Origin of the sequence: Sedimenticola thiotaurini (assembly GCF_001007875.1) — a bacterium.
GTDB lineage: Bacteria > Pseudomonadota > Gammaproteobacteria > Chromatiales > Chromatiaceae > Sedimenticola > Sedimenticola thiotaurini.
In genome coordinates this window covers 1,382,282-1,612,967 of record NZ_CP011412.1, presented here as the reverse complement: position 1 = coordinate 1,612,967, position 230,686 = coordinate 1,382,282, and the positions used below count along the sequence as shown (strand labels likewise).

Sequence of the window (230,686 nt, the reverse complement as noted above, 5' to 3'; positions counted from 1 at the left end):
CTGTCACCATCACCTTTGAGCGGCGGCATGTTACTGCAGACCGCGGGCGGGTTGTTGCTGATCCTGGGACTGATCTTCGCCATAGGCTGGCTGCTGCGCCGGTTCGGTCGGCTGCCGATGGCGTCCAAGGGTGATATCACGATTCTGAGCGGAGTCTCTCTCGGTCCCCGGGAGCGGGCTGTGCTGTTGCGCGTGGGGGATACCCGTCTGCTGGTTGGTGTTGCACCGGGCCGGATACAGACGCTCCATGTGCTGGATAAAACCGAAGGGCAGGAAGCGGATACGGCTTTCTCCGGTCAGCTGAAAACTGAAATCGCGGAGCAGGAGAAATGATGGCCCCGGCACGGCTGTTACTGCTATTGCTGCTGACCCTGGTGCCGGTTGCCGCGAGCGCGGCGCCGGGCCTTGATGCATTGACGGCAACCCCCACCGCAGACGGTGGGCAGACCTACAGTCTGAGTATACAGATACTGTTCCTGATGACGGCCCTGACGCTGTTGCCGGGGGCGTTGCTGATGATGACCTCCTTTGCCCGCATTGTGATTGTGCTGGCGATCCTGCGCCAGGCGCTGGGCACCCAGAGTACCCCGTCCAACCAGATCATGATCGGTCTGGCGCTTTTTCTGACCCTCTTCATCATGATGCCGGTTTTTCAGCAGGTCTATGATCAGGGCGTACAGCCCTACCTGGAGGAGCAGCTTACCGCTACCGAGGCGCTGCAGCGTGCAGCGGTGCCGATGCGTAGCTTCATGTTGGCCCAGACCCGTGAGAGTGATCTGGAACTGTTTGCCCGAATCGGCAACTATGCCGATTTTGAGTCCCCGGATGCGGTGCCGTTCACGGTGTTGTTGCCGGCCTTCGCAACCTCTGAACTGAAGACCGGTTTTCAGATCGGTTTTCTGATTTTTATTCCGTTCCTGATTATCGACCTGGTGGTGGCGAGTGTACTCATGTCGATGGGTATGATGATGTTGTCGCCACTGATTATTTCACTGCCGTTCAAGATCATGCTGTTTGTACTCATCGATGGCTGGGCGCTGTTGTTCGGCACCCTGGCATCCAGTTTCCAGGTCTGATGGGGGGATAGGATGACACCAGACAGCGTACTCGATATCGGCCAGCGGGCGTTGGAAGTGACAGTCGCCCTGGGTGCGGTGCTGCTGATTCCGGCCCTGGCCGTCGGCCTGCTGGTGGCCATGTTCCAGGCGGCCACCCAGATCAACGAGATGACCCTGAGTTTTATCCCGAAACTGATCATCGTGGTGGTGGTGCTGATGATGGCGGGGCCCTGGATGCTGCAGGTTATTATCAATTTCACCGTAACCCTCTTTGAGGGTATACCGGATTTTATCGGTTGACCCCGGGGTGGACTGATGATCTTTACCGATACCCAATTGCAAAGCTGGCTGGCCGCATTCTTCTGGCCGTTTGTACGTATCGGTGCATTGATCCTGTCTGCGCCCATTCTCAGTTCGCGCCAGACACCAATAATATTCCGGCTGGCTTTCGTGCTGGTGCTGACCTGGGTGCTGGTGCCGGTGATTCCCGCCTCCCCGGTGGTGGACCCCTTCAGTGGGGAGGCATTCATCATCCTGCTGCAACAGATCCTGATTGGTGTGGCGATGGGCTTTATTCTGCAGATGGTGTTCGCCGCCCTGATTTTTGGTGGGCAGGTGATCGCCTACAGCATGGGGCTGGGGTTCGCTTCCATGGTGGATCCGCAGAACGGTGTGCAGGTACCGGTGGTCTCCCAGTTCTATCTGATATTGGCCACCCTGCTGTTCCTGGTCCTGAACGGCCACCTGGTGCTGATCGAAATACTGGCACAAAGTTTCCACACTTTTCCGGTGGCGGTCAGCGGGCTCAGTCAGAACGGCTTCTCCGAAATCGTCGGCTGGGCCAGCCGGATGTTCAACGCCGGACTGTTGATGTCACTGCCGGTGGTAGCGGCCCTGTTGCTGGTCAATCTCGGGATGGGCGTGATTGGTCGGGCAGCGCCGCAGCTGAATATCTTTGCGGTGGGATTTCCGATCTCCATTCTGATCGGTTTCGTACTTATCTGGATTACCCTGCCGGATGTCATGGGTAACTTCACCGAGTTACTGGAAGAGGCTCTGGGCCTGATCCAGCGGCTGCTGCTGATTGCGGGGTGATGCATGGCAGAGAATGAAGATGGCCAGGAGAAAACAGAAGAGCCGACAGCGAAACGCCTGGATGATGCCAAAAAGAAGGGGCAGATAGCCCGTTCAAAAGAGCTGAACACCATGGCTATCACCCTGATCGGTGGTATGGCTCTGGTTGCAATGAGCGGCATGATGGGGGAGGGGCTCTCCCAAATCATGAGCAGTAATCTGAGCATACCCCGGGTTGATATGTTTGAGCCGATGGCGATGCTGCGTCGGTTGGCAGCCAGTATGCAGGATGCCCTGCTCATGCTGGCGCCGTTCTTCGTGGTGGTGGTAGTGGTGGCGGTACTCAGTTCCATCGCCCTGGGGGGGATGGCATTCAGTGCCCAGGCGCTGGCGCCGAAACTGAGCAAGATGAATCCGTTGAAAGGACTGAAACGGCTCTTCTCGCTCAAGGGTTTGATAGAGCTGGCCAAGGCGATGGCCAAGTTTTTTCTGGTGGGTGGCGCCACCGCGTTGGTGCTGTGGCTTACCCTGGACTCCTTCATTCAGCTTAGCGGTATGGACCTGGGTTCGGCGATGAGCGAGCTGGTCAATCTGATCGGTTGGGCGTTTGTGCTGATCTCCTCAACCCTGATTCTGGTGGCTGCTGTCGATATACCGTTCCAGATCTGGGATCACAAACGGCAGATGAAAATGACCCGCCAGGAAGTTCGGGAAGAGATGAAGGAGACCGAGGGTCGGCCCGAGGTTCGGGGGCGTATCCGGCAGCTGCAACGTGAGATGGCGACCCGGCGCATGATGGAGGAGGTGCCGAAAGCCGATGTGATTGTCACCAACCCCACCCACTATGCGGTGGCCCTGCGCTATAACCAGGCGCGTATGAACGCACCGGTGGTGGTGGCCAAGGGGACCGAACTGGTGGCTGCCAATATTCGCCGGGTGGGCGCCGAAAACGAGGTGCCGGTTATCGAATCACCTTCGTTGGCCCGTGCCATCTACTTCCATACCGAACTGGGGGAACCGATACCGGCGGGTCTCTATCTGGCGGTGGCCAAGCTGCTGGCCTACGTGTTTCAGCTCAGGGCCTATACACCTGGGCAGGGTCGCAAACCGGTGATGCCCGATGAGCTGCAGATTCCGGATGAACTGAAGGTGCCTGAGTGATTTACCTGGAGTTGGGATGATGGATGCAACAGCAATCCTGAATAATGTAAAAGCGTCTGGTCTGCGTGGTCTTGGCGCACCCATGGTGCTGGTGATGCTGTTGGTGATGGTGGTGATTCCCCTGCCACCACTGGCCCTGGATATCTTTTTTACCTTCAATATCGCCCTGTCGCTGATTGTGGTGATGGTGGTGGTCTACACCATGCGGCCACTAGAGTTCAGTGTGTTCCCCAGTCTGCTGCTGGTGGCCACGCTGCTGCGCCTCTCCCTGAATGTGGCCTCCACCCGGGTGGTGTTACTGGAAGGGCATCAGGGTGGTGATGCGGCCGGCAAGGTGATCGAGGCGTTTGGCGCCTTTGTTATCGGTGGCAACTATGCGGTCGGCCTGGTGGTGTTTGCCATTCTGGTGATTATCAATTTTGTGGTGGTGACCAAGGGTGCGGGACGGGTATCCGAGGTGAGCGCCCGGTTCACCCTGGACGCCATGCCGGGTAAGCAGATGGCGATCGATGCCGATCTCAATGCAGGACTCATCGATCAGGATGAGGCCAGAGTGCGGCGCGATGAGGTGGCCCAGGAGGCCGATTTTTACGGCGCGATGGATGGTGCCAGCAAGTTTGTCCGGGGTGACGCGGTAGCGGGTATTCTGATCCTGTTCATCAACATTATCGGTGGTCTTGCAATCGGTATGCTGCAGCATGACCTGGATCTCTCAACTGCGCTGCGGTTTTATGCCCTGCTGACCATTGGCGATGGTCTGGTGGCGCAGATTCCCTCCCTGCTGCTCTCCACCTCCGCAGCCATTATTGTCACCCGGGTGGCCTCCTCCAAGCAGGATATGGGAGGGCAGATTGTCACCCAGCTGTTCACCAATCCGAAGGCACTGATAATCACCGCCGTAGTACTGGGCATGATGGGCATTATCCCCGGCATGCCCAATTTTGCCTTCCTTACCCTAGCGGCCCTGGCCGGTGGCGGTGCCTGGTGGATCATGCAAAAACAGCAGCGTGCCCAGGTGGTGCCGGATGTGGAGCCCATGCCAGAGCCTGCACAGGCACCGGAACAGAAGGAGCTGACCTGGGATGATGTACAACCGGTGGATATTATCGGCCTGGAGGTGGGGTATCGTCTGATCCCCCTGGTGGACAAGAACCAGGGTGGTCAGTTGATGAACCGGATCAAGGGGGTGCGTAAGAAGCTCTCCCAGGAGTTGGGCTTCCTGGTGCAGCCGGTACATATACGGGACAATCTGGATCTCAGCCCTGGCGGCTATCGGATCTCCCTCAATGGCGTGGTGATCGGTGAGGCGGAGATCTACCCGGATCGGGAGCTGGCCATCAATCCTGGCCGGGTGTTTGGTACCTTGCAGGGCGTGGCTACGACTGATCCGGCGTTTGGTCTGGAGGCGGTCTGGATCGATGCCGGACAGCGGGACCAGGCGCAGACGCTGGGCTATACGGTGGTGGATGCCAGTACCGTGGTGGCCACCCACCTGAGCGAGATACTGCAATCCCATGCCCATGAGCTGATTGGCCATGAGGAGGTGCAGCAGTTGATGGAAGTGCTCGCCAAAAGCGCCCCCAAACTGGTGGAGGATCTGGTGCCCACCGTCTTAAGCCTGGGGCAGATATTAAAGATTCTGCAGAACCTGCTTTCGGAGGGTGTGCCCATTCGGGATATCCGCACGATTGCCGAAACATTGGCGGAGTATGCTCCCCAGAGTCAAGACCTCGGCGCTTTGACGGCCCGGGCCCGGGTTGCGCTTTCCCGTTCGATTGTTCAGCAACTTGTTGGTCCTGTTGAAGAAATCCCTGTTGTGGTGCTCGATCCTGGATTGGAACAGATATTGCAGCAAACTATTCAGCCTGCCCAGGATGGGGGTGTCGGGTTTGAACCCGGCCTGGCGGAACAGCTGCAGAAAGCGTTGGTTGAAACCGCTCAGCAGCAAGAGACAGCAGGACAGGAGAGTATTCTTTTGGTCGCAGCGCCGATTCGCATGTGGATGGCGCGATTTGTTAAACACAGCGTACCGGGAATGAGTGTGCTCTCCTACAACGAGATACCGGACAACCGCAAAATCAAGGTGGTTGCCACGGTGGGCAGGCCAAGTGCAGAAACATAAGGCAGCCACCGCTACACGATCGGACACCTCGGCATGGTGACTTAAACAGGCCGTTTGATCGGATAGCTGGCTGCGGGGAAAGTCAGGTATGAAGATTAAACGCATTTTCGCGCCGGATATCAGGCAGGCTCTACGACAGGTTCGTGAGACACTGGGCTCCGACGCCGTGATTCTGTCGAACAAGAAAGTTGATGGCGGCGTCGAGTTGATGGCGGCCATTGATTATGATGCCGCCGCTTTTGCAGACGAGCCGCCGCCCCCTGCCCAATCCGTATCCCACAAGGTTCGGCCCCTGCACCAGGAGGAGAGACCTGTCGCCCCGACCCGGGAGCGAGATTCTAAAGTAGCCTCTGTGACCGAACTGAAAGAGCAGGTGGTTCCCAAAGTGGAGTGGAGCCAGGATCCGGTGCTGGTGGAGATGCGTCAGGAGATGAAGGCGCTGCGTCGCATGATGGAAAACGAACTGTCCGGGCTGAGCTGGCGGGAGATGGCGGATCACAAGCCGGAGAACCGGGACCTGTTCAGGAAGTTGATGGAATTGTCCATCACGCCGGATATCTGCTGTGAACTGGTGGAGCTTGTTAGCGATGCCACCAATGCGGACCAGGCGTGGCGAAAGGCGCTTTACCATCTGGCGGCAAAAATGGAGACAGTGGGCGATGATCTGCTGGAGCAGGGTGGCGTATTCGCCCTGATCGGACCCACCGGGGTAGGCAAGACCACCACGGTGGCAAAGCTGGCGGCCCGTTTCGCCCTGCGCCACGGCACCCATCAGATCGCACTGATCTCGACCGATAACTACCGTATCGGTGCCCAGGAGCAGTTGAACACCTACGCCAGAATACTGGACGTGCCGGTGCGCACGGCGAGTACCCGGGAGGAACTGGCTGTTGCATTGAACGGCCTGACCGGCAAGCGACTGGTCCTGATCGATACCGCCGGAATGAGTCAGCGGGATGTCAGGCTCAGTGAACAGCTCTCCATGCTGGATGTGGCCGGACAGGGTGTGCGCAGTTTTCTCACCCTCTCTGCGGCCACCGACTACTCATCTCTGATCCAGACGATCGGCGCCTTTGGCACTGCCAGGCCGGAGGCCTGTATTCTCACTAAGGTGGATGAGACCGGCTCACTGGGCGGGGCGCTGTCCGCGTTGATCCATAAGGCGTTACCGCTGGCATTTGTCGCCGATGGCCAGAAGGTGCCGGAAGATCTGCACCTGGCCCGTTCACACACACTGGTCAGCAAGGCGGTCGCCTGTAGTACCGGAGAAGGTGGGTATTCCGATGAATACCTGGCACTGGCCCTCGGAGGTGCGAGAGCAAATGCTCATGGCTGACGCAATTACAGATCAAGCAGCAGGATTAAGACGCATGGTACAACCCAGACCTGTACGAGTGATCGCCGTTACCGGAGGTAAGGGCGGCGTTGGAAAGACCAACATATCGGTCAATCTGGCCGTTTCAATGGCTGAAATGGGGCGTCGCGTGATGCTGCTGGATGCCGACCTCGGTTTGGCCAACATCGACGTGGTGCTCGGCTTACATCCCCAGTATGACCTGTCCCACGTATTGAGCGGTGAGCGCACCCTGGAAGAGGTGGTTCTGCAGGGGCCTGCGGGTATTCGGGTTGTGCCGGGTGCCTCGGGTGTTCAGCAGATGGCTGAGCTGAGCGCGGCGGAACACGCCGGATTGATCAGGGCCTTCAGTGATGTCGGCAATGATCTGGATGTACTGATTATCGACACCGCAGCCGGTATCTCGGATACGGTGGTGAGCTTCAGCCGGGCGGCACAGGAGGTTATCGTTGTGGTGTGTGACGAACCGGCGTCGATTACCGATGCCTACGCCATGATCAAGCTGTTGAATCGGGAGTATGGTCTGGACCGTTTCCGAATCCTGGCCAACATGACCCGCAGTGCTGAAGAGGGGCGCAACCTGTATAACAAGATGTGCCGGGTTACGGACCAGTACCTGGATGTTATGCTCACCTACATGGGCAGTATTCCGTATGACGAAAATCTCAGAAAGGCCGTGAAATCACAAAAACCGGTGGTTCAGGCCAATCCGCGTAGCCATATAGCAAAAATATTCAAGAATCTGGCGCAGAAGGCCGATAACTGGCCTGTACCGGATGGCGCTGGTGGTCATCTGCAGTTCTTCGTGGAGCGGCTGATCCAGTACAGCAGCCAGAATCAGGAGATGAGCCGGTGAGCGGGCTTGCTAGCTATACGGCCATCCAGGAGATGGATGCGGATACGCTGGTGGATCGACATGCGCCGCTGGTCAAACGGATTGCCTACCACCTGATGAACCGATTGCCGCCCAATGTGCAGGCGGATGATCTGATTCAGGCGGGAATGATCGGCCTGCTTGAAGCGAGCAGGAATTATGATCCCAGCCAGGGAGCGAGTTTCGAAACCTATGCCGGGATCCGAATCCGGGGCTCCATGCTGGACGAGATCCGGCGTAGCGACTGGACTCCCCGTTCCGTGCACCGAAAGGCGCGTATGGTGGCAGACGCCATGCGGGCCATCGAAAATGAACAGGGCCGCGACGCACGGGATGTGGAGGTAGCTGAAGTGCTGGATATGGATCTGGTCCAGTACCATCGGATCCTGCAGGATGCCGCCGGTTGCAGAATCTTCAGTATTGAAGAGTTGCAGGCAGTTGGCGAGCTTCCGTTTGATGGCGACAACACTGAGTCGGCCGGTCTGTTCGAGGGGATGCAGCGGGATGCATTCAAACAGGCCCTGGCAGAGGCGATTGCCGGTCTGCCGGAACGAGAGAGATTGGTGATTGCACTCTATTACGATGAAGAGATGAACCTGCGGGAGATTGGACAGGTTCTGGGGGTCAGTGAATCGAGAGTGTGCCAGATTCACAGCCAGGCAACACTGCGGTTACGTGCCCGTCTAGCAGATTGGTTGTCCGATGCAGACAAACTCTGATCGGTCGGTAAAAACAAATAATGGCATCGAGTTTGGAGGTTGCCTTGAATAAAAACATGAAGATTCTCATTGTGGACGACTTCTCCACAATGCGACGGATTATTAAGAATCTGCTGCGGGACCTGGGGTTCACCAATACCCAGGAGGCAGATGATGGTAATACCGCGTTACCCATGTTGCAGTCAGGTAACTTTGATTTCCTGGTAACCGATTGGAATATGCCCGGCATGACCGGTATTGATCTGCTCAAGGCAGTGCGTGCCGATCCGAACCTGGTCAAGCTTCCGGTGCTGATGGTAACCGCCGAATCGAAGCGTGAGCAGATCATCGAGGCGGCCAAGGCCGGAGTCAATGGTTATGTCGTCAAGCCGTTTACTGCGGTGACCCTGGAAGAGAAGATCAACAAGATTTTTGAACGTGTAGATAGCTGAGCGGCAATCATGACGAATCCGTCTGGAGAAATACATGGACATTGACGAACGTCTGATGCTGGCCAAGCAACTGGTGGCTCACCTGGAAGCAGGGAACGAAGCGGAGGCGATCCATGTTAGCTCTCAGCTCACCGAAGGCATTGAGAGCAAACTGTTTCTGGAAGTGGGTCGTCTGACCCGCGAACTGCATGAAGCGATCAATGAATTTTTGCTGGACCCACGCATCAACGAGATGGCCCAGGTGGATATTCCGGATGCCAGTGAGCGACTCACCTATGTGATCAGCATGACGGAGAAATCTGCCAACACCACGCTGGGTGCGGTGGAAGCCAGCCTGCCCCTGGCTGCTGAACTGGGCAGCAGGGCAAGTGAAATATCGGAACAGTGGGAGCGGTTCCGCAAGCGTGAACTCTCGGTGGACGATTTCAGAGAGTTGAGCCGTGAACTGGCCGAGTTCCTGAATCTGACCAGTGAACGATCGAAACAGCTGCATGCCCACATGACCGATGTGCTGATGGCACAGGATTTTCAGGATCTGACCGGCCAGATTATCCGGCAGGTGATTACCCTGGTGCACGATGTGGAGGACAAGCTGGTGCAGCTGGTCCGGATATCGGGTTCCAAATTGCCAGAAAAACAAAAAGACGCAGATAAACTGGAAGGGCCGAGCGTTCCCGGAATTGATCAGGGTGATCTGGTCAACGGGCAGGATGACGTGGACGATCTGCTATCCAGTTTGGGCTTTTAGAGGTGTGGAAGTATGGCCATTGATATGGATGACGAGATCCTTCAGGACTTCCTGATTGAAGCCGGGGAGATACTTGAGCAACTGAATGAACAGTTGGTGGATCTGGAACATCGTCCCGATGATTATGACCTGCTCAATGCAGTCTTTCGCGGCTTTCATACCATCAAGGGTGGTGCCGGATTCCTCGGTATTGATCCCCTGGTGACGGTGTGTCACCGGGCGGAAGATGTCTTCAACGTATTGCGTCAGGGACAACGGCAGGTTGATCCGGTACTGATGGACGCCGTGTTACAGGTGCTGGATGTGGTGAACGAAATGTTTGCCCTGGTCCAGTCCGGTGAAGAGCCGGACGAGGCGGATGCCCAGCTGATAGAGACACTGCATCAACTGGCGGTGCCGGCCGGCGAGTCTGTCGAGGCGTCGCAACAGGTCGATCAGGCTGCCGTGGCACCGGCGCCGCAAGCGGAACCGGAACCGGAACAGGCGGTCACCGTCGAGGAGATGGTGGCCGAGGGGGCGGATGCCCCCCAGTCAGATCCTGCTCTCGGTGGTGATGAGATCACTGAAGAGGAGTTCGAAAAGCTGCTCGATCAGCTGCACGGCACCGGCAAACATGGCGGTGTGCCGGTATCGGAAGAGGCCACATCGGCAGCAACGCCACAGGCGGCTGACGGTGACGATATTACGGAAGAAGAGTTTGAGGCCCTGCTGGATCAGTTACACGGCAAGGGGAAATTCAATGGTGTGCCCGCTGCCGAGCAACAGGCCGCTGGCGAGGCCACACCAAAGACCCCCGCTGCGGCCTCTGCCAGTTCGGATGAAATCACCGAAGATGAGTTTGAGGCGCTGCTCGATGAGCTGCATGGCAAGGGCAAGTTTGGCGCAATCAATGGAGCGGCGGCAACTCCGGCCAGCGAGTCGGCCCCGGCCTCGGCTAAACCGGCAGCTGCGCCGGCACAAGCGACTGGGTCAGGCGCCGCAAAACCGGCGCCTGCAATCAAACAGCCAGCGCCGGCCAAAGCGTCAAAATCACCTAAACGAACGGATGACCCGCAAGCACACGCCCGCAAACAGCCGCCGGCAGAGACCACTATTCGGGTAGACACTGCCCGGCTTGATGACATCATGAACATGGTGGGTGAGCTGGTGTTGGTGCGCAACCGGTTGGAGACCCTGAAGGCCAAGCTGGGGGATGAAGAGGTGGCCACGGCGGTGGCCAACCTGGATGTGGTGACCTCTGACCTGCAAAACTCCGTGATGAAGACCCGGATGCAGCCGGTGAAGAAGGTCTTCGGCCGCTTTCCCCGGGTGGTCAGGGATCTGGCTCGCAGTCTCAAGAAAGAGATCGACCTTGAACTGCACGGTGAAGAGACCGATCTGGATAAAAATCTGGTGGAGGCGTTGTCGGATCCCATGGTTCACCTGGTGCGCAACGCGGTGGATCACGGTATCGAAAGTCCGGAAGAGCGCGAAGCCGCCGGTAAACCACGGGTGGGTAAAGTGGTGCTCTCCGCCGCGCAGGCTGGTGATCATATTCTGCTGACCATTGCTGATGACGGTAAGGGTATGGATCCCGATGTGCTGCGGCGCAAGGCTGTCGAGAAAGGCATGATGGATGAAGAGGCGGCGGCACGGCTGGATGAGAAAGAGTGTTATAACCTGATCTTTGCGGCCGGATTTTCAACCAAGACCGAAATATCCGATGTTTCCGGGCGTGGCGTGGGCATGGATGTGGTGAAGACCCGTATCGCCCAGATGAATGGCCAGGTGGAGATCGATTCAGAGTACGGAAAGGGCAGTCTGATTACGATTAAACTTCCGCTGACACTGGCAATCCTGCCGACCCTGATGGTGGTGCTGGGTACCCAGCCGTTTGCCCTGCCGCTGGCCAACGTGGTGGAAATATTCAATCTCGACCTGGAACGGACCAATGTGGTGGATGGTCAATTGACTATTATGGTGCGGGAGCGGGCGTTGCCGCTGTTCTATCTGCACCAGTGGCTGGTTCCCAACAGCAACCGGGATAACCGGGAATCAACCGGTCATGTGGTGGTGGTCACGGTAGGGAATACCCAGGTCGGTCTGGTGGTGGATCACCTGATTGGACAGGAGGAGGTAGTCATTAAGCCGTTGGGTGCGCTGCTGCAGGGATTGGACGGCATGGCCGGTGCTACCATCACCGGGGATGGCAATATCGCTCTCATTCTCGATATTCCAGGATTACTGAGGAAATATGCTCGTCGCTGAACACAACTATCGTAACCCGGGGCAGTTTGCCGCTCACAACATGGAGGATAACGGTTAAATGGTTGCCTCCAGGGTTCGTGTGCTGGTGGTGGACGACTCCGCCTTCTTTCGCAGAAGAATTGCCTCGATGCTGGGCGATGTGCCGATGATCGAGGTGGTGGGGTTTGCCGGTGACGGCCAGAGCGCCATTATCGAGGCCCGACGGCTCAAGCCCGATGTGATCACCATGGATGTGGAGATGCCGGTACTGGACGGCATCAGTGCGGTGCGGCGTATTGTGGCGGAGAACCCGATACCGATCCTGATGTTCTCGTCGCTGACCCATGAAGGTGCCAAGGCGACACTCGACGCACTGGACGCGGGGGCGGTGGACTTTCTGCCCAAGCAGTTTGACCGGAGTAATGGCCAGGAGGCATCGAAGTTGCTGGCCCGGCGTGTGCTCGCGATCGGCTCCCGTGGGGTGAACCGGCGCCTGGGGACGCTACTGCGGCCTCAGCCGGCCACTAAGCCGCCAGTCCGCCCCGCTGTCGCAGCCCCGGTCCACCGGGGTGGTTACAAACTGGTGGCGATCGGTGCTTCCACCGGTGGCCCGGTGGCGGTACAGACCCTGCTGTCCGCGCTGCCGGCCAATTTTCCGTTGCCGATCCTGATAGTGGTGCATATGCCGGCCAGCTTTACGCCGGCTTATGCTGAACGGCTCAACACCCAGAGTGCGGTGGCTGTCAAGGAGGCGGCGGACGGGGATCGGTTGCGTCCCGGCCACGCCTATCTGGCTCCGGGCGGAAAACAGATGATTCTGGAGCGACGCGGTGAGGATAGCGTGATCCGAATCAAGGAGAGCAGTGCGGATCAGACTTATCGTCCCTGTGTCGATGTGAGCTTCGGCTCTGCGGCGCGGCTGATGCCGAGTGATGTGTTGGCCATCATCCTGACCGGCATGGGGGCTGATGGGAAACAGGCGGCGCGGGCCCTCAAGGAGGGTGGCTCGACAGTCTGGTCGCAGAGCGAAGAGAGTTGTGTTGTATATGGCATGCCCCAATCGGTGGAGAAGGCGGGGCTGTCTGATCGGGTGCTCGATCTGGCGGATATCGGGCCCAGCCTGATCAAGGCGGTGTAGTGTGGATTATCTCAGTATAATAGGCATTATCGTCGCATTTGGCGCCATCCTCGGGGGAAATGCCCTGGAGGGGGGCGAGGCGAGTGCGCTGGCCAATGGGCCGGCACTGGTTATCGTATTTGGCGGCACAATCGGCGCCATTATGCTGCAGACACCGATGCCGATTTTCCTGCATGCGCTGCGCTCCGCCGGAGCGGTCTTTATACCCCCGAAACAACGCCTGGATAAAACCATCAAGAAGCTGGTCGACTGGAGCAATGTGGCCCGGAAAGAGGGTTTGCTCGGGCTGGAGGATATTGCCGAGAAGGAGCCCGACCTGTTCATTCGCAAGGGTATGCAGTTACTGGTAGACGGCAGTGAACCGGAAGTGATCCGGAACATCCTGGAGGTGGAGATCGAGACCCGTGAGCACCATGATCTCCAGGCTGCACGGGTATTTGAAAGTATGGGAGGGTTCTCACCCACCATCGGTATAATCGGCGCAGTACTGGGTCTGATTCATGTGATGCAGAACCTGGCAGACCCCAGCAAACTCGGCAGCGGGATTGCCGCAGCGTTCGTGGCAACGATCTATGGTGTCGGATTGGCCAACCTGTTTCTGATCCCGTTCGGCAGTAAGCTGAAGACACTGGCGCTGGCCAGGACCCACTTCCGGGAGATGGTGGTGGAAGGTATTGTCTCCATCGCCGAAGGGGAGAATCCGCGCAATATCGAATCGAAGTTGCAGGGATATATTATCTGATGGCCCGCAGACGACGACAGGAAGAGCCGGAGAACCATGAGCGATGGTTGGTCTCCTATGCCGACTTTATCACGCTCCTGTTTGCCTTCTTTGTCGTCATGTACTCCATCTCATCAGTCAATGATGGTAAGTACCGGGTATTGTCGAATACCCTGATCGAAGCCTTTGTCGCCCCCCCGATTCGCACCGATGATCCGATTCAGGTCGGGGAGGAGTTGCGGAGTCTTGAACCACAGGTTGGCGCACCGTTCCTGCCGCAACCGATTCAGCCCAGCAGCATACCCACAGAGGAAGTGAGCGGCTCAACCCAGATCCGTTATCGCCCCCTGGAAGCGGTGGAAGATGAACTGTCGCAGGCACTGCTGGACTACGTGGACCAGGGGCTGGTCAAGGTAACCCGCACACAACGGGGCATCGGTGTGGAGATGAAGAGCAGCATGCTGTTTGCCAGCGGCAGCGCCCGACTCTCCAGAGAGGCCCTGAAAGCGTTGCGCAAAGTGGTGTTGATCGTCAAGCCACTCAGTAACATGATCAATGTGGAAGGTCACACCGATAATGTGCCAATCAGTACCATCAGCTTCCCCTCCAACTGGGAGCTTTCCGCTGCCCGTGCTGCCAGTGTGGTCCACTATTTCGCCAAGTTGGGTGTGGCATCGGAACGGATGGCCGCAATCGGTTATGGTGAGTTCCGTCCGCTGGCCAGCAACGATACCCCAGAGGGTAGAAGGAGAAACCGCCGGGTGAACCTGTTTATCATGTCGCAGCAGGTCCCCGATGCCGCCTATGATAGCGAAGAGGCTCTGGATAGCGGGGGTGGCGAGTGAAAGTATGGACCATCGCCAATCAGAAGGGGGGGGTGGGCAAAACCACCACGGCGGTTACCCTGGGGGGGCTGCTCTCATTGTGGGGGTTTCGTACGCTGTTGGTGGATATTGATCCGCACGGTTCGCTTACCAGCTACTTCCGATATGATCCGGATGCCATTGAAGAGAGTGCCTACAGTCTGTTCCAGGCGGCAGCCGGGAAAACCACCATCGATCCGGCGACACTGCTGTACAAGACCGGTACCGAAGGATTGGAGCTGTTGCCAGCGTCGGTGGCCCTGGCCACTTTGGAGCGGCAGGCCGGGCGGATGGACGGCATGGGATTGGTGTTGAAGCGGGCCTTTGAGTCGCTCGCCGGACGGTTCGACTATGTCATGATCGACTGTCCGCCCATGCTGGGTGTACTCATGGTAAATGCACTGGCCGCCTGTGAACGGCTGATTATCCCGGTGCAGACTGAATTTCTTGCCCTGAAGGGGCTGGAGCGGATGCTGCACACCCTGGATATGGTGCTTAAGGCGCGTTCATTGCCACTTCCCTACACCATAGTCCCCACCATGTTTGATCGTCGCACCCGGGCTTCAGTGGATAGCCTGCGGGTACTCAGGGACACCTATGGGGAGCATATCTGGAACGGTGTGATTCCGGTAGATACCCGGTTCCGGGAGGCAAGCAAAGTGGGTTTACCGCCACCGGTGGCGGACCCGCGTGGCCGGGGTGTGGAGGCCTACTCCTCACTGCTCGAACTGCTGATGAGTGAGCCCAGGCCGATGCCCGCTTCCGGAGTAGCGCGATGAGCAGCAACTCCGACAACTCCAGGCCGGTGCTGCATGCGCCGGAGCAGGCCGTGGACAGCTACCTGGCCGCCCTGCTCAGCGAAGTGGAGGAGTACCACGAGCCGCCCCCGGTAACGGCACCGGAAAAACCCCGGTTGGCACCGGTTGTGGAGATCCGCCAGGGCGTGCAGACCCTCGATTCCCCCCGGCAGTCGACCGCTGTAGAAATTCCCCAGGCGGTCGATACACCATTGGAAGAGCCCGAACAGGGGCCGGTTGAAGCAGGGGAGATTATCCCCCCCTGGGGGATGTCACGGTTCCAGTGTCTGCCTTTCAAGGTGCGTGGCATGAATCTGGTGGTCCCGTTGGTATCGCTTTGCAGTATAGCCGAGTGGCAGCAGGATCTGATGCGGATGCCGGGACAGCCTGACTGGTCCATGGGAGTTTTTATCCATCGGGAGAAGCGCGTAGTGGTCATCGATACCGCCCAGCTGATCATGCCGGGGCGGTTGGAGAAGGCTTCGGCAGATCGACCTAACGGTAGCCATATACTGATCATCGGTGATGGCCGTTGGGGACTGGCGTGCGATAGTCTGTTAAGCCCGTTGACCCTGGAAAAACAGGACGTGCGTTGGAGCAGGAAAAACGGCTCCCGTGGCTGGATGGCTGGAACGATCATTGAGCAGTTGAGTGTGCTGCTGAATGTTGACGAGCTGCTGAAGATGGTGGAACAGCGTTAGAATCCTGGAGCCGGGCGTACCCGGGATGTCCTGGAAAATGACATATAATTGATTGAAGCAGAGGTGCAGTCATGACTACTCGCATTGCCGAAGGTTCAGTAAATGATCCGGTTTATCAACTGGTTACATTTCGCCTTGAGGATGAAACCTACGGCATCAATGTGATGCACGTACAGGAGGTATTGCGGGTCACGGAGATCGCTCCGGTACCTGGTGCGCCGCCTTATGTTCTCGGTATTATCAATCTGCGCGGCAATGTGGTTACGGTGATTGATACCCGTAGTCGGTTCGGACTGCCTCCCGGTGATATTGATGAGGCGAGTCGAATCGTCATTATTGAATCGGAAGATCAGGTGGTGGGTATCCTGGTGGACAGCGTTGCGGAAGTGGTGGAGCTGCTGGGGTCGGAGATCGACTCTGCGCCGAATGTGGGGAATGAGGACAGCTCCAAGTTTATCCAGGGTGTGGCCACCCGTGAAAACAATCTGCTCATAGTTGTCGATCTGAACAAGTTGTTGAGCGAAGAGGAGTGGGATCAGGTCGGAATGTTCTGAATGGAAGATGGTACCCGGAGGTGAATCATGTCGGAAATCAGCCAGCCAACCCCGATCAAGCCATCCTGGCCTGTGCGGCGTGATGAGTCCCGACGCAAGCGTCCCGAGGCCGACCCGAAAGGGAAAAAAGATAAAAAGCCGGTTCAGGAGCCACTCCCTGATGAGGGCGATAGACATCCGCAGATCGACGACTATGCTTGACTGACTATGGAAATCCTCACGCTTCTTTCCCTGATCCTGGCTCTGGGTGCCATCGTCGCGCTGTCTTTTGTCGGTCTCCGATTAAGGGAAGCCAATCAACAGCTGCAGGATCTGCAGGCGCGGGTTCACTCCCTGACAGAAAACCTCAATGCACTCTGTTCCGGTGCGGTGGGAGTGGATCAGCGGGTCAGTAATCTGGAGCGCAGTGGGCGAGATCTGGCCCACCGACAGGAGTCCATGGAATCAACCCAGCAGGATCGCCCCTATGGCGAAGCGATTCAGATGGTTCAGCAGGGGGCCACCGCCAGTGCACTGGTGGAAGAGCTGGGCCTGAGCCGAAGTGAAGCGGATCTGGTGGTCATGCTGCATGGTTCCAAATAGTCCCGTTCAACTGACCTTCTGAACCTGTTGAACAAGCAGCGGTCCGGCCCCGCTCTCCCGCCCGTCCCACCCCATTCAACCAAACTCCATGGCGCAGAACCGGCGAACCCGGTCGTTGCCATTTGCGACTCTCCCCCCCCCCGCCCGGTTCTGGCAACAGGACGGTCTGAACCGGCTGCTCAAGCAGGTGTTACCTGAATCCCGCTCCGAGAGACCATCTTGGCGGCATTTTTGGCTGGTTGCGCTGATCCGGTCTGGTCGGGTCAAGCGGCTACTGAGAACCAGTCGCCCTTCACAATGCGAGCCTGTTCCGGGTTGTTTGGGAGGTTGTCGATAGCGGTTGTGGGATTGACATACCGCTTTGACAATAAATCAGGCAGAAACCCCTTCCTGCCCTTGTTTACTGCGGATGACAGGACCAGACTTGCTTCCAGAGGGCGAATTCCGGGCAGAAAAGTAGAGAGGTGTCAACATGGGCAGATCATACAGTTCTGAACACACGGGTTCCAAAATGTTGCTGGGCCTTTTCCTGCTGGCAACCGCATCAACCACTGCGTTGGGTACGACACAGCATTATCAGGCCAATCCAACCGACAGTGAATCAGCTGCCATCAAAATGCAGTTGCAAGAGACCGTTGCAGCCGGGAGCAGCCGGGTGGCCAGAAAACCGCACTGTACGCCGGGATTCATCTGTAACGCCCCGGCAAACAGGGTTGCACGGGTCAGTCGGCACGAGGCATTCAAGTTTGTATTGGTGATGGGGGCGGGGGCCTCCCGCTGATCCCGCCATCATCCCACTCTACCGATACGCACTGGCAGGATTTTCCTTGGTACGGGAAATACCTGCCAGCTGAATCGGTCCATCCGGCCTAGCGCCCCGTTACTGCTATCTCCTCCCGATCGGGACGCTCCCGTTCTGATATATCCTCGGCTTATCCTGCGATCTATCTGTTACACTAAACACTATGTGCCACATGGTCCTGTCTGAGGGACTCGGCCGAAACGGAAATGGCTGAATAGGAGCCTAAGCATGCAACAGAAACAGATGATCTTCCCACTGGTGTTGGGGCTGGTGCTCCTGGCCGGTGTGGCCCAGGCGGACTGGAAGTCCTGGCTTAAATCCGCCAAGGAGACCGTGGGACAGAGTGATACACCCGCCGTTTCAAGCGCGCTGTCCAATGACCAGATTGTGCAGGGGCTCAAGGATGCCTTGAGCGTCGGCACCGAAAAGGCGGTTGCGCTGCTCGGCCAGCCGGGCGGCTACCTGGATGATCCCCAGGTAAAAATCCCGCTGCCCAGTGGTTTGAAAAGCGTGGCCAAGGGACTCCGGGCGATCGGTCAGGATGAACTGGTTGATGAGTTTGAAGCCACCATGAACCGGGCGGCGGAAAAGGCCGTACCGGAGACCGTGTCGATTTTCAGCGACACCATTCGGGAGATGTCGCTGGAAGATGCCCGGGGTATTCTCAACGGTGGCGATAGCGCCGCGACCGACTATTTCAAAACCAAGGGGAGCGACCGGCTCAGCAGCGCCATCCTGCCCATTGTGCAACAGGCCACCAAGCAGACGGGTGTGACCTCTTCCTACAAGGATCTGGTGGGGCAGGTAGGCTTCCTGGGATCCTATGTGGATATGGATTCACTGGATCTGGACAAATACGTCACGGCGAGGGCGCTGGATGGACTGTTCCTGAAATTGGCTGAGCAGGAGCGGCTGATCCGGCAGGACCCGGTCGCTCGGACTACGGACATTCTAAAGACCGTGTTTGGCAGTGTGGGTAAATAGGAAGGTGTTGTCTGTGAAGTTACCGGTGCTCGGTTTTGCGGCCTACAGTGGTACGGGCAAAACGTTCCTGTTGAAAAAAGTGTTGCCCTTGTTGCGTGAGCAGGGGGTGCGTGTCGGGATGATCAAACATACCCATCACGATTTTGATATCGATCAGCCTGGCAAGGACAGCTACGAGCTGCGCAAGGCGGGGGCGTCCCAGATGCTGGTGGCATCGGGGCGTCGTTGGGCATTGATGGTGGAGACTGGTGGGTCCGGTGATCCCGATCTGCAGGCGATGATCAATCAGCTGGATCATAGCAAGCTGGATCTGATCCTGGTGGAGGGCTTTAAACATGTCGCCTTCCCCAAGATCGAGCTGCATCGCAACCAGCTTGAAAAGCCGCTCATCTACCCAGATGACCCGACAATCGTCGCCTTTGCCTGTGATGGCGAGCCCCCGGCTGATCTGCCCCTTCCCCTGCTGGATCTGAATGACGCGCAGCAGATTGCCGGTTTCATCAGCGACTGGATGGCACAGTCGCGGCCGGTCGCCTCCGGGACGTTTTCATAGAGTCAGGGCAACGCTCTTGATCTGGGCGTAGATCTGCATGCCTGGCTTGAGATCCAGGTTATCCCGGGACTTCCGGGTGATGCGCGCCAGCAGTGGCGTGCCATTGACGTCAAGTTTTACAATCATCCGTCCGCGACCGTGGACCGCCATCTCCCGGATCGTTACGGGCAGCACATTCAGAATACTGGTCAACCCCGGTGGATCCAGTGCCAGACTCACATCCTTGGCATGGATACGGATACGCACCGACTCCCCGACCGGACGATCGATCCACCCTACGGTCAGTTGACCGCCGGCGAAGGCCAGTCGGGTCAGGTGATAGGTTTCGTCATGCTCGATGATACGGGTGTCGATCAGCGCGCCCGCCTCCTCGTTCCGGGCAATCGGCAGATCGACCCGCGCCAGCAATTCATTTAACGGGCCAGTCGCAACAATGCTGCCCTGTTCAACCAGGATCAGATGGTCGGCAATGCGGGCCAACTCGTCCAGATCGTGGGTTACATAGATGATCGGGATATGGGACTCACCGTGGAGTCGCTCCAGATAGGGGAGAATCTCCTTTTTGTGGCCCCGATCCAGGGCCGCCATCGGTTCGTCCATGAGCAGCAGGCGTGGATGATTGAGCAACGCCCTGCCGATCGCCACCCGCTGCTTTTCGCCGCCGGACAGTTGGGCCGGACTCCGTTCCAGCAACCGTTCCAGGCCCAGGAGCTGGACCACCTGGTCAAAATCATCCCGGCGCTCGCCGGCAGGGGTACGCCGGTAGCCGAACAGCAGATTCTCCCGGACCCGCAGATGGGGGAACAGCATCCCTTCCTGAAATACGTAGCCGATTGCCCGCTTGTGTGGTGGCAGATAAAAATTGCGCTTACTGTCATGCCAGCACTCTTCGCCGATGGAGAGGAAGGCATCCCCCGCCTGTTCCAGCCCGGCGATACAGCGTAACAGGGAAGTTTTACCGCAACCGGAACGGCCGAACAGGGCGGTCACCCCCCGGTTGGGAATCTCGCCTGCCACATCCAGGGTAAATCCTCCCAACGGCAGCTTAAATCGGAACTTGATCAGGTTATCCATCAGTGACTTCGACGCAGCAGGCTGGTTCCATTCATGCGATAGACCAGAAACAGAATCAGGAACGAGAAGATCAACAGCCCGGCGGAGAGCAGGTGGGCTTGCCCATAGGCCAGCGACTCCACGTGGTCGTAGATGGCGATGGAAAGCACCTGGGTCTTGCCCGGGATATTACCGCCGATCATCAGAACTACGCCGAATTCACCCAGGGTATGGGCGAACCCCAGTGTGGCGGCGGTGATGAATCCTGGTCTGGCCAGTGGCAACACCACGGAGTAGAAGCGATCCAGCGGCGCTGCACGCAGGGTGCTGGCCGCTTCCAGGGTACGTCGGTCGATCGCGGCAAAGGCATTCTGCAAGGGCTGCACGACAAACGGCATGGAGTAGAGCACGGAGCCGATAACAAGCCCGGAAAAGGTGAAAGCCAACCCGGAGCCCCCCAGGGCAATCCAGCTGGCACCCAGTATCCCCTTGGGGGAGAGGGCGATAAGCAGATAGAACCCGAGCACCGTGGGGGGCAGCACCAGGGGCAGGGCAATGATGGTCTCCACCAGCGTGCTGATACGGGAGCGGGAGCGGGCCAGCCACCAGGCGATCGGCGTACCCAACAGCAGCAGCAGCAGGGTGGAGGTCAGGGCCAGTCGCAGGGTGACCCAGAGTGCGGACAGGTCATTGGGTTCCATTATGCTGGCAGAGTCCCGGTACTCAAAGACCGGAGTTGGCGCGCTGAACGGGCAGATCCGCCAGCCGGGCTGTACGGCACATTGATGAGGCTGGTTAATCGCATAACTGATCCAATACGGGGATTTCCGTTATTGTACTGATAAAGGGATAATCCGCCTATCATTGTCGAAGCGAATTTAACCGGGGGATGCATGGAGTTACGGGAACAGTTGGTGCGTTACTACCAGTGGCTGAGGCAGTACGGTAACAACGACTCACACAGCGGAAACGCTTCGGTACGGGATGGGGACCGGTTCTGGATTACCCCCACGGGGGCCTGTGCCGATACCCTGGGGGTGAATGATCTGGTGGCCTGCTCGGTCTCACAAGGTTGTGGAGAAGGGGCCTCCCTGGATGGCCCACTGCATCAGCAGGTTTATCGGCGAAATCCCGCTGCCCGGGCAGTACTGCATAGTCACGGACCCTACACAGTGGCAACGACCCTGAATGGAGAGACCTTTTTGCCGGTCGATTTCGAGGGGCAGCTCTATTTTCCCCAGGTGCCGGTGATCACCATCCCCTACCAGGACTACGTGGAACAGGCGCCTGCGGCGGTTGCCGAGATGTTGCAATCCCACCGCATCACCGTGGTTCGCGGACACGGTGTTTACAGTGTGGGAGAGACGCTGAACCTGGCTTACAAGTGGACCTGTTCACTGGAGCTTTCCGCCAAAACCGCCTTTCTGGCCCGTCAGTTGGGCAACCTGGACTGACTGCTGGTGTGATGGACGACCGGTATTGGAATTTTGTGAAAAGTATGAGGAGTGATTGATGGGTATCTCATTGCAGGATCAGCTGCTGAAGGCGGGTCTGGTGGACAAGAAGAAGGCCAGTGAGGTTCGTAAGCAAAAGCAGAAACAGGCCAAACAGGCACGCAAGAGCAAGGCCCAGTTGACCGATGAAGCGAAACAGGCGGCCCGGGAGGCGCAGCGTGCACAGGCTGAACGGGACCGACAACTCAATCTGCAGCGCAAGGCGGAGGCCGACAAGCGGGCTATCCAGGCGCAGATCAGACAGTTGATCGAGATGAATCAGGTGGTGATGGAGGAGGGTGATCTGCCCTACAGCTTCACCGATGGCCGCAAGATCAAGAAGATCTACGTAACTGAAGACGTTCAGGCACGGCTCAGCCGGGGCCAGTTGGCCATTGCCCGTTTTGATGATCGTTATGCCGTCGTGCCGGTGGCGGTGGCGGAGAAGATCCAGCAACGGGACCAGAGCACCATTGTTCTGCTGAACCGGACTGAAAAACAGAACGCCGAAGATGATCCCTATGCCGATTTCCAGGTGCCGGATGACCTGATGTGGTAGCACCCGGAATTGTGAATCTCTAGCGGGATCAGTGGCGCCTGATATGCAACCATAGCCACCTGGCGGTTGGCCAACGGCTGTTCTACCGGCACACGATACCGGCCATGGTACGGATGTAGTCGGGTTTCAGCCTAGCGCCAACTGATGGCTTGGGTCTGAAGGAGTTGTTAATGAATAAAAAAATAATCCTCTGCTGTCTGGTCGCGTCCACGGTTGGTTTACAGGCGTGCACCACAGTGGATCCCTATACCCGCGAGGAAAAGACTTCCAGTGCCGTAAAGGGGGCCGCGATTGGTGCGGCCGTTGGTGCAGTTCTGGGTATTGCCACCTCGAGTGATAAGAAGAAGCGCAAAGAACGGGCCCTTAAGGGGGCCGGCATCGGCGCCCTGGCTGGCGGTGGTGTGGGTTACTACATGGATGTTCAGGAGGCAAAGCTGCGCCAGCAGCTGGAGAATACCGGGGTCAGCGTAACCCGTAACGGCGATAACATTATTCTCAATATGCCAAGCAATATTACCTTTGCGGTGGACCGGGCCGATGTGAACCCCGGTTTTGTGGAAACCCTGCAATCGGTCGCGCTGGTGCTTAAAGAGTACAAATCCACCATGATCGAGGTGGCTGGCCATACCGATAGTACCGGCTCGGCTGCTTATAACCAGAACCTGTCACAGCGGCGTGCCCAGGCGGTGAGTAATGTCCTGATTGCCAGTGGTGTGGAGGCCGTTCGTATTGACAGTGTCGGCTATGGAGAGAGCTATCCGATTGCCAGCAATGCCACGGCCGCCGGACGGCAACAGAACCGTCGGGCGGAGTTGACCCTGTTGCCCTACGTGGAGTAACGCACGGATACGGCGCGCCCTGGGCGGAAAGGAGTCTGCCAGAACAGATCTTTTGCATCGATCGATGGGCGCAGACAAGAAAAAAGGCCGGAGCTGCGAAAGCTCCGGCCTTTTCGTTACCGTCCGTGGAGCAGGGCGATACTACGCCATCAATGCCTTGGCCTGTTCCGGCCAGTTGCTGGTGTCATAACGGGCATAGCGCTCGTCCACATTGAGCAGTTGCTGCTTGATTCCTTCACTGCCCAGTTCCACCAGTTGCGCGTAGCTGACGATACCGGCGCTATTTAAAACGTCCGCCAGTTTCGGGCCGATGCCTTTGATGGCAGTCAGATCATCAGGCTGCTGTTTTTTGCTCTCCTTGGGCTGCTGGGCCGGGGCCGCAGGCTTCGCTTTGCTGGTTACATCCGCTGCGGTACTGGGGGTAGCCGGAATCGGAGCCGTATCCTCCAGGGTGCGTTTTACATAGCTGCCGGGTGCCTCTTCAAGGATCGGCATGCCACGGTCCCCCGGGGTACGGGCCGCAACCTTGTCATCGGCCAGTGCCTTCACCCAGCGATCCCACTCAGGCCACCAGGAGCCTTCCACCACTTCCGCCTCTTTTGCCCAGCTTTCGGGATCTTCCGGCAGATCATCGGTCACCCGGTAGTTGTACTTGCCGGCTGCCGGTGGATTGATGATGCCGGCGATATGGCCGGAACCGCCCAGGATGAAACGTACATCGCCGGAGAACAGCTTGGCACCGGCGTAGGTGGAGCGCCAGGGCGCGATGTGATCTTCCGCGGCGGAGACAAAGCAGACCGGGATATCCACCTTGGAGATATCGATGGGCACACCGTCGATCGTCACACCACCCGGTTTGCAGAGGTTGTTCTCCAGGTAGAAGTTGCGCAGATACCAGGCATGCATCTTGGCCGGCATGCGGGTGGAGTCCGAGTTCCAGTAGAGCAGGTCGAACGGCCGCGGATCGTTACCCAGCAGGTAGTTGTTGATGTAGAACGACCAGATCAGGTCGTTGGCACGCATCAGGTTGAAGGCGCCTGCCATCTGGCTGCCATCCAGGTAACCGGTCTCTTCCATGCGCTTCTCCAGGCCGCAGATCTGCTCTTCGTCGATAAAGACGCCCAGTTCACCCGGTTTGGCGAAGTCGATCATGGTGGTGAAGAAGGTAGCGCTCTTGACCCGCTGGTCGCCTTTCTCTTTCATGTAGGCAAGCGAAGTGGCCAACAGCGATCCACCGATGCAGTAACCGATCATGTTGATATCGGACTCACCGGTGGCCTGTTCAACTACATCGACCGCCGTCATCACCCCTTCGGTGACATAATCATCGAAGCTGGTTTCTGCATAGGAGCTGTCAGGATTGACCCAGGAGACCACAAACACCGTGTGACCCTGATCCACCAGCCACTTCAACAGCGAGTTCTTCGGCTGCAGATCCATGATGTAATACTTGTTGATCCAGGGGGGGACCACCAGCAGTGGCCGCTTCAGCACCTTGTCGGTGGAGGGCATGTACTGGATGAGCTGGAACATCCGGTTCTGGAATATCACCTTGCCGGGCGTGGTGGCCACGTTCTCACCCAGTTTAAAGGCGGAGGTATCGGTCATGCGGATGCGCAGCTCTCCCTTGCCCGCCTCCAGGTCTTCCAGCATGTTTTTCAGACCGTGCACCAGGTTAGCACCCTTGGTCTCCACCACCTTTTCAATAACGGCCGGGTTGGTGGCGGCGAAGTTGGTCGGTGACATGGCCTCCAGGTAACGCTCTGTGAAGAACTCCACCTTTTCGGCTGTGTGCTCATCCAGACCCTCCACACCCTTCACCTGATCGCGCAGCCATTTGGAGGCCAGCAGGTAGGATTGCTTGATGGCGTTGAAGGTGGGTTGCTGATCCCAGTCTTCATGTTTGAAGCGGCGATCGCCCTTGTCTTCGGTAATAACCGGATCGGCTACAACACTCCCACCGATAAGATTGGTCAGGGATTGCTGATACAGCTCCATGGATTTCTGCAGAAAGGAGATATTGGCATTGATCACATTCTGCGGATCTTTAGCTACAGCCAAGTACCACTCTGCGGATGACTTCATCAGATTGAATGGATCAAGGTCCATATTCTCATAGGACTTGGCGAAATTGGCCATGATTTCCTCGACCTGCTTGAAATTTTTCTGCAGCTCCATGGTTGTCGACGCAAAGCCCAATGTATTGACCTCGGACTGGTCAGTTTTCGACATCTCTCTCTCCTGTTCTTCGTATGCAGATCCGGTATTAGTAGGGTGATGGTCAGAACTATTTGACCTTCGCAATAGTCTCTTTCAGCTCTTTCAGACTTTCCGAAATGCGGTTATTCACCTGGCTGGTCACCGACTCCTGGGTTTGACGGATCATGTTGCTGATCTCATTGGAGTTGGCTAACGCCTTTTCGAATGCGGTTTGCAGCAGTTCCACCTGTTGTGCGGAAACATCCTTCGCGTCACCAGAGTTAGCCAGTTTCTGTGCAGCGGCAGTCACCTCGGCGATGGCTTCCTGCAGCATGTTGGCCTGACGCTGTACCAGTGCCTGGGAGCCGGCCAGCATCTCCTGGTTGGTGGACATCAACAGCTCCATGTTCTTGCGCTGGGTCTCCAGCAGCTTGGTGGGATCAATCCCCGGGATGGAAGCACCACCGAAGCTGTCCTGGAACTGCTTGGCGATTGCCTGCGGATCGAAGCTGGCAAACAGGTTGGAGAAGTCGAACGGTTTTTGCTGGGCCATGGAATCATCCTCAAAAAATTATCAAACGTTTATAAACTCAATATGTAGAGCTGATTGAGATTCGGGATCCTGTACGATGTACTGGCGATACTGGAACTTTTCCTGTTCCACCTGGCTCAAACGTCCCGGAAACCGCAACGGATTTCGCTCTATTCAGGATTATAGATTAGCATGTCATTGTGCACTGCACAAATTTAACTATTAAAAAGCACTTGAATGGTGCAGCAGCCGGTAGTTTTCAAATAATCGAAAGCCGTTACTTTGTTTCCCGCTTTGAATAAGATCAGTGCCGGCATTGCCTCTATAACTCATTGTAAAAACAGAAAATAACTGTTTTTTTGATGGATTTTTCATTGTGCTGTCCAACGATTTACGGGGAGGGGAGTGTAGCTTTTTGATCCCATTGTGCGCCGCACAAAAAGAAACTTGACAAGGGCTGGGTGCGGCGATATGCTGCAACGCAACATAGTTAATTTCAAACAAGGATGCATTACATGAAAACGTCTGCAGTTAATCTGGAAGCCATGAAAGAGTTTGGTGTCGCCGGTTTTGAAGCGGCTCGCAGCCTGAGCGAACTGAATCTTCGCACCTGGGAAAAACTGCTTGAAAAACAAGCTGAGACCTTTGGGCTGTTCGCGGATGCCGGTGTGGAACTGGTCAAAGCAACCAGTGAGGCAAAAGAGATCAAGGATCTGGTTGCCGCCGAAATGAGCGTTGCCAAGCAGTTTGGTGAAAACGTTGCAGCCAAGAGCCGTGAAGCCGTACAGCTTACCACGGAAGCGCGCGACGACTACCGTTCCTGGATTGAGCAAGGCTTCGAGACCTTCTCCAAGCAGGTCAGCCAGTCTGTAAAGGTCGCTTAATCGCGCTAAAAAACGGAGATTAACAGTTATGTCAGAAAACAGACGTTTGGCCATTGTGACCGGTGGCATTGGTGGAATCGGTACCGCTATCTGTGAGCGGTTGGCAAAAGACGGTATCCAAGTTGTTGCTACCTACCATCCTGCCGAAGAGGAGAAGTTGGCCGAGTGGAACAAGGCACGGGCTGAGGCCGGTGTTGAAGTGGCAGTCGCCGTTTGCGATGTCTCTTCTGCAGAGGACAGTGCGCGCATGGTCGCTGAAGTCCAGAACGAGTTTGGCCCGGTGGATATCATCGTTAACTGTGCCGGTATCACCCGCGACATGACCATGAAGCGCATGGATGCCGAAAACTGGGAAGCGGTGATCAACACCAACCTGAACAGTGCTTTTTATGTGACCAAGCCAGCCTGGGTCGGCATGCTGGAGCGCGGTTTCGGACGGGTTATCAATATCTCGTCGGTGAACGGTCAGCGTGGTCAGTTTGGTCAGGCCAACTACTCTGCTGCCAAAGCGGGTATGCACGGCTTCACCATGGCTCTTGCTTATGAAGGCGCGGCCAAGGGTGTTACTGCCAATACCGTTTCGCCGGGCTATATCGCCACCGCCATGACGGCTGCAATGCGCGAAGATGTACTGGAGTCTATCGTATCCGGCATTCCCATGCGTCGCCTAGGTAAGCCGGAAGAGATCGCCTCCGCTGTCGCATTCCTGGCCGCTGATGAGCAGGCTTATATCACCGGTGCCAACATCCCGGTCAATGGAGCGCTTTTCGTCCATTAATACCAGTTACCCAATCCTCCTCCTCTCTTTGTAACCCATAGAGAGTTTTGCCCGGTTCCCCACCGGGCATTTTTTTGTCTCTTTTCCGGTCCTGATCAAGGGAGCCCAATCAGCGGGTGTGCCCCTTGCCATAGGCCTGCAAAGGGCCAGCTATGGATTCTGTCGGTCGACCTGGCACTGACGTGGTTTGGCGTTGTCCTGCTCGACACTTTTGCCGGGTTATCCATCCATCTGCAGGTCTGGTCCTGCCTGATACCGAAATGCCGCCTGTTCTGAAATCGGTAGTTGACAAGTAAATGCTAATCGTTATCATTCAGCTTTCGTATTATTTAGCTCAGTGAGATCAGTTGATGGGTTTACCCAGTGTCCCGTGGGAATTCAGCTTGGATCTGCCCGAAACAGGCTTGTCCGGCAAGGGCGCCCGGACTGATGTTACTGGGTTTTGTTGAGGTCAGGTTGGCATACCCATGGAAAATCGTGAACACCATTATCGGTTCCCGGTTGCCCGCCGCTGACTTGCCCATATCCGGTAACGGAAAAACCAGATCACACCCGGATTTTGGATCAGCCAGCTGATCGTCCGTTGCTCCAACTCCAGATCCCCTATATAGACAGAGGCCGAATGAAGATGAAGAAAATACTTTTAATGCTTCCCGCTGTAGCGCTCAGTTTTTCAGTCTGGGCGGCACCGGACGAGAAGGCGGTGCTGACCCACTATGCGGACATGGCCCATGCCATGTACCAGGATTCACTGACCGCCGCTAAGGGTCTGCAAAAGGCGGTAAACCAACTGGTTGAAGAACCGACGGAAACCAATCTCTCTGCTGCAAAACAGGCTTGGAAAACCGCCCGGGTGCCTTACCAGCAGACCGAGGCCTACCGTTTTGGTAACGCTATTGTTGATGACTGGGAGGGCAAGGTGAATGCCTGGCCCCTGGATGAGGGGATGATCGACTATGTGGCTCCCGCTTACGGTCAGGAGTCAGATGAGAATCCATACTATACCGCCAACATCATTGCCAACCAGAAGTTGATGATCGGTGGAAAAACGGTGGATGCCACCCGGATCAACAAGGAGCTGCTTGCCCAGACTCTGCACGAACTGGATGGGGTAGAGTCCAATGTAGCCACCGGTTACCACGCCATCGAGTTTCTGCTGTGGGGCCAGGACCTGAACGGCACCGGTCCCGGAGCGGGTTCCCGGCCGGCCAGTGATTTTGATCCTGCAAACTGCACCGGTGGGAATTGTGAGCGCCGTGCCGCCTACCTGCAGGCCGCTACTGATCTGCTGGTGGACGAACTGGCCTGGATGACGGCCCAGTGGGCCGCCGATGGTCAGGCACGCAGCGCCGTGATGCAGGGGGATGCGGCCCAGGGCATCGCTACCATCCTGACCGGCATGGGCAGTCTCTCCTATGGTGAACTGGCCGGCGAACGCATGAAGCTGGGTGTCATGCTCCACGATCCCGAGGAGGAGCACGATTGCTTCAGTGACAATACTCACTGGTCTCACTACTATGATGCGCTGGGTGTGAAGAATGTTTACACCGGCACCTACACCCGTATCAATGGAGAGAAAATCAGTGGTCCAAGTCTCTCCGACCTGGTGGTGGCGAAGGATGCGGCTGCTGATCGTGCCCTGCGGGAGCAGTTGGATGCGACCCTGGCCAGAATGCAGGTACTGGTGGATAGCGCCGAGAAGCAGGGTGTGGCCTACGATCAGCTGATCGGTGAGGGAAACAAGGATGGCAACGCCAAGGTGATGGCTGCCGTGGATGCGTTGGTCGCCCAGACCAGAGGGATAGAGGCTGTGGTTGCGGCGCTGAGTATCGAGCCGATTGCGATCGAGGGATCCGACAGTCTGGATGCGCCAAAGAAGGTGTTTGAATAACAGCACATCCGGCGGGGGCGGTTTATCGCCGCTCCCGCCAGCATCCGTAATCGATCTGTCCTGCCATGAAAAACAGCTCATATCTACTTGTTGCACTACTGCTCCTGCCGAACCTGCCAGTACAGGCCGAAACAGACCAACTGACAAAAGCGACCACCGACTTCTCCCGGCCGGAGCCGTCTGAACGCTATCCCGGGGGGGCGACCACCTATACCGGCGATACTGACCAGCAGGCCTACTCCCATCCGGCTGATAATATGGCGGCGGCACGCAAACTGGATTTCACCCTGGGTAAGGCGATGTTCAAGCGGCTCTGGGTGTCCGCACCGACGGCGACCCAGGCTGCAGACGGCTTGGGGCCCCTGTTCAATGCCCGTTCCTGCCTGCAATGCCATCGGAGAAACGGTCGGGGTCGACCGGAAGATGCCGCCGGCAATGTGGATGTCTCCCTGGTATTACATCTGGGAAGATCGATGCCTGGCGCGTCGGCTGGGCCCGATCCGGTCTACGGTCACCAGTTGCAGACGTTTGCTGTAAGGGGTATACCGGCCGAAGGAGAGGTGCAGGTCGAGTACCAGCAGTTTGACGTGACGTTGTCCGACGGTGAGCGGGTCTCCCTTCGTAAACCGGTATTCCGGGCGGCTAATCTCGCCTATGGTCCCCTGCATCCGGATACAGGCTTATCGCCCCGGCTGGCCCCACAGATGATTGGTCTGGGTCTGCTGGGTGCGATCAGGGAGGAGGATCTGGTGCAGTTGGCCGATCCTCTGGACCGGGATGGTGACGGCATATCGGGAAAAGTAAACCGGGTATGGAGTCGGCTGCAACAGCGTGAGGTGGTGGGCCGTTTTGGCTGGAAAGCGAGTGTACCCAGCGTGGACGAGCAGTCCCAGAAGGCGTTTTTTCACGATATCGGCATCTCCGTACCCCTGTTCCCGCAGGGGGCCGGGGAGTGCAGCGAACACCAGCGTGCTTGTCTGGAGGCGCCGAATGGCAATTCGCCCCAATACGATAATCTGGAGGCCCACTCCGATGTCACCCGTTGGACCGCCCTGTACGCCAGAAATCTGGCGGTCCCCCAGCGGCGTGATCCGGATGATCCCCAGGTCTTGCGGGGCAAAGTGCTGTTCCACCAGAGTGGCTGTGTCGCCTGTCACACCCCCAGCTTCGTTACCGCCACGGAGAGCGTCGACGGGGAACATTCCGGGCAGCTGATCTGGCCCTATACCGATCTGTTGCTGCACGATATGGGCGAAGGGTTATCTGACAATCGACCCGAAGGGAAAGCCAGCGGGCGGGAGTGGCGCACCGCACCCCTATGGGGAATCGGCTTGAGCGGGCAGGTGAACGGCAACAGTTACTATCTGCATGATGGTCGGGCGCGGAGCCTGCTTGAAGCGATTCTCTGGCACGGTGGCGAGGCCGCGGCGTCGAGGGAAAAGGTGGTGGCCATGAGCAGGTCGCAACGGAACGACCTGATACGGTTTATTGAGTCTTTATAGAGAATGACAATGATTAAAACATATTCCCTCCCATCCATTCTGCGCAACTGGCTGCTGTTGGGTCTGCTGTTGGCCGGTGCTAACGCGCTGGCGGGGCCGGACTGGTTGTCAGTCAATCGGGCGGTGGTGGATGAACACCTGATCCCCCGTTACCAGCAACTGGCGGAGAGTACGGCGATACTTTCAGACAAGGCGACCCGCTTCTGTAGCGCGCCGAATCAAGAGCAGCTCACCTCACTCCGTGCCGCCTATCATCAGGCGATGGATGACTGGATGGGTATTCAGCATATACGTTTCGGACCGGTAGAGATGTATCTCCGCTACAACCGCTACCAGATGTGGCCGGACAAGCACAGCACCGGTCCCAAGCAGCTGCGCCGCTTCCTGAGCAAGCAGGACCAGGAGGTACTGGCAGCGGACAAGTTTGCCCATACCAGTGTGGCGATCCAGGGCTTCTCCACTCTGGAGCGTCTGCTGTTCCCCGGGCAACTGACGCTGGGTGATTTCGGCGCTCCCGGTAATCCCGCCTATCGGTGCGACCTGCTGGTCGCCATTGCCGATAATCTGGCAAACATGTCGGCCGGTATAGTCAGGGATTGGCAGCCCGGTGACGTGGCCTTTCGTGACCAGATCCTGGGGGCTGAATCGGGTAACGACTATTTCGAAAGCAGTCAGGAGGTGAGCACGCGCCTACTCAACGACCTGCATACCCAGTTACAGTCCATAGTGGATCAGAAACTGCTGCGTCCCCTGGAGCGTTACCAGATGCGTCGCGCCGAGTCCTGGCGCAGCCGCCGTTCCCTGCGCAATATCCTGCTCAACCTGAAGGCCACCCACGAACTCTATGTGGTGGGCTTTGCGCCGCTGCTGGCGGATAGGGAGCTGGACCGGAAGATCCGGGATGGATTCAAAACCGCTATCCATACGACAGAAGCAATCACTCCGGCGCTGTACGAGATCGCGCAGGAGAGCGAAGAGCACGGGCAGGTCAAGGCCCTGTTGGAGGAGACCCGTCGCCTGAAGCGACTGGTGGCTTCTGAACTGCCGCCGGCAGTGGGGCTTTCCCTCGGATTCAACAGCCTGGATGGAGACTGAGTCATGCCGATGGATCGTCGTCGCTTTTTACTCTCCGCCGCAGGGCTACCGTTGCTGTCGGTTTTGCCGGTAGCGGCCGCAGAGCCTGGTGGAGTCCGCTACCTGAGCGCCAGTTCAGATCTGGATGGAAAACATTACATCAACGGTTTCGATGACCAAGGCCGGATCCATTACAGCATTCCGCTGGAAAGTCGTGGGCACGGTATTGCCCTGTCACCGGATGGTTCAAAGGCGGTAGCCGTTGCTCGGCGCCCCGGTAACTATCTGGTGGTGTTTGCCCTGCAAAACGGGCAGGTGTTGCAACGGCTGGAGAGCCGACCGGACCGGCACTTTTATGGGCACGGCCTTTTTTCCGCCGATGGGGAGTGGTTCTATACGCCGGAAAACGATTTTGCCAAGGGTGAAGGGGTGATCGGCATACGGGATGTCAGGCAGGGATACCGCCAGGTGGGTGAGTTTTCATCCCACGGCATCGGCCCCCACGAGGTGGCGCTGCTTTCCGATGGTCACACCCTGGTGGTGGCCAATGGTGGCATCCAAACCCACCCGGATACCGGCAGAGCCAAGCTCAATCTGGACAGCATGGTGTCGTCCCTGAGCTACATCAACATTCGCGATGGTGCGCTGCTGGAGCAGTGCCGGCTGGAGGAACGACACCGCCTGAACAGCATCCGTCATCTGAGCGTGGCACCGGATGACCAGGTCTGTTGCGTGATGCAGTTCCAGGGCAAGCGTACCCAGACTCCGCCGCTGATCGGTCTGCACCGGCGTGGCGAGGAGATGCGTCTGTTGCGTGCACCGGATGCCGTGCAGCAGCGGATGCGTAACTACTGTGGCAGCGCCTGTATTGATCTGTCGGGAGAAGTGTTTGCGGTCTCCTCTCCCCGGGGCAACCTGGTCAGTTTCTGGCGGGCCGGGGAAGGTGCATACCTGGGCATGGCGGAGTTACAGGATGGTTGCGGTATCGGTATGGGAGAGCAACCCGGCGAGTTTCTGTTGAGCAGCGGTGAGGGGGTGATCTGCCGCTATCGCCTGGTTGACGGAACCATGCAGCGGATAGCCAGTGGAGAGAGTGGATACCGGTGGGATAATCACATGATCCGGGTATGAGTCCTGGTTCATTATGGAGAGGAGTTGTTGTGCGTACTGAGCAACTGTTGGTAGGCGTGTTGGTTGTCATGGGCTCCCTGGCCCCGCTGCAGGCCGAAGCTGCATTCGATAGCGTGGAGGCACTTGGACAGGCGCTTTTTTTCGATACCAATCTGTCCAGGAATCGGACCCAATCCTGTGCAACCTGCCACTCTCCCAACCGGGGCTTCGTGGATGATCGGGACAATGGCGTGGGCGGTGCCGTATCCCTGGGGGATGACGGGAAATCCCTGGGTGATCGCAATGCGCCCAGCGCTGCCTATGCCGCATTCAGTCCCCCCTTCCATCTGAACGACGCGGGCAGTTATGTTGGCGGTCAGTTTCTGGATGGTCGGGAGGATGACCTGGCCGGCCAGGCTGGGGGGCCGCCCCTCAATCCCATCGAGATGGCTATGCCCGACAAGATCTCCACGGTACAACGACTGATGGAGAACGACGATTATGTAACGGCCTTCAAAACCTTTTACGGTGATGCGATTTTCAACGATCCTGAACAGGCCTATAGCGCCATGGCGAAGAGCATTGCCGCGTTCGAGAAGACGGAATTTTTCGCCCCCTTCGACTCCAAGTACGACCGTTATCTTCGGGGTGAATATGAACTGACTCCCCAGGAGGATCTGGGCATGACCCTGTTCTTCTCCAAACAGTTCACCAATTGCAATCTTTGTCATCAACTGAAGCGACTGCCCGGCAGCGAGGGTGAGACGTTCAGCAACTACGAGTACCACAATATCGGTACCCCGGTTAATGTGGCTGTTCGCAAGCTCAACGGTATGGATGCAGATTATGTGGATCGGGGGCTGCTGGATAATCCCAAGGTGGATGATCCCGGACAGGCGGGTAAATTCAAGGTGCCCACCCTGCGGAATGTGGCGGTGACCGGCCCCTACATGCACAACGGTGTATTTAAGGATCTGCGCACCGTGGTGCTGTTCTATAACAAATATAACAGCCGCAGCGCCCAACGCCAGATCAATCCGGAAACCGGTAAACCGTGGGCGGCCGCGGAAATCGCGGAGAATATCTCCCTGGAAGAGCTGGAGACCGGGCCGGCACTGGATGACAAACGCATCGACGCCCTGGTGGCGTTCCTGAAGACCCTCACCGATCGACGCTACGAAAAACTGCTTGAGTAAGCTGTGATCGGTATCGATGCATGGGATGTTTCCCGGCCAGGCACATCGCCCCCGTTCCCGGGGGCGCGGTAGGGCAGGGTTGGGAAGCCGGTTTCAACCATCTGTGCCGGAACGGCGCTGCTCGGTGGCAGGAGGGCGTTTGTGGTGTTCACCAACCACGCTCTCCGCCCAGACGGTGAACTGTTCCGCCGCACTGATCAGGCGCGCCATCTGCAACTCGTCCAGGGTCGATCGGAAGGTATCCAGTTCACTAAACAGTTGCTCCAGCCTGTCCAGTTGGTCCGGGTGTTCCGGGTGTTCCGGGTAAGCGGCACGCAGGGCAGGCAGCAGCTGTTCGACGCGGGTCAGGGAAGCATCCAGTCCCTGGATCTCCAGCAGGGCCTGTGCCGAGTAGACGAGCTGGTTTTCCAGGCTCTCGCCCGCGTCGGCCTGCTTGTTTTTGGCCGCAAAGGCGATACTCAGGTCGGCTTCGTAGCGGGCGTTCAGCAACAGCTTGTCGGCAGGTGCGGCCTGGGCGCCGGCACATTCGCCCACTCCCAGTGACTCCACCTTGAATACGCTGCTGTCACCATACTCCCGGGTGAGAAACGGCAACTCCATGGGGCCGACGCGGCTCAGGTGACCGAGCAGCTGATCGAAATAGGCGCGTCCTTCACGTCGCACCCAGTCGCGGAAACTCTCATTGTCCAGGCGATCGGCATGATAGCTGTCGTGTAACAGGGTGACAGCGGAAGGGACGCGAACCGCCGGGATGTCCGGGCCGTTGATGCCGATGCCGCCATCCTCGCTTCCGTCGCCACCCAGTTGCAGGGTGTAACTGGGGACCAGTCGGCCATGGTGACGTCGCCCCTTGCCATACAGACCGATATCCGAAATGGTGGCGTTGGCGCAGCCGTTCTGACAACCATTGATCCGCACGCTCAGATCGCCGGAGCCGCCGCTCAGGCGCGGCGCCATCTGCCGTGACGCGGTGATACCCAGGGGGCAGGTGGCGGTGCCGGGGCAGGAGACCACCCGATCACCACAGCGGGGCAGCTTCAGTCCCAGCTCCCGGAGGGCCACGGTGAGATGGCCCAGCCGGTCGGTCGGCACGTTGAAGATACTCAGGTTCTGGTCGACCGTGGTGCGGATGTCATGGAGACCCTCCCGGATCAGCAGGTGGGCGAGGTTACGCAGGGTTTTGGTCGATAGGGTGCCGTCCGGTACGCTGATGGGCAGTATGTTCAGATCGGCCTTATGCTGTGCTGTGGGGGCGCGCAGGGCGGTATCAATCTGATTACCCTCCACACTACGCTGGCGCCAGGCGGTCAGCGGTTCTGTTTCCGCACTGTAGGCGTTGGCGGTTCGGGCGTACTCGATACGGTACTTCTCGATAAAGCCTTCGGGACCAAACTTGTCCAGCAGAAACTTGACACGTGAACGCATCTTCCGTTTTCGGTCGGAATACTTGTCATGCACTGAGAGCACTGCCTCAATGGCAGGGATCAGCTGGTTCTCTTCAATGAAAGACTCCAGCAGGATCGCCTCCCGGGGTTTGCCGCCCAGTCCACCGCCCGCCAGCAGACGAAAGCCGGGTCGTCCTCCGTTCCGGGTGGCGATGATCCCCAGGTCATGCACCAGACCGTTGGCGCAATCCGATTCACAGCCGGAGAAGCTGAGCTTGAATTTTCGCGGCATGGCGGCGGTCAGAGGATGGCGGATAAAGTGCCGTGCCACCCGCTCCACATAGGCGTTGATATCCACGTGTTCTGCCGGGCAGGCACCGGCCAGCGGGCAGCTGGTGATATTGCGGACCGTATTGCCGCCGGCTTCCCGGGTGGCGATACCGTACTCGCCCAGGGTGCGCTGCAATGCCGGCGTTTTTATCAACGGCACAAAATGGAACTGAATATCCTGCCGGGTGGTGATATGGACGCTGTCGGTGCCGGCGTGCTGTTCCGCCGCCTGGGCAAAACCGAGCAGTTGGCGCGGGTGTAACCGGCCACCGGGCAGTTTGGCCCTGACCATACACATACCGTCCTGACGCTGGGCGTAGATACCCAGATTGAGACGGATGGCCGCAAACCGGTTAGGGTCCAGGTTGCCCTGCAGGAATGCCTGCAGGTACTGCTCGTACTCATCGAAATCTTTGGTATCGATCAGCGGATTGGATGCAGTGGTCATGGTTGACTCCAGAGGTCGGTTAAATGCTAAAAAGCGAACTTTAGACCGGTCAGAAACAGCAGTCCGGCCAATCCCCGGCGCAGCAGCTGCTCCGGAAGGTGGATACCCAGCTGGCTGCCCAGGGCGGTGCCGGGGATCGAGCCCAGCAGCAGGCTACCCAGCAGTATCAGGTCCACGTTACCCAACTGCAGGTGTCCGGCGCCCGCAACTGCGGCCAGGGGCACCGCGTGGGCCAGGTCGGTACCGACAATGGCGATAGCTGGAATGCGCGGATAGAGCAGAAACAGAATTGCCGCGGTCAGTGCCCCGGCCCCGACCGAGGAGAGCGTCACCAGCACCCCCAGCAGGGCCCCCAGCAGAACCAGCAACCGGCTTCGGTGGCGCCGTATCCAGCCGGCTACCCGCGACCGGTTGGTCAGCACTCCCCGGCTGATACGCTCCTTCAGCAGCAGTATCAGCGAAGTGAACATCAGAGTGATTCCCAGTGCCAGGCTGATTAGTCGTTCCTGGCTGCCGTTCGGCACCATCTGATCGAGCAGTACCACGGTGATCAGTGCCGCCGGCAGACTGCCGATCGCCAGATGGGCAACCAGTCGCCAGCGGATGCTGGCCTTGCGGCCATGAAACCAGACGCCACTCGCCTTGGTGATGGCGGCGTAGACCAGGTCGGTGCCCACGGCCAGTGCGGCGGGTATACCGAATCCCATCACCAGGATGGGGGTCATCAGGGCGCCACCGCCCACGCCGGTCAGTCCGACACAGAGCCCCACCACAAAGCCGGCCAAAGTAAACAGGGGATCCATGTTCGGTCCTTTTGGCCAACCGGTTCAGTTCACCAGGGAGGGGTTGAACAGTGGACCGGGTGGTATGGAACGCTTGGTTTCGGCCGGCCGCAGCACCTCCCGCAATAGCTTGAAATAGACCGTATAGATCTGGACATCACCGTTGCTGTCAGCCACCAGAAAGAACGGCGCCCGCTCAACCTGGTAGATCTGTGCCAGACGCATACCTTCGCTATCCAGATCCCCCTCCTGGGCGACCACCACCCGGTCGATCTGCTCGAACAGACCCTCCCGGCGCATGCGGGCTTCCACATCCCGGCACTTGGCGCAGGGCTGACCGTCCCGTCCCAGTTTCTTCACCATGGTAATAAAGGCCATACTGGACTCCCTGTTCAGCGGACAGCGGTTTGGGCTGCCACATTACCGGCGTGCAGACCGCACTCCTTGTCAGCCGCCTCTTCCCACCACCAACGGCCTTCCCGTTCGTGCTGGTTGGGCAGTACGGCACGGGTGCAGGGTTCGCAACCGATGCTGATAAAACCCTGTCCATGCAGCGGGTTGTAGGGCACTTCATTGTCGCGGATATAGGCCCATACCTGGGCTGAACTCCAGTTGGCCAGGGGGTTGAACTTGAGCAGCCGGTTGGATTCTGTGGAGAAAGAGGGGTCCTCCTGGATCACCGGTATGGCGGTACGGGTGCCGATACTCTGATCCCTGCGCTGGCCGGTGATCCAGCCGTTCAGGGTCGCCAGTTTGCGGCGCAGGGGCGCAACCTTGCGTACGCCGCAGCACTCCTTGTGACCGTCCCGATAGAAGCTGTAGAGCCCTTTCTCCCGGACCAGTTTGTTCACCTCGTCGGCGGCGGGGGAGACCACATCCAGCGTGATACCGTAGTGGTCCCGTACCTGCTCCAGGTAGCGGTAGGTCTCGGGATGCAGGCGGCCGGTATCCAGGGAGAAGACCCTGACAGCGGGATTGATCTGTACCGCCATGTCGATCAGCACTACGTCCTCCGCACCACTGAAGGAGATGGCGATATTCTCTACCGTCTCCAGCGCGAGACTGATGATCTGTTCCGGGGTGCGGTCATCGTAGGTGGTGGCCAGACGTTGGACATCCAGGATGGAAATACTCATGGGGTTGCTCCTCAGTAAAGGTGGATGCGCCGGAGAGTGGGTGGCGACAAGTAACTGGGAACAACCTTAGTCTGACCTGGAAAATTATAAAAATATCAAATTGACATATAAAAATAATTGTTGGTTATCTGGTTTTTATCACCCAAGCGGCAACGGCTATTTTTCCGCCGAGATGTAACAGATCCAGCCGGCATCGGCCTCTCCGGTGGTGGAGGGCACAAAAATGCCGTCCGGTTCGCCGTCCTCATCCCATCCCTGCCAGTAGATAGTGACCTTGCTGAAGCCGACCTCCTCCAACAGATCCCGGATCTCCGGCAGGGTCCAGAGTCGCCAGTCATAACTGAACGCGCGGTCTAACCGGGAGCCATCCGGGAAGGCAAAATGGATATGGCAGATCAGGCCGCCGGTGACCGGGTCATAGCGCTCCTGCTCCCAGATATAGGTGAATTCACCCTCGTTGACCTCCCTCTCTTCCTCCAACTCCCGGAACGAATCGTAGCCGCCATAGGCATCCAGAAAGAAGATGCCGTCCTCAGCCAGCGCCGCCTTTACCCGGGTGAAGTACTGCTTCAGCTCTTTTCGCTCCTTGAACAACCAGTAGCTGAAGTTCATGGCGGAGATAATATCGGGGGACTCGGTCTCCACCTGCAGCACATTCTCTTCGATCAGTTCAATGCGTTTGCGTTGTCCCATGCTCAATTCAGACAGCTTGTGATCCTGGCCCCAGCTCAGTACCTCCCGGTCCAGGTCCACCCCGATGGCCCGGTTGCCCTTGCGATGGCGCACCCATTCACAACAGACGTTGGCGGTACCGCAGAAATCTTCCCGCAGCAGTTCAGCCTTGTGTCCCCGGATCGACTGGTAGGTCTCATCGACAAACTCAATCTCGGAAGCTGCATATTGCACAGCAAGTTCATAGAGCCGGTGGCGGTCTGCCTGCCCGGCTAAAGAGCGCTTCCCGTGCTTTTTTTTCTCTTTGTTCTTTTTGGACATCAAAATAACCTGAAAACAGTTAAAACCAGTGCCACCGACTATACTTTAAACAGGCGTGAGAAGGAGGAAATGTGTTGTTTGGGGCCTGTTAGCCTGTCACATGATTCGGATTGCGTTGGGAATTGGCGGAATGAGTCATTGATGGGTTAATAACTTGTTGATTGATCGCAAAATAGATGCCGAGACGCAACAGGGACGATTATATCGGCAGAGGAGGCATCATGGGAATCGCAATTACCTTGAAAGAGTATCTGACGGATCACGGATCGTCCTACCAGGTGATCGAACATATACGCACCAACTCGGCGCTGGAGACATCGGAAGTGGCTCATGTGCCCGGTGATCGGCTTGCAAAAAGTGTACTGCTGGGCGATGAAGACCGCTACCTGCTGGCGGTTATACCGGCCACCCACCGGCTGGATCTGGAAAAACTGAGCGATCTGGCCAGGCACAGACTCCAGTTAATCACCGAGAGTGAGATGGCCGGTGCATTTTCCGACTGCGAAATCGGTGCCATGCCCGCGCTGGGTGAAGCCTATGGCATCGATACCTGGGTGGATCCGGCCCTGCTGGAACAGCCGGAGGTCTATTTCGAAGGCGGAGACCATCAGGCGCTGATCAAGATGTCCGGGGAGGACTTCAGGAATCTGCTGAAAGATTCCCAGCAGATACCTATCAGCCGGCATATCTGAAAAGTGCATAAACTGCCCCGCTGGCATTGCGCCAGCGGGCATTCTGGTATACCCTTGCGCCTCCAAAAAATCGGAGAAGCGCAGGGGATTTTTTTATCTGCGCCGATTTTAGCTACAGACGAGGGCGTAAGCCCGAGTAACGAGCACGCCGCGTGCTCCTGCCTGGTTCAGGATCAGAGCCGAACAGGTAGAAAAACAATTTATCTGGAGAGCTGTCCGAGTGGCTGACTCGAGGCTCGCCGAGAGAACGTCGCCGGAGGCGACGGCCCCGAAGGGGCGAGGGCGCAAGCCCGAGTAACGAGCACGCCGCGTGCTCCTGCCTGATTCAGGATCAGAGCCGAACAGGTAGAAAAACAATTTATCTGGAGAGCTGTCCGAGTGGCTGACTCGAGGCTCGCCGAGAGAACGTCGCCTTTGGCGACGGCCCCGAAGGGGCGAGGGCGTAAGCCCGAGTAACGAGCACGCCGCGTGCTCCTGCCTGGTTCAGGATCAGAGCCGAATAGGTAGAAAAAACAATTTATCTGGAGAGCTGTCCGAGTGGCTGACTCGAGGCTCGCCGAGAGAACGTCGCCTTTGGCGACGGCCCCGAAGGGGCGAGGGCGTAAGCCCGAGTAACGAGCACGCCGCGTGCTCCTGCCTGGTTCAGGATCAGAGCCGAATAGGTAGAAAAAACAATTTATCTGGAGAGCTGTCCGAGTGGCTGAAGGAGCACGCCTGGAAAGTGTGTATACGTTAGTAGCGTATCGAGGGTTCGAATCCCTCGCTCTCCGCCAATAAAACAAAAGGCCCCGCTTGCGGGGCCTTTTGTTTTATCAGGGGATCGAGGATTTGATGAGAACCCTTCGGTTCGACCAGCCAGCGCAGGGCGCTGGCGCAGGACGCCGCAGGCGCCCCGAAGGGGTGAGTCGCGCAGCGGCGAATCCATCCCGAGCGATCCTCACCCGATGCACTGGCCCCGCTTGCGGGGCCTTTTGTTTTATCAGGGGGTCGAGGATTTGATGAGAACCCTTCGGTTCGACCAGCCAGCGCAAGTCGCTGGCGCAGGACGCCGTAGGCGCCCCGAAGGGGAGAGTCGCGCAGCGACGAATCCATCCCGAGCGATCCCGGTTCGATACGATGATCCCGCTTGCGGGGCCTTTTGTTTTATCAGGGGATCGAGGATTTGATGAGAACCCTTCGGTTCGACCAGCCAGCGCAAGTCGCTGGCGCAGGACGCCGCAGGCGCCCCGAAGGGGAGAGTCGCGCAGCGACGAATCCATTCCGCAGTTTGACGCGCAAACAGATCCTCTACTACCGCCAGGCAAGCCCAGCGATTGAGCGTCCGGGTATAGGTGATATCAGCCGTCTGGACCCCATCCGGTGCCTGCCCATGAAACCGCCGGTCCAATGCATCATGGTAGTTATTTGATGCTGCGCTGCCTTGTTGTGCCAACAATATGCCTGTTGTACTTGAAAGTCCGATTTGCGTTACATAATGCAATGATATAACGTATTATTTCGAGTTCGTGAGTGGCCGCTTATCATGCAACAAAGCGCAACAAATCCTGTATCGACTGCCTGCATTTCACCTCACCTTGCCGGCAATCACCCCGGCGTGCTGCGCCGTATCCTTGAGCCGGGTGTCAATCTCTGTCTGTGGCAACGTCCTGCACAATCGGTGATAGTCCGGGAGTTATCATCCCTCAAAGCGTCAGATCTGCCGGATGTGCGTTGCTCTACGTCGCTGGATTCGTTCGATCACGACCTTGACAGGCTGTTACAGCAACAGGGTCTTGATCCAATGGCTTTCAATAACTGGCGCATCGATTTACGCCAGCTTGCACACCACTATTTTGGCGTCAGCAATGATCGCGATGTAACTATGCGCCTGGTGACTACCGATGAGGATGACTGTCGTCGTTTTCATGTTGACTATACCCATCTGCGACTGTTGTGTACTTACCGGGGGCGGGGGACAGAGTGGTTGGCCAATGAACAGGTGGATCGTTTTGCGCAGAGCCGTGGCGCGCCCAATGATGAGATAATTCGTTTCGGCGAGCCTTCCAGGTTTGAACCGTTCTAGGCAGGCATTCTTAAGGGTCACGCTTACCCCGGCAATGCGGACAACGGCCTGGTGCATCGTTCACCGCCGATTTCGGGTTCCGGTGAGACACGGGTCCTGTTTTGTCTCGATTGCTGAGCCATGGCCGATCCTAACAGAATTCCTGAAATGATCAGTGATTTCCCGACTTGGCGGCGCGTTCCGCAACTCGCCGACCTGGTCGAGATATTTGACGCCGGAGTACAGGTATGCGCCTGGCGGCGGGAAATAGACCCCGGTATCGAAGCCTATCTATCGGCGCTGAACCAGCTGGAAAACCTGCAAATACTTGAGACCTTATCAACCACTAAGCAGCCAAAACTTGATCGTCTGCAGGAAGCGCCTGGGCGGGCCGCTCTTCTGGAGGATTTGTCCTGGCTAGGTGAAATAGTGTGCGAGCTGTTGGGGTGTCCGGAAGTGGGTCTTCGGCTGGCGCGGGTCGGGCACGCAATGTGTCCAGGATGGCACGTCGATCGCACCAGTATCCGCCTTGTCTGTACTTACCAGGGGCCCGGAACGGAATGGCTGGATAACCAGAGTGTGGATCGTTGTGATCTGCATAACAATCAAACGGGGGATGGGTCTGCCGTTCAGGCGGCCACAGGCGAGATCGTGTTACTTAAAGGCGCGCTATGGCAGAATAACGGTGAACTTGGTGCGGTACATCGATCGCCGGAACCGGTCCCAGGGGCGGGATTGCGAACGCTTGTAACGCTGGATCCACTTTGGTACTTATGAACTGGTTGTTTACAAGATTTTCCTGTGCGACTGTACTCATGGTGTCGCTGCTTTTCACTGACGCGACCCAGGCTCACCCCCATAACTGGATCGACGTTTTTGCCGAGTGGCAGTTCACTCCAGACGGGCAGATCAGTGGCGTGAAACAGCGTTGGTTATTCGATGATTACTACTCGGTGTTGTTGGTGAATGATGCTGCTGACACTGGCAAGAATCTGCAACCGATATTGGAGAAGATCATGGGTAACATTGCGCAGCACCACTACTTTCTGTGGATCAGGCAGAAAGATGAAGTAGTTGCCATGGGGTCCGCCGAGCAAGCACGAATTGGTGTTCGGGATCATCGGATAGAGATCGAATTTCGTTTGCCGATAATCAATCCGCTGGACCCTGGGAAAGGTGATGTTGTCTATCAGGTCGCTGAGCCGACTTACTATTTTGAAATGTTGCATGCCGAGGATAGTCGCGCCATCGTGCTCAAAGATGCGCCGCCCGGGTGCCGCTACCATCTTGAACCGCCAAAACCGGACGCAGCCCTGATCGCCTACGCTGCCTCGCTTGGAATTGATGAGAGTGGTGGGGACAATCTCGGAATCCAGTTTTCTGAAACAGTGACCATTCGATGCGACTGAGCTGGTATACGACCATTTTTATCGCGTCGAATTGAGCGTCATCTGCCATACAGCGCCTTTACCCGCATGTCACGGGCATAGGCGCTGGTGGCTTCCCTTATTGCATCAATGTACCGATCATTTGGCGTGAGACTCCGGCGCGTTGACATTAAGGCGGGAACGCAGTTGCTGCAACCCGGTCTCCCGTGTTGCATAATCCGGTGCGCGAACCTCCCGTGTCAAAAGGGTGAGGGCCTCTTCCAAGGGGAGTACCCCCAGGTCTTCGCCATCGCGATTACGGATGGCGATACAGCCGGTATCACGCTCTCTTCCTCCGGCAACCAGCAAAAACGGCACACGACGTAGAGTTTGCTCCCGGATCTTGTAGCCGATTTTTTCGTTGCGTACGTCAAACTCGGCACGCAGCCCTGCGCCGCGCAGTAGTTGTGCAACATCTTTTGTGTAAGCGGCATGATCTTCGGTGATGGAGAGCACTACGGCTTGCACGGGTGTAAGCCAGGCGGGAAGTTTTCCCATGTGATGCTCGATCAGGATTCCGGTGAAGCGTTCCAGGGAGCCGAACAGCGCCCGATGCAGCATGACCGGGCGTTTGCGTTCACCATCTTCATCGATGTAGTCGATGCCGAACCGTTCTGGCAGGTTCATATCCACCTGCAGGGTACCGCACTGCCAGTCACGGCCGATGGCATCACGCAGGACGAATTCGAGCTTTGGGCCATAGAAAGCACCTTCCCCTGGGTTGAGCTGGTACTCAAGGCCTAATTCATCAAGTGACCGGATCAGTGCCCCTTCAAGCAGATCCCAGGTTGCATCATCTCCCATGCGGTTATCGGGGCGGGTTGATAGCTTGATGCTTACCTCCTCGAAGCCGAACTGTCGGTAGATATCCAGTACCAGGGAGACGATCTCACAACATTCAGAATCCATCTGTTCCGGGGTGCAATAGATGTGCGCATCATCTTGGGTGAAGTGGCGCACACGTAGCAGGCCATGCAGTGTGCCGGAGGGTTCGTAGCGATGAACCTTGCCGAACTCAGCCATCCTGATAGGGAGGTCTCGATAGCTTTTCAGTCCATGGCGGTAGAGCAACACACTGCCTGGGCAGCTCATGGGCTTGAGTGCGAGCGAGCGACCATCCTCGGTATCGCTGGTGAACATGTGGTCGCGATAGTTCTGCCAGTGGCCGGAGATCTCCCACAGCTGGCGATCCATAAGATCGGGTGAGTTTACCTCCACGTAGCCTGCATCCAGTTGACGACGACGCATGTAGGCGATCAGCTCCTGGAACAGCGTCCATCCCTGCGGGTGCCAGAAGACCGCGCCGGGTGCGTCTTCATGGAAATGGAACAGGTCCAGCTCCCGGCCCAGTTTGCGATGGTCGCGCTTTTCAGCTTCTTTGATCCGCTGCAGGTATGCTTTGAGCTGTTTTTTATCTGCCCATGCGGTGCCGTAGATGCGTTGAAGCTGCTCTTTGCTGGAGTCTCCCCGCCAGTAGGCACCAGAGAGCTTGGTCAACTTGAAGTGCTTCAGGAAACGGGTGTTGGGTACATGTGGCCCGCGACACATGTCCACATACTCCTGGTGGAAATACATGCCCATCTGCTGCTCATCCGGCATGTCGTCCACCAGGCGCAGTTTATACTCCTCATCACGATCCTCGAAGATACGGATCACCTCGTCGCGTGGCAGGACTTGCTTGATCACATCGTAGTCACTGGCGATCAGTTCCCGCATGCGCTGCTCGATAGCCTCCAGGTCCTCTGGGGTGAATGGGCGCTCGTAGGCGATGTCGTAATAGAAACCATCCTCGATGACCGGCCCTATCACCATTTTTGCGCTGGGAAAGAGCTGCTTGACGGCGTGGCCGATCAGGTGGGCACAGGAGTGGCGGATGATATCCAGCCCCGCGCCGTCTTTTGGCGTGATGATCTGTACCGTTGCATCATGGTCGATCAGGTCGCTGGTGTCGACCAGGCGGTCGTCCACCTTGCCGGCGACAGCCTGCCTGGCAAGTCCCGCTCCGATATCAGCCGCGAGTGTCGCCACCGAGACAGGTTGATCGAAATGACGCTGGCTGCCGTCAGGCAAGGTCAGTGTAATGGTGTGTTGGTCGCAAATAGTGGTCATGATCAAAACTCGTTCTGGATTTTTTTGTAACCCAACACCAACTCGTTATTGGTTCGGGCCACGTCTTCGGAAAAATCGCTGGCGTCAACAGATACCTTGGGCAGAGTCGCCAGGTCGGTTGTACGCCCGATGCGCATGGTTGATGGAACATGGAACCCGGCAGGAAAATGGCAGCCATCGATAACAGCGTTGAAACGTACCGCGCAACCGTCCTCGATGACACAATCGAACAGCACGCTGTTAAAACCGATGAAGACATTATTGCCTATGGTGCAGGGGCCGTGGACGATAGCCCGGTGTGCGATGGATGTTCGCTGTCCTATGCTGACCTGGGCGCCGGACTTGGAGTGGATCACCACCCCGTCCTGGATGTTGGAATGTGCGCCGATCACGATGGGGTCAATGTGGTTGTTGGCATCCATTTCATCGGCGCGGATAACCGCGTAAGGCCCGATGAATACGTTCTCCTTCACAATAACACGACCGCACAGGATGGCGGTGGGGTCAACGAAGGCACCGGGGTGTATCTGCGGCAAGTCACCGCGGGGATTTTTTCTGATCATAGGCAGGATGGTCTCGATTCCATGGGTTAATCTGGTGATACTGGGTCATATCCCCCTGGATGGAATGGGTGGCAGCGACAAACACGCCGCAGCGCGAGCCAACTCCCCTTAAGCGCACCATGCATGCGCAAGGCATCAATGGCGTACTGGGAGCAGGTGGGATGAAAGCGGCATCGTGGCCCGAGCATCGGGCTGATGAACAGTTGATAACCGCGCATGATCAGCACTAACAGATTGGCAGGCCACTGTTTCATTAGGGTTCCTTAGGCTATTCCCGGCATGTAACAGCCGTCCCCGTTGTAGGGATCTGGGTATTTCCTGTTTGTCACTGCAGGCCCTCCATCATTCAGCGAAATTCGCGAAAGGTATTTTCAATCACATCCCTGTCTACGCCGTCTGTTATAAATACCAGGCGTGAACGTTGATCCTCACTTGGCCAGGCAGGCAAGGTGACCGGCGGGTGAAAAATATGCTGGACGCCATGTACCACGACCGGCCGTTCATTATCCTCCACGTTGAGGATTCCCTTGACGCGCAAAATGGACTGCCAATAAATTGCATCAGCATGTTGAGCCACTTTGCCAGAGATGCTTCGGAGATGGCTTGATCCAAGGTAAAGCAGAAAGCGCGAATATTGTCGTCATGCCGGTTTACATCATGGGGATGGTGTCCGTGGGAGTGGTGTCCTGAATGGTTGTGGGTACCATGGTCACATGCGCTTTGTTCTGGGTCGTGTTCATGTGAGGTGGGCTCTACATAGGCCTCTTCTTTCAGCCAGCGCAGCACGTCGGGTGCTTTGCTATCCATGTTGTAAAGCCCGAAGTTCAATATATTCTCTGCTGTGATATTTCCATTCTCAATCTCCCAGCACGGTGCGGCCGGGTTGACCTGCTTCAGTCTGTGCAGCAACGCTGTGTGCTGTTCTTCCGTGGCCAGGTCAGCCTTGGTCAGTAACAGTGCATCGGCCACGGCGGCTTGCTTGATAGCCTCTAAATGCAGGTTCAGGGTCTCCATGCCCGTAGCAAGGTCGACGGTCGTGATGACCCCGTCGAGCCGGTACTTCTTGGAAACCAGTGGATGGGTCATAAGTGTCTGGATGATAGGGGCCGGATCGGCAAGCCCCGTGGTTTCTATCAAAACGCGTCGAAACCACCGGTTTCCATTACGGGAAAAACGCCAGGTGATGTCACCCAGTGTCTTCACCAGGTCGCCCCTGATGTTGCAGCAGACGCATCCACTGCTCATCTCCATCACCAGGTTTTCAGTACTGTGGGCTACCAGGGCGTGGTCAAGCGCCATTTCGCCAAACTCGTTTATGATAACCAGCGAGTCCGCCATCTCAGGTTGTTTCACCAGATGGTTAAGTAGTGTTGTTTTGCCGCTGCCCAGAAAGCCTGTCAACAGGGTGACAGGGATCAGGTTGGCTGCCTCTTCAACAAGCATGCCGAGTGGTTCTGTCATGGCGTAAACGGTAGGTGTGGGGGCACGATCAACTGTTCTCCATCGTGGCATTCATTAAGGAAGGGGGAGGTGAGCCGGAATATGCCGGTTCTGGCCGGCTGGATGAGTCGAAAGGTCTTTACAGGCTCTTCCTCTTTTTCAATAAGGCCCGGCGCCAGGGGATTGCATGCATCCAAAAGTAATGCCTGACCTACACGCTGCCCTTTTAGTTTAAATTAATTCTGTTATTTATAAATGTAACGATATAACATATTAATAATAACCCGCCAATGGCCGAATGTCATGTGCCAATCCGCACTTGTCGATGAAATAGTCAGTCCTATGGGTGATCAGCCGGTTTGGCGTTTTGATACCCAGCGATTTGTGTCCCGATCGAACATCCAGGGTTTGGAAATGTCACCTAGCTAAAGATATTGCCGCTGTTAAGCAAATCATGCTCCCTTTGGGATAATATTTCCTGGGCGTGGCGAGACAGGGCTCCACTCTGTTCGATACAGGTGACGGGGATGACCGGGATTGCAGAAAAAGGTACTAGAGGTGTTATTAATTAAATGCAGATAAGGTACATCGCGTTCATTTTACTCGCCTGGATCGGGGCCATCTCTCTTCCATACGCTCTGCATGCCGCCGTTCCGCTGCCTGGTGAGCGGGTCGCCACCGAACCGGCCGTGGACGTGAACCAGGCGAGCAAAAAACATGATGTTTCCCTGTGGGACCGGGCTGCGGCCTGGGTCTGGTCAAAGCAGCGTGAGTTCCACCGCGCATTGACACGGGAGTTGCAAAAACTACGTGGTAAGGATGATGTCGGTTGGGCATTGGTTCTGCTTAGTTTTCTCTATGGGGTTTTACATGCCGCTGGGCCCGGGCATGGCAAGACCGTGTTGACAACTTACCTGTTAACCCATCCAAGCCGGCTCAATCGCGGCATTGTGATGGGTGCTTCTGCTTCGTTGCTGCAGGGCATGACGGCGTTATTGCTGGTATACGGCCTGATCGGTCTGGCCGGTTGGTTGCCACGGGACACGGAAGTGGCGTCATTGTGGGCGACCCGTCTCAGCTTCGGTCTTCTTGCGATAGTCGGACTCTACTTGCTGGTACGTGCCGCACGGGCTTTGATTGGTACGGTACGTCGGTTGCGGCCTAAAACTGACCATGTGCACCACGACCATGATGGTCATGTTCATGACGGAAGTTGCGGTTGCCGACACATGCCTGCTGCCGACGAGATCGATACCGTTGGCAGCCGCCGAGCGACAGCCGGGGTGATTTTGGCTATCGGGTTGCGACCTTGCAGTGGTGCGGTGTTGGTGCTGATTCTCGCTTCCGTGATGGACCTGGCATGGCACGGTGCTTTTGCCGTGATGGGCATGTCCGCAGGGACCGCGATTACCGTTGTGGCTTTAGCCGTTTTTACCACCAAGGCACGCGAGTGGGCGAGTGCGCTGGTCGCTCACCGATCGTCGTTGTGGGAGGTGGTGGCCGGTGTTATCGGTGCCCTTGGCGGCGCCCTATTAATACTTCTGGCCCTCTGGTTGTTAAGCGCGTCGTTTGCACTGAAATCGGCTATCGGGTTGTAAACGGTGGACGTCAGTTGTTTAGGTAAAAATATATGTTATATTGTTACATCTTTAGTTTCGAAGTCTGGGCTGCGTGTCCCAGTTGTATAGCATGCCAGTTCGAGTACACATGAATCCGGGAGAATTTTAATGCATAAGTTGCTGCTGCTATTGTTGTCGCTGCTCGTACCGGCCTTGGGCGTTGCCGAGCCGTTACGCGTGTTTGCCAGCGTGGTGCCAATTCAGACTTTTGTGAAAAAAATCGGTGGTGAACACGTGGATGCCCGGGCGATGGTGCGCCCCGGCTTCAATCCCCATACTTACGATCCCACGCCGCAGCAGATCAGCGCGTTGGCGGGTGCGGTATTGTACGTACGCACCGGCATGCCGTTCGAGAAGGCCTGGATGGCACGAATTCAATCCGCCAATCCGGCTATGCAGGTGTTCGATGCCCGCCATGGCCTGGCCCTGCGCGAGATGGAAGCCCACTCGCATGACGACGCCGAGCATGATGCCGATCACCAGGAAGAGGCCGACCATGATCACGATCATGAGGCTCATCAAGAAGATCATGAGCAGCACGATGACCATGATGAGCACGCTGAACACGAGGCGGATCATGATCACGAACACGAAATGGACCCGCACGTCTGGACCAGCCCGACCCAGGTCATGCAGATGATCGGCAACATTCGCGACAAGCTTTCTGAGCTTGCGCCGGCCCACGCAGCTGACTTTGCCCGTAACCATGATGCTTTCATGGCCGAGTTGGTCGCCCTGGATAAGGAGTTGCATGCGCTGCTGGATCCACTGCCTAACCGCAAGTTCATGGTGTTTCATCCGGCCTGGGGTTATTTCGCTGACAGCTACGGACTGAAACAGGTGTCGATTGAGCATGAGGGAAAAGAGCCGGGTTCCCGCGGTTTGACAGCCCTGATCGACCAGGCGAAACGGGATAACATCAAGGTGATCTACGTGCAGCCACAGTTCAACAAGCGATCGGCGACGCTGGTTGCACAGGAGATTAGCGGTGCGGTAGTCGCGGTTGACCCGCTGGCCCCTGATTACGTGGATAACCTGCGTCGTGTCGGACGTGAATTTGCCCAGGTGTTGCAGCATTGAGCCGGGTGATCGATATCCACGGGGTGAATTTCTCCTATGGCAGCGTGCCAACGCTGACAGGGATTGACCTGGAGGTCGCTGACGGGGAGTTTCTCGGCATCGTCGGTCCCAATGCCGGAGGCAAGAGCACGCTGCTGAAATTGATCCTTGGTCTTCACAAGCCCCAGTCGGGCAGCATCAAGGTATTGGGCCAGGCGCCGCACTTGGCCAGTCGGCTGCTCGGCTATGTTCCCCAATATCCCAGCTTTCCGCGTGATTTCCCGATATCGGTAGAGCAGGTGGTGCAGTTGGGACGGCTGGGTATCGATCGCAACGGCAGGCAGTCCGAGGGTAAGTGGCATGCGTTACGCCCCAGACGGCTCTCCAGTGGCGATCGTGAGGCGGTACAGCGTTCCCTGGAAGAAGTCGAGGCCAGTGACATAGCGAAACGGCAGATCGGCAGTTTATCCGGTGGCCAGTTACAGCGCGTGCTGCTGGCCCGGGCGCTGGTCAGTGATCCGCGCATCCTGATACTTGATGAACCCACTGCAAATATCGACCAACGGATGGAGAGCGAGATCTTTGACCTGCTCAAGTCCCTTAACGACAGGATGACCATTCTGGTGGTATCACATGACGTGGCCTTCATCTCGCGTTACGTCAGTCGAGTCGCTTGCATCAATCGGACCCTGATCTGTCACAGTACCGATAACATCGATGGAAAGGTGATCCAGGATCTCTACGGGGAGCATGTGCGTATGATTGCGCACAGCCATTAAGCTAATGGAAGAATTCTTCACCGCTTTTTTACAACACACATTCCTTCAGACCGCGGTAGCCACGGCCTTGCTTGCGAGCATCGGCTGTGGGGTGATGGGTACCTACGTGGTGGTCAAGCGGATCGCCTTCATTGCTGGTGGCATTGCCCACTCGGTTCTGGGCGGAATGGGTGCCGCCGTGTACTTCGGCTTTGAACCACTGCATGGTGCCCTGCCGGCGGCGATCGCTGCGGCGCTACTGATCGGCTGGGTACGTCTGCACTGGCGCGCACAGGAGGACACGTTAATCAGTGCCCTGTGGGCAATTGGCATGGCGGTTGGCGTGCTGTTCATTGCCAAGGCGCCAGGTTACCAGTCTGATTTGATGAGCTATCTGTTTGGCAACATCCTGCTGGTGCCACGGGAGAGCTTGTGGTTCATGGTTGCGCTCGACCTGATACTGTTGACGGTTGTTGCTGCCTATCATCGCCATTTCCTCGCCGTGGTTTTCGACGAAGAGTTCGCCCGTTTACGGGGTATACCGGTTGGATTCTTTTACCTGCTGCTATTGGTTTTGGTGGCGGTGACGGTGGTGCTGTTGATCCAGGTGGTCGGCCTGATCCTGGTGCTGGCACTGCTGACCCTGCCGGCAGCGGTCGCTGGTCACTATGTCCATTCACTCGGTCGCATGATGCTGATTGCCACAATTTTGGGTGCGGTATTGAGCATTACCGGCCTGGCGCTTTCGTACGCCCCGGATCTTCCTGCGGGCCCAACTATTATCCTGCTTGTGGGTGGTGTCTACGTCCTGTCCGCGATGCTGACACAGTTTCTTGATCGACGTAATGCACGCCAGGCGGCTGAGCAGGATTCATGACAAGGAGTCGCCGGTGACTAACAAACACCTTAATCATGTGCTGAAGCAGGCCGAGTTGCTGTGCCGGGAACGGGGGGTTCGATTAACCGACCAACGTAGAACAGTTCTGCAACTGCTGTGTGTGTCTGATAAACCGTTAAGTGCATACGAGCTGCTGGATCGGATGCGCGGTGTAGTGAAAAATCCAGCCCCACCAACGGTCTACCGGGCCCTGGATTTTCTGCTTGAACAGGGCCTGATTCACAAGTTGGAGAGCCTGCACGCCTACGTGAGCTGTGCCCATCCTGAACATCCTCACTCCAGTCAGTTTCTGATCTGCGACAACTGTGGGGAGGTCGCCGAGGTTGAAGCCCCAAACGTAACCAAGAGCCTCAAGGCGGCCAGCAGTGCCATCGGATTCCGTACCAAGCGGCCGGTTGTTGAGCTGCTGGGGACCTGTGCCGACTGCGCTAAAAAGCCCCACGATTGACCTGTTACCCATTGACATGAAGCTCTATCTATTGAGCTGAAAAGGAGATACTGAATATGAATCGAATCATCTTGACGGCTTCCCTGCTGGCTCCGCTGGCACTGGCTGCCCCTGGAATATCCGCAGACGAAAGTCATGACCATGAGCACCGGCAGCATGGCGCCCATGTGCACGGCATCGCGGCCTTGAACCTGGCCCTCGAAGGCCAGGAAGTGCACCTGGAACTGGATAGTCCGGCTGCAAACATTGTCGGTTTTGAGCATGCCCCTTCCTCGGATGCCGATCATGCGGCGTTGGATAAGGCAGTTGCGATGCTGAAAGACGGCAATCAACTGTTCCGCTTTAACTCCGAAGCGGGTTGTCAGATGGAAAAAGTGGCGGTTACATCGCCCCTGCTTGCCGACGAGCACGAAGAGCACGAGCACGAAGAGCACGAGCACGAAGAGCACGAGCACGAAGAGCACGAGCACGAAGAGCACGAAGGAGGAGACCACGCCGATATCGAGGCCACCTATCACTTCGAATGTGAACAGCCGGACAAGTTGACCCAACTGAGCGTCGAGTTGTTTGAAGCCTTCCCGCGTACCGAGAAGCTGAATGTGCAGTACGTCATTGAAAGTAAGCAAGGTGCTGCGGAACTATCACCGGCTGATCATGTCGTTAACTTCTGAAACCTAACCCAGGAAATGGCCGGTCCCGCATTTACTTGGGGCCGGCGTTGTCTATTAAAGAGAGAGACATAAATTGGTCATCGATGTCACAGACCTGGAATTTGCCTGGCGACCGGATGCCCCAACGGTCTTGTCCATTGATAGCTTTCAGGTGGCATCGGGTGAGTGTCTTTTCATCAAGGGCCCAAGTGGAAGTGGAAAGAGTACCCTGTTGAGCCTTTTGTCGGGTGTGACGACGGCAGCTGTTGGGTCAGTGCGCGTTATGGGCCAGGAGTTGGGGCAGCTTGGCAGTGTTCAACGAGACCACTTTCGGGCCGATCATATCGGTTACATCTTTCAGATGTTCAACCTGATCCCGTACCTGTCGGTGGTGGATAATGTCATATTGCCCTGCAGGTTCTCGTCGCACCGCCGATCCAAGGCATTGACCCGGAGCGGTGCTCTTGAAGCAGAGGCGAGACGCTTGCTTCAGCACCTGGACATGGATCATCCCGATCTGCATCGACGCGCAGTCACCACTCTCAGTGTGGGTCAGCAGCAGCGGGTCGCTGCAGCGCGTGCCCTGATGGGCTCGCCGGAACTGCTGATCGCCGACGAGCCGACCTCATCGCTCGATGCGGATCGACGTGAATCATTTATCCGCCTGTTGTTTGACGAGTGTCGTGGAGTCGGTGCAACGCTGATCTTCGTCAGTCACGACGCTTCGCTGGAACACATGTTCGACCATACCATCGATCTGTCCGAGATCAACAGGGCAACCTGCAAACTGGAGGAGGGCTGATCCATGGCGATCTTTTTACTGGCCTGGAAGAGCCTGGTGAACCGGCGTGTTACGGCCCTGTTAACGGTAATTTCCATTGCGTTGAGCGTGGCGCTTTTGGTTGGTGTCGAGCGACTGCGTACCGAGGCGCGGGCGAGTTTTGCTAATACCCTATCGGGAACCGATCTGATCGTCGGTGCACGCAGTGGACCGGTACAGCTTTTGCTGTACACGGTATTTCGCATCGGTGACGCAACGAACAATATATCCTGGAAGAGTTATCAGGATATCGCCGCGAACCCGAAAGTGAACTGGACCGTGCCGATCTCCCTGGGAGATTCACACCGTGGGTTCCGTGTCCTGGGTACCACGCCAGCCTACTTTGAACACTACCGCTATGCGCGAGATCGCCAACTGGCTATCGCCGAGGGAAAACAGTTTTCCGATCTGTACGATGCCGTTCTGGGCGCTGAGGTTGCCGATAAACTGGGTTATCAGGTCGGCGATTCGATTGTCGTGGCACATGGCGCGAGCGACGTCAGTTTTGCCCGCCACGATGATAAACCATTCAAGGTGGTTGGTATTCTTGCGCGAACCGGCACGCCGGTCGATCGTACTGTACACGTCAGTCTTGAAGCGATCGAAGCCATACACGTGGACTGGCAGGGTGGGGCGCCGGTTCCCGGGTTGTCTATATCGGCGGAACAGACGCGCAGGATGAACCTGACCCCCAAGGCGATAACCGGCGCACTGGTGGGATTGAAATCCAAAATCGCGACCTTCCAGGTGCAACGGTTTATCAACGACTATCCCGAAGAACCGCTGTCCGCAATCCTTCCCGGGGTGGCGCTCACCCAACTGTGGGAGCTTATCGGTATTGCCGAAAATGCTCTGCTGATCGTCTCGGCCTTCGTGGTGGTGGTCGGACTGTTCGGTATGTTGACGGCCCTGTTGACCAGCCTGAATGAACGTCGACGGGAAATGGCCATCCTGCGCTCGGTGGGTGCACGTCCCGGTCACGTGTTTGCATTGATCATGGGGGAGGCCGGTTTTCTTACGCTGATCGGAACGGTGCTGGGCATGGCGTTGCTCTACCTCCTGCTGTTGGTCGGCCAGCCAATCATAGAGAGCCGTTTTGGAATCTTCATTCAGATCGGTGGCCTCTCCAGTTACGAGTTGATCTTGCTGGGTGCAGTGGTGGCAGCCGGTTTCCTGGTGGGCAGTATTCCCAGCTATCGCGCTTATCGCCTGTCACTGGCTGATGGCTTGTCGGTACGGGTATAGGGTAGGGGTACAATGATGCGCTTCCGATGTTTGTTGTCACTATTGCTCCTGGTTCCCATGGTATTGACCGGATGCGACCGGTCTGCTGATTCACAGACCCAGACCGGGTCTGATACGCAACAACCAGGAACCTCTGCTGTAGGGGAAGCAGGCCGGGTACCCGAGACAGTAACCAGCCCCGTTGACAGTGGGGACCTGGTGGCCAAAGAGATGGACTGGGACGAACTCATCCCCGAGGACTGGCGGCCGGAGCTACTGATGGAGGAGTTCAACGCCGATGATATTAGCGATGAGGATCCACGGGCGCAGGAGCTTCTCGATAAATTGATGGAGCTGTGGAGCAAAGCGCCCGTTGTCCAGGCCCTCGAGGGGCAGCGGGTAAAGCTCCCCGGTTTCGTGGTGCCGCTGGAAATGGATGCCGAGAGGATCGATCAATTTCTCCTGGTACCTTACTACGGTGCCTGCATCCATGTGCCTCCTCCGCCTGCCAACCAGACCGTGCACGTCGTTATGCGTGAAGGAACGGCCTTCCCGGGTCATCTTTTCGACACCGTGTGGGTGACTGGCACGATACGTGTCGAGCGCCTGTCGAGCCAGTTGGGGGAGGCGGGTTATCGCATGGAGAACGCTAGTGTGGTTCCCTACCAGTAGTCATGGGACGCTCTCCAGAATAACAATTTCAGCCGGCAGGCGGTGCGCTGGCGCAGATGCCGTTCTGAATAGGCGGAAGCATGGCGGCCAGAGAAGCCCGGCCTGGCCGGGTTTTGTTTTTATCGGGTAGTATCTTTTATTGTTGTTCGTTCAGGCTGGGAGGGTTTGCGCTGTGAGGGGGATAGCATTGCTGGTGGTGGCTATGCTGCTCACAGCTTGTGCTGGCGTGCCGACGGTGACGGAACGACGGGCGACGGCAGATGCCCTGGCCGCAGGGCGAGACTGGCAGGCGATGGTGTTGTCGGTCGGTCGATTTGATCTCGTCGCCTACCTGCCCGCCCGCATCCACGAGGCCGATACCCTTACCATCTACATCGAGGGCGACGGCCTCGCCTGGCTAAGTTCATCCACGGCTTCTTCCAATCCCACACCGGTCAACCCGGTTGGCCTTAAACTGGCCCTGGCCCATCCGCACGGCAATGCCGTCTACCTGGCCCGCCCGTGCCAGTACCTGGACACGACAGCAGATGCCTGTCCCAGGCGTTACTGGACCGGGGCGCGTTTCGCCCCGGAGGTGATCGACGCCTCGAACCGGGCGCTGGAGCACTTCAAGGCCCGCTTCGGCGCCAGCCGTCTCATCCTGGTGGGCTATTCGGGTGGCGGTGCGGTGGCCGTGCTGCTGGCCGGGCTGAGGGACGACGTGGACCACCTGGTGACGGTGGCGGGTAATCTCGATCCACAGGCCTGGGCCGCCCACCACCACATCACCCCGTTGTACGGCTCGCTGAACCCGGCGGAACGGGCGCAGCGGTTGACCGGGGTCAGACAAACCCACTTTGTCGGCGGACGGGATCGGGTAATTCCGCCGGTACTTACCGAACATTACCCGGCAGCGATTCGCGGGATCGAGGGGCGCAATCTGCACCTTGTCCCGGAGTTCGACCACCGATGTTGCTGGGCGGAAGAGTGGCCGCGGCTTTATCGCTCAGCCCTTCCTTGATAGCGGGGCGCTCCGGTCGGCCTGAATAACGGGGGCCGATAACTGGATGGGTGTGATTATTCGCCGGTTGATCTGCAAGGGTATATGCATCCGGGGGAGGAGATATAAATCACATAATCGAAAAAATCGATAAATTGAAATTATACAATTAATTATACCTATCATTCATTTCGGCTTAGACTTGTTTTTAAGTCCTGACCCATCGGGTCAGTCAGTCCCAAGACCTCCGGGAGAGGGGGTATTCAATAGCATAGGAGCGTTTAGTTATGCAGGCCCGAGAGAGTGAAAGTAAATGCCCGTTCCATCATGCAGCGGGTGGTGGTACTTCCAACAATGAGTGGTGGCCTAACCAGCTACGGCTGGATATTCTCCGCCAACATTCATCCGAATCCAATCCGATGGGGGCGGAGTTCAATTACGCCGAAGCGTTCAAGACCCTGGATCTTGACGCCGTGAAGAGTGACCTGCGTGAATTGATGACCCAATCCCAGGAGTGGTGGCCGGCCGATTTCGGTCACTATGGGCCGTTTTTTATACGTATGGCTTGGCACAGCGCAGGTACCTACCGTACCAGTGATGGCCGCGGCGGTGCGGGCACCGGTAATCAGCGCTTCGCGCCGGTCAACAGCTGGCCTGACAATGTCAACCTGGATAAGGCACGCAGATTGATCTGGCCGATCAAACAGAAATATGGCGAGAAAATCTCCTGGGCTGACCTGATCATCCTGACCGGAAACGTGGCGCTGGAGTCGATGGGGTTTAAGACCTTTGGATTCGCGGGTGGCCGGGAAGATATCTGGGAGCCGGAAAAGGATATCTACTGGGGCGCAGAGAAGGAGTGGCTGGCCGATCAACGTTATACCGGTGAGCACGAGGAGCTGGAAAATCCGCTGGCAGCCGTGCAGATGGGGCTGATCTACGTCAATCCGGAGGGCCCAAATGGCAACCCGGACCCGCTGGCGGCGGCAAAGGATATTCGGGAGACCTTTGCCCGCATGGCCATGGATGATGAAGAGACGGTTGCACTGATAGCCGGCGGGCACACCTTCGGTAAAACCCATGGTGCCGGCGATGCGGCGCTGGTCGGTCCCGAGCCGGAAGCGGCGGGTATCGAAGAACAGGGCCTTGGCTGGCGTAGCAGTCATGGGTCAGGCAAGGGCGGAGACACCATCTCCAGTGGACTGGAAGTGACCTGGACCACTACTCCCACCAAGTGGAGTAACAACTTCTTCTGGAATCTGTTCGGTTACGACTGGGAGCTGACCAAGAGTCCGGCCGGTGCGCATCAGTGGATACCCAAGCATGGGGCCGGCGCCAACTCGGTACCGGATGCCCACGACCCGACCAAACGCACGGTACCCGCTATGCTGACGACGGATCTGGCGCTGCGCTTCGATCCGGACTACGAGAAAATATCGCGCCGTTTTCATGAGAACCCGGATGAATTTGCCGAGGCGTTCGCCCGGGCCTGGTTCAAGCTGACCCATCGGGATATGGGGCCTCGCTCCCGCTATCTTGGTCCGGAAGTACCTGCAGAAGAGCTGATCTGGCAGGATCCCATCCCGGCCGTGAATCACGAGTTGATTGATGATGCCGACATCGCCAGCCTTAAAAGAGCCGTTCTCGATTCGGGGCTGTCAATTGGTGAATTGGTATCCACGGCCTGGGCATCGGCTTCCACTTTCCGCGGTTCCGATATGCGGGGTGGGGCAAACGGCGGGCGGATTCGTCTGGCGCCACAGAAAGATTGGGAAGTCAATCAGCCGGATCAACTGGAGAAAGTGTTGAACGTTCTGGAAACGATCCAGGGTGATTTCAATAAACCGGTCTCCATGGCGGACCTGATTGTACTGGCCGGTTGTGCGGCTGTTGAACAGGCGGCACGGAATGCTGGGCATGAGGTGGAGGTCCCTTTCACCCCAGGGCGTATGGATGCTTCCCAGGAACAGACCGATATTGAGTCCTTCGCGGTGCTTGAACCGATAGCCGATGGCTTCCGTAACTATCAGAAGGCCAAGTACACCATCTCCGCTGAAGAGCTGCTGGTGGACAAGGCGCAACTGCTTACCCTGACGGCGCCGGAGATGACCGTGCTGGTGGGTGGCATGCGGGTTCTAAACAGCAACTTCAATCAGGTGCCCCACGGGGTCTTTACCGAACGCCCGGAGACATTGACCAATGACTTCTTTGTCAACCTGCTCGATATGTCGACCAGTTGGAAGGCGAGTGACGAGGATGAAGATCTGTTTCAGGGCAGTGATCGGAAGAGTGGTGAGTTGAAATGGACTGGTACACGGGTTGATCTGATCTTTGGGTCAAACTCCGAGTTACGTGCCCTGGCAGAGGTGTACGCGACGGAGGATGCCCAGGAACGGTTCATCCGTGACTTTGTCAAGGCCTGGACCAAGGTGATGAACCTGGACCGCTTTGATCTCCACTGATCTGTCGGTTATCCACTGAACAGGGGCGGCGTTTCCGAGCAATCTGAAACGCCGTTTCCTGTTGAACTCAGCTTGATTCAGTAAATCCGGCAACTGGCCCGACCGACATTTTAGGGAACGATCTGGCTGCCAACTCATCCCCCAGGGGGTATAGAGGAGCCGATTAGGTAAGGCCCACTGTTTTACGCGCTTTTCATCTATCCCCGGCCAATGGCTTGTTGAAACCTGCTTTTCAATCCACAGGTTAACCGGGCCGTGGATCCGGCGATACCCGCCGCAGTTTCCGTTTAAGCGCTTTTTGCCGCTCCACCGACCTGCTCAAATCCGTTGAACCGGACATTCATTGATCCTGACCGGGGAGGGCCGACTTGTGGTGTTACACGCCGGGTGATGGGGCAGCCGAAACTTTATTTACCCTATTTGTAAAAAGGTTGTTGACATCGGTGGGTGGAATCATCAAAATGCGAATCATTATCAACTGCACTCAGTAAATTGGTTGGCCGGATCCCGGTCGATGGCATTTTTAGCGGAACCGGCCGGGCTATTGATGAACAGGATTGACTGTTTGTTTAACTGCCGGTTCGAGCACCTCTGGATGACAACGCCAATGTCTGAAATGAAATCTTTGTAGCGGGGCATGTCAATGCAGACCATTGAAACAGGCAACAATCCGGTTTTTCCACTGGCCCAGGCCCAGGAGGGTGAACGGGTACGGATTCTTCGGCTGCGAGGAGGTAAGGGGCTGGATATGCGCCTTACCACCCTGGGGCTGAATGTGGGTAGTGAACTGACGGTGTCGCAAAGATGCGGTGGCAATATCGTGGTGCTGCGGGGAGAAACCCGTCTGGCTCTGGGATTCGGAATGTCTCAGAAAATTGTGGTGGAAAGGCAATAACGACGCGGACTGAGCGGGGAAATCGGCCATCGCCGGCGTTTCCCTGGTGGTCTGTGTGAATGCTTTTGTTGAGTAGCTGGATCCCTTCGGATGGGGGCAGAGTGGCTATTCCGTTTGGGAGAGAAACTGATGTCTGAGAGTTTGAAAGAGATGGCGGTCGGGGACGTAGGCCGTGTAGTGGGATTCGGTGAAGGCGGCAAGATTTACAGGAAAAAGTTGCTCTCCATGGGGGTGACGCCAGGGGTGGAGTTCAGTGTTACCCGTTACGCCCCGATGGGAGATCCGGTGGAGATCAAAGTGCGCGGCTTCAGCCTGAGCCTGCGAAAGGCCGAGGCGGAAGCCATCCTGATCGAGAGGCAGTCATAATGAGTACGAAATTCACCATCGCCGTCGTAGGTAATCCCAATTGTGGTAAGACAACCCTGTTCAATGCATTGACCGGTGCCAAGCAGCGGGTGGGCAACTGGCCGGGTGTGACCGTGGAGCGCAAGACCGGCTATTACAAATTCAAAAATGCTGAATTTGAACTGATCGATCTGCCGGGCACCTACTCATTGGATGTGCCGGAAGAGCAAGTCTCCCTCGATGAACAGATAGCCCGTGATTTTGTTGCGGAGCGCGGGGCGGACCTGACCATCAATATTGTGGACGCCTCCAACCTGGAACGTAATCTCTATCTCACTGCCCAGCTGCTGGAAATGAAAGTACCTGTTTTGCTGGCGCTGAACATGATGGATGTGGCAGCGGAACGGGATCTGAAAATTGATGTGGAAGCGCTGGCTGCCCGGCTGGGTTGTCCGGTAGTTCCTGTGGTGGCATCAACAGGGGAGGGCGTCGATGCCCTGAAGAACCAGATCCTGGCGGCAGCCACTGCACAAGCGATCCCAGGGCAGCAGATAGGCTACGCCGAACCCATTGAACAGGCGATTTCTTCTCTGCTGCCGGATATCGAAACAGTGGCCCAGGCGCACAAGGTCGATGGGCGCTGGTTGGCGGTACGGTTGTTGGAGGATGACTCCCTGGCCCGGCGCCTGGTGAATGCCAGTGAATTGGAAAAAGTCGCCACTCTGCAGAAAGAGACAGAGCAGAGACTGGGTGACGATATCGATATCAGCCTGGCTGATGCCCGTTATGGATTCGTTAACCAGGTTACCTCGGCGACCGTCGATAAGCGTAGCGAGGTGAAGCGCAGTACCTCTGACAAGATTGACCGCATTGTGCTCAACCGGGTGCTGGGCATCCCCATCTTTTTGCTGGCGATGTACCTGATGTTTATGTTCACCATTAACATCGGTGGTTCGTTTATTGACTTTTTTGACCTGTTTACCGGCACTATCCTGGTGGATGGCCTGGGTACGCTGATGACGGGTATGGGTTCACCGGAGTGGCTGACCCTGCTGGTGGCTGGTGGTATTGGTGGCGGTATCCAGGTGGTGGCCACCTTCATCCCGGTGATTGGCTTCCTTTACCTGTTTCTCTCCGCGCTGGAGGATTCCGGCTACATGGCGCGTGCCGCTTTTGTCATGGACCGGGCCATGCGTGCCATTGGTCTGCCCGGCAAGGCGTTCGTACCGCTGATTGTGGGTTTCGGTTGTAATGTGCCGGCTATCATGGCGACCCGTACCATGGAGCAGGAGCGTGATCGCATCATGACCATTGTGATGACGCCCTTTATGTCCTGTGGTGCGCGGTTGCCGGTCTATGCCCTGTTTGCGGCAGCCTTCTTTCCGGTCGGTGCCCAGAACGTGGTGTTTGGTCTTTATCTGATCGGCATCGCCGTCGCGGTACTGACCGGTCTGATCATGAAGAACACCCTGTTGCAGGGACGGGCCACGCCGTTTGTCATGGAACTGCCGCCCTATCATGTACCGACCCTCAAGGGGGTGTTGTTGCGTTCCTGGGACCGGACCAAGAGCTTCATGTTCCGGGCCGGCAAAATCATCGTACCCATGGTGCTGGTACTCAATGTGCTCAACGCCATCGGAACGGATGGCACCTACGGTAATGAGGACAGTGATAAATCGGTACTGAGTGAGATCGGCCGTACCATTGCTCCCGCTTTTTCGCCCATGGGCATGACGGAGGAGAACTGGCCCGCAGCGGTAGGTATCTTTACCGGTGTGCTGGCGAAAGAGGCCGTAGTGGGAACCCTGGATGCGCTTTACGGTGAACTGGCCAGGTCGGATGCCATGGCCGCCGGTGAGGCAGTTGAGGAAGAGGCCGCTTTTGATTTCTGGGGCGGAATCAATGAGGCCCTGGCCACGATTCCGGCCAACCTGGGCGATGCCATGGGCACCTGGGGTGATCCGCTCGGACTGGACGTGGGGGATGTCAGCAGTATTGAGGTTGCGGCCGAGGAGCAAGCGGTTGCTACCGGCACCTTCGGCGCCATGGTGGCACGCTTCGATGGTGCAGCGGGGGCCTTCGCCTATCTGCTGTTGATCCTGCTTTACTTCCCCTGTACGGCGGCAATAGCTGCCATCTACCGGGAGACCAATATGGGCTGGACCCTGTTCGTGGCGGGCTGGACCACCGGCCTGGCCTACATGGCGGCGACCATCTCTTATCAAGCGGCTATCTTCAGTCGCCATCCCGGGATCTCGCTGGCCTGGATAGCCGGTATGCTGGCCATATTCCTGGTGGTACTGCTGGTGCTGCGTAACTGGGGCCGAAATCAGCTGGCTACATTTACCAGCCAACCTGAACAGGCCTGAAACAGATGGATTCACCGGCAGCGGCCGGTGAATCCCGTTAACGATTTTATTGAAAGGAGGAATCCATGATTCTTTCCGAACTGCGGGACTACCTGAAAACCAATCAACGGGCCGCCCTGATCGACCTGTCCCACCGCTTTGATGCGGACCCGGATGCCTTGCGGGGCATGCTGGACAAATGGGTAGCGAAGGGCAAAGTCGAGAAATTACCCCAGGGCAGCCCGTGTGGTGGCGGTTGTTGTAAATGTGATCCCGCCACGACGGAGATATATGAATGGGTTGGGTGAGTCTGGACAGGCGCCCGGTCTAAAACCCTCTTGAGTTCCCATTAATCACCCCTGCTGCAGGCTGTCGCCGTCAAGTCCGATAACCGGTCAGTCACTTGTCCGGTCCTTTTTTAATGCACGGGACCGGCACTGCATGAAGCAATTTCAGTAGCGACCATCAGATCAGATGGTGGGTGCCGATTGTCGGTTGACAGCAGATTCTCTGGTGGGAATAGAAATATCATCCATAATCAAGTAATACTTTTCACTGTGTCATTGCCGACAGGTGCTCGATAAAACCTTCCGGTGTCAGTGGTATATGGAACAGCAACGGACAGAGCTGATCTGTCAGTGCACTGCAATATGCGAGTGAGCCGTTGAGTTAAGCCTGCTCCATCCGTTAGCGGGTTCATCCGAACCAGGTGTCGGTTCCGTCACGACACGACAGTGGAATGATTTGATTATGGATGGTCAAGTGACCAGATATTACAGTGGACTGTTTGCTAAAGTGGTGGCAGTCCTGATAGTACTGACGGCACTGCTTGCGCTGGGTGGTTGGATGTTTGGCATCCCGCAGTTGACGACTGTGCTTCCCGGCTACGCAACCATGAAACCGGTCACTGCGTTGTGCTTTCTGCTCTGTGGTATATCACTCTGGCTGCAGGATGGGGCGGGGATGGCACCGACTGCAGCAGTCATCATCAAACAAAAGCTTGCCACCGTCCTGGCGTTGATTGCTGCGCTGATCGGACTTCTTAGTATCTGCCAATACCTGTTCGTCCAGGACTTCGGGATCGATCTGTTGCTGTTCAGGGACAAGATGCGCGGGGAGGGGCAACCCTACCCCGGACGCATGTCCCTGGCAACAGGGTTGAATTTTCTGCTTATAGGAACTTCCCTGGTGATACTCGGCCGGCGGTTCAGTTGGGCGCGCTACGCGCCGGACATCCTGATGCTTTTGGTCATGTTTATCTCCCTCATTGCCATCAACGGTTATCTGTATGATGCGCCATCCCTGTACCGTATAGTGCCCTTCTCCTCCATCTCCTTCAACACTGCACTGTTATCTCTGCTATTGGGTATCGGCACGCTCGCGGTAAGGCCGGATCGCGGGCTCGCTTTGGCGGTAAATTCCAGAGATAGTGGCGGATTGGCGGCCAGGCTGCTGTTGCCGGTTGCGATTGTGGCGCCGATGGTGATCGGCTGGTTGCTTTGGCAGGGTGAACTGGCCGGATGGTATGACGCGGCTTTCGGACTGGCCACCTATACCACGGCATTGATATCGATGCTTACAGGCCTGATCCTGTTCGCCGCCTATCGCCTGAACAGCTTCAGTGCCTCACGCAGGCGCGCATTTCAGTTGGTTGAGATTCAGCGACACGCCCTGGAGCAAGTTGCGCTCGGTGCCAAACTCTCCGATACGCTGAACGAAATAATACGGGATGTGGAAAAGCTGGAACCGGAGATGATGACGTCGATTCTATTTCTCAGTGAAGACGGTACCCGGGTCAGGCACGGCGCTTCGCTGCGCCTGCCGGGTGAATACCTTTCTGCCATCGACGGCCTCTCAATCGGCCCATCGACCGGCTCCTGCGGAACGGCCGCCTGGCGTGGAGAGCAGGTCGTGGTGAGCGATATTCAGACCGATCCCTTGTGGGCTGATTACCGGGAATTGGCCTCCAGGTACGGATTGCGTGCGTGCTGGTCCACACCCATTTTCGGCACAAGTGGCAAAGTGTTGGCAACCTTCGCCATCTATTACCAGACACCGAGATTCCCGGATGCACGCCAGCAGCGTCTGATAACTACTGTTACCCAGATTGTAGCCGTGGCCATCGAGCGGGCACGCGCCATAGAGAGACTGGTGAAAGCCAAGGCGGATATGGAAGCAGCGCAGGAGCGTGGAAATATCGGCAGTTGGGAGCTGGTATTCGGCGCACCACAGGCCAGTTGGTCGAGACAGATGTACCGGATCTTCCGCCGTGACCCGAACCAGCCGGTACCGGCATTTGCACAATTCCTGCGACTCATTCATCGGGCTGACCGGAAGCCCATCATCAATACGCTTACCCGTAATGGATCACTACGTGGGCGACAGCATCTGGAATTTCGCCTGCTCCCATCTCTCTGCGGGGTGCGTTATGTATCGGCTACTATAGACCCAATACTTGATGAACAGGGCAATACTGTAGCCGTTGCGGGAACAGCACTGGACATCACCGACCGCAAGATTGCCGAAATAACCATCCGGCAATCTCTATCACGACAACAGGAGTTGTCACGCCGGCTTGCGGAGGTGGAGGAGGATGAGCGTCGCAAGATCAGCCGGGAGCTGCATGATCGGATTGGTTCGGAACTCTCCGCAATCAACCTGAATCTGGATATTATCCGCAGCGTGTTGCCTGCTGACACCTCCATGGTCATCGGGCAACGGCTTACCGATACCCAGTTGCTGGTAAGAAACACCATAGAACATACCCACGATATCCTGGCGGAACTGCGCCCGCCGGGACTGGATGACTACGGTCTGATAGTAGCGCTTGAAACCTATGCGGGATTGGTCGAGCAGCGGCTTGGCATTCCGGTGTTGGTTGGGGGCTGTCGCAGTGAACCACCGCTTTCCCTGCTGACGAAGACGGCGATTTATCGAATTGTCAATGAAGCGCTGAACAATGTCGCAAAGCACGCCGCTGCGGGCATGGTAAATATCGATCTGATGCTGACGGACAACCTGTTCCGCCTCACTGTCATGGATGACGGTGTGGGGTTTGACCCACCAGGTACCGGTGTGCGTGGATACGGACTGCTTACCATGCAGGAGCGGGCAGAAGCGGTGGCCGCTAAAGTTACTGTTAAACCCGGACCTGAAAGTGGTACCCAGGTAATCATTGACGTAGAGTGTTCGCCATGAGTCTGAAAGTACTGATTGCCGATGATCATACGGTTATGCGGGAGGGGTTGGCTACCCTGCTGGCAGGTGCTGGTATGCAGGTGATCGGTTCGGTTGGTAATGGTCGCGATGCGGTGCGCATGGTGTGTGATAAAGAGATCGATGTGGTCATTATGGACATATCGATGCCGGAAATGAACGGTTTCGATGCAACACGAGATATCGTGACCCGGTACCCCGGCGTGCGGGTGGTGGTGCTGTCGATGTATTCCAGCCGGGAGCATGTCCACCAGGCACTGACCGCCGGCGCCACGGGGTATGTGCTTAAGGCCTCCGCCGGTACGGAGGTGGTGGAAGCTGTACGGGCCGTCAATGCCGGGCGGCGCTATATCAGCCCTGCGATCGGTAATGTCGGTAACAGTATTAAGTCAAGTGGATTGCTCGCCGGGCTCTCCACCAGGGAGCGCCAGGTGCTTCAACTGGTGGTGGAGGGTAAGTCAAGCGTGGAAATCGCAGAGCGTATTCACCTCTCCCCCAAGACCGTAGAGACCTACCGCAGCCGGTTGAAGAAGAAGCTGGGTATCGATGACGTGGCTGCACTGGTCAAGTTTGCCATTCAACATGGGTTGACACCGCCGGACTGAATAAAACCCGGTTGTCCGGGTTTCCCCACAAGCTCCATCCTGTCAGTCATACTCTCCCTACATATTAATTCCCATGTAATGGATAGTATTGAGGAATGGGAAATTCAAAAACAGCCTCCGATTCTCTCCTCCACGGCGATGCACGTCCTGACAAGTCAACCCTGCTTCAGGCAGATGAGGCAGCTCCGGAGATCAAAGTAAACAGCCGTATGGATACCGGTGGATTTATATCGCTTATTGGTCGCTTCAGTGCTTACAAGGCTGCGGGGCTGCTGAGTATTCTATTCAGCAGCCTGCTCATGTACGGCTGGTTATCAAACCCGCTTGAACTGACCGGCATCACCGCCCATCTGCCTGTCGTGAAGTTCAACATCGGGCTCTGTTTCTTTTTGGGTGGAATTGCACTGCTCTTCACGACTCGGAAATCCCATGGAATTGCCGACAAAATTGTTAAGTTCCTGGCGACCTTTTTGTTGCTGGTGATTGTTTCTCTTACACTGGCCGAATACCTGTTTGGAGTGAATCTTCCAATCGATCAACTGTTCGTCCGCGACACCAGTTTGCCTCAGGAAGGAACTGCACCCGGCCGCATGTCGTTGTCAACGGCCACACTGTTTCTGCTGTTGAGTATCTCTCTGGTGCTGCAGTGTTTCGGTTCGGTCAAGTTGATCTCGCTGTCCCAGATTCTGTCGGTACTGGTCGGTCTGGGAGGACTGATTGGTGTGAAGAGCTATCTGTTTGGTGGTGACTCATTCTCCAGTTACTTCGCGTTCTCCACCATGGCTATCCACACCTCTATTCTCTTCATTGTTATGGGTGTCGGCATGTTTCTGGTGAAACCCGATAATGGACTGACAATTGTGGTCGGTAACAAGCACGTGGGCGGCATGCTCATACGCAGGTTTACCCTGCCGCTGGTGGTCTCATTGGTTGGTATAAACCTGTTGATACACCAGGGTAATGTGGCCGGTTTGTACGATTCGGCCCTGGCCATGTCATTGTCCAGTGTGACGAGCAGTGTTCTTGTCATCTACCTGGCCATGCTGCTGGCCAGGAATATCAATCAGATGCAGACCCAGGTCGAGCAGCAGAACACACTGCTGTATAACCGAAGTGCCGAACTGGGTGATCTGCGCACAGCGATGGACCAACACTCCATCGTTGCCATTACGGACTCCAGGGGCAGAATAACCTACGTTAATGACAAATTCTGTGCGATATCCAAATACGCCCGGGAGGAGCTGCTCGGGAGAGACCATCGCATCATTAATTCCGGCTTCCATCCCAAGGCATTTATTCGTGAACTTTGGGATACGATTTCCACTGGAAGGGTCTGGAAAGGGGAGATCAAGAACCGGGCCAAGGATGGCACTCACTACTGGGTGGATACCACCATCGTGCCTTTCCTGGATACGGCGGGAACCTTGACCCAATATGTCGCGATACGTACGGATATTTCCGAACGCAAGTCGATTGAAGAGCGGCTCCAGATCAGCCGTGACCAGCTCGAACAGGCGATGGAATCGGCCGACATGGCCTCCTGGATATTCGATGTGGATTCCCAGATCTTTACCTGGAATGACCGTTTCTACCGGATATTCGGCACGACCGCAGAGAAGGAGGGTGGCTATCAGATGGCTGCGCGGCGTTACCTCCAGAAGCTCTGTCATCCGGAAGATGCTGATGGTATTCGTCAGGAGATCGTCAAGGCAATCAACTCACCTGAAATCGATCAGGTATTTACCATCGAGTATCGAATCCGACGTCAGGACAATGACCAGGTTCGTGACGTGGTGGTCAATTATCAGCGTAATTTCGACACCCAGGGTCGTGCTGTCCGGGTCTGGGGAGCCATTCAGGACATAACCGATCGAAAACAGGCTGAGCGGGAGTTGGAAGCGGCACGGAAAGCTGCCGATTCGGCTAACCGGGCGAAGAGCGCCTTCCTGGCCAACATGTCCCATGAGATCCGTACCCCGTTAAACGCTATTGCCGGAATGGTGGAGTTGATTGAACACACCAAGGACATGGATGAACAGAGTAAGATGCTGCGCATTACACGCCAGTCAACCGAGGCGTTGACCGGCATCATCAATGATGTGCTGGACCTGTCGAAAATCGAAGCCGGGATGCTGGATATCAATCCGGAGCCGGTATCGGTGCGGGATATCGTGACATCCGCCGTCGAAGTCTTCTCCAGCAGTGCCAGTGCCAACAGCCTCTACCTGCGCCAGGTCTGTGATGAGCAGGTACCGGAAGCGGTATTATGTGATCCATTACGACTACGACAGATTTTGTTTAACCTGCTTGGCAACGCCATCAAGTTCACCCGTATCGGTGGCGTTGAAGTACGGGCGATTTTACAGAGCCAGACAGATCAACAGGTGGAAATCAGGTTGGAAGTGGCCGATACAGGAATCGGTATCAGCGCTGAATCCCAGGCAAAGTTATTTCAGCCGTTTGTGCAGGCGGAAGCTGACACGACACGTGAATTCGGTGGTACCGGACTCGGCCTGGCCATCTCCCGCCGGCTGGCCGACCTGCTGGGCGGTAATCTGACACTTCAGAGCGAACTGGGCGAAGGTACAGTAATGGTACTCACCCTGACGCTCCCCCTGGCGGACCCCAATAGTCTGCCGGTGACTGCCGGTGAGTCGGTAAAGGCCAGGCTGCCGGAACTGCGAGCCCAGCTATCGATGCGCAGGGATCAGCGCAAGCTGCTTATCGTGGACGATAACGCTATCAATCGAAAAGTCCTGCAGCGGCAACTAACGGTGCTCGGTTACACGGCCGATGAAGCGGAAAACGGCAAAGTGGCGCTCGAAAAGTGGCGTGTCGGCGACCATGCGCTGCTGATTACCGATTGCCACATGCCTGAAATGGATGGCTATGAACTGGCCAAGAGCATCCGACATGTTGAATGGAGTGAACCGCAGCGTGCCCCTATCGTGATTGTTGGCTATACCGCTGATGCGGGCAAGGATTCCAGAGAGTTGTGTGCCGCGGCGGGTATGGATGATGTGCTGATCAAACCTGTTGCGCTGGAAGCGGTCGGTGTGATGCTGGATCTCTGGCTGACATCCATGGATAACCGGAAAGCCGGCGTAAAGGCAGAGCCGAAGATAGTTGGAAATGGTGATGTGACGAGCCCGATAGATGAACAGGGACTGAACGCGATCACTGGTGGTGATGTCGCTTTCGGGAAGGATATATTGCGCAGCTTCCTGGCTGAAAAGGACGATGAAGCCGACTATTTTGTCTCCCTGCTCGAAGATGGTGATCTGCAGGAGATCGTTCACATTGCGCATCGCCTCAAGGGTGCGGCCAGGACCATCGCCGCCATGCGGCTGGCAGAAATTTGTGGGCAGATTGAATCAGCGGCCAGCAAAAGCGATAAAAAGGGTGTCGCCACCATGAAAAATGGACTGGTACAGGAGTTCGATAAGGTTCGTCGTCACATCCTCTCCATCGGCAGTTTGACAGCATGAATATTGCCTGCATCGAATCCCCGGCAGCACGGAACGGCGCACAGCAATGGCACAGCTGTTTTATCAAACAGTTATCACGGGAATACAGTCGATGATTACTCAATGGATGGATATAGTGAAGGTTTCGGAAAACCGGTGGCTGTCAATACAGGGGAGTCAGTTAGATGGACCCTGTGACCGGTCAGGCGGTAACGCAGCATGAATGCCAACTTATCTTGTTTATCCGTATTAATCGTGGATGATGACAACTACCAGCGCGGTTTGCTGGAGAAGATGATGAGCATGATCGGTGTCGGTGAGATTCATCAGTCGGAATCGGCGCTCCATGCCCTGCAGTTTATTTCCACAGCCAAAAAACAGCCCGATATTATCATTACCGATCTCGATATGCCGGATATTGACGGCATGGATTTTCTGCACCAACTCGGCGATAAAAATATCGATTCGGCGGTGCTGATCGTGAGTGGTAAGGAGCGCAGCATTCTGCGTAGCGTGGAGCTGATGGCAGAAGAGTATGGCTTAACCGTGCTCGGGGCCTTGTCAAAACCGGCCATGATCCCGGAGTTACGCCATAAAATCACCGCTTCCCTGCAACTGGCCAAACCAAAAATTCTCCGGGCTGTAGAGTCTTTCTCAAGGGCGGAAATCCAACACGGTATTGAACAGGGACAGTTTGAGCCGTTTTTTCAGCCCCAGGTGGAGCTGCAATCCCGGCAGGTAATTGGTGTTGAAGCGCTGGCCCGCTGGCACCATCCGGAGCGGGGCATTATACCCCCCGGCCTGTTTATTGGTGTCGCCGAACAGAACGGTCTTATCGATCAACTGACCTGGGTGATACTGGAGAAAGCGATTGCACAGTTGGCCTACTGGAACAGTGTGGGTCTGCACCTCACTGTCAGCATTAATTTTTCACAAGTAACACTCAGTGACACACGACTATCCAACCGGATCATGGATCTCCTGTCTGACCAGGGAGTTGCACCTGAACAACTGATCGTGGAAATCACCGAAACAGTGGCCATGACGGACGTGGCACGCTGTCTGGAGACGCTGGCACGCCTGCGAATCAAGGGCTTTGGCCTTTCCATTGATGATTATGGTACCGGGTTTTCATCACTGCAGCAGTTGTCCCGGGTGCCCTATACCGAGTTGAAGATTGATCAGGCATTTGTCACCGGGGCCTCCTCCCAACCCCATTTGCTTGCGGCTGTGGAGTCGAGTGCGGACGTGGCCGGTAAGCTTGGTCTGAGATGTGTGGGTGAGGGTATCGAGACCTTGGACGACTGGAATTGTCTCCTTCAACTCGGTTGTGATATCGGCCAGGGCTATTACATTGCAAAACCGATGGCCGGAGAGGAGTTGATCCAGTGGGTGCAGGCCTGGTATTACGAATCCAGGGCGGTATCCAAATGATCAAGGGACAACCGGCACGATGACTGCGCTCTGGAAAGGTACTATTCCTGTTATAACGACCGATAACGCTACAGCCCATGACGGGTCGATTGACCCGGCTGTGCCAACGGTCATTCCCATGCCCACCCGCCGGTTCGCTTACGGTCGACGATAATGAATGTCATGGACAACCGAAAATCAGCAAGAATTGAATAATGATGAAAGTAACAGTATCTGAGACGAAACCGCCTGTGGTGTTGATCGTGGATGATCAACCATCCATGCGCACTGCGCTTTGTGACTTGCTGACGATCTTCTTGCCAGGTGTCCGGGTGCTGGAGGCCAGCAACGGCAGCTCCGCGTTTGCCACCATCAGTAAGTCCAGCCCGATACTGGTACTGATGGATGTATTCATGCCGGATATGAATGGTATCGAAATCACCCGAAGGGTGCGGGGATTCGGGGATGAGACATTGATCATTGTTATGTCCACCGACAATTCACCTCGCACCAGGGAACTGGCTATTGCGGCAGGTGCTGATCAGTTCATCGCCAAGGATCAGATCTTTCAACAGCTTCAGCCACTGTTGTCGCAACTGAATCTGCCGATGGAAGCTGCAGAGGGATAATGGCTGCTTGTGTTGAGTCATGGCAGCGAGCAGATTAACCGCGGGATATACCGGCACACCCGGCCGGTTTCAGAAAGTGGGTGGCGTATTGATCCACAAGACCCGGGTTGTGACTTTTCCGGTATTTCGGTAGCTGTGGGGAATTTCACTGGCAAAGTAGAAGGAGTCGCCGGCCGACAGTGTATAGGTGTTGTCGCCCAGTTTAAGCTCCAGCTCCCCTTCCAGTACATAACCAAACTCCTCGCCGACGTGGTGAATCATCTCTTCCGACTCGGTGCCGGGCGCCAGCAGATGGATATCCCCCTGCAGTAACTGACTGCGTGCCGGAGCCACCAGCCGTTCCAGCTGAATACCGGAACGGCCGCTTCCAAAGTTCACCACCGGGCGCTCGTCGGCTCGCATCACCGGGGATCGCACCGCCTCCTCCTGGGCAGTGAGTTCAGCCACGTTGGTGTTCAGGGCTTTAGCCAGTCGATGCAGGGCTGACAGGGAGGGGGAGGCCTGGCCCCGTTCGATTTTCGATAACATGCTCTCCGAACAACCCGCTTCCCGGGCAACATGCTTGAGAGTCAATCCACTTAGTGTGCGTGTATGGCGGATGCGTCCACCCAGTAACAGGGCCGGATCGAGCCGGGGCAATGGAGCACCGGTCTCCGCCGATGTAGAGGTGGGTTTGTCTTTTTTAGTTTTTTTTCGTTCTCTGGCCGACATGGTGTTCTCACTGGTTGTTTGCGGCGATGTCCCACCATGGGGACGTCGCCACAGTAGGGATCAGGCAACTGAAAAATGCACCGGCATCGGTGCTCTGCTGTTGATTGCCACAATATCCTGCGGACAGGCCGACATGACGACAATACTGTCCATCTCGGCACGGAATTCCACATAATCGCCGGCCCGGCTGACGGTCGGCAACCATTTGATTCCGCCATCGATATCAAAGGGTATATTCATCCACAGATTAAGTGAACCGGGAACTTCGTGCTGACGCAGGCCGATCGCCTTCAGGGCCAACCTCAGGTTATCGGCGCAACTGTCGTGATAACCCTCTACCCCAAGGGTGCGGTAGCGGTAGATATCACAGGGAGCGATCAGTGTATCGTGGACGCCGGGTGAGGTATCGGTTGTCAGGGTCAGAATAGGACGACGGTGGTTGGTCACCAGTGCGTCGCCCGGTAGCGGATTGATCCGGTCGATCCAGGCACGAAGGTGCTCCATGGACATGAACTCGTTCAGGTTGTCCGCGTTGAAAGCCCACAGATCGCAAACCTGCGTGCCGTGTGTGTTGATGACACGGATAGTCTGTCCGGCAGCGACACGCACGGCCCGACCGTTCCGTGCCGGTACTTCGTACAGCTTTCCTGGCTCCGGCGTACCATCCGGTGAGATCGGCTCATGCAGGGTGTTGTTGGTGCCTTCGGCATCGCCATTATCTGCAAGCAGGGCGGGGGCGGTCATGGTGTTCATCAGTTGACTCCTTGGTTGGTTTGTTCAGATCAATTAGGGGTTGATTGCAACGCATTGGCAGGCGTGGCAAGTGTGATAACTGCACCAGCCAGTGCTCGCACACCGGCGACCAGGTCCGCCTCGGCGGTGTCTTCGGCCGGGTTATGGCTGATGCCTTTATGGCTGGGTACAAACAGCATGGCGGTGGGACACACATCCGCCAGGTACATGGCGTCGTGGAAGGCGCCAGAACCCAACCGGCAGGCGGGTGCCCCGGTGGCGGATACGGCCGCTGCAACGGTTTCTATGACAGCCTTGTCGAACCGGGTCGGGGGGCGCCGCATCAGGCTGCGCAGTGCATAACCGCAGGCGCCGGTTTTTGCTTCCACTGTCTGCCGGATCAGGGCTTCCATCTCCGCCAGGACGGCTTCTTCAGGGTGGCGCAGATCGATGGTGAAAGTGACACGGTCGGCAATGGTGTTGATTGAGCCGGGGGATACTTCCAGGCGACCGACTGTGAAACGCAGGGCAGGATCCTGGCGTGCCGCGGCCATCTCGCCCAGCCGGCTGATCAATTGGGCGGCACTCATCAGGGCATCATGCCGGGCTGCCAATGGCGTGGTGCCGGCATGGGCACTGACCCCGGTGACGCTGATCTCGAACCAGCGCACCCCCTGGATACCGGTCACGATACCGAGTTGAAAGCCGCCATCTTCCAGAACCGGCCCCTGTTCGATGTGGGCCTCCAGATAGGCGTGAACCGGCCGCCCCAGGGCACGGGAGGTCGCGGCAGGGGTGGCCTGGCGGGCTGCATCCCGGGCCTGTTCAAAGCGCTCGCCGCCGGCGTCGGTGACCGGCAGGAAATCGGCCAGTCGGGTGGGATCGGCAAAAGCACTGGAGCCCATGGCACCGGGACTGAAGCGGGACCCCTCTTCATTGGTCCAGATAACCAGCTCAAGGGGACGCTGGGTGCGAATACCCGCGTCGTCCAGGGCAAGAAACAGCTCCATACCGGCGACCACACCGTAGGCGCCGTCCAGCCAGCCGCCCACCGGCTGAGTGTCGATGTGGCTGCCGGTCATCACCGGTGTCAGGGCATCTGCCAGGCCTGCTCGACGCAGAAACAGGTTTGCCGCATCGTCCATGTACCATCGGTAGTGGGGTGCGCTGAAGCGGGAACAGAGCCAGCGACGCGCTTCCAGCTCGGAAATGGTTAGCGCTTCCCGGGCGACGCCACCACCCGGCACTGCGCCGAAAGTAGCCAGGCGCTGAAGCATATCCATGAAGCGTGCCGGATTGACCTGTTGCATGGCCAACCGGGCCTCGACTGGCAAAGCTGCTGTCTGGGAAAGTGTCGTGATGCTCATCGTGGTTCAGTGGTCCCGGGTGTTGGTGGGTAGCTCGATCGCGCCATTGCGACTGCGATCAAACCAGGTGCGCAGGAAGGCGCGCAGACGATCGGTAGCCGGCGTGGTAAACAGGCGGCTGGGTACACCGGTTTCGATAATGCGGCCGGCCTCCATGAAAACGACCCGGCTGGAGACTTTGGCGGCGAAGCCCATCTCGTGGGTAACCATCACCATGGTCATGCCATCCCGGGCCAACGACTGGATCACCTCCAGTACCTCGTCGACCAGTTCCGGATCGAGTGCCGAGGTGGGTTCGTCGAGCAGCATCACCTCCGGTTCCACTGCCAGCGCCCGGGCGATTCCCACCCGTTGCTGCTGGCCGCCGCTGAGTTGAGCGGGGAAGGCATCCGCCTTGTTGGCCATGCCGACCCGCTCCAGCGCACGCATGGCACGCTTGCGGGCGGCGTCCCGGTGTATGCCCTTGACCAGGGTCAGGGGGGCCGTGACGTTCTCGATAACCCGCATGTGCGGCCACAGGTTGAACTGTTGAAATACCATTGCCACGGGTGCCCGTACTTCGGCAATGTTGCGGTCACTGTCACGCCGACGCTGGCCATTTCCGGTATGGGTGTAACCGAGTAGGGCGCCCCGGATGCGGATCTCCCCCTGGTCGTACTCTTCGAGGAAATTCATACAGCGCAGTGCGGTGGTTTTGCCGGAACCGGAGGGGCCGATCAGGGTCACCACTTCACCCTGTTCCACATCCAGGTCGAAGTCATGCAGCACCCGGTGTTCGCCATAGGATTTGCCGACGCCGCGCAGACTAACCATGGGTAAGTGAATCGAATTCATATCAAACTCCCTTGTTCACACGGGGTGAGAAAATATGTTCCATGCCCCGTCCAAGCCCCGCCATGGAGAGGGCCAGCACCCAGTAGATAAGACCGAGCAGGATATAGGGCTCTGCGTAGGAGAAGGTCTCGGCAACAATGCTGCCGGCGGTCATGGTCAGCTCAGGCACGGTGATGATGGAGGCGATGGACGACTCTTTGAGAATCAGGATCGCCTGGTTGGTCAGCATGGGAATGGCCAGCCGGCACGCCTGGGGCGCCTCGATACGGACCAGGATCTGCAGGCGGGAGAGTCCGAACGCCCGACCGGCTTCCAGCTGACCCGATGGGATGGATTGCCAGACGGCACGGAATATCTCGGCAAAATAGGCGCTGCCGTAGAGGCTCAGGCCCACCACGGTGGCCTGCAGTGGGTCAAACGTGATGCCGATCTGGGGCAGGCCGAAATAGATCACAAACAGCTGGGCCAGAAAGGGTGTGCCACGCACCAGCCAGACAAACAGACGATAGGGTGTGTCAAGCTGCCGGGGGAACAGTGCCCGCAGACCGTTCAACACAAAGCCGCAGGCGGCGCCAATCAGGACGGCAAGTAGTGAGACCTCCAGGGTGACCCAGGCGGCGGTCAGGAAAGCGGGCAGTATGTCCAGGATCAGTTCGATATTCATGCCGGACTCCCGGAGTTAAAACGGCGTGCCAGGGCCGTGGCCAGCAGGGCGATCACCGTGGTCAGCAGCAGATAGGCACAGGCAATGGAGAGGTAGACTTCCAGTGGCCGGTAGGAGACCGCCACCAGCTGTTTGCCGACCCGCATCAGGTCGGCTATGGCAATAACCGAGATGACCGCGGAGCCTTTGATAATGTCGATCGACTCGGACATCAGCGAAGGCAGGGTGATGCGCACCACCTGGGGGACCTGGATATGCCAGAGAATCTGGCGCGGGGAGAGGCCGAACACCCGGGCCGCTTCGATCTGGGCGGTGGGAATGGCGCTGAATCCGGCGCGCAGAATCTCGCTCTGGAATGCGGCTGAATTGAGCGCCAGGGCGGTGATGGCCGCCAGTTCCGGTTTCAGGTTGATGGCAAAGGCCGCCGGCAGATAGAACAGCATCAGCAACTGCACCAGGATGGGGGTGCCGCGGAAGAAGCTGACATAGATCCTCACCAAAGTAGCCAACCAGGGGTTGCGGGAGCGCACCACATGGAGGCCGATAGCCGCCAGGAATCCGAGCACAATGGCCACGATGGACAGACCGGCGGTGGTCAGCATGCCGTTGCCGATGCTGGGCAGATAGTCGACCAGGCGTTCTATAAGCGTCATGGGGTGGCTCCCGTCAGTTAACGTGGTGAGTAACAGGCGCTGTTACATCATCGGCTCAGGCAGATGATCGGCCGGCAGATCCATGGTGAAACCGAACCATTTCTGTTGCAGTTCGGTCATCTTGCCGCTGCGGTTTGCCTGTGCGATGCCCTGACTGAAAAACTCCACCAGTGGGGCGCTATCGCTATCCTTGCGGCCAACCCAGGCGTAATAGGTCTTGGGTCCGATAGCCGGCTGGACGATGGCGTAGGTATCACCGCGACGTTTGACCAGGGGGCCAAGATTGGACATAGACTGGGCGACTGCGTCGAGCCGGCCGGCGGCCAGGTCGGCGTAAGCTTCATCAAAGGAGACGTACTCCCGGATCGCCTTCAGCGAGGGCTTGCCGGCGTCGCGCAGTTTCCGATCGTAGTCCTGCAGTGCCTTGAGCTGTGCGGAACCGGCCTGGGAACCGATCACCTTGCCGGCGATCTGTTCCGGGCTGCTCAGGCTGCTGTCGTCCGCCCGTTTGAGGAGTGCGACCGTTGCCTCTGCGATGGGCACGGTAAAGGCAAATTTGGCGGCACGGGCCTTGGTGACCATTACCGAGGTGACAATGAAATCGAATTTTTTCGCTGCCAGGCCAGGCAGAATGGCCTGAAAAGGGACATCCTGGCGTTTGGCTTTCACACCGGGCAGGTCCGCCATGATGAGGTCGAGCAGATCGGCGCTGTATCCGACGATCTTGCCATCCTCTACAAACTCAAACGGAGCGAATTGGGCTTCAGTACCAATACTGATCTCTTTATTCTGCTTCACTGTGGTGAGCAGGTCGGCGGCTGTCGCCTGGAGGGGATTCAGCGCCAGGGTGGCAGCGAGCGCGCAGGCGATGGAGATGGACTTTGTAAAGGCTGTTTTCATGCTGGACCTCGTAGGGTAAGCGTTACGTTCAAGATGTATGCGTTTAATTCAAGTTACTTGAATCACGTGAATGTCTTGAGCAAAGCCTGTGCCAATCGGGCGAGGTTTTTTTAATTTCTTGTTTTCAAAAGATAATTGATGAGCAGTCGCCGGTTCGGCGATATGCAGTAGCATTTTCCGACGTGCGCTTTTGGTGCATTCACAGTGAGAGGCGCACCCTGATGGATCGTCTTCAGGCTGCACAGGGGCTACCAAACAGTGATACGGCCAGAGGGACGTGACCGGATCATACCGAGCGGTCAGGCGGGCGGTTCAGTAGTGGCGGGGGAGAGTAATGGCGTTTTGGCCGCGACCCGGGGCGACCAACAATGGCTGGGCGGGAGAGATGTGCTGGGCAACTGTTTTATCGGATTTGCTGCTCGGCTGAAGCAGCGCTCTCCTGCAAAGCAACTGTCCTGAAGCCGGTGAGCATAAACTGGTTGCCGGCCGGGGATACCCGACCGGCGATGGGAGCGTGGTCAGGCCCGGACCAAGTTCGATTTATGGGCCCGCAGCGAGTCCAGCACAATGGGAGTCAGGCCGCTGTCACTGCTGCTCTCCAGATGAGCTATCAGTTTTTCCCGCATGCGCGGATCCCAGAACTTCTTCAGGTGGCCGGCGATCTCCTGCAGGGCCTGTTCCCGATCCGGGATACTTTCGAAAAAAGTGCCAATCTGGTTGGCCATCTTGATCAGTCGGTCAATATTCATGAGTCAGACTCGCTTGTTCGATTCAGTCGTTCAGGATGGGTGTAGATATTCATACGCTGGCCGCGCACGAACCCCACCAGGGTCAGCTGGGCACTCTCCGCCAGCCGGATCGCCAGACTGGTGGGAGCGGACAGGGCAGCCAGGAAACCGATGCCGGCGGCGGCACTCTTCAATACCATTTCGTAACTGGCCCGGCTGGTTACCAGCACGGCGCCACCGGCACCATCGATTCCCCCCCGGGCCAGCGCGCCGATCAGTTTGTCCAGTGCGTTGTGACGACCCACGTCTTCGCGGATCATCACCAGTTGCCCCTCAGGGTTGAGCCAGCCGGCGGCGTGGGTGGCGCCGGTGTGCTGCATCAGGATCTGGCTGGACTTCAGTTGCCGGAACGCCTGGTGCAAAAGCGGTGCCGAAAAGCGTGACCCTGTGGTCAGGGGAGCCGGCTGTCGGTACACCTGCTCCAGGCTCTCCGCACCACACAGACCGCAGCCGGTGCGGCCCGCCAGGGTTCGCCGTTTCTCCTTCAGTTTGAAAAAACAGGCCGGGGCGATCTCCAGTTTCACCGTGATACCTTTTTCACCCTGATCTACCTGGATGTCGCGGATCTCCTGTGGCGTGGACACGATGCCCTCGGTCAGACTGAAACCGGTGACAAAGTCCTCCAGGCAGTCCGGCGAGGCCAGCATGACCGCGTGGGAAATGCCGTTGTACTCCAGCGCCACCGGCACCTCGTCAGCCACCTGGTCGGTAGCGGCCGATAGGTTGCCGTTATCCCAGGTGCGTGTCAGACAGGGACTGCAGGGCAGGCTATCGTCTGTCCCATCCGCCAGCAGACGGGTTTGCAGGGAGGCCATCACTGCTGTTCCGCCAGTGCGCTTTCAGGTGCCGGTTTCCCCTTTAACAGTGCCAGCTGCCGGCGGTTAAAGGCCTGGTAGTTTTTCTGCCATTCCGAGGGCTGACTGACCGCCGTTACCTGGGTGGCGGTCACTTTGTATTCCGGGCAGTTGGTGGCCCAGTCGGAGTTGTCCGTGGTGATCACGTTGGCGCCCGACTCCGGGAAGTGGAAGGTGGTGTAGACCACGCCCGGCTGCACCCGCTCCGAGATCCGGGCGCGCAGCACCGTCTGGCCGGCACGGGACTCGATACCGACCCAGCCGCCGTCCACGATGCCACGCTCCTCGGCGTCGTGGGGATGGATCTCCAGGCGATCTTCGCTGTGCCAGAGCACATTGTCGGTCCGCCGGGTCTGGGCGCCCACGTTGTACTGCGACAGAATCCGGCCCGTGGTCAGGATCAACGGGAAGCGGCGGGTCACCTTTTCATCCGTGGGTACGTAGCGGGTGATAAAGAAACGTCCCTTGCCGCGCACGAACTGATCCACATGCATCACTGGAGTGCCCTCCGGGGCGCTATCGTTACAGGGCCACTGGATACTGCCCAGCTCCTCCAGCCGTGCATAGCTGACGCCGGTGAAGGTGGGGGTGAGGGCGGCGATCTCATCCATGATTTCGGATGGATGGCGGTAGTTCATGGGATAGCCCAACGCGTTGGAGAGGGCCATGGTGGTCTCCCAGTCCGCCTTGCCGGCTTTCGGCGGCATCACCTTGCGCACCCGGGAGATACGGCGTTCCGCATTGGTGAAGGTGCCGTCCCGCTCCAGGAAAGAGGAGCCGGGCAGGAACACATGGGCGTACTTGGCGGTTTCATTGAGGAACAGGTCCTGCACCACGATGCACTCCATCGCCTCCAGCGCACGGGCCACGTGCTGGGTATCGGGGTCGGACTGTACGATATCCTCTCCCTGGCAGTAGAGCCCCATGAAGCTGCCCTCCAGGGCGGCATCAAACATGTTGGGTATGCGCAGGCCAGGTTCCGCCTGCAGCCTGGTGCCCCAGGCCGCCTCGAACTGACTGCGGGTCGTGACATCGGAGACGTGCCGGTAGCCGGGCAACTCATGGGGGAAGGAGCCCATGTCACAGGAACCCTGTACATTGTTCTGGCCGCGCAACGGGTTGACGCCCACCCCCTCCCGGCCGATGTTGCCGGTGGCCATCGCCAGGTTGGCGATACCCATGACCATGGTCGATCCCTGGGCGTGCTCGGTGACGCCCAGTCCGTAGTAGATGGCGCTGTTGCCAGCCGTGGCATACAGCCGGGTCGCCTCGCGCAACTGTTGTGCCGGTACCCCTGTGGCCTCCTCCAGCGCCTCCGGGGCGTTCTCCGGCAGGGCGGCAAACGCCTTCCAGTCCCGGAAGGAGGCGCTATCGCAACGGGCCTCGACGAACGCCTCATCAATCAGGTTCTCGGTGACCAGCACATGGGCCATGGCGCTGATCAGCGCCACGTTGGTACCCGGTTTCAGCTTCAGGTGGTAATCGGCCCGGATATGGGCGGAGTTGACCAGGTCGATGGTGCGTGGATCGATCACGATCAAGCGGGCGCCTTCCCGCAGGCGCCGTTTCATGCGCGAGGCAAATACCGGGTGGCCGTCGGTCGGATTGGCGCCAATGACCATGATCACATCGGCCTGCTCCACCGACTTGAAGGTCTGGGTGCCGGCCGATTCCCCCAGTGTCTGCTTCAGACCATAGCCGGTGGGGGAGTGGCAGACCCGGGCGCAGGTATCCACATTGTTGTTGCCGAAGGCGGCCCGTACCAGTTTCTGGACCAGGTAGTCCTCTTCGTTGGTGCAGCGCGAAGAGACAATGCCACCGATCGCATTCCGGCCATACTTTTTCTGGATACGCTTGAACTCGGAAGCGGCATAGTTGATCGCCTCATCCCAGGAGACCTCCTGCCAGGGGTCGTTGATGCTCTGGCGGATCATCGGTTTGAGAATGCGATCCTTATGGTTGGCGTAATCCCAGGCGAAACGCCCCTTGATGCAGGAGTGTCCTTCGTTGGCCTTGCCATCCTTCCAGGGAATCATGCGTACCACTTCGTTGCCTTTCATCTCCGCCTTGAAGGCACAGCCGACGCCACAGTAGGCGCAGGTGGTGACCACGCTGTGATCCGGCTGACCCTTGGCGATAATCGATTTTTCCGTCAGGGTGGCGGTGGGGCAGGCCTGCACACAGGCGCCGCAGGAGACACATTCGGAGGCCATGAACGCCTCGTTCTGGCTGGCCGCGATACGGGATTCGAAGCCGCGCCCGTCGATGGTCAGGGCGAAGGTACCCTGGATCTCCTCGCAGGCCCGAACGCAGCGGTTACAGACGATGCATTTAGAGGGATCGTAGGTGAAATAGGGATTGGAGAGATCTTTCGCGTCACTCAAATGATTCCGGCCTTCGTAACCGTAGCGCACGTCCCGCAGGCCAACCGTGCCGGCCATGGTCTGCAGTTCGCAGTTACCGTTGGTGGGGCAGGTGAGGCAGTCCAGCGGATGGTCCGAGATATAGAGCTCCATCACCCCCCGGCGCAGTTCCGCCAGGCGTGGCGTTTCGGTGAGAATCTGCATGCCCTGTTCCACCGGGGTGGTGCAGGATGCCGGATAGCCGCGCCGATCCTTGATCTGAACCAGGCAGAGGCGGCAGGAGCCGAACGGCTCCAGGGTATCGGTGGCGCACAGTTTGGGTATGTTGACGCCGGCTTCCGTGGCGGCACGCATCACCGAGGTGCCCTCGGGAACGGTCACCTGAATGCCGTCGATCTCCACCGAGACCAGGTTTTCCGACTCCCGCGCCGGGGTGCCGAAATCTTTTTCACTAAGCTGGTACATATTCAATCCTCCTGGGCCGGAATGGGGTCAGCCTGCCTTGCGCACAGGGGCGGCGGCGAAATCTTCCGGAAAATGATCAAGCGCGGAGAGCACCGGGTAGGGGGTCATGCCCCCCATGGCGCACAGGGAGCCATCCTGCATGGTGGCGCACAGATCCCGTAACAGGGTGATCTGGGACTCCACCTGCTGACCGGCTATGATCTTGTCTATCACTTCCACGCCACGGGGGGAGCCGATACGGCAGGGGGTGCACTTGCCGCAGGACTCCAGGGCACAGAACTCCATGGCGAAGCGGGCCTGTTCGGCCATGTCCACGGTGTCATCGAACACCACGATGCCGCCGTGCCCCAGTACACCACCGATAGCGGCCAGGGCCTCGTAGTCCACCTCCACGTCGAGCTGCCCGGCGGACAGATAGGCGCCCAGCGGACCGCCCACCTGTACCGCCCGTACCGGGCGACCGCTCTCGGTGCCGCCGCCGAAGTCGTCGATCAGTTCACGCAGGGTGACACCGAACGCCTTCTCCACCAGCCCGCCATAGCGGATATTGCCGGTCAGTTGCAGGGGCAGGGTGCCCCGTGAGCGCCCCATGCCGAAGTCGCGGTAGTAAGCTGCTCCACGGGCCAGGATCAGCGGCACCGCGGCCAGGGAGATCACATTGTTGATCACCGTCGGCTGGCCGAACAGGCCGTGCACCGCGGGCAGGGGCGGCTTGGCGCGCACCATGCCCCGTTTACCCTCCAGGCTCTCCAGCATGGCGGTCTCTTCACCGCAGACATAGGAGCCGGCCGCCTTGCGTACCTGCAGGTTAAAGGCTTTGTCAGATCCGAGAATGTTACTGCCCAGGTAGCCGTAACGGCTGGCAATCCGGATGGCCTCCTCCAGGGTGGCGAAGGCTTGCGGGTATTCAGAGCGGACATAGATATAGCCCTCGGTGGCACCCACCGCCAGGCCGGCAATGGTCATGCCTTCGATCAGCATGAAGGGATCACCCTCCATCACCATGCGGTCGGAGAAGGTGCCCGAATCGCCTTCGTCGGCATTACACACCACGTATTTCTGATCCGATTCACTCTCCAGCACGGTGTTCCATTTGATCCCGGTGGGGAAGGCCGCGCCGCCACGGCCCCGCAGGCCCGATTCGGTCACGGTCTCCACGATCTGCCTGCCACTCAGGGCCAGTGCCTTCTCAAGGCCGGCGTAGCCTTCGTGCTGCAGATAGTCATCCAGGGAGAGCGGGTCGGTGATACCCATGCGGGCAAAGGTGAGACGCTCCTGTCGCTTCAGGTAGGGAAGCTCCTCCACCAGGCCCAGTGCCAGCCTGTGTTCGCCCCCCTGTTGAAAGCCGGCATCGAACAGGGCCGGTACATCTTCCACGGTAACCGGTCCATAACCGACCCGGCCGGCCTCGGTGGCCACCTCCACCAGGGGTTCCAGCCAGAACAGGCCGCGGGAGCTGTTGCGGATCAGGCGGATTTCGATGTTGCGGAGCAACGCCTCGCTGCGAATGGCGTTGGCCACCGCGTCGGCCCCCAGAGAGCGGGCGGTGGAATCGCAGGATACATAAAGGGTGATAGTCATGGGTTTTGCTCCAGCAGTGCGTCGAACCGTTCCGGGGTGACCCGACTATGAAGCTGGCCGTCGATGCTGACCGCCGGCCCGGTGGCGCACAGGCCCAGGCAGTAGACCGGCTCCAGGGTGACGTCATGCTCGGCGCTGGTCTGGTGGAATTCGCAGCCGAGGCGCTGGCGGGCGTGTGCATCCAGCTGTCTTGCCCCGCGAGCCTGGCACGCTTCGGCGCGGCAGATCTCCACCATCCGTTTACCGCAGGGGCGATCGCGGAAATGGTGGTAATAGCTGATCACCCCGTGGACCTCGGCACGGGACAGGTTCAGGGCGGCGGCGACCGGAGTGACTGCGGCAGGGGGAATATAGCCGACGCGTTCCTGGATACTATGCAATATGGGCAGCAGGGCGCCCGGCATATCCGCGAAGGCGTCGATGGCCGCCTGGATGGCCTGCGGGTCAAAAGACGGGTCTGCACTCATTGGAACCTCCTCGCTTGTTATTTTTCCGCTTCATCCCGTGACTACGCCTGTCCGGGTAGTGACGGTGACCGGTTATTCTGTAGTGGTCGCGGCCTGAACAGTGCTTGTGGGCCGGCTAATGTATATCAGCCACTTATGGCCGACTGGATTCTTGAGCGATCCACTGGGTAATGATGCTAGTATTGTTTACAAATCAGAGCAATATGACGTTTTGGCCCGAATAAAATACTATTTGTAGTCGCTTTTAATATGAAATAAATTGCAACTATGAGATTCGTTATCAAACCGGTGATCAGCCACATCGAGGCCAATGGCGAGAGCAAACCGCTGGACCGGGCACTGCTGTTACTGGGCGAAATTGAAACCTCCGGTAACCTGCGCGAGGCGAGCAGGCAGCTGGGCATCTCCTACCGACACGCCTGGAATCTGCTGGCGGATCTGGATGCCCTGCTGGGTGACAGCGTGGTTGAGATGACCCGGGGTCGTGGATCCCGCTTGACCGAACTGGGCCGCAAGCTGCTCTGGGCGCACCGGCAGATGGAAGCGCGCCTGGGCCCCTTCCTGGACAGCATGGCGTCTGAGATCGAGGCGGAAATTAACAGCATCGTACCCCAGGGGGATGGGGCGTTGCGCCTGTTCGCCAGCCACGGCTTCGCCATCGATGCCCTGCGCAAGCGCCTCACCCAACGCAAGAACCAGTTTGAGATCAACTACCGGGGCAGTCTGGAAGCGGTCGACGCGTTAAACCGCGGTGTCTGTGATATTGCCGGTTTCCATATTCCCCAGGGTCCGCTGATGGAGCCGGTGCTGGCGCGCTTTGCCAAGCTGTTCAAACCGTCGTTCCGGCTGCTCTGCCTGGCCACCCGGGGACAGGGGATCATGGTGGCGCCGGGTAATCCCCACGGTATCTGGAGTATCGCCGATCTGAAAAAGCCCAATATCCGGCTGGTCAATCGCCAGGAGAACTCCGGTACCCGGATGCTATTGGAACTGCTGCTGGAGCAGCACCAGATCGACAAGCGGGATATCCAGGGCTTCGAGAGTGTCGAGTTCACCCACTCCGCAGTGGCGGCCTATATTGCCAGCCGCAAGGCCGATGTGGGGATCGGCGTGGAGGCGGCGGCACGCCAGTTCAACCTCGATTTTGTACCCCTGCTGACGGAAAACTATTTCCTGATGTTTGACCAGTCCCTGCAGCATGATCGCCGTCTGCGCCCGATTCTGGAAACCATGGAGAGTGGTGAATTCCGTGCCGAGGTCAGCGGGCTGGCCGGTTACGCCCCTTGCCTGAGCCTGGATATGCCCAGTCCTGCCACCGCGTTTCCCGGGATTGCCTGAACCCCGACGGGGCGGGCAAGGAACCATCCCGTACTGATCCGAACCCAGCTGCGCCGTACCGGCTATACTGTCGACAGTGGCTTGTCCATCTGCTTCAATGGAAGCCTGTACCGATGCCCGGTGTGATTTATGCTATGACTATGCAATCTTCACCTCTGCGTACCGGCCCTGTCCGGCTGGTCTACCTCACCCTGGGGTGGCTCTTTTTTGGTCTCGGTATGCTCGGGGTGGTGTTGCCGCTGTTACCTACCACGCCGTTTCTGTTATTGACCCTCTGGGCCTTCTCCCGCAGTTCGCTCCGGTTACACCAGTGGCTCTACCAGCACCGGGTTTTCGGACCGGCCCTGCAACGCTGGCATCAGCACCGGATTATCCCGCTGCATGCCAAAGTGATTATCGTGGTGACCATGTCGGCCAGTCTCACCTATCTGATCGGCTACAGCCAGGTACCGCAAGTGGCTGTCTGGCTGACTGCGGCGATCATGCTGGTGGTGGCAAGCTATCTGCTGACCCGGCCAAGCGCTCTGAAGGTGGAGACAGACCCGATCGAGTGAGGCGGAGCGGATTGTCCGGGCAGTCGGATCCGGTACGCTAAACTGTTGCCTGGAACCTGTAACGAGGATGATTGCCGATGTCCGAACATAGCGCCCGGGTGATCTGGAAAAGAGGTGACGCCAGTTTTCTGGATAACCGCTACAGCCGGGGACATCGCTGGGAATTTGACGGGGGGCTGTCAGTGCCCGCCTCTGCATCGCCCCAGGTAGTACCGGCACCGTTGTCGGTGGAGGCGAACGTGGATCCGGAAGAGGCCTTTATCGCCGCTCTCTCCAGCTGCCACATGCTGTTTTTCCTCTCCCTGGCGGCCCAGTACGGATTTCTGGTGGAGTCCTACGATGACCAGGCAGTGGGCGAGTTGGGCAAAGACGCCGAAGGGAGGACCGTCATGCTGCGGGTGAAATTACGGCCGATTATTATTTTTGGCGGACAGCGCAAACCGACTGAATCCCAACTGCAGGCGCTGCATCGCCAGTCACACCAGTGCTGTTTTATCGCCAACTCGGTGAAGACTGAGGTGGTGGTGGAGCTGCTCTGAGCAATTGACTCTCAATGCCGGGAGGATACCCATGGATCTGATTCAGCAACGTACCGTGAACTGCCCCTATTGTGGTGAACCGCTGCTGCTGTTGCTGGACTGTTCGGTTCCGGAGCAGGAGTATATCGAGGATTGTCAGGTCTGTTGCCGGCCCATCACCGTTACCCTGAAGTGTGAAGATCCGGATGATCTGTTCCTGTCGGTGCGGCGGGAAGATGATTGATTGTCACGATTTGTTAACCACCACGTAAATTCACCGTCACATCACCCGGTTAGGCTGCTGCAAAACCGAGTGGAGATGACTGGTGTTAAACGTAGAACAGGTAATAACCAACCGCTTTCCCGATTTTTTTGAGACCAAACCATCCCTGGTCTCCCGCCCCCTGGTCCGCTTCCTGCGCATGCTCTTCAACGAGCGGGAGATCAACCAGTTCCTGCAACGTCACGCCGGAATCAAGGGGCTCGATTTTATCGAAAAGGTGCTGGAGTATTTCGATCTCGATTACTCCCTGATCAGCAAGGAGCTGGAGAACATACCGCCCACCGGCCGGGTGGTGATTGTGGCCAACCATCCCCTTGGCGCCCTGGACGCCCTCGCACTGATTCTGATGATCAGCCGGGTTCGCACGGATATCCGGGTGATTGCCAATGATCTGCTCTCCTCCCTGAAACCGCTGGAGGAGATGCTGCTGCCGGTGGATAATTTCGGCGGTGGGTCCAGTCGCGCCAATATCAAGCGCATCTACGACGCGCTGCACCGGGAGCAGGCGGTGATCGTGTTTCCTGCCGGTGAAGTGTCCCGACTGCGGCCCAGCGGCGTGCGGGATGTGCACTGGAAGCCCGGTTTCCTGCAGTTTGCCAAACGTACCGCGTCGCCGGTGGTGCCGGTTTACATCGATGCCAGGAATTCACCCCTGTTCTATGGCGTATCCATGTTGTCCAAACCCCTGGCCGCGCTGCTGCTGGTGCGTGAGATGTTCCGTCAGCGGAACAACACCATCGGATTCCGTATCGGTGAGGCGATCCCGATCCGTACCATCAGCGAGTCCGGTCTCAGGCCCAAGGCCCAGGTGAAGATGCTGCGCAAGCATCTCTATCGCATCGGCCAGTGTCGCAACGGCATCTTCGCCACCGAGAAGAGTATCGCGCACCCGGAATCACGCCAGTCGCTGAAGAGCGAACTGCGGGCGGCGGAACAGCTGGGCACCACCACCGACGGCAAGCAGATCATCCTGTCCGACTGGCAGGCGGACTCCAGTTTCATCCGAGAGATAGGCCGTCTGCGGGAACTGAGTTTTCGCAAGGTGGGTGAGGGGACCGGGCAGCGGCGCGATGTGGATGCCTATGACCAGTATTACCAGCACCTGGTGCTGTGGGATGACGCCGAACTGGAGATCGCCGGAGCTTACCGTTTTGGTGATGCGGCGGCCATTGTGGGCTCGCGGGGACTGGATGGTCTCTACAGTGCCAGCCTGTTCCGGCTGGATCCGGCCTTTGAGACCTATTGCGCGGCCGGTCTGGAATTGGGGCGCAGCTTTGTCCAGCCGGCCTTCTGGGGTTCGCGGGCGCTGGACTACTTATGGCAAGGACTGGGCGCCTATGTGAGGCATCAACCCCGGGTGCGTTACCTGTTCGGACCGGTCAGCCTCAGTGCCCGCTATCCGGGCCATGCCCGTGATCTGATTGTCTACTACTTCAGCCACTACTACGGTGCCGGACAGGCACTGGCGGAATCCTACAACCCCTACCGTATCAGCCAGGCGGCCCTGAATGAGTGCCGGCGCATTTTTGTCGGCGATGATGCGAAGGCCGATTTCCAGGAACTGAAGTACCAGCTCTCCCTGTTCAATCTGACCGTACCTACCCTGTACAAACAGTACACCGAGCTGTGTGAGCCGGGCGGCGTGCAGTTCCTGGCATTCGGGGTGGATCCCCAATTTGCCGATTGCGTGGACGGGCTGATCCTGGTGGATCTGGAGCGGGTAAAGGCTTCCAAACGGAAACGTTATATCGGGGCGTGATCCCGACAGCAGAATAACCAAGGAGCGAACGATGGATATTGCGGACATGGCAGACAAGTTTATCGAAGACCAGGTACTGACCTCGGTGAGACGGATTCGGGAGCATGGCGTCAAACAGGGTGTTTCAGCGCCGCTCAACCAGCGCCGTTGCAGCCACTGCGATACCCCGATTCCCCGGGCCCGGGTCAAGGCGGTGCCCGGCTGTTCCCTTTGTGTGCCGTGCGCCACCCGACAGGAGCGGGAGCAGGCCGGGATCTTCACTGCGACCGAACCACAGCGGATCAATGCCGAGCTGGATGATTACCTGCTGAGTATCTGCTGAGGGGTAGTCCCCGGCAGTGGGTGATGGAGCAAATCTGCCCGTCTTGAAGGATGCAGTGACGCGGATCGTTTGGAAAAATCCTGCACCCCGCGCCGGTGCCGACCAACCGGTGGAACTGATCCATCATCGGCATGTCACACCGGGTGCGGGTGCAGCAGGTAGACACGCTCCTGCATGGCGGTCAGACCCCGCTGCCGGAAACGGGGGCTTTCATCCAGAATATCCCGGGTGAGGATGTTCTCCACGTCATAGCGGTCTGCGTAGAAGCCATTTACCTCGCTCTGGTGCACCGAGAAGGGTGGGCCAGCCATCTGCTCCTGGGGATACTCCATGGTGACCAGTAAAATGGGCAGGGCGGTGGGGCAGAGGCTCTGCAACTTGTCCGCGTAAGCAGGCCGCAGGCGCGGCGGCATGGCGATCAGTGAGGCGCGGTCATAGACCGCCTGACAGTGTGCGACAGCGGATGGCTGCAGGGAAAAGAAATCGCCACAGATAATCTCCAGTTCATCGCAGGACCAGTGTTCCATGCCGTTTTCCGATCTGACTTCGGGTTGCAGGTTGTTCTCCCGGAAGAAGTCGGCCACCGCAATCGGGCTGAGTTCAATACCCAATACCCGGTAACCCTGCTCCAGCAGCCAGAGCATGTCCCGGCTCTTGCCGCACAGGGGCACAAAAACGGTGGACCCGGCGGGCAGTTGCAACCGGGACCAGTACTCCTGCAGGTAACTGTTGATCTCCTGCTGGTGAAAGCCGATCTGATTTTTCTCCCAGCGTTCGTGCCAGAACTGTTTATCCATCCATCCCTTCCCTTGTCTATTCGTTTAACCAGTCCCTGGGTTTCAGGTAGTGGTCGTACAGCAGTGCCTCTTCGGAACCGGCCTGGGGAGTCCAATCATAGCGCCATTTCACCAGCGGTGGCATGGACATCAGGATGGATTCCGTCCGTCCGCCGCTCTGCAGACCAAACAGGGTGCCCCGGTCGTGCACCAGGTTGAATTCCACATAGCGGCCACGCCGGTAGAGCTGGAAGTCCCGTTGTCGCCCTTCGTATGGCTGCTGCTTGCGTCTCTCCACAATGGGCAGATAGGCCGGCAGGTAGTGATCCCCCACGCTCTGCATGAAACGGAAGCAGGTTTCGAATCCCCACTCATTGAGGTCGTCAAAGAAGAGTCCGCCGATACCCCGCGGCTCCTTGCGATGACGCAGGTAGAAATAGTCATCACACCACTGCTTGAAGCGATTGTAGGTGTGGTCACCAAACCCCTCGCAGGCGTCGGCCGCGCTGCGGTGCCAGTGGCGGCAGTCCTCCTCGTTCCCGTAGTAGGGTGTGAGGTCGAAACCGCCACCAAACCACCAGATGGGCGCTTCATCCTCCCGCTCGGCGATAAAAAATCGCACATTGGCGTGGGAGGTGGGTACGTAAGGATTCCAGGGGTGGATCACCAGGGAGACGCCCATCGCCTCGAACGCCCGCCCGGCCAGTTCCGGTCGATGGGCGGTTGCCGAAGCTGGCAGGCTCTCCCCGATCACGTGGGAGAAATTGACGCCACCCTGTTCGATGACGTTGCCCTCCTGGATCACCCGGGTGATACCGCCACCCCCCAGTCCATGCCGGGGTTCCCGCTCCCACTGGTCGGTTTTGAATCTGGCCTGACCATCACACGCCTCCAGTGCGTCGCAGATCTGCTGTTGCAGCTGTTGCAGGTAGCGGCTGACAGCGGATTTATCGGGACTGGTCATATAGGGGGTACTCTCTCAGCGGAATAGCCGGTTACATACCATTGGCGAACTTTTTGTGCTGGGTAATACCGCTTTCGCGGATCGGCTTGAGGGCGGCGGCGTAGTTACCGAGCAGGCTGAGGGCCCATTCAATCCGCTCCCTGAAATAGGCATCCGCCTCCGGCTTGTTGTCGGCCGGGTCGGAGTTCAACACGCCCTCAACATGGCGCACGATGACCTGTTCCGGGATATAGCAGATGCGGTTGTTTTTGTAGCTGCTCATGCGCAATTCGGCCACCGGGTAGGCGCCGCCATCGCCGGAGGAGACCGTCACGATCAGCGCCGGTTTGTGTCCCACTTCTTTATGGCCACAGAGGAGAAACAGGTTTTTCAGTCCGGAGGGGACCTGCCCATGCCACTCGGGGGAGATAACCACGAACCCGTCACTGCTGCCAAACTGGTCGCGCATCGGCTGCAGAAGTTCGTTCCACTCCGGGTCGTTCTCCCAGATTCGCTGGTCCCACAGGGGCAGCGGATTGTCTGCCAGGCTGAAAATCTCTGCCTCGTCACAGTAGTCTGAATCTTGCAGAACCTGGCGCATATGCCGGGCCACTTTCATGCTTTGGGAGGGGTTGCGATGGCTGCCACTGATAATGGTTATTTTCATGCTTCTTCCTGGGGTGTTAAAAACGCCCACCATCGGTGGGCTGTTAAAAACCTACGATAATGATAGGTTATTAAGATGTCAATCCTGCGGAGATTTCGCCTGCCAACTCCCCCAGAGCCCGGCAATATCTCAAACTGGAGAGCAGTGACGCGGGGCTGCCGAAACACTTTCCTCGCAGCGCCGGCGCTAATCCGTCGGGGGCAGCCGATCCACAGCAACCCGGAAACAGGTTGATTGGTGGATACTGAAGAGGTAATGTGAAATCCGGATGAAATCGGGCAACGTTCCGACGATGGCAGCAATCATACGGGTCGGTCTGCTCAGCCTGTTTATGAAATTGAGATCTCCAGGTGGCTGCGGCGCTTGCAACGGTTCTGGCCGTTCGGGAGACGGCTCTGCCCGTCCGGTACCTGGGGGCGATCGATCCATTTTCGAACCGACAGCCGGAATCCGTTAATGGTGGTTCCATTAAGCCGTTTGATGGTCTTATTCACCTTATCGTCGGGATAGATATCGATCAGCCCATGAAACTCTATCGCGCCACTGTCCACGTCCAGGATACGGACCAGCTTGCATTTGGTGACGGCGGGGCCGTTATGGAAAGGAAAGTACCACCTGGGTTTTAAAGCGGCCTGAATCACCTCGGTAAGCGCCTGCCGGGTGATGGTGGGGGGAACATGGGGTATCAAGATCTTCATCAGGTTCCAGTGTAATCAACCGCTGATACCCGGTCGATGAGAATTAATAACCGGTCTGCTCGGAGGGTGTGGAAGAGTCGGCAAGTTGGCGGCTTCCCCGGCCGGGAATTTGATGGTCCCGGCCTGGATTCAGCTGGGAGATGATCATCTCAAACTTTTCGAACTTGGGGTGGCTTTGCAGCGGCTGGTTGTTTTGATAGACCTGTCTAGCGGCATCCAACTGATAGACAGGTCGGTAACCGGATTCGCTGAGCTGTTTGATCTCATCAGACAGATTGTCCAGCACCAGAGAATCCGGCCCCTCCCCGATGATCAGTACCATGTGGGGTACGCCTGTCGGAGTGTGTACGTAACTCAACCGCAGCTGGTCTGCCGGGATGGTGTTGTGGATGGCCGGATCCAACATCTTGGCGATGCTGATATCCTCGCAATCCCCGGTTCCCAGTTGCAGGGTCTCGGCGGGTGATTGCCAGTGATCCTCCCTGCTGTCCGGTTTGTACCTGATCAACCGGTTCCATTGGCGATTGATGGCTGCCAGTTCCCCGATGTCGGGACCGCCTGGCAGGCGTTTCTGGTGAACCTTGGCCTGGATCTTCTGGGGCTGGATTTTATGGGTGGCGCAGCCGCTCAGCAGCGCGGGGGCGGCCAGGCCAATCAGTAGATAACGAAACAGGTTGATCATCGGTCCGACACCCCATAAGTCCATGCCTCCCCGGTGGTGTTGATACCCCGGGCTGGCAGAGCCACTGCTCAAGGCTATCAGACGATGGCCTATTTATCTATCCCGGATTGCATCAATAACTTACTGAATACAGGTTAAAAAATCGAAAAGGCCGGCAGTGGTGGCGGGGGTCGTTGCAATCCGGTAGTTGAGTTTTTGTCTTCATCTGGTTCAGCCGGGCAGCAGACTGGACTAGAATGGCCTAATCAGTCTCTTTTGTCCGGTTGACCATGGCACGGAAGAGATCACTTCACCCTGCCGGATAGGCGCATGGATACTTCTGAATTTGGATTTTGGGCAATGCTGGTGTTCTGGGGTACCGCGCTTGGCAGTATCGCGTTGGGTATCAGCTGGGCCAGGATAAAGGGACGCAATCCGGTGCGTCGGGCGCAGCTGGAAAAATCCCTCAGGCGTCGCTTGGTGGCGGGTGAAATAACCCCTGAAGAGTACGACAGGAGAATGGCCGCCCTGCCAAAGGATGATCGGCAGCACTAGGGGTCAGCGATTGACAACTCTCCAGGCGGACCTGGCCGGTTAACTGTTAATGTAGGTCCCGTGGGTGCCCGGTCAGCTGGAAAATCCACCCGCCAAGCCCCATCTTAAGTAGCACAACAATATCGCCGGAATCAGGTAAAAGTTATGCAATACAAAGACTATTATGCGGTCATGGGTGTCAAAAAGGACGCGACTCAGGATGAGATCAAACGCGCCTACCGTCGGCTGGCGAGAAAGTATCATCCGGATGTCAGCAAAGAGGCGGATGCCGAGGCCCGCTTCAAGGAGGTGGGTGAAGCCTACGAGGTGCTCAAGGACCCGGAGAAGCGGGCCGCCTACGATCAGTTGGGGGCCAACTGGAAAGCGGGGCAGGATTTCCGGCCGCCGCCGGACTGGGATGCGGGGTTTGAATTCAGTGGAGGCGGTTTCACCGGTGGTGATGCGGCGGATTACAGCGACTTCTTCGAGACCCTGTTTGGGCGCGGCTTCAGTTCGGCTTTTCACACTGCCCATCATGGGGCGGGCGAGTTTCATGCATCGGGCCAGGATCATCACGCCAAGGTATTGATTGATCTGGAAGACGCCTTCACCGGGGCGGTTCGCAGCATCAGTCTGCGCACCCCGGAGCTGGATCCACGGGGACATGTGGTTACCCGGGAGCGGACTCTGAATGTCCGCATACCCAAGGGCGTCCGTCAGGGCCAGCAGATCCGTCTGGCCGGCCAGGGAACTCCCGGCATTGGCCAGGGGCCGGCCGGAGACCTTTATCTGGAAATCGAGTTCAAACCGCATCGGCTGTTCCGGATCGACGGACGGGATCTCTATATCGATCTGCCGGTGTCGCCCTGGGAGGCGGCGCTGGGCGCCAAGGTGAAATTGCCGACGCCGGCCGGGGTGATCGATGTGACCATTCCCGCCGGTTCAAGCGGCGGGCGTAAACTGCGCCTGAAAGGGCGCGGAATACCCGCCAGCCATCCTGGTGATCTGTACGCCATATTGCAGATCGCCCTGCCGCCGGCGGACAATGAGAAAGCGCAAGCGCTGTACCGTAAAATGGCACAAGAACTGGCATTCAACCCACGTGCCGGACTGGGGGTATAGATGAAACAGGAAAATGACATTGTGGCCGGCCTGTTGCTGAATGAAGAGTGTCTGCTCACGCTGGGCGAACTGAGTCGTTCCTGCCGGGTGCATGCGGAGTGGATCGTGGAGCTGGTGGAGCAGGGGATCATCGAACCCCATGGTGATGATCTGCAGCATTGGCGCTTCCCGGGCGACTGCCTGAGCCGGGTGCAACAGGTGCAGCGGCTGCAACGGGATCTCGGGGTGAACCTGGCCGGTGCCGCTCTGGCCCTGGAGCTGTTGGATGAGGTGCGCCGTCTGCGCCGACGCCTGTCCATACTGGAGCAGGGGCTGCGCTGAACCTGTCTCGAAAGCCGCCGGACGCCGAGCGCTCCGGAACCACTGCTCGAGTCAGTCCCGGCAGGGGCTCAGCTGAACAGGCGCGGCAACAGCAGGGTGATGGACGGGAACAGGATCAGGATCACAACGCGGACAAAGTCGGAGATCAGGAAGGGGGCGACCCCTTTGAAACTCTCGATCATCGGCACATTGTCCGCCATCTTGTTGATGATGAACACATTCATCCCCACTGGCGGGGTGATCAGCCCCACTTCCACCACGATCAGGGCGATAATGCCGAACCAGACCTTCAGCTCCTCCGGATCCATACCGAAGTCGAGTCCCATCAGAATCGGCCAGAACACCGGAATGGTGAGCAGGATCATGGAGAGGGAGTCCATGACGCAGCCGAAAATCAGGTAGAGCACCAGCATGGCGATCAGTACCAGGTAGGGTGACAGGCCACTGTCACTGATCAGGCTGGCGGCCTCCGATGGCATCTGGGTCAGGGCCAGAAAAGCGTTGAACACATCGGCGCCAAACACGATCAGGAAGATCATGCCGGTGGCAGAGGCGGTGCCCAGCAGACACTCGCGCAATCCCTCCCAGTGCAAATGGCCATGAAAAAATGCCAGCAGACCGGTAGCGACCGCCCCCACAGCAGCTCCCTCGGTTGGTGTGAAAGCGCCGCCATAGATGCCGCCGATCACGATCAGGAAGATCACGGTGACCGCCCACACATCGGCCAGGCTGGCCAGTTTCTCCCGCCAACTGCTGGCGGGACCGGCGGGGCCCGCGTCGGGCACCAGCCGCACATAGACCGAGACCGCTATCAGGTAACCCAGGGCCGCCAGGAAGCCGGGAATGAAGGCTGCCTGAAACATGGTGGCGATGTTGCCCTCGGTGAGGATGGCATAGATCACCAGGATTACCGAGGGGGGGATCAGGATGCCGAGCGTGCCGCCGGCAGCCAGGGCGCCGGTCGCCAGACTGCCGGAGTAGCCGTGGCGTTTCAGTTCCGGCAGCGCCACCTGACCAATAGTGGCGGCGGTGGCCAGTGATGAGCCGCAGATGGCACCGAAGCCGGCACAACCACCGATGGCCGCCATGGCGATCCCACCCCGGCGATGTCCCAGCCAGACACTGGCGGTATGGAACAGGGCACGACTCAGGCCGGCCTTGCTGGCGAACTGCCCCATGAGCAGAAACAGCGGAACCACGGAGAGATCGTAGGTGCTGAAACGCCAGTAGGCGGCGGTTTTGAGATAGCTGATCAGCGGTGTCCAGCCGGACAGCGTCACATAACCCACCATGCCCACCAGCAGCATGGCCACCCCGATCGAGATGCGCAGTGCGATCAGTAACAGCAGTACCGCAAACATCAGGGCACCAATTTCCATACCACTCATAGGGAACGATGACTCCATTGGCGCACCCCGGTGTAGAGACAGACCAGGGTCAGCAGGGCGAGAGAGGCCACAATAGGGATGAAACCCCACCAGCGGGACAGTCCCAGGATCATGGTCTGTTCACCGTACTGGTACATGTCATAGCCACCCAGTGCCAGGCGCCAGGTCAGGAGCCCGGCGATCAGCCCGTAGATCAGGCTGCTGACGGCGTCCATACGGCTGCGGGTTCTGTCCCGGGCCCGCAGGGTGAAAAAATCCACCACCACGTTACCGCTGTGCAGTTGGCAGTAGGGGAGGAAGGCGAATACGGCGATGGCACAACCGACCTCGACCAGTTCAAAGTCCCCCGGTACCGGCAGACTGAACAGGTAACGGCCGATAATGCTGGCCACGGTCATCAGGGCCAGTCCCAGCAGCACCAGTCCGCCAGCGGTGGCGAACAGGTTGCTGAGGCCGTATACCACCCTTTCCAGTGGAGAGCGGGATCTGTTATCGGTGATGGTGGTCATGATGGGAAACCGGGCGGCCAGCGAAACTTATTGGCTGTACTTGGTCACCAGGGCCTTGGCCTCTTCGTAGAGCTGTCGACCATCCAGTCCCCGCTTGTCCATCGCCTTGATCCAGTTCTCCACCACCGGTTGGGCTGCCTGTTTCCAGCGCTCCAACTCTTCTCCCTCAATGGTGTTGAACTGATTGCCGGCCTGCCTGGCGGCCTCCCGGCCCGGGTTGTCGGCCTGGTCCCAGATGGCGCCGATCTGCCTGGCCAGGGCCAGGCCGGAGTTGTTGTCGATGACCTGTTTCAGATCCGCCGGCAGGCTGTCGTAACGGGCCTTGTTCATGCCGAACAGGAACACGGTGGTGTAGATGCCCTGTTCCCCACCAAATTCACTGTGATATTTGACCAGTTCGTGGACCTTGAGGGGCAGGGTCACTTCATAGGGCAGCACTGTGCCATCCACCACGCCCTTGGAGAGGGCCTGGGGAACCGCCGGAACCGGCATGCCGACCGGCGTGGCGCCCAGTAGTTTCAACGCCTCGTTGATGGTACGGGTGGGGGCCCGGACCTTGCTGTCCTGCAGATCCTCCAGGGTGCGGATCGGCTTGTCCCGCATATGGAACTGTCCCGGTGCGTGGGTGTGGATCAGGATCGGGTGGATCGATCGGTACTCCGCCTGCATGTGCTGCTGATAGAACTCCCAGGCCGCCTGACTGGTGGCCTCGGCGGTGCCCGCCACAAAGGGCAGTTCGAACACCTCGGTCAGGGGGAAGCGACCGCGGGTGTAGCCGGGCACGGTCCAGACAATATCGGCCACGCCATCCCGTGCCTGGTCAAACAGCTGTGGCGGCTTGCCTCCCAGTTGCATGGCGGGGTAGATCTTGATTTCGATGCGTCCATTGGACTCCTTCATCACCTTGTCGGCCCAGGGTTGGATGAATTGGCTATGGGCGGTGGATGAAGGGGGCAGGAAGTGGTGGATTTTCAGTTCCACCTCCGCGGCGGCTGACAAGCCGGGCAGCAGCAGGGCCAGAATCGCAGATTGAAAAAGTTTTCTGGTAGGCATTCGCATGGGTGTCCTCTGCGCAGTCGGGTATGCAGGAGCTGTTTTGACTGGAAAGTCGGGGCGCCGATAGGGGCTCTTCAAACAGTTACTGCAGTTTGTGATTTGGAGCCTTTTCAGTGGCTGTTTCCGAAAAACCCCCAATAATACGCACTTATTACGGCTATTTGAAATGGATAGCGCCGCCGCCCGGTGTCGCTGTGGGCAACCGGTTGTCTCACCAGCGCCGGATCGACCCCGATCAGCCGGCTCAGCAAGGCCATTGATGAGCGTTTTTGGGTTAGGCAACCGGTACTGTTTGGCTTATGCTGTCCTGTATACGCCTGCCAAACTGGTCTACTGATGACACCCACAATCCTGATACTGTTAAGTGGCCTGGGCCTGCTGCTGGTAGGGGTCGGGCTGCTGGGTACCCTGTTGGGTATGCGGGCGACCCTGGCCCAGTTCAGCAATATCGATATCGGCTTCATCATGGGGGGGTACTACGCCGGCTACATCATCGGCACCCTGGTGGTGCCCCGGGTGATCCGTAACGTGGGGCATATCCGATCGTTCGCCACTTTTGCCGCTGTGGGTGCGGCCACCAGCCTGGCCTTTGGCTTGCTGGTGCATCCCTGGGTCTGGCTGGTGTTGCGGGTATTCAATGGACTCTGTGTGGTGGGGCTCTATATGGTGGTGGAGAGCTGGCTCAATGAGCAGAGTGACGGATCTGCCCGGGGTCGCATCTTCTCACTCTACATGATGAGCACCCTGGTGGCGCTGGGTCTTGGTCAGATGCTGCTGCTGGCGGGTGACACCATGGAACTGACTCTGTTTGCCCTGGCGGCCATACTGATCTCCCTGGGCGTGGTGCCGGTGGCCGTGACCCGGGTACATGAACCCCGCATCGAGAACGAGGTGACGGCCCGCTTTACCGAACTGTTGCGGGCCACCCCTTTTGGATTTATCGGGGCTCTCTCTGCCGGGCTGGTGAATGGCGCTTTCTGGGGTATGACGCCGGTGTTCGGCCAACGGCTGGCGCTGGGGGATGGGCAGATCGCCATGCTGATGAGTGCGACCATTTTCGGCGGGGCCATTCTGCAGTGGCCGATCGGGCATATCTCTGATCGCCTGGACCGGCGCCTGGTGCTGGTGCTCACCAGTCTCTGCACGGCGGTGGTGGCGGGTGTCACGGCACTGATCGTGATACGAAACTACCCGGGATTGACCGTTTCCGCTTTTCTGCATGGTGGCCTGATGTTCTCGCTGTACGGTATCAGCGTGGCCTACTCCTATGATCACCTGAAACCGGGGCAGGCGCTGGAGGCGACCCGCAGCCTGCTGCTGATTTACGGGGTGGGGGCTCTGTGCGGGCCGCTACTGGTGGGTATCGCCATGGATCTGATCGGGCCGGTCGGGTTACCGGTGGTATCCGCCACCACCACCGGCACCCTGGCCCTGTTCGGACTCTACCGCATGTCCCGACGCTCGGCGCCGCCGGTGGAGGAGCAGACCGAGTTCGTGCCCCTGGTACGTACCACGCCGGTGGTACTGGAGATGCATCCCGACGTGGACGAGAACCTGGAACCAGCATCGGAAACGGAGCTGGATATAGGGCAACGGTAGTGACGCCCGATCCAGCCGGCCGATCCCCAATCGCTTCCCTTTTTTCCGTCCTCTTCAGTATGCAGGCGCGTCTGCCTGGTAGTGCAGGCCTTTCTCGACGGCCTGCTCCCTGATGGTGCTGTAGAGCTTGTAATCCAGAGACTCCTCCGCTTCGCCGCTCTGTGCCACTTTCTGACGGATATAGTCGGCCCGCTGTTCCGCCAGTCGGCTGATCTTCTGTTGCAGTGCCTGACGTGTCGCCGCCTGCTCCTCGATCAACGCCTGCTGCTCCTCCGGCGCCATGGCCTGCATGGGGGCGGGCAGTTTTTCCGTTTCAATGGTGGCGATATCGACCCGGCCGCTGGCGATATCATCCACCAGTTCACCCTTGCCGAGAAAGTTCGCCTTGCCGCTCGACGAGGCGTTGAAGGTGGCGCGGCGGGCGCGGGAGGCCACCGACGCGTCCGCATGCAGTTTCTCGCTGGCGGCCAACTTCTTCTGCTGGAGCCGTTTGTCTGCCGCGCTGCCGTAGTAGATACGGGTCCGGTCCAGCGCTTCTGACAGGCTGGCGATCTCTGCATCGAAGGGGGTGGTGATGGCCAGGGCGCCGCCGCTTTGTTCCACCTGGAAATAGCGGCCGCCGCCCTGTTGGGCGATACGGCTCCAGCTCTGCCGGGTGTTGCGGTCCTCACCGCACTGGATGGTATTGATCAGGATGCCCCGCTGTCTGGCCTGGCCGACCAGAGCGGGATATTGCACTTCGTTATAGTCCATGTGGGGCGGTGCATCCCCCACCAGGAAGACCACCCGGTAGCTGTTCTCATCCTGGCTCCAGGAGATCCGGTTGAGCGCATCATTCAGGGCCTGGTTGACACTCTCCGGGCCGTCGCCGCCACCCGCCGCCTGGAACTCCATCAGGGCCGCGTACATGCTGTCCAGATCATCCGACAGATCCAGTACCCGGGTGATATAGCTGTCCCCCCGATCCCGATAGGCCACCAGGCCCATGCGGATCTCCGGGGCCGACTCGGCGGAAGCCATGGAGCTGGCGATGGACCAGATCTTCTCCTTGGCCGCCTGGATCATACCGCCCATGCTGCCGGTGGTATCCAGCACGAACACCACTTCGATGCGCTGCTGCTGCCGGATGGCCGGATCGGTTTGCGGCGGCTGAGCCGGCTGGATGATCGGCGCTGCCACGGCGCCGGTGCCCTGGTAGGCGGGATAGAGGACGATACCGCCTGCGGTGGCGGTGAATAACGAAATGGCGATGATTTTTGCTTTCATGATGTTGTTCCCTTGGTTATCGATGCATGGATGTCAGGCGACACAGAGCGGCCTCGGCGGCCTGTTCGGCCTGCTGGAAGCGGTCGGTTGAGTGCCCTGACGATCGGTTGTCCCGGGTGGTTTTTTTCAGATCGGCGGGGATGGCGCTGAACAGCGCCTGCAACAGAAAAAAGCACCAGATGGTGAGCAGCAGGCTGCCGGTGTGCAGGGCCGCCCAGATGGCGGCCGCCAGGCCCAGTCCGCTCAGCCCCAGGTCCGCCAGGGCAGAGAGCGGACTGCTGTGGAAATAGAGCGAGCGAATCAGCCAGATCAGGCCGATGTGCAGCGCCAGATAGAGCGTGAGCGGCGGATCCAGCAAGCCGATCAGGATGGCGCAGATCAGCCAGACAACGGCGGTAACCAGCCGACCCAGCCGTTCACTGCTGCGTCGGAACAGGTAGAGACTGTAGGCCAGGCCGAGCCCGGCAATCAGCAGTTTCAGCAGGGGGAGATCCGGCATCACCGGTGACAGGGCGCTGAACAGGATCGAACCGGTCAGGCTGGCGGCCAGGGCGATGCCGACCCCTTCCAGAAAAGTGGGCCGTTTCATGACTGACTCCTGCGCTGTTTCTCCCGCAGAAAGGCGACCTCCACGTCCGCCTCCTCGACCCGGATCGGTTCGGGGCCTCCGCTGTTGTGCTCCCTGTCCGGTGCTGCGTCACTTGCCAGCAACCGGGCCTTCTGACGCAGGCTCTCCAGTCGGGTGCGGTTCTCATCCTGACGCCTGGACAGTTCGGCCAGGGTCTGGTGCAGGCTGTCACGGCGGCGCTGCTGTTGCTCGGCGAACTGTGCCAGCTCCAGTTTTTTCCGGATCAGCTGCCTGGCCAGGGACTCCTGGTCTGATTGAAAACAGATATCCAGCTCCTGATCCATGCCGGCCAGCTTCTCCTGCCACCCCTGCAGGCGGCTGTTCAGCTGCGCCAGTTCATGCTTAAGCAGGCGACTGCGTTGGCTCTGCTCGGCGTAGGCCGACTCCATCTCCCGGATCGCCTGTTTAAGCAGCAGATCCGGCTCCTCTATACGGTCGAGTACCGCATGCAGGTCGGCCCGGAAGAGTCGGGATATTCGGTTTATCAATGCCATGGATGACCTCCTGTTGACTGGTCCTGGTGATGGGATGGATACAGTCTAGGGTTGGCCATCGGCCGCTTGTAGGAGCGGTTTTGTAAAATGATCCGCTGCCGGTTTACAAAAGTTTTACATGTCGCTGTTCACACAAACTGGTAGGCTTTTGGGCAGTCTGAAACCGTATGTCAGAGAGTCTGGGAAGCGATGTCACGCAAGATCCGTCTGTTGATAGTGGAAGATGAACCGGCCATACGCACCGGCCTGGTGGATCTGTTCGTGTTTCATGGCTACCAGGTGGAGTGCGCCGAAGATGGCCGGGAGGGGCTGCGGCTGGCCCTGAGTGGACGCTATGATCTGCTCCTGCTGGACGTGATGCTGCCCGGCGTCAACGGTTTCGATATCTGTGCCCAGGTGAGGGAGCAGGATCGGGAACAGCCGATCATCATGTTGACCGCCAAGAGTGCTGACGAAGATGTGATCCAGGGACTCTCCCTGGGGGCCGACGACTACGTGGCAAAGCCGTTTTCGGTCGCCCAACTGGTGCTGCGTGTGCAGGCGGTGTTGCGCCGGGCACGGGTCAGTGGTGAGGTGGAGAACCGGATACGGCTGGGTGACACCGTGGAGCTGGATTGCCGCAATCTGTCCGGTCGCTGCGGGGATCAGGAGCACGCCTTTACCCGCCGGGAGATGGAGCTGCTGCAGTATCTGCATGCCAACGCGGAACGGCCGGTCTCCCGGGATGAACTGCTGACCCGGGTGTGGGGCTATGCCCGGAATCTCGACCTGGAGACCCGCACGGTGGATATCCATATCGCCAAGCTGCGGCGCAAGATCGAGCCGGACGCAACCAATCCCCGTTACCTGGTGACGGTACGCGGCGCCGGTTACCGGTTGCTGGTGGAGTAGCCATGGGCTCTGGATCCCGATTGGCCGGTCTCAGTCCCGCACAGCTGCGTCGCTGGCTGCTGCTGTTTTTCCTGGCGCTGCTGATCCCCTCCGGCATACTGATCCAGCAATCCTACAGCCAGCTCAAGTGGGAGGCGTTCCACCTCTACCGGGTGCAGGCGGAGGAGCTGAGTAGCCGTATCAATGAACGCCTGATGCGCCTGGTCGGAACCGAAGAGCAGCGCGGTTTTACCGACTACGCCTTCCTGGTGGTGGCGGGGGAGGCCCGGGCGGGATTTGTGCAGCGCTCGGCCCTGTCCCGCTATCCGGTGGAGGCGCCACTGCCTGGGGTGATCGGCTATTTCCAGGTGGATGATGCCGGCCGTTTCAGTACGCCGCTGTTGCCGGCTCCGCCGGATCAGGCGGCCCGCTACGGTATCTCCGCGGCGGAACTGGCACAGCGACAGTCACTGCACAACCGGTTACAGCAGATCCTCAGTGAGAACCGGCTGGTTCAGGCGGCGGTGGCTCCCGCCCCGGCGATAGATGAGCATGGGACGGCGGATGATAGCTCACTGCGCCCGTCCACCGGCAGCTTGTCCAGCGCACCCGATGCCCTGCGGGCGGGTCGTGCCGGTCAGCCCCAGGCGGCGTTTGATGCCCTGAACCAGGTGCAGCGCAAAGTCCAACCGGCGAACAAAGCGGGCATCAGTCAACCGCGCAGCCGGGTGGAGGATCTGCAGCTCGACCGCCGATTCGAGGAACAGCTGGCCGCTCCTGAGGCTCCCAAGGTGGCCGTGAGCAAGGCGCGTACGGCCCGCAAGGAGCGCAGCGCACTGCCGGCACCGACGTCCATCGAGGCGGAAGTTGATGGCGATCCGGCGGCTGCCCGACCCGGTCAGTCCGGCCTGCGCATCCACACCTTTGAGAGTGAGCTGGATCCGTTTGAGTTCAGCCTGCTGGATAGTGGCCATCTGGTGCTGTTTCGCAAGGTGTGGCGGGATGGGCGACGCTTTATCCAGGGGTTGCTGATCGAGCAGCAACCGTTTCTGCAGGCGGCCATCGGCGACCTGTTCCGGGAGACCAACCTGTCCGGCATGAGTGAGCTGACCGTCGCCTACCGGGGCGAGCTGTTCAGCACCTTCAGTGGTCAGCTTGCCGCCGCTTACCAGAGCCGGGCCCAGGCCGTGACGGGTTCGCTGCTCTACCGCACGCGTCTTGCCGCTCCCCTGAGTGAAATGGTGTTGATCTACAGTATCCGGCAGCTGCCGGCCGGGCCGGGGGGACGACTGATCCTCTGGGTGGCACTGATCCTGCTGCTGGTGCTGTGTGGCGGCTTCTATCTGCTCTATCGGCTCGGTCTGCGCCAGATCGCGCTGGCGCGGCAGCAACAGGATTTTGTCTCCGCCATCAGCCATGAACTGAAGACACCTCTGACCTCGATCCGCATGTATGGGGAGATGTTGCGGGAGGGCTGGGCCAGTGAAGAGAAAAAGCGGGCCTATTACGACTACATCTATGACGAGAGTGAACGTCTCAGCCGCCTGATCAATAATGTACTGCAACTGGCCCGCATGACCCGCAACGGCCTGGTCCTGGAGTTGAAGCCGGTCAGTGTGGCGCAACTGATGGAGAGTATCCGGACGAAAATCAGTGCTCCGGTGGCCCGGGCCGGTTTTCAGCTGGAGCTCCACAGCGACGGGGTGGTAGGGGACAACATGCTGAAGCTGGACAGTGACAGCTTCAGCCAGATCATGATCAACCTGGTGGACAATGCGCTGAAGTTCTCCGCCCGGGCAGAAGTGCAGCGAATCGAGATAGGGGCAGCGCTGGAACGGCACAACCAGGTGGTGTTCACGGTCCGGGATTTTGGTCCCGGCGTGCCCCGGGACCAGATGAAAAAGATCTTCCGACTGTTTTATCGCTCTGAAAATGAACTGACCCGGGAGACCGTTGGTACCGGGATCGGACTGGCCCTGGTCAGCCAGTTGGCCGCTGCCATGGGTGGTCGGGTGGATGTACTCAACCAGCAGCCCGGTGCGGCGTTCCGGGTTATTTTCCCGGTTCCGGCCGGCGCTCAGTGCGGTGAGTAGTAGACCCCGTGGATGTAGTTGTACAGGTGATCGATGACGATCTCCTGCTCATTGATGATGCTCTTGACCACGTCGCCGATACTGACCAGGCCGATCAACTGGTCGTCCTCCATGACCGGCAGGTGGCGAATGCGCTTGTCCGACATGATGGCCAGGCACTCCTCCATGCGCGTCTTCCTGCCCACGTAGCAGACTTCTGTGGTCATCACCTCTTTCACCAGGGTCTCTCTGGATGATTTGCCCTTGATAATGATCTTGCGCGCGTAGTCCCGCTCGGACAGGATGCCGATCAACTCTCCCCCCTGAATCACCAGCAGAGCACCGATATTCTTCCGATCCATCTGCACCAGTGCTTCATAAACCGTTGCGTCCGGCGTGATGGACCAGATCTGGTCATCCTTATCCGCCAGCAGATTTTCCACAAACATGGCTGCACCTCTCACTCTCATCGCTCAATCTTCTCCTGAGTATAGTAAGCGTGGGAAATTGTGGTCGTCCGGGTTATAGGGGTTATCCCGGTGAGAGGGGGACATGGGCGGGCCCGCTGCCGGTTGGTCGGATTGAATTGATTTTTCTCAAGGACGCTGCACCACAATAACCCTACTCTTGATATGTCAAATAGGACGGCAATGGTTCGATTGTTGCGTCCTTCACAATGTCAGCGCGACTCACTGGAGCTTATTGCCAAACATCCGCCATGAAACGGTTATCTCTGCTGGTCTCTGTCCTGGTTGGTTGCCTGCTGCCCGCCTTGGGATTTGCACTCCCGCCCCTGCAACTGTTTATCGATCTGACCCCGCCGGGCGGGGTGCTGACTCTGCCGGCCGGAAGCTATGCCGGTCCGGCGGTGATCCGGCAGCCGATCACCATCGACGGCCAGGGCGAGGTGACAGTGGATGGCGAGGGCAGTGGTACCGTACTGACAGTTGAGGCGGACGGGGTGACGGTGCGCGGACTGCACCTGACCAACTCCGGCAACTCCCATGACCAGGTGGACGCTGCCCTGCTGTTGCTGGGGAACGGGGCGCTGGTGGAGGATAATCGCATAGACAATGTCCTGTTCGGGATTCATATCCGCCAGTCCGATGGCAATGTGGTGCGCAACAACCGGATAGAGTCCCGTCCCGAAGTGCCCAGTCTGCGTGGCGAGGGCATCCGTATCTGGTACAGCCGTGAAAATCTCATGCAGGGCAACCATATCAGCCGGGTCAGGGACGTGGTGTTCGCCAACGCGTCGGATAACCGCTTTATCGGCAATACCATTGAAGACAGCCGTATCGGCATGGAGCTGATCTTTTCCCCGGACAACCTGATCGCCCGGAATACCCTGCTGCGCAATATCGCCGGCATCGTGCTGGTCTACTCAAATGGCGTGGTGGTCCGTGAAAACCACCTGCTCAATATGCCGGATATCACCAGCTCGGCCCTGGCGGTGAAAGAGAGCTCCCAGGTACGGCTGGAGTCCAACGATATTGTGCGCTGTGCCGTCGGCCTGACCGCCAACTCACCTACCGATCCGGGCAATATCATCTATCTCAGGAACAACCATTTTGCCTACAACGATGTGGCCATGTACTTCTATGGCGAAAAGGGTGGGCACGTGGTCCATGGCAACCGCTTTACCGGCAATATCACCACCATTGCGGTGAGTGCCGCCTCCAGTGCCCTGGATAACGATTGGCGGGGTAACCAGTGGGATACCTACCGGGGCTTCGACCGCAACCGGGACGGTATCGGCGACACTCCACACAACATCTTTCTCTATTCCGACCGGCTCTGGATGGACCGGCCCATGGCGCGCTTTTTCCGGGCCTCGCCGGCACTGGAGATGGTGGATTTTATTGAGCGTCTGGCACCCTTCTCCATGCCTGACCTGATCCTCTCCGATCCCAAACCGAGCGTCTACTGAGCCGCAGGCGGGGTTTATCTCGACGCCGGCTCGTGTCAGCATGGAGACCTGTTTGCCTAGGCTGAGAGTGTCCATGTCCAATCCCGATTCAACCGATCTGCAGCGGGCCGAGGCGGATTATCAGGCCCTGATCGAAGCCCACCAGACCCTGCTGCTCTCCACGGTAACGGCTGATGGCCAGCCGGAGATCAGTTACGCCCCCTATGTGCGTGATCAGGCCGGCCGTTTCTATATCTTTGTCAGCGAACTGGCCGGACATACCCGTAACCTGCAGCAGCAGGGCTGGGCCGCCATCCTGTTTATCCGGGCGGAGGCGGAGTCCCGTAACCCGTTTGCTCGGGAACGGCTGGTGCTCAAGTGCCGGGCGGATGAGCTCTCCCGGAGCGATCCCGATTACGGGGAAATGCTTGCCCGGCTGGAGCAGCGCTTCGGTGACACGGTGGCGCTGTTAAAGGGTCTGCCGGATTTTCACCTGTTTGTGCTGACCCCGACGGCGGGCCACTACGTGGTTGGGTTCGGTAAAACCTACCAGCTGGAGCTGCCGGCTGGCCGACTGAGTCCGGTTTTACCCCCCGGTTGAGTGCCCGGTGTCGACCTTCCGTTTCCAGCAGTTCAGCGTACGGCAGCAGGAGAGCGCCATGAAGGTGTGCACCGATGCCACCCTGTTCGGTGCCATGGCGCCGCTGGCGGGTGGCGAGCGGGTGCTGGATATCGGTGCCGGCAGCGGACTGCTGTCCCTGATGCTGGCACAGCTGGGGGCGGGCCATGTGACAGCGGTGGAATTGACGCCCGAAGCGTGCCGTGACGCTGCGGTCAATTTTTCCCACAGCCCCTGGGCCGGCCGGCTGGAGCTGGTATCCGGATCCATCCAGGCCTATGCTGAATGTTGCCAGGGCCGCTTTGACCTGATTATCTGTAATCCGCCCTTTTTCGAGCAGCACAGCAGAAACAGCGCCCCTCTGCGCAGCCTGGCCCGGCATGCCGATCAGCTGCCCCACGACGAGCTGCTGCGGCTGGTAACCCGGCTGATAGCGCCCGCGGGCCGGTTTTACCTGCTGATTCCCCTGCACGGGATTGATCGGGTTGTGGCCCTGGCTGCATCCCTGGGGCTGTACCTGGTGGGGCGGGTCGATTTTGCCGGTCACCCCCACAGCCGGGCCAAAGTGGCGGCGCTCACATTTGCATACCGTGCTGAAATGTTCGTCAGTCGTCGGCTGGTCATCTATAATGCGCCGCGCGTTTATAGTGGAGAGAGTGCCCGCTACCTCTCCCCCTTTCTGCTGCGATTTGCTGACCCGACCTGATTGTTCCCCGGGTGTTACCTGACCGCCAGACCCTTGTTGGAGTAAACACTATGACCAAACTGGATGAATCACTGCGCGACGATGTGCGAATGCTGGGTGAAAGTCTGGGGCAGACCATTGAAAACCACCTGGGATCGGCATTTCTGCAGAAGATCGAACGTATTCGTCACCTGGCCAAGGCGGGACGACTGGATGCGGCCTCGAATCACGATGCGCTGCTGGAAGAGCTTTCCGGTCTCAGTGAGGCGGAGATGCTGCCGGTGGCCCGCGCTTTCAGCCAGTTTCTCAACCTGGCCAATATCGCCGAAGAGTTTCACCGGGTGCGGCTGCATCAGGATGTGTGCGAGCTGGACGCGGAGGACTCTTTCGCCCGCCAGCTCAAGCAGTTGCAGGCGGATGGCCTGACCGATGAGCAGATTCTGCAGGCGATTGACCGTATGGACGTGGACCTGGTGCTGACCGCCCATCCCACCGAGGTGAATCGCCGTACCCTGATAAAAAAATACAACGCCATCACCGACTGCCTGCGCCAGCTGGAGCGGGGTGAGTACCGCCAGCGTCGCCTGAATGAGCTGGTCAGCCAGATCTGGCACACTAATGAGATCCGCCAGCAGCGCCCGACCCCGATCGACGAGGCCAAGTGGGGTTTTGCCGTGATCGAGGGCTCGCTCTGGCAGGCGGTGCCCAACTATCTCCGGCAGCTGGATGAGTCCATGCAGGCGGTGCTCAATCGTCCGCTACCCCTGGACTGCTCACCGGTACGTTTCTCCTCCTGGATGGGCGGCGACCGGGATGGCAATCCCTATGTGACGGCGGAGGTGACCCGCCAGGTGCTGATGCTGGCGCGCTGGATGGCGGCGGATCTGTATGACCGGGATCTGACCCAGTTGCGCACGGAACTCTCCATGTTCGAATGCAATGCGGAACTGCGGCAGCGGGTCGGGGATGCGGCGGAACCCTACCGCCATCTGCTGGCCGGTTTGCGGCGTCGCCTGGGACAGACCAAGGAGTTGATCCAGGCGGGTCTGTCCGGGCAGCCGTTCAGCAACGAGGCGCTGATGACCGCAGAGGATCTGCTGGAGCCGCTGCGGCTCTGCCATCGCTCCCTGATCGAATGCGGTATGCAGATTATCGCCGGCGGCCTGCTGGAGGATATTATCCGGCGTATCGCCTGTTTCGGCGTCACCCTGGTACGGCTCGATATCCGCCAGAATGCCGACCGCCACGCAGCGGTGTTTGATGCCCTGACCCGGTTCTATGAAATGGGCTCTTACCTGGAGTGGGACGAGGCCCGGAAACAGGCGTTTCTGCTCAAGGAGCTGCGCAGCAAGCGCCCCCTGATACCGGTCGGCTGGGAGCCGGATGAGCAGATCCGTGAAGTGCTGGAGACCTGCCGGGTGATTGCCGAGGCCGACCCCGACGCCCTGGGCTCCTACGTGATCTCCATGGCCAGCCAGCCCTCCGATGTGCTGTCGGTGATCCTGCTGCTGCGGGAGATGGGGGTGGGGCATGACATGCGGGTGGTGCCCCTGTTTGAGACCCTGGTGGATCTGCAGGAGGCGCACCACTGTGTCGATCAGCTGCTCGCCATCGACTGGTACCGGGACTATACCCATGGCCACCAGGAGGTGATGATCGGCTATTCCGACTCCTCCAAGGATGCCGGTCAGCTGGCGGCGGTCTGGGGACAGTACAAGGCCCAGGAGGCGCTGACCGCCACCTGCCGGGCCCGGGGTGTCCACCTGACCCTGTTCCACGGTCGGGGCGGTACGGTGGGGCGGGGCGGTGGTCCCACCCATCGGGCCATTCTGGCCCAGCCGCCCGGATCGGTGAACCACACCATTCGGGTGACCGAGCAGGGCGAGGTGATCCGCTTCAAGTTCGGTATTCCGGAGATTGCCGAGCGCAACCTGGAGCGCTACAGTGGCGCCGTTCTGGCCGCCACCCTGTGCCCGTCACCGGCCCCCCGGCCGGAGTGGCGCGCCATGATGGAGTCGCTGGCCGCAGACGCTTTCCAGGCCTACCGGGCGGTGGTGCGGGACGATCCCCGCTTTGTGCCGTTCTTCCGTGCCTCGACCCCGGAGCATGAGCTGGGCAAACTGCCGCTGGGGTCACGTCCGGCCAAGCGGCGTGCCGACGGCGGGGTCGAGAGCCTGCGGGCCATCCCCTGGGTATTCGCCTGGACCCAGATCCGCCTGATGCTGCCGGCCTGGTTGGGCTCCGATGCCGCCCTGGGGCAGGCGATCGCCGCCGGTCAGTTACAGCGGCTGCACGAGATGTATGGGGCCTGGCCCTTCTTCACCAGTTATGTGGATATGCTGGAGATGGTGCTGGCCAAGAGCGATCCGGCCATTGCCGAATACTATGCCGCCCGGTTGGTGCCAGCGGAGTTGCAGGAGCTGGGTGCGACGCTGCGGGAGCGCCTGAGGGACACTTTCGACATGGTGTTGAAAATCAAGCAGACCGGCAAGCTGCTGGCCGATTTTCCCCTGATCCGGCGCTCCATCAACGTGCGCAATCCCTATATCGATCCGCTCCATTATCTGCAGGCGGAGCTGCTTCACCGGGACCGGAATCAACCGAATGAGCGCCTGGAGCAGGCGCTGATGGTGACGATGGCGGGCATTTCGGCCGGTATGCAGAACACCGGCTGAGGGAGCGGCTTACGCCTGTCGGCGGGGGTTGCCCGCCGACAGGCGGTGGATCAGTTGGATTTCTTGACGAACTGGGTCAGGATGACAATCTGCTGGCCATTCACCCGTCCCTCGATCTGCTCCGGGTTGTCGGCGACCAGGGAGATGCCGCGCACCGCGGTGCCCCGCTTGGCGGTAAAGTTGGCGCCCTTGACGTTCAGATCCTTGATCAGGGTGACGGTGTCGCCCGCTTCCAGGGTGGCGCCGTTACAGTCCCGATGTACCACCTGTTCTTCGTTGTCTGCACCATCGCCGGCGGCTTCCGCCCAGGCCTGGGTCTCTTCATCCAGGTAGAGCATGTCCAGCAGATCCTGTGGCCAGCCTTCGGCAGCGAGCCGCTTCAGCATACGCCAGGCCATCACCTGCACGGCGGGCACCTGGCTCCACATGCTGTCATTGAGACAACGCCAGTGATTGGGATCGGTCTTGTCCGGCTCCTCAATCTGTTCCAGACAGGTGCTGCACAGCAGTACAGATTGATCGGCGCTACCATCAGAGCTGGGAGGTACCGGGTAGGGTTGAAGATTCTCGGTTGCCCCGCAGAGTTCGCATTTGGATTCACTGCGCTCAAGTAGTGCCTGTTCTGTGCTCATAGTGGTGGATGCTCGAATGGAAAAGTCTGAAATAGTTGGGACGGAGCGTTCGCCTGGCAGTCTGTGTCCGGCCGTTAAACGGGGCACACCATACCCGTCATCCCGGTTTCGGACAAGCCCGGTGTGGCTGATTGGTCAGTGTGGAAGCGGTTGACGGCGTGTGGTTACGGCGAGTGGCGGGGAGGTGATGGGGCGCGGTCCGTCGGTATATGTGATCCCGGTTGATGGCCCTGCATGCGATCCATTCCGGTATGGCCGGCGGTCCGCTTCCGGTCTTCAGGATTCAACCTGTTCCGGGGTCAGCATGGCCAGGATGTCGGCCAGTACGGTGGCTGCGGTTGCCTGGTCGATGCCCAGCCGACCGGCGAAAACCTTCACCTTATCAGCACCCAGAATCGACTCGACCTGTTCAATTGCGAGCCATTGGTGATCCCCTGCCCCAAGCCAGGCGCTGATCTGGTGCTGGGTTTGCTGGTTTTGTGACAGTGTCCGGTGCAGGTCTTCGAAGTTGACGGCCAGTAACGCTTCGCCCAGGGCTTTCCTGACGGTGCCGGTCTGCAGATCGAGGTTGAGTCGCTCAATCAAGAGGTTTGTCCCTTTGGTAAGTAAGTCCATGGTTTTGGTCTGGTCACTGGGGTGTTGAGGAATTACCAGGATTCGATCTGAATTCCTCAGCTTCATCCAGACCGGGGTGGGTACTCTCCACCCCGGTCGGGGGTTGTTGGGTAACAGGTTAATAGTTGATGGCTCTTGGCAGCTCTTTTGCCTGGGCTACCCACTTCTCCACTTCTGCAGGAGAAGGCACGCGGCGCACCACATTGCCCCGTTCTTCGGCAACTTCCCGGATCCGGGTGTGCAGGTTGGCAGCGTTTCTCTGGGCCAACTCGGGGACGGTATCCACTCCGGCCAGTTCCAGCAGGTCGGCATACTCTTCGCCGATTCCCTTAACCCGTGCCAGATCGGCGCGATTGATCCAGCCGAGGATCAGCTTTTCACTGATGCCCGATTTTTCAGCCAGCTCTTTTCTGCCTTTCTTGGTGCCGCCAGCTTCAAGCAGTTTCTCCTGCGTGGTGACGCCGACGGCCTGAAGTTTTTCACCGTATTTCTCACCAATCCCTTCAATCTGTGTCAGTTTTGCCATGGTTATATCTCCGTAAGAGGCTAAAGTTGATTAAGCGGTTTCTGGAAGTTCTGAGGTACAGTGAGCGCAGCGAGTCGCTTTGAGCGGCACTTTGGAGAGACAGAACGGACACTCCTTGGTGGTTGGTGCTTCCTCAGCCGATTCCTGTTCACGCTTCAGTCGGTTGATCATCTTCACCACCATGAAAATGGCGAAGGCGACAATCACGAAGCTGACAATCGTATTGATAAACAGCCCATAGTTGAGTGTCACTGCACCCGCTTCCGTAGCAGCAGCAATGGACAGATAGGGGCCTGGGTTGGTGCCATCTTTCAGCACCAGAAACAGGTTTGAAAAATCCACATTGCCGAGCAACATGCCGACCGGCGGCATGATCACATCGGCGACCAGAGATTTAACAATAGAACCAAATGCTGCTCCGATAACGATGCCGACGGCCATGTCGATGACATTGCCCTTGATCGCAAACTCTTTGAATTCCTTGAGCATGATATTTCCCTCTTGAGTGACGCCAGTATTTTTCAGTGCAATACAGCCGCCCTGTGTTAAGGACTATATCCCTGCTGCACCTGTTACGGAATGGCAAAACCTCCTTGCATTCCCAGATATTGCAATAGTTTACAATTCACGGGAATACAAGTTGGATTGTGACAAGGAGCGGTCTGGTCGAGCTTTCCGGGGGGGTGTGAGGGAGGGGAGCGGGATGGCTTTGTGTCAGGTCAGATAATCCAGGGGCAGCGCCGTTTTGTTAATAATCTGCTGCATGACAAAGCTGGACTGGACCCCGGATACTCCTTCGATACGGGTGATCTTGCCCAGCAGAAACTGCTGGTAGGCGTCCATGTCGGGCACCACCACTTTAACCAGATAGTCGGCAGCCTGTCCGGTGATCAGGCTGCACTCCACCACTTCAGGGAATGTCGCCACCCGGGCCTGAAAGTTCTCAAAGCGATCCGGAGTGTGTCGGTCCATGCTGATCTGGATCAGGGCGGTCAGTTTCAGGTTTAGCCGGTCCGGATTGAGCAGGGTGACATGCTGGCGGATGATGCCGGCCTCTTCCAGTTGCTTGACCCGCCGGGAGCATGGCGTGGGGGAGAGTCCAACCCGTTCCGCCAGTTCCAGATTGCTGATGCGGCCATTCTGTTGCATCTCGGTGAGGATACGTCGGTCGATGCGGTCCAGTTTCATGATGTTTTAGCGTAGTGATTGGTGATTAATAGGGAAGAGTTTAGTATAGAAGTAAGTTTATCACTATAAAAATGGTAATAAATAGAGAATATTATTATTTCTGATGGGTAATGACGCGATATTTGCATTCATTCGCTCATCTTATTTTTCTATACTAAACCCACTGAACAAGCCTGCCCGGTCAGCTCCCGGGTAAGACCCCACAAGGGTCGGTTGCCAGAACCGCTTCACAAGAGTGGGAAAGGCGCGGAATCAGGGGGAGCGACCACCCGGGGCAGGCGGCTTGGTAGCAGGGAAAACCTGGTCTGAGGTGGGCCGTACCCGGCCCACCGATTCCCGCTCTTCACCAGTTTCCGGTCAATTCTGTTCCATTCGCAATCCCGTTACCGCTGCAAGAACGGTTTATAAACGGTGGCACTGATGCCCGGGTGGTGTCGGTTGTCCGGCCAACCGGGTGAATAGGTGCCGGTTTCTGTGGCAAATCAGTCGATTTTCTCCCTATTCCCGATTCACCTGTTTTATTCGTCGATAAATCGTCACGCGGCTGGGTTATAATTTTGCTCCACAAGATTGGCTGTGGTGTCGCATAAATTTCAGGAGAACGATCAGATGCAGAATAAAGTTGCCGTTGTGACCGGTGGAGCAAGTGGCATTGGACTGGCAGTGGCGGAAAAACTGGCCGGTCTGGGCTGCAAGGTGGTAATAGCGGATTTCAACGCCGAAACCGGTGGCAAGGCGGCGCAACGGATCGATGCCAGCTTTGTGCAGGGCGATCTTTCCGATGCCGAACAGTGTCGGTCGGTGATTACCCAGGCCACTGCGCTGCATGGCAGTGTGGATATTCTGGTCAATAACGCCGGTTTCCAGCATATCTCCCCGATCGAGGATTTCCCGGTTGAACAGTGGAACAAGCTGCTAGCGGTTATGTTGACCGCCCCGTTTCTGCTGATGCGTTATGCCTGGCCGTCGATGAAACAGAATGGCTGGGGTCGGATAATCAATATCGCTTCGGTACATGCCATGGTGGCGTCACCCTTCAAGGCCGGTTATATCTCCGCCAAACACGGGGTGATCGGCCTGACCAAGACGGCGGCCCTGGAGGGTGGCGAGTTCGGTATCACTGCCAATGCCATCTGTCCCGCCTATGTGCGGACCCCCCTGGTGGAGAACCAGATTGCCGACCAGGCGCGAACCCGGGGTATTCGGGAAGAAGAGGTGGTGAGCGAAGTGATGTTGAAAAACGCAGCCATCAAAAAGCTGATTGAGCCGGAAGAGGTGGCCAGCCTGGCGGCCTATCTGGCCAGTGATCAGGCTTCTTCCATCACCGGCTCCACGTTCACCATCGATTCAGGTTGGACGGCCCAGTAAAGCGGACCTGATCTCTCGGCGGGAGATGGCTATGCGAGAAGACAACGAGACCGATGGGACCGATCCCTGGCCACTGGATGAGCTGATTGAGGGGCGGCACTACTACTGGGAGGACGGGCTGATGGTGTTTACTGAATGCTATCACCGCAGCCGGGGTAACTGCTGTGGTTCCGCCTGTCGTCACTGCCCCTTTGATCACATCAACGTAAAGCCGGTCAGATGAGGCTGGTCTCCCTGGTTCCTTCCATTACCGAAACCCTGATCGACTGCCAGGCCAACCTGGTGGGCCGGTCCCGGTTCTGTATTCATCCCGAGGAGGCGGTGAGGAAGCTGCCGTCGGTGGGGGGTACCAAGCAGGTGGATTGGGCGGCGATGGCCCATCTCGAACCGGAACTGGTAATCCTGGACAAGGAGGAGAACACCCTGGAGATGGCCGAGAGCTGTCCCTACCCCTACCTGGCGCTGCATATCACCCGGGTGGAGGATGTGGCCTCGGAATTCCGGCGCCTGGCGGAACGGATCGACAGTGGCGCTTTGCAGCGGGTGGCGCAACGCTGGGAGCGGGTCAGTAGTGGCGCCGGCAGGCACTATCCCCTTCAATCCCTGCCCGGGGTGATCGAGTGGTGGCGACCACCGACCACCCAGAGCCGGGTGGAGTATCTGATCTGGCGCGACCCCTGGATGGCGATCGGTGAAGGTACCTTCATACACTCCATGTTGCAGCGCATGGGGGTGGAGTCAGTCCCCCACGGGGAGAAGTATCCCAAGATCGAGCTGACCGCGCTGAATCCCCGGGAGACGGCGCTGCTCTTCTCCAGTGAGCCGTTTCCGTTTCAGCGATATCGGGATGAGTTGCGGGCACTCGGCTATGCCTGTGGCCTGGTGGACGGCGAGAGTTACTCCTGGTACGGCACCCGTAGCCTGCGTTTTCTGGAATCCCATAGTCAATAACCGGCCCTATAACCATGACGACAACTGATACCCCCTTTCTCAACTATCGTGCCCTGTTGCTGGGTGCCCTGATGCTGACGGCACTCTCCCTGGGGATGATCATCGTGGCCCTGCTGCTGGATGTGCAGAAGGCCACCGCACCCCAGCTGCTGACGCTCTCTGCGCTGTGGATTGCGCCGGGTCTGTTCACCGGCCTCAAGGCCCGTGACGGACGGCTGCTGCATGGCATGGTGACCGGGCTGGCGGGTGCGCTGCTGCTCGCCCTGCTGCTGAACCTGATGCCAGCGGTTGCGGTGCTGCAACAGCTGGCTGGTGACAAGTCGCTGGTGGTGATAATTCTGGGGGGACTGTGGGGTGCCATCGGCGGGCTGTTTGCCGAAATCATCCATCTGCGTCGGGCCAAAAAGGGGCGCCGTTGATGCCCTTCACCCGCGTTGACGGGGGATAGTTGGTTGAGTAGTATCCGATACAGTTGAAATCTGCAGTTGGCATATTTTAACAGCAAGCCTGCTGTTTAGGCTCTGGACGAAGGGAGATCAGGGATGGCCCGATGCTTAAGTCATCGGAACCAGGATGCTGAGATAACCCCGAAAAGCAGAGTGTATTGATGATAGTTACAAAAAGTATAAACGTCTTGCTGCGTGACCTGTTTTCCCCACTGATCAATGATGTCCCGGCCGAAAGCGCCCGTTGCGAATATGTCTGCGACCAGCTGGAGTGCACGCCCAAGATTTTCCAGAACTGTAAAAAGCGTAAGGATTACGAGGCCTGCAAGCGGGATAATTGAGCGTCTGCAGGCCATAGCGGCCAGTTTTCGGAATTGTTCCACTCTGGTGTGGTTCAGCTGAGGGCCGTTATCAGCGTCGTGTTCGAAACTGGAGGGTTTCGTACCTGAACGGCTGGTGCAATAGCAGTGGTATCCTGCGGGTTTTTTCCCTGCAACCCGGACTATAGTGACCTGACCATCAACTAGGATAATTCATGAACCCAGCGGCCTTTCCCCCGCTGCGCCTGGCCTGGACGATCTGGGGGTTGGGTGCGGCGCCGTACTTTATCGGTTTTTATCAGCGGGTAGCTCCCGGGGTGATGACCACCGAGTTGATGGGTGATTTTCAGCTCAATGCCACCGCATTGGGCAATCTCTCGGCATTCTATTTCTACAGTTATGTGGCGATGCAGGTTCCGACCGGACTGCTGGCCGATCACTGGGGTCCCCGACGTCTGCTGGCCAGCGGGGCTTCCATCGCCGGACTGGGTACCCTGCTGTTCGCCATGGCGCCGGATGCACTTTGGGCCAATCTGGGGCGTCTGCTGATCGGTGGTTCGGTGGCGGTGGCCTTTGTCGGCATGCTGAAGTTGGCGGGTCACTGGCTGCCGCCCAAGCAATACTCACTGGCTTCCGGTATGGCGCTGTTCTGTGGCGTGGTTGGGGCGGTATTTGCCGGCGTCCCGCTGCGGTTGCTGGTTGATACCTTTGGCTGGCGCCCCGTGATGCTGGTCTCCGCCGTGGTGACCTTTCTGGTTGCCGGGGCTATCTGGCTGCTGGTGCGGGATGATCCGGTGGAGAAGGGTTATGCCAGCCACGCGGTGTCCCATGACGACAGCACCAGTCAGCCCGGGCAGGGGATCATGGCCGGCATCCGCACCGTGCTGAGTTATCGCAATACCTGGCTGCTCCATTTTATACCGGGTGCGGGAGTAGGCACGGTGCTGACTTTTGCCGGCCTCTGGGGCGTGCCCTTTCTCACCACCCACTACGGGCTGGAAAAGACCAGTGCCGCTGCCATCTGCTCGGCGCTGCTGGTCTCCTGGGCGGTTGGCGGCCCGGTGTTCGGCTGGGCGTCGGATCACCTGGGGCGTCGCAAACCGCTCTACCTGGCGGGCTGTCTGGTGCAGTTGCTGGGTTGGGGAGTGCTGATCCTGGTGCCCGACCTGCCCATCTGGCTGCTGGTAAGTCTGTTGATCGTGGTGGGTTTCTTTACCGGTAACATGATTATCGGTTTCGCATTTGCCCGGGAGTCGGCGCCGGCCCGCCTTGCCGGGACCGCCTCGGGGATTGTCAATATGGGGGTGATGATCGGGCCCATGCTGCTGCAGCCAGCGGTGGGTTGGCTGCTGGACAGGAACTGGTCGGGGACGATGAGTGACAGTGTGCGGATTTATGGTCTGGAGGCCTATCGCAACGGCTTCAGTCTGATGCTGGGGTGGCTGGCCCTGGCGCTGCTGCTGATCCTGTTCACCCGGGAGACCCACTGCAGACAGATGGCCTGACGGATAACGAACAGGGGAGGAGCCGCCATGTCGACTCTGGTAACAGGTTTTCACCATGCCAGCCTGATCGTGGCCGATACGACACGGGCGCTGGATTTTTATCACAGAGTATTGGGGCTGGAAGTCGACACCACTCGTCCTGACCTGGGATATCCCGGCGCCTGGCTTAATCTGGGTGATCATCAGATCCATCTCCTGGAACTGCCCAATCCCGACCCGCTCGATGGTCGGCCGGTCCATGGCGGGCGTGATCGCCATCTGGCCTGCTATGTGGGTGATCTGGATCTGCTGATAGAGGCGCTGGAGCGACAGGGTATTGACTATACCCTGAGTCGCTCCGGACGCCGGGCGCTGTTTTGCCGTGATCCCGATCAGAATGCCCTGGAGTTCATCCAGCAGGCGGCAGACTGATTACGGGTCCGCTTGCTGTTCGGTATCGTTCAGCAGTTGGAACAGAGGGATGGCCGACTCGTTGGCCTGCTGTTCAACATGCCGGTACTGCTTGATAAGTGCTTCGGCAAACGGGGTCAGTGTCGCGCCGCCACCCCCTTTTCCACCGACAGTGGTCTCCACCAGCGATTGTCCCAGTGCCTCCTGGACCGTCTCTATGAGCTGCCAGGCGCGCCGGAAGGTCATGCCACAGGCCTTGCCCGCTGCGGAGATGCTGCCGTGCTCAGCCACCGACTCCAGCAGGGCGATCTTGCCCGGTCCGATCACCGTGTCATTGAAGCGGATCTGCAGTCGAAGTTTTGTTTTCATCGGGTTGTCCTGGCTTAACTGCGGGTGTTGGCGGGTGGCTGGGTGCCCTGCCATCCTAATCCAGTGAAAATGGCGTCACAACTTCTGTGTGAACCGCTGCGGGGCGAACGGCTCGGTGATTTGGAACTTTTGCCCCGTAAAGCGGGTCAATCACAATGGTCAGCGCTCTGGCTCGGATCATAGCTGAAACCGGAAACCCGATCGCCCGGTGCAACTGTTCATACAGGAAACCGTGACACTGCTACGCTTGGTCACAGGAAGCGGAATATTGCCTGGTGGGGGATTGGCGGGAAAGTGATGGCCGGGCGACAGGGATTATCACCAACCGGTGCAGGTAACAGGAGAATGGAAGCATGATGTTGGGCAATAGCCGGCAAACCTATGGCGTTATCTCTGTCGCTCTGCATTGGTTGATGGCGTTGCTGGTGATCGGCCTGTTTCTGCTGGGACTCTATATGACCGGTCTGGACTACTATGATCCTTGGTACCAGTCGGCACCGGACATCCACCGCAGTCTCGGCATCATTACCCTGGCACTGCTGCTGTTCCGTCTGCTGTGGCGACTTGTCACCGTGCAGCCGGAGCCGGTCGGCAATGATCCCCGTATTCTGCAACGTGTGGCGGAGCTGGTGCATTGGGGGTTCTATCTGCTGCTGATTGCCATTACTGTCAGCGGCTATCTTATTTCAACCGCAGGCGGCCGCGGAATAGCGGTGTTCGATTGGTTCACCGTGCCGGCACTGCTACCGGCCATTGATAACCTGGAGGATAGCGCGGGCGAAGTTCATTGGGTGCTGGCCGTTGTCACGATGGTCCTGGTAGGTATGCATACCCTGGCCGCGCTCAAACACCATTTTATCGACCGGGATTCAACCCTGGTGCGGATGCTCGGCCGCGCGACCCGTCGGTCGGATTAAACTTTTCATTCAGAGGCACTTTTCCAAGGAGGCAACATGAAAAAATATCTTCTGGCTTCACTGCTCACGGTCGCCGGGTTTGCACTCTCCGGCCCGGTGTCGGCAGAGCATTATGTGATCGATACCCAGAAAGCCCACGCCTTTATCCAGTTCAAGATCTCCCATCTGGGCTACAGCTGGGTGCTGGGCCGTTTTAACGAGTTTGAGGGGAGCTTCGACTACGATGAGAAGAATCCTTCGGCGGCAACCGTATCGGTCACCGTCAATCCAGCCAGTGTGGATAGCAATTTTGCCGAACGGGACAAACATCTGCGCGGTCCCGACTTTCTTAATGTGGATGAGTTCGCCACGGCAACCTTCAAAAGCACCAGTTACGAAGTCACGGGGGACAACACGGGGCTGTTGAAGGGGGACCTGACCCTGCGCGGAGTCACCCGGCCGATCACCATTGATGTGACCCAGATTGGTGCCGGCAAGGATCCCTGGGGTGGTTATCGTCGGGGCTTCGAAGGAACCACCCGGCTGACCCTGGCGGATTTCGGTATACCCACCAACCTGGGGCCAGCCTCACAGGAGGTGGAGCTGTTCCTGTCGGTTGAGGGTATCCGCCAGTAGCCGCCATGCTGATCCAAACGGGGCCGGTGTCTCTCTTTTTACCGGCCCCGTCTCCCCAATACCACGGAAACCGACGGGTTGATCTCAGAACATTTAAACAGCATCTGTAGTCTTAATAGGGAAAGGTTCATAAATTGAGGGATAGACCATGCAGATGCGACAACTGTTTGACAAAAATTCCAGTACCTACAGTTACCTGCTGTGGGACGAGAAGAGCCGGGAGGCGGTGATTATCGATCCGGTACTGGAGCAGTATGAACGGGATACCCGGCTGATCGGCGAGTTGGAGCTGAAACTGACCTGGTCCCTGGAGACCCATATCCATGCCGATCACATCACCAGTAGCGGCCGGTTGCGGGAGCAGTTCGGTTGCCATGTTGGCGTCCATGAGCATGCCCAGGTCTCCTGTGCCGATGTCTGGCTGAAACAGGATGACCAGATCCGCTTTGGCGAGCATCAGCTGAAGGTGCTGTATACCCCGGGTCATACCGATACCGACATCTGTTACCTGGCAGATGACCGGGTATTCACCGGTGACACGCTGCTGATTCGCGGTAGCGGCCGCACCGATTTTCAGTCAGGTAATGCGGGCCAGGCGTATGATTCGATTACCGGCAAGCTGTTTGTATTACCCGACCATATCCCCATCTATCCGGCCCATGACTACAACGGCATGACCAGTTCCACCATCGGTGAGGAGAAGCGCCACAACCCCCGCCTGGCAAACAACCAGAGCCGGGAGGGTTATATACAGATCATGGAGAGTATGGATCTGGACAAGCCGCAAAAGATGGATGTGGCGGTGCCGGGTAATCAGCGCTGTGGTATCAGCCCGAACGAGGGGCGGGTCAACCAGGCGGGAGCGACAAGGGCTTAGATTGGTTGCCGCTCCGGTCAGTTATCCAGCTGAGCCACCCGGTCCAGATGCTCTTGCCAGTAGGAGGCCTGGTTGATCCCCAGTTCGTAGAGGAAACGCCAGTCGTAGAGTCCTGAGTTGTGGCCGTCACTGAAATAGAGTTTGACGGCGTAGTTGCCGATCGGTTTGATCTTCTCCAGCACCACATCCTGCTTGTCCAGCACCAGAATCCGATCTTTGCCGAAGCGGGCCCTGACCTCCTTGGAGGGCGAGAAAACCCGCAGGTACTCCCAGGGCAGCTGAAAACGTTCTCCGTTATCAAACAGCAGCTCCAGGGTGCGGGATTGGTTGTGCAGAATAATATCGGTCGGCTTGGTCTTTGGTTGCATGGTGACTAGGCTATGGGTGGCTGGTATCAATATAATAGTCGACCCGTTGAACAGTCGCTGGAGCATGAAGATGGAAGAGCGAATTCCCACCCGGGACGAGGCATTTCAGTTGTTGGTCACCTACACCCAGACCGAGAGTCTGGTCAGGCATGGCCTGGCGGTGGAAGGGGTGATGCGTTACTTCGCCCGGCAGCGGGGCGGTGACGAAGAGCAGTGGGGCATCGTGGGGCTGGTGCATGATCTGGATTATGACCAGTTCCCCGAGCAGCACTGTATCAAAACCGAGCAGATACTGCGGGAACAGCAGTGGCCGGAGAGCTACATTCGGGCGGTCATCAGCCACGGCTGGGGCATCTGCACCGATGTGGAACCGCTCAGCGATATGGAAAAAGTCCTCTATGCCACCGATGAACTGACCGGGCTGGTCACCACCACCGCCCTGGTGCGTCCGTCAAAAAGCATCCTGGATCTGGAGGCCAAGTCGGTCCTGAAAAAGTGGAAGGACAAGCGCTTTGCCGCCAAGGTGGATCGCGACATTATCGATCGTGGCGCCGCCATGCTCGGTATGGAACGGCGGGAGTTGGTCACTCAGACCATCCTGGGTATGCGTGAGGTGGCGGAACAGATCAACCTGCAGGGCACAGGCTGATCGGGTTCGGTGGGCCGCCATCATACCGCTTTCCGGCTCCCCGCTGGTCCAGGGATCAGGCGGCGTCTTCCTTCTCCTCCTGGACCATCTGGTAGCCGCCGCTGCGGATGCCATCCATCAGCAGTTCAACATTGTCTTCGGCGGTGCCGACCATTTTCAGCGCCTCGGCCCCCAGCCGGAGACTCGCTTCGATCGCCTCGGGGAACGCCTGGGTAGCCCCTGCCTTGAGCAGGCGGGCGCTCGATTCCAGGTCCCGGGCGCGGGCAATCACCGGAATACGGGGATAGGTGTTACGGAAATGGGAGACTGCCCGCATGGCGGTCGGTCCCTGATCGATGGTCAGTACCACCAGGGATGAGCGTTCCGCGTGGGCGGCGGCCAACAGATCGGGATCGGAAATATCACCATACATGACGGCGTGACCATTGGACTTGCCGCGCTTGACGTTCTCAGGATTGGTATCGAACGCGATAAAAGGTATGCCGCTGGTCTGCAGCAGGGTGGCCACCGTGTGGCCGACACGGCCATAGCCGCCAATCAACACACTCCGCTCTTCCAGTTCCAGCCCTTTGGCAATGGTGACGCTGGCATTGGGTGTGCGTTTTTCCAGGTACCGGGCCAGCAAGTCACCCAGGCGCACCAGCAGGGGGGTGAACAGCATGCTCAGGGAGATAACCGCCACCGCCATGACAAACACCTGATCATCGATCACTTTCAGCGCCAGTGCGGAACCGAACAGCACAAAGCCGAACTCACCGGCCTGGGCCAGCAGAAAGGTGATGCGGGTTGCTTCGATTCGGTTGTAACCAAAGGCGATCGCCAGGGGGAACAGTACCACCAGCTTAATGCCGATCAGAACTGCGGTGTGCCCGATAAATACCAACGGGCGCTCCATTAAGGCGCCCAAATCGATGGACATGCCCACCGCCACGAAGAACAGGCTCATCAGCAGGCCCTTGTAGGGCTCGATGAAGGCGCGCACCTGCATGTTGTAGTTGGAACCGGACAGCAGCATGCCCATGATAAAGGCGCCCAGCGCCATCGACAGGCCGGCCTGGTGCATCATCCAGGCGGCGAAGAAGACCGCCAGCAGCACCACCAGCAGGAATGCTTCCCGATTGTCATGGCGGGCCAGCCACTCCAGTGCCATTGGCACAACCTTCAGGCCGAACAGCCAGAGTACTGCGAACATTCCCAACAGGATCAGCAGCTGTTGCCACATCGGGATGCCTGACGATATGGCGGTATGTTCCGATAGCAGGGGCACCATGGCCAGTAGTGGCACCACCGCCAGGTCCTGCATCAGGAGGATGGCGAAGGTGCCCGAACCGTGGCGACTGGCCAGTTCGCCCCGCTCCTGCAGCAGTTGCATGACAAAGGCGGTGGATGAGAGCGCCAGGGTTAGCCCGATCAGCAGTGCGGTGGGCCAGGAGTCGATACCCATGGAGACATAGAGGGTAATGGCCAGTCCCACCAGCAGGATCTGCAGGGAGCCGAGACCGAACAGGTAGCGTCGCATGGACCAGAGTCGGGTAGGACGCATCTCCAGTCCGATAACAAACATCAGCAGCACCACGCCCAGTTCAGTAAAGCGGCGCACATCATCCACGTGTGCCGTTACGTAAGGACCGGGTGAGTGGGGGCCTACGACCACACCGGCAATAAGTAATCCCAGTATCGATCCCAGGCCCAGATGACGGAATAGAGTCACAGCCACCGAGGTGACAGCGAGTAACAACAGGGCGGAAAAAATGAAGGTATCCAGATGCACAAGATCACCGGTTATTTTAAAACGGTCTCAGATAATACCGGGCCACAGGGCGGTAGAGAAGATGGCAATCCGATGAATTTGGCTACCCGTGTGAACCGGGTAGCCCGATTGTAACCCTCATGGAGCGGCTACAGGGACACCCCCTGGCAATGCCAGGGGGGGCTTGCCCCGGCGTCATAATCGGCGTTGTGGGAGGAGATATTCGCCTGTCCGGCAACGCCTGCGAAGGGTTGGGCGGAGAGATTATCGGAAGTATTCGCCGGCCCTCTCCGGTTGGTAGATAATCTCCACGATTTGAACTTTAGTAACCCCACCACCGGGTCGGGGCCATTCGATATGGTCGCCCACGGAGAGCCCCAGCAGTGCGCTGCCGACCGGTGCCAGGATGGAGATTTTATCCGCACTGCCGTCCATATCCTTGGGGTAGACCAGGGTCAGGCAGAACTCTTCACCCGACTCCAGGGCAAAGCGAACCTGGCTGTTCATGGTGACTACGTCCGGTGATACCTCTTCCGGTGCCACCACATCGGCGCGATCGAGTTCCGTCTGCAGTTCGTCCTTGCCCGGAAAACTGTCGTCGGGCAAGCTGTCGAGCAGCGCTTGCAGGCGATCCAGATCCTGTGATGTCAGAATGATATTGGGTCGTTTTTCCATCAGAGTTTCTCAATTAATTGGTTTATGCAAAGCAATACCCACCGGTTTGACCATTAAAGCTCGCGCGCTACTGGCGATGCGCCCGTGGCCATGCCGGTGAAGGGACGCTGTCCGAATATCTGTTTGGGTGATCCAGCCGATCGGGCCGTGCGAGGGTATCTAACTAACCTGGGTCATACGCCACGGCATTTTAGTTTCCCATTCTAGGCCCATTTGATGCCACTTAGAAGCCCCGGACCGATGAACCGCAGAGCCGGTGCCTTATCCGTGATCCCCGCCTCGTCACGGGGTCGGCCGGTTCGGGTTGGTTCCCGGTCTCGTCGGTAGCAGCATGCCGCGCAGGGTGGATCAGGTGGTGAGCCGGCGGTAGATGTCGGAAACCTTCAGCGGCAGGGTCCGCACATCATCCACCACGCTGTAGGCGGCCGGACCGTACAGGTGAGGCAGGTAGTCCCGGGCCTCCTCATCGATGGTGATGCAGTAGGGATGGATGCCGCTGCGGCGGGCCTCGATCAGAGCACGGCGGGTATCTTCGATGCCGTACTGGCCGCGGTAGCTGTCGTAGTCATCCGGTTTGCCGTCGGAGAGGGTGATGAGGATGCGGGTTTTGGCATCAGTGGCCTGCAGGATCTTGCTCAGGTGGCGGATGGCAAAACCCATGCGGGTGTAGTCCTGGGGCTCGATGCCGCTGATGCGGGCCCGGACAAGCTCGCCATAGGGCTCTTCAAAATATTTAATATGGAACAGCTCGCAGCGTTTGCGGGTCATGCCGGAAAAACCGTAGATAGCGTAACGGTCACCCAGGCTCTCCAGCGCTTCGCACAGCAGCAGCAGGGACTCCCGTTCCGCGTCGTTGATCCAGCCCTTGGTGGAGCCGCTCATATCCACCATGAAGATCACCGCGATGTCCCGTTCGTCGCGCTGCATCCGGGTCAGCAGGCGGTCCGTCATCTCGAATCCCAGGTGGGCGTCCGACAGCGCCTCCACCAGGGCGTCGATATCCACATCATCCCCCTGAGGCTGGCGTTTCAGCAGCCGGTTCTCGTGGCGCATCGCTTCGAAGGTTTTGCGCAGATGCTTGATCAGACCGTGGTATTTTTCCAGGGTCCGGGCAACGAAATCATCGTGGCGCGGGGTCACTTCCCTTTCCCGCACCGCGCACCACTGTTTGCGGTAGTGGCGCCGCTGGAAGTCCCACTCGTCGTAGAGGTGCGCCCCCTCCTCATGATAGCTGCCGCGCCACACATCGTCCGCATCCCGGTTCTGATCCTGTAACAGGGTGGCATCGTACTCGCCGGGACCTGCCGGTTGCAGGTATTCATCCGGGATCTCCCCCAGGTCCAGCAGGATGGAGCGTTGCAGCGCCTGCACCTGGTCCGGCAGGGGCGCCGGCATATCGTCCAGCAGGATCTCGGTCGTGAAACCCTCCGGTGCGTCGGTGTCGGGTTGTTGCCGTTTGCTGAAGCGGCGCTGCTGCGGCTGTTCCGCCGGGCTGTTGCGTTGCAACTCCTCCAGTACCGAGTTCAGCGCCACCTTGAAACGGGCCCGTTCCTTTTCGATACGGGCCGCCATACAGATCCTGACCGCCTCCAGGTCCAGGGTGACCGGGAGGTGTCGGGGCGGATAGGGGGTGAGCCGGCCCAGTTGTTGCCGGGCCAGTTCCAGGGTGTCCCGGGCGCGCATGTCGGGCGCTGAAAGCTTTACGGAGAGCGCTTGCCAGGGGGCGGGCAGGTCCGGCTCCTGCAGAATTAACCGGGTCTGTTCCAGCTCCCGGTAGAGGCCCGGCAGGGTGCGTTTCAGGCGCGCTTCCAGGCGCAGCATCTCCAGGGCGTGATAGAGCTGCAGCAGATCGGGTTCGGGTGACGGGATCTCCAGCAGCGGCCGGAAGGAGCCGAACTGGATCTGGGCCCAGAGCAGGGCGCAGGTGGCCTTGTAGTGTTGGAAATTCTGTGCCGGACTGGGTAACAGGGAGAATAGCGGCGGCAGATAGAGCGTTTCGCTGTCGGTATAGATGCGGTCGGCGCTGGCCAGTTTGAGCGGTCGTCCCGACAAGCCCTGTAAAAAACGGCTCAGTACCCCTTCATGATCCAGCAGCAGTGCGCCGCGCCGGCGTGCCTGCTGCTGTTCGGCAAATTGCCGGTACTGTTCGATGGCCAGCAGGGCCGGACGCAACCCCTCGGCGTCGTAACGGTCCATGCTGTGAAAAATCCACGCCTCGAAGGTGTCCGGTTCCATCAGTGCCTGGGCTTCCACACCCTGGCAGGCGACCTGGTAACCGAGCTCCACGTGGGTGCTGGCAACCCGCTGAATCCAGCTGATCAACTGTGCCTGGCGCGGGCCGGGGAGTTCGGCAATGGCCGCTGCCGGAGCTGCCGTGTCGCGGAACGAAAACTCCACTTCCAGCAATTCGTCCAGCAGGTGCCGGATTTCGGCCAACGGGCGTGGGGCAGGCATCTCAGAACAGTGACGAGGAGAGCTCGTTCACCGAGGCGAGCATCTCCGGGTCGTCGGTCAGCGCCTGGGCAATGGCGCCCTGGCAGGCGGAGACCGGGTTGACGCCGGCCGCCATCAGCTTGGCGGCATGTACCAGCAGGCGGGTGCTGGCCCCCTCCTCGAGACCGCTGCCCTTGAGGTTGCGGGTCATGCCGGCGAATTTTACCAGGCGCCCGGCCAGTTCCCGCTCCAGGCCGGACTCCCGTACCACTATTTCGGTCTCCAGGGTGGCGTCGGGGTAGTCGAACTCCAGGGCGATAAAGCGCTGCCGGGTGCTCTGTTTCAGATCCTTCAGCACACTCTGGTAACCGGGGTTGTAGGAGATGGCGATGGCGAACTCCGGATCGGCCTCGATCAGGGTGCCGAGCTTCTCGATCGGCAATACCCGGCGGTCATCCGCCAGGGGATGGATCACCACCATGGTGTCTTTGCGGGCCTCGACGATCTCGTCCAGGTAACAGATGCCGCCCGCCTTCACCGCCTGGGTCAGAGGACCGTCGATCCAGCTGGTTTCTCCCCCTTTGATCAGGTAGCGACCCACCAGGTCGGAGGCGGTCAGGTCATCGTGGCAGGAGACGGTGATCAGGGGGCGTTTCAGTCGCCACGCCATGTACTCCATGAAGCGGGTCTTGCCGCAGCCGGTCGGACCCTTCAGCAGCACCGGCAGTTGATTGCGATAGGCTGCTTCAAACAGCTCAATCTCATCGCCGGTCGGCTGGTAATAGGGTTCATCATCGATCCGGTACTCATCCAGTTTGAAGGTGCGCATTGGCGGGCTACTCCCAGGTTACTGCTGTGCCGGTAGTCTGCTGGCAATTGGTGGGGATATCAACAAGCGGAATGTAGGGATTTTGCTACCACTGGATGCGGCCCGGAAAAAGGCCAGATGGGGATGCGACCGGATCCCGTTCCGGTCTGGTTGAAAAGGGAGAGTATCTTCTTTACCTTGCAAAGGGTTTAATCAAACCCTGATAACAACAATCAGGCAGACAGAGCCGGTCGCAGTGAAGGGGGGCAGGTGAACAGGGATATCACACGGGGTGATCAGGAAGCCCGATTGTCAATGCTTACCCAGGCGGTTGAGCAGATCAACGTTGCGTCCGGGCCGGGAGAGATTCTGCGTCTGTTGGTGGAACAGGCAGTGGAACTGAGCGGCGCTGATGCCGGTGCGGTTGGTCTGCGGGAAGCTGACGGGATTGACTTCAACCATCTCCTGCTAAATGCCGATTGGTGCCCGGTCCGCCACCATTTTGCCCTGGGGGAGGGGATTGCCGGACAGGTCCTGCTGCAGGAGAGAAGTTTTACCTGTACAGAGTGCCAGAATCGTGCCGACGCCAGTTGGCAGGTGGAGCAGATAGCCGGTTTGAAAGCGGTGCTGGCGGTGCCCCTTCGCTTAAGGCAGGGCACGAGGGTGCTGGGGTGTCTGGAGCTCTACAGCACGGCTGGTGGTACTGCATTCAGCGACCCCTGTCGATCCCTGTTGGACGTGCTGGTGGCCAGCGCCTCGGGTGCCCTGGAAAAAAGCCGCCAGCTGCAGGCCGGTAAGGATAGACAGCACGACATGGAAACCTGTCTGGACCGGTTTATGCGCAGTCAGCAGTTTAGCGATCTGGGAACCTGGGAGTGGAATCTCCAGACAGAAGAAGTCTATTGGAGTGAATCGATCGGCCCCTTGTTTGGCTTTCCGGCCGGCAAAGTGGACATCACGTATGACATTTTTCTCACGATTGTGCACCCGGCGGATCGTCAGATGGTTATGGATGCGGTTGAAACGACGCTTGAAAGCGGTGCTCCTTTCGCGGCCGAGTACCGGGTGGTTTGGCCGGATGAAACGATCCACTGGGTTCTGGCCCGTGGTGGTGTACAGCTTGATAACAGGGGTGCGCCGCTACGCCTGCTGGGTGTGGTGCAGGACATTACCCGGCGTCGGGAGGTGGAGCAGGCGTTACGGGAGAGCGAGGCCCGTTTTCGTGGCCTGGTGGAGAGCACCAGTGACTGGATCTGGGAAGTGGATCCGCAGGGCCGCTATACCTACGTCAGTCCGCAGGTCGGGCATGTGTTGGGCTATGCACCCGAGGGGTTGATCGGCAAGCGTCCCTTTGACCTGATGGATCCCTCGGAGCGGGCCCGTTTGCATGATGAGTTCTTTTCGCTGGTCAAGGATCGGCGACCGATTCGTCGCCTGGTCAATACCAATCGGCATATTACCGGCCGACCGGTGGTTCTGGAGACCAGTGGTGTGCCGTTTTATGATCATCAGGGAGCCTTTGCCGGATATCGCGGAATTGATCGGGATATCACGGATCGGGTCACTACGGAGCGGGCACTGGAGGAACAGACTCTGCATAACCGGTTGATACTGGAGAACAGCCGCGATGGATTGGTGGTCCTGAATCTGGACGGTTCCATCCGGGAAGTGAATGACGCCTACTGTCGGATGGTTGGCCACGAGCGACATGAGCTGCTGAAGATGAATGTGGTGGAGCTGAATACATTTGACCCGCCGAAAGTGGTCCTGGCCCAACTGGAACAGATACGCGACGCTGGACACGACCGTTTTGAGACCCGTCATGTGACACGGAAAGGAGCAGTGATCGACCTGGATGTGAGTGCGGCGTTTGCCCGGGTGGGAGAAGACCAGTTCATCTTCTCCTTTGTTCGGGATGTTACCGGGCGCCGGCGGCAGGAGCAGCAACGGCTTCAGGAGGTGCGGGCCCAGCGGGACACCCTGGTGCGGGAGGTCCACCACCGTATCAAGAATCATCTGCAGGGGATCATCAGTCTGCTGCGTAACCATATCCGGGACAAACCGGAACTGACCGATGCCCTGGAGTCAGCTATCAGCCAGGTGGAGTCGATTGCGCTGGTGCACGGCTTACAGAGCCGTTTGAGCCAGGGAGGCATTGAACTGGCCCGTCTGCTGGAGACGATCTGCGATGCCTTGAGGCATCTCTCATCCACCGGAATGGATCTGGAGATCCAATGCCCGGAATTTGCCATTGATGTATGTCCGGAAGATGCGGTGCCTCTGGCCCTGATTATTAATGAACTGTTACAGAATGCCATCAAGCACGGAGATCCAGCGGATGGATTGGCAACACCGATAACAGTGACGTTGGGGCTGGAAGATGAGCGGGTGATCCTCCAGGTCAGCAATGCCGGGGTTGCACCAAATATAGATCTGAAGCAAGGGGACGGGTTGGGTACCGGACTGATGCTGGTTAGGGACCTGTTACCCCATCAGGGTGCTGAACTCTCACTCGCGGTAAAACAGGATCGGGTTATCACCCGGTTGGTACTGCAGGCCCCGGTGGTCAGGTTGGGGCGACGGGTTCAGGATTTGTCAGAGCCAAAGCGGTTGATATAGTCGCTGGCTTCCAGGATCTCCCGTGCGATCTCCTTCACCTTGCGGCGTTCTGAACGGGCCTGGTTGCGCATCATGTCAAATGCACTGCGCCGATCGATGCGGTGGCGTTCAGAGATAATACCAACAGCAAAGTTGACCACATTGGCGGTATCCAGTGCCTGATTGAGTCGGCCTTCACTTTCCTGCAGACGCCAGAGTTCTGCGGCCCGTATCAGGGCTGTTTCGATCGTGGGTACCGCCTTCGCCACATCAATCGGTTTTATCAGATAGCCCAGGGCACCCTGTTCCAGGGCGGCCTGCAGCGTCTCCTGATCATCGTAGGCGGACAGGTGTACCACGGGTATCTTCAGTTGGTTGAACTGCCGGGAGAGTTCAATGCCCGAGATGCCGGGCATGCGGATATCCAGAATAGCCAGGTCCGGGCACTCTGCGCTAACAAGCTCCAGGGCCTCATCGCCGCTTGCAGCGACCAGCACCTGGTAACCGGCATCCCGCAAACCACGCCCGAAGGTGGCCAGTACCAGGGCATCGTCGTCAACCAGAAGGAGCTTTTTGGGCATGGGGGGTTCCCGTGAACTGCTATTGTCGTTTTTATTCATCTTGCGGCCTTTTCAGGGTAACTGCTTACCTGTTACCCGGCAACTCCCCAGGTCGCTTTCCGCGTCTCCCGTTTAAGTAACCTGTGGGCAACAGTGCTATGAAACGGGGTTGAGTCCCAGTAATAAGGTAACAATCTCGGTGCCGGCCAATAATTGACCTGTGTCAATTTTTAACAATCTGTTGTAAATATACCGTAGACAGGGCTGGTCGGTGCTGCCGTTTGAATTCATGACAGAAGTCAGTCCCTTTTTATTTGTTTCGTATCGTGATATAAACCAAATTATAACCGTTTGATTTAGGGATAAAAAAACGATTATATGGGCTGGCAACCATTCAAGTATTGCCGGTCAGAATAGATAAAACAGGCCTTTCCCCCGCCTTTTATAAATCAATTACGCATTTTTGTTAATCGATAGCCAGGCATTGGTCGCCTAGCTGCGGTCATCATCCCTTATGGTTCTCTTCTGCTGCACCGCTGGCGAGGGATTACAGGACGATGCTCTGCAGATAGGGATGGAAAACGTCAGGAGTAACCGTAACTCGCCAATGTCGCCTGTTAAACAGGGGCCTGCGCCCGGACCCGGTTATTTTCGGGCAGTTTTATTGGCGAATGTTGCCTGCCGGAGGTTGTGTCGGCAGTTTGGGTTATCGTGATGCCATCCAAGGCATACCGTTGTAATTTCGGTGGCTTCCGGGTGCCCGTATTAACCGAGAGAGATGTTGCAGAGTAACTTGGATTCTATCGAAGGAAGAGGCGCCATTGTTGCCGCGCTGATCAACCTGGGTGATTTTACTCCTTAACAGGGAAAAAACTTATAAAACCGGAGACATGGTGGTGGAGCAAAATCAGCACACATCCCAGTGGGATAATCTGGCCGCTTGTGATCCGAAGGGTTTGCAGGAGGTGCCGGCACATTGCCGCCGTGCCCTGTATCTGGAGTGTATTCTCAACGGATCGGGCATCAGCGCCATAGTGGCGACCGATGCGGACTTTATCATCCGTTACTATAATCCCGCCGCGCAGCAGCTGTTTGACCTGAGCCCTGCAGAGGCGGGGGGGAAAGGTATCAGTGAGGTTCCCGCTCTGGGATTGGCCGATACCAGCCGTTTTCAGGAGATGGTTGACAGCATCAGCGAATCCGGCGAGTACTACTACGCGCTGGAACGGCTGGTCCAGGATGAACCCCGCCATATCGAGAGCCTGATCAGCGGTATTTATGATGATCGGCAGCAGCTGGTGGGCTTTATTTTAAACGCCCGGGATGTGACCAGTCGCAAGGCCCAGGAAGAGCGAATTACCCGCAAGGTGGCGGAAGAGCAGTGCCTGGGAATGCTGCTGCACCTCTCCCTGGGGCGGATGGATGTGGAGACATTCCTGCAGCGCTCCCTTGAATCACTCCTCGAATCGATACCCTGGCTTAACCTGTTGCCAAAAGGGGCCATATTTCTGGTGCAGCGAGACGAGCAGAAGGAGTCGCTTCGGTTGGTGGCAAAGCACCGCCTGGCCGAACGGGTGGTGAGATGTTGCCAACAGGTCGCCTTTGGTTACTGCGTCTGTGGACATGCGGCCATTCAGCGGGATGTTCTGTACATTGCCGACACGACCGATGCCCGGCATGACGTCAATTACCCCGATATGGAGCCTCATGGGCACTACTCCGTTCCCCTGCTGCTGGGGGATACCCTGCTGGGTGTACTGACCCTCTATCTGCCTCCCGGGAGGCAGGAGAAGATGAGTGACAAGGCGTTTCTGAAACGGGTTGCCGATGTTCTCTCCATGGGTATTTCAAAACGGCAGACTGAGTCCGCCCTGGCCTATGAAGCTCAATACGATGGCCTGACCGCCTTACCCAATCGCAGACAGATTATTCTGCACATCGACCAGGCCCTTGCCAGGGCCAGTCGGCATGGCTATATCGGCGCGGTCATGTTTATCGATCTGGACCATTTCAAGAATATTAACGACTCTTTGGGACACAACATCGGTGACCAGGTGCTGCAACAGGTTGCCAGACGACTGGTCAATACGCTTCGCCAGGAGGATGTGGTGGCCAGGCTGGGCGGCGATGAGTTCGTGGTGCTGCTCGCAGATGAGGGACGGCAGCCCAAGCAGGTGGTAAAACAGGCCCAGCTGGTGGCGGAGAAGATCCGTCAGTCCCTCTCCATCACCTACAATGTCGGCGGCTATACCCTGAATGTGACGCCGAGCATCGGGGTTGCGCTGTTTCCCGATAATGATGCGAACACCACCCAGGTGCTGCAACAGGCCGATACCGCTATGTATAGAGCCAAGGCGGACGGCCGCAACTGCATCCGGTTTTTCCTGCCGGTTATGCAGGAACTGGCCAACGAACGCCTGGTGGTTGAGCAGAATCTTCGCTGGGCGCTGGATAAACGTAAACTGCAACTCCATTATCAACCCCAGGTGGATTTCGGTGGCCGTATGATCGGGGCCGAGGTGCTGCTGCGCTGCCCGGACAAGAGCGGCAACTTCAATCGGATTGATCTCTGTATCGATGTGGCCGAATCAACCGGTCTGATCCTGCCGATTGGTGAATGGGTGCTGCGGGAGGCGTGTCTGAACCTCAAACGCTGGCTGGACAGCGGCATGGCCGGGCCACTGTGTCACTTTTGTGTCAATATCAGCCCGAAGCAGTTCCTTCAGCGGGGTTTTGTATCCATGGTCCAGCGGGTGATTGGGGAAACCGGGGTGGATCCCCATCGCCTGGTGCTGGAAATTACCGAAAGCACCCTGATCGATGCGAAAACAGACGCCGTGTTGACCATGGAAGAGCTCCAGTCGATCGGTATTCGTGTTGCCATGGATGATTTTGGAACGGGCTATTCATCCCTCTCCTACCTGACCCATCTCCCTCTGGATATCCTCAAGATTGACCGTTCATTCGTCTCCGGTATCAGTCTTGATCCGAAGAACGCGGCGGTTGTGCAGGCCCTCATGACCATGGCCCGTGAGCTTCAGATCAGTGTTATTGCAGAAGGGGTGGAGACCACGGATGACCTCAATTTTCTTGTTCAGAAAGGGTGTGAATATTTCCAGGGTTTCCATTTCAGCAAGCCGCAATCTGAGCTGGAGTTCGCCGGCTACCTGGAACAACAGGTTCGATCCGCCTGAAAACCTACCCGTGCCACGGCTCCGGGATAGGGATTTGTGGCATAGGCCGCATAACGACCGGTAAAGCTTAGCCCAAACTGGCCGATACCCTGGTCAGCGCTATGAAAAGTTATGGTGATTTTTTACAGACGGACCCTGTCTCTTTTTCCGGTATCACCCTCCCTCCTGTGATACTGCCCCGGTCAGCTGACCAGGGCCTGATTCGGATGAGACGCGTCATGTTCTTGCCGGCCCTGCCCGCAAGGACAGTTTGACCCGATGTGCTTGTCGGCCTGTCATCCAGGGACCAACCCTCAGACCGGTTTTCCACAAGTAGATAATAAGAACTGAGAAGAGACCAAATGGAGAGTTTGAGATGAAAGGTATTCTGATCCCGGCCATGTTCCTGATGGAACGGTTACGCTATCCACTGAAATTTGGATTGATCTTTCTGGTTGTACTGGTACCGCTTGTGGTCCTCTCTTACACACTGATTGACCATATCGATGAGAGGCTGGAGGCTATCGAGCATGAACGGCTCGGGCTGGCCTATATCAAGGCGGTTCGCCAGCCGATCGAACATCTGCAGCAACATCGCGGCATGACCAGCGCTTTTTTGAACGGTGCGGAGAATTTTCGTGATCCCATACAGCGGAAACGTGTTGATGTGGACCAGGCAATGGCGGCCCTGCTGGCAATGGACAGGGAACAGGGCGCATTACTGGACACCGGAGACCGGGTCATTGAGTTGATGGATAGGTGGGAGAGGATCAAGAGCTCATCCATGGAGCAGACTACGGCGGTCGCCATTCAGAGTCATACGGAACTGCTGGCAGATATGATCGGATTGATCAGTCATGTGGCGGATGCCTCCGAGATCACCCTGGATTCACAACTGGATACCTACTACCTGGGTGACGCGGTGGTGAATAACCTGATCAACCTGACCGAAAATATGGGGCAGGCCCGGGCGCTGGGTTCCGGAGCGGCGGCAGTGGGGATGCTGGATGAACAGGCCTATGTCCGACTGGCGGTACTGGCAGACAGTATAAACAGCTACGCAAAGCGCTCGGATGCAGGACTGGCAGCCGCTATTCGCGGAAACGGAAGTCTCGACGAAAAGCTGAGTGGCCCGGTGGCCGCCAACAGCCGATCCATCGCCAGGATGCAGTCGCTGCTAAAGGAGGTGCTGGTAAATCCGATCCAGGTTGAGGTGGATGAGAAAACCGTGTTTGACACCGCCACCGTGGCCATAACCGGTTCCTACCAGTTGTATGATGCGATCGCCGCTGAGTTGGACAGGCTGTTTGGCGAACGTATCGCGACTGAAACCGTGATCAAGAATACCACCATGGCAATCGTCATTGCGGTACTGCTGGTGGTGATCTACCTGTTTGCCGGTCTCTACTATTCGGTTGTCGGGAGTATCAACCGGATCGGGGATGTGACCCGTCAGATGGCCGCCGGCGACCTGAACATTCGCCTGTCCCTGAACAGTCAGGATGAACTGCAGCAGGTGGCCGATGATTTCAATCAGATGGGGGCGGCATTCCAGGATGTTGTCGTCCAGATCGTGGAAGCGACATCCCAACTCGCCACCATGGCAGAGCAGACCTCGGTAGTGACTGAGCAGACCAACCAGGCGTTGCAGACCCAACTGAGTGAGACAACCCAGGTGGCGACCGCAATGAATGAGATGAGTGCCACGGTACAGGAGGTGGCGTCCAGCACCAGCAACACCTCCCAGGCTGCCGACGAGGTCAATCATCAGGCCGCCGAAGGACAGCGGGCCATGGAGGAGACCATGACCGGGATTCGGCAACTCTCTGAAACGGTGGAAGGAGCCGGCTCCGTTATCCAGCAGCTGGAGCAGCACAGTGTGGAGATCGGTACGATACTGGACGTGATCAACGGCATCGCCGAGCAGACCAATCTGCTGGCGCTGAACGCCGCCATTGAGGCCGCCCGTGCCGGCGAGCAGGGCAGGGGGTTTGCCGTAGTGGCGGATGAGGTGCGCAATCTGGCCAGCAAGACCCAGGATTCAACCGAAGAGATCAACCAGATGATCGAGAAACTGCAATCCGGTTCTGCCCAGGCTGTGCAAGCGGTTAACAGCGCCCAACAACTGGCACGATTGGCGGTGGAACAGGCGGCTAAAACCGGTGAGTCACTGACCCATATCCATGGATCGATTGAGCGGGTCAATGATATGAGCACCCAGATTGCCAGTGCGGCGGAGGAGCAGAGCGCGGTTACTGAAGAGATCAACCGGAATATCGTCCAGATCAACCAGATGACTGAACAGACCGCTGTGGGTGCCAAGCAGACCTCCGCCGCCAGCAGTGATCAGACCCGTCTGGCAACGGAACTACAGGGGCTGGTGGGGCGATTCAAGGTCTGACGACCGGTAAGGCAGATGGAACCCACGGGGTCGATCGGTTTTTTCACTACAGCGCTGCAATGGAGCGACAGCCATGGGTGAAAAACCAATCGGCCCCGGTTTCGCTGCTAGAAACTAGTTCGGCTGTCCGGCGAAATAACGCTCGCCGTTAAACCCCCTGAAGACCCGGCCGATATCGGGATGTTCAATCGGCTTGCCGACCCGGTCCGCTTCCAGGTTACACTGGGCCACATAGGTTTCGTAATCCGAACCATCCACCAGAACCCGGTACCAGGGTTCATCTTTTGGCGGACGGCTTTTGGCCATCTGTTCATACCAGGCATCGGTCAGCTGGAACTCGGCATCCACGTCATAGATGACTCCGCGGTAACCAAACAGCTTGTGCTGCACCAGTTGTCCGACGTTCCATTTTGCAGTTTTCATTTCGATCCTCGGCACGGCATGCCAGTCAATATCACGCAGTTAATTGTGAGACCTCACCAATGTCCGATCCGTTGCACGGCCTGGCTACTTTTTTGTGTCCTGGATGTCATGGATTCCACCCCGGGTGAGTAACGCCGGATCCAGCAGCCGCTCCAGCTCGGCCCGATCCAGGTCGGTCTGTTCTGCGGCCACATCCACGACGGCGCGCCCTTCCCGGTAGGCCTGTTTACAGATCTCGGCCGCTTTCTGGTAACCCACGATGGGATTCAGGGCGGTTACCAGGATCGGGTTCAGGGCGAGCCGCTGTTGCAGCTTCTGTTCATGCACCTTGAATCCTGCGATAGCCTTTTCCGCCAACAGTCGGGAGCCGTTGGCAAGCAGTTCGATGCTCTGCAACAGGTTGTAGGCGATCAACGGCAACATGGTGTTGAGCTGGAAGTTACCGGCCTGGCCGGCCATGGCGATGGTAGCGTCATTGCCGGTTACCTGGGCGGCCACCATCATCACCGCCTCGGGGATGACCGGATTGATCTTGCCCGGCATGATGCTGGAGCCGGGTTGCAGGGCGGTCAGTTCAATCTCGCCGAGGCCGGCGATCGGGCCGCTGTTCATCCAGCGCAGATCATTGGCAATCTTGTACAGGCTGATGGCCGTCACCCGGAGTTGACCGGAGAGCTCGACCGCACTGTCCTGACTGCTTAAACCCTCCATCAGGCACGGCATGGCGGTCAGTGACAGGCCGGTGTCCTGGCTCAATCTGTGGATAATGCGCCGGGAGAACTCCGGGTGGGCGTTGATGCCGGTTCCCACGGCGGTTCCCCCCAGTGGCAGTTGCTGGATGCGCTGCCGGCACTCCCCCAGGCGTTCTATATTGTGTTCGATCTGACTGGCCCAGGCGTTGAGCTCCTGGCCCAGGGTGATGGGCATGGCATCCATCAGGTGGGTACGGCCGGTTTTGCAGACCGACTCCAGCTCCGTGGCGCGCTGCCTGAGGGTATCGGCCAGCTCCCCCAGGGCGGGTAACAGCTGCTGTTCCAGGGCCAGGGCGGCGCTCAGGTGAATCGTGCCGGGGATTACATCGTTGCTGCTCTGGCACATATTGACGTCGTCATTGGGGTGAACCGTGGTGCCCTGTCGGGCTGCGAGGGTGGCGATCACCTCATTCAGGTTCATGTTGCTGCTGGTTCCGGAGCCGGTCTGGAACACGTCCACCGGAAACTGCTCCAGGGGGATCGCTTCAAGCAGTTGGCTGGTGGCCTGGATGATTGCCTCGGCAACCGCCGGTTCCAGCAGTCCCAGTTCCCGGTTGGTTTCCGCTGCCGCCCGCTTGATCATGAGTCCGGCCTGGATAAAACGCTGCGGCAGACGCAGCCCGCTGATGGGGAAATTTTCCACCGCCCGCTGGGTCTGGGCACTATACAGGGCATCGGCGGGTACTTTGAGCTCGCCCATGCTGTCTTGTTCGATGCGATAAGTTGACTCGGTCACTGTTCTGCTCCTCGCCGGATAGTCTCTCTTCTCCCTATAGTATGCACCCAATCACAGCAACACCGGGTAACTTCCACACCGATGGAACAGCAGCATTCGGTTGTTACTCCAGGGGATGGGGGATGGCCTGGTCGGTTAACAGCTCTGTAAGCTGCTGGCCGTTACTGATCAGGTCGGCCAGGGAGTATTGATCCAGCACGGCATAAAAGGCGGCCAACGCTTCGTTCAGTATCGCTTTCATGCGGCAGGTCGGGCTGATACGGCAATGACTGTCGGTCTCGCTGAAGCACTCCACCAGGGTGGTATGTTGTTCAGTTCTGCGCACCAGCTTACCGATGTTGATCTGCTCCGGTGGCTGGGCCAGCTGGAATCCACCCCCCTTACCACGCAGGGTGTCGATATAACCGGTCTGTCCCAGGTGATGAACCACTTTCATCAGATGATTGCGGGAGATCTGGTAGGCATCCGCCAGTTCACTGATGGTGGCCCGCTGTCCGGGATGCAGACCGATATAGATCAGTACCCGGATAGTATAATCAGTAAAGGTGGTTAACCGCATAACTGTATCCAGTCTAAAAGATGTATTTAATATATTGATTATCACCCAGGCGCGTGATATATAAAAGATGTATTTAATATATTTTTATTAACCCGCTGTTTCGACGGCCGTTGCGCAGCGGGTGAGAGCGACAGAAGGAGTGTTGAAATGGTCAGTCCCAGACATCCGGTGATTCTGAAAGAGCGGCGTGAGCTTGCGCCCAATACGCTTGAGCTGGCCTACGTGCGTGAAGATGGGGAGCCCATCAGTTATCTGCCAGGGCAGTTCTTTTCCGTCGATTTCAAACACCAGGGCGAAGAGAAGAGTCGCAGCTACAGCGCCGCCGGGCGGGTGGCCGATCTGCGGGACAATCGGGAGTTTCGCTTCGCCATCACGGCAGTGCCCGATGGTGCCGCCTCGAACTACTTTTTCCAGGCCAGTCCGGGGGATCCGGCAAAGATGAGCGGCCCGTTCGGTGCCCTGGTGCTGCCGCGGCAGGATCCGGCCCGCTATCTGCTGATCGGTACCGGCACCGGTGTGGCGCCCTACCGGGCCATGCTGCCGGAACTGGAACGACGCATGGCACAGAATCCGGCACTGCAGGTGGAGTTGGTGATGGGGGTGCGGACACCCCAGGATCTGATCTACGGTGATGAGTTTGCCGCATTGGCAGCCACTTTCCCCGGCTTCAGCTTCCACGCCTGCTACAGCCGTGAAATGCCGGAGACACCCCAGGCACATGAGTTCAGCGGACGGGTGGACAGGCGGTTTGAATCCCTGGCTGTGGATCCTCAGCGGGACATGGCTTATTTGTGTGGCAATCCCGACATGGTGGACGAGTCGGCGGCCTGGTTCATGGAGCGGGATTTTTCAGCGAAAATCCTGAAACGGGAGAAGTACAAGTTTTCGACCTTTTGAGCCGTGCAGGGCTGGGGCGGTCGGCGGCGGTGGATCACCTAGCGCCGTCGCTCCTCATCCCGGCGGTTCTTCTCCTCATCCTTTTCCCGTAGCAGTTTGATCTGGAACAGTACATTGCGCTCCTCCTCTTCCAGCACCGATTCGATATAGCGGATGGTGTTGCGATAACGGGGGATAATGTTGTACTTGAGCGCATTGACCCGTTTCTGCGCCTTGCGCTGTTCCGCCATCAGACGGCTCAGGGCCATCTCCGATTCCCCCAGCCGGGTCAACAGCAGCACCGTTTCCGTCAACTCCTTGCGCACCTCGTCGAAGCTGGTGTCGGTCCCCAGCAGTCCGACCGGCTCCATGGGCAGCCGTTCAGTGGAGATAGCGGGGTACTCAACGCCCATGCTCCGTTTCGGAATAATATTGATCTGCAAGGTGGGAGCGATACCCAGCGCCACCTGTTGCAGAGCGCGACTGCCCATGCGCAGATGGGCCAGGCCGAGCCAGCGGTAGGCCGATTTGATGGCGGCGTGGGTCTCTTTCCGCAGCTGCTGGTACTCGCCGACCCGTTCATAAACCAGCCGGGTCAGCAGCTCCCGTTTGCGCTCCAGCAGGGAGTGACCATCCTCCAGAAAACGGGTCTGCTTCTTCAGTTCAAGCAGGGTGTTCTTGGTTGGTGGAACCTTGATCAGCTGGTGTTGGCTCATGGTCTCTGGTGGGCTCCCGGTTTACTTGTCGGACCGATGGTACTTGGCCAGATCGGTTTCGCTGACCCGGGTCAGCATATCCTTGGGGAACATGCTGAGCAGTTCCCAGGCGAGGTTCAGGGTCTCGATAATCGAGCGGTCCTCATCTTCACCCTGGCCGATGAACTGGCTGTCGAACGCCTCGGCAAACTTCAGGTAGCGGCGATCCCGCTCGGACAGCTCCTCGGCCCCGATGATGGCCGCCAGGTTGCGCGTCTCCAGCGCCTTGGCATACATGGCGTAGAGCTGGTTGGCGACCCGTGGATGGTCCTCCCGGGTATCATCCTTGCCGATCCCGTCCTTCATCAGGCGTGACAGGGATGGCGATATGAACACCGGCGGATAGACCCCCTGGTTGTGCAGCTCCCGGCTCAACACGATCTGCCCCTCGGTGATGTAGCCGGTCAGGTCCGGGATCGGGTGGGTGATGTCATCCGAGGGCATGGTGACCACCGGCACCAGGGTCACCGAACCGTGGCGATCCTTGATACGCCCGGAACGTTCGTAGATCTCCGCCAGATCCGAGTAGAGATAACCGGGATAGCCCTTGCGCGAGGGGACGTCCCCCTTGGCGGTGGCCACTTCCCGCAATGCTTCGGCGTAGTTGGTCATGTCGGTGAGCACCACCAGTACATGGCGATCCAGTTCGAAGGCGAGATACTCGGCGGCGGTGAGGGCCACCCGGGGCAGTGCCAGCCGTTCCACCGGGGGATCATCGGCCAGGTTGATGTACATCACCACATTGCCCAGCACACCCGAATCGGCAAACTCCTCCTGGAAGAAACGGGCATCAGCATAAGAGACCCCCATGGCGGCGAACACCACCGAGAAACTGCTCTCCTCATCCACCAGCTTGGCCTGTCGCACAATCTGGGCGGCGAGTCGGTTATGGGGCAGGCCGGAGGCGGAGAAGATCGGCAGCTTCTGGCCGCGCACCAGGGAGTTGAGTCCATCGATGGAGGAGATGCCGGTCTGGATGAATTCCCGGGGATAGGTGCGGGCCGCCGGGTTGATAGCGGAACCGTTCACGTTGCGGCGTACATTGGAGAGAATCGGCGGCCGGTTGTCCTTGGGCTTGCCGATGCCGTTGAAAATCCGTCCCAGGATCTCCGGCGACAGGTTGATCTCCAACGGCTGATCGAGAAAGCGTACCCAGGTGTTCTCCAGGTCCAGATCGCCGGTGCCTTCGTACACCTGGATCAGCGCCTCGTCTTCACTGCTGCGGATCACCTGGCCGTTGCGCAGGTTGTTGAGATGGTCGCGGATCAGTACCTGGTCACCGAATGCGACATTGGGTGCCTGCTGCACCACCAGCAGGCTGCCCTGGGCGGATACGGCGGTACGATACTCTCTGGCGCTCATTGTGCATGCTCCTTGAACTTGGCGTACTCCAGCCTGATCTTGCCGAAGGCCTGTTTGAACTCCTCGATCAGGGCGCGAATCTGGTCACACTGTTCGCTGCTGAAGTTCTGCTTGGCGCGTCGTGCCTTGGCCATTAATGGCAGATCGGTCAGCTCCTGGACCGAGATGCCCAGCTCTATCAGCTCCATGCCCCGGTCATAGATCATCAGCACCATATCCAGCAGCAGGAACTGCTTCTCCGGCGAGGCGAAGGTGTCCACCGGATCCAGGGCACTCTGTTGCAGCACCGCCTCCTTGATCAGGGCCGCTCCTTCCAGATCCCAGCGCTGGGCGGAGGAGAGTGCTTCCGGCCCCACCAGATTTACAATACGGGACAACTCGGCATCCCGCGCCAGCAGTCCCAGCGCCTGTTTGCGCCGGTGTTGCCAGTCCGGGCTGATCTCTTTGTGCCACCATTCGGCGGCGGTGGCGACGTGCTCTGAGAAACTGCCCACCCAGTCGATGGCCGGGTAGTGGCGGGCGTCCGCCAGCTCCTTGGAGAGCGCCCAGAAGGTCTGGATGATCTCTTTGGTATGAGCTGTAACCGGTTCCGAGAAGTCACCGCCGGGGGGCGAGACGGCACCGATCAGGGTGACTGAGCCCTTACCGCAACCCTGGGTCTCGACCCGGCCGGCCCGTTCATAGAAGGCGGCCAGGCGGGAGGCCAGATAGGCGGGATAGCCATCTTCCACCGGCATCTGGCCGAGCCGGCCGGACACCTCGCGCAGGGCCTCGGCCCAGCGACTGGTGGAGTCGGCCAGCATCACCACGTCATAGCCCTGGTCACGATAGTACTCGGCCATGGTGATGCCCACATAGATGGACGCCTCTCGGGCCACCACCGGCATGTTGGAGGTGTTGGCCACCAGCAGGGTGCGCTCCATCAGCTTGTGGCCGGAGTAGGGGTCCTGCAGTTGCGGAAAGGTCTCCAGCACATCCACCAGTTCGTTGCCCCGTTCGCCACAACCGACGTAGATCACGATGTCGGCGTTGGACCAGCGGGCGATCTGCTGCTGCACCACCGTCTTGCCGGCACCGAAGGGGCCGGGGACGGCGCTCTTGCCCCCCTTCAACAGGGGGAAAAAGGTGTCCAGAATGCGCTGTCCGGTGATCAGTGGCGAGAGACCGTGATCCCGGCGCAGATAGGGGCGCGGGGTGCGCACCGGCCAGCGTTGGTAGAGCATCAGCTTGTGATTTTTACCATCCGCCAGCTTCAGGCGACCGATCGGGTCATCCAGTCGATAATCCCCCTCGGGTGCCAGCTCCAGCAGTTCACCGGACAGGGTGGGGGGCACCAGGATGCGGTGTTCGATAATGGCGCTCTCCTGCACCCGTCCGATCAACTGGCCCGGGGAGAGGGTGCCGCCGATCTCCAGATCCGGTTCCGGGACGAAGTGCCACTCCCGTTCCCGGTCCAGGGAGGGGAGTTGAATGCCGCGTCCGATATGGTCACCCGACTCCAGGAAAACCTTGTCCAGTGGTCGCTGTACCCCATCGAAGATACTGCCCAGCAGGCCGGGGCCCAGCTCAACCGAAAGTGACAGGCCAAGGCCGATCACCTGCTCTCCCGGTCGGACACCCTCGGTGGACTCATAGGACTGCACCAGTGCCGTCTCACCTTTCAGGGCAATCACCTCGCCGAACAGTCCCAGTTCGCCGATCTTGACCTGCTCGCCGTTACGAATACCCGGCAGATGGATAGTGAGAATAGGGCCGTTGATTTCCCGTATGGTGCCCTGCTTGCTTGTCATGTTCATCGCATACCACCCAGATTGTCCTGAAGGGTGCCGGCCGGAAAGAGACGTTCCAGAATCAGTTGATTGAGCCGGTCGGTCAGTCGCTCCTCGCGCCCTTCGAAGGTGTTGTCAAAGCGCACCCGTCCATCTTCGCTGCTGATAATCACACCACCGATACAGTCGATCGGGGTCGGGTTGAGGATGATCTCCTTATCCTTGCTGGCGGCCCCGGCAAACTCGGCCCATTTTGGTTGCACCAGGCCCAGATCCCGGGCGTTGAAACTGGCCACCAGCCTGGGGCGGTGAAAATCGCTGGCCGCGCTGGTCATGAGTGACTGCAGCAGGGGCAGGTAACGCTTCTCATCTTTCACCAGGAGACGTATCCGCTCCCGCAGCTGGTTTTTGACCGTCATGACCAGATTCCAGCGCAGGTGATCCATCTCTTTCTGTAGTTTCAGTTCATGGGCCTGCACCTGGCGTCGGAAGGTGCGTTCCGCCCTGGATTTTGCCAGCAGCACCTCGCGCTCCTCCCGCAGGTGGAGCCGTGCGTGGGCCTCCTGCAGGATGTTGTCGCGGCTGCGACCGGCCCGCTCGCGATACTCCACCGCCAGTCGGTTGGCCCGTTCCATGATGGCCGATTCAAGTTCGTGTACCTGTTCCATGACTACTCCTGGGAGAGTTGCAGTCCGCCGCCAAGCAGCACCTGCAGTCTGTCATCTATCTCACACTGGAAATTTTCCGGGTCGGCCAGGGCGGGGACCTGGGTGATGATGATATGTCCCCCCTCTGACCGCACCTGTTTCAATAGGTCGGAATCACAGTTGGCCAGGGTGTGGCCGAGGATGATGAAGGCCTTTTCACGCTGTTTGATCAACTGCTCCAGCTGTTGCTCCAGAACTTCGGGCGTCGGGTCGGCCCAGGTCTCGAAACCGATCAGTTTGAAACCGTCAGTCAGGGACGCTTCACCCATGAATATCATGCGTGTTGGCGCAACTTGATCATCCACACTGTTCATTGAAACTCCGGTTTACAGTTTGTCCAGCAGCAGAATACTCATCACCAGACCGTAGATAGCGATACCTTCGGCCAGGCCCAGGTAGATCAGGGTACGCCCGAAGATCTCCGGTTTCTCCGCCAGCACGGCCAGAGAGGCGGCACCAATCGGGCCGACGGCGATGCCGGCCGCCACGGTACTGAATGCGGTGGGGATGCCCACGCCGATCAGGCCGAGCCCCATACCGAGGGAGATCTCGCCAGCCTCGGCTACCGCCGGTGCGGCGGCGGCTTCCTGGATGCCGAAAAAGACCAGCAGCGCCTGGGCGCCCACAAACAGCAGCAGGTTGCTGCCGATGGCCGGTTTGAACCAGCGGCGTCCGTTGATTCCCTTGCTGGGATGCAGCTCTATGAGTACCCCGGTGATGATGAGTCCCAGAATCCCCAGGGTCATCAGTGTGATCAGCCAATACATGATCTGCTCCTTGTGCCTAACAATAGATACGGTCGTGTTACTGTTCCGGCGGTCCTATTCCGCCCTGTTTTTTACCGGTTGGATGGACAAGTAACGCCCTGTCCCTCCGGATGCCTGTTGCCTGAAGAAAACCGCTTTACTTGACTCCCTGCAGTGAAAGTTTCAATGGTTTGAATTCGGTACCATCGCCGGAGAAGAAGCGGGAAAATCCCTCGTAATACTCCAGTCGCAGTGCCTGGATGGTCACAATGGCACCCTCCAGTATGAGAATAAACAGATTCCCCCCGACCACCATCAGCCAGTGACCGGTTCCGTCCATCATATCGGCCAGGGTGAACACCGCAATGGCCAGTGCCACGTGGTTCAGGCTGAAGGCCGCCACACGCAGGAATGACAGGGTGTTGGAGATGTAGCCGGTCAGGGTCTCGAAGGTCTCTATTGTGGCCACCAGCATACGTTCCCCCGGTGGTGCCTGGGTTTCGATCAGTTTGAACGCCAGCAGGGTCAGCAGGGTGAGGATACTGAGCGCGGCAGGCAGCCAGCCAAAACTGCCGCTCTGGTAAAGCTGATAGGTGCCCGCCAGCACGCTGAGATAGAGGGTGATACTGACCACGCCGTTGGTATCAAACAGGGCGTGGCTGATCTCCCCGGAAACCAACCGGTTATGGATATACAACAGGCTGATAATCACCATGAAGCCGATGCCCCAGAACAGCGCCATGCTGAGCATGTAGAGGGGATCCGACAGGGGTGGTATCCAGACCGCGTGAAACAGATGTTCGTAGCCGAACAGACTGCCGTACAACAGGCCGAACAGGCTGGCGGAAAGACCGGCACAGATGGCGAACGGAGTAAAACTCTTCAACTTTTTCCGGCCCAGCCAGGCGGCCAGGATGATCACCGCACCATGACCCACGTCACCGAACATCATGCCGAACATGGCGATGAACGAGAGGGCGAAGATCAAGGTCGGGTTGATCTCCCCGTAACGCGGCACGCCGTACTGCTTGACCAGCGAGGAGAAGGCGCTGGTCAGCCAGTTCACCGGCAGGCAGGTGGGTACTTCCCGGTGACGTGACCGGGGCGGTGTATCGGCGGTTATCTGAAACGGGCCGGAGAGTGCTTTGTACAGGGCAGACTCGACCCGTTGCAGTTCCCGTTCCGGTATCCAGCCGGAGATGATTGACAGCTGCCCCAGGTTGCGCGCCGCATCCCCCATCGCTACGTAGGGTTCCGCCAGGATCAACTGGTTGCGTGCCTGTTCCAGTTGGGCGCGTACCTCGTCGGCGCAGGCCTGCATCGATTGCTGGTGCTCGGTACGCTCCCGGGCAACGGTTTCCCTGCGCCGTTGCAGGTCTGAGCGGATCCGTTCCGGTTTGTCATGCAGCTCCGGGGGTATCTCCAGGGCATGGAATCCGGCCGTATCCATGACCGATCGAAGCTCCTTTACCCGCGCCCCCTTGATGCCGATGATGATGACATGGGTGTTGTTACTGTTCTCCAGATAGCTGAACAGCAGGTAATCGGCCAGGGCGATGGCTTCACGCAGTTTTGGTACATTGGCGCTGGGCAGCATGCCCACGTGCAGATCGAGAAACAGCCGCTCTCCCTGCAGCAGGGAGAGATCGATATTCAACGAGGCGAAGTTGTCCAGCGCCTGCTCCAGCTGATTGAGCATGTGCTCCTCGTCGGTGAGGCGCCGGAAATGTTCCTCGTAGGATGAGCAGCGTTCCCAGATCTCTCCCAGCCACTGGTTGGTGCTGCTCAGCTCCTGCTCACTTATCACCCGGGTAGGCGATATGGTGGTAACCGGTCCGAGTGGGATGTGGGACTCGATTTTCTGCAGTCTGGAACAGGCCTGGTGATAGATCTCCCGGTAATGTTCGCCGGGAATATCGGGGAAATATTCGTTGAACTCCTCCCGGTTGCTGGGACTGAAAACACCCAGTTCGGCCAGGGTGAGTGAAGCCCGGGGCAGGTCGTCAGCCAGCAGCTGGATCACAACCTGTTTCATGGCCAGGGGTTTAAACATTGGCATCCTCCCGGTCAAGGTCTGCGGCCTGGCGGATCACCGTCTCATCCAGCGCCAGTACCTGTCCCTGGAGTATGGCGAACACCCGTTGCAGATCCATCTCCCTCAGCATCATGTAGGCGAGGGTACGGGCCACGGCCGACGGACAGAAGTGCAGACAGTGTCGGGTCTGCTCATTGAGTGCCTCGGTCATGGCCAGCTCCACCTCCATGATTGAAGCTGCCCCTGACAGTTGACTGTCCAGCGGCGCCGGCAGTGCCTCCAGGATCCCCGTCAACTGCTGCATGTTGACCAGCTGTTTGAGCAGATCGGTATGGATGTGGCGTCCCGAGGGGATCATCAGGTAATAGGTTTCAGTGGGTGAGAGCTGGTAGTTGAGACGGTAACGCAGCAGCCAGGGCAGGTTCTGTCGATCGATCAGTGAGCCGATCAGTTTCAGCAGCGGTGATCGATCCGCCGGGTCGCAGCCCTGGGCATGTTTGAGCAGACCAGTGTAGTAGCGGAGATCGATGGTGGCGTCGAGGGAGAAGGATTCATTCTTCTCTTCATAAACCTGACGTGCCTGCCGGGCTATGGCCTCGTAGGGGGTGTTTTCAAGTCGCCGCAGCAGTTCGGGAACGTTCTCCGTGCGCAGCAGCTCTTCGTGGGGCAGGCTGATCAGGGACGGCAGAATATGCAGGCTCTCCCGGATCAGGTCATAGGGCAGGTTGTTCAGTTTGCCGCGGATCAGCGCCTTCAGGTTGTAAAGTTCAAATTTGCGCGACCAGTGGATCAGGGTCTCCCGTGCCGGACCATTCAGGGGCCTCAGCAGAATGGTCAGTTCGTTCATTAACTGGTTGATCAGACCCCGCTCGATACTCCGGTTCAAATTGGCCGGACTCAGGCCCCGGTCGCTGATTCCGCTCAGCCCGAACTGCTTCTCCAACTGCTGCAGGGGCGTGGCCAGAATCGCCGTAAAATCCTGCTCATCCATCAACTGCCCGGACATCACGGCAGCGCGGGTTTTCAGATAGGTTTGGCCGGAGGTGCTGGTCATCGGATTGCCGGTTACCCTTTAGCGACCCGTGTCGGGGTCGGTGAGCAGTTGAAAGGCCGCATCCAACGCTTCGTTTTCACGCTCTTCCGCCATGTTGCGCAGCTGCACATGGTGCTCGTCATAGCGTTTCTTCAGTTCGTTGTTGGTCTGTTGAGCCCGCTGTTCGGCTTTCTCGATGAATGACCTGTGCAGTTCCGGGATTCGCGCCTCAAAGCGCTCCTCCTCGGCACGGGCATCCTGAAGGGCGCTGCGGATAACCTGCTCGCGCTCTTTCTCCGCCTCCTGCACGATCGCCTCGGCTTTCTGTTCGGCGGCCAGCAGGCGTTGTAGTGTCTGATCCATAAGAAATCCCCCTGTTCTTAATTAATAGTTTATCAACTACCAATATTGTTGCTATTGCGTCAGGTCAGATGTTGGGGCTGTTTTGTCCGGTATCGGATCATATCAGGCGCTGGATATTCTGCCATACCGGAGCGTCATGCCGAGGTGGATTGAAACAGCGGTCACCCGGCCAGCCGATCCGGATTATTTGTGTTGTTGCACCGGGTGCCATCTGCGGGGCCGATTATGCGTAACAGATGGCTTGTTAATGACAGGGTTATCGGTTGTCAGCAGGGTCTATATAAGCCCCTGTTAAACCAGCTTGCATTGCCTCTGATTGCTCTACTAGAGTAGTTTTGAACAGTGTGTTGCAGCGCCGGCGACTGTTGCTGCCGACAGCAAGAAGGCTGTCTGGTTTTCCATCGACAGAGATGAGGAAGAGTGGATATGGGCACGATGAAGGAGATTGTTCTTTTGAGCGCGGTTCGCACGGCAGTGGGCAGTTATGGTGGCGGACTGAAGAGTGTTCCGGTGGTGGATTTGGCGACCACTGTGGTACGCGCCGCCGTGGAGCGTGCCGGTGTGCTGCCCGCTGATGTGGGGCATACCGTCATGGGACATGTGATTCATACCGAGCCCCGGGATATGTATATCTCCCGTTACGCCTCGGTGACCGGTGGTCTGCCGGTGGATACGCCGGCGTTCACGGTGAACCGGCTCTGCGGCAGCGGCCTGCAGGCGATTGTCTCCGCTACCCAGCAGATCGAGACCGGCCAATGTGATGTTGCGGTGGCCGGTGGCGCGGAGAACATGAGTCGTGCCGGCTATCTGATGCCCAGTCTGCGTTGGGGGGCACGCATGAGTGATGCCCAGATGGTGGATATGATGGTGGGGGCCCTGAACGATCCGTTCGAGGGGATCCACATGGGGGTGACGGCGGAGAATATCGCCGAGAAGTGGGGTATCAGCCGGGAAGAGCAGGATGCGTTGGCGGTGGAGTCTCACCGGCGGGCGGCCCAGGCCTGGGAGAAGGGCTATTTCAACGATCAGATTGTCCCCGTTGAGCTGAAGAGCCGGAAAGGCACCACGCTGTTTGAACGGGACGAACATTTCCGCGCCGATGCCACCATCGAGGGTATGGGAAAGCTGCGCCCGGTATTCAAGAAGGATGGCACGGTGACGGCAGGTAACGCATCCGGTCTGAATGATGCCGCCTCTGCCGTGGTGGTGGCCAGCGCCGAGTATGCGCAGGCGAAAGGTCTCAAGCCGCTGGCCCGGTTGGTCGGGTATGCCCACGCCGGTTGTGAACCGGCCTATATGGGTATCGGGCCGGTGCCTGCGGTGAAACGGCTGCTGGCCCAGACCGGCCTCAGTGTGGCGGATTTTGATGTGCTGGAGGTTAACGAGGCGTTCGCCGCCCAGGCGATTGCGGTGTGCCGTGATCTGGGTCTGTCGGCGGATCGCACCAATCCCAATGGCAGCGGTATCTCCCTGGGCCATCCGATCGGCGCCACCGGCAGTATTGTGACCACCAAGGCGCTGCATGAACTGCACCGTATTGGCGGCCGCTATGCCCTGGTGACCATGTGTATCGGTGGCGGCCAGGGGATCGCGGCCGCTTTTGAACGGATCTGAGCCCCTGGCCGGTCTGGTCAGCTGTCAATGGGCCCCATCGCCGGCATGCGTTTCGATAATAAAACCGGGCCGGGTTGTGGGTTCATCTCGAGTTATTGCCGGTTCCCCTGGCTGGTGTATGAAATGATCAATGGTGGGATGCAGGTTTCATGAGCGGGCTGGATCTGGGCAGTATTATCGACTGGACCGGCCTGTTCGGTATCGCGGTGTTCGCCGTCTCCGGTTCGCTGGAGGCGGCCAGGAAGGAGATGGATATACTGGGCTTCCTGCTGATCGGTTGTGTCACCGGGCTTGGCGGCGGCACACTGCGGGATCTGCTGCTGGGCGCCACCCCGGTTTACTGGATAGAGCGGCCGGAGATGGTGATGATCTGTCTGGTCGCGTCGGTGGCCACCTATTTCCTGGCCCCCCTGCTGACCTCCCGTTACCGGGCGCTGGTCTGGATGGACGCCATCGGACTCTCCACGTTCTGCATCACCGGCACCGCCATTGCGATGGCCCATGGCGCATCACCCCTGATCGCGGTCTGCATGGGGGTTATGAGCGCCACTTTTGGTGGGATCATTCGTGACGTGCTCTGTGCCGAGAGCCTGATCCTCTCTTCCCGGGAGCTCTATGTGACCACCGCGGTTGCCGGTGCCACCGCCTATCTGTTGCTGCAACTGGTGAATGTGGGGGAGATGATCGCCACTCTGGGGGCGTTTTCGATCGCTTTCGGTCTGCGGACCGCGGCCATTTTATTCGGCCTGAAGTTGCCCCAATACCGGCGGCCCGCCGGCTGAACCGGACCGGCTCTGTCACACCAGTCGTTTCGGCTCCTCGTCACCAAGCTGGTACAGCTTGGCCGCTATTCCCATGCTGAAGATGGAGAAATTCTCCACATCGCCCCACTCATCGGCGGAACCCATCTCCTTCTCCTGCTGATCCAGCACCACCCGGATGCGATAGCGCCCCTGCTGGCGTTGTGCCGGTGGATTGACCTCAGCGGTAACGTAGAGACAGGGCTCCTGGGCCCCTTCATCGATCAACGCCATGATATAGCGATACTCGGCGGGATCATCGCTCTTGATGTCGCCCAGAATATTGACCAGAAAAGAGCCGAGTTGGTAGCGTCTCAGGGGAACGGCGGTATGGATATGGGGAGCTGGCATACTGCGAATCTCGTGGCTGGTGATTAATGATCGGTGGTAAGCGGTTTTTATTGTGCTCCATGATAGCCGATGCTGCATTCGTGTCCAGAACAGGCTGCCGTATCCGGCTAGTCTGGGGCTGGTGAAAGAATTACCATGTTATTCTGGTCCTTATATCCATAGCACCCCATAAACCGCCGCCTGGCGCGCAGCTGAGCCGCCCGTAACCCGGATGATTTCCCATGACAGCCATGAGTCAATTTCGTTGGATTTTAATACTTACCCTGATCCTGCTGCCCCTGGTGGTCCAGGCTGATCGTATCGAGGGGCGGTTTAATGGATTGGGTTGCGCATCGAAAGGGAAACTGTGCCCAATCGACAAGGACGATCCCCATGTGCTGCTGGAGCGTGATTTTGTCGTCCAGACGGCGGATGGCAACTACTTCTACGTAACCAATATCGACTGGAAAACCAAACTGAAATACGTCTTGAAGTTGGTCCGGGTGGAAGGCAGGTTCAGTGACCGATTGTCGGCCATTGTGGCCGACGAGTTGTGGGTCAAAAAGGTGGACGGGTATCACCTTGAGTGGAGTCTGGAAATGGTCCGGGAGAAGCACCGGAAGGCTCGGCTTGAGCAGTAAGGTCCAGGTCCCAGGGGAGAGGTGATGAATTCTCCGCTGGTAGCAGGAGTGGGCGTCTTCCGCCAGGGAATCCCCGGGGCCGGACAGATTATTCTGTCGATTCAGGCGTTTGGTTTCAGGTAGCGCTGTTCCAGATAGCTTATGATCTCGTCCGATTCATACAACCACTGAGTGTCACCCTGGTCATTGTCAATTCTCAGGCAGGGGACTTTGATCTCCCCACCGCCGGACAGCAGTTCATTGCGGTATTGTGGATCTCTCTTGGCGTCCCGGGTCTCTATTTGCAGACTGTTTCGCTTCAGGAAACGGCGTACCTTGACGCAGAATGGACAGGCCTGGAACTGATACAGGGACAGATGGGCGGTCTGCTGATTCAGGGCGGCCTGTTGTTCCGGTGGACGCTTGACTCCACCTGGCGTTGTAAGCCAATCGATCAGCAGTATCAGTCGTCCAAGAATCCAGCGCACAATTGCCATTCGGTACTCCGGTCAAAATTACTTGAGCGCGGCATCCTACCATGTGATCCAACGATAATAACCATAAATTATTCAAGTTATTAATCCTGGTATCCCGGCACGGTTCGGGCCGCTGAAAAACCACCTGTCCTATGGGATTTTAACCTGTTACCGATGGGGTTGGGCGCGCATTTATGGAAGCAGTTGCCTATGGTTCGTGGTAATCTTTCCGCAGCAACCCCGGCAGAACCAGGCGGAAACCATCGAAAGTTCAAGTCGGACAGTCCGGCCGTTCAGCAAGAGTCTCCGGTAGGATGATAACCCGCCAGTTTAAGGGAGTGCACGGAGAGAGACGGCATGCCAGATTTCTTAACTTAATGGATAGTGTGAATACAGATCAGCCCGCTGTTTCCAGACAGACCGTGGCCCTCGCCAAAACCGAACTGACCAGTTTGAAGCGGATGACTCTGCTCGGTGGTGTAGCGGCCTTTCTTGCTGTACTGGTTGTGGCCACCTATCTGTACAACGCCCTGGAACGGGAGGCGATCGGGCACTGGCAGGAGCACAATCAGCCGCTGGCTGCGGCATTGGCGGGCCGGATTGACCAGGAGATGAATAAGGCCAGTCGGGCGCTCCGCCTGGTGGCGGATCTGCCGATGTTCCAGGAATCCCTTGATCCCGACCGGATTGATCATGGGATAGGTGGTGTTCCCGAAAGCGCAGAACCGGAACGACGTCGAATACTGCGGCGGTTTCTCAACGAATACAGCGATTTTTCCGTACTCTTTCTGCTTGCCCCGGATGGTGAACACTATCTTGCCGAGCCCTATTATGTGCAGCGTTCCATCACCAAGCACAATATGCGCGATCGGCCCTATTTCCAGGAGACACTGCGCACCGCCGACACGGTGATTTCCAACAGCTACCTGGGTGCCGACGGCCAACTTGCCGTTGCCATCAATACGCCGGTGCGCAACCGTGACGGGCAGATGATCGCCCATCTCGGCGGGGTGTTTCACCTGGAACGCCTGTCGCGGCTGATCCAGCAGTTTGCCACCTCCTCCTTCGACGAGATGTTTCTGCTCGATGAACGGGGGAACCTGCTGGCCCACAGCGATCCGGGTTGGCTTTTACCAGATCGCTGGGAGACGTTTCAACAACGTCCTGTGGTACGGCAACTGAAGGCTTCCCTCCACCCGGGACAACCCGATGACTCCGGTTATCGACGCTTCACCAACCCGGACAGTACCATCAGCTACCTCGGTTACAGCATACCTGTAGTCTCCGGCTGGCAGATGGTGGTGCTGCGTAACGAGGAGACCCTGCTAGGTAAGATCCAGAACCGTTCCCGGGCCATAATCGCCACAACGGTGTTTATCCTGATCACCATTGCGGTGATCGGGCTCGCCATTGTCAACGGCGTGGGCAGGCGTTGGCAGGAGGCGGAGATTGCCCTGCGGACGGCCAAGTATCAATTGGAAGAGGAGGTGGATGCCCGCACCCAGGAGCTGGTCAGCTCGCATGAACATATTGAACTGTTGCTGGCCTCAACCGGTGCCGGCATTTTTGGCATTGACCTGGAGGGACAGTTTACTTTCTGTAACCGTGCCTGTGTCGAAACACTGGGCTACTCCGACGACGAGAATCTGCTGGGGAAGGGGCTGACCGATGTTATCAGTCAGCGCGCCGCTGATGATAGCGCCTATGCAGAAGACCAGTCGCCCATTTTGACCGCGATGCGTGAAGATACCCGGGTCTATCGGGAGCACGAGATTTTCTGCGCAGCCAACGGTAAGTGCATACCTGTGGAGTACCGGGCTTATCCGATGCGTCACCAGGGTAAGGTGATTGGTGCAGTGGTGGCTTTCAATGACATCACAGTACGCATCAATGCCCAGCGTGCACGGGAAGAGAGCGATGCCCGCTTCTATTCACTGTTTGCCCAGTCCAGTGATGCAATTTTCCTGTTCAATACCGTATCCGGTTATTTTATTGATGCCAACCAGGCGGCGGAAAAGCTGACCGGTCGTTCGGTAGAGGAGTTGACCTCCCTGACCATCCCCGATATCTGTCCAACGGCTGACTGTGGAGGACTGGATCACGCCTTGCAGACAAACACCACCCACGACCTGGGGAATGTAGTGTTCAGCCATCTGGATGGAACTGAACGGTATGCCCGGCTGAGCGTGGTTCCCCTGGCGGATGGCATGGTGTTCGGAATCGCCCATGACATTACAGAAAAGCTCGCTGCTGAGCAGGCCCTGAGAAAGAGTGAAGGACAGCTGCGGGCACTTTCCGAGGCGGCGTTTGAGGCCATATTCATATCCGAGAACGGTATCTGCCTGGGACAGAACCGGGCCGCAGAGAAGATGTTTGGTTACCCCCTGGAAGAGGCGATCGGTAAGCCCGCCATAGAGTGGGTGGGGCCGGAATACCGGGAGCTGGTCCGGCAGAGAATGGCGTCCGGTACGACCGAACCTTACGAGATAGTGGCGTTACGCAAGGATGGCTCCACCTTCCCGGCGGAGGTTCGCGGACGCGATATGCTTTACCAGGATCGGATGGTCCGGTTTACCGCCCTGCAGGACATCACCGAGCGCCGTAACGTGGAGCTGAGTCTTAAACATACCAATACGCTCCTGCATGCTGTGATTGACCAGGCCCCTTTTGCCATCATGTTGGCGGAGGGAACGAACCAGGACTGGAACGTGACCCTGGTCAATCAGGAGATCCAGCGTATCACCGGCGTGTCGGATGAACAGCAGCAGAAAATTCGCTATGTCCAAGGTGAACTGATCAATACGGAGTCCCGAACCTGGCAGATGGAGGAGCCCGATGGTCGTGTGCTGGATGTGCGGGAGACACCGCTGGTGCGGGCCATGGTGGAAGAGCATGCTACCCGCAGTAAAGAGGTCATTTTCCGCCGGGCGGATGGTTCGGAGACCTACGTACTGGCTAACGCCTCACCAATCTATGGGGATGACGGACGCCAGATTGCCGCCATCTTCACCTCGGCGGATATTACGGAGCATAAACAGACAGAAGAGACCATTCGCACCCTCTCCCAGGCCATGGAGCAGAGCCCGGTTTCCATCGTGATCACCGATCTGGACGGCCGGATCGAATATGTCAACCGGGGGTTTGAACGCACATCCGGTTATACGGCGGTAGAGGCTCAGGGACAGCACACCAGCATCCTGTCATCGGGCAAAACCAAACCGGAGGTCTACACAGATCTGTGGAACACGATTCAGAGCGGACAGTCCTGGCAGGGCGAGTTCCAGAACCGGCGCAAGGACGGTTCCCTGTTCTGGGAGTATGCCCATATCTCGCCCATTTTTGATGGTCAGGGGCGCATCCGGCACTACCTGGGTGTGAAAGAGGATGTCACGCTGCGTAAGGTTCAGGAGGAGAAGATTCTGCACCAGGCCCATTATGACAGCCTGACCGGGCTGCCAAACCGGTTCCTGGCCCTGGACCGCTTATCCCAGATTGTCCGTACGGCGCAACGGGAAAATCACCTCTCCGCGGTACTGTTCCTGGATCTGGATGACTTCAAGAAAGTGAATGACACCCTTGGTCATGAAGTGGGTGACCAGGTTATCGAAGAGGCGGCGCACCGGGTAAGGGAGTCGATCCGGGAAAATGATACTGTCGGTCGATTGGGTGGTGATGAGTTTATTGTGTTGCTCGCCCATCTGCATGAGCGGGTTGATGCCCAGCGGGTGGCAGAGAAGATCCTCTCGGCATTTCGTACGGTCTTCAAACTGGGGGATCGGGAGATCCTGCTGACCGCCAGTATCGGTATCGCCATCTATCCGGACGATGGTGATACATCCAAGATCCTGCTGCGCAATGCCGATACTGCCATGTATCACTCCAAGTCACTGGGACGCAATGCATTCAATTTCTACACCGACTCCATGAACCAGGATGTATCGCGGCGGGTAGAGCTGGAGGAGCAGCTGTATACCGCCTTGCAGAATGATGAGTTCTATCTGCTGTTCCAACCTATTGTGAACATCCACTCCCAGGTGATTGTCGGTGTCGAGGCACTGCTGCGCTGGAAGAATGCTAAGCTGGGCGAAGTGCCTCCGGTCGAGTTTATCGAGGTTGCCGAACGTACTGGACGTATCGTGGAGATCGGTGATTACGTGTTGCGGAAAGCGATACAGCAGGCAGCTTACTGGCGCGATGAAAAGGGGCAGACATTCCGGGTTGCGGTCAACGTATCACCGGTGCAGCTGAAGGACAGGGCGTTCCTGGTCCGACTGGAAAACATCCTTACAGAGTATGGATTGCCGGGTGATTTTCTGGAAATCGAGGTGACCGAGAATGTCCTGTTAAGTGATCGGATCGACTCGGTGGAGATTCTTAACGGCCTGCGTAATATGGGGGTCGCCCTCTCCATGGATGACTTTGGTACCGGTTACTCTTCGCTCAGCTATCTGCGCCATTACCACTTCGACACCCTCAAAATCGATCGCAGTTTTGTCCGTGATATCACCACTGATCTGGATGACAGGGAGCTGGTGGTGGCGACCATCTCCATGGCCCGGAGTCTTGGGCTGAAGGTCATCGCGGAAGGGGTGGAGACTGTTCAGCAACTGGCTATTTTGCAGGCTGAGGAGTGTGATTTTGCACAGGGCTACTACTTCAGCAAGCCCATCAGTGCCAGCTCTCTGGAGCGGCTTTTTATTAATAAACAGTAGGGTTCAACCTGAATGACAGAGAGTGTGCCGGTAGCGGTCGCCGCTGCCGGTTCGGAAGGCGGGAGATAACAGCGTTGTGTTGATAGAGATCGTACAGGCCGACCTGGCCCAACCCCGCCATGCCGGGGCGTTGCTCGAACTGCTGGATGCCTACGCCCGGGATCCCATGGGTGGCGGTCAGCCACTGTCCGGGTTTACACGGAAAAACCTGGTGACGGAGTTACGCAAGCGCAGCGCAGCGGTGAGCTTCCTGGCCTTTGCCGATGGGCAGCCGGTGGGATTGGTCAACTGTTTTGAAGGTTTCTCGACGTTCAGGTGCCGGCCGTTACTCAATATCCACGATGTGGTGGTACTGGATGGTTACCGTGGCCAGGGGATTGCCCGGCGGTTGCTGGAGCGGGTGGAAGCCCACGCCCGGGAGCGCGGCTGCTGCAAGCTCACCCTGGAGGTGCTGGCCGGGAACCGGCGGGCGCGTTCGGTCTATCAACAGGCCGGTTTTTCCGGCTATGAACTGGATCCGTCCACGGGGCAGGCGCTGTTCTGGGAGAAGTCGCTGGAGTGATCCGGCAGGGGAGTGTCACCCCAGGCTGTACTGTTCAATGGCGCAACAGGTCGAATGGCAGCACCTCCACCAGCTCTCCCGGCTGGATGTTGCTGCTCTCTTCCGGGAGCCGGATCAGGCAGTTGCCGCTGCTCATGGAGCTGAGTACCCCGGAGCCCTGGCGTCCCCAGCTGTTTACCACCAGTTCACCCCGCTCATCCAGGGACAGGAGGCCGCGCTGGAACTCGGTGCGTCCCGGTAGTTTACGTAAAGCTGATCCCGCCCTGACCCGCAACCGGAGCTCCGGTTGTTCGCGTCTGCCCTGCAGACGCTGGATAGCGGGCCGGGCAAACTGCAGAAAGGTGATCATGACCGCCACCGGATTGCCCGGTAGTCCGAAAAAGCAGGCGTCACCCATGTGGGCGAAGGTGAGCGGTCGCCCCGGTTTGATCGCCACTTTGGCGAAGTGAATCTCGCCCAGTTGCCGGATGGTATCGGCAATGAAATCGGCCTCACCCACGGAGATGCCACCGGAGGTGAGCACCAGGTCGGCCGTTCGGGCCGCCTGCTGCACGGCTTCCCGGATCGCGTCTGCCCGGTCCGGTATCACACCCATATCGATTAGATCGGCACCCAGTTCAGTCAGCATGCCGAACAGGGTGTAGCGGTTGCTGTCATAGATCTGCCCCTCCTCCAGGGGCTGACCGATACTGCGGATTTCGTCACCACTGGAAAAGAAGGCGACCCGTACCCGCCGCCGCACCGCCACCTCGGGAATACCCAGGGAGGCCAGCAGACCCAGCTGGGCCGGACCGATCTCGTCACCGTTATCCAGAATCACGGCGTCGGCCTGGATGTCCTCACCGGCCTGACGTACGTTGGCGCCGGGTTTGGTGCGGTCATCAATAATGGCGTCGTCGCCATCCCGCTCCACCCACTCCTGCATAATGACGGTATCGGCGGCCTCCGGCACCTTGGCGCCGGTCATGATACGGATGCACTCGCCCCGCTTCAGTGCGCCCTGGTAGGGCTGCCCGGCAAAAGCGCTGCCAACCACCTTGAGCCGTTGTGTTCCATCCGCCGGAATATCCTCGCCCCGCAGGGCGTAACCATCCATGGCGGAGTTCCGGTAGGCGGGCACATTGATCGGTGAGGTGACAGGACGGGCCAGGACTCGCCCCAGGGCGTTACGCAGAGGAACCGCTTCCACACCCTCCACCGGCCGGACCCGGGTCAGGATCATCTGCAGCGCGTCGTCGGCACTGATCGAGCTGTCAATGCTGTCCATGCAGCTTTCGATGGAGTTGTTATTGCTATCGGTCATGGTCGGTTTCCAGGCTCTTGTCAGGAAAATATGTGCAGGTGGCAGGTTAAATTACCGGATTATGGAACTGTAGATCAATTCAATCGGCCTGCATGGCCGATGACCATACCACCCGGGGCCTCGGCAGACCCTAAATTTTGATGCCGCGCCAACGGAGGAACCCGGAGACGATGATGCCGGCGACAAAGGCGATACCCATGTTGGCGGTGGCCAGGCTGATGCCGGCAATCAACAGGATAATGAAAAGTTCCTGGCGCTCCCGCACGTCCCTGATCAGTAGTGCCAGCTCCAGTCCGGCGAACAGCAGCAGCACACCCAGTACTGCGTTGGGAATGGTTGACAGCAGGCCCACACCGATGCCGCCGAAAGCCAGGGCGATCAGGATAAACAGCAGACCCAGCATGATATTGGAACCGCCGGTACGGGCGCCAAAGCGATAATGGGCCGCCAGGCCGCCGGCGCCGTGACAGAGCGGCATGGCCGCCATGAGACCGACGCACAGGTTGATCAACCCCATGCCGAGCGAAAAGCTGCGGTTTGAGACCCGCGCCGTGGCGGAGCCGCTGCCAAACAGATTCCGGGCGGTATCGCTGGTGCCAATGACGGCGTTGCCGATGGTGAGCGGCAGCTGTGGTATCACCAGCAGGAACAGGGCCGTGGTAAAGTCATTCACTCCCGGTATCACCAGATCCATGGCGGTGGGGCCGAACTCCCAGTGTAAATCATGCAAAGAACCGAACGGCAGGGCGACGGCGATGCCGGCGATCACCACCATCAGGGCGGCAGGATAGCGCCGGCTGTTGAGCAGGCAGAGCACCAGCGCCAGGGCTGCCAGTCCGAGCAGGGGATTCAGCGGTATGCTCCCCAGGCTGATGCTGTGGCTGCTTCCCGGCAGCAGTTCCGGCCGATTGATCAACTCCAGTCCCTTGATCATCAGGATGAATCCCAGTCCCAGCTGGATGCCACGCACGATCGGCCGGGTGAAGAGCCGGGCCAGCCTGTCGATCAGTCCGGTGAAAGCGAGTACCAGCAGTGCGCCACCAAACAGCACTCCGGTAGCAGCTATCACCGGTATGGTTATCTTCTCTGGAAAGGCGATGGCGATGGCGGAGACCAGCTTGAGGGGTTGTACCGGGATCGGCAGTCGGTAATAGAGACCGGCGATCAGATAAAACAGGCCGACCCAGAGAAATACGGCACTGAAACTCAGTCCATTGATGGTTATCAGGCCGATGGCAAGGGGTATCAGGGTTCCCAGGTCGCCCAGGGAGCCGGCAAATTCAACCCGGTCGAAACGGTATGAGCCTGACTGCATGGGCCGTGATCCTGACTGCTCTCTGTTATGGGGTTAATCCGGCAGTTTTCTCTCACCCGGATAGCCAATGGTTATCTATCCAGAACGCCGGATCTGCTCATGGAAACTGTTTGCTGATGCGCTCCTTCTCCAGATCAATGATGCCGGGCGGATAGTTGTTCTGCAGTGGCTTGGTGGTTAACTCGCCGTCATACAGGTGAATATGGCGATTCAGCCTGAGCTTGCCGGTCTGGGGTTCATGGCTGGTATAGACCACACCGATCTGCTGTTGCTGTAGCTGATTGATCAGGTCGTAACTGATCTCCCGCGAACGCTTGTCCAGGTTGGAAACCGGTTCGTCCAGCAGCATCAGGCGTGGCGAGATCGCCCAGGCGCGGGCGATGGCCACCCGCTGTTTCTCGCCCCCGGAGAGTTCCTGACAGTTACGCTCGGCCAGGTGTTCCAGGGAGATCAGCTCCAGTGCCTCGGCTACCCGGGAGCGAATCGCCCGGCGAGCCATTTTTTTCCGTTTCAGACCGTAGGCGATATTGTCCGAAACCGAACTGTCAAACAGATAGGGTTGCTGGTGCAGGTAACAGACCTGCTCCCGCAGGTAGTGGTAAGTTTGCCGCCAGTTGCGCTGTTTGCCTTCGATCTCAAACCTCACCTGGCCGGGCTTCAGCAAGCCGGCCAGGATCCGTAACAGGGTGGTTTTGCCGGAGCCGTTCTGGCCGGTCAGCAGGATCAGTTCGCCGCTGCGGAACTCCAGTGAAAGATCCTTCAGTATGGTGCGCTCACCCCGATTGAAAGTGAGGTGCTGCAACTTCAGCCAGGGGTTGGCGCTGGTCACTGGACTACCTCCCCTTTGCCCTGTAGCTGACCGAGCAGGATATTCAGGAACAGCGCCATGAACAGCAGCACCATGCCGAGAGCGATACCCTCGGCAAAACTCCCCTTGCTGGTCTCCAGGGCGATAGCGGTGGGGATATTGCGGGTGTAATTGAGAATATTCCCCCCCAGCATCATGGAACTGCCCACTTCGGCAATAATGCGACCAAAGCTGGCCAACAGTGCGCCGACCAGACCGAAACGGGTCTCATGCAGAATGGTCAGGAGTGCCCGGAAAGGCGTGGCGCCCAGGGTCAGGGCTGTCTCCCAGGCGCGCCGATCGGAAGCCTGCAGAGCGGAGTGGGCCATGGCCACCAGCAGGGGAAAACAGAGACACACCTGGCCGATGATCATGGCGTCCTGGGTAAACAGCAGTCGCCAGGCGCCCAGCGGTCCCGCCTTGGAGAGCAGGATATAGAGTGTCAGGCCGACCACCACCGCCGGGATGGAGAGGGCGGTGTTGAATATGGAGACCAGCAGCCGTCGGCCGGGAAAACTGAAGTAGGCCAGAAAAAAGGCGGTCAATATACCGAAGGGGGCAGCATAGAGCAGGGCACGCACTGAGACGCTGAAAGAGATACCGATAATGGTCCAGAGCGAACTATCCCCGGTAAACAGCAGATAGAGAGCCTGGTAACTTGCAGCGCCCAGTGATTCCATGAATGCCTATTTCAACAGCAGGGGGATAAACAGGGGTTCGCCATGCAGGCGGTAGTCCCGGATCAGCTCCTGCCCCGGTTTGGAACTGACCCACTGGATCAGTTTTTTGGCATCCGCGTAGTTGGTATCAGGATGCTTTGCCGGGTTGACGGCAATCACGCCATAGGGGTTGCTCAGGCGGTTGTCGCCTTCGTTGAGCAGGGCCAGGTCCACCTTGTCCTTGTAGGCGAGCCAGGTGCCGCGGTCGGTCAGGGAGTAACCGTCCAGTTCGCTGGCCATCTGCAGCACCTTGCCCATCCCCTGTCCGGCCTCCACATACCAGTTGCCGGCGGGCTGGATGTTGGCCGCCTGCCAGAGCGCCTTCTCTTTTTTGTGAGTGCCGGAGTCATCGCCCCGGGAGATGAACCGGGACTGGCTGGCCTCGATTTTCGCCATGGCATCAGCGGCCGATGCTACCCCCTTGATACCGGCCGGATCACTGGCCGGTCCGACAATGACAAAATCGTTGTACATGAACTGGACCCGATCGGTGCCGAAGCCGTCGGCAACAAACTTCTCTTCGGCGGCGACCGCATGCACCATCACCACATCCACATCACCGTCCTGGCCCATCTTCAGTGCCTTACCGGTGCCCACAGCTATCACGTGCACCTCGATACCGGTCTGCTTCTGGAAGGCGGGCAGCAGCAGATCCAGCAGTCCGGAGTTCTGGGTACTGGTGGTGGTGGCCATGCGAAGTGGTGCTGCCTGGAGGGCGAATGCCAGTGACCAGAGCAGACATAACGGGAGTAGCAGATGGAGTTTTTTATGCATTGGTATTGATCCTTTTGGTAGGTATGGAAACGAGGCGCTCAGGGCGCCCGTCTTATTGTGGGCGGGATTCCACGGCTGTTGCCGCGACCGCCAATTTTCCGGTTCCGGGGGCCTATCCTCATCCCCCCGTGGCACCGGGCGCGTTTTCAATCCGGCCCTGTGCCCTCCCCGAAGCAGATCAACTTCTCAACGTTATGATTTATAGCACATAACGGAAGAGGCCAACAAAGAACGGCGTAATCCCTGCCGGAACGGCGCTTCCACAGCGCAAAAACAGTCCTCGAAGTACGCTTTCTTATACCCCGTTATGCTCGAAAAAACATAACGAAATAAATAGCTTAGCGTCTATTTTTGGCTCGCTATTCGGTGCGTCTTCTTCTATATTCAGCAAATAACAAAAATGCTGACATAGCTGGATGGATCAACAGGCAGCGTAGGCGTTTCAAATGATTAAACGCGGAACAGAAATATTGAAGATCAGATCGGCTGATTGCGGCACGTGGCGGATTGAGCGGGTGGAACCGATCGGAGTTGATCAGGCCCCGACCGGATCCGCTGACAGGCTCCAATCCCCATGGTCCGTATTGAATCGGGTCAGGCAGGCTTACCCCGCAACATAAAACCCATAACAACCCAGAGGAGACAATGATGCTGAGGTCACTCTACATCTCGCCGGACAAATGCACAGGCTGTCTGCAATGCGAAATGGCCTGCTCCTACGAGCATGAAGGCAATTTCAACCCGGCCAAATCCCGTATCAAGGTGTTCACTTTCCACGCCGAAGGTCGCTTTGTTCCCTACACCTGTACCCAATGTGATGAGGCCTGGTGCATGAGCGCCTGTCCCACCGAGGCGATCACCCTGGATGCAGCCACCGGGGCCAAGATGGTCAACGACGGGCTCTGTGTCGGTTGCAAGGTCTGCACCATCGCCTGTCCGTTCGGCACCATCAACTACAACACGGTGACCGGTAAGGTGATGAAGTGTGATCTGTGCGGCGGTGATCCCGCCTGTGCCAAGGCCTGTCCCACCCAGGCCATTACCTATATCGATGCGGAGAGTACCGGCTACGACAAGATGCGTGCCTGGGCTTCCCGCACCGACACCCAAACCGCCGCACAGGCATAGACAAGGGAGCAGACAACATGGGCTGGCAGAAAAAAATATTGCGTGTGAATTTAACGGAAGGCACCTGCGCCCCCGAACCCCTGAACATGGCGTGGGCGGCGGACTATCTCGGGCAGCGGGGCCTGGGTTCCAAGTACCTGGCGGAGGAGGTGGATCCCAAGGTCGATCCCCTGTCACCGGACAATAAGCTGATCTTCGCCACCGGTCCCCTGACCGGCACCGCCTCATCCACCAGTGCGCGCTACTCGGTCATCACCAAAGGGGCGCTCACCGGCGCCATCGCCTGCTCCAACTCAGGCGGCTATTTCGGCGCTGAGTTGAAGTTTGCCGGTTGGGACATGATCATTTTTGAGGGCCGGGCACCCAAACCGGTCTATCTCTATATCAATGACGATCATGCCGAACTGCTGCCGGCGGATGAGATCTGGGGCAAGAGCGTCTGGGATGCGGACAAGATCCTGCACGCCAAGCACCAGGACCCGCAGCTGAAGATCTCCGCCATCGGCAGGGCCGGCGAGGAGGGCGTCATGTTCGCCTGCATCGTCAATGATCTGCATCGGGCCGCCGGTCGCTCCGGCGTCGGTACCGTGATGGGTTCCAAGAACCTGAAGGCGGTGGCGGTGCGGGGCACCAAGGGGGTCAGTGTGAAGGATCCCGTGCGCTTCATGGAGACGGTGGCCGAGAAAAAGAAGATCCTGGCCGAGAATCCGGTCACCGGACAGGGCCTGCCCACCTACGGCACCCAGGTGCTGATGAACGTGATCAACGAAGTGGGTGCGCTGCCCACCAATAACGCCTCGGCCGTGCAGTTTGATGGCGCCTCGAAAATCTCCGGTGAGGCGATGCATGAACCCCGTGCCAGCGACGGCAAGGCCAACCTGGTGACCAACCAGGCCTGCTTCGGCTGCACCATCGCCTGCGGGCGTGTCGCCCGTATCGACAAAGAGCACTACACGGTGAAAAACCGTCCCGAGTACTGGGGTGCTTCCGGTGGTCTGGAGTACGAGAACGCCTGGTCCCTGGGTGCCGATTGTGGCGTGGATGACCTGGATGCACTCACCTTCGCCAACTATATCTGTAATGAGCAGGGCTTCGATCCCATCACCTTCGGCGCCACCATGGCGGCAGCCATGGAGCTGTACGAGATGGGAGTGATCACCGATGAGGATACCGGTGGCGTGAAGCTGAACTTCGGCTCCGCTGAGGCACTGACCACCATGGCAGAACTGGTGGGCAAGGGCGAAGGCTTTGGCAAGATCCTGGGTCTCGGCTCCAAGCGGCTATGTGAAAAATACGGTCATCCTGAGCTCTCCATGAGCGTCAAGGGACAGGAGTTCCCGGCCTACGATCCGCGCGGCATCCAGGGTATGGGTCTCACCTATGCCACCAGTAACCGGGGCGCCTGTCACCTGCGCAGCTACACCGTGGCGTCGGAGATTCTGGGCATTCCGGAGAAGACCGATCCACTGGTGACGGAAGGCAAGGCGGGTCTGGTCAAGGCGTTCCAGGATGCCACCGCGGCGGTGGACTCCAGCGGACTCTGTGTGTTCACCACCTTTGCCTGGACCCTGGAGGATTTCTATCCCCAGATCGATGCCGCCTGTGAGGGTGAGTGGACCCTGGAGCGGCTGGCCGAGACCGGTGAACGTATCTGGAATCTGGAGCGGCAGTTCAACATGGCCGCCGGCTTTACCGCCAAGGATGACACGCTGCCGAAACGGCTGCTGACGGAACCGGCCACCACCGGCCCGGCCGCCGGTAAGGTGAGTGGTCTGGCCAAGATGTTACCCGAGTATTACGAACTGCGCGGCTGGAGCAAGGAAGGGGTGCCGACACCGGACACCCTGCGTGGTCTCGGGCTCTCGTAATTGGCAGGGGGAAGTGGGGGAGAGCAGCGGAGACTGCTCTCCTCTTACTTTTCTTTGAGGAGAACAAATCCATGCGATACGTGGTAATCGGTGCGGGACCGGCGGGTGTGACCGCCGTTGAAACCCTACGAAAACAGGATTCCAGAGCGGAATTGATCCTGATCGGTGAAGAGCCGGAACCGGCCTACTCCCGGATGGCCATTCCCTACTATCTGGCGGGAAAGATCCAGGAGCAGGGCACCTATCTGCGCCATGATCCCGATCACCTGGATCGTCTGGGGGTTCGCCAGATCCGGCAACGGGTAACGGCGGTGGACAGCGCGACCAGGCAGGTAAAACTGGCCAATGGTGAAACGGTCAGCTTTGACCGGTTGCTGCTGGCCACCGGTTCCGATCCGGTGAAACCGCCTATCGATGGGCTGGATCAGCCTGGAGTTCACCACTGCTGGACCCTGGAAGATGCGCGCAACATTGCGCAATACGCCCAGCCCGGCTCCCGCGTGGTACTGATGGGGGCCGGCTTCATCGGCTGCATCATCATGGAGGCGCTGGCGGAACGGGGTGTTGACCTGACCGTGGTGGAGATGGGCGACCGCATGGTGCCCCGGATGATGGATCAGGAGTCCGGTAACCTGATCAAGCAGTGGTGTCTCAAGCAGGGGGTCAAGGTGCACACTTCGACCCGGGTGACGGGGGTGCAGGCAAACAGCAACGGCAATGCCCGCTTTACCCTGCAGTGTGATCCGGTGGATCCGATCGATGCCGACCTGGTGGTGGTGGCGACCGGGGTCAAACCGGCGGTGGATTACCTGCGGGACAGTGGTATCGAGCTGGGTCAGGGTGTGGTGGTCAACCAGCAGATGGAGTCCTCGGTGCCCGGTATCTATGCCGCCGGTGACAGCTGCGAGGGGATCGACTGGGGCAGTGGGGGTAAACACGCGGTACACGCCATTCAGCCGGTGGCGGCGGAGACCGCCCGTATCGCCGCGCTCAACATGTGTGGACAGGTGACCCCCTATGCCGGCAGCATGGCGATGAATGTACTGGATACCCTGGGACTGATCTCGGTCTCCTATGGTCAGTGGATGGGGGTTCCCGGTGGTGACCATGTGCATCGAATGGACAGTGCCGAGTACCGATATATCCGGCTACAGTTCAGCGAGGATCGGCTGGTCGGAGCCATCACCCTGGGTATGACCCAGCATGTGGGCGTGCTGCGTGGCCTGATTCAGAGCCGGGTCAGGCTGGGCAAATGGAAGCAGCACCTGATGGAAGATCCCACGCGCATCATGGAGGCCTACCTGGGCGCTACCCAACTGACCCAGGGCTAATGGGTGGGCAACGGCTTGAGCCACGATAATCAGCTTATGAGAGTAATTTTTAAACTGTACGCCTCGCTGGGGCAGTATCTGCCAGCCGAAGCGGAAGATCACCAGGTCGCCCTGAAAGTGGCGGAAGGCACCAGCCCGGCGCAGCTGCTGGAACAGCAGGGTGTGCCGCAGGCGGAAGTGCATCTGGTGCTGGTCAACGGGGTGTTTATTCCCCCCGGCCAGCGCAACCAGCCCCTGACCGAGGGTGATGAGCTGGCGGTCTGGCCAGCGGTTGCCGGTGGTTAGTGGCTGCCGGTTGGTTGCTGGTCGGGTAGGGCGGCATGGGTAAAACCGTTCCCGTGCACTTGCGTCGTGACATGGGGCTGACCCTGGCCGACTTTACCCGCTCACTGCCCGGTGCCATCGAACCCCTGACCTATCGGACGGAAGGACGGGTGTTCACCATTGAGCATCCGGCCGGGTCCATCGTCATCACACTGGGCGAGACCGGCGAACGGCGTATCGCCTCCCTGAGTCTGCCGGTGACCCCGGTGGAGTTTCAGTTTAACGGACTGGATGAGACGGATCGGCAGCGTTTCATGGACCGTTTTGACCGCTATTTCCAGCGTGGCGGGGGTTAAACAACCTACAGGTAGGGTGGGCACCAATGACCTGCCCACCCTTCCGGGTCGATGACGGTTCAGCCGGTTTGCCCGGCCGGGCTGAAAGAAAATTCACAGCGAGGTTGACCCCTGTTCGGCAGACCCGGATAATCCCCACCTCGATGCCGCCTCCCCCTGGTGGTGGCTTCAATCAGGTTATGGTGGTCCGTATCGGTCCCCTCGCAACGAAAAGCTGTGAACCCGGTCAGGCCCGGAAGGGAGCAGCCGCAGCAGTGGACTCGTGTGCCGGGGTGTGGCTGGTACGGGCCGCCTCCATAAACCATGCAGGCTGGGTGCGACTTGCCGCGTCAAGCCGCTCGCCCGCATCGCCATCCCGGCGCGGGTGCATACCGCGCACCGACCCTGCCAGGCTGATCCGCTGACAGGTCTCCAAAACGCCAAACCGGATGTGAATACGGTCGATCATTGAGGTACACTTCCCGCTCCGGTTAACAGCAACAGAGTAGAGCTCGCAGGGAATCCATGTCATATCAGGTGCTAGCCCGTAAGTGGCGTCCGCGGATATTCAGTGAACTGGTGGGGCAGGCCCATGTCGTGCGGGCGCTCAGTAACGCCCTGGACAACAACCGGTTGCACCACGCCTACCTGTTTACCGGCACCCGGGGGGTGGGCAAGACCACTCTGGCGCGTATCTTTGCCAAATCCCTCAATTGCGAACACGGCGTCGGCTCCACCCCCTGCGGGCAGTGCAGTATCTGCAAGGAGATCGACGAGGGGCGCTTCGTGGATCTGCTGGAGGTGGATGCCGCTTCCCGCACCAAGGTTGACCAGACCCGGGAACTGCTGGAGAACGTCCCCTACGCCCCGGTCAGAGGCCGCTACAAGGTCTACCTGATCGACGAGGTGCACATGTTCTCCGACAGCAGCTTCAACGCCCTGCTGAAGACCCTGGAGGAGCCGCCGCCCCATGTGAAGTTTCTGCTCGCCACCACCGACCCCCAGAAGGTGCCGGTGACGGTGCTGTCCCGCTGTCTGCAGTTCAATCTGAAACGGTTACCGATAGACCAGATTCAGGGCTACCTGAAGGAGCTGCTCGACCGGGAAGGTATCCAGTATGAAGAGCGGGCCCTGCTGCTGCTGGCCAAGGGAGCCGATGGCAGCATGCGGGATGCCCTGAGTTTGATGGACCAGGCGATCGCTTTCGGTGCCGGCAAGGTGCTGGAAGGGGACGTACAGTCGATGCTGGGCAGTATTGCCCAGGACCGGGTGCATGATCTACTGGACGCCCTGGCCGATCTGGATGCCAACCGGGTAATGAGTCTGGTCAATGAACTGGCCGAGATGGCGCCGGATTTTGCCGGCGTGTTGCAGGATCTGCTCTCACTGTTGCACCGGGTTGCCCTGGTGCAGGCGGTACCGGATGCCATTGATAACAGCGCCGGCGATCAGGAGCAGGTGATCGGGCTGGCCAACAGGCTCTCCCCCGGTGACGTGCAGCTCTTCTACCAGATCGGACTGGTGGGGCAGCGGGATCTGCCGCTGGCACCCGATCCCCGCGCCGGGTTTGAAATGGTGCTGTTGCGCATGCTGGCATTCCGACCCCAGGGTGTGGGGGAGAGTGCCCCGGCCAGTCAGCCAGCACAGACCGGGTCGGATAAAAAAAAACGCTCTGAAAAGGCTCCGCGAGTCCCTGTAAGTGAAACCCTGAAGGCGGTACTTCAGGGTGACGCTGGACGTGGGGCGAAACCGGAACAAGCGGCCGCCGGAGAAGCGACGCCGGCACCAGCAAGTCGGCCGCAGGAACAGCCGCCGGAGCCGGAATCAACGACAGCGGCAGCGGTGCAACCGGCAGCGCCCCCCGCTGACAGTGGCGAAACGGCGATCGAATTTCGTCACTGGCACCAGGTGGTTGAACGGCTCTCCCTGGGCGGGATCGCCAAACAGTTGGCCAATAATTGCGTCTATGATTACTGGGATGGCGTGACGCTCAGCCTGAAACTGGATCAGGCCCATCAACATATGCTGGTGGGCAGTGCTGAACAGCGGTTGCAGGTGGCGTTGCAGCAGTTCCTGGGCCGCGAACTGCGGCTGAAAATTTCACCTGATACGGTGCAGGCGGCGACACCGGCCAAACTCCAGGCACAGGCAGTTGCTGATCGGCAGCGGGCCGCAGAGGTGGCGATCCAGGAAGATCCCATGGTGCTGGCACTGGAAGCCAGGTTCGGAGCCAGGGTGATTGAAGGCTCGGTTCGCCCGGTGGATGAATAATCCCTATTTTTGAAAACTGAGAGGTATACCTGAATGAAAGGCGGTTTAGGCAACATCATGAAACAGGCCCAGAAGATGCAGGCCGATCTCCAGAAGGCGCAGGAGCAGCTGGCCAAGGAGGAGGTGACCGGCGAGTCCGGTGGCGGTCTGGTCAAGGTGGTACTCAATGGCAAACACGAAGTGCGGCGGGTCTCCATCGACGACTCCCTGGTCGGCGACGACAAGGAGATGCTGGAAGACCTGGTGGCAGCGGCCATGAACGACGCGGTACACAAGGTGGCCGAAAAGACCCAGAACAGCATGAGCGATCTGACGGCCGGTATCGGTCTGCCACCCGGCTTCAAACTGCCGTTTTAGGATCTGCTGGCACCATGACCAATCGTCCACTGCTGGAAGAGTTGATGGAGGCCCTGCGCTGCCTGCCCGGTGTGGGACCGAAATCGGCCCAGCGCATGGCCTTCTATCTGCTGGAACGAGACCGGGAAGGCGGTCGTCAGCTGTCCCGCGTGCTGGGTGAGTCGATGGAGCGTATCGGCCACTGCAGCCGCTGCCGTACCCTCAGCGAGACCGACATCTGCAGCCTGTGCAGCAATCCCCGCCGGGATGACGGGCAGATCTGCGTGGTGGAGACCCCGTCCGAAGTGGTGGCGATTGAGCAGGCCACCGACTATCGCGGACGCTATTTCGTGCTGGGTGGTCACCTCTCTCCGCTGGATGGTATCGGACCCCGGGAGATCGGCCTGGATCTGTTTGAGCGCCGCTTGGCGGAGGGCAATATTCAGGAGCTGATCCTGGCGACCAACCCCACCGTGGAGGGGGAGGCGACGGCCCACTACATCGGCGAAATGGCCCGGGCCAGAGGGGTACGGGTCACCCGTATTGCCCATGGCGTACCCCTGGGCGGAGATCTGGAGTATGTGGATGGTGGCACGCTCTCCCACGCCTTTAGCGGCCGACGGGAATTTTGACGCCACCCGTTTGAGGATGTAAAACGATCAGTAAGGAGGGAAGCGCGTGACCCCAATCGACTGGAGATTACTGACAGACCCCTTCGGCCGTCCGGCCCATAGCGGGCGCTGCTGACGAGTTCACCCGTGGTCAACTCCATCGGCAGCAACTTCTTTGATCCTGGCATCGCCCGGGCACTGGCTCCGGCCCAACCGGCCAGCGCGGCTGAGGAGTCACTGCATCGTCACGACCAGCCGGTGACTGCACGGGCCGTCGTAGCGGTGGGGGAGCCCCGTATCGGTCTGGAGAATCGCGCCGGCCTGCTATACCAGCACAACCTTGCTGATGACGGCATCAATGCCAAAACCCGTCAGGCACTGCGTGCCTACCGCACCCTGGAGGATGCGGAGGAGCGGGAGCAGGTGAGCCGCATGCTGGGCGTGGATGAGTACGCCTGACCCAACTTGCTGCCGTATCCCCGTACCCGCTTTACCGACTGTTCCCGTAATCCCGGGGACAGTTGCGGGCCAAACCTCCCCCTGTTGCCATCTTTTTCCCCACTCATAAAACTGGTCTGAAGCGTGATCTGCTGGTCAACCGGTCCGGTTTCTGCCGCTGCAGAACGGCTGCGGTCTGGGCAGGGCTTAAGCCGATAGAGAGTGTTATTATGGGGGCGTCCCAAGAGGCGCCCGCTGTTTCCCGGCTATTGCTGGATAAAGGGTTGGCTCTGCGCTACGTTTAAACTTAGTGGAAACAATAAAAAACAACTTTGGGTCACTGTAAATAACGATCGCATTACTCTGTCCATTGCACTGGAAAAGAAGGCAAATGACCATCCATAAAGGGAATACCCTGCTGCAACAAATGCTGGATAACCTGGCCAGCTATTCCGACGCCAGATTCAATAAACAGGACCGCGCCCAGATCGAGCAACTGCTCGGTTTTTATTATCGCCATATCCCGGTGTCTGACCTGGAGTCGACCCCCATTGCCGATCTGGTGGGTGCAGTGATCGCCCATTGGCAGTTGTTGAAGGAACGGAACCGGGATGGACCCACGGTGCGGGTCTACAACCCGCGATTTGAACAGCACGGCTGGCAGTCGCCCCACACCATTATCGAGATAGTCACCGTCGATCGGGTGTTTCTGGTGGATTCCCTCTCCATGGGGCTGAACCGGATGGGGCTAACTATCCATCTCACCATCCATCCACTTGTCCGCACCGTGCGGGATGATGCCGGTGAGTTGCGTGAAATCAAGCCGCTGAGCAAAGAGGGTGGCGAAGTGGAATCGCTGATCCACTTCCAGGTGGATAAGCAGGTCGCACCCGAAGTGCTTCAGGCGATTGAGAAAATGATTCGGAATGTGATTCGGGATGTGACCTACGCCAATGCCGACTGGCTGCCCATGAAGGAGCGTACCGAGACGATACGTGAAATTCTCGACACCGCCACACTGCCGGTCGATGTAACCGAGCAAGCGGAGCTGAGTGCCTTTCTGAAGTGGATCAGTGATGACCACTTTACCTTCCTGGCCTATTGTGAGTTCGATCTGCAGGAGGTGGATGGAACTGCCACGCTACGGCTTGATAAGGCGTCCCAGTTGGGGCTGTTCCGGGAGTCCTGCCTGAACGAACAGGAGGCGGGCAAGGTGATCCCGGTGGATGGCGAGGCCTACATGGCGACCCAGGATTTCCTGGTGGTGACAAAGTCCAATATCCGCTCCACGGTGCACCGGCCGGCCTATATGGATTTTATCGGTATCAAGCGCCATGACAGGGAGGGCAGGGTAAACGGTCTCTACTGCCTGCTGGGCCTGTTTACCTCGGTGGCCTACAACAGCCAACCCAAGGATATTCCGCTGCTGCGCCAGAAAACCCGCGAGGTGATCAACCGCTCCGGGCTCTCCCGCTACAGCCACTCCGGCAAGGCGCTGGAAAATATCCTCACCACCCTGCCCCGGGACGCCCTGTTCCAGACTTCGGTGGATGATCTGGAAGAGCTCGCCATGGGCATTCTCGGTCTGCAGGAGCGACAGCGTACCCGCCTGTTTGTTACCCGGGATCTGTTCAGACGCTTCTACTCCTGTCTGATCTATCTGCCCAAGGAGCGTCACTCGCGGGAGCTCCGGTTGCGTATCCAGAAAGTGTTGATGACGGCCATGGATGGCACCGAAGTGGAGTTCAGCACCCTGTTCACGGAATCGACCCTGGCCCGTATCCACATGATCATCCACACCTCGCCCAGCAGTGAGATGGAGTGCTCTCTGGAAGAGCTGGAGGCGATGGTGGTCAATGCCACCACCACCTGGCACGATGAACTCCGTGTCGCTCTGATCGAGCAGTATGGAGAGGAGCGGGGTGCCAAATACAATAAGCGTTACGCCAACGCCTTCCCGAGTGGTTTCCGGGAAGACTACTACCCACGTACGGCGGCGACAGACGTGGCCCGGATCGAACAGGCGCGCCAGAGCGGTCATCTGGATCTCAGTTTTTACCGGCCCATTCTGGAGTCCTCCAAGTACGTCCATTGCCGGCTCTACTCGGCGGACAACCCGGTGCCCCTGTCAAACGTCATACCGATCCTGGAGCACATGGGACTGACGGTCTTTGGTGAACGGCCTTACCGGGTTCGTCACCCCAGCGGACCGGTGTGGATTCACGACTTCTCCATGAAGTACTCCAGTGGTCAGGATGAGTTCAGTGACGAGATCAGCCAGCTGTTCCATGAAGCGTTCCTCAAAGTGTGGGAAGGTGAGGTGGAGAACGACGGCTTCAACCAGCTGGTTCTGGGCGCCGGACTGAACTGGAAAGAGGTGGTGCTGCTGCGCGCCTATGCCCGCTATTTCAAGCAGATCAAGTTCCCGTTCAGCCGCTCCTACATTATCGACAGCCTGACCCGCAATACCGAGATCACCCGTTTGCTGGTGGAGCTGTTCACGGTCAAGTTCAATCCGCGCCGCAAGGCAAAAAACCGCCAGTTGGACGCCATTCTGCAGAAGATCGAAACCCTGCTGGAATCGGTTGCCAGTCTGGATCAGGACCGCATTCTGCGCAGTTACGTGAATATCATCCAGGCCACCCTGCGTACCAATTTTTACCAGCAGGATGCCGACGGCAACAGTAAATCCTATATCTCATTCAAGGTGGACCCGCGCCAGGTGGGGGGCATGCCGCTGCCCATGCCCATGTTTGAGATCTTTGTCTTCTCTGCCCGCATGGAAGGTGTACACCTGCGCGGCGGCAAAGTGGCCCGTGGCGGTCTGCGCTGGTCCGACCGCATGGAGGATTTCCGTACCGAAGTGCTGGGCCTGATGAAGGCGCAGATGGTGAAAAACACGGTGATCGTGCCGGTCGGTTCCAAGGGCGGATTCATTGTCAAGCGCCCCCTGGACGGGCTGGCCCGGGAAGCGATGATGGAGGAAGTGGTGTACTGTTATCGCACCCTGCTCCAGGGCATGCTGGATATCACCGACAACCTGAAAGATGGAGCCGTGGTACCGCCGGTCGATGTGGTGCGCTACGACGAGGATGATCCCTACCTGGTGGTGGCGGCGGACAAGGGCACCGCCAGTTTCTCCGATATCGCCAACGGCGTGGCGGCGTCTTACGGCTACTGGCTGGGTGATGCCTTCGCCTCCGGTGGTTCAGTCGGTTACGACCATAAGAAAATGGGTATCACTGCCCGGGGTGCCTGGGAGTCGGTGAAGCGTAATTTCCGCGAACTGGGTATTGATATCCAGAGCACCGATTTCCGGGTGCTCGGTATCGGCGACATGTCAGGCGACGTATTCGGTAACGGCATGCTGCTCTCCCGCCATATCAAGCTGGTGGCGGCATTCAACCATCTGCACATCTTCCTGGATCCCGATCCCGATCCGGAAGTGTCGTTCAAGGAGCGGAAGCGGCTGTTCAAACTGCCCCGTTCCAACTGGACTGACTACGATAAAAAGCTCATCTCGAAAGGGGGCGGGGTCTACTCCCGCAGCGCCAAGTCCATCACCCTGACGGACGAGGTGAAGGCGATGACCGGCGCCAAGGTGGACCGGATGACCCCAACCGAACTGATCAACCTGTTGCTCAAGTCCCCGGTCGATCTGATCTGGAACGGCGGCATCGGCACCTATATCAAATCGGAACTGGAGAGCCATGAGGATGTGGGTGACAAGGCCAACGACGGCTTGCGGGTGAACGGTAATGAGTTGCGCTGCAAGGTGGTGGGCGAGGGCGGCAACCTGGGTGTCACCCAGCTGGGCCGGATCGAGTTCGCCTCCAAGGGTGGTCTGATCTATACCGACGCCATTGATAACTCCGCCGGGGTGGATTGTTCCGACCACGAAGTCAATATCAAGATCCTGCTGGGCCAGATCGTTGCCAACGGCGACATGACTGAAAAGCAGCGTAACAAGCTGCTGGCGGAGATGACCGATGAAGTGGCCCGGCTGGTGCTGATGGACAACTATGCCCAGACCCAGTCGATCAGCATGATCGTCTCCAATGCGGCTGACCGGCTCAATGAACAGGCGCGCTTTATTGACTATCTGGAGACCGAAGGGCGGCTGAACCGGGAGCTGGAGTTCCTCCCCAGCAAGAAAGTGATTGCCGAGCGCAAGGCGGCCAAGCAGGGTCTCACCAAGCCGGAGGTGGCGGTGCTGCTGGCCTACAGCAAAATGACCTATTTCGAGGCCCTGATCCACTCCGACATACCGGATGATCCGTTTCTGGAAACCGAGTTGATGGAGTATTTCCCCAAGGTACTGGGGGAGCGTTTCAGCAAGGAGATGAAAGCGCACCAGCTGAAACGGGAGATCATCTCCACCCACCTGACCAACAGCATCGTGGAGAAGATCGGCCCGGGCTTCGGTTATCGCATGCGGGAAGAGATGGGGGCCAATATCGCCGGTGTGACCCGGGCCTACCTGGCGGCCAGCAAGATCTTCTCCATTGACGACCTATGGCGCTCCATCGAGGCACTGGATAACCAGGTGGCCGCTTCAGTGCAGATGGAGATGATGCGCATGATCGCCCACCTGATCGAGCAGAGCGTAGTCTGGATCCTGCGTGCCCGGCATGACCGGGTAGTGGTACGGGACCTGGTGGATTACTTCCAGGATGGTGTGCAGGAGTTGATCGAGCTGATGCCAAAACCGTTGGCCGCCAAGGATCGGCTGGTACTCAATCGCCAGATCAAGTACTACCTGAACGCTGGTGTTCCACGGGAAGTGGCGCAACAGGTGAGTCGGATCGTGATGCTGTCCGCCGCCATGGACCTGGTGGAAGTGGCCAAGCTGCGTGGTCAGAAGATCCAGACCGTCGGTTCAGTTTACTACAACCTCGGTTCCACGCTGGAGTTCCACTGGGTGCGGGAGCAGATCTCAAAACTGGCCGAGCAGACCCACTGGCACAGCATGGCCAAGACCCGCCTGATCGATACCCTGAACAAGCATCAGCGGGATCTCACCTCCCAGATACTGGTCAGTGTGAAGAAGCAGAAAAGCGCGCGGAAGATGATCGAGCAGTGGGCTGAGCAGTACCACTTTGCCTATGATCGGCACCTGAAGACAATCGCCGACCTGAAGGCGCGCACTTCGGTGGATTTTGCCATGATGTCAGTGGTGGTGGCCGGAGTGGGCGGATTGCTGAAATCAGAAGTCTGAACTGTGTTGGAAAAAGGTGCAGGATGCCGGCGTCAACCGACTCCGGCACCCTGCACCGTTATCAAATTGTGAAGTTTCCGTGATCCGCTCTGGATCTCTCCCCTGTCTAATAGCTCCATGCCAGCGTTGGTCATCTCAAATGATCAGGTATGGCTGACGATTTGCCCCAGGGCAAACATCCAACCGAAGGGAGAACGATCATGTCTAAAAAAACCACAATGCTGAAAACCTGTTCCATGGCCCTGCTGTTATCCGCTACCGGTGCGGCGGTTGCCGGCAATATGGTGACCGACAGTGCCGGACATCCGGTCATGGGTGTCTCGCAACCCATGATGGCCGACAAGATGGACCAGAAACCGATGATGCATGACAAGATGGATAAGATGGATAAGATGGACAAAAAGCCGATGATGGATCACAAGATGGACAGCATGGACAAGAAACCCATGATGGACGACAAGATGAAAAAGTAACCGGGAGGTTGGGTTCACCCGCAGGGTGTGACCCAACAAATTCCACCACTGCCCGGCAGGCCCGACCAGCCGCAGGCGTAAAGCAACAGAAAACCGAACAGCCGCGATCCATTGGTCAGCCAACAACACGCCATGTATCATATCCCCAATGTAAGCGGCGGAGTGAGAGCCACCCATGACCCATCAGGTGCTGATCGTCGAGGATGACCCGGATATCGCCCGTCTGGTGCAACTGCATCTGAACGATATCGACTGCCGGGCAGATATCATCGGCGATGGCAATGCGGCTGTGACGGCTTTTCATAAAGGCCATTACGACCTGGTGGTGCTGGACCTGATGCTGCCGGGCCTGGATGGTCTGGCTGTCTGCCGTGAAATTCGTAACGCGGAAGGCTATGTGCCGATTCTCATGCTCACGGCCAAATCCTCCGAACTGGATCGGGTGGTGGGGCTGGAGATGGGCGCCGACGACTATCTCACCAAGCCGTTCAGCGTGCTGGAGTTGCTGGCCCGCATCAAGGCGCTGTTTCGCCGCACGGAAGCGCTCTCGGCAGCCAAAAAGCAGCAACCGGCACAGGCGATCATCGACCGGGGTGATATTGTCATCGACGTGACCCGTCACCAGGTGCGGGTGCGGGGTGAGCCGGTGGAGCTGACCGCCCGGGAGTTTGATCTGTTGCTGCACTTCGCCAGTAACCCCGGCTCTGTCTACTCCCGTATCCAGCTGCTGGATTCGGTCTGGGGCTATAACCACGAAGGCTACGAGCATACCGTCAACACCCACATCAACCGGCTGCGCACCAAGATCGAGGCGGACCCGGCCAACCCCCAATACATCCTGACCGTCTGGGGTGTGGGCTATAAGTTCGCCGAGACATGCTGAGGACACTCTACGCAAAACTGGCGGTCGGACTGGTGCTGCTGTTCGTCACCATCGGCCTGCTGTACGCGCTCATCAGCACCACCGCCACCAAATACTATCTGCAAGAGGTCAATCAATCCTTCAACAAGGGACTGGCCCGCAACCTGGTGGCGGATCGTAACCTGGTGGAGGAGGGGCGACTCAACCAGGAGGCGCTGAAAGAGACGTTCCGCCAATACATGGTGATCAATCCCAGTATCGAGATCTACCTGCTGGACCTGGAGGGCAAGATACTCTCCTACTCGGCCGATCCCGGCAAGGTGAAGCGCAACCATGTCTCCCTGGGGCCGATCAGCGCCTTTCTGGAGGGATCGGAAGAGTATCCGCTGCTGGGGGATGATCCCCGCAGCCATGACGGCCAAAAGGCCTTCTCCGTCACGCCTGTTCCCACCTCGGCGCACCCGGAAGGTTATCTCTACGTGGTGCTGCGGGGTGAGGAGTTTGACTCGGTGGACAAGATGGTGCGGGAGAGCTACTTCCTGCGCCTCAGCGGCTGGGCAGTGGTGGTCAGCCTGGGGCTTGGTCTGCTGGTGGGACTGATCGTATTACGCCTGCTGACCCGTCGGCTGCATCGCCTGTCCAGCCTGATGGCAAGCTTTCACCAGAGCAATTTCAACTCCCATCAACCCTACCTGCTGGAACAGAAACAGCCCAGTGACGAGGTGGACCGGCTCGGTCTCACCTTTGACCAGATGGCAGAACATATTCAGCAACAGCTGGAGCAACTCAAGGAGCAGGACAGCCTGCGGCGCAAACTGGTGGCGCAGGTCTCCCACGACCTGCGCACCCCGCTCGCCTCCATGCTGGGCTACCTGGAGTCGCTGGAGCTGAAAGGGGAGACCATGGCGAAAACCGAGCGGCAGGAGTACACCGCCATCGCCCTGCGCCAGGCGCGCCGCCTCTCCCGGCAGGTGGCCGAACTGTTTGAACTGGCCAGCCTGGATGCCCGGGAAACCCAACCCCACTGCGAGCCCTTTGCTGCTGCCGAACTGGTCCAGGACGTAGTGCAGAAGTACCAGCTGCGTGCCGAACAGCAACAGATCCAGCTCACCATGAATCCCCCCCCGGCGTTACCGTTTGTCTATGCCGATATCGGCCTGACCGAGCGGGTGCTGGAAAACCTGATTGAAAACGCCTTCACCCACACCGGTGAAGGGGGCCGTATCGAGCTTGACCTGAGCGTCGAACAAAACGGCGTCGCCATCGCTGTGAAAGACACCGGCTGCGGTATCAGCCCCGAAGAGCTGCCTCACATCTTCGATCCCTTCTACCAGTCCGCCAAAAAGCGTGTATCCGGCCAGCACGCCGGCCTGGGCCTGGCTATCGCCAAGCGTATCGTTACCCTGCAACAGGGTGAGATCCGCGTGGACTCCACACCGGATAACGGCTCTATCTTCCGCTTCATACTGCCCCTGGTGCAGGGCTGATTACTGCTGTTGACAAGCAGTCATTCATCCTCAACAAATATTTGCCAGTATGCATGCCTAAATAAACGGTAACTTATGGTGCTGTTGCCGCCATCCCCAAAGCCAACAGCAATCTCTACCCCAGATCCAGTATCCCTCCAGCGTGAACGAGAAATTATTTCACCTGTTCCATTTTGTTTGATAACCTACTGAGAATTTAAGGTTTATCGGCTTGGTGGGTTGGCGCAGAGAAAAACGCACTGGCCTCTAATGCTGGGGATTCTCTACCTGGTGGAAAATATAATGCATAGAACATCAAGTCGTTTTATTCAATATTCGCGCGAGACGCATTTCTCATGAGATGCGCGAGAAGAATAATCAGCTGTTATGCATCCGAATACCAGGAAGTGAATGGAATCTATGAAAAATTATGATGTTCAATTTGAGTTGTCTTACGAAGGTAATGACTCAGACGGTCATGAAATTGATATGTATGATGTGTCACAAGCACTCATCGGATTTCAACGATCTCTTGCAATTACAACTCACTTAATACTTAACGGAAAAGTAATTGTTCAAGCCCCTTCTCTTAAGGGGGCAAAAATTTATACTTTCCCGTCAGAAGAAGGGAGTTGGAAGGTTAAAGCTGGAATTCTTGTATTAGGGACAGCTGCCTATCATGTTTCAACTGCTCCCAATAATACTCCTCTAGGTCATCTAGTCTATTCTGCATACGACTATGTAATATCACAAAGCTTGGGCTTTCATGTGGATTACGATAAATCTCTTGGCCAATTATATGAAGAAGCGGAAGAGAGCAAGATAGAGCTACCGAAAGTGCGTGAGACACAACTTGATTCGGTGATCGAAAAGTGCTCTACGGCCATAACCGAAATCCATCGACCCATCTACAAAAACAAAACAGCCAAGACAGCAAAAATATATACAAACATCAATAACCAAGATGTTCCGCTTAACCCCACATTATCAATGGATACCTTTCAGTACATCATTGAAGAATTCACTAATGACGAAGTAATTGAAATACGTGGTTTTGTATCAAGCTACAGCTCAAATACGTTTAAAGGACGTATTTACGTTCCAGCACAGGAAAGATCTATTCCTTTTGTATTGGCCGAGCCTATTAGAGGTGAGAGTGTCATACGGGATATGGTAGAGAGTCTAAAGGCAAACGCATTACGTAACTATGATGAAAAGCCTTACGAGGTCTTTTGCAAAGCCCAAAAGATAACCACCAAAACAGGTCATCTTAAAAGCTACAAAATACTGGCGGTATCTTCCGTAGGGTTCAATTAAATGCATAACAAAAAGTTTAACCTGACCTCGGCTGCGTCGTTCGATTTTGTGGCTTTACGCTACGCTACCACAAAATCAAACAACTCCGTCTCGTCAGGTTAACTTGGCGTTAGGCTAGAAAAGAATCTAAATGGACAGCGAAAAATACTCAAGCGATTCACCTGTACGCACTGTGAGTGAAGACAGGTTTTCACGATCGACATTTTCCGCGAGAGTCGCAAATGTAATTTCTGAACGACAAGAGCCTTCATCTATAACTATCGGGCTTTACGGGCCGTGGGGTGATGGTAAAACATCAGTACTAAATTTCATCGAAGAATCAATAAAAGAAAACGGTTCGGCGATCACGGTCAGGTTTAATCCATGGCTGTTTGGCAGCGTTGAATCCCTATTGCTTGGTTTTTTTGATGTATTAGCAGATGCATTGGATGCAAAATTAATAACACAAGGTGAGAAGTTTAAAGACATTTTGAAAAAAACAGCTCCCGGAATCGCATCGGTAGCTGGTGCGAAGGGATTAGGCGAGGCTGTTGGTGCATTTTTGCATGGACCAGACATCATCGAACTACGGAATCGCATTGAGAAAGAGTTGGAGGATTCACAAAAGCGAATTTTAGTAATAATCGATGATGTTGACCGATTAGAGAAAAGCGAAATTCAAGCGCTATTTAAACTGGTAAAGCTTGTTGCTGATTTTAGGTTCACCGCTTACATTCTTGCCTTCGATAAGGATATTGTTGCGTCCTCACTATCTGAGAATTATTCAGGAGCAAATGGAAAGTCTGGTGAGCAATTTTTGGAGAAAATAATACAGGTCCCATTACATCTACCTGCTGTCCCGGCAAAAGACTTAAGGCAGTTTTGTTTTCAGGGTGTCGATGAAGCACTTAGTACTTCTGGAGTCGAGCTATCAGAACAACAAGTTCAAGAATTTGTTAGGCACTTTACTCTTGCTTTTGATGAGAACCTAACAACACCTAGAAAAGCAAAACTTTACGGTAATATCCTAATGTTCTCCCTTCCTATACTAAAAGGTGAAGTTAATCCAGTAGACTTAATGTTGTTAGAAGGCTTACGGACATTCGCACCAGAACTATATGAAATTGTGCGCAAGAATAAAGACTCTTTTGTCGGTACTTTTCATGACTCATATCATCACAATGCAGAGCCAGAAAAACAAAGGATCAAAGACCTTATTGATGGGGTATTGACAAAAACAGGAAAAGTCACGTCTGGCTATATTGAACTACTGAAAAATATGTTTCCAAAACTACAGGCAGTATACGGAAATATGCACTATGGAAGTGACTGGTATCAAAAATGGAATGATGGGCAGCGCATCTGTGCCGAAGGGTACTTTGATCGTTATTTTACCTACGCTGTCCCAAAAGGAGACTTTCCAGATGCTGCTATTAGTCTGCTTATCAATACTATAGAGGGAACTGGTGGAGAAATTTCCGCTGAAAGCAACCCATTACACGACGTTCTTACATCAGATAATTCAAGGGTACTAATTCGTAAACTAAGAAATAGAGCGAATTCACTAAATGCGTTGCAGTCAACCTACCTATCTCTGGCAGTTTGCCAACTGGCTTCTGAGTACCCCAATCCTGAGAGTATGTTTGGCTGGGATGATCCGCATACACAAGCCGCAATGCTAGTAAGCGACCTTGTCCAGAAATTGGAAAAGAAAAATAGAGTTGATCATGTTGTAAGGTGCATTAGGCAAACCACCACTTCTGCGTTTCAGCTTGAGATATTTAAATGGTTACGAAAAGAAGAAGATGACAAACCAGAGAAAGATGCTTTTTCTACGGAAGAGGTGGCAGAAATTGGTTTAGAATTAGCGGATTGCTTAGATAATCACCTTAAATCAGTCAACGATATTACATCTGGAGAAAAACGAATTTTGCCTCATACTTTTTATATATTAAACCAGTATTCAAAGAAAGAATCGATTATCAAACATATTTCCTCGATTCTTGAAAAAGATAAGTCAGCAATTGTACGATTGCTCGATGCTTATACACCTACAGCTTGGGGTATGGAGACAGGGATTTCACATAAATCCGATTTTGAACGTGATCAATATAACTCACTAATTAGAATTTTTGATCCAGGGTATATATTGAAGTCTATCGAATCATTCTTAGGAAATATCCCTGATGATCAGGAAAATTACCCAAGAGATTTTGAGAGAAACGATAGATCAATCGTTTTGCATCAGTTTGTATGGATTCATCGTCGAGTATTGTTGGAAAAAGATGAACAAAAAGCCTAACAAACACATACACACGGACAACAAAAAGCGCCGCTCGTTCCTCGCGCTGCTTTTTGCTGCCGGTGATGTTAGGCGTTATTCTGAAGTTAAATAAGAGTTTTATATGGCCAGACAGTTTGTCAGAGTTATTTTAGTAATTGTTCTTATCTTTCTTGTCGGTTGCAATGGAAACGATGAGCTGCCGCTGTATGGTAGTCCTACTAAAATTCCTCCCGGAGAGACTCCAATTGATGTGGTTTGCGGTATTCAAAAAGAATTCAAAATATTACCTAAACCACTCATGCAACGCATGAGTTACCAAAGTGACTGGACTTCTCATCGAATTGGTGCTGCCGCCGTACGTCATAAAGGTTTCTATCGTGTTCATCTTCGGCAGGAGGCGTTGGACTTTTTGCAGCGACATTCAAGGCTGGAATTGGTTGCTAGTCTTACTCCATTATTTATTGACCCCGATGTTGGTGGTGAAGCTGCTGTCTTATTAGCCGGCATTCCTGCCGGTTCGGACAGTATGCAAGGATCAATTACCCGAACCATTGCAGGACATATTGAGCAATCCAGATATAAATCTCCAGATCGGCCCGGCAGCTGGTATGATAATGTAGATCAGAGATACCATACAGTAAGCTCCCTATATGGACTTACGAATTCTACTTCAAGAGTTCACAAAAAACAGATACCGGAATATCCCGGCTCTTTGGAAGAGGCGATAGTTGATTTATTGGACGCTTTTAGCCATTCACCGCTGGTTCCTTTGGAAGGGAGCTATCTGCACCTTCCGCAACCACATAACGAAGCCTTAGTTGAAAGGTGGATTTCCAATCATGGTGTACCTACGCTAAAAAGCAAAGCACAGGCATTTATCGACAGATACAAAGGGGATTTTTCGGGCTTTGCAATGTTACCTTTGATGCCGTATCCCCAAAGTCAGCTACAATCAAATGAACTTTATATGATGTGGCTTCTAGGATTGGAAAAAGAATATTGGCCAGCGATACTGCAACTGACATCAGGTGCTAAATTGCCGAACAAAGCCAGGAAACAGTTTCGTAAGGCTTTTGTTGACATGGTTTACAGGAGTTGCCAGTCAATACAGGAAAAATAACACCGGGAATCAATGGGGTCAGTGTCATTGATTTTAATAGCTGAAGTCGAAATCAACGACACTGACCCTGTCGATCCCTACTTGCTGTCTGCACTGACCAGCCCCTGCTTCAAATACATATGTAATCCAGCTTATGACGAAAAAAAGGATATTCCATGCTGAAGCGATGGATGTGATTTAGAACCTTTTGAACAGGCCAATGCGAATATTGTGCGAGTGGAAGTTGGCGTCATGGGAAAACACATCGGTCTCGGCGGCCGGTCGAGATAACAGATTGCTGCCATCAACAATGTCGGGATAGTAGGTATAGACATAATCCCCGCGCAATAACCAGCCATCACCAAGCTGGTGGTTAACCCCGAGGTTGGCAGAATAGCCAAGTTCGGTTTTTTTGTCACTGAACGAGGCTGCGGACGGGACGGCATCATCGAAGAAGTTAAACCTGTATTTGAACCGACTGAGGGTCGGACCAACCGCAAGATGAACCATCGTATCGCCGAAGCTGTAGCCAATTTTAGGGCGAATGCTGAGAGCAAAATTGCTTTCAAGCTCCGTGCTGACGCTAAAGGAATTTGCGGCTGGAAGCACGTAGTTGACATTGCGGCTATGCTTTTCCGAGTAATTCATACCGGTCAGATCGACCTCGATGCCGTAGACGAGATTGCCATTTTGCACATCATATCCCAACAAGGCTGACCCGCTCAGCGCCTTGTCACTAATCTCTTCCTGAAACGTGCTGTTGAGCGTTGAAATGTTTTGGGTATTGAAATAAGTACCATCGCTGACGGTTGTATCCGGGCTGGCTTTACCATAGAACCCACCAATCGCAAAGCCGCCATAGAGGCCATTCCACTTCTCGCTAGTTTCTTGGGCATAAGCACTGCTGCTGATTGCGATCAGGCTGCCAAGAACAGTGGTCCACACTAATCGTTTCTCAATTACCATCTGCAATATCCTTCAAAGTTAAAATAACAACTTATATCCAAACTTCTAATCATGGATCAATAGGGTCAGAGTCATTGATTAATCAATAATGAATTAATAGAGTCAAAGGATCAATAGGGTCAGATTCATTGATTAAACAGGAGTAAGGTATTAATCTTGCCTGAGTTTCAAGGAGGAACAGTATGGCTCGCTTACCCAGACTCTATATGCCTGGTTGTGCCCAGCATGTGATTCAACGAGGTAATAACCGGGAGGCCTGCTTCTATAATGAAGCAGATTATAAGGCCTACCTAGCGTTTCTCAAGGACGCAGCAACCAAATACCACGTCGCCATCCATGCCTTTGTACTGATGACCAATCATGTCCATTTGCTGGTGACGCCCAGTGACCGGCAGGGTATCAGCCGTATGATGCAGGCACAGGGTCGCAAGTACGTTCAGTACATCAATTTGACCTGTGGCCGTACGGGAACCTTGTGGGAAGGGCGGTACAAATCCACACTGGTGGATGCCGAAAATTATCTGCTGACGGTATACCGTTATATCGAGTTGAACCCCGTAAGAGCCAACATGGTGCAACATCCCTCAGAATACCCCTGGTCCAGTTACAGGAGCAATGCCCTGGGCAAGCCTATCCAGTTGTTGACACCCCATTCAATGTATCGTCAACTGGGAAAACTCGACACGGAGCGGCAGCGTGCTTACCGCGCCCTGTTTCGCGGTAAAGTCCCGGAACGGGACTTGAAGGCGATACGGGAAGCGACGAACAAGGCTTGGGCCCTGGGTGATGACCGGTTCAAGGCGCGGATAGAGGCCCAGACCGGCCGGCGGTCAGTGCCTTTGGGGCGGGGTGGAGACAGAAAGTCGGCGGCATTTCGGGAAAGCCAAAATTGATGACACTGACCCTATTAATCAGGAAGAATATTATGCGTATTACTCTACCGCTGGGGCTGTTGCTGTTGGTTTCCCTGTTGCTATCGGGTTGTGCCGGCATGATGTCTGGCTATGAAAAGCCCCAGGTGAATATCACCTCGTTTGCATTGGCGCCGAAAGCAGAGACCGGGCGGGCGCCCCGTTTCAATATCGGCATACAGGTGATCAATCCGAACCGGGAGACCTTGGCCCTTCAGGGTATGAGCTACTCCCTGGAGGTGGAGGGCAACCGGGTGTTGAGTGGTGCCACCGCTGATCTGCCGGAAGTGCCAGGTTACGGAATGGCGGAGTTCGTGATCGAGGCGAGTCCCAACCTGCTTGGCGGTATCCGACTGCTCAGTGATCTGTTTACCCGCCAGCGGGATACGCTCGGTTTCAGGTTCAAGGCACGGATTGATGCGGGCGGCATACTGCCCTATATCAACCTGGAGGAGTCGGGCAGTTTCAGTCTGTCCGAGTCTGGCCGGTCGCAGGGGATTTGAATCGACCAGCGAACCGATAGCGTTTTGATGATCTACCGGCAGATATGTTGAAAAAGCGGCACCTCTTCCCCTCCCTTGATGGCCGCCGGGCTATGCTTAGCTATGCACAGAGCCGATTCAGGGCGTAGTAACAGGGCTGGGGAGTGGTGATGCTGAAGGATTGTCCACATGCTGAATAATGGTCTGGATAGCGGTTGGGCATGGTGGCTGTGTCTGGTCCTGTACAGTTGCGGGCTGTTGGCCGCGTTATGGACCGCACCTTGGCGCAGGCTTTTCTCGCAACGACTGCTGCAACACCTGTTTCTCGGCTCCACGGTAGCACTGATCGGTTTCTGGCAGATGCGGGCCGGGCTTTCCCCCGGATTGAGCATCCATATTCTTGGTGCGACCACGATGACCCTGATGTTCGGCTGGGATCTGGCGGTGGTGGCCATGAGTCTGGCCCTGCTGGGGATTATCCTGTTTGGTCGTCAGGGATGGGCCTCGTTGCCGGTCAGTGGTTTTTTAGTGGTCCTGATCCCGGTATCGGTGAGTTATGGACAACACTTGCTGATTCGGAAATTCTTGCCCAAAAACTTCTTTATATATTTGCTGGGTACCGCGTTTCTCGGTTCCGCCCTGTCAATGGCGGCCATGGTGCTTGGGACTGTCCTGCTTTACTCACTGGCCGACGTCTATCCCATGGAGAAACTCTCCTATGAATATCTGGTGTTTCTGCCGCTGATTATGATGTCGGAGGCCATGTTTAACGGTATCCTGATGACGGGATTGATGGCCCACTTTCCTGATCTGATCCGCACCTTTGGCTCCAAACACTATATCGATGGCCATTAATCAAGCGGATTAACCTTCTGCGTTGTCCGGTTGAAAATGTCAGGCATATTCCTCACCATTCAAGACTCTATTCGCACCAGGCCGCAGACAATCTGTTCCGGGTTCCACTCAGGGGAACAGAACAGATCCCACTCAGAACCACCGGACATGCCTCCAGGATACTCAAATGCCAGCAACCCGAACCGTCGTTTTGATACTGCTGACCCTGTTGGCATTTGCCGGAAATTCCGTGTTGTGCCGCATAGCATTCAAGGAGACCAGCATCGATGCCGCCAGCTTTACCTCGATCCGGTTGCTGTCCGGTGCCCTGATGCTCTGGTTGATTGCCCGTTTCTGGCGCAGGGTAAATAGGGGGAAGGGGAACTGGACTTCTGCCGTTACGCTGTTTGTCTATGCCGCTGCTTTCTCCTTTGCCTACATCAGCCTGACCGCCGCCACAGGTGCCCTGATCCTTTTTGGTGCAGTACAGGCAACCATGATCGGTCACGGTGTGTTGACCGGTGAACGGCTCCATAAGCAGCAGTTTATCGGCCTGATACTGGCGCTGGTCGGGTTGGTTGGTCTGTTGCTGCCCGGTCTGTCTGCACCACCATTGATCGGATCAGTACTGATGTTCATCTCCGGTGTTGCGTGGGGTATCTATTCATTGCGTGGTAAAGGCACGGATGATCCGATTCGGATCACGGCGGGAAATTTCCTGCGTGCCACAATGCTGGCCGCCTTGTTAAGCCTTGCGCTGATATCCGGCAGTAATCTGGACATTGTTGGTGTCTGGTACGCCATTGCATCGGGCGCACTGGCATCGGGAGTGGGTTACGCCCTCTGGTATACCGTACTGCCGGCAATGAAGGCGACCAACGCGGCCACTGTGCAGCTCAGCGTGCCTCTTATCACCGCGTTGGCAGGCATTATTATTCTTGGGGAGCCTATATCGATTCGTTTCATGCTGGCATCCCTGGCAATTCTTGGTGGTATTGCCTTGGTCATGATGCACAAGGAGCAGTCGATTAGTATCGATACAGGTGGTTCTGTGGCTGTGGAAGAGGGACAGGGATGAATCCAGGTTTTATTTTTTGATAATGGATAGGGTATAAAAGGCTTCAGCCCCCATTATCAGGAGAAAAAGGTGGATTTTAAGCAAGAGATCGATAGACATCTGGGATGGATAGAAACGGTTGCTTCCCTGTTCGGGAAGGAAGAGGTGACGCAACAGGCCCGACAGGAACTGGCTCAACACGATCGTTGTGCGCTCGGGCAGTGGCTGCATTCGGAAGAGACTGCCCGCTGGAAAGAGTTACCTGAACTTGAGCAGTTGAAAAGGGATCACGAGGCGTTTCATAAAATTGCCGGAGAGTTGCTCCTTGTCCTGGAGGCTGGAGATGAAACCAAGGCAGTGGCATTGCAGCAAGCGTTGATTCAAAAATCGCAAAAAGTCATCGGTAACCTCCATCTGCTTGAAGAAAAAGAGCAGGCAGCAAAGGAAGAAAAATAATTTAGTAGCTATGCAGGTTGGCGTCACTTATCGGGTGACTACCTGGTCGCTTCCTGGGGGTGTCAATGGCCTTAACTGTTCCATCTATAAACAGCATACCTATGGATCTGATAGGTTATGTGCAGGATATGTATCTGCTGGCCGCCCAGGGCGAGAAGCAAGGGATCCTGTTTTGGGTGGTTGTGTATACTTTTATTGTTTCGCTTTACTCCCTGATATTCCAGGTTAGAACCCGGTACTGGCCCTATACCCTGGGACAGCTCAGTCGTTTGGCAGTGGATAAATTTGGCGGGCCTGAAAATACCGCAGCTGGCCAGAACTATATGGGAAGGGCGCTATACCGGTATGACGTGGGCGGAGAGTCCTATGAGGGCTCTAGGGTCTCGCCCTGGGTTATCGTGGCCAGTCATAACGCAAAGTTTCTGTTGGAGAAACAACTATCCAGGGTACAGCAGTACCCGGATGGAAAGGTGCGGGTGTTTTATAACCCGAACAAACCGCAAAAAAGCTATCTGATAGTGGCAGGGAAGGCGGGAATCGTCTTCACGGTGTTACTGGTTGTGGTGCCGCCGCTTGCTTATTTCTTTAGCTACGCTGGATAGTGATGACCGGTTGGCCATCATTACCCGGAATAGCGCTGTTGGGTCGTTCATCTAGCCCGGCTCTTTCAGACCCAGTTTACGCATCTTGTCCCACAGTGTCTTACGGCTTATGCCCAGCACATTGGCGGTATTGGCGATCTTTCCGCCATTTTCTGTCAGCACGCGGCTGATATAATCCCGCTCACACTGCTGAATATAGTCGGAAAGACTCTCTTCCCGTTGATCGCCCATACTGGCAAGGACCCGTTGCCAGGTGTCACCAAAAAGATCCTCGGGCTGCAGCAGGGTCGACTGATTGAATATACAGGCCCGCTCCAGACAGTTTCTCAGTTCACGGATATTGCCGGGCCAGGGGTAGGCCAGCAGAGCCTGTTCAGCCCGGGGGTGAAGTGTGCAGGGGCGGCGCTCCTCTTTTGCGGCCACACCATTCAGGAACAGCTGGGCATGCCACAAAATATCATCCGGGCGGTCACGCAAGGGTGGAACCTGAATATTCACCACGTTGATGCGGTAGAAGAGATCCTCACGAAAACTGCCATCCGCGACCATCGCCTCCAGATCCCGGTGGGTGGCGCAAACCAGGCGGATATTAACTTGCCTGACCTGTTCTGAACCGATCCGGGTAATCTGCCGTTCCTGTATGGCCCGCAACACCTTTACCTGTATCTGTAAGGGCATATCGCCAATCTCATCCAGGAAAAGTGTGCCACCGTCAGCCTGCTCAAAGAAGCCGCGCTTGTCACTCACTGCGCCCGTAAAGGCACCTTTCACATAACCGAATAGCTCTGCTTCGATCAGTGATTCGGGAATGGCCCCGCAGTTGACCGCCACGAACGGGGTCTGTTTGCCGGAAGGGCTGGCACTATGCAGTGCCTTGGCGACATACTCTTTGCCAACACCGGACTCACCCGTCACCAGGACGTTGGAGTCACTGGCGGAAATCCGTGGTAGGGCCGCCTCTATGGCCTTCATGCCGGGTGACACGCCCAGGGGGAAACTGTCGCTGGTGGCCGGTATCAGTCGCTCGCAAAGGCTCTTCACCTTGGCCAACAGGTCGGCCACTTCAAACGGTTTGGTCAGGTAGTCCTCCGCGCCCAGTTTGAGCAGACGAACCGCCTGGTCCACTGAACCATAACCGGTGACAAACAGGAATGGCGGCAGAGTTCGTCCATCGTTCAGCAACTGTTGGTAAAGCTGTTCGCCGGTAAAATCCGGCAGGTTGATATCGCTTATCACCGTGCTGAAGTTTTTATGCTTGAGTGCATTGAGTGCGCTTTTACCATCCTTAAACCACTCGCAATCATAGCCTTCCACTTCGAATCGCTCGACCAGCGCTTCGCCCAGAATCTCATCATCTTCAATCAGGCAGATATGATGACTCACGCCACCTCCACTTCGTTTTCATCAATCGGTATAGTCACTACGAAACTCACCGTTCCGTCCCTGCTGTCCACTTCAATCACGCCCGCCATCTGCTGAACCAGCTGATAGGTCACCCAGAGCCCCAGGCCGTGACCGCCTTCCCGGTAGGAGACAAAGGGCTCAAACAGATTCTTCAGGCGCTCCGGGAGTATGGGATCGCCGTTATTGATAACCTCGATACGAATCTGTTCCTGATTGCTTGAGATGGCACACTTCACCCAACCGCCATCACCCGCCGCCTGGATGGCGTTATTCAGTAAGTTGATCACTACCTGGCGTACCGGACTGGCTGGCACGGCGGTCGATGCGGGTAGGTCGATATCAAAAGTCAGGTTCACCTGGCGTTTTGCCGTGGTGGACTGCATCAGGGTGTAAACATCTTCCAGGTCCTGGCGTTCCAGGCGGCGCTTCTGCTGGCGGGCCTCCACCAGCAGCGCCGCCACCGTATCCTTGACCTGTAGCAGTCCGCGCTCAACCAGTCCCAGTGTGCGCAGGGTCCGCTCATCCAGGTGATCTCTCTGCTTCAGGGTGTCCAGGGCGGTCAACATGCCCGCCAGGGGGTTGTTGATCTCGTGCGCGATACCGGCGGTCAGGCGTCCAATGGCGGCCAGGCGTTCCGCGCTTAATATGCCCCGCTCCAACTGCTCTTTCTCACGCAAGGCCACGACCATGCGGTTATAGGCTTTGAAGAGATGCCCCAGTTCATCGGCATAGTTATAGAGTTCCGGTTGCAGTTGCTCAGGCAGATGGGTCTGTATCTCGTCCATGCGATGGGCCAGGCGCACCAGGGGTGTCGCCATGCGTTGTCCCCAGTACCAGTTGATCGGCAGCAGAACCGCCAATACCACCAGGCCGATGATGACGCCGTGGAGCGCGCTGCTGGCGAACATGTAGTATAGCAACGAGCGCGAGTACAAAAGCACCAGTGTCCCCAACCGGGTGTCGCTGTCGATCATGGGGATAGCTGCAAAGGTAAACTCGGAATCGTCAGGCGTGATAATGGTCGTGGGGGGGATATCCAGTGGCGTGATGGTTTCAATCAGCTCCGGGAATCCCTGGCCCAGATCACGCAACTCGGTCAGCATGGGGAAGTTGTCAGGATCGCTGGAGACAAATATCTGTTGCTCCTTGGTGACCACCATGGCGACCACGGGTTGAAAGGGGTTGTCGGAATGGGCGTCGGTAAACGGTGCTTTGACGATTTCAAAACCGCGCCAGACATCGTCATGCAACAGGGTCGGGATCAGTGTTCTGGCCAGCGTGGAGCCGAGGGTTCCGGCACTGGTGGCGAGTGTGGATTCAATATTGTGATAGCTGCGGTAGAGGAAAACACTACAGACTGAAAGCGTGGAAACGATGATCAGCACAGCACCCCACAGGGGGATTTTATGCTTGATACTGAGATTGAACAGCCAACGGGTCACGTGGGATTGTACTCCCCAAAGACTTGCATCATCTCTGCGACATTATCATAAAGTGTTGGCGATTGAACGCTGAAGCCGTCCAGGTTGAGGCGCTTCAGCAGCGCTCTCCCTTCAGGGTTTTCCGGCATGGCGAGTAACATCTGCTGCATCTGTGAAAAATAGTTTTCGTCCACGCTGTAGATGTTGGCCACCATGGGGGGGAAACCAAATCCACTGGACTGCCAGATAACCCGGGTGCGGGAGGTCAATGCCGGTTCCAGCATGGTCAGGGTGTCCCAGACAAAGCTGTCAACCGCGCCACCCTGGGCCAGTCCCGATGCCACTGCCTCAACCACCTTGCGATGTGACCAGGTGAAAAAGCTCTTTTTGAAATAGCGCTCCGGATCCTGATTCATTTTATGGATCTGGTAGCGGGGCACCAGGTAGCCGGTGTTGGAGTAGGGGTCGGCATAGGCAAATATCTTGCCCTGCAGATCCTCAAGACTTTTAGTCTGTTTGTCCTTCGCGTTGACGAGCAGGTAAGAGTGATAGACAGGCTTCTGTTTATACAGGGGAACCGCAAGCAGGCGAAGCAGGTGACGCAGGTGCAGGTAGGGGTAATCGCATACCCAGGCAAAGTCCAGCTGATTGAGTCGCAGCAGGTCCATGGTCTCCCGGTAGCTGTCCCGCTGGATAAAGTCAGTCTTTTTACCCAATTGTTTGGACATATAGACACGCCAATCCTCCAGTAAGGAATACTGGTCATGAAGGAAGGCGGGTGTCATTCCAAAGCGAACCAGATCTTTGCCGGCCCAGGCGGAACGGGTGAAGCCTGAAACACCAGCTCCACCAGCCAGTAACATCAGCGGCATTGCGGATCCGGCCTGAAGCAACTTTCTGCGGTTACGACTTTGTAACCCCTTCATACGCTTACCCTCCAGTTTGTTACGTTTTTGTAACCAAAAAACAGGTGGAAGAAACCTGGTAACGATTCCGTAACCGATTCCCCCCGGTGGTTAATCGGTAAATCCGGGTGAGAGTGGATATAGTCCTTAATATTCAAAGGGTTAAGTAATTTCAAGGTAATTGGTACGGGTATTGCTCAACGAGTGTCAGACGCGGTTTGGTTATTTCTGATCCGCAGATGCCAGAAAAAATACTTTACACCATTAAATCCAAAAGTCACTTCGGAGGCAAAGCCCATGAGTGAATCAAAACCCCAGGTCTCTCGCCGGGACTTCCTGAAAAAAATGGCGAGCGGATCGGCGGTAGCGGCTACAGCAACTGCTGCACCCGGTATGGCCATCTCGGCAGCACGGCCCAAGCGTTATGCCATGGTCATCGACACACGCCGCTGTATTGGTTGCCAGGCCTGCAGTGTCGCCTGCAAAACAGAGAATGATGTGCCGTTGGGCGAGACCCGTAGCTGGGTCGAATATATCGAGAAAGGTGAGTTCCCCAATGTGCGTCGCAGCTTCCTGCCGCGACTCTGTAACCAGTGCGAAAAGCCGCAGTGCGTCGCTGTTTGTCCTACGGGCGCCACCTATAAACGCCAGGAAGACGGAATTGTAGTGGTCGACAGCGATGTCTGCATCGGCTGCAAATACTGTATCCAGGCCTGCCCGTACGGTATGCGCTATATCAATCCAAAAACGGGAACCGCGGATAAATGCGATTTTTGTCTGCACCGGGTGCAGAACGGCATCGTCCCGTCATGCGTCAATACCTGCCAGGGGCGCGCACGTATCTTCGGCGATCTAAACGATCCGGACAGTGAAGTATCCAAACTTATCGCTACCAATGCGACCACTGTTCTGCGTCCCGAAATGGGCACAGAACCGATGGTTTACTACATCGATGCGGATCATGCCGATCAACGGGATGCAGCTAAACAGGGTATCTATATCCGTATAGAGACCAACCGCCGCCAGAAAGAGAGGGTCTAGTCATGCATGAGTTAACTTGGGGTCTTCCCGTCATACTTTATCTGTTCCTGGGTGGCATGGGTGCCGGCGCCGGTGCAGTCAGTGGATCAATATTCCTGCGCAGTGGTGGTGGCGACCTGGCCGGATCCAGTTTCCGTTTTGCCCGTTGGGGTGCGATGTTAGCACCCGTGCTGGTGATTATCGGTACCGGTATGATCGTCTTTGAACTGGGCTCTTTCCAGGCCGGTAACTACTTCCGTTTTATCAATCTGTTCCTGACCATCAACCTCTCCCCCATGTCCATCGGATCCTGGGTGTTGGCGCTGTTTATTCTGGTCAGTCTTGCTTACGCCTATACCTTTATAAACAGGAATGCCCATCCGGGCGATGAACTGCAGAAGCTGCGCAAGATGCTCGCCTGGGCCATGGTGCCGCTCGGCGTGGGGGTTGCACTTTATACCGGTATTCTGCTGGGTGCCATGCCGGCCCGTCCGTTCTGGAACTCACCCATTCTGGCCATGCTGTTCCTGGTGTCGGCGCTCTCCACCGGTGTCGCGGGCATCCTGTTGGTTCGCGCCCTGTTTGGCCGCAAGCAGGTGATCAGCAAGGAGTCATTCGAGCATCACAGCTACATACTGGGCTCTTCCGACATGCTGTTGATCGGCCTGGAGATACTGGTGATCTTCCTGTTTGTGATGTATGCCCATCTCACCATCGGTAATGTGGAAGCGGCCGTATCGGTCATCATGGGTGGTGAACTGACCACACTGTTCTGGTTGGGGTTTGTGGTGCTGGGACTGCTGTTGCCCGCCGCTATCGAAATGAAATATGTCATGCCTACGCTGCTGTACCAGAAGGAGTACTCGATACCACGCACGATGGAGATAGTAATCTGCGCACTCGTATTGGTCGGTGGATTCATGTTGCGCTACATCGTCGTCATTGCTGGCCAGGTTACTGGCCCTACCGGAATTTGAGGGGATAGTCATGTTGAATCGTAGAAACTTTCTGAAATTGGGCGCTGTCTCGGCCGCAGCCGGCCTCTCTGGTACTGCGGTGATGACCAAGGCAGAAGAGATGCGTGCCTGGGGCAATAAGGACTTTTCATACCAGACCGGCCGGGAACGGAAAGCAGTACCCAGTGCCTGTTACCAGTGTGTTACCCGCTGTCCCAATGTCACTTATGTGGAGGATGGACGTATTGTCAAAATCGAAGGGCAGATGAACTCCATTCGTACCGAAGGTGTGATGTGTGCAAAGGGTCAGGGTGGCGTCAATCAGCCCAACGATCCGGACCGGATTCTTTACCCGATGAAGCGGGTCGGCGCCCGTGGTGAAGGTAAATGGAAACAGGTCTCCTGGGATGAAGCACTGACCGAGCTGGCTGCCCGTATTCAGACGCTGAAAGACAGGGGCGAGCCGGAAAAATTCATGTTCCATTATGGCCGGATGAAATCGTCAACCAGCAAGATGGTAAAGACGTTTCTGGCAACGGTTGGAACTGCAACTATCGGTGACCATACCTCGATTTGTGAAGGGGGCAAGTGGACTGCCCAGGAACTCACCTGGGGCGGTCACTACGATACTTGGGACTTTGACAATACCCGGTTCGTGATCAACTTCGGATCCAATGTATTTGAAGCCGGTACAAACCACATTCCCACTTCCCATCGTCTGATACGGGCCATGGCGGAGCGGAACGTCCGCATGGTCACCTTTGATGTGCGCCTCTCCAATACGGCGGCCAAATCCTCGGAGTGGGTGCCGGTCAAACCCGGAACCGATCTGGCGGTGATTCTGGCGATGTGCAACGTAGTTATGTCAGAGGATCTCTACAAGGGCGAAGGAGAAAAGTTCCTTCGGTTCTGCAAGGTCACAAAGAACCATGATGCCGGTCTGGATGAAAAGGTCGCTGCGCTGAAGGCCCATTTTGCACAATACACGCCGGAGTGGGCGGAGAAGATCAGCGGTGTACCGGCAGCCAGTATCCGGCGCATCGCACGGGAATTTGCTTCGACCCATCCAGCCTGTGCCATCAGCTATCGCGGGGCTATTGCACACTTCAATGGCAACGACACGGAGCGGGCATTGCAGACCCTGGCCGCCATCACCGGAAATATCGATAACCCCGGCGGCCGGTGCAAGGCAGTGGGTCCCAAGTGGCACTATCCGAAAGGTCCAAAGAACCTGCCCAAAGCGCGCAAGCTGGCCCTTATGGATGGTCCGAAAGGTGCGGCCGCTTTTCCAACCCATCACATGAGTCACAACATCCTGAAGATGATCAAGGATGGCAGTGCAGGCCGGCCCGAGATCTATCTGACCTATAAGTACACGCCGGTTTATGCCAACGGCGAGACCCAGGAGAACATCGACATACTGAAAGATGAATCGCTGATTCCCTACTTTGTTGTCTGTTCGCCCTTCTATGACGAATCCGCCGCCCTCGCGGATCTGATTCTGCCTGAACCCACCTATTCCGAGCGCTGGGACTGGGAAGATATGGTCTCGCCCGTGCAGATTCCCGAGTATTACATTCGCCAGCCAGGTGCCAAACCGATGGGTGAGACCCGTGACTTTGGTGACGTGGTGTGCGAACTGGCTGAACGGCTTGGCACCCCGCTGGGGTATAAGACAAAACAGGAGTTTGTCCAGCGCTCCTGCGAGATGACACCGGAAGTGGCGGCAGTCGGCGGTTTTGAATACATGAAGAAGCATGGTGTCTACCATGACCCGGCGGCGAAGCCTGTCTATTTCAGCTATCGGAAAGAGCTACCGTCATCTGCGTATCTGAAAGAGAGTGTGGTGCTGGATGAAGAGACAGGAGTCTACTGGGATTGGAAAAAGGCCCACCTGCACTCTGCAGAAGAGGCCATGGCAAAAGGTTATACCCGCACCAAGAAGTCCTACAAGGCTTATGTCGGACAGCGTATTGGTGATAAGGTCTATGCCGGTTTCAGACCCGATAAAGTAAACAAGTCCGGTTATTTCGAGATTTACTCCAATCTCGTCGAGGCCAAGGGATTCTCCCCGTTGCCAGCCTGGGTGGCGATCCCGGAGCATGAGAAACTGGGACAGGATGATCTGATCCTGACCACCTTCAAGGTGGCCACCCAGATCCATTCACGCTCACCCAATTGCAAGTATCTGACCGAGCTGTACCACAAGAATCCCGCCTGGATTAATCCACTGGAAGCGGCCAAGCGGGGGATTGCGGATGGTGACAAGATCAAAGTGAAATCAGCCATTGGTGAAATTGTTACCGAGGCCAAGGTGACGCCGGCCATCAATGTCGGGGTTATAGCCATCTCTCATCACTGTGGGCACTGGGAGTATGGACGCTATGCCTCCGGTAAAAAGGCGCCGGGTGGACGGGATGACGATCCTGATCTGGAGCGGATCTGGTGGAAGGGTGACAACGGTATGCACCCCAATTGGTTGATTGCCAATTCACCTGATCCGATCAATGGCCAGCAGCGCTGGATGGATACAGTCGTACAGGTGAGCAGAGCATGAATACCGCGGCTACCATGACCCAAGTGAGCGGTGACAACAGGGTTGCCGCTTCCAACCTCGCCATGGGCGACCTGGCACAGGAGCGTGCTTCCCTGCTAGGTCTTCTGGCGACCCTGTTCCGTGCCAAACCCAACAAAGAGATGTTGTTGACATTACGCTCTGAGGCGTTGCGTGATGCGCTGTGCCAGGCCGGCATAGTGCTGGATGAGAAGTTTTACACTACCGATATTGATGAGCTTACTGAATCATTATCGGTACAGTTCACCAGCCTCTTTTTATTACCCGGTTCACTCATATCACCCCATGAGTCGGTTCAACTGAAGGGTGGATCAGGGCTGCTCCGGGGACCGGAAACATCCAGGGTGGCGGAGTTTTACCAGTATGTCGGTTTTCAGCTGGACAATGCCATCCCGATGGAACCGGATCACATCAGTATCGAGCTGGAGTTTCTCGGTCACCTGAATGAAGAGGAGTGTATCGCCTGGCGTGCCGGCCAGACCGACAAGGCGCTGGATGCCCTTCGTTATCAGAACGAGTTTCTGAGCCGGCATCTCGGTAATTGGGTTTCTGATTTTGTTGAAAAAATAGAGGAGGCTAACAGAAGCAGTTTCTATACCCAGGTTGCGCAGATGACCCGCGCATTTCTGAATGAGCAAAAGAGCGCGCTTCCCGATCAGATAGCAGGATTGGAAGCGGTATACAGCAACGGTTAAAGGAGGGGGAGTTGTGAGCCGCGAGCCTACTAACACGTCAGCGTCATTGGCCACTTCAGTGAAGCAACGGGAACGAACCGACAGAAGAGACGGCTGGAACGGCCGGCGAAGCGGTTGGTTCGCGGCAGGATTTATTGTGGCGATTAACATCTACCTCCCCACGGCCGCATGGGCTTGCGGCTGGTGGGGAGAGGAGGAGTACGATAACAACAGTGAAGCAGTTACGGTAGATAGCGAGGGACAGGTAGAGGATAACTCCCAGAGTGCTGATGATCCGGAAGCACTGACACGTCAGGCCAATCGCCTCAGGCAGTTTGGCAATGCGGGTTATGCTGGTGCGGTCAGACTCTACCGACAAGCGGCGGAGATGGGCTATGGACCGGCACAGAACAACCTTGCCGCTATGTATGAACAGGGGCTTGGTGTGGTACCGGACATTGGTCGGGCGGCGTACTGGTATCAACTTGCCGCCGAGCAGGGTGAGCCGCATGCCCAGCACAGTATTGGAGAGATGTTGCTGGCCGGGCTGGGTGTCGGGCAAGATAGGGAAAAGGGGATCTACTGGATAGAGCAGGCGGCTAACCAGGATCACGCGTCGGCCTGCGCCAGCATGGGAAAACTCTATACATCCGGTGACTACCTGGAGAGAGATATCAAACAGGCTCTGTACTGGTGGAAAAGAGCACAACAACTGGGCTATCCGAATGCCAGTGAAGCGATGAAGGCGCTGTTATCGGTAAAAGGTGGTGACAGGGTGTCAGGCCGGACCGGTGCCGAATAATCCTCCACGCCGATTAACTGGGGTTGGTGCCTGATAATCCGGTGTAGAGCATTGCTGGCGGCTGTTCCGCCAGGGTCATAAAATACTGTTTTGGCCGGTGCGCTCCTGGCGGAGCGTCTATGTGGCTGGATGGGAAAACGGATTAACCGGGTACGGCGATGCTTTTAAAAATCATCAGTGGTGGACAGACCGGGGCGGATCGGGCGGCACTGGATGCCGGGCTGGACGCCGGCTTTCCCATTGGTGGCAGCTGTCCGGTGGGCCGCATGGCGGAGGATGGCCCGATTGATCAGCGCTATAACCTGCTTGAAATCGGTGGTGGCTATCGGCAACGCACCCGGAAGAATGTTGCAGACGGGGATGGGACGGCGATTTTTTATGACGCCTACCTGCAGGGAGGGACGGAGGCGACCGTTGCTTTCTGTATCAAGCAGGGAAAACCTTACAAGTTGATCGATATAGCGCTGGTCACCCAGACGGTGGCGGTGGATCTGTTGATGGACTTTGTTCAGCAATTCAATATCTCCATCCTGAATGTTGCCGGCCCCCGGGCGAGCGGCTGCCCCGCCATATACGACTACGTAAATCAGGTGATCAGCCAGGTCATACAGCGCTCAATGGCGGAATAGGCAGCGTGCTGCTAGCGGTGGCCGGCAAGGCAACAGAACACGTCCGTCCACACAGCGCCGGTGGTTGATCGAACCGGGGATTCGGGCTACTCTGGCGCCGCTCATACAGAGCACTATTAACCACTTATTCTCAGGGCAGGGTGAAATTCCCTACCGGCGGTAATTTCGCATTCAGCGGAAAAGCCCGCGAGCGCCTGCTTCGGCAGGGTCAGCAGATCCGGTGAGAAACCGGAGCCGACGGTGACAGTCCGGATGGGAGAGAATAAGGCATTCTGCAAGTCCGGCTTCCGGTCGGGTTTCGTTGCGCCTGTTCGTCGGCTTCGGGCCGGCATGTCCCTTTACGCCCTGATTCTGGAACTCATTGGGAGCAAGCCATGAATCAGACCAACCAACCTTCACTATTGAACCACTTCGGCGATCCCCATTCCCGTGTTGAAACCGCCCTGGAGGCACTTCGGGACGGCCGGGGTGTACTGCTGGTGGATGACGAGGATCGGGAGAACGAGGGCGACCTCATCTTCTCCGCTGAACAGATCACACCGCAACAGATGGCGATGCTGATCCGGGAGGGCAGTGGCATTGTCTGCCTCTGTCTTAGCGATGAAACTATCCGGCGCCTCCAGTTGCCCATGATGGTGAGCGATAACACCAGTCGCAATGGCACCGCCTTTACCGTCTCCATCGAGGCGCGGAAAGGAGTGACCACCGGCGTCTCCGCCGCTGACCGGGTGACCACGATTCTAACCGCGATTGCCGATCACTGCCGGCCGGAGGACCTGGCCCGCCCCGGACATGTCTTTCCCCTGCGGGCCCAGCCGGGGGGAGTGCTGAGCCGTCGCGGACATACCGAGGGGACCGTGGATCTGATGCGTCTGGCCGGTCTCCGCCACGCCGGAGTGCTGTGTGAACTGACCAATCCGGACGGCACCATGGCGCGTCTGCCGGAAGTGATCCGCTTTGCCGAGCGGCATGATATGCCGGTGTTGTCTATCGAGGATCTGGTCGCCTACCGGACCGGGATGCTCGGCGAAGCGGTCTGAGCTTTCCGGTCAACAGGCAGGCTGCGCGCCATCGCGGCGACGCACCCTGCCTGGCCATATCCGGTACAACGGGTGCCGGCCAGTTGGATTACTGCTCTAGGGTTTTTCGCATTATTCGGTATCGCGGCTACAATAGGCCGGAACTCTTTTACGCTGTCCCAACTGCAGTTTCCAAATCAGAGCAACCAAGAGATTTTACTGAATGAATAATTTACCCAAAACCATGCATGGTGTCTGGCTTACCGGACATGGCGGATTTGAAAAGCTGGAACTGCGTCATGATATTCCGGTACCCCAGCCAACCGCCAATGACGTGGTTATCAAGGTGTCGGCGGCCGGTGTCAACAACACCGATATCAATACCCGTATCGGCTGGTATTCAAAGGGGGATGGGGCCAGCGAAGACGCCGCCTGGACCGGAGACCCGATCAAGTTCCCGCTCATTCAGGGCGCCGATGTCTGCGGTTATATTGTGGCGGTGGGTGAAAACATCAGTAAAGAGCGGATCGGTGAGCGGGTTCTGGTTGAACCCTGCCTGTGGGAGGTGAACAGTCAGGCTCTCTCCCGGCCCTGGTATCTGGGATCTGAATGTGATGGTGGATTCGCCGAGTACACCGTGGTTGCTTCCCGGCACGCCCACAGTATCACCTGTTCCCTCACCGATACTGAGCTGGCCTCCTTTCCCTGTTCCTATTCCACGGCCGAGAATCTGCTCACCCGCTCCCAGGTAGGGAAAGGGGATCTAGTGCTGGTCACCGGTGCATCCGGGGGCGTGGGCTCGGCGGCGGTTCAACTGGCCGTGGCCAGAGGGGCTGAAGTTATCGCGGTTACCAGTCCGGCCAAGGCGTCTGCGGTTATGGAACTGGGGGCCGGGGAGACCGTGGCCAGGGGCGATAGCGTTACCCAGGCGCTGGGTCACAACCGGGTGGATGTGGTGATCGATCTGGTCGGGGGGGCGCAGTGGCCGGAGTTGCTGGAAGTGCTGAAACCCGGCGGCCGTTATGCGGTGTCCGGTGCGATCGCAGGTCCGCTGGTTGAACTGGATTTGCGCACCCTCTATCTGAAAGACCAGAGCCTGTTTGGTTGCACGGTGCTGGAGCCGGAAGTGTTCCCCAACCTGGTCAAGCGCATTGAGCAGGGGGATGTCAAACCGCTGGTGGCCCATGTCTTTCCGCTTGATCAGATCACCCAGGCACAAGAACTGTTCCTGACTAAAAAGCATACCGGGAAGATCGTACTGTCGATCGGTTCCGAACAGTCCTAGCAAGGATTAGCCGGTATGATGGGCGGTTACCTATGACTTTTCGGTGAACGCTACGGTCAAATCCAGGTAGGCGACTGGCTGGTCGGTTCCCGGATTACCGATCTATTTAACGCCGGCATCTTTGCCCATGATCATGAGATCAACCAGAAAGGAGCGCCGCACCAGGCGCAGTATCAAGTCCCGTTTGATAGGCTGGTTCTTCATGCTGTTGCTCGGGGTTGTGCTGCTGGGGGTGCTCATGGTATTGCCCTGGCGCTGGCTGGCACCGCCCACCAGCGCTTTCATGTTGGCGGAACAGTGGCAGTCTGATCGTCAGATCGATTATCGCTGGATGCCACTGGAGCGCATCTCTCCCCAACTGGCGATTGCGGTGGTGGCATCCGAGGATCAGAAATTTCCCCATCACCACGGCTTCGATCTCGACTCGATCATGGATGCCCTGTTATCGGAGCGGGGCCGAATCCGGGGCGCCAGCACTATCAGCCAGCAGGTCGCCAAGAATCTCTACTTGTGGAGTGGCCGAAGTTTCCTGCGCAAGGGGATCGAAGCCGGCCTGACCCTGCTGATCGAAAGCCTCTGGCCGAAGCGGCGGATCCTGGAGGTCTATCTCAACCTGGCGGAGTTCGCCCCCGGTATCTACGGTGCCGAAGCAGCCAGCCAACGGCTGTTTGGCAAAGCCGCCGGGCGACTCACGCTGCATGAAAGCTCCCTGCTGGCAGCGGTACTGCCCAACCCGAAGCGCATGCGGGTGGTATCACCCTCGGGTTATGTCGTTGGCCGCGCCCGGGATATTCGCCAGCAAGTTCGCCAACTGGGTGGCCCGGGCTATCTCGGTTTTCTGCCTTGACCGACGAATGGCGCCCCGGGAGTGACCGGCTGACAGCATCAGGCGTGGCTGTGCTGACCGGGATGGGGGCTTCGTGGCGGATAAAATCAGGTACTACAATTTTACCGCTTCAAACAACGGATCTGTATCAGGGAACCTCATCACATGGTGAAACGCCATCTGCTTTTCTGGTTTGTGTTGATGCTGGTGGCTATCGCCAACGGCACCCTGCGCGAGTGGCTCATGGGCCCGGGATTGACAGAGCTGGCGGCGCACCAGTTGTCCACCCTGACCGGTATCCTTTTGACCGGGTTGGCGGTCTGGCTTTTTTCACGGGTCTGGCCGTTGACCTCCCCCTCACAGGCGTCGCTGGTAGGCTGCTGCTGGCTGTTGTTCACCCTGCTGTTTGAGTTTACGTTCGGCCACTTTGTGGCGGGGCACCCCTGGGCCAGACTGCTGCACGACTACAACCTGGCTGCCGGACGGGTCTGGCCGCTCTTTCTGCTCTGGGTCGCGATCATGCCCTACCTGTTCTACCGGATAGGGCGATCCCGCAGCGGATAAACCACGACCCTGCCTGGTTGATATCGCTGTTGCCGGCTTTATCATTGCCCGGCAGCCTATGTGATAATGGCTGCCCCATGCGGGGCAGTGAAACGGACAAGCCAAGGTAACTACTATGAAATATTCCAAGCTGGGCAGCAGCAATGTTGAGGTCTCTCGTGTCTGCCTGGGCACCATGACCTGGGGTAGCCAGAACAGTCAGCAGGATGCCAATGCACAGATCGAGTATGCCCTGTCCCAGGGAATCAATTTTATCGACACGGCGGAGATGTACGCTGTGCCGCCGACGGCAAAAACCTACGGCACAACGGAAACCATCATCGGTAACTGGCTGGCGCAGAACAGCTCCCGGCGCAGTGAATTTATTCTCGCCAGCAAGATCGCCGGCAATGGCCTGAAGTATATCCGCAACGGCGGCGACATCACCGGCGAGGCGGTCATCAGCTCGGTGGATGCCTCATTGCAGCGCTTACAGACCGACTATATCGATCTGTATCAACTGCACTGGCCCAATCGCACTTCGCCCCACTTCGCCAAACACCATCCCGGCATGTTGCGCTTTACCGACGTGGATACCCAGGCCCATACCGCCCAGATGCTGGAGATTCTTCAGGCCCTGGATGAGTGTGTCAAGGCGGGTAAAATCCGTTATTTCGGGCTCTCTGATGATACCCCCTGGGGTATCAACGAGTATATTCGTCTCAGCGAGCAGCACGACCTGGTGCGGGTCACCTCCATCCAGAACGAATTCAACCTGCTCCATACCAAGGATTGGCCCTACCTGATTGAAAACTGCGTGCATGCCGACGTGGCCTATCTGCCCTGGTCACCGCTGGCGGCCGGTGCCCTGACGGGAAAATATATCGACGGGGCGCGCCCCGCCGGTACCCGCTGGAGCAAGATGCAGCGCAACGGGCTGTTCCGGGATACCGAGACCAGCAACGCGGCGGTCAAGGCCTACGTGGAGGTGGCACAGCGGCACGGCTTGACCCCCGCCCAACTGGCCCTGGCCTGGTGTAACCAGGTGGATGGGGTCACTTCCACCATTATCGGTGCCACCTCCATGGCGCAGTTGCAGGAGGATATTGCCGCCTTTGAACTGACCCTGGACGAGACGGTGCTGAAGGATATCGCCTCGGTGCACCGGCAGTATCCGGTACCTTTCTGATCCGGACGCCATGCCCGTTGTCCTGATCCTGTTCCCCGCACGCCGATGACCGGCCGGCGTGTGGGCGCGCTGCCGGGGCCGTTGGTTCGGCACAGTCGGCTACTGCAGGATAGGCGATGATTCTCTCCTGTCTGCTGCTGTTCAGCTCCGCCTTTCTGGCGGCCACCATTCTGCCTTTCTATTCCGAAGTGGTCCTGTTTGCCCTGCTGCGGGACGGGGGTGATCCGCTGCTGCTGGTGACGATAGCTACCCTGGGCAACACCCTGGGGGCGGTGGTGAACTGGTGGCTGGGCAGGTTCCTGCTGCACTTCCAGGATCGTCGCTGGTTCTACTTCAAGCCGGAGCAGGTAGAGCGGGCACAGCGCTGGTTTCAGCGCTATGGCTTCTGGAGCCTGCTGCTGGCCTGGGCGCCGGTGGTGGGTGATGCCCTGACCCTGATAGCCGGGGTCATGAAAGTGCCTCTTTGGCTCTTCCTGTTGCTGGTGGGGGTCGGCAAAGCCGTGCGTTATATCTCGGTGGTCTATCTGACCGCCTGGACTCTGCTATAGGACTCGGTAACCGCTCTGTTGCACGCCTGCCGATCCTGATACTGAGGTTTTCCATAATATGGCTGTGGTGTCAAACCGCTACAATGCAGTTAACAATAATTAAAGGAGGAGAGGAATATGTTTGGAAAAATCACTGCTATCTGTCTGGGAATGAGTCTGGCCGCTGGCACCGCCTTGAGCGTATCGGCGGAAGAGGCGGCGCCAACCGTTGATCTTAAGCGCCTCTCCCTGGAGACGGCCCAGGAGATCGCCCAGGGCGCGGTGGAAGCGTGTCGCAAAGAGGGCATTCAGATCGGTGTCACGGTGGTTGATCGGAACGGTACGCCCCAAGCCATCCTGCGGGATACCATTGCCGCCCCCATCACCCTGGAAATCAGCCGGCAGAAGGCGTTCACTGCCGCCAACTTCAACGCTGCCACTTCCCAGCTGACCTCCCGGGCAGATACGCCGGTCGGGCGGGTACAGGGGCTGGTGATGTCCGCCGGCGGTCTGCCGATCCAGGCTGGCGGTATGTTGCTCGGCGCCGTGGGGGTCAGTGGCGCCCCGTCCGGTGAGACCGATGAGGCCTGTGCCCAGGCGGGGATCGACCGGGTGCTGGATGATCTGGAGATGTCCCTGTAACCCGGGCAGCCGCAAATCCTCAGCACGGTTGCCGGCAGCGAAAAGCGACACGGAAAGCGCCTTAAACAGCGCCTGATCCTGCGGCTGCTGCCGGTAATCTGTGAATCCCTCCTCCCTGGAGCAGCCGGGCCATCTCTCACCACAGCGGTTTAAGGCTGTTGGCCTGCTGCAGGAGCAGGCAGGGCAGTACAAAGCGCTCCAGGCGGGGCGTTTCTGTGCTAAATTTGTCCCGTCAAACTGATGAATGTGGCTATGGTGCAGATGTACTTCAGGACCCGGTGGTCAGGTAAGTCTGTTGGTCTGGCTACGTGCGTTTAAACCCGGGGAGGTTTCGGATGGATCGGGAGCTTCTCCAGTAATCGATGACCTCTGGAGATTAAGCCGATGATCACATCAATCATATTACTGAATGTCGTCCGGGAGCGGATAAACGAGGTCGCTGAACAGTTGGCCGAGATGGAAGAGGTGTCTGAAGTCTACTCGGTGACCGGTAACTACGATCTGGTCGCCATTGTGCGGGTGAAACATAATGATGACCTGGCCAGGTTGGTGACGGAACAGTTGGTGAAGATCGACGGTATCGAAAAGACCGACACCATGCTGGCTTTCAAGGCCTACTCGAAACATGATCTGGAGGCGATGTTTTCACTCTGATTGCACCGCATAGCCTGTTCAGAATATTCCCCCCTGTTGGGGTATGATGGAGAAGGGCACGATTTTCGTGTCAGGTTAATCGAGGAGAATAGGCCATGAGTGAACCCGTATGTGCCGCCGACCACCCATTCCCGGTGGATGTGGAGCAGGGCAAGAGCTACTTCTGGTGCGCCTGTGGGCGGAGTGCCAAGCAACCTTTCTGTGATGGCTCACACAAGGGGACCGATTTCAGTCCGGTCAAGTATGAGGCGACCAAATCGGAAACTGTCTACTTCTGTGGTTGCAAGCGGACCAAAAACAAACCGCTGTGCGATGGTAGCCATAAAAACTGCTGAATGAACCCGCTGCCCCGGCCTGCTTAAGCAGGCCGGGGCAGATCAGTTTTTGTGGCTACTGGTTCAGGGCGCGGGCCCGGAGCGTCTCCATGAAGTCCGCTGCAAACTGATCACCAGAGAGCTTGCTGAAATCCAGGTGGTATTTGCCATTCACCACCAGTGCAGGGACACCGGTCAGCTCGGCCTGTTTGAACAGGCGCTTTGAGCGCTCGATCTTTGTCGAGACCTCCTCGCTGTCCATCTGCTGAACCAGTTCCTCCTTGCTGACACCCGCATCGCTGAACAGGTTGGCCACTTCGTCCAGGCTGGGGTAGCGGGGCACTTTCCGCAGCTCGTCATAGAGTTCGAATACCCGGTCATGGTGGGATTCCTCTATCCCCAGCGCCTGCATGGCGTAATAGATCCGCGCCTCGATCTCCCAGCGCGGGTTTGGTGCCGCCGGGATGGCGATGAACTGGATGTCAGGACTGCTCTGGCGGAACGCTTTGACCAGCGGTTCCAGTCCGTAGCAGTGACTACAACCGAACCAGAAGAACTCCACCACGTAGGGTTCGCTGGCGCCCAGTTCATGGTTCGGGAAGGGGGCTTTCAGGGGTTTGAATTTGTCCGCGAGGATATCTGTCGTCGTCTCTGCCTGGGCGACCTGCTTGCCAGGCTCGGGTTTCGGGACCTGGGTGCCGTTGTCGCAGCCCAGCAAGCTGAGGGCCAGGCAGGCGATGAGTAGGTAATTTTTCATAAAATTCCACTGGATGATGAAAGGGTGACAAGGCCTTGGCCCCGGCTTGGAAGGGGAAGGATAGCGGTACAACTGCGCGACTTCAACCGCATGCCGACGCTTGAAGGCTCTATGAATGGTCGGGGTGGGACAGCCTTCACGCCATGTCCGTTGCGTGTAATACTCACGGCTGCCTGATCGTGTAAAGTTGCTTTTCAACCGGGTGGCCAGGGGTATCGGCCTATACCCTCTGACCGGAGGAGCTGTATCCGTTGAGTTATCGAATCGATTCCACCATACAGACACTCACACCACCCAGAATCCTGCTGCTCGATTGGCATGCCACGCTGGTGGATTCACTGGATGCCATGTACCGGGCGATTGACGATCTGCTACCCCAGTTCGAGGAGTTGGGACTGCTGGGTCGGCTCGCCCCGGAGGAGCTGAGCAAGACGCCGGACGACGTGAAGCTGGTCCGGTTTGTACGCATTTTCCGCCGACTGCACCCAAAAATTCGTGCCGAACGGCGGGTCTCCCGTACCGATATTTTTGACGCCCTGTTTGGCCCCGACCTGGAGGCGATTGCAATTGCCCACAAGGCATTCAACGCCTGTTACCGGGATCACTTCGGCGAAGTAAAGCCGTTTGAAGCGGGGATGCGGGAGCGGCTGCAGCTGCTGCGCCAACTGGGTATCCGGCTGGGTGTGCCCACCAACCGCAGCCGGGAGTTCCTGGAGCGGGAGATGCTCAGCCTGGAGGGGGGCAGTTGGGTGGAGCTGTTCGATACCACCGTCTGTGGCGATGAGGTGACCCATCACAAGCCGGCACCGGATGTACTGCTGAAGGCGATTGCCAACCTGGGGGCGAAGCCGGGGCCGGACGTCTGGTATCTGGGGGACAGTCGCACCGATACCATTGCCGCCAAGGAGGCCGGTATCACCAGCATCTTCTACAACGGCGCCATGTGGGACTGGGACTGGCTGGAGCGGATCTTTCCCCGCACCGAGCAGCATCCGCACAAGCCGGATGCGGTGGTGGACGATCTCGATTCGCTGCTGGATCTGCTGCACAGCCTGGAGCCGGCCGTTCAACCGCCGGAGCGGGCCGCCCTCTGGTCGGCCCGGCCGGAACGGCTGCCACCACGCCGCCAGCCGCCACCACGCATTGAGCCGGACTGGCACCCGGCGGTGGTGGATCTGACCGCCCCGGTGTTTCTGCTGTTTGACTGGCACGCCACCCTGGTGGACACCCTGGATGCCATGTATCACGCCGTGGACGACATGCTGCCGGAGCTGGATGAGCTGAAGTTGTCGGAGCGGCTGGTGGATCCCGCCGACAGCAAGACCCCGGAGGATGCCCGGCTGGTGGAGCATGTGCGCGACTATCACCAGCTCCATCCCAAGATCAAGGCGGATCGCAAGATCTCCCGGACCGATATCTTCGAGGTGCTGTTCGGCAACGACGAGGCAGCCAAGCAGATCGCCCACGCCGCCTTCAATCGCCACTACCGTAACCACTTCGGTGCAGTCTACCCGTTTGAGCCCGGGGTAAAGGATATGCTGATCGGGTTGCGCGCCCTGGATCTGCAACTGGGTGTGCTGACCAACCGGGACCGGGAGTTCTTTGAGCAGGAGCTGGCGGCCGTGGAGGGGACCGGCTGGACCGAGCTGTTCGATACCACGGTCTGTGGTGATGACACCGCGCTTCGCAAACCCCATGCCGATCCGATTTTGAAGGCGCTGGAGAATCTGCATCTGCGCCCGGGACCGGAGATCTGGTATATCGGTGACAGCACCACCGACACCATTTCGGCCAAGCGGGCCGGGGTCACCAGTGTCTTTTTCAACGGCGCCCAGTGGGATCAGCAGTGGTTGGACAAGATCTTTCCCGGTACCGAGCGACATCCGCACAAGCCGGACGTGGTGGTGAATGATTTTGGTGAGTTCTGGGCGCTGACCCTGGCCTGCCGCGCCGCCCGTCCGCGCAAGGGCTGGAGCATCTGAGCCGCCGTATTGGGATGGATATAGATCATTACCACTGCCCGAACTGTGGTCGCCCGATCGAGACCTGGGTAGCCCGTCGGCCCGAATTTACCTGCGCCGATTGTGGCCAGGCGTTTCGCTCCAACTATGGATACTCCCTGAAACGGAGCGCCCTGTTTGGCCTGTTCTGCTGGATTGGCGGCATGGCGTTGGGCGGTCTGCTGGTTGAGCCGTGGCAGGTGGTGTTTGTGTTCGGCATTGAGTTCGGCGCCCTGTTGGCCTTTGGAGCCGCCTTTCTGCTGCACCGTTTTTCCATTCGGATCACGCCGATCGGGGAGGGCGGTGAACGGGGCGCGCAGGCGGAATCGAACCGGTCGTCCTAAAGTCCTACTGAGCTGAAATTGCTCCCTGCCTTGAGTCCGTAGTGGTACTCCAGGTCGAACTCCCGGATCAGATTATCCACCACCTGCTGGCCCTGGGTGCGCTGCATCTCACCCAGGATCATGCGCACGGCGTTGCGGTTATAGCCGCTGCTGAACTGCAGTTGAACCCGGATCAACTCCCTGGCCCTGTCGATATTCATCATCTCTCTCCTGCACGTGGTCGGGTTGTGCGCTAACTTCAATATTTAAATATATAGACTAACGGCAAAAAGCATCTGGAATTTGCAAAACTAAATAAAAAAACAAATATAATTGCATTGATCCGCACTGATGCCTATGCTTTAGGTCAGTTCAGCAGTCTTGCCGGTATCTAACAACCCTGAGAGTCTATGGATAGTCAGCGACAGCCTGCCAGTGACCATACCGCCGTGAATGGTCCCCAGACCCTTGAACAGCTCTCCAGATTGCTGGCCGAGTTGAAAGCGGGTACCGCCGGCCTGCGGCTCGGTAAACGGGCGCTTGAAGTGCTGGATGGCATGATTACCTATCCCAAGCAGTCTGCGATCTGCTCTATATCTGACCTGGCCGATAACTTCGGCGTTAATCCCTCCACCCTGACCCGTCTGGCCAAGTCACTCGGCTACAAGGGGTTTGCCGAAATGCAGCGGGTGTTCCGGAATTACACCGCCGGCACGGAGCACTTCTACAGCCTGCGCGCCGGGCAACTGTTTCAGCATGACCAGGGGCATGAGGGCATCCACCTGGCGAGTCAGATCGCCAACGAGGAGACCGGAAACATCGCCAGCATGCTGGAGAGTCTGAACAGCGATACCCTGGATCGGGTGGTGGATCTGTTGATCCAGGCGCCACGCATACGTATCCAGGGGCTGCGCCAGTCCTATCCGATCGCCAACTACCTCTCCTACGGCCTGGGCTTGATCCGCAAGGATGTGGCGGTGCTGAGTGTTGCCCAGCACGGCATTATCCATGGGATCTCCCAGCTGGAGCCGGGTGACCTGCTGTTCACCATCGGTAGCGCCCCTTACACCCGTAGCACCGTCACCGCTTCCCGGGTGGCCCGGGAGCAGGGTATTGAGGTGGTCACCATCACCGACAATCACGCCTCGCCCCTGGCGGCGTCGGCCAGTTACACCTTTATCTCCCCCACGTCAGGCTCCTTCTTCAGCAACAGCATGAGCGCTTCCCTGGTATTGATTGAGGTGCTGCTGTCGCTGGTGGCGCGCAAGTTGGGAGACCAGGCGCTGGATTCGTTAAAACACTATGAAAATCTGATAGGAAAGACACAGGTAGAGATATGAACAGCCCGCATGAGAGTCTGCTGGTGAACTGTGAGGACGGTATTGCTGAACTGCGATTTAACCGCCCGGAACGATTGAATGCGGTTAATGAGGCGCTCTATGCAGCCTTGCGGGAACAGCTGCAGCACCTGGAGCAACAGGCCGATGTGCGGGTGATCCTGCTCACCGGAGCTGGTCGCGCCTTCTGTGTGGGAGCCGACATGAAGGCCCATGGTGCGGGTACCCGAACAGCCTATCAGCGGCGCCAGTACCTGGACGCTGAACAGCAGGTGTGCCGGGCCATTCGGGCATCGTCCAAGCCGGTGGTGGCGGCGGTCAACGGCTACGCCCTGGGGGCGGGAGCCGAGATGGCCATCGCGTCCGACTTTATCCTGATGAAGGCGTCTGCCCGGATCGGGCTGCCGGAGATCACCATCGGGACTTTTCTGGGCGGGGGGGTGACCCATATCCTGCCGCGACTGGTGGGTCTGGCCAAGGCACGCGAACTGGTGTTTCTGGGGGAGAAGATCGATGGCCCGGAAGCGCTGCGCATCGGGCTGGCCAACCGCTGTTTCGCCGATGAGCAGTTCGAGCAGGAGGTCCGGGCGTTCTGTCGCCAGCTGGCCCGGGGTGCTCCCCACTCCATGCAGCTGGCCAAACGGCAACTGAACAGCGCGGCGGAACAGGGTTTCGACCAGGCGTTGCAGGCGGAGCTGGAGGGCATGACTTTCTGTGCCACCACCCGGGACTGGCAGGAAGGGGTGGATGCGTTTCGTGAAAAACGTACGCCACGGTTTGAGGGGCGCTGAGATGAACCACCCTACCGAGAGTCCGTTGCAACCCATCCTGGCCCCCGGCTCCATCGCCGTGGTGGGTGCCTCACGGGATGCCGGAAAGCGGGGCAATATGGCGATCCGCTATCTCCAGCAGAACCGGTTCCAGGGGAGGATCTACCCGATCCACCCGAAGGAGTCTGAAGTGCTGGGTCTGACCTGCTACCCGACAGTGAAGAGCCTGCCGGAGGCGCCGGATCTGGCCCTGATCTGCACGGCGGCCCATACCCTGCCCGGATTGATCCGCCAGTGTGGTGAGCGGGGCATCCGCGGCGCGGTGGTGCTGGCAACCGGCTTCTCGGAAACCGGTGAAGCGGGACAGGCGCTGGAAGAGGAGATGGTAGCGGCGGCCCGGGCCATGGGTCTGCGTATTATCGGACCCAACACGTCGGGCATGTTTACTACCCACTGCGGTGCCAACCTGGTGGGCTTTCGGGATCTCCGTTCCGGCCCGATCGGTCTGCTCTCCCAATCCGGCAATATGGCCCTGTCACTGGTCACCGAGGCGGGTCAGCATCCGTCACTCGGATTCTCCACTTACGTGGGGGTGGGGAACGAGGCGGATGTACAGTTCCATGAATACCTGGACTACTTTGCCGCTGACCCCTACACCAGGGTCATAGTGGGCTATGTGGAGGGGCTGAAGCAGGGGCGGCGTTTTCTCCAGTCAGCCGCCAGAATCAGCCGGGAGAAGCCGCTGGTGATCTATATGTCGGGTCGTACCGCCGTGGGCCAGCAGTCGGCACGCTCCCATACCGGGGCGCTGTCCGGCAGCTATGCCCTGGCCAAGGGTGTGATGCGCCAGGCCGGGGTGCTGCTGGTGGAGCGGGCCGACGAGATACTGCCGGTGGCCAACACCCTGGCGGCGACCCGTGGGCAGTTGCCACTCCGGGGTAAACGGGTCGCTATCCTGGCCGATGGCGGTGGACATGCGACTATTGCTGCCGATGCCCTGCATCAGCTCGGTCTCTCCATTCCCCGCCTGGGCGAGACGACCAGAAACCGGTTGCGGGAACTGCTGCCGCCATCCGCGGCGGTCAATAATCCGGTGGATGTGGCGGGGGGGACCGACAACCATCCCCAACTGTTTGCCGACTGTGCCGAGGTACTGCTGGCAGACAGTGATATCGACATTCTGCTGATTGTGGGCCTGTTCGGCGGATATGGACTGCGTTTCTCCGAGTCTCTCTCCAACGACGAGTTACAGTGTGCCCGGCGTCTGGCTCCGCTGCCGGATCGTTTCGACAAGCCGGTGTTGCTGCAGAGTCTCTACCGGCCGCTCCAGCCGGAACCACTGCGTTATCTGGAAAATACCAGCATCCCACTGTTCAGCTCCATTGATGAGGCGGCTCGCTGTCTGGCGGCCATCGCCGATTATGATCAGGCCAGAACCCGCCTGGCCGACCATGAGCAGAGCGAGCGTGCCGAGCTGTCCGCCAGCGTATCCGACCGGATAGGGGAGGTGTTGCAGAGTGGCCGCCGTTGTCTTTACGAGTACGAGGCGCTGGATGCGCTGGCCGCCTATGGAGCGACCGTTGTCCCGCCCCAGGTCATCCGGGATGAACAGGAGTTTGATGAAATTGTGCCGTCTGCGGCGGAATCACGTTACGTAATGAAACTGGTCTCCCGGGATATTCTGCACAAGACCGATGCCGGGGGTGTCAAGCTCAACCTGGTCCCGGATGACTTTGTGCCGGCCTACCGGGAGATCCTGGCCAATGCCCGCCGTTATCGACCCGATGCCGCTATCGAAGGTGTATTGCTGGCGCCGATGGCGGAGCCGGGGGTGGAGGTGATTATCGGTGTCACCCGGGACCGGCAGTATGGTCCGGTAATGATGTTTGGACTGGGTGGCGTGTTTGTCGAAGTGCTGCAGGATGTGGTATTTCGTGCGCTGCCCCTGAGTCGCGCCGACGCCCTGGAGATGCTGGACGGGATCCGTGGCAGCAAGGTGCTGGATGGCGTACGGGGTGGCGCAGCGGTCGACCGGCAGGCCCTGGTCTCCCTGATGCTGGCGGTATCCGATCTCTGTGTCAATCACCCCGAGATTGTTGAGCTGGATCTTAATCCGGTGCTTGCAAGGCCGATGGATTATTGCGTACTGGATGCGCGCATTTTATTAAACCCACAACAGGAGGCAGCATGAGTGATCTCCCGCAACTGGTCGACGCGGAACTGAGCCTGCAGGAGCGGGTCGCCACCCTGACCCTGAATCGCGATGATGTGCGCAATGCTCTGACCGGCACGGCGCTGATTGATGATATTGAAACCACTATTCAATGGGTCAACCGGACCCCCGAAGTCGGGGTGCTGATACTGACCGGTGCCGGGCGCGCCTTCTCGGCGGGTGGAAATATCAAGGATATGCAGCAGCGCAGTGGCGACTTTGGTGGCGATGTGCACCAGGTCCAGCAGCAGTATCGGGAAGGTATCCAGCGCATTCCCCTGGCTATGCATCAGGCGGAGGTGCCACTGATTGCGGCCATAAACGGCCCGGCTATCGGCGCCGGTTTTGATCTTGCATGCATGTGCGATATCCGGATAGCATCCGCCAATGCGGTCATGGGTGAGACCTTTGTGAATCTGGGTATTATTCCCGGTGATGGAGGGGCCTGGTTCCTGCAGCGGCTGATCGGTTATCAGCGGGCAGCGGAACTCACCTTCAGTGGCCGTGTGATCGATGCCGAGGAAGCGCTGGCGATGGGCATTGTGCTGGCGGTGGAGATGCCCGAAGCGTTGCTGTCCAGGGCACGGGAGATGGCGGCCGGTTTCGCCGCTAAACCGCCCCAGGCGCTGCGCCATACCAAGCGGCTGATGAAGCTGGCACAACGTCAGGAACTACCCGACTTTCTAGAGCACTGCGCCATGGTGCAGGGAATTTGTCACAATACCGCAGATCATCTGGAGGCGGTCAACGCATTTGTCGAAAAGCGTAAACCTGAATTCAAAGGGGTTTAGTAAGTTACCTGGGAGCCGTGCGATTAAACGGCATAACGACGGTTTGCGCATTTGATGGAGTAGCCTGCTGGCGAAGCGGGTAGTAACACGTAACTTGTTCACTTGTAGAGACTGATCACTTAAGGAGGGATTAGTATGTTAAAGACGAAAATTACCACACTGGCGCTTGTGGCAGGCCTCACGCTGGGAGCCGCTGCGACGGCCAGCGCTGAGTCATTTATCACTATCGGTACCGGCGGTGTAACCGGTGTCTACTATCCAACTGGCGGGGCGATCTGTCGGCTGGTGAACAAGGGCCGCAAGGAGCACGGCATCCGCTGTTCGGTAGAGTCCACCGGTGGTTCGGTTTATAACCTGAATACCATCCGGGCCGGTGAGCTGGACATGGGGGTGGCCCAGTCGGATTGGCAATACCACGCCTATCACGGCACCAGCAAGTTTGCCGAGAGCGGGGCCAACAAGGAGTTGCGCGCTGTCTTCTCGGTCCATCCGGAGCCGTTCACCGTGGTGGCCCGTGCCGATTCCGGTATCAAGACCTTCACCGATCTGAAGGGTAAACGGGTCAATATCGGTAACCCCGGTTCCGGTCAGCGCGGCACCATGGAAGTCCTGATGGAAGCCCTGGGCTGGACCAAGGACGATTTCGCCCTGGCCTCGGAGCTGAAATCAGCGGAGCAGTCGAAAGCGCTCTGTGACAACAAGATCGACGCCATGGTATTCACCGTTGGTCACCCCTCCGGTTCCATCAAGGAGGCCACCACCACCTGCGATACCGTGCTGGTGTCGGTCACCGGGCCGGAAGTGGAGAAGTTGATTGCCGATAACGCCTATTATCGTGTCGCCACCATTCCGGGTGGTATGTATCGCGGCAATGACCAGGACGTGCAGACCTTTGGTGTGGGTGCCACCTTTGTCTCCTCCACCAATACGCCGGCAGATACGGTCTATCAGGTGGTAAAGGCGGTATTCGAGAACTTCGATGATTTCCGTAAGCTGCATCCGGCCTTCGGCAACCTGAAGAAGGAGCAGATGGTGAAGGATGGTCTGTCAGCACCGCTGCATGATGGTGCGAAAAGATACTATAAAGAAGCCGGCCTGATGTAAGGAGGCAAGGGGGGCGGCCTGCGGGCTGCCCCTTTTTTGTCCAGGGAGGGTGTTTTAGCAAAACGCAGAATGAAGTTGGGAGTGGAGCTGGCCGGCTTTACCAGGGGCGCGCTGTGCTATACCTGAATGAAGGTGGAGCCTGTGAGCCGGGGTAGAAGAGTGGTCCATCCGGGAACACCGGGATGGAAAGATCGATGGCGACCCGGACCATGGGTGAGCCGCCAACAGTTCATCTCCATTCACCGCCTGGCCGTATCGGCAGGAGTGGCCGTGTGGCCAAACGGGATCCAGAGGGAGAGCATGATGAGTAAAGAGTCAACCCGAGAGGATATTGTCAGCGATCAGGAACTGAAGGATATGGTCGCCCAGACCGACACTGGCGCGCGACATCCGGCCGGTGTTCCGGGCAAGATACTGTTTGGTGTTCCGCTGGCCTGGTCACTGTTCCAGCTCTGGTACGCCTCACCCTTGCCATTCTTTTTTAATTTCGGTGTGTTCAACAACACCGAGGCGCGCTCGATCCATCTGGCGTTTGCCCTGTTTCTGGCCTTTACCGCCTATCCGGCCTTCAAGCGTTCGCCACGGGAGCATATCCCTCTGCAGGACTGGATTTTTGCCATCCTGGGCGCCTTGAGCGCCGCCTATATCTACCTGTTCTATGAATCCCTCTCGGGTCGCTCCGGCGCCCCGATCACCCAGGATCTGGTGATCGCCTCCATCGGTATGCTGTTGCTGCTGGAGGCGACCCGACGCTCGTTGGGACCACCACTGATGGTGGTGGCGATCATCTTCCTGATCTACACATTCGGTGGCCGCTATATGCCGGATGTGATCGCCCACAAGGGCCAGAGCCTCTCCAAGGTGATGTCCCACCAGTGGCTGACCACCGAAGGGGTGTTCGGCGTGGCGCTGGGTGTCTCCACCAGCTTTGTGTTTCTGTTCGTGCTGTTCGGTGCCATGCTGGAGAAGGCCGGTGCCGGCAACTACTTCATCAAGATGGCCTTTGCCCTGCTGGGGCACATGAAGGGTGGCCCGGCCAAGGCAGCGGTGGTGGCCTCCGCCGCCACCGGGCTGATCTCCGGCTCCTCCATTGCCAACGTGGCGACTACGGGAACCTTTACCATTCCCCTGATGAAACGGGTCGGTTTCTCCGGCGCCAAGGCGGGCGCGGTGGAAGTGGCCAGCTCCACCAACGGCCAGCTGACCCCGCCGGTGATGGGGGCGGCGGCGTTCCTGATGATCGAGTACGTGGGTATCTCCTATCTGGAGGTGATCAAACACGCCATTCTGCCGGCGGTGATCTCCTATATCGCCCTGTTCTATATTGTTCACCTGGAGGCCCTGAAAGCCAATATGCAGGGTCTGCAACGACCGGTTAACAGTACGCTGGCACAGAAACTGATGACCTTCGCCGCCATCGTAGCCGGCACCTGTGTGATCGGCCTGGCGGTCTATTACGGCATCGGTTGGATCAAGAGTTACACCGGGGATGCGGCTTTCTATATCGTTTCTGCCCTGGTGCTGGTGGCTTACGTCGGCCTGGTGAAGTTTGCCGCCCGTTATCCGGAGCTGGAGATTGATGACCCGGATAACCCGGTGATGGAGCTGCCGGAAGTGGGGCCCACGGTCAAGGTGGGACTCTATTTTCTGCTGCCTATCGTGGTGTTGATGTGGTGCCTGGTGGTGGAGCGTTTCTCCCCCGGCCTGGCAGCATTCTGGGCAACTCTGTTTATGATTCTGATCGTCATTACCCAGCGCCCCCTGGTTGCCCTGTTTCGGGGTGAGAGTGGCGACGTGGAGTGGATGCAGCTGCTGCATGGGGTGAATGACTGTATCGATGGCCTGGTGATTGGTGCGCGCAACATGATCGGCATTGGCGTGGCGACTGCGGCTGCCGGTATCGTGGTTGGTACCATCACTCTGACCGGAATCGGACAGGTGATGATTGAGTTTGTCGAATTCATCTCCGGCGGCTACCTGATCCTGGCGCTGATCTTCACAGCGGCCATCTGTATCGTACTGGGTATGGGGTTGCCGACCACCGCCAACTACATCGTGGTGTCCAGTCTGATGGCACCGGTGGTGGTCTCGCTGGCGGCCAGCAACGGTTTGATCGTGCCGTTGATCGCCGTACACATGTTTGTGTTCTACTTCGGTATTCTGGCGGATGATACGCCGCCCGTTGGGCTGGCGGCTTTTGCCGCCGCCGCCATCGCCAAGAGCGACCCGATCAAGACCGGTATCCAGGGTTTTATGTACGATATCCGTACCGCGATTCTGCCGTTCCTGTTCATCTTCAATACCCAGCTGCTGTTGATCGATATTGATGGCTGGTTTGAGTTGCTGCTGGTCATCGTCAGTGCGGTGATCGCCATGCTGCTGTTCGCGGCGGCCACCCAGGGCTACTGGTTGACCCGGAGTCGCCTGTGGGAATCACTGGCGCTTCTGCTGGTGGCATTCACTCTGTTCCGGCCCGGGTTCTGGTGGGATGAGTTGTATGCCCCGATGGAGATTATACCGGCTACTGAAATCGTCCAGGTGGCGGAAAACACCCCGGCAAACGGCAAGTTGCAGGTTACGGTTGCGGGAGAGAATCTGGACGGCAAGTTTATTCGCAAGACCATTCTGCTACCGCTGGGCGATGCGGGTAGTGGCGAGGCGCGCCTGATCAGCGCCGGGCTGGAGACCCGGACCGAAGGTGACAAGGTGTATGTCGACAACGTGGTATTCGGCAGTGTCGCCCAGAACGCGGGTATCGATTTTGACTGGGAAATTGTCCACATCGAGGTGGAGGCTGATCGACCGGCCAAACAGTGGATGTTTGTTCCTGCATTGATACTGCTGGCCCTGGTCGGTTTGGTACAGCGGCGACGTCATGCGCGGCAAACAGCACAGGATGCTGCTGTGTCTGTCTGATAACCATCATCAGCGGCCCTGCATTGAAGCGGGGCCGCCTCTGGAAACGGGAAACGGTTATGTTCAAAAAAATACTGATGCCGATTGATCTGCAGGATACCAAGCTGGCGGCCAAGGCGCAGAAGATCGCTGTAGAAGAGGCGCGCAAGCACAAGGCCGAGATCTATGTGATGACGGTGCTGCCGGGGTTTGGTATGCCGCTGGTGGCCTCGTTTTTCCCTGACCAGGCGATGCAGGAGGCGATGAAGGAGGTGGCCAAGCTGATGAAACGCTATATCCGCGACAACCTGCCGGACGATATCGTTACCCATCCGCTGATCTCCGAAGGTAATCCGCCGGAACAGATCCTCCGCCAGGCGAAAAAGATCGGCGCGGATCTGATTGTTATTCCATCCCACGCCAAGGGGTTGTCCCAGGTTTTTCTGGGATCCTGCGCTGCCAAGGTGGTGGAGCATGCCAAATGTTCTGTGATGGTGATCAAGGGGGAGTGATCAGTGCCGGGTTGTTCGCGCCTTGATTGATCCAGGGCAGGAGAGGCGGGGGTCCGGCCCGATTCACGGTTCGTAGGATTTGCCCAACAGCGACCGGATCTATAGCATGGGGGTGCAGGGAATATACAGTTGATGTATCCCGATTGCATTTCCGGAGAAAGGGCGATCGTACTGTTTGCCTTCGGTAATTGATACAAGGAGCAGCCTCAATGGGTAAAAAGAAGAGTGACAAAAAGGGCGAGAAAAAAGCTGAAGAGCTGAAGCAGAAAGCCAAAGCGAAAGCGAAGGCAAAAGCCAAGGCCAAGGCGAAGAAGCGCAAAGAGAAGAAGAAGGCAAAAAAGAAGCTGGCCAAAAAGAAGAAGCAGAAAAAGCAGAAGAGTAAAAAGGGCTCGAAAAAATCCAAAAAGTAACCGGATAGAGCCGTCAGCCTGATTCGCCGGTCCGACCGGATGGATCAGGAGTGACACTACCGATCACCACAGGCAACGGCCAACATTATCCCCCGGTAAGACCGGGGGATTGTTTGTCGGGTTGCCCAACAATCCTCAAACGCCCAGTTTCAGAAACGCCCCGTACCCCCTTGGTTTTCCGGTTTCAGCGACTCATTCATCCAGCTCCAGCAGGGGCAGGGAACCGCGCGCCTTCACCTGGGAGAGCTGGATATTGGATTTGAAGGAGGAGACGCCCGGCATCTTCATCAAGTGCTCGGAGATAAAACGGGAAAAATCCTGCAGATTACGGGCGATGACCCGCATTTCGTAATCGCCATCGCCGGTGATCAGCAGGCACTCCAGTATCTCCGGACGTGCCTGTACCGCCTGTTCAAACGCCGCGGCGATGTTCCCCTGCTGCTTTTCCAGGGTGATGTTGATCAGCGCCACCACATCCAGTCCCAGGGCCTGTTGATCAACGATGGCGGAGTACCCGGTGATAACGCCCGCCTCTTCCAGGCGTTGCAAGCGTCGGGCGCACTGGGACGGCGACAGGTTGATCCGTTCCGACAGGGCGACATGGGAGAGGCGGGCGTCCTGCTGCAGGTGGTGCAGGAGCTGTTTGTCGTACTTGTCCAGTTTGAGGGGCATGGGCACTCCGGAATGGGGTGGCTGTGCCGAAACTGCCTGCTTTCAGGCAGTTCAGCGCGACACCGGTTTAAATGGAACTCATCTCTTTTCTCTCTATGATGCAGTATATAGTCATAAATATAAAATAAATGAATGATTCATGCGTTAAACGGCGCTTCTTATCAGCTAAACACGCGAAAACGTCATTCCGATTGCGCTATGCTGGCGGCAGTTTTTTGCTGAACCGGAGAGATGAATATGACGTTGGCAGAGGCGCTGTTGCACAGTTTGAAACGCTATGGAGCAGAGGAGATCTTCGGTATTCCGGGGGATTTCGTTCTGCCTTTTTTCAGGGTGATCGAGCAATCGGGTATCCTCCCTTTCTATACCCTCAGCCATGAGCCGGGGATCGGCTTCGCGGCCGATGCGGCGGCGCGCTGCCGCGGCTCCCTGGGGGTGGCGGTGGTTACCTACGGGGCCGGCGCTTTCAATATGGTCAACAGCGTGGCCTGCGCCTATGCGGAGAAATCCCCCCTGGTGGTGATCTCCGGTGCACCCGGCTTGTCGGAGAACCAGGGCGACCTGCTGTTGCACCACCAGGTCAAGACGCTCGGTTCCCAGTATGAAGTTTTCAAGGAGTTTACCTGTGACCAGCTGGTGCTGGATGACCTGCGCAGTGCACCGGAACAGATCGCCCGGGTGCTGCGCAACTGCCTGGAGCAGTCCCGTCCGGTCTATATCGAGTTTCCCCGTGATCTGGTCGATGCCCCCTGTGATACGGTTCCGCTGCTGGCCCCATCCAGCGCTGATCCCCAGGCGCTGGCGGCCTGTGCGGAGGATATCCTGGCCCGGATCGGGGCGGCGCAACGCCCGGTGATCCTGGCCGGCGTGGAGGTGCGTCGCTATGGACTGGAGGAGAAGGTGGCCGAGCTCTCCCGACGCCTGAATCTGCCGGTGGCCACCTCGTTTATGGGCCGTGGTCTGTTCTCCGGATCGGACTGCCCCTTTATCGGCGCCTATATCGGCATGGCGGGGGATGCCGCTGTCTGCGAAGCGGTGGAAGGGTCGGACCAGTTGTTGATGCTGGGGGTGATCGTGTGTGATACCAATTTTGGTGTCTCGGCCAGGCGGCTGGATATTCGTCACACTGTGAACGCCACCGATCGTGAGGTGCAGGTGGGTTATCACTGCTACCGGGGACTGTCGCTGGCGGAGCTGGTGGATGAGCTGTTGCGCCAGACCCAGGCCAATACCAACCATGCCGACCCGGTCAAACCCAGCTACCCACGGGGCCTGGAGGCGGATCGGTCGCCTATTGTCCCCACCGATATCGCCCGGGCGGTTAATGATCTGTTTGATCGTCACGGTCCGCTGATGATCGCCTCGGACATCGGTGACTGCCTGTTCACCGCCATGGATATGGACAACACTCAGCTGGTGGCGCCCGGCTATTACGCCACCATGGGATTCGGCGTGCCAGCCGGCCTGGGCCTGCAGGCAGCCACCGGTCAGCGGCCCCTTATTCTGGTGGGCGACGGGGCATTTCAGATGACCGGGTGGGAGTTGGGGAACTGCCGACGCTACGGCTGGGACCCGATTGTGCTGCTGTTCAACAACAGCTGCTGGGGCATGTTGGCCACGTTCCAGCCGGAGAGTGAATTCAACCAGCTGGATGACTGGCACTTTGCCGATCTGTGCGGTCCCCTCGGGGGTGATGGGGTGCGGGTCAGCAGCCGGGCTGAACTGCAGGTTGCGCTGGAGCAGGCGGTTGCCACCCGGGGGCGGTTTCAGCTGATCGAGATCATGCTGGCCGAGGACGCCCGCAGTGCCACCCTGCAGCAGTTTGTAGAGGCCCATGGCCGACGGCTGGCGAAGCAGTAGGCTGCCATCCGGCAGCTGGGTCAATTGAAACTGAGTCTGCCGATAAGGGGGAAACGGAACTCGCTACCGGCCATCGCCTTGGAGAGTCCCACCATCCCCAGCACCACCAGGGTGGAGTGAATAGTGGTGAAGTAGAGAATCAGCACCACCCAGGTGTTGGCGCTTCGATACCCCCCCAGCCAGAGGATCGCCAGGTTGGCGATCACCAGCAGGACACCGCCGATAATGCTGGCAATGAAAGTCTGCTCCAGGTGGGAGCGGGCCAGTGGTGGCCCGGTGTGGCGGTGTTTGAAATAGAGATAAGCGAGCCAGAGAAAACAGATCCCCGGCAGCAGTAGCAGGTTGGCAAGGAACAGCGCCTCAGCCAGGATGGCCAGTTCAGTGCCGGATTGTGCATGGGTCTGATTCATTGCCTGAAACCGTTATTGGCTATTCTGTCTGAATAGAGTGTAGCTGTTGACGGGATAGGGGCAACGACAACGGGTTCTCTTTGAGCTATCAGCCGTTCCGCCGGAACTGTTATATTGCCTTACAGTGTGAATCAGGAGGGAAGCCTAATGCCACAACTGTTATCACTCTCCCGGGCGGCGCGCCTGGCGGATGTCACCCGGGGCGAACTGCAGAAAAGAATCAGAAAAGAGCGGGTAAAAACCTTTGAAGGGGAGATCGCCATCGAGGATCTGCTGGTACTCTATCCCGAGATCAACCTGGATGAGGATCCGGTACTGGAGCGGGTGCAGCGCATCAAAAGCGAGGCGCGGCCCAAATCCCACTACAGTGACGGCTGGATGCCCGATCCCCAGGTGCTGATGCAGCGGCTGTATGAGTTTCAGCATATCCTGGTGCAGACCAAATCGGCCCTTAATACCTCCGAGCTGCTGCTGGAAGAGACCATAGCAGAGCTGCGGGAGGCGTTGGATAAACCGGAAGCGGCCCTGCAGACCGCCATCAGAGACTGTATCGATAAGCTGCAGGGGGCGATGGGGCGACTGGACCGGGTGGAAGACGCCAAGGCGCGCCTGTTCGCCAAGAATGCCCTGTTGAAGATCGTCACTGCCGCGGTGCGCCTGCAACCGAGCGGCCATGAGTTTTTTATTGAAGGCAACGACTCCATTCTGGAGGCGGGACTCAAGGCCGGCCTCTATCTCGATTACGGCTGCACCAGCGGCAATTGTGGCGCCTGTAAATGCCGGGTGGTCTCCGGGGCGGTGCGCAAGCTGCGCCAGCACGATTATGTGCTGAGCGCCCGGGAGCAGGCGCAGGGCTACATACTGGCCTGTTCCAATACTGCCATATCCGACCTGGTAATCGAGGCCAATGAGGCCACCGCCAGCGAAGTGCTGCCCCACCAGGTGATTCGGGCGCTGGTGCGCAAGGTGGAGCTGGAGAGTCCAGAGCTGGCGGTGCTGCATGTGCAGACCCCCCGTACCCAGTCACTGCGGTTCAAGGCGGGACAGCGGGTGCGCCTGACCACGGAAGAGGGTGTCAGTGATACGCTCTATATCGCCAGCTGCCCCTGTGATGGCCGCAACCTGCTGTTTTTACTGTTTGCCGGCATCGGTTCGCCCCTGGAGGATGTGGTCTTCAAGGGGGACCTGGCCCGGCAGACACTGGTGCTGGAGGGGCCGGATGGCCAGTTTCTGCTCCATGAAGACTCCAAGCGACCGGTGCTGTTCGTCGCCAAGGGGGGTGGTCTGGCGCCAGTCAAAAGCCTGGTGGAGCAGGCGATCACCATTGATGAGGCGGAGGAGCTCTCCCTGATCCTGGTGGGAGGCAATCCCGCCGGCTCTTCGCTGGAGCGACTCTGTCGCTCCTGGAATGATGCCCTGGACAACTTCCAGTACCGCAGCACCGAGGCCGACATACCGCTGGAGGTGCTGGCGGACCAGATAATCCAGACGATCGAGCAGAATAACCGAACCGAAGTGTATATCGCCGGCCCGGATGCCTGGCTGCAGGGACTGCTGAAGGTGGTCGGGGAGAAGGGCGTGGATAGTGCTGAATGGTCGGTGGAGAGCGTGGGCTGTTAAGCCGGCCTTGATCGGTTCGGGTTCCATGGCTCTTCGGCTGATCGGGTGACTTACCGGGTGCAACAGCAGTAAGCGGTCAGTCGGGAATCCCCAACTGACCGCATCGGCTGATGAAGTTAAATTTACTGGTTAGCGTGTATACCTTCCAGATAGTCGGGGATGGCGGCGATTCCTTCGGACACCTGTACCGGGCTACTGTCGGAGGCAGAGCCAGCTGCAGTGGCCGGCAGTTGGGTGAAGTCGGTTGAGTTGGACCCGTAGATCAGGTCATCGCTAAGATCGTCCGCCAGGACGATGCCGGTGGAGAGAAGAGAGGCGGCAGCAACGGCGAGCAGTTTATTGGAAAGTTTCATTATAAATCTCCTGGGTATTTGTTGGTGGACCTGAGAAGTGGTCCTTGCCTGAAAAGACCCGGGTTGATGCTAGAATATTTCAGCTGGGCAGATCTTTTTATACCAACCGGATAACTGCTCCAGTCGAACTCGCCTCTCCCCACGACTATCTCTGCAGGCAGGCTGTTCTTTTCAGTCTGGAAGCGGCCGGGTGATTACTGTTATGGAGAGCCGGCTTTTCACTTGTCGGAAAGTCGGACTACAGTTGATTGAGAAGAAAAACTTTATATCCACCAAGAGTAACAGGAGAGATCATGAAAAAAGTTTTATTCGCAGCATTTGCTTTCATTTGGCTATCTGCTCCCCTATCCGCCGCAGACGGGGTTATCAATGTGGCCAGTGAGTTCGGTGTTGAAGAGACTGCCAATCGTCTTGAGGCGATTTTAACGAAGAAAGGAATGACCGTCTTTAATCGTATTAAGCATTCAGACGGTGCGGCTAAAGTGGGTATAGAGCTGCGTAAAACTGAGTTGATCATATTCGGTAATCCCAAAGTGGGCAGTCCGCTGATGGCGTGTCAACAGAGCGTTGCTATCGACTTGCCACAGAAAGCCCTGATCTGGGAGGATGGGGATGCCAAGGTCTGGATCTCCTATAACGATCCCCGCTACCTGGAACAGCGGCACAGCATTGTGGGGTGTCAGGAGACCCTGCAGAAAGTGGAGAAGGCGCTGGCGGGTATGACCCGGGCGGCAGCCACCCGGTAGTTCCGGTGGTGCCACTACTTGAAATTGATATTTCCGGGTTATGTCGGGAAATGGGTAGTGGCACCCTGTCCTCCAATTACTGCAGGAAGGGCAGTGTAATTTTTTGGCTCTGTTTTTAGGATCGACAATCTGGACAGATAGTTGATGTAGGGGAGGAGTATGATTGTTAGAATTTAACGGAGCTGGTTTTCTATTTCAGGATTGAAGCGTGTTGCAATCCGGCCGGCTTGCAGTGGTTTGTCTCAGGCTTGCTCTGGCACTGTGTTAACCACGAATTGTACCTATTGTCGGGTGGCAGCGTTGTTCTGACAGGTCGGCAGGGAGTATGCCCATGTTAAGGGAAATGAGGGAATAGCCTGGGTATCGAGGGACAGATCAAGCGTGTTTATCAGAAAAATCGATCAGGAACGAAATTTTCAGACCATCAATATGATAGGTCTGGCGGGGGTCATTTTCCTGATGTTTTTTGGTGGTAATGCGATTTTCCGGGACAATTATTTCATCGCTGGGGTGTTGTTTGGCAGCGCCTTTATGGGATCGCTCTCCATACTGGTGATGCGGCGTACCCAGAATTTCAGCTATGGCAGTTACGGGATTTCTATTACTGTTGCCCTGGTGTTTTGCTACCTGATTGCCTCCGGCGGTGTGCAGAACAGTGGGCCACTCTGGTGTCATTCACTGTTCCTGGTCATCATGCTGCTACAGGGATTCAAAAAGGGGCTGATCGCTTTTTTTATTCTCCTGGTTATTTCCACGGTGTTGCTGTTCTATCCCGACCTCCCTTTCGTTACCGCCGAGTATTCATATAGCTTCAAGGTCCGGTTCATCGCGTCGTTCCTGTCGTTGGGTGTCATGGCATCCATTTATGAATACCTGCGTAGTAAGAGCCAGAGTGATTACGAGACGATCAGCCGGGAACTGGATCAGGCGTCCCGCACGGATGCACTCACCGGCCTGGCGAATCGCCGGGCCATGCAGCAGTGCCTGGAGGTTGAACAGAGTCTGTATCTTCGACACGGCCACCCCTATTCACTGATCATGATGGACCTGGATTATTTCAAACGGATTAATGACAAGTACGGTCACGGTAAGGGGGATGAAGTGCTGATAACGGTCTCCAGACTGCTGTTAAAGGAGGTCCGGCAGCAGGACGTGGTGTGCCGCTGGGGCGGGGAGGAGTTTATGATTCTGCTGCCCCAGACCGATCAGGCGCAATCATTACTGGTGGCGGAGAAACTTCGCCAGGTCATCGATCAGCTGGCTCTGGATGCACTTGGGATTGTGGATCCGGTTACCGCAAGTTTCGGAACCGAGTGTATCCTGAATGTCCGGAATACCGCTGAGCTGATTGCAGAGGCTGATCGTAAACTCTATGAGGCCAAGCGACATGGTCGAAACCAGGTATTTGACCCGACCGGGCGGATCCTCTCTATGGAAACGGCGGGGTAGTCCATTCTGTATCGGCTCTACGGAGAGCGACCCCTTTATCGAACAGCCATTGACCGGATGGCCTAACCATGAACTGTCACAGGTGAAGCGATGGATCTGGAATACAAGGTGAATAGCCCGGTCTCAACCGATCAGTTCATTACCCTGCTGCATGAATCGACCCTGGGCGAGCGTCGGCCGGTAGAAGATCGCGCCTGTATGGAGGGGATGATTCGTAACAGTGACCTGATGGTGACTGCCTGGTACGGGGGTGAACTGGTTGGCATGGCCCGCTCAGTAACAGATTTCCATTACGCCTGTTATCTTTCTGATCTGGCGGTTCATAAAAAACATCAGCGCAGCGGGATCGGCAGGGAGTTGCAGCGCATTACCCAGGCGCAACTGGGGCCCCACTGTAAACTGATTCTGCTGGCTGCGCCGGCGGCCAACGCTTACTACAGCCATATCGGATACGCCAACAATCCACGCTGCTGGGTGCTGAGTCCTGAACAGGAGATCAGCACCCGGCAGGGGTGAACCAGCTATGACATTTTACTGACGATCAGGGCCGCATTGACCCCGCCAAAGCCGAAGCCGTTGCACAGGGCGTGTCGGGTGGGTTGGGACCGTGCCTCCTTGGGGACGAAGTCCAGGTCCTCCATGGTCGGATCAACGTTGTCCAGATTCAGAGTGGGCGGGAGCCGGTCGTGCATCACCGCCAGGGCGGAGAAGATACTCTCTATACCTCCCGCTGCGCCGAGCAGATGGCCGGTGGCCGATTTGGTGGACGAGACCGGCACCTGTGGCAGGCTGTCACCAAATACATTTCTCAGTGAGGCGATCTCCGCCTTGTCACCTACCGGGGTCGAGGTGGCATGGGCGTTGACGTAGTTGATGTCGCCCGGTTGCAGCCCGGCCATGCGCAGCGCTGCACGGATGGCAGCAGCGGCACCGGCGCCATCCTCGGGACCGGAAGTGATGTGGTAGGCATCGGCGCTGGTACCGTAGCCACTCAGTACGGCCAGGGGCGTAGCGCCCCGTGCCAGAGCATGCTCCAGGGTCTCGATGACCATCAGACCGGAGCCTTCACCCATGATGAAGCCGTTGCGTGCCTGGTCGAAGGGACGGGACGCCCGGGTCGGCTCCTCGCCTTCGGTGGATAGGGCCTTGAGGGCGTTGAAGCCGGCCAGCGACAGCGGGTCGACGCACGCCTCCGCACCGCCCACCAGGGCCACTTCAGCCTCGCCGTTGCGGATGATGCGCATACCGTCGCCAATGGCCTGGATACCGGCGGCACAGGCGGTCACGGGGCAGCCGAGCGGGCCTTTGAAACCGTAGCGGATAGAGAGGTTACCGGCCGCCATATTGGCCAGAAAGGCCGGTACGGTAAACGGGGAGAGGCGTTTGTAACCGCGGCTGTCCAGGGTCTGTTGGGCCTGGGTGATGGTGGTGAAACCACCGATACCGGTGGCAATGATGGTGGCGGTGGCCTGCTGGTCGGCTTCGCTTTCCGGGTGCCAGCCGGCCTGCTCCAGTGCTTCATGGGCCGCGGCCATGGCGTAGATGGTGAACAGGTCGAGTTTCTTGCGCTCCTTTTTCTCGATCAGCGGCTCGATATTGAAACCGGCCTGCGGATCCTGTTCGATGTCCGGTACCAGCCCGGCAATCTTGATCGGAAACTCTGCGGTATCAAAGCGATCGATCAGGCCGATGCCTGACTGACCGGCGGTCAGACGTTCCCAGACCGGCTTGACGCCACAACCCAGAGGGCTGATCATGCCCATACCCGTAATTACGATCGGTGAACTCATGGTTTCTCCATAACACTCTATCAATACTAGAAACCCTAGCACCGGCCACTATATGATCAAGATAATATTTTGCCCATGACGTTTTGGGGGAATTAAATGCCATACCCGGAAGATCACAAAGCAAAGTCAAAAGAGCGCATTCTGAAATCCGCTACAGAGCTGTTTTGTCGCTACGGTTTTGAGAAGGTCTCTATCAGCCAGATTATGAAACTGGCGAAACTGACCCATGGCGCCTTCTATGCGCACTTTGAATCCAAAGAGGCGCTCTACAATGCGTCGTTCCTGGAGACTCTGAAAGGCAGCCGTGCTGCCCGACTGGTCAAGGGGCCGCTGTCGATCAAGCATCTGACCGCCCTGGTGACCAATTACTGGAATCTGCAGGAGTTGCGGGAGAAGAGCAAGCCGGGACCGGAAACGATCCTGTTCAATGAGATCGGTAACGACAACGCCGAAGTCAAAAAGCTGTTTGAAACCTCCTACCACAGCCTGAAGAAGATGCTGGAAACCCGCATCATGGCCCTGAGTCGGTTGAAGAAGCTGCCGTTCGAGCCGGACCGGGACACTATCGCGGAAAAGGCCCGGGCCATTCTCGCTTCCCTGGTGGGGGCCGTTGCGATTGCCAAGAGCATCCCCCATGAAGAGGAGCGCCGCGCTATCCTGGAATCGGCCCAGAAACAGATCCTGATTATGCTCGGAGTGAGTGAAACGGAGCTGGACAGCCTGTTGGGCTCGGCCGCGCCGGACTCCTGGTCATGAACCGACCGACGGACTGACAAGTCCGGTGGATTTTATAGTGTAATTTTCAATCAGCTATTGAACAAACCCCCATGAGTAATGCCTACGTAATCGGCCATATCACGGTCAAAGATGCCGACAAGTGGTCCCAATATCGCGAACAGGTGCCGGCCACCCTGGAGCCCTGGGGCGCGGAACTGTTGTTACGTGCCAATCTGGCCCGGGTGCTGGATGGCACCCATGCCCATACCGATACGGTGGTGATCCGTTTCCCCGATCTGGCGGCGGCCAACGGCTGGCACGAATCGGCCGCCTACCAGGCGCTGATCCCGCTGCGCCAGTCAGCAGCCGATATAGATCTGCTGATTTTCCAGGAGTAACGCTGGCTACCGGGGAGGCTTGCCGCTCCGCCGGAACCCTGTCGGATTCGCCCTGTCGGGACTGCCATTAGCCGATTCAGACCAGGGTGTGACGCGCCGCTGGCCGGTCAGTCGTCCTGCCGGGCGCTCTTCTTCTTCTTCTTCACCCGTTGTGCGTTCTTGGAGTTCTTCACCAGGTCTTCGATAATCGGCGCC

Annotated in this window: 225 protein-coding genes, 1 tRNA gene, 1 other RNA gene, 2 pseudogenes and 1 riboswitch (2 of these 230 cut by a window edge); of the genes and pseudogenes, 149 read left to right on the top strand and 80 right to left on the bottom strand. The window is 57.8% G+C overall.

Annotation, left to right across the window (positions count from 1 at the left end):
• The 23 genes from fliO to mobB form a co-directional block, all read left to right on the top strand.
• On the top strand, positions 1-333 hold the 3' portion of the coding sequence (gene fliO / locus AAY24_RS07315) for a flagellar biosynthetic protein FliO (protein ID WP_046859129.1). Its footprint begins 93 nt before the window's first position; only the last 333 of its 426 coding nucleotides appear in the window; the start codon falls outside the window, past its left edge; its stop codon occupies positions 331-333.
• Positions 330-1,076 (top strand): flagellar type III secretion system pore protein FliP, encoded by a 747-nt coding sequence (fliP, locus tag AAY24_RS07310; protein WP_046859128.1) that lies wholly within the window; start codon positions 330-332, stop codon positions 1,074-1,076. The genes fliO and fliP overlap by 4 nt, the downstream gene beginning before the upstream one ends.
• A gap of 12 nt (positions 1,077-1,088) precedes the next feature.
• Entirely contained in the window at positions 1,089-1,358 is a 270-nt protein-coding gene (gene fliQ, locus AAY24_RS07305) for a flagellar biosynthesis protein FliQ (RefSeq protein ID WP_046859127.1), read from the top strand.
• A 15-nt stretch (positions 1,359-1,373) separates the two neighbouring features.
• Entirely contained in the window at positions 1,374-2,153 is a 780-nt protein-coding gene (fliR, locus tag AAY24_RS07300) for a flagellar biosynthetic protein FliR (protein WP_046859126.1), read from the top strand.
• A 3-nt stretch (positions 2,154-2,156) separates the two neighbouring features.
• Positions 2,157-3,293, top strand: coding sequence for a flagellar biosynthesis protein FlhB (flhB, locus tag AAY24_RS07295; RefSeq protein ID WP_046859125.1), 1,137 nt, complete (start codon positions 2,157-2,159; stop codon positions 3,291-3,293).
• Between the two features lie 16 nt (positions 3,294-3,309).
• The gene (flhA, locus tag AAY24_RS07290; protein WP_082117071.1) at positions 3,310-5,415 is read left to right on the top strand and encodes a flagellar biosynthesis protein FlhA; all 2,106 of its coding nucleotides are present in this window, start codon (positions 3,310-3,312) and stop codon (positions 5,413-5,415) included.
• A gap of 88 nt (positions 5,416-5,503) precedes the next feature.
• Positions 5,504-6,751: a flagellar biosynthesis protein FlhF gene (gene flhF / locus AAY24_RS07285; RefSeq protein WP_046859124.1), complete on the top strand. Its 1,248-nt coding sequence runs from the start codon at positions 5,504-5,506 to the stop codon at positions 6,749-6,751.
• A 34-nt stretch (positions 6,752-6,785) separates the two neighbouring features.
• Positions 6,786-7,625, top strand: coding sequence for a MinD/ParA family protein (locus AAY24_RS07280; protein ID WP_046859123.1), 840 nt, complete (start codon positions 6,786-6,788; stop codon positions 7,623-7,625).
• Complete coding sequence (locus tag AAY24_RS07275) at positions 7,622-8,362, top strand: RNA polymerase sigma factor FliA (RefSeq protein ID WP_046859122.1); 741 nt, start codon at positions 7,622-7,624, stop codon at positions 8,360-8,362. Before AAY24_RS07280 ends, AAY24_RS07275 begins: the two co-directional genes overlap by 4 nt.
• A 56-nt stretch (positions 8,363-8,418) precedes the next feature.
• The gene (gene cheY, locus AAY24_RS07270) at positions 8,419-8,793 is read left to right on the top strand and encodes a chemotaxis response regulator CheY (RefSeq protein WP_470406628.1); all 375 of its coding nucleotides are present in this window, start codon (positions 8,419-8,421) and stop codon (positions 8,791-8,793) included.
• A gap of 34 nt (positions 8,794-8,827) precedes the next feature.
• Complete coding sequence (locus tag AAY24_RS07265; protein ID WP_046859121.1) at positions 8,828-9,541, top strand: protein phosphatase CheZ; 714 nt, start codon at positions 8,828-8,830, stop codon at positions 9,539-9,541.
• Between the two features lie 12 nt (positions 9,542-9,553).
• Complete coding sequence (locus tag AAY24_RS07260; RefSeq protein ID WP_046859120.1) at positions 9,554-11,788, top strand: chemotaxis protein CheA; 2,235 nt, start codon at positions 9,554-9,556, stop codon at positions 11,786-11,788.
• Between the two features lie 58 nt (positions 11,789-11,846).
• Positions 11,847-12,905 (top strand): protein-glutamate methylesterase/protein-glutamine glutaminase, encoded by a 1,059-nt coding sequence (locus AAY24_RS07255; RefSeq protein WP_046859119.1) that lies wholly within the window; start codon positions 11,847-11,849, stop codon positions 12,903-12,905.
• A 1-nt stretch (position 12,906) separates the two neighbouring features.
• Positions 12,907-13,647, top strand: coding sequence for a flagellar motor protein (locus AAY24_RS07250; protein ID WP_046859118.1), 741 nt, complete (start codon positions 12,907-12,909; stop codon positions 13,645-13,647).
• A complete protein-coding gene (gene motD, locus AAY24_RS07245) occupies positions 13,647-14,471 on the top strand; it encodes a flagellar motor protein MotD (RefSeq protein ID WP_046859117.1) in 825 nt (274 codons plus the stop codon). The genes AAY24_RS07250 and motD overlap by 1 nt, the downstream gene beginning before the upstream one ends.
• Positions 14,468-15,268, top strand: coding sequence for a ParA family protein (locus AAY24_RS07240; protein WP_046859116.1), 801 nt, complete (start codon positions 14,468-14,470; stop codon positions 15,266-15,268). The genes motD and AAY24_RS07240 overlap by 4 nt, the downstream gene beginning before the upstream one ends.
• Positions 15,265-15,987 carry a chemotaxis protein CheW gene (locus AAY24_RS18475; protein ID WP_052761119.1) on the top strand — a complete coding sequence of 241 codons (723 nt, stop codon included), beginning with the start codon at positions 15,265-15,267 and terminating at the stop codon, positions 15,985-15,987. Before AAY24_RS07240 ends, AAY24_RS18475 begins: the two co-directional genes overlap by 4 nt.
• Positions 15,988-16,058: 71 nt before the next feature.
• Complete coding sequence (locus AAY24_RS07230; protein WP_046859115.1) at positions 16,059-16,541, top strand: chemotaxis protein CheW; 483 nt, start codon at positions 16,059-16,061, stop codon at positions 16,539-16,541.
• 27 nt (positions 16,542-16,568) lie between these two features.
• On the top strand, positions 16,569-16,742 hold the full coding sequence (locus AAY24_RS19140) for a hypothetical protein (protein ID WP_199930521.1): 174 nt from the start codon (positions 16,569-16,571) through the stop codon (positions 16,740-16,742).
• Between the two features lie 6 nt (positions 16,743-16,748).
• Positions 16,749-17,123: a DUF2802 domain-containing protein gene (locus AAY24_RS07225; protein ID WP_082117070.1), complete on the top strand. Its 375-nt coding sequence runs from the start codon at positions 16,749-16,751 to the stop codon at positions 17,121-17,123.
• Positions 17,124-17,634: 511 nt separating this feature from the next.
• A complete protein-coding gene (locus AAY24_RS07220; RefSeq protein ID WP_199930520.1) occupies positions 17,635-17,904 on the top strand; it encodes a hypothetical protein in 270 nt (89 codons plus the stop codon).
• Between the two features lie 249 nt (positions 17,905-18,153).
• Complete coding sequence (locus AAY24_RS07215) at positions 18,154-18,909, top strand: DUF4197 domain-containing protein (RefSeq protein WP_052761118.1); 756 nt, start codon at positions 18,154-18,156, stop codon at positions 18,907-18,909.
• A gap of 13 nt (positions 18,910-18,922) precedes the next feature.
• Positions 18,923-19,462 carry a molybdopterin-guanine dinucleotide biosynthesis protein MobB gene (gene mobB / locus AAY24_RS07210; RefSeq protein ID WP_046859113.1) on the top strand — a complete coding sequence of 180 codons (540 nt, stop codon included), beginning with the start codon at positions 18,923-18,925 and terminating at the stop codon, positions 19,460-19,462.
• On the opposite strand, the gene modC is transcribed toward mobB, so the two are convergent.
• Both modC and modB read right to left on the bottom strand, forming a co-directional pair.
• Positions 19,457-20,536, bottom strand: coding sequence for a molybdenum ABC transporter ATP-binding protein (modC, locus tag AAY24_RS07205; RefSeq protein WP_046859112.1), 1,080 nt, complete (start codon positions 20,534-20,536; stop codon positions 19,457-19,459). The two genes, mobB and modC, sit on opposite strands and share 6 nt — an antisense overlap.
• Positions 20,536-21,216: a molybdate ABC transporter permease subunit gene (gene modB / locus AAY24_RS07200; RefSeq protein WP_046859111.1), complete on the bottom strand. Its 681-nt coding sequence runs from the start codon at positions 21,214-21,216 to the stop codon at positions 20,536-20,538. Before modB ends, modC begins: the two co-directional genes overlap by 1 nt.
• Positions 21,217-21,408: 192 nt before the next feature.
• Between modB and AAY24_RS07195 the strand changes: the two genes are divergently transcribed.
• The 3 genes from AAY24_RS07195 to AAY24_RS07185 all read left to right on the top strand — a co-directional run bounded on the left by AAY24_RS07195 (position 21,409) and on the right by AAY24_RS07185 (position 23,406).
• A complete protein-coding gene (locus AAY24_RS07195; protein WP_046859110.1) occupies positions 21,409-21,969 on the top strand; it encodes a class II aldolase/adducin family protein in 561 nt (186 codons plus the stop codon).
• Between the two features lie 58 nt (positions 21,970-22,027).
• Positions 22,028-22,567 carry a DUF2058 domain-containing protein gene (locus tag AAY24_RS07190; RefSeq protein WP_046859109.1) on the top strand — a complete coding sequence of 180 codons (540 nt, stop codon included), beginning with the start codon at positions 22,028-22,030 and terminating at the stop codon, positions 22,565-22,567.
• Positions 22,568-22,737: 170 nt separating this feature from the next.
• Positions 22,738-23,406 (top strand): YiaD family glycine zipper/OmpA-like lipoprotein, encoded by a 669-nt coding sequence (locus AAY24_RS07185; protein WP_046859108.1) that lies wholly within the window; start codon positions 22,738-22,740, stop codon positions 23,404-23,406.
• 141 nt (positions 23,407-23,547) lie between these two features.
• Here AAY24_RS07185 and phaC read toward each other — a convergent pair whose 3' ends face one another.
• The gene (gene phaC / locus AAY24_RS07180; RefSeq protein WP_063370452.1) at positions 23,548-25,638 is read right to left on the bottom strand and encodes a class I poly(R)-hydroxyalkanoic acid synthase; all 2,091 of its coding nucleotides are present in this window, start codon (positions 25,636-25,638) and stop codon (positions 23,548-23,550) included.
• 55 nt (positions 25,639-25,693) lie between these two features.
• Entirely contained in the window at positions 25,694-26,158 is a 465-nt protein-coding gene (locus AAY24_RS07175) for a phasin family protein (protein ID WP_046859107.1), read from the bottom strand.
• Positions 26,159-26,652: 494 nt separating this feature from the next.
• Between AAY24_RS07175 and AAY24_RS07170 the strand changes: the two genes are divergently transcribed.
• The 7 genes from AAY24_RS07170 (at position 26,653) to AAY24_RS07140 (ending at position 34,572) form a co-directional block, all read left to right on the top strand.
• A complete protein-coding gene (locus tag AAY24_RS07170) occupies positions 26,653-27,021 on the top strand; it encodes a phasin family protein (protein WP_052761117.1) in 369 nt (122 codons plus the stop codon).
• A gap of 28 nt (positions 27,022-27,049) precedes the next feature.
• Positions 27,050-27,799, top strand: coding sequence for an acetoacetyl-CoA reductase (phbB, locus tag AAY24_RS07165; RefSeq protein WP_046859106.1), 750 nt, complete (start codon positions 27,050-27,052; stop codon positions 27,797-27,799).
• A gap of 622 nt (positions 27,800-28,421) precedes the next feature.
• Positions 28,422-29,690, top strand: coding sequence for an imelysin family protein (locus AAY24_RS07160; protein ID WP_335337222.1), 1,269 nt, complete (start codon positions 28,422-28,424; stop codon positions 29,688-29,690).
• Positions 29,691-29,755: 65 nt separating this feature from the next.
• Entirely contained in the window at positions 29,756-31,192 is a 1,437-nt protein-coding gene (locus AAY24_RS07155) for a di-heme oxidoreductase family protein (protein WP_046859105.1), read from the top strand.
• Positions 31,193-31,201: 9 nt separating this feature from the next.
• Positions 31,202-32,287, top strand: a complete 1,086-nt coding sequence (locus tag AAY24_RS07150) for an imelysin family protein (protein WP_046859104.1) — start codon at positions 31,202-31,204, stop codon at positions 32,285-32,287.
• A gap of 3 nt (positions 32,288-32,290) precedes the next feature.
• The gene (locus AAY24_RS07145; protein ID WP_046859103.1) at positions 32,291-33,397 is read left to right on the top strand and encodes a DUF1513 domain-containing protein; all 1,107 of its coding nucleotides are present in this window, start codon (positions 32,291-32,293) and stop codon (positions 33,395-33,397) included.
• 29 nt (positions 33,398-33,426) lie between these two features.
• Entirely contained in the window at positions 33,427-34,572 is a 1,146-nt protein-coding gene (locus AAY24_RS07140) for a cytochrome-c peroxidase (protein ID WP_335337221.1), read from the top strand.
• A gap of 93 nt (positions 34,573-34,665) precedes the next feature.
• Here AAY24_RS07140 and AAY24_RS07135 read toward each other — a convergent pair whose 3' ends face one another.
• From AAY24_RS07135 to AAY24_RS07115, 5 genes are all read right to left on the bottom strand, one after another.
• Positions 34,666-36,735: a nitrite/sulfite reductase gene (locus tag AAY24_RS07135; protein WP_052761116.1), complete on the bottom strand. Its 2,070-nt coding sequence runs from the start codon at positions 36,733-36,735 to the stop codon at positions 34,666-34,668.
• Between the two features lie 26 nt (positions 36,736-36,761).
• Entirely contained in the window at positions 36,762-37,538 is a 777-nt protein-coding gene (locus AAY24_RS07130) for a sulfite exporter TauE/SafE family protein (RefSeq protein WP_046859102.1), read from the bottom strand.
• 24 nt (positions 37,539-37,562) lie between these two features.
• Positions 37,563-37,895, bottom strand: coding sequence for a hypothetical protein (locus AAY24_RS07125; RefSeq protein ID WP_046859101.1), 333 nt, complete (start codon positions 37,893-37,895; stop codon positions 37,563-37,565).
• A 14-nt stretch (positions 37,896-37,909) separates the two neighbouring features.
• Positions 37,910-38,653, bottom strand: coding sequence for a phosphoadenylyl-sulfate reductase (locus AAY24_RS07120; RefSeq protein WP_046859100.1), 744 nt, complete (start codon positions 38,651-38,653; stop codon positions 37,910-37,912).
• 156 nt (positions 38,654-38,809) lie between these two features.
• Positions 38,810-39,646, bottom strand: a complete 837-nt coding sequence (locus AAY24_RS07115; protein ID WP_046859099.1) for a class I SAM-dependent methyltransferase — start codon at positions 39,644-39,646, stop codon at positions 38,810-38,812.
• Between the two features lie 221 nt (positions 39,647-39,867).
• Between AAY24_RS07115 and AAY24_RS07110 the strand changes: the two genes are divergently transcribed.
• The 5 genes and pseudogenes from AAY24_RS07110 (at position 39,868) to AAY24_RS07085 (ending at position 43,788) form a co-directional block, all read left to right on the top strand.
• Complete coding sequence (locus AAY24_RS07110) at positions 39,868-40,338, top strand: aminoacyl-tRNA deacylase (protein WP_046859098.1); 471 nt, start codon at positions 39,868-39,870, stop codon at positions 40,336-40,338.
• Between the two features lie 682 nt (positions 40,339-41,020).
• Positions 41,021-41,111 (top strand) — tRNA-Ser (locus tag AAY24_RS07105).
• A 749-nt stretch (positions 41,112-41,860) separates the two neighbouring features.
• A pseudogene (locus AAY24_RS18885) lies at positions 41,861-42,517 on the top strand (DUF1826 domain-containing protein).
• 3 nt (positions 42,518-42,520) lie between these two features.
• On the top strand, positions 42,521-43,156 hold the full coding sequence (locus AAY24_RS07090; protein ID WP_052761114.1) for a DUF1826 domain-containing protein: 636 nt from the start codon (positions 42,521-42,523) through the stop codon (positions 43,154-43,156).
• Positions 43,153-43,788 carry a DUF1007 family protein gene (locus tag AAY24_RS07085; protein ID WP_046859095.1) on the top strand — a complete coding sequence of 212 codons (636 nt, stop codon included), beginning with the start codon at positions 43,153-43,155 and terminating at the stop codon, positions 43,786-43,788. Before AAY24_RS07090 ends, AAY24_RS07085 begins: the two co-directional genes overlap by 4 nt.
• 117 nt (positions 43,789-43,905) lie before the next feature.
• Here the strand turns inward: AAY24_RS07085 and thrS are convergent, their stop codons facing one another.
• The 5 genes and pseudogenes from thrS to AAY24_RS19610 all read right to left on the bottom strand — a co-directional run.
• Positions 43,906-45,915 (bottom strand): threonine--tRNA ligase, encoded by a 2,010-nt coding sequence (thrS, locus tag AAY24_RS07080; RefSeq protein ID WP_046859094.1) that lies wholly within the window; start codon positions 45,913-45,915, stop codon positions 43,906-43,908.
• Positions 45,916-45,917: 2 nt separating this feature from the next.
• A complete protein-coding gene (locus AAY24_RS07075) occupies positions 45,918-46,478 on the bottom strand; it encodes a gamma carbonic anhydrase family protein (RefSeq protein WP_046859093.1) in 561 nt (186 codons plus the stop codon).
• 26 nt (positions 46,479-46,504) lie between these two features.
• Positions 46,505-46,666 (bottom strand): membrane protein insertion efficiency factor YidD, encoded by a 162-nt coding sequence (gene yidD, locus AAY24_RS18880; RefSeq protein WP_470406633.1) that lies wholly within the window; start codon positions 46,664-46,666, stop codon positions 46,505-46,507.
• Between the two features lie 158 nt (positions 46,667-46,824).
• Positions 46,825-46,992 carry a CobW C-terminal domain-containing protein gene (locus AAY24_RS19615; protein ID WP_335337220.1) on the bottom strand — a complete coding sequence of 56 codons (168 nt, stop codon included), beginning with the start codon at positions 46,990-46,992 and terminating at the stop codon, positions 46,825-46,827.
• Between the two features lie 413 nt (positions 46,993-47,405).
• Positions 47,406-47,921, bottom strand: a pseudogene (locus AAY24_RS19610) (CobW family GTP-binding protein); the annotation flags it as partial.
• Between the two features lie 569 nt (positions 47,922-48,490).
• Between AAY24_RS19610 and AAY24_RS07065 the strand changes: the two are divergent.
• From AAY24_RS07065 to AAY24_RS06970, 20 genes are all read left to right on the top strand, one after another.
• Positions 48,491-49,516 (top strand): nickel/cobalt transporter, encoded by a 1,026-nt coding sequence (locus AAY24_RS07065; protein WP_052761113.1) that lies wholly within the window; start codon positions 48,491-48,493, stop codon positions 49,514-49,516.
• A gap of 129 nt (positions 49,517-49,645) precedes the next feature.
• Positions 49,646-50,617, top strand: coding sequence for a metal ABC transporter solute-binding protein, Zn/Mn family (locus tag AAY24_RS07060; RefSeq protein ID WP_046859092.1), 972 nt, complete (start codon positions 49,646-49,648; stop codon positions 50,615-50,617).
• 5 nt (positions 50,618-50,622) lie between these two features.
• Positions 50,623-51,375: a metal ABC transporter ATP-binding protein gene (locus tag AAY24_RS07055; RefSeq protein ID WP_082117238.1), complete on the top strand. Its 753-nt coding sequence runs from the start codon at positions 50,623-50,625 to the stop codon at positions 51,373-51,375.
• Between the two features lie 4 nt (positions 51,376-51,379).
• Positions 51,380-52,231 (top strand): metal ABC transporter permease, encoded by an 852-nt coding sequence (locus AAY24_RS07050; RefSeq protein ID WP_046859090.1) that lies wholly within the window; start codon positions 51,380-51,382, stop codon positions 52,229-52,231.
• A gap of 13 nt (positions 52,232-52,244) precedes the next feature.
• Positions 52,245-52,700, top strand: a complete 456-nt coding sequence (locus tag AAY24_RS07045) for a transcriptional repressor (protein WP_046859089.1) — start codon at positions 52,245-52,247, stop codon at positions 52,698-52,700.
• A gap of 56 nt (positions 52,701-52,756) precedes the next feature.
• Positions 52,757-53,371: a DUF2796 domain-containing protein gene (locus AAY24_RS07040; protein ID WP_046859088.1), complete on the top strand. Its 615-nt coding sequence runs from the start codon at positions 52,757-52,759 to the stop codon at positions 53,369-53,371.
• Positions 53,372-53,522: 151 nt separating this feature from the next.
• Entirely contained in the window at positions 53,523-54,152 is a 630-nt protein-coding gene (locus tag AAY24_RS07035) for an ABC transporter ATP-binding protein (protein ID WP_335337236.1), read from the top strand.
• A gap of 3 nt (positions 54,153-54,155) precedes the next feature.
• Positions 54,156-55,415, top strand: coding sequence for an ABC transporter permease (locus AAY24_RS07030; protein WP_046859086.1), 1,260 nt, complete (start codon positions 54,156-54,158; stop codon positions 55,413-55,415).
• A 210-nt stretch (positions 55,416-55,625) separates the two neighbouring features.
• Positions 55,626-56,066 (top strand): DUF3299 domain-containing protein, encoded by a 441-nt coding sequence (locus tag AAY24_RS07025; RefSeq protein ID WP_234422261.1) that lies wholly within the window; start codon positions 55,626-55,628, stop codon positions 56,064-56,066.
• A gap of 172 nt (positions 56,067-56,238) precedes the next feature.
• The gene (locus AAY24_RS07020; RefSeq protein ID WP_234422260.1) at positions 56,239-57,066 is read left to right on the top strand and encodes an alpha/beta fold hydrolase; all 828 of its coding nucleotides are present in this window, start codon (positions 56,239-56,241) and stop codon (positions 57,064-57,066) included.
• 266 nt (positions 57,067-57,332) lie between these two features.
• Positions 57,333-59,507: a catalase/peroxidase HPI gene (gene katG, locus AAY24_RS07015; protein ID WP_046859084.1), complete on the top strand. Its 2,175-nt coding sequence runs from the start codon at positions 57,333-57,335 to the stop codon at positions 59,505-59,507.
• A gap of 643 nt (positions 59,508-60,150) precedes the next feature.
• Entirely contained in the window at positions 60,151-60,402 is a 252-nt protein-coding gene (locus AAY24_RS07010) for a FeoA family protein (protein WP_046859083.1), read from the top strand.
• 129 nt (positions 60,403-60,531) lie between these two features.
• A complete protein-coding gene (locus tag AAY24_RS07005) occupies positions 60,532-60,768 on the top strand; it encodes a FeoA family protein (protein WP_046861091.1) in 237 nt (78 codons plus the stop codon).
• Positions 60,768-63,116, top strand: a complete 2,349-nt coding sequence (feoB, locus tag AAY24_RS07000) for a Fe(2+) transporter permease subunit FeoB (RefSeq protein ID WP_046859082.1) — start codon at positions 60,768-60,770, stop codon at positions 63,114-63,116. Before AAY24_RS07005 ends, feoB begins: the two co-directional genes overlap by 1 nt.
• Before the next feature lie 65 nt (positions 63,117-63,181).
• The gene (locus tag AAY24_RS06995) at positions 63,182-63,403 is read left to right on the top strand and encodes a FeoC-like transcriptional regulator (RefSeq protein WP_046859081.1); all 222 of its coding nucleotides are present in this window, start codon (positions 63,182-63,184) and stop codon (positions 63,401-63,403) included.
• A gap of 454 nt (positions 63,404-63,857) precedes the next feature.
• A complete protein-coding gene (locus AAY24_RS06990) occupies positions 63,858-66,293 on the top strand; it encodes a GAF domain-containing sensor histidine kinase (protein ID WP_199930518.1) in 2,436 nt (811 codons plus the stop codon).
• Positions 66,290-66,916 (top strand): response regulator, encoded by a 627-nt coding sequence (locus AAY24_RS06985; RefSeq protein ID WP_046859079.1) that lies wholly within the window; start codon positions 66,290-66,292, stop codon positions 66,914-66,916. Before AAY24_RS06990 ends, AAY24_RS06985 begins: the two co-directional genes overlap by 4 nt.
• 95 nt (positions 66,917-67,011) lie before the next feature.
• Positions 67,012-70,404: a PAS domain S-box protein gene (locus AAY24_RS06980; RefSeq protein WP_046859078.1), complete on the top strand. Its 3,393-nt coding sequence runs from the start codon at positions 67,012-67,014 to the stop codon at positions 70,402-70,404.
• A 234-nt stretch (positions 70,405-70,638) separates the two neighbouring features.
• Positions 70,639-71,817 carry an EAL domain-containing response regulator gene (locus AAY24_RS06975; protein ID WP_199930517.1) on the top strand — a complete coding sequence of 393 codons (1,179 nt, stop codon included), beginning with the start codon at positions 70,639-70,641 and terminating at the stop codon, positions 71,815-71,817.
• Positions 71,818-72,011: 194 nt separating this feature from the next.
• Complete coding sequence (locus tag AAY24_RS06970) at positions 72,012-72,425, top strand: response regulator (RefSeq protein WP_052761112.1); 414 nt, start codon at positions 72,012-72,014, stop codon at positions 72,423-72,425.
• Positions 72,426-72,494: 69 nt separating this feature from the next.
• On the opposite strand, the gene AAY24_RS06965 is transcribed toward AAY24_RS06970, so the two are convergent.
• The 12 genes from AAY24_RS06965 to AAY24_RS06910 all read right to left on the bottom strand — a co-directional run bounded on the left by AAY24_RS06965 (position 72,495) and on the right by AAY24_RS06910 (position 84,804).
• Positions 72,495-73,136, bottom strand: a complete 642-nt coding sequence (locus AAY24_RS06965) for a cupin domain-containing protein (protein ID WP_082117063.1) — start codon at positions 73,134-73,136, stop codon at positions 72,495-72,497.
• A gap of 60 nt (positions 73,137-73,196) precedes the next feature.
• Positions 73,197-73,889: a DUF1989 domain-containing protein gene (locus tag AAY24_RS06960; protein ID WP_199930516.1), complete on the bottom strand. Its 693-nt coding sequence runs from the start codon at positions 73,887-73,889 to the stop codon at positions 73,197-73,199.
• 29 nt (positions 73,890-73,918) lie between these two features.
• The gene (locus AAY24_RS06955) at positions 73,919-75,235 is read right to left on the bottom strand and encodes a M20 family metallo-hydrolase (RefSeq protein WP_199930515.1); all 1,317 of its coding nucleotides are present in this window, start codon (positions 75,233-75,235) and stop codon (positions 73,919-73,921) included.
• A 6-nt stretch (positions 75,236-75,241) separates the two neighbouring features.
• Positions 75,242-76,069: an amino acid ABC transporter ATP-binding protein gene (locus AAY24_RS06950; RefSeq protein WP_046859074.1), complete on the bottom strand. Its 828-nt coding sequence runs from the start codon at positions 76,067-76,069 to the stop codon at positions 75,242-75,244.
• Position 76,070: 1 nt separating this feature from the next.
• Positions 76,071-76,733: an amino acid ABC transporter permease gene (locus AAY24_RS06945; RefSeq protein ID WP_052761111.1), complete on the bottom strand. Its 663-nt coding sequence runs from the start codon at positions 76,731-76,733 to the stop codon at positions 76,071-76,073.
• A complete protein-coding gene (locus AAY24_RS06940) occupies positions 76,730-77,386 on the bottom strand; it encodes an amino acid ABC transporter permease (RefSeq protein ID WP_046859073.1) in 657 nt (218 codons plus the stop codon). Before AAY24_RS06940 ends, AAY24_RS06945 begins: the two co-directional genes overlap by 4 nt.
• A gap of 42 nt (positions 77,387-77,428) precedes the next feature.
• Complete coding sequence (locus AAY24_RS06935; RefSeq protein WP_046859072.1) at positions 77,429-78,286, bottom strand: transporter substrate-binding domain-containing protein; 858 nt, start codon at positions 78,284-78,286, stop codon at positions 77,429-77,431.
• A gap of 518 nt (positions 78,287-78,804) precedes the next feature.
• Positions 78,805-79,035, bottom strand: coding sequence for a formate dehydrogenase subunit delta (locus tag AAY24_RS06930; protein ID WP_046859071.1), 231 nt, complete (start codon positions 79,033-79,035; stop codon positions 78,805-78,807).
• The gene (fdhD, locus tag AAY24_RS06925; RefSeq protein ID WP_082117062.1) at positions 79,032-79,889 is read right to left on the bottom strand and encodes a formate dehydrogenase accessory sulfurtransferase FdhD; all 858 of its coding nucleotides are present in this window, start codon (positions 79,887-79,889) and stop codon (positions 79,032-79,034) included. The genes AAY24_RS06930 and fdhD overlap by 4 nt, the downstream gene beginning before the upstream one ends.
• The gene (gene fdhF / locus AAY24_RS06920; protein WP_046859070.1) at positions 79,889-82,756 is read right to left on the bottom strand and encodes a formate dehydrogenase subunit alpha; all 2,868 of its coding nucleotides are present in this window, start codon (positions 82,754-82,756) and stop codon (positions 79,889-79,891) included. The genes fdhD and fdhF overlap by 1 nt, the downstream gene beginning before the upstream one ends.
• 27 nt (positions 82,757-82,783) lie before the next feature.
• The gene (locus tag AAY24_RS06915; RefSeq protein ID WP_046859069.1) at positions 82,784-84,337 is read right to left on the bottom strand and encodes a formate dehydrogenase beta subunit; all 1,554 of its coding nucleotides are present in this window, start codon (positions 84,335-84,337) and stop codon (positions 82,784-82,786) included.
• Entirely contained in the window at positions 84,334-84,804 is a 471-nt protein-coding gene (locus AAY24_RS06910; RefSeq protein ID WP_046859068.1) for a formate dehydrogenase subunit gamma, read from the bottom strand. Before AAY24_RS06910 ends, AAY24_RS06915 begins: the two co-directional genes overlap by 4 nt.
• Positions 84,805-85,071: 267 nt before the next feature.
• Between AAY24_RS06910 and AAY24_RS06905 the strand changes: the two genes are divergently transcribed.
• From AAY24_RS06905 to AAY24_RS06880, 6 genes are all read left to right on the top strand, one after another.
• Complete coding sequence (locus AAY24_RS06905) at positions 85,072-86,142, top strand: substrate-binding domain-containing protein (RefSeq protein ID WP_046859067.1); 1,071 nt, start codon at positions 85,072-85,074, stop codon at positions 86,140-86,142.
• A 134-nt stretch (positions 86,143-86,276) separates the two neighbouring features.
• A complete protein-coding gene (locus AAY24_RS06900; RefSeq protein WP_052761353.1) occupies positions 86,277-86,696 on the top strand; it encodes a YbaN family protein in 420 nt (139 codons plus the stop codon).
• A gap of 77 nt (positions 86,697-86,773) precedes the next feature.
• Positions 86,774-87,235 carry an OsmC family protein gene (locus AAY24_RS06895; protein ID WP_046859066.1) on the top strand — a complete coding sequence of 154 codons (462 nt, stop codon included), beginning with the start codon at positions 86,774-86,776 and terminating at the stop codon, positions 87,233-87,235.
• Between the two features lie 31 nt (positions 87,236-87,266).
• Positions 87,267-87,458 carry a CPXCG motif-containing cysteine-rich protein gene (locus tag AAY24_RS06890; RefSeq protein ID WP_046859065.1) on the top strand — a complete coding sequence of 64 codons (192 nt, stop codon included), beginning with the start codon at positions 87,267-87,269 and terminating at the stop codon, positions 87,456-87,458.
• Positions 87,459-87,540: 82 nt separating this feature from the next.
• Positions 87,541-89,256, top strand: coding sequence for a bifunctional ornithine lipid synthase OlsF (olsF, locus tag AAY24_RS06885; RefSeq protein ID WP_046859064.1), 1,716 nt, complete (start codon positions 87,541-87,543; stop codon positions 89,254-89,256).
• 31 nt (positions 89,257-89,287) lie between these two features.
• Positions 89,288-89,578: a TraR/DksA C4-type zinc finger protein gene (locus AAY24_RS06880; protein ID WP_046859063.1), complete on the top strand. Its 291-nt coding sequence runs from the start codon at positions 89,288-89,290 to the stop codon at positions 89,576-89,578.
• A gap of 134 nt (positions 89,579-89,712) precedes the next feature.
• Here AAY24_RS06880 and AAY24_RS06875 read toward each other — a convergent pair whose 3' ends face one another.
• The 5 genes from AAY24_RS06875 to AAY24_RS18465 form a co-directional block, all read right to left on the bottom strand.
• The gene (locus AAY24_RS06875) at positions 89,713-90,375 is read right to left on the bottom strand and encodes a thiopurine S-methyltransferase (protein ID WP_046859062.1); all 663 of its coding nucleotides are present in this window, start codon (positions 90,373-90,375) and stop codon (positions 89,713-89,715) included.
• A gap of 16 nt (positions 90,376-90,391) precedes the next feature.
• Positions 90,392-91,318, bottom strand: coding sequence for an oxygen-dependent coproporphyrinogen oxidase (hemF, locus tag AAY24_RS06870; RefSeq protein ID WP_046859061.1), 927 nt, complete (start codon positions 91,316-91,318; stop codon positions 90,392-90,394).
• 31 nt (positions 91,319-91,349) lie between these two features.
• Positions 91,350-91,964: an NADPH-dependent FMN reductase gene (locus AAY24_RS06865; protein WP_046859060.1), complete on the bottom strand. Its 615-nt coding sequence runs from the start codon at positions 91,962-91,964 to the stop codon at positions 91,350-91,352.
• A 329-nt stretch (positions 91,965-92,293) separates the two neighbouring features.
• The gene (locus AAY24_RS06860) at positions 92,294-92,662 is read right to left on the bottom strand and encodes a hypothetical protein (protein WP_046859059.1); all 369 of its coding nucleotides are present in this window, start codon (positions 92,660-92,662) and stop codon (positions 92,294-92,296) included.
• Positions 92,663-92,705: 43 nt separating this feature from the next.
• Positions 92,706-93,344 carry a transglutaminase-like cysteine peptidase gene (locus AAY24_RS18465; RefSeq protein WP_052761110.1) on the bottom strand — a complete coding sequence of 213 codons (639 nt, stop codon included), beginning with the start codon at positions 93,342-93,344 and terminating at the stop codon, positions 92,706-92,708.
• 309 nt (positions 93,345-93,653) lie between these two features.
• Here AAY24_RS18465 and AAY24_RS06850 point away from each other — a divergent pair, with 309 nt between their 5' ends.
• The 3 genes from AAY24_RS06850 to AAY24_RS06840 all read left to right on the top strand — a co-directional run bounded on the left by AAY24_RS06850 (position 93,654) and on the right by AAY24_RS06840 (position 95,300).
• Positions 93,654-93,878, top strand: a complete 225-nt coding sequence (locus AAY24_RS06850; protein ID WP_046859058.1) for an SHOCT domain-containing protein — start codon at positions 93,654-93,656, stop codon at positions 93,876-93,878.
• A 144-nt stretch (positions 93,879-94,022) separates the two neighbouring features.
• Positions 94,023-94,979, top strand: a complete 957-nt coding sequence (locus tag AAY24_RS06845) for a DnaJ C-terminal domain-containing protein (protein ID WP_046859057.1) — start codon at positions 94,023-94,025, stop codon at positions 94,977-94,979.
• Positions 94,980-95,300, top strand: a complete 321-nt coding sequence (locus AAY24_RS06840; RefSeq protein WP_046859056.1) for a chaperone modulator CbpM — start codon at positions 94,980-94,982, stop codon at positions 95,298-95,300.
• A gap of 68 nt (positions 95,301-95,368) precedes the next feature.
• Here the strand turns inward: AAY24_RS06840 and AAY24_RS06835 are convergent, their stop codons facing one another.
• From AAY24_RS06835 to AAY24_RS06825, 3 genes are read right to left on the bottom strand one after another with little or no spacing between them, the layout of a single operon-like run.
• A complete protein-coding gene (locus tag AAY24_RS06835) occupies positions 95,369-96,688 on the bottom strand; it encodes a TRAP transporter large permease (protein ID WP_046859055.1) in 1,320 nt (439 codons plus the stop codon).
• Positions 96,685-97,197 (bottom strand): TRAP transporter small permease, encoded by a 513-nt coding sequence (locus tag AAY24_RS06830; RefSeq protein ID WP_046859054.1) that lies wholly within the window; start codon positions 97,195-97,197, stop codon positions 96,685-96,687. Before AAY24_RS06830 ends, AAY24_RS06835 begins: the two co-directional genes overlap by 4 nt.
• Before the next feature lie 27 nt (positions 97,198-97,224).
• Complete coding sequence (locus AAY24_RS06825; protein WP_335337219.1) at positions 97,225-98,250, bottom strand: TRAP transporter substrate-binding protein; 1,026 nt, start codon at positions 98,248-98,250, stop codon at positions 97,225-97,227.
• Between the two features lie 339 nt (positions 98,251-98,589).
• Here AAY24_RS06825 and AAY24_RS06820 point away from each other — a divergent pair, with 339 nt between their 5' ends.
• On the top strand, positions 98,590-99,852 hold the full coding sequence (locus AAY24_RS06820) for an MFS transporter (RefSeq protein ID WP_046859052.1): 1,263 nt from the start codon (positions 98,590-98,592) through the stop codon (positions 99,850-99,852).
• A gap of 54 nt (positions 99,853-99,906) precedes the next feature.
• On the opposite strand, the gene AAY24_RS06815 is transcribed toward AAY24_RS06820, so the two are convergent.
• Genes AAY24_RS06815 through AAY24_RS06805 form a run of 3 tightly spaced genes read right to left on the bottom strand, consistent with a single transcriptional unit; the run spans position 99,907 to position 102,240 of the window.
• Positions 99,907-101,118, bottom strand: a complete 1,212-nt coding sequence (locus AAY24_RS06815) for a vWA domain-containing protein (RefSeq protein ID WP_046859051.1) — start codon at positions 101,116-101,118, stop codon at positions 99,907-99,909.
• 16 nt (positions 101,119-101,134) lie between these two features.
• Positions 101,135-101,707: a hypothetical protein gene (locus AAY24_RS06810; RefSeq protein WP_046859050.1), complete on the bottom strand. Its 573-nt coding sequence runs from the start codon at positions 101,705-101,707 to the stop codon at positions 101,135-101,137.
• The gene (locus tag AAY24_RS06805; protein WP_046859049.1) at positions 101,704-102,240 is read right to left on the bottom strand and encodes a PspA/IM30 family protein; all 537 of its coding nucleotides are present in this window, start codon (positions 102,238-102,240) and stop codon (positions 101,704-101,706) included. The genes AAY24_RS06810 and AAY24_RS06805 overlap by 4 nt, the downstream gene beginning before the upstream one ends.
• A gap of 189 nt (positions 102,241-102,429) precedes the next feature.
• On the opposite strand from AAY24_RS06805, the gene AAY24_RS06800 reads away from it, so the two are divergent.
• A complete protein-coding gene (locus AAY24_RS06800; RefSeq protein ID WP_046859048.1) occupies positions 102,430-103,131 on the top strand; it encodes a response regulator transcription factor in 702 nt (233 codons plus the stop codon).
• A gap of 2 nt (positions 103,132-103,133) precedes the next feature.
• Complete coding sequence (locus AAY24_RS06795; RefSeq protein ID WP_046859047.1) at positions 103,134-105,203, top strand: sensor histidine kinase; 2,070 nt, start codon at positions 103,134-103,136, stop codon at positions 105,201-105,203.
• On the opposite strand, the gene AAY24_RS06790 is transcribed toward AAY24_RS06795, so the two are convergent.
• The gene (locus tag AAY24_RS06790; protein ID WP_234422259.1) at positions 105,188-105,652 is read right to left on the bottom strand and encodes a CBS domain-containing protein; all 465 of its coding nucleotides are present in this window, start codon (positions 105,650-105,652) and stop codon (positions 105,188-105,190) included. The two genes, AAY24_RS06795 and AAY24_RS06790, sit on opposite strands and share 16 nt — an antisense overlap.
• A 248-nt stretch (positions 105,653-105,900) precedes the next feature.
• On the opposite strand from AAY24_RS06790, the gene nosD reads away from it, so the two are divergent.
• Genes nosD through ppc form a run of 4 tightly spaced genes read left to right on the top strand, consistent with a single transcriptional unit; the run spans position 105,901 to position 111,070 of the window.
• A complete protein-coding gene (nosD, locus tag AAY24_RS06785) occupies positions 105,901-107,112 on the top strand; it encodes a nitrous oxide reductase family maturation protein NosD (RefSeq protein ID WP_052761109.1) in 1,212 nt (403 codons plus the stop codon).
• A 52-nt stretch (positions 107,113-107,164) separates the two neighbouring features.
• Positions 107,165-107,692 carry a HugZ family pyridoxamine 5'-phosphate oxidase gene (locus AAY24_RS06780; RefSeq protein WP_234422258.1) on the top strand — a complete coding sequence of 176 codons (528 nt, stop codon included), beginning with the start codon at positions 107,165-107,167 and terminating at the stop codon, positions 107,690-107,692.
• Positions 107,693-107,699: 7 nt separating this feature from the next.
• Positions 107,700-108,416 carry a tRNA1(Val) (adenine(37)-N6)-methyltransferase gene (locus AAY24_RS06775; protein WP_046859044.1) on the top strand — a complete coding sequence of 239 codons (717 nt, stop codon included), beginning with the start codon at positions 107,700-107,702 and terminating at the stop codon, positions 108,414-108,416.
• Between the two features lie 50 nt (positions 108,417-108,466).
• The gene (gene ppc, locus AAY24_RS06770; protein ID WP_046859043.1) at positions 108,467-111,070 is read left to right on the top strand and encodes a phosphoenolpyruvate carboxylase; all 2,604 of its coding nucleotides are present in this window, start codon (positions 108,467-108,469) and stop codon (positions 111,068-111,070) included.
• 50 nt (positions 111,071-111,120) lie between these two features.
• Here the strand turns inward: ppc and AAY24_RS06765 are convergent, their stop codons facing one another.
• The 5 genes from AAY24_RS06765 to AAY24_RS06745 form a co-directional block, all read right to left on the bottom strand.
• Entirely contained in the window at positions 111,121-111,702 is a 582-nt protein-coding gene (locus AAY24_RS06765; protein WP_046859042.1) for a PhnA domain-containing protein, read from the bottom strand.
• Positions 111,703-111,978: 276 nt separating this feature from the next.
• Entirely contained in the window at positions 111,979-112,317 is a 339-nt protein-coding gene (locus tag AAY24_RS06760) for a YidB family protein (protein WP_234422257.1), read from the bottom strand.
• A gap of 118 nt (positions 112,318-112,435) precedes the next feature.
• Positions 112,436-112,843 (bottom strand): DUF4332 domain-containing protein, encoded by a 408-nt coding sequence (locus AAY24_RS06755; protein WP_046859040.1) that lies wholly within the window; start codon positions 112,841-112,843, stop codon positions 112,436-112,438.
• Between the two features lie 30 nt (positions 112,844-112,873).
• Positions 112,874-113,332 carry a large-conductance mechanosensitive channel protein MscL gene (gene mscL, locus AAY24_RS06750; protein ID WP_046859039.1) on the bottom strand — a complete coding sequence of 153 codons (459 nt, stop codon included), beginning with the start codon at positions 113,330-113,332 and terminating at the stop codon, positions 112,874-112,876.
• A gap of 225 nt (positions 113,333-113,557) precedes the next feature.
• Positions 113,558-114,031, bottom strand: a complete 474-nt coding sequence (locus AAY24_RS06745; RefSeq protein WP_046859038.1) for an Lrp/AsnC family transcriptional regulator — start codon at positions 114,029-114,031, stop codon at positions 113,558-113,560.
• A 609-nt stretch (positions 114,032-114,640) separates the two neighbouring features.
• Between AAY24_RS06745 and AAY24_RS06740 the strand changes: the two genes are divergently transcribed.
• The 7 genes from AAY24_RS06740 (at position 114,641) to AAY24_RS06710 (ending at position 119,032) form a co-directional block, all read left to right on the top strand.
• On the top strand, positions 114,641-115,399 hold the full coding sequence (locus tag AAY24_RS06740; protein WP_046859037.1) for a 3-hydroxybutyrate dehydrogenase: 759 nt from the start codon (positions 114,641-114,643) through the stop codon (positions 115,397-115,399).
• Between the two features lie 31 nt (positions 115,400-115,430).
• The gene (locus AAY24_RS06735) at positions 115,431-115,622 is read left to right on the top strand and encodes a DUF5522 domain-containing protein (protein WP_046859036.1); all 192 of its coding nucleotides are present in this window, start codon (positions 115,431-115,433) and stop codon (positions 115,620-115,622) included.
• The gene (locus tag AAY24_RS06730) at positions 115,619-116,350 is read left to right on the top strand and encodes a helical backbone metal receptor (protein WP_046859035.1); all 732 of its coding nucleotides are present in this window, start codon (positions 115,619-115,621) and stop codon (positions 116,348-116,350) included. The genes AAY24_RS06735 and AAY24_RS06730 overlap by 4 nt, the downstream gene beginning before the upstream one ends.
• Before the next feature lie 14 nt (positions 116,351-116,364).
• Entirely contained in the window at positions 116,365-116,769 is a 405-nt protein-coding gene (locus tag AAY24_RS06725) for a hypothetical protein (RefSeq protein ID WP_046859034.1), read from the top strand.
• A gap of 188 nt (positions 116,770-116,957) precedes the next feature.
• Positions 116,958-117,137, top strand: coding sequence for a hypothetical protein (locus tag AAY24_RS06720; RefSeq protein WP_046859033.1), 180 nt, complete (start codon positions 116,958-116,960; stop codon positions 117,135-117,137).
• A gap of 194 nt (positions 117,138-117,331) precedes the next feature.
• Positions 117,332-118,621: an MFS transporter gene (locus tag AAY24_RS06715; RefSeq protein ID WP_046859032.1), complete on the top strand. Its 1,290-nt coding sequence runs from the start codon at positions 117,332-117,334 to the stop codon at positions 118,619-118,621.
• A 27-nt stretch (positions 118,622-118,648) separates the two neighbouring features.
• A complete protein-coding gene (locus AAY24_RS06710; protein ID WP_046859031.1) occupies positions 118,649-119,032 on the top strand; it encodes a VOC family protein in 384 nt (127 codons plus the stop codon).
• Here AAY24_RS06710 and AAY24_RS06705 read toward each other — a convergent pair whose 3' ends face one another.
• Positions 119,033-119,380 carry a winged helix-turn-helix domain-containing protein gene (locus tag AAY24_RS06705; RefSeq protein ID WP_046859030.1) on the bottom strand — a complete coding sequence of 116 codons (348 nt, stop codon included), beginning with the start codon at positions 119,378-119,380 and terminating at the stop codon, positions 119,033-119,035.
• A gap of 353 nt (positions 119,381-119,733) precedes the next feature.
• Between AAY24_RS06705 and AAY24_RS06700 the strand changes: the two genes are divergently transcribed.
• The 3 genes from AAY24_RS06700 (at position 119,734) to AAY24_RS06690 (ending at position 121,789) form a co-directional block, all read left to right on the top strand.
• The gene (locus AAY24_RS06700) at positions 119,734-120,297 is read left to right on the top strand and encodes a cytochrome b (protein ID WP_046859029.1); all 564 of its coding nucleotides are present in this window, start codon (positions 119,734-119,736) and stop codon (positions 120,295-120,297) included.
• A 36-nt stretch (positions 120,298-120,333) separates the two neighbouring features.
• The gene (locus AAY24_RS06695) at positions 120,334-120,912 is read left to right on the top strand and encodes a YceI family protein (RefSeq protein WP_046859028.1); all 579 of its coding nucleotides are present in this window, start codon (positions 120,334-120,336) and stop codon (positions 120,910-120,912) included.
• Positions 120,913-121,060: 148 nt separating this feature from the next.
• Positions 121,061-121,789, top strand: coding sequence for an MBL fold metallo-hydrolase (locus AAY24_RS06690; protein WP_046859027.1), 729 nt, complete (start codon positions 121,061-121,063; stop codon positions 121,787-121,789).
• A 17-nt stretch (positions 121,790-121,806) separates the two neighbouring features.
• On the opposite strand, the gene AAY24_RS06685 is transcribed toward AAY24_RS06690, so the two are convergent.
• On the bottom strand, positions 121,807-122,157 hold the full coding sequence (locus AAY24_RS06685; protein WP_046859026.1) for a gamma-butyrobetaine hydroxylase family protein: 351 nt from the start codon (positions 122,155-122,157) through the stop codon (positions 121,807-121,809).
• 70 nt (positions 122,158-122,227) lie between these two features.
• Between AAY24_RS06685 and AAY24_RS06680 the strand changes: the two genes are divergently transcribed.
• The gene (locus AAY24_RS06680) at positions 122,228-122,806 is read left to right on the top strand and encodes a hydrolase (protein ID WP_046861083.1); all 579 of its coding nucleotides are present in this window, start codon (positions 122,228-122,230) and stop codon (positions 122,804-122,806) included.
• A gap of 55 nt (positions 122,807-122,861) precedes the next feature.
• On the opposite strand, the gene AAY24_RS06675 is transcribed toward AAY24_RS06680, so the two are convergent.
• The 4 genes from AAY24_RS06675 to AAY24_RS06660 form a co-directional block, all read right to left on the bottom strand.
• Entirely contained in the window at positions 122,862-124,577 is a 1,716-nt protein-coding gene (locus AAY24_RS06675; protein ID WP_046859025.1) for a cation:proton antiporter domain-containing protein, read from the bottom strand.
• A 243-nt stretch (positions 124,578-124,820) separates the two neighbouring features.
• Positions 124,821-125,231: a nucleoside diphosphate kinase regulator gene (gene rnk / locus AAY24_RS06670; protein WP_046859024.1), complete on the bottom strand. Its 411-nt coding sequence runs from the start codon at positions 125,229-125,231 to the stop codon at positions 124,821-124,823.
• Positions 125,232-125,579: 348 nt separating this feature from the next.
• On the bottom strand, positions 125,580-127,685 hold the full coding sequence (locus AAY24_RS06665) for a nitric oxide reductase activation protein NorD (RefSeq protein WP_046859023.1): 2,106 nt from the start codon (positions 127,683-127,685) through the stop codon (positions 125,580-125,582).
• A 1-nt stretch (position 127,686) separates the two neighbouring features.
• Complete coding sequence (locus tag AAY24_RS06660) at positions 127,687-128,493, bottom strand: CbbQ/NirQ/NorQ/GpvN family protein (protein WP_046859022.1); 807 nt, start codon at positions 128,491-128,493, stop codon at positions 127,687-127,689.
• A 249-nt stretch (positions 128,494-128,742) separates the two neighbouring features.
• On the opposite strand from AAY24_RS06660, the gene AAY24_RS18460 reads away from it, so the two are divergent.
• Positions 128,743-131,091 carry a PAS domain S-box protein gene (locus AAY24_RS18460; protein WP_199930513.1) on the top strand — a complete coding sequence of 783 codons (2,349 nt, stop codon included), beginning with the start codon at positions 128,743-128,745 and terminating at the stop codon, positions 131,089-131,091.
• Here the strand turns inward: AAY24_RS18460 and AAY24_RS06650 are convergent.
• The gene (locus AAY24_RS06650) at positions 131,058-131,651 is read right to left on the bottom strand and encodes an ANTAR domain-containing response regulator (protein WP_046861081.1); all 594 of its coding nucleotides are present in this window, start codon (positions 131,649-131,651) and stop codon (positions 131,058-131,060) included. The two genes, AAY24_RS18460 and AAY24_RS06650, sit on opposite strands and share 34 nt — an antisense overlap.
• Positions 131,652-132,526: 875 nt before the next feature.
• On the opposite strand from AAY24_RS06650, the gene AAY24_RS18455 reads away from it, so the two are divergent.
• The gene (locus AAY24_RS18455; protein WP_199930512.1) at positions 132,527-134,824 is read left to right on the top strand and encodes a sensor domain-containing protein; all 2,298 of its coding nucleotides are present in this window, start codon (positions 132,527-132,529) and stop codon (positions 134,822-134,824) included.
• A 355-nt stretch (positions 134,825-135,179) separates the two neighbouring features.
• On the top strand, positions 135,180-137,204 hold the full coding sequence (locus tag AAY24_RS06640; protein WP_046859021.1) for a methyl-accepting chemotaxis protein: 2,025 nt from the start codon (positions 135,180-135,182) through the stop codon (positions 137,202-137,204).
• Positions 137,205-137,318: 114 nt separating this feature from the next.
• Here the strand turns inward: AAY24_RS06640 and hspQ are convergent, their stop codons facing one another.
• The 3 genes from hspQ to AAY24_RS06625 form a co-directional block, all read right to left on the bottom strand.
• Entirely contained in the window at positions 137,319-137,627 is a 309-nt protein-coding gene (hspQ, locus tag AAY24_RS06635; protein ID WP_046859020.1) for a heat shock protein HspQ, read from the bottom strand.
• An 84-nt stretch (positions 137,628-137,711) separates the two neighbouring features.
• Complete coding sequence (locus tag AAY24_RS06630; protein ID WP_082117059.1) at positions 137,712-139,115, bottom strand: class II fumarate hydratase; 1,404 nt, start codon at positions 139,113-139,115, stop codon at positions 137,712-137,714.
• Between the two features lie 103 nt (positions 139,116-139,218).
• Positions 139,219-139,674 carry an Rrf2 family transcriptional regulator gene (locus AAY24_RS06625; protein ID WP_046859019.1) on the bottom strand — a complete coding sequence of 152 codons (456 nt, stop codon included), beginning with the start codon at positions 139,672-139,674 and terminating at the stop codon, positions 139,219-139,221.
• 147 nt (positions 139,675-139,821) lie between these two features.
• Between AAY24_RS06625 and AAY24_RS06620 the strand changes: the two genes are divergently transcribed.
• Complete coding sequence (locus AAY24_RS06620; RefSeq protein WP_046859018.1) at positions 139,822-140,571, top strand: ferredoxin--NADP reductase; 750 nt, start codon at positions 139,822-139,824, stop codon at positions 140,569-140,571.
• 38 nt (positions 140,572-140,609) lie between these two features.
• Here the strand turns inward: AAY24_RS06620 and AAY24_RS06615 are convergent, their stop codons facing one another.
• From AAY24_RS06615 to AAY24_RS06575, 9 genes are all read right to left on the bottom strand, one after another.
• Positions 140,610-141,266 (bottom strand): V-type ATP synthase subunit D, encoded by a 657-nt coding sequence (locus AAY24_RS06615; protein ID WP_046859017.1) that lies wholly within the window; start codon positions 141,264-141,266, stop codon positions 140,610-140,612.
• 21 nt (positions 141,267-141,287) lie between these two features.
• Positions 141,288-142,667 (bottom strand): V-type ATP synthase subunit B, encoded by a 1,380-nt coding sequence (locus AAY24_RS06610; protein WP_046859016.1) that lies wholly within the window; start codon positions 142,665-142,667, stop codon positions 141,288-141,290.
• Positions 142,664-144,463: a V-type ATP synthase subunit A gene (locus AAY24_RS06605; RefSeq protein ID WP_046859015.1), complete on the bottom strand. Its 1,800-nt coding sequence runs from the start codon at positions 144,461-144,463 to the stop codon at positions 142,664-142,666. The genes AAY24_RS06610 and AAY24_RS06605 overlap by 4 nt, the downstream gene beginning before the upstream one ends.
• Complete coding sequence (locus tag AAY24_RS06600) at positions 144,460-145,104, bottom strand: V-type ATP synthase subunit E (RefSeq protein ID WP_046859014.1); 645 nt, start codon at positions 145,102-145,104, stop codon at positions 144,460-144,462. The genes AAY24_RS06605 and AAY24_RS06600 overlap by 4 nt, the downstream gene beginning before the upstream one ends.
• A gap of 2 nt (positions 145,105-145,106) precedes the next feature.
• Positions 145,107-145,457 (bottom strand): V-type ATP synthase subunit F, encoded by a 351-nt coding sequence (locus tag AAY24_RS06595; RefSeq protein ID WP_046859013.1) that lies wholly within the window; start codon positions 145,455-145,457, stop codon positions 145,107-145,109.
• A 12-nt stretch (positions 145,458-145,469) separates the two neighbouring features.
• Complete coding sequence (locus AAY24_RS06590; protein ID WP_046859012.1) at positions 145,470-145,910, bottom strand: ATP synthase subunit C; 441 nt, start codon at positions 145,908-145,910, stop codon at positions 145,470-145,472.
• A gap of 136 nt (positions 145,911-146,046) precedes the next feature.
• Positions 146,047-147,942: a V-type ATP synthase subunit I gene (locus AAY24_RS06585; RefSeq protein ID WP_046859011.1), complete on the bottom strand. Its 1,896-nt coding sequence runs from the start codon at positions 147,940-147,942 to the stop codon at positions 146,047-146,049.
• Positions 147,935-148,978 carry a V-type ATPase subunit gene (locus AAY24_RS06580; protein WP_046859010.1) on the bottom strand — a complete coding sequence of 348 codons (1,044 nt, stop codon included), beginning with the start codon at positions 148,976-148,978 and terminating at the stop codon, positions 147,935-147,937. The genes AAY24_RS06585 and AAY24_RS06580 overlap by 8 nt, the downstream gene beginning before the upstream one ends.
• Before the next feature lie 18 nt (positions 148,979-148,996).
• A complete protein-coding gene (locus tag AAY24_RS06575) occupies positions 148,997-149,320 on the bottom strand; it encodes an ATPase (RefSeq protein ID WP_046859009.1) in 324 nt (107 codons plus the stop codon).
• Between the two features lie 426 nt (positions 149,321-149,746).
• Between AAY24_RS06575 and AAY24_RS06570 the strand changes: the two genes are divergently transcribed.
• Both AAY24_RS06570 and AAY24_RS06565 read left to right on the top strand, forming a co-directional pair.
• Entirely contained in the window at positions 149,747-150,934 is a 1,188-nt protein-coding gene (locus AAY24_RS06570) for an acetyl-CoA C-acyltransferase family protein (protein WP_046859008.1), read from the top strand.
• 149 nt (positions 150,935-151,083) lie between these two features.
• A complete protein-coding gene (locus AAY24_RS06565; protein WP_046859007.1) occupies positions 151,084-151,716 on the top strand; it encodes a trimeric intracellular cation channel family protein in 633 nt (210 codons plus the stop codon).
• Positions 151,717-151,731: 15 nt separating this feature from the next.
• Here AAY24_RS06565 and AAY24_RS06560 read toward each other — a convergent pair whose 3' ends face one another.
• Complete coding sequence (locus AAY24_RS06560; protein ID WP_046859006.1) at positions 151,732-152,085, bottom strand: hypothetical protein; 354 nt, start codon at positions 152,083-152,085, stop codon at positions 151,732-151,734.
• A gap of 230 nt (positions 152,086-152,315) precedes the next feature.
• Here AAY24_RS06560 and AAY24_RS06555 point away from each other — a divergent pair, with 230 nt between their 5' ends.
• A complete protein-coding gene (locus AAY24_RS06555) occupies positions 152,316-152,705 on the top strand; it encodes a hypothetical protein (protein WP_199930511.1) in 390 nt (129 codons plus the stop codon).
• A gap of 101 nt (positions 152,706-152,806) precedes the next feature.
• On the opposite strand, the gene AAY24_RS06550 is transcribed toward AAY24_RS06555, so the two are convergent.
• Positions 152,807-153,181, bottom strand: coding sequence for a glutaredoxin family protein (locus AAY24_RS06550; protein WP_046859004.1), 375 nt, complete (start codon positions 153,179-153,181; stop codon positions 152,807-152,809).
• Positions 153,182-153,546: 365 nt separating this feature from the next.
• Between AAY24_RS06550 and AAY24_RS18450 the strand changes: the two genes are divergently transcribed.
• Positions 153,547-157,872, top strand: a complete 4,326-nt coding sequence (locus tag AAY24_RS18450; RefSeq protein WP_199930510.1) for a PAS domain S-box protein — start codon at positions 153,547-153,549, stop codon at positions 157,870-157,872.
• Between the two features lie 76 nt (positions 157,873-157,948).
• Positions 157,949-158,434, top strand: a complete 486-nt coding sequence (locus AAY24_RS06540) for a GNAT family N-acetyltransferase (protein WP_335337218.1) — start codon at positions 157,949-157,951, stop codon at positions 158,432-158,434.
• 34 nt (positions 158,435-158,468) lie between these two features.
• Here the strand turns inward: AAY24_RS06540 and moeA are convergent, their stop codons facing one another.
• From moeA to AAY24_RS06515, 5 genes are all read right to left on the bottom strand, one after another.
• Positions 158,469-159,737, bottom strand: coding sequence for a molybdopterin molybdotransferase MoeA (moeA, locus tag AAY24_RS06535; RefSeq protein WP_046859003.1), 1,269 nt, complete (start codon positions 159,735-159,737; stop codon positions 158,469-158,471).
• A gap of 130 nt (positions 159,738-159,867) precedes the next feature.
• Positions 159,868-161,052 (bottom strand): putative sulfate/molybdate transporter, encoded by a 1,185-nt coding sequence (locus tag AAY24_RS06530; protein ID WP_046859002.1) that lies wholly within the window; start codon positions 161,050-161,052, stop codon positions 159,868-159,870.
• 97 nt (positions 161,053-161,149) lie between these two features.
• Complete coding sequence (locus tag AAY24_RS06525; protein WP_052761104.1) at positions 161,150-161,881, bottom strand: energy-coupling factor ABC transporter ATP-binding protein; 732 nt, start codon at positions 161,879-161,881, stop codon at positions 161,150-161,152.
• Positions 161,878-162,579 (bottom strand): ABC transporter permease, encoded by a 702-nt coding sequence (locus AAY24_RS06520; protein ID WP_046859001.1) that lies wholly within the window; start codon positions 162,577-162,579, stop codon positions 161,878-161,880. The genes AAY24_RS06525 and AAY24_RS06520 overlap by 4 nt, the downstream gene beginning before the upstream one ends.
• A gap of 6 nt (positions 162,580-162,585) precedes the next feature.
• Positions 162,586-163,392, bottom strand: a complete 807-nt coding sequence (locus tag AAY24_RS06515; protein ID WP_046859000.1) for an ABC transporter substrate-binding protein — start codon at positions 163,390-163,392, stop codon at positions 162,586-162,588.
• A 645-nt stretch (positions 163,393-164,037) separates the two neighbouring features.
• Here AAY24_RS06515 and AAY24_RS06510 point away from each other — a divergent pair.
• The 17 genes from AAY24_RS06510 to AAY24_RS19135 all read left to right on the top strand — a co-directional run bounded on the left by AAY24_RS06510 (position 164,038) and on the right by AAY24_RS19135 (position 184,693).
• Positions 164,038-164,520 (top strand): 4Fe-4S dicluster domain-containing protein, encoded by a 483-nt coding sequence (locus AAY24_RS06510; RefSeq protein ID WP_335337217.1) that lies wholly within the window; start codon positions 164,038-164,040, stop codon positions 164,518-164,520.
• A 17-nt stretch (positions 164,521-164,537) separates the two neighbouring features.
• A complete protein-coding gene (locus tag AAY24_RS06505) occupies positions 164,538-166,388 on the top strand; it encodes an aldehyde ferredoxin oxidoreductase family protein (RefSeq protein WP_046858998.1) in 1,851 nt (616 codons plus the stop codon).
• Positions 166,389-166,459: 71 nt separating this feature from the next.
• Positions 166,460-167,719: an NAD(P)/FAD-dependent oxidoreductase gene (locus tag AAY24_RS06500; protein WP_046858997.1), complete on the top strand. Its 1,260-nt coding sequence runs from the start codon at positions 166,460-166,462 to the stop codon at positions 167,717-167,719.
• A gap of 36 nt (positions 167,720-167,755) precedes the next feature.
• Positions 167,756-168,004, top strand: a complete 249-nt coding sequence (gene thiS, locus AAY24_RS06495) for a sulfur carrier protein ThiS (RefSeq protein ID WP_046861075.1) — start codon at positions 167,756-167,758, stop codon at positions 168,002-168,004.
• Positions 168,005-168,039: 35 nt separating this feature from the next.
• On the top strand, positions 168,040-168,339 hold the full coding sequence (locus AAY24_RS06490) for a hypothetical protein (protein WP_052761103.1): 300 nt from the start codon (positions 168,040-168,042) through the stop codon (positions 168,337-168,339).
• Between the two features lie 190 nt (positions 168,340-168,529).
• Positions 168,530-168,626: signal recognition particle sRNA small type (gene ffs / locus AAY24_RS18755), an RNA gene on the top strand.
• A gap of 217 nt (positions 168,627-168,843) precedes the next feature.
• Positions 168,844-170,589, top strand: a complete 1,746-nt coding sequence (gene dnaX / locus AAY24_RS06480) for a DNA polymerase III subunit gamma/tau (RefSeq protein WP_046858995.1) — start codon at positions 168,844-168,846, stop codon at positions 170,587-170,589.
• Between the two features lie 33 nt (positions 170,590-170,622).
• The gene (locus AAY24_RS06475; RefSeq protein WP_046858994.1) at positions 170,623-170,946 is read left to right on the top strand and encodes a YbaB/EbfC family nucleoid-associated protein; all 324 of its coding nucleotides are present in this window, start codon (positions 170,623-170,625) and stop codon (positions 170,944-170,946) included.
• Between the two features lie 14 nt (positions 170,947-170,960).
• On the top strand, positions 170,961-171,557 hold the full coding sequence (gene recR, locus AAY24_RS06470; RefSeq protein ID WP_046858993.1) for a recombination mediator RecR: 597 nt from the start codon (positions 170,961-170,963) through the stop codon (positions 171,555-171,557).
• 126 nt (positions 171,558-171,683) lie between these two features.
• Positions 171,684-171,995 (top strand): hypothetical protein, encoded by a 312-nt coding sequence (locus AAY24_RS06465; protein ID WP_046858992.1) that lies wholly within the window; start codon positions 171,684-171,686, stop codon positions 171,993-171,995.
• Between the two features lie 370 nt (positions 171,996-172,365).
• Positions 172,366-177,192 carry an NAD-glutamate dehydrogenase gene (locus AAY24_RS06460; RefSeq protein ID WP_046858991.1) on the top strand — a complete coding sequence of 1,609 codons (4,827 nt, stop codon included), beginning with the start codon at positions 172,366-172,368 and terminating at the stop codon, positions 177,190-177,192.
• A gap of 200 nt (positions 177,193-177,392) precedes the next feature.
• Positions 177,393-177,665 (top strand): hypothetical protein, encoded by a 273-nt coding sequence (locus AAY24_RS06455; protein ID WP_199930509.1) that lies wholly within the window; start codon positions 177,393-177,395, stop codon positions 177,663-177,665.
• A 175-nt stretch (positions 177,666-177,840) separates the two neighbouring features.
• Positions 177,841-178,548 (top strand): response regulator transcription factor, encoded by a 708-nt coding sequence (locus AAY24_RS06450; protein ID WP_046858989.1) that lies wholly within the window; start codon positions 177,841-177,843, stop codon positions 178,546-178,548.
• The gene (locus AAY24_RS06445; RefSeq protein WP_046858988.1) at positions 178,542-180,014 is read left to right on the top strand and encodes a sensor histidine kinase; all 1,473 of its coding nucleotides are present in this window, start codon (positions 178,542-178,544) and stop codon (positions 180,012-180,014) included. Before AAY24_RS06450 ends, AAY24_RS06445 begins: the two co-directional genes overlap by 7 nt.
• A gap of 390 nt (positions 180,015-180,404) precedes the next feature.
• Positions 180,405-181,310: a DUF7946 domain-containing protein gene (locus AAY24_RS06440; RefSeq protein WP_046858987.1), complete on the top strand. Its 906-nt coding sequence runs from the start codon at positions 180,405-180,407 to the stop codon at positions 181,308-181,310.
• 130 nt (positions 181,311-181,440) lie between these two features.
• Positions 181,441-183,591, top strand: coding sequence for a KAP family P-loop NTPase fold protein (locus AAY24_RS06435; protein WP_046858986.1), 2,151 nt, complete (start codon positions 181,441-181,443; stop codon positions 183,589-183,591).
• A 103-nt stretch (positions 183,592-183,694) separates the two neighbouring features.
• On the top strand, positions 183,695-184,693 hold the full coding sequence (locus tag AAY24_RS19135; protein WP_199930508.1) for a hypothetical protein: 999 nt from the start codon (positions 183,695-183,697) through the stop codon (positions 184,691-184,693).
• 177 nt (positions 184,694-184,870) lie between these two features.
• On the opposite strand, the gene AAY24_RS06425 is transcribed toward AAY24_RS19135, so the two are convergent.
• Positions 184,871-185,638 (bottom strand): outer membrane protein, encoded by a 768-nt coding sequence (locus AAY24_RS06425; RefSeq protein ID WP_046858984.1) that lies wholly within the window; start codon positions 185,636-185,638, stop codon positions 184,871-184,873.
• A gap of 182 nt (positions 185,639-185,820) precedes the next feature.
• Here AAY24_RS06425 and AAY24_RS06420 point away from each other — a divergent pair, with 182 nt between their 5' ends.
• From AAY24_RS06420 to AAY24_RS18445, 6 genes are all read left to right on the top strand, one after another.
• Positions 185,821-186,531, top strand: a complete 711-nt coding sequence (locus AAY24_RS06420) for a transposase (protein ID WP_046858983.1) — start codon at positions 185,821-185,823, stop codon at positions 186,529-186,531.
• A 32-nt stretch (positions 186,532-186,563) separates the two neighbouring features.
• Positions 186,564-187,052 (top strand): LEA/WHy family protein, encoded by a 489-nt coding sequence (locus tag AAY24_RS06415; RefSeq protein ID WP_046858982.1) that lies wholly within the window; start codon positions 186,564-186,566, stop codon positions 187,050-187,052.
• 168 nt (positions 187,053-187,220) lie between these two features.
• Positions 187,221-187,886, top strand: coding sequence for an energy-coupling factor ABC transporter permease (locus AAY24_RS06410; RefSeq protein WP_046858981.1), 666 nt, complete (start codon positions 187,221-187,223; stop codon positions 187,884-187,886).
• A gap of 166 nt (positions 187,887-188,052) precedes the next feature.
• Positions 188,053-188,943, top strand: a complete 891-nt coding sequence (locus AAY24_RS06405; protein WP_046858980.1) for a DMT family transporter — start codon at positions 188,053-188,055, stop codon at positions 188,941-188,943.
• 69 nt (positions 188,944-189,012) lie between these two features.
• A complete protein-coding gene (locus AAY24_RS06400) occupies positions 189,013-189,378 on the top strand; it encodes a CZB domain-containing protein (RefSeq protein WP_046858979.1) in 366 nt (121 codons plus the stop codon).
• 101 nt (positions 189,379-189,479) lie between these two features.
• Positions 189,480-189,980 carry a DUF3592 domain-containing protein gene (locus AAY24_RS18445; protein WP_052761102.1) on the top strand — a complete coding sequence of 167 codons (501 nt, stop codon included), beginning with the start codon at positions 189,480-189,482 and terminating at the stop codon, positions 189,978-189,980.
• 51 nt (positions 189,981-190,031) lie between these two features.
• On the opposite strand, the gene AAY24_RS06390 is transcribed toward AAY24_RS18445, so the two are convergent.
• From AAY24_RS06390 to AAY24_RS06380, 3 genes are read right to left on the bottom strand one after another with little or no spacing between them, the layout of a single operon-like run.
• On the bottom strand, positions 190,032-191,363 hold the full coding sequence (locus AAY24_RS06390) for a sigma-54-dependent transcriptional regulator (RefSeq protein ID WP_046858978.1): 1,332 nt from the start codon (positions 191,361-191,363) through the stop codon (positions 190,032-190,034).
• Positions 191,360-192,826 (bottom strand): sensor histidine kinase, encoded by a 1,467-nt coding sequence (locus AAY24_RS06385; RefSeq protein ID WP_052761101.1) that lies wholly within the window; start codon positions 192,824-192,826, stop codon positions 191,360-191,362. The genes AAY24_RS06390 and AAY24_RS06385 overlap by 4 nt, the downstream gene beginning before the upstream one ends.
• Positions 192,823-193,590: a substrate-binding domain-containing protein gene (locus AAY24_RS06380; RefSeq protein ID WP_234422282.1), complete on the bottom strand. Its 768-nt coding sequence runs from the start codon at positions 193,588-193,590 to the stop codon at positions 192,823-192,825. Before AAY24_RS06380 ends, AAY24_RS06385 begins: the two co-directional genes overlap by 4 nt.
• A 417-nt stretch (positions 193,591-194,007) precedes the next feature.
• On the opposite strand from AAY24_RS06380, the gene dsrO reads away from it, so the two are divergent.
• The 15 genes from dsrO (at position 194,008) to AAY24_RS06305 (ending at position 207,386) form a co-directional block, all read left to right on the top strand.
• The gene (gene dsrO, locus AAY24_RS06375; RefSeq protein ID WP_063370451.1) at positions 194,008-194,751 is read left to right on the top strand and encodes a sulfate reduction electron transfer complex DsrMKJOP subunit DsrO; all 744 of its coding nucleotides are present in this window, start codon (positions 194,008-194,010) and stop codon (positions 194,749-194,751) included.
• A gap of 2 nt (positions 194,752-194,753) precedes the next feature.
• Positions 194,754-195,707: an NrfD/PsrC family molybdoenzyme membrane anchor subunit gene (gene nrfD, locus AAY24_RS06370; protein ID WP_046858975.1), complete on the top strand. Its 954-nt coding sequence runs from the start codon at positions 194,754-194,756 to the stop codon at positions 195,705-195,707.
• A 10-nt stretch (positions 195,708-195,717) separates the two neighbouring features.
• Positions 195,718-198,243, top strand: a complete 2,526-nt coding sequence (locus tag AAY24_RS06365; RefSeq protein ID WP_046858974.1) for a molybdopterin-containing oxidoreductase family protein — start codon at positions 195,718-195,720, stop codon at positions 198,241-198,243.
• Positions 198,240-198,956, top strand: coding sequence for a TorD/DmsD family molecular chaperone (locus tag AAY24_RS06360; protein ID WP_046858973.1), 717 nt, complete (start codon positions 198,240-198,242; stop codon positions 198,954-198,956). Before AAY24_RS06365 ends, AAY24_RS06360 begins: the two co-directional genes overlap by 4 nt.
• Before the next feature lie 136 nt (positions 198,957-199,092).
• Positions 199,093-199,737: a tetratricopeptide repeat protein gene (locus AAY24_RS06355; protein WP_052761099.1), complete on the top strand. Its 645-nt coding sequence runs from the start codon at positions 199,093-199,095 to the stop codon at positions 199,735-199,737.
• A 158-nt stretch (positions 199,738-199,895) separates the two neighbouring features.
• The gene (locus tag AAY24_RS06350; RefSeq protein WP_046858972.1) at positions 199,896-200,366 is read left to right on the top strand and encodes a putative molybdenum carrier protein; all 471 of its coding nucleotides are present in this window, start codon (positions 199,896-199,898) and stop codon (positions 200,364-200,366) included.
• Positions 200,367-200,488: 122 nt separating this feature from the next.
• Positions 200,489-200,634: riboswitch (FMN riboswitch) on the top strand.
• Between the two features lie 106 nt (positions 200,635-200,740).
• On the top strand, positions 200,741-201,406 hold the full coding sequence (gene ribB, locus AAY24_RS06345; protein WP_046858971.1) for a 3,4-dihydroxy-2-butanone-4-phosphate synthase: 666 nt from the start codon (positions 200,741-200,743) through the stop codon (positions 201,404-201,406).
• 202 nt (positions 201,407-201,608) lie between these two features.
• Positions 201,609-202,670 (top strand): alcohol dehydrogenase family protein, encoded by a 1,062-nt coding sequence (locus tag AAY24_RS06340; RefSeq protein ID WP_046858970.1) that lies wholly within the window; start codon positions 201,609-201,611, stop codon positions 202,668-202,670.
• 133 nt (positions 202,671-202,803) lie between these two features.
• Positions 202,804-203,517 (top strand): monofunctional biosynthetic peptidoglycan transglycosylase, encoded by a 714-nt coding sequence (gene mtgA, locus AAY24_RS06335; protein ID WP_082117236.1) that lies wholly within the window; start codon positions 202,804-202,806, stop codon positions 203,515-203,517.
• A gap of 144 nt (positions 203,518-203,661) precedes the next feature.
• Positions 203,662-204,060, top strand: a complete 399-nt coding sequence (locus tag AAY24_RS06330; protein ID WP_046858968.1) for a hypothetical protein — start codon at positions 203,662-203,664, stop codon at positions 204,058-204,060.
• Between the two features lie 115 nt (positions 204,061-204,175).
• The gene (locus AAY24_RS06325; protein WP_046858967.1) at positions 204,176-205,228 is read left to right on the top strand and encodes an aldo/keto reductase; all 1,053 of its coding nucleotides are present in this window, start codon (positions 204,176-204,178) and stop codon (positions 205,226-205,228) included.
• A gap of 116 nt (positions 205,229-205,344) precedes the next feature.
• On the top strand, positions 205,345-205,776 hold the full coding sequence (locus AAY24_RS06320; RefSeq protein WP_046858966.1) for a YqaA family protein: 432 nt from the start codon (positions 205,345-205,347) through the stop codon (positions 205,774-205,776).
• Between the two features lie 117 nt (positions 205,777-205,893).
• The gene (locus AAY24_RS06315) at positions 205,894-206,397 is read left to right on the top strand and encodes a GlcG/HbpS family heme-binding protein (RefSeq protein WP_046858965.1); all 504 of its coding nucleotides are present in this window, start codon (positions 205,894-205,896) and stop codon (positions 206,395-206,397) included.
• Positions 206,398-206,781: 384 nt separating this feature from the next.
• Complete coding sequence (locus AAY24_RS06310) at positions 206,782-207,051, top strand: Lrp/AsnC family transcriptional regulator (RefSeq protein WP_046858964.1); 270 nt, start codon at positions 206,782-206,784, stop codon at positions 207,049-207,051.
• A 95-nt stretch (positions 207,052-207,146) separates the two neighbouring features.
• Complete coding sequence (locus tag AAY24_RS06305; RefSeq protein WP_046858963.1) at positions 207,147-207,386, top strand: CDGSH iron-sulfur domain-containing protein; 240 nt, start codon at positions 207,147-207,149, stop codon at positions 207,384-207,386.
• A 55-nt stretch (positions 207,387-207,441) separates the two neighbouring features.
• Here AAY24_RS06305 and AAY24_RS06300 read toward each other — a convergent pair whose 3' ends face one another.
• Positions 207,442-208,122, bottom strand: coding sequence for a thiol:disulfide interchange protein DsbA/DsbL (locus AAY24_RS06300; RefSeq protein WP_046858962.1), 681 nt, complete (start codon positions 208,120-208,122; stop codon positions 207,442-207,444).
• Positions 208,123-208,373: 251 nt separating this feature from the next.
• Between AAY24_RS06300 and AAY24_RS06295 the strand changes: the two genes are divergently transcribed.
• Positions 208,374-210,104: an HAD family hydrolase gene (locus AAY24_RS06295; RefSeq protein ID WP_257720832.1), complete on the top strand. Its 1,731-nt coding sequence runs from the start codon at positions 208,374-208,376 to the stop codon at positions 210,102-210,104.
• Between the two features lie 14 nt (positions 210,105-210,118).
• On the top strand, positions 210,119-210,466 hold the full coding sequence (locus AAY24_RS06290; RefSeq protein WP_046858961.1) for a CpXC domain-containing protein: 348 nt from the start codon (positions 210,119-210,121) through the stop codon (positions 210,464-210,466).
• Here the strand turns inward: AAY24_RS06290 and AAY24_RS06285 are convergent.
• A complete protein-coding gene (locus AAY24_RS06285; protein ID WP_234422256.1) occupies positions 210,463-210,669 on the bottom strand; it encodes a hypothetical protein in 207 nt (68 codons plus the stop codon). The two genes, AAY24_RS06290 and AAY24_RS06285, sit on opposite strands and share 4 nt — an antisense overlap.
• A 186-nt stretch (positions 210,670-210,855) precedes the next feature.
• Between AAY24_RS06285 and AAY24_RS06280 the strand changes: the two genes are divergently transcribed.
• The 8 genes from AAY24_RS06280 (at position 210,856) to AAY24_RS06245 (ending at position 220,476) form a co-directional block, all read left to right on the top strand.
• Positions 210,856-211,785, top strand: coding sequence for a MurR/RpiR family transcriptional regulator (locus AAY24_RS06280; RefSeq protein WP_046858960.1), 930 nt, complete (start codon positions 210,856-210,858; stop codon positions 211,783-211,785).
• Positions 211,782-212,573 carry an enoyl-CoA hydratase/isomerase family protein gene (locus tag AAY24_RS06275; RefSeq protein WP_046858959.1) on the top strand — a complete coding sequence of 264 codons (792 nt, stop codon included), beginning with the start codon at positions 211,782-211,784 and terminating at the stop codon, positions 212,571-212,573. The genes AAY24_RS06280 and AAY24_RS06275 overlap by 4 nt, the downstream gene beginning before the upstream one ends.
• Before the next feature lies 1 nt (position 212,574).
• Positions 212,575-214,743: an acetate--CoA ligase family protein gene (locus tag AAY24_RS06270; RefSeq protein ID WP_046858958.1), complete on the top strand. Its 2,169-nt coding sequence runs from the start codon at positions 212,575-212,577 to the stop codon at positions 214,741-214,743.
• On the top strand, positions 214,740-215,555 hold the full coding sequence (locus AAY24_RS06265; RefSeq protein WP_046858957.1) for an enoyl-CoA hydratase-related protein: 816 nt from the start codon (positions 214,740-214,742) through the stop codon (positions 215,553-215,555). The genes AAY24_RS06270 and AAY24_RS06265 overlap by 4 nt, the downstream gene beginning before the upstream one ends.
• Before the next feature lie 135 nt (positions 215,556-215,690).
• Complete coding sequence (locus tag AAY24_RS06260) at positions 215,691-216,659, top strand: TAXI family TRAP transporter solute-binding subunit (protein ID WP_046858956.1); 969 nt, start codon at positions 215,691-215,693, stop codon at positions 216,657-216,659.
• A 300-nt stretch (positions 216,660-216,959) separates the two neighbouring features.
• Entirely contained in the window at positions 216,960-219,575 is a 2,616-nt protein-coding gene (locus tag AAY24_RS06255) for a TRAP transporter permease (protein ID WP_418064576.1), read from the top strand.
• A 59-nt stretch (positions 219,576-219,634) separates the two neighbouring features.
• Positions 219,635-220,066, top strand: a complete 432-nt coding sequence (locus tag AAY24_RS06250) for a universal stress protein (RefSeq protein ID WP_046858955.1) — start codon at positions 219,635-219,637, stop codon at positions 220,064-220,066.
• Positions 220,067-220,275: 209 nt separating this feature from the next.
• Complete coding sequence (locus AAY24_RS06245; protein ID WP_046858954.1) at positions 220,276-220,476, top strand: hypothetical protein; 201 nt, start codon at positions 220,276-220,278, stop codon at positions 220,474-220,476.
• A 192-nt stretch (positions 220,477-220,668) separates the two neighbouring features.
• On the opposite strand, the gene AAY24_RS06240 is transcribed toward AAY24_RS06245, so the two are convergent.
• Positions 220,669-221,148, bottom strand: coding sequence for an Lrp/AsnC family transcriptional regulator (locus AAY24_RS06240; RefSeq protein WP_046858953.1), 480 nt, complete (start codon positions 221,146-221,148; stop codon positions 220,669-220,671).
• 237 nt (positions 221,149-221,385) lie between these two features.
• Here AAY24_RS06240 and ipdC point away from each other — a divergent pair, with 237 nt between their 5' ends.
• Positions 221,386-223,008, top strand: coding sequence for an indolepyruvate/phenylpyruvate decarboxylase (gene ipdC / locus AAY24_RS06235; protein WP_046858952.1), 1,623 nt, complete (start codon positions 221,386-221,388; stop codon positions 223,006-223,008).
• A 20-nt stretch (positions 223,009-223,028) separates the two neighbouring features.
• On the opposite strand, the gene AAY24_RS06230 is transcribed toward ipdC, so the two are convergent.
• Positions 223,029-223,418: a hypothetical protein gene (locus AAY24_RS06230; RefSeq protein WP_046858951.1), complete on the bottom strand. Its 390-nt coding sequence runs from the start codon at positions 223,416-223,418 to the stop codon at positions 223,029-223,031.
• A 147-nt stretch (positions 223,419-223,565) separates the two neighbouring features.
• On the opposite strand from AAY24_RS06230, the gene AAY24_RS06225 reads away from it, so the two are divergent.
• Positions 223,566-225,038 (top strand): 2Fe-2S iron-sulfur cluster-binding protein, encoded by a 1,473-nt coding sequence (locus AAY24_RS06225; protein ID WP_046858950.1) that lies wholly within the window; start codon positions 223,566-223,568, stop codon positions 225,036-225,038.
• Positions 225,039-225,160: 122 nt separating this feature from the next.
• Here AAY24_RS06225 and AAY24_RS06220 read toward each other — a convergent pair whose 3' ends face one another.
• A complete protein-coding gene (locus AAY24_RS06220) occupies positions 225,161-225,391 on the bottom strand; it encodes a hypothetical protein (protein WP_046858949.1) in 231 nt (76 codons plus the stop codon).
• 293 nt (positions 225,392-225,684) lie between these two features.
• On the opposite strand from AAY24_RS06220, the gene AAY24_RS06215 reads away from it, so the two are divergent.
• The 3 genes from AAY24_RS06215 (at position 225,685) to AAY24_RS06205 (ending at position 228,102) form a co-directional block, all read left to right on the top strand.
• A complete protein-coding gene (locus AAY24_RS06215; RefSeq protein ID WP_046858948.1) occupies positions 225,685-226,137 on the top strand; it encodes a DUF302 domain-containing protein in 453 nt (150 codons plus the stop codon).
• A gap of 381 nt (positions 226,138-226,518) precedes the next feature.
• The gene (locus tag AAY24_RS06210; RefSeq protein ID WP_052761098.1) at positions 226,519-227,586 is read left to right on the top strand and encodes a GGDEF domain-containing protein; all 1,068 of its coding nucleotides are present in this window, start codon (positions 226,519-226,521) and stop codon (positions 227,584-227,586) included.
• A gap of 90 nt (positions 227,587-227,676) precedes the next feature.
• Positions 227,677-228,102: a GNAT family N-acetyltransferase gene (locus tag AAY24_RS06205; protein WP_046858947.1), complete on the top strand. Its 426-nt coding sequence runs from the start codon at positions 227,677-227,679 to the stop codon at positions 228,100-228,102.
• A 5-nt stretch (positions 228,103-228,107) separates the two neighbouring features.
• Here the strand turns inward: AAY24_RS06205 and fabF are convergent, their stop codons facing one another.
• Positions 228,108-229,376 carry a beta-ketoacyl-ACP synthase II gene (gene fabF / locus AAY24_RS06200; protein ID WP_046858946.1) on the bottom strand — a complete coding sequence of 423 codons (1,269 nt, stop codon included), beginning with the start codon at positions 229,374-229,376 and terminating at the stop codon, positions 228,108-228,110.
• Positions 229,377-229,472: 96 nt separating this feature from the next.
• Between fabF and AAY24_RS06195 the strand changes: the two genes are divergently transcribed.
• Together AAY24_RS06195 and AAY24_RS06190 are read left to right on the top strand one after the other, a co-directional pair.
• The gene (locus AAY24_RS06195; RefSeq protein ID WP_046858945.1) at positions 229,473-230,132 is read left to right on the top strand and encodes a TetR/AcrR family transcriptional regulator; all 660 of its coding nucleotides are present in this window, start codon (positions 229,473-229,475) and stop codon (positions 230,130-230,132) included.
• Positions 230,133-230,203: 71 nt separating this feature from the next.
• Entirely contained in the window at positions 230,204-230,491 is a 288-nt protein-coding gene (locus tag AAY24_RS06190) for a DUF1330 domain-containing protein (RefSeq protein WP_046858944.1), read from the top strand.
• Positions 230,492-230,598: 107 nt separating this feature from the next.
• Here AAY24_RS06190 and AAY24_RS06185 read toward each other — a convergent pair whose 3' ends face one another.
• Positions 230,599-230,686: the 3' end of a phosphoribulokinase gene (locus AAY24_RS06185; RefSeq protein ID WP_046858943.1), read on the bottom strand. Its footprint extends 827 nt past the window's final position; only the last 88 of its 915 coding nucleotides appear in the window; its start codon lies beyond the right edge, outside the window; it ends in the stop codon at positions 230,599-230,601.

Coding starts and splice junctions, on each gene's coding strand:
- modC (WP_046859112.1), bottom strand. CDS start 20,536: ATGGATAACCTGATCAAGTTCCGATTTAAGCTGCCGTTGGGAGGATTT.
- dsrO (WP_063370451.1), top strand. CDS start 194,008: ATGAGTGAATCAAAACCCCAGGTCTCTCGCCGGGACTTCCTGAAAAAA.
- AAY24_RS07230 (WP_046859115.1), top strand. CDS start 16,059: ATGACTACTCGCATTGCCGAAGGTTCAGTAAATGATCCGGTTTATCAA.
- AAY24_RS06560 (WP_046859006.1), bottom strand. CDS start 152,085: ATGCCAGCTCCCCATATCCATACCGCCGTTCCCCTGAGACGCTACCAA.
- nrfD (WP_046858975.1), top strand. CDS start 194,754: ATGCATGAGTTAACTTGGGGTCTTCCCGTCATACTTTATCTGTTCCTG.
- AAY24_RS06685 (WP_046859026.1), bottom strand. CDS start 122,157: ATGCAACCAAAGACCAAGCCGACCGATATTATTCTGCACAACCAATCC.
- AAY24_RS06640 (WP_046859021.1), top strand. CDS start 135,180: ATGAAAGGTATTCTGATCCCGGCCATGTTCCTGATGGAACGGTTACGC.
- phaC (WP_063370452.1), bottom strand. CDS start 25,638: ATGTCGAAAACTGACCAGTCCGAGGTCAATACATTGGGCTTTGCGTCG.
- AAY24_RS06700 (WP_046859029.1), top strand. CDS start 119,734: ATGATGTTGGGCAATAGCCGGCAAACCTATGGCGTTATCTCTGTCGCT.
- AAY24_RS06710 (WP_046859031.1), top strand. CDS start 118,649: ATGTCGACTCTGGTAACAGGTTTTCACCATGCCAGCCTGATCGTGGCC.
- AAY24_RS06425 (WP_046858984.1), bottom strand. CDS start 185,638: ATGGTAATTGAGAAACGATTAGTGTGGACCACTGTTCTTGGCAGCCTG.
- AAY24_RS06895 (WP_046859066.1), top strand. CDS start 86,774: ATGTCCGAACATAGCGCCCGGGTGATCTGGAAAAGAGGTGACGCCAGT.
- AAY24_RS06810 (WP_046859050.1), bottom strand. CDS start 101,707: ATGAAACGGCCCACTTTTCTGGAAGGGGTCGGCATCGCCCTGGCCGCC.
- fabF (WP_046858946.1), bottom strand. CDS start 229,376: ATGAGTTCACCGATCGTAATTACGGGTATGGGCATGATCAGCCCTCTG.
- AAY24_RS07225 (WP_082117070.1), top strand. CDS start 16,749: ATGGAAATCCTCACGCTTCTTTCCCTGATCCTGGCTCTGGGTGCCATC.
- AAY24_RS06940 (WP_046859073.1), bottom strand. CDS start 77,386: ATGACGCTTATAGAACGCCTGGTCGACTATCTGCCCAGCATCGGCAAC.
- AAY24_RS06850 (WP_046859058.1), top strand. CDS start 93,654: ATGGATACTTCTGAATTTGGATTTTGGGCAATGCTGGTGTTCTGGGGT.
- AAY24_RS07220 (WP_199930520.1), top strand. CDS start 17,635: ATGTTGCTGGGCCTTTTCCTGCTGGCAACCGCATCAACCACTGCGTTG.
- AAY24_RS06605 (WP_046859015.1), bottom strand. CDS start 144,463: ATGAACATGACAAGCAAGCAGGGCACCATACGGGAAATCAACGGCCCT.
- AAY24_RS06500 (WP_046858997.1), top strand. CDS start 166,460: ATGCGATACGTGGTAATCGGTGCGGGACCGGCGGGTGTGACCGCCGTT.
- AAY24_RS06715 (WP_046859032.1), top strand. CDS start 117,332: ATGAACCCAGCGGCCTTTCCCCCGCTGCGCCTGGCCTGGACGATCTGG.
- AAY24_RS06680 (WP_046861083.1), top strand. CDS start 122,228: ATGGAAGAGCGAATTCCCACCCGGGACGAGGCATTTCAGTTGTTGGTC.
- AAY24_RS06705 (WP_046859030.1), bottom strand. CDS start 119,380: ATGAAAACAAAACTTCGACTGCAGATCCGCTTCAATGACACGGTGATC.
- fliR (WP_046859126.1), top strand. CDS start 1,374: ATGATCTTTACCGATACCCAATTGCAAAGCTGGCTGGCCGCATTCTTC.
- AAY24_RS06965 (WP_082117063.1), bottom strand. CDS start 73,136: ATGTCGGCCAGAGAACGAAAAAAAACTAAAAAAGACAAACCCACCTCT.
- hemF (WP_046859061.1), bottom strand. CDS start 91,318: ATGACCAGTCCCGATAAATCCGCTGTCAGCCGCTACCTGCAACAGCTG.
- AAY24_RS06760 (WP_234422257.1), bottom strand. CDS start 112,317: ATGGACTTACTTACCAAAGGGACAAACCTCTTGATTGAGCGACTCAAC.
- AAY24_RS07065 (WP_052761113.1), top strand. CDS start 48,491: ATGCAGATAAGGTACATCGCGTTCATTTTACTCGCCTGGATCGGGGCC.
- AAY24_RS07150 (WP_046859104.1), top strand. CDS start 31,202: ATGATTAAAACATATTCCCTCCCATCCATTCTGCGCAACTGGCTGCTG.
- AAY24_RS07215 (WP_052761118.1), top strand. CDS start 18,154: ATGCAACAGAAACAGATGATCTTCCCACTGGTGTTGGGGCTGGTGCTC.
- AAY24_RS06285 (WP_234422256.1), bottom strand. CDS start 210,669: ATGATGAATATCGACAGGGCCAGGGAGTTGATCCGGGTTCAACTGCAG.
- AAY24_RS06730 (WP_046859035.1), top strand. CDS start 115,619: ATGAGGCTGGTCTCCCTGGTTCCTTCCATTACCGAAACCCTGATCGAC.
- AAY24_RS06725 (WP_046859034.1), top strand. CDS start 116,365: ATGACGACAACTGATACCCCCTTTCTCAACTATCGTGCCCTGTTGCTG.
- AAY24_RS06515 (WP_046859000.1), bottom strand. CDS start 163,392: ATGCATAAAAAACTCCATCTGCTACTCCCGTTATGTCTGCTCTGGTCA.
- AAY24_RS07280 (WP_046859123.1), top strand. CDS start 6,786: ATGGTACAACCCAGACCTGTACGAGTGATCGCCGTTACCGGAGGTAAG.
- AAY24_RS06300 (WP_046858962.1), bottom strand. CDS start 208,122: ATGAAAAATTACCTACTCATCGCCTGCCTGGCCCTCAGCTTGCTGGGC.
- AAY24_RS07060 (WP_046859092.1), top strand. CDS start 49,646: ATGCATAAGTTGCTGCTGCTATTGTTGTCGCTGCTCGTACCGGCCTTG.
- AAY24_RS06580 (WP_046859010.1), bottom strand. CDS start 148,978: ATGACCAGCACCTCCGGCCAAACCTATCTGAAAACCCGCGCTGCCGTG.
- AAY24_RS06740 (WP_046859037.1), top strand. CDS start 114,641: ATGCAGAATAAAGTTGCCGTTGTGACCGGTGGAGCAAGTGGCATTGGA.
- AAY24_RS06985 (WP_046859079.1), top strand. CDS start 66,290: ATGAGTCTGAAAGTACTGATTGCCGATGATCATACGGTTATGCGGGAG.
- AAY24_RS06570 (WP_046859008.1), top strand. CDS start 149,747: ATGGGCACGATGAAGGAGATTGTTCTTTTGAGCGCGGTTCGCACGGCA.
- hspQ (WP_046859020.1), bottom strand. CDS start 137,627: ATGAAAACTGCAAAATGGAACGTCGGACAACTGGTGCAGCACAAGCTG.
- AAY24_RS07075 (WP_046859093.1), bottom strand. CDS start 46,478: ATGATCAGAAAAAATCCCCGCGGTGACTTGCCGCAGATACACCCCGGT.
- dnaX (WP_046858995.1), top strand. CDS start 168,844: ATGTCATATCAGGTGCTAGCCCGTAAGTGGCGTCCGCGGATATTCAGT.
- AAY24_RS06245 (WP_046858954.1), top strand. CDS start 220,276: ATGGGTAAAAAGAAGAGTGACAAAAAGGGCGAGAAAAAAGCTGAAGAG.
- AAY24_RS07145 (WP_046859103.1), top strand. CDS start 32,291: ATGCCGATGGATCGTCGTCGCTTTTTACTCTCCGCCGCAGGGCTACCG.
- AAY24_RS06575 (WP_046859009.1), bottom strand. CDS start 149,320: ATGGATCAGACACTACAACGCCTGCTGGCCGCCGAACAGAAAGCCGAG.
- fdhD (WP_082117062.1), bottom strand. CDS start 79,889: ATGGCCTCCCTGCAAACCCGTCTGCTGGCGGATGGGACAGACGATAGC.
- cheY (WP_470406628.1), top strand. CDS start 8,419: ATGAAGATTCTCATTGTGGACGACTTCTCCACAATGCGACGGATTATT.
- AAY24_RS06950 (WP_046859074.1), bottom strand. CDS start 76,069: ATGAATTCGATTCACTTACCCATGGTTAGTCTGCGCGGCGTCGGCAAA.
- AAY24_RS06330 (WP_046858968.1), top strand. CDS start 203,662: ATGGTGAAACGCCATCTGCTTTTCTGGTTTGTGTTGATGCTGGTGGCT.
- AAY24_RS07185 (WP_046859108.1), top strand. CDS start 22,738: ATGAATAAAAAAATAATCCTCTGCTGTCTGGTCGCGTCCACGGTTGGT.
- flhA (WP_082117071.1), top strand. CDS start 3,310: ATGATGGATGCAACAGCAATCCTGAATAATGTAAAAGCGTCTGGTCTG.
- AAY24_RS06815 (WP_046859051.1), bottom strand. CDS start 101,118: ATGAAAGCAAAAATCATCGCCATTTCGTTATTCACCGCCACCGCAGGC.
- AAY24_RS06225 (WP_046858950.1), top strand. CDS start 223,566: ATGCCACAACTGTTATCACTCTCCCGGGCGGCGCGCCTGGCGGATGTC.
- AAY24_RS06205 (WP_046858947.1), top strand. CDS start 227,677: ATGGATCTGGAATACAAGGTGAATAGCCCGGTCTCAACCGATCAGTTC.
- AAY24_RS06405 (WP_046858980.1), top strand. CDS start 188,053: ATGCCAGCAACCCGAACCGTCGTTTTGATACTGCTGACCCTGTTGGCA.
- AAY24_RS06595 (WP_046859013.1), bottom strand. CDS start 145,457: ATGAACAGTGTGGATGATCAAGTTGCGCCAACACGCATGATATTCATG.
- AAY24_RS06720 (WP_046859033.1), top strand. CDS start 116,958: ATGATAGTTACAAAAAGTATAAACGTCTTGCTGCGTGACCTGTTTTCC.
- AAY24_RS06380 (WP_234422282.1), bottom strand. CDS start 193,590: ATGACACCCGCCTTCCTTCATGACCAGTATTCCTTACTGGAGGATTGG.
- AAY24_RS07135 (WP_052761116.1), bottom strand. CDS start 36,735: ATGACCACTGCATCCAATCCGCTGATCGATACCAAAGATTTCGATGAG.
- AAY24_RS07030 (WP_046859086.1), top strand. CDS start 54,156: ATGGCGATCTTTTTACTGGCCTGGAAGAGCCTGGTGAACCGGCGTGTT.
- AAY24_RS06305 (WP_046858963.1), top strand. CDS start 207,147: ATGAGTGAACCCGTATGTGCCGCCGACCACCCATTCCCGGTGGATGTG.
- yidD (WP_470406633.1), bottom strand. CDS start 46,666: ATGCTCGGGCCACGATGCCGCTTTCATCCCACCTGCTCCCAGTACGCC.
- AAY24_RS06835 (WP_046859055.1), bottom strand. CDS start 96,688: ATGAGTGGTATGGAAATTGGTGCCCTGATGTTTGCGGTACTGCTGTTA.
- AAY24_RS06960 (WP_199930516.1), bottom strand. CDS start 73,889: ATGAACACCATGACCGCCCCCGCCCTGCTTGCAGATAATGGCGATGCC.
- AAY24_RS07115 (WP_046859099.1), bottom strand. CDS start 39,646: ATGTCCAAAAAGAACAAAGAGAAAAAAAAGCACGGGAAGCGCTCTTTA.
- AAY24_RS06420 (WP_046858983.1), top strand. CDS start 185,821: ATGGCTCGCTTACCCAGACTCTATATGCCTGGTTGTGCCCAGCATGTG.
- AAY24_RS06935 (WP_046859072.1), bottom strand. CDS start 78,286: ATGAAAACAGCCTTTACAAAGTCCATCTCCATCGCCTGCGCGCTCGCT.
- AAY24_RS06530 (WP_046859002.1), bottom strand. CDS start 161,052: ATGCAGTCAGGCTCATACCGTTTCGACCGGGTTGAATTTGCCGGCTCC.
- AAY24_RS06755 (WP_046859040.1), bottom strand. CDS start 112,843: ATGGCAAAACTGACACAGATTGAAGGGATTGGTGAGAAATACGGTGAA.
- AAY24_RS18465 (WP_052761110.1), bottom strand. CDS start 93,344: ATGATCAACCTGTTTCGTTATCTACTGATTGGCCTGGCCGCCCCCGCG.
- AAY24_RS07155 (WP_046859105.1), top strand. CDS start 29,756: ATGAAAAACAGCTCATATCTACTTGTTGCACTACTGCTCCTGCCGAAC.
- AAY24_RS06340 (WP_046858970.1), top strand. CDS start 201,609: ATGAATAATTTACCCAAAACCATGCATGGTGTCTGGCTTACCGGACAT.
- flhB (WP_046859125.1), top strand. CDS start 2,157: ATGGCAGAGAATGAAGATGGCCAGGAGAAAACAGAAGAGCCGACAGCG.
- AAY24_RS06825 (WP_335337219.1), bottom strand. CDS start 98,250: ATGCCTACCAGAAAACTTTTTCAATCTGCGATTCTGGCCCTGCTGCTG.
- AAY24_RS06690 (WP_046859027.1), top strand. CDS start 121,061: ATGCAGATGCGACAACTGTTTGACAAAAATTCCAGTACCTACAGTTAC.
- AAY24_RS06865 (WP_046859060.1), bottom strand. CDS start 91,964: ATGAAAATAACCATTATCAGTGGCAGCCATCGCAACCCCTCCCAAAGC.
- AAY24_RS06220 (WP_046858949.1), bottom strand. CDS start 225,391: ATGAAACTTTCCAATAAACTGCTCGCCGTTGCTGCCGCCTCTCTTCTC.
- AAY24_RS06195 (WP_046858945.1), top strand. CDS start 229,473: ATGCCATACCCGGAAGATCACAAAGCAAAGTCAAAAGAGCGCATTCTG.
- AAY24_RS06360 (WP_046858973.1), top strand. CDS start 198,240: ATGAATACCGCGGCTACCATGACCCAAGTGAGCGGTGACAACAGGGTT.
- AAY24_RS06255 (WP_418064576.1), top strand. CDS start 216,960: ATGATGAGTAAAGAGTCAACCCGAGAGGATATTGTCAGCGATCAGGAA.
- fliQ (WP_046859127.1), top strand. CDS start 1,089: ATGACACCAGACAGCGTACTCGATATCGGCCAGCGGGCGTTGGAAGTG.
- AAY24_RS07170 (WP_052761117.1), top strand. CDS start 26,653: ATGAAAACGTCTGCAGTTAATCTGGAAGCCATGAAAGAGTTTGGTGTC.
- mscL (WP_046859039.1), bottom strand. CDS start 113,332: ATGCTCAAGGAATTCAAAGAGTTTGCGATCAAGGGCAATGTCATCGAC.
- mtgA (WP_082117236.1), top strand. CDS start 202,804: ATGAGATCAACCAGAAAGGAGCGCCGCACCAGGCGCAGTATCAAGTCC.
- AAY24_RS06955 (WP_199930515.1), bottom strand. CDS start 75,235: ATGAGCATCACGACACTTTCCCAGACAGCAGCTTTGCCAGTCGAGGCC.
- AAY24_RS06290 (WP_046858961.1), top strand. CDS start 210,119: ATGGATATAGATCATTACCACTGCCCGAACTGTGGTCGCCCGATCGAG.
- recR (WP_046858993.1), top strand. CDS start 170,961: ATGACCAATCGTCCACTGCTGGAAGAGTTGATGGAGGCCCTGCGCTGC.
- AAY24_RS07190 (WP_046859109.1), top strand. CDS start 22,028: ATGGGTATCTCATTGCAGGATCAGCTGCTGAAGGCGGGTCTGGTGGAC.
- AAY24_RS06660 (WP_046859022.1), bottom strand. CDS start 128,493: ATGCGCACCTTCAAACTGGATGAGTACCGGATCGATGATGAACCCTAT.
- AAY24_RS07195 (WP_046859110.1), top strand. CDS start 21,409: ATGGAGTTACGGGAACAGTTGGTGCGTTACTACCAGTGGCTGAGGCAG.
- fliP (WP_046859128.1), top strand. CDS start 330: ATGATGGCCCCGGCACGGCTGTTACTGCTATTGCTGCTGACCCTGGTG.
- AAY24_RS06280 (WP_046858960.1), top strand. CDS start 210,856: ATGGATAGTCAGCGACAGCCTGCCAGTGACCATACCGCCGTGAATGGT.
- AAY24_RS19135 (WP_199930508.1), top strand. CDS start 183,695: ATGGCCAGACAGTTTGTCAGAGTTATTTTAGTAATTGTTCTTATCTTT.
- AAY24_RS06230 (WP_046858951.1), bottom strand. CDS start 223,418: ATGAATCAGACCCATGCACAATCCGGCACTGAACTGGCCATCCTGGCT.
- AAY24_RS06520 (WP_046859001.1), bottom strand. CDS start 162,579: ATGGAATCACTGGGCGCTGCAAGTTACCAGGCTCTCTATCTGCTGTTT.
- AAY24_RS07110 (WP_046859098.1), top strand. CDS start 39,868: ATGGGAATCGCAATTACCTTGAAAGAGTATCTGACGGATCACGGATCG.
- AAY24_RS06875 (WP_046859062.1), bottom strand. CDS start 90,375: ATGGATAAACAGTTCTGGCACGAACGCTGGGAGAAAAATCAGATCGGC.
- AAY24_RS07255 (WP_046859119.1), top strand. CDS start 11,847: ATGGTTGCCTCCAGGGTTCGTGTGCTGGTGGTGGACGACTCCGCCTTC.
- AAY24_RS06615 (WP_046859017.1), bottom strand. CDS start 141,266: ATGAGCCAACACCAGCTGATCAAGGTTCCACCAACCAAGAACACCCTG.
- AAY24_RS06260 (WP_046858956.1), top strand. CDS start 215,691: ATGTTAAAGACGAAAATTACCACACTGGCGCTTGTGGCAGGCCTCACG.
- flhF (WP_046859124.1), top strand. CDS start 5,504: ATGAAGATTAAACGCATTTTCGCGCCGGATATCAGGCAGGCTCTACGA.
- AAY24_RS06890 (WP_046859065.1), top strand. CDS start 87,267: ATGGATCTGATTCAGCAACGTACCGTGAACTGCCCCTATTGTGGTGAA.
- AAY24_RS06475 (WP_046858994.1), top strand. CDS start 170,623: ATGAAAGGCGGTTTAGGCAACATCATGAAACAGGCCCAGAAGATGCAG.
- motD (WP_046859117.1), top strand. CDS start 13,647: ATGGCCCGCAGACGACGACAGGAAGAGCCGGAGAACCATGAGCGATGG.
- AAY24_RS06860 (WP_046859059.1), bottom strand. CDS start 92,662: ATGAAGATCTTGATACCCCATGTTCCCCCCACCATCACCCGGCAGGCG.
- AAY24_RS19140 (WP_199930521.1), top strand. CDS start 16,569: ATGTCGGAAATCAGCCAGCCAACCCCGATCAAGCCATCCTGGCCTGTG.
- AAY24_RS06735 (WP_046859036.1), top strand. CDS start 115,431: ATGCGAGAAGACAACGAGACCGATGGGACCGATCCCTGGCCACTGGAT.
- AAY24_RS06830 (WP_046859054.1), bottom strand. CDS start 97,197: ATGACCACCATCACCGATAACAGATCCCGCTCTCCACTGGAAAGGGTG.
- AAY24_RS07050 (WP_046859090.1), top strand. CDS start 51,380: ATGGAAGAATTCTTCACCGCTTTTTTACAACACACATTCCTTCAGACC.
- AAY24_RS06665 (WP_046859023.1), bottom strand. CDS start 127,685: ATGCCTGCCCCACGCCCGTTGGCCGAAATCCGGCACCTGCTGGACGAA.
- AAY24_RS06915 (WP_046859069.1), bottom strand. CDS start 84,337: ATGACTATCACCCTTTATGTATCCTGCGATTCCACCGCCCGCTCTCTG.
- AAY24_RS06625 (WP_046859019.1), bottom strand. CDS start 139,674: ATGCGGTTAACCACCTTTACTGATTATACTATCCGGGTACTGATCTAT.
- AAY24_RS06805 (WP_046859049.1), bottom strand. CDS start 102,240: ATGGCATTGATAAACCGAATATCCCGACTCTTCCGGGCCGACCTGCAT.
- AAY24_RS06350 (WP_046858972.1), top strand. CDS start 199,896: ATGCTTTTAAAAATCATCAGTGGTGGACAGACCGGGGCGGATCGGGCG.
- modB (WP_046859111.1), bottom strand. CDS start 21,216: ATGGAACCCAATGACCTGTCCGCACTCTGGGTCACCCTGCGACTGGCC.
- AAY24_RS07160 (WP_335337222.1), top strand. CDS start 28,422: ATGAAGATGAAGAAAATACTTTTAATGCTTCCCGCTGTAGCGCTCAGT.
- AAY24_RS06270 (WP_046858958.1), top strand. CDS start 212,575: ATGAACCACCCTACCGAGAGTCCGTTGCAACCCATCCTGGCCCCCGGC.
- AAY24_RS06325 (WP_046858967.1), top strand. CDS start 204,176: ATGAAATATTCCAAGCTGGGCAGCAGCAATGTTGAGGTCTCTCGTGTC.
- nosD (WP_052761109.1), top strand. CDS start 105,901: ATGAAACGGTTATCTCTGCTGGTCTCTGTCCTGGTTGGTTGCCTGCTG.
- AAY24_RS06650 (WP_046861081.1), bottom strand. CDS start 131,651: ATGCCCAAAAAGCTCCTTCTGGTTGACGACGATGCCCTGGTACTGGCC.
- AAY24_RS06790 (WP_234422259.1), bottom strand. CDS start 105,652: ATGAGAGTGAGAGGTGCAGCCATGTTTGTGGAAAATCTGCTGGCGGAT.
- AAY24_RS06585 (WP_046859011.1), bottom strand. CDS start 147,942: ATGTTTAAACCCCTGGCCATGAAACAGGTTGTGATCCAGCTGCTGGCT.
- AAY24_RS06250 (WP_046858955.1), top strand. CDS start 219,635: ATGTTCAAAAAAATACTGATGCCGATTGATCTGCAGGATACCAAGCTG.
- AAY24_RS06880 (WP_046859063.1), top strand. CDS start 89,288: ATGGATATTGCGGACATGGCAGACAAGTTTATCGAAGACCAGGTACTG.
- AAY24_RS06315 (WP_046858965.1), top strand. CDS start 205,894: ATGTTTGGAAAAATCACTGCTATCTGTCTGGGAATGAGTCTGGCCGCT.
- AAY24_RS06510 (WP_335337217.1), top strand. CDS start 164,038: ATGATGCTGAGGTCACTCTACATCTCGCCGGACAAATGCACAGGCTGT.
- AAY24_RS06410 (WP_046858981.1), top strand. CDS start 187,221: ATGCTGAATAATGGTCTGGATAGCGGTTGGGCATGGTGGCTGTGTCTG.
- AAY24_RS06945 (WP_052761111.1), bottom strand. CDS start 76,733: ATGAATATCGAACTGATCCTGGACATACTGCCCGCTTTCCTGACCGCC.
- AAY24_RS07040 (WP_046859088.1), top strand. CDS start 52,757: ATGAATCGAATCATCTTGACGGCTTCCCTGCTGGCTCCGCTGGCACTG.
- AAY24_RS07260 (WP_046859120.1), top strand. CDS start 9,554: ATGGCCATTGATATGGATGACGAGATCCTTCAGGACTTCCTGATTGAA.
- AAY24_RS18475 (WP_052761119.1), top strand. CDS start 15,265: ATGAGCAGCAACTCCGACAACTCCAGGCCGGTGCTGCATGCGCCGGAG.
- AAY24_RS06240 (WP_046858953.1), bottom strand. CDS start 221,148: ATGCCCCTCAAACTGGACAAGTACGACAAACAGCTCCTGCACCACCTG.
- AAY24_RS07005 (WP_046861091.1), top strand. CDS start 60,532: ATGTCTGAGAGTTTGAAAGAGATGGCGGTCGGGGACGTAGGCCGTGTA.
- AAY24_RS06600 (WP_046859014.1), bottom strand. CDS start 145,104: ATGGAACAGGTACACGAACTTGAATCGGCCATCATGGAACGGGCCAAC.
- AAY24_RS07010 (WP_046859083.1), top strand. CDS start 60,151: ATGCAGACCATTGAAACAGGCAACAATCCGGTTTTTCCACTGGCCCAG.
- AAY24_RS06820 (WP_046859052.1), top strand. CDS start 98,590: ATGACACCCACAATCCTGATACTGTTAAGTGGCCTGGGCCTGCTGCTG.
- AAY24_RS07120 (WP_046859100.1), bottom strand. CDS start 38,653: ATGAGTATTTCCATCCTGGATGTCCAACGTCTGGCCACCACCTACGAT.
- ipdC (WP_046858952.1), top strand. CDS start 221,386: ATGACGTTGGCAGAGGCGCTGTTGCACAGTTTGAAACGCTATGGAGCA.
- AAY24_RS06900 (WP_052761353.1), top strand. CDS start 86,277: ATGACTATGCAATCTTCACCTCTGCGTACCGGCCCTGTCCGGCTGGTC.
- thiS (WP_046861075.1), top strand. CDS start 167,756: ATGAGAGTAATTTTTAAACTGTACGCCTCGCTGGGGCAGTATCTGCCA.
- feoB (WP_046859082.1), top strand. CDS start 60,768: ATGAGTACGAAATTCACCATCGCCGTCGTAGGTAATCCCAATTGTGGT.
- phbB (WP_046859106.1), top strand. CDS start 27,050: ATGTCAGAAAACAGACGTTTGGCCATTGTGACCGGTGGCATTGGTGGA.
- AAY24_RS06190 (WP_046858944.1), top strand. CDS start 230,204: ATGAGTAATGCCTACGTAATCGGCCATATCACGGTCAAAGATGCCGAC.
- AAY24_RS06995 (WP_046859081.1), top strand. CDS start 63,182: ATGATTCTTTCCGAACTGCGGGACTACCTGAAAACCAATCAACGGGCC.
- AAY24_RS07265 (WP_046859121.1), top strand. CDS start 8,828: ATGGACATTGACGAACGTCTGATGCTGGCCAAGCAACTGGTGGCTCAC.
- AAY24_RS06800 (WP_046859048.1), top strand. CDS start 102,430: ATGTCACGCAAGATCCGTCTGTTGATAGTGGAAGATGAACCGGCCATA.
- AAY24_RS06610 (WP_046859016.1), bottom strand. CDS start 142,667: ATGAGCGCCAGAGAGTATCGTACCGCCGTATCCGCCCAGGGCAGCCTG.
- AAY24_RS07175 (WP_046859107.1), bottom strand. CDS start 26,158: ATGGCCCAGCAAAAACCGTTCGACTTCTCCAACCTGTTTGCCAGCTTC.
- AAY24_RS07125 (WP_046859101.1), bottom strand. CDS start 37,895: ATGGCCTTTATTACCATGGTGAAGAAACTGGGACGGGACGGTCAGCCC.
- AAY24_RS06590 (WP_046859012.1), bottom strand. CDS start 145,910: ATGTATTGGCTGATCACACTGATGACCCTGGGGATTCTGGGACTCATC.
- AAY24_RS06795 (WP_046859047.1), top strand. CDS start 103,134: ATGGGCTCTGGATCCCGATTGGCCGGTCTCAGTCCCGCACAGCTGCGT.
- AAY24_RS06505 (WP_046858998.1), top strand. CDS start 164,538: ATGGGCTGGCAGAAAAAAATATTGCGTGTGAATTTAACGGAAGGCACC.
- AAY24_RS06275 (WP_046858959.1), top strand. CDS start 211,782: ATGAACAGCCCGCATGAGAGTCTGCTGGTGAACTGTGAGGACGGTATT.
- AAY24_RS07130 (WP_046859102.1), bottom strand. CDS start 37,538: ATGGATCCCCTGTTTACTTTGGCCGGCTTTGTGGTGGGGCTCTGTGTC.
- AAY24_RS07025 (WP_234422261.1), top strand. CDS start 55,626: ATGGACTGGGACGAACTCATCCCCGAGGACTGGCGGCCGGAGCTACTG.
- katG (WP_046859084.1), top strand. CDS start 57,333: ATGCAGGCCCGAGAGAGTGAAAGTAAATGCCCGTTCCATCATGCAGCG.
- AAY24_RS06695 (WP_046859028.1), top strand. CDS start 120,334: ATGAAAAAATATCTTCTGGCTTCACTGCTCACGGTCGCCGGGTTTGCA.
- AAY24_RS06450 (WP_046858989.1), top strand. CDS start 177,841: ATGACCCATCAGGTGCTGATCGTCGAGGATGACCCGGATATCGCCCGT.
- AAY24_RS06620 (WP_046859018.1), top strand. CDS start 139,822: ATGGTCAGTCCCAGACATCCGGTGATTCTGAAAGAGCGGCGTGAGCTT.
- AAY24_RS06905 (WP_046859067.1), top strand. CDS start 85,072: ATGAGATTCGTTATCAAACCGGTGATCAGCCACATCGAGGCCAATGGC.
- AAY24_RS06930 (WP_046859071.1), bottom strand. CDS start 79,035: ATGAATATTGACCGACTGATCAAGATGGCCAACCAGATTGGCACTTTT.
- AAY24_RS07090 (WP_052761114.1), top strand. CDS start 42,521: ATGGCCGATCCTAACAGAATTCCTGAAATGATCAGTGATTTCCCGACT.
- fdhF (WP_046859070.1), bottom strand. CDS start 82,756: ATGTACCAGCTTAGTGAAAAAGATTTCGGCACCCCGGCGCGGGAGTCG.
- AAY24_RS06490 (WP_052761103.1), top strand. CDS start 168,040: ATGGGTAAAACCGTTCCCGTGCACTTGCGTCGTGACATGGGGCTGACC.
- AAY24_RS06845 (WP_046859057.1), top strand. CDS start 94,023: ATGCAATACAAAGACTATTATGCGGTCATGGGTGTCAAAAAGGACGCG.
- AAY24_RS06320 (WP_046858966.1), top strand. CDS start 205,345: ATGATTCTCTCCTGTCTGCTGCTGTTCAGCTCCGCCTTTCTGGCGGCC.
- AAY24_RS06980 (WP_046859078.1), top strand. CDS start 67,012: ATGGGAAATTCAAAAACAGCCTCCGATTCTCTCCTCCACGGCGATGCA.
- AAY24_RS06550 (WP_046859004.1), bottom strand. CDS start 153,181: ATGGCAATTGTGCGCTGGATTCTTGGACGACTGATACTGCTGATCGAT.
- AAY24_RS06910 (WP_046859068.1), bottom strand. CDS start 84,804: ATGAGTGCAGACCCGTCTTTTGACCCGCAGGCCATCCAGGCGGCCATC.
- AAY24_RS06435 (WP_046858986.1), top strand. CDS start 181,441: ATGGACAGCGAAAAATACTCAAGCGATTCACCTGTACGCACTGTGAGT.
- ribB (WP_046858971.1), top strand. CDS start 200,741: ATGAATCAGACCAACCAACCTTCACTATTGAACCACTTCGGCGATCCC.
- AAY24_RS06445 (WP_046858988.1), top strand. CDS start 178,542: ATGCTGAGGACACTCTACGCAAAACTGGCGGTCGGACTGGTGCTGCTG.
- AAY24_RS07085 (WP_046859095.1), top strand. CDS start 43,153: ATGAACTGGTTGTTTACAAGATTTTCCTGTGCGACTGTACTCATGGTG.
- AAY24_RS06365 (WP_046858974.1), top strand. CDS start 195,718: ATGTTGAATCGTAGAAACTTTCTGAAATTGGGCGCTGTCTCGGCCGCA.
- AAY24_RS06840 (WP_046859056.1), top strand. CDS start 94,980: ATGAAACAGGAAAATGACATTGTGGCCGGCCTGTTGCTGAATGAAGAG.
- AAY24_RS06555 (WP_199930511.1), top strand. CDS start 152,316: ATGAGTCAATTTCGTTGGATTTTAATACTTACCCTGATCCTGCTGCCC.
- AAY24_RS06765 (WP_046859042.1), bottom strand. CDS start 111,702: ATGAGCACAGAACAGGCACTACTTGAGCGCAGTGAATCCAAATGCGAA.
- rnk (WP_046859024.1), bottom strand. CDS start 125,231: ATGGAAAAACGACCCAATATCATTCTGACATCACAGGATCTGGATCGC.
- AAY24_RS06440 (WP_046858987.1), top strand. CDS start 180,405: ATGGAATCTATGAAAAATTATGATGTTCAATTTGAGTTGTCTTACGAA.
- AAY24_RS06455 (WP_199930509.1), top strand. CDS start 177,393: ATGTCTAAAAAAACCACAATGCTGAAAACCTGTTCCATGGCCCTGCTG.
- ppc (WP_046859043.1), top strand. CDS start 108,467: ATGACCAAACTGGATGAATCACTGCGCGACGATGTGCGAATGCTGGGT.
- moeA (WP_046859003.1), bottom strand. CDS start 159,737: ATGACCGATAGCAATAACAACTCCATCGAAAGCTGCATGGACAGCATT.
- AAY24_RS18445 (WP_052761102.1), top strand. CDS start 189,480: ATGGATCTGATAGGTTATGTGCAGGATATGTATCTGCTGGCCGCCCAG.
- AAY24_RS06215 (WP_046858948.1), top strand. CDS start 225,685: ATGAAAAAAGTTTTATTCGCAGCATTTGCTTTCATTTGGCTATCTGCT.
- AAY24_RS06265 (WP_046858957.1), top strand. CDS start 214,740: ATGAGTGATCTCCCGCAACTGGTCGACGCGGAACTGAGCCTGCAGGAG.
- AAY24_RS06970 (WP_052761112.1), top strand. CDS start 72,012: ATGATGAAAGTAACAGTATCTGAGACGAAACCGCCTGTGGTGTTGATC.
- thrS (WP_046859094.1), bottom strand. CDS start 45,915: ATGACCACTATTTGCGACCAACACACCATTACACTGACCTTGCCTGAC.
- AAY24_RS06415 (WP_046858982.1), top strand. CDS start 186,564: ATGCGTATTACTCTACCGCTGGGGCTGTTGCTGTTGGTTTCCCTGTTG.
- AAY24_RS06565 (WP_046859007.1), top strand. CDS start 151,084: ATGAGCGGGCTGGATCTGGGCAGTATTATCGACTGGACCGGCCTGTTC.
- AAY24_RS06310 (WP_046858964.1), top strand. CDS start 206,782: ATGATCACATCAATCATATTACTGAATGTCGTCCGGGAGCGGATAAAC.
- AAY24_RS06745 (WP_046859038.1), bottom strand. CDS start 114,031: ATGAAACTGGACCGCATCGACCGACGTATCCTCACCGAGATGCAACAG.
- AAY24_RS06460 (WP_046858991.1), top strand. CDS start 172,366: ATGACCATCCATAAAGGGAATACCCTGCTGCAACAAATGCTGGATAAC.